This window comes from Flavobacterium sp. FlaQc-30 (genome assembly GCF_044005885.1).
In the GTDB taxonomy this organism is placed as follows: Bacteria; Bacteroidota; Bacteroidia; order Flavobacteriales; family Flavobacteriaceae; genus Flavobacterium.
This window is the reverse complement of sequence record NZ_JBIPCO010000002.1, coordinates 173,015-403,700: the sequence shown is the minus strand read 5'-3', so window position 1 is coordinate 403,700 and position 230,686 is coordinate 173,015. Positions and strand designations below refer to the sequence as shown.

The 230,686-nt window shown below is 33.3% G+C and carries 179 protein-coding genes, 1 tRNA gene and 1 other RNA gene (2 of these 181 cut by a window edge); 87 read left to right on the top strand and 94 right to left on the bottom strand.

The features are described 5' to 3' along the window. From ACHRV0_RS07010 to ACHRV0_RS06980, 7 genes are all read right to left on the bottom strand, one after another. Positions 1-855, bottom strand: partial view of a UvrD-helicase domain-containing protein gene (locus ACHRV0_RS07010; RefSeq protein ID WP_395440336.1) — the 5' portion only. 1,119 nt of this gene lie to the left of the window's left edge; the window shows 855 of its 1,974 coding nt (coding positions 1-855); its start codon is at positions 853-855; its stop codon lies beyond the left edge, outside the window. Beyond that, positions 837-3,053, bottom strand: coding sequence for an AAA family ATPase (locus ACHRV0_RS07005; protein ID WP_395440335.1), 2,217 nt, complete (start codon positions 3,051-3,053; stop codon positions 837-839). Before ACHRV0_RS07005 ends, ACHRV0_RS07010 begins: the two co-directional genes overlap by 19 nt. A 204-nt stretch (positions 3,054-3,257) precedes the next feature. Continuing rightward, on the bottom strand, positions 3,258-4,055 hold the full coding sequence (locus ACHRV0_RS07000) for a TatD family hydrolase (protein ID WP_395440334.1): 798 nt from the start codon (positions 4,053-4,055) through the stop codon (positions 3,258-3,260). A gap of 325 nt (positions 4,056-4,380) precedes the next feature. Continuing rightward, positions 4,381-5,802: an RtcB family protein gene (locus tag ACHRV0_RS06995; protein ID WP_395440333.1), complete on the bottom strand. Its 1,422-nt coding sequence runs from the start codon at positions 5,800-5,802 to the stop codon at positions 4,381-4,383. 224 nt (positions 5,803-6,026) lie between these two features. Continuing rightward, positions 6,027-8,267 carry a hypothetical protein gene (locus ACHRV0_RS06990; protein WP_395440332.1) on the bottom strand — a complete coding sequence of 747 codons (2,241 nt, stop codon included), beginning with the start codon at positions 8,265-8,267 and terminating at the stop codon, positions 6,027-6,029. A gap of 259 nt (positions 8,268-8,526) precedes the next feature. Next, positions 8,527-8,643: transfer RNA gene (locus ACHRV0_RS06985), tRNA-OTHER, on the bottom strand. Positions 8,644-8,819: 176 nt separating this feature from the next. Further along, positions 8,820-9,212 carry a hypothetical protein gene (locus tag ACHRV0_RS06980; RefSeq protein WP_395440331.1) on the bottom strand — a complete coding sequence of 131 codons (393 nt, stop codon included), beginning with the start codon at positions 9,210-9,212 and terminating at the stop codon, positions 8,820-8,822. 94 nt (positions 9,213-9,306) lie between these two features. On the opposite strand from ACHRV0_RS06980, the gene ACHRV0_RS06975 reads away from it, so the two are divergent. The 8 genes from ACHRV0_RS06975 (at position 9,307) to ACHRV0_RS06940 (ending at position 21,526) form a co-directional block, all read left to right on the top strand. Beyond that, complete coding sequence (locus tag ACHRV0_RS06975) at positions 9,307-9,921, top strand: hypothetical protein (protein WP_395440330.1); 615 nt, start codon at positions 9,307-9,309, stop codon at positions 9,919-9,921. Positions 9,922-10,159: 238 nt separating this feature from the next. Further along, positions 10,160-11,197 carry a helix-turn-helix transcriptional regulator gene (locus tag ACHRV0_RS06970; RefSeq protein WP_395440329.1) on the top strand — a complete coding sequence of 346 codons (1,038 nt, stop codon included), beginning with the start codon at positions 10,160-10,162 and terminating at the stop codon, positions 11,195-11,197. A 221-nt stretch (positions 11,198-11,418) separates the two neighbouring features. Continuing rightward, positions 11,419-11,877 (top strand): MarR family winged helix-turn-helix transcriptional regulator, encoded by a 459-nt coding sequence (locus ACHRV0_RS06965; RefSeq protein ID WP_395440328.1) that lies wholly within the window; start codon positions 11,419-11,421, stop codon positions 11,875-11,877. 48 nt (positions 11,878-11,925) lie between these two features. After that, the gene (locus ACHRV0_RS06960) at positions 11,926-14,316 is read left to right on the top strand and encodes a 3-hydroxyacyl-CoA dehydrogenase NAD-binding domain-containing protein (RefSeq protein WP_395440327.1); all 2,391 of its coding nucleotides are present in this window, start codon (positions 11,926-11,928) and stop codon (positions 14,314-14,316) included. Positions 14,317-14,420: 104 nt separating this feature from the next. Then, the gene (locus ACHRV0_RS06955; protein WP_395440326.1) at positions 14,421-15,602 is read left to right on the top strand and encodes a thiolase family protein; all 1,182 of its coding nucleotides are present in this window, start codon (positions 14,421-14,423) and stop codon (positions 15,600-15,602) included. A 196-nt stretch (positions 15,603-15,798) separates the two neighbouring features. Further along, the gene (locus tag ACHRV0_RS06950; RefSeq protein WP_395440325.1) at positions 15,799-17,604 is read left to right on the top strand and encodes an acyl-CoA dehydrogenase family protein; all 1,806 of its coding nucleotides are present in this window, start codon (positions 15,799-15,801) and stop codon (positions 17,602-17,604) included. 228 nt (positions 17,605-17,832) lie between these two features. Then, positions 17,833-18,924, top strand: coding sequence for a glycoside hydrolase family 18 protein (locus ACHRV0_RS06945; protein ID WP_129023414.1), 1,092 nt, complete (start codon positions 17,833-17,835; stop codon positions 18,922-18,924). Positions 18,925-19,012: 88 nt separating this feature from the next. Next, positions 19,013-21,526 carry a mechanosensitive ion channel family protein gene (locus ACHRV0_RS06940; RefSeq protein ID WP_395440324.1) on the top strand — a complete coding sequence of 838 codons (2,514 nt, stop codon included), beginning with the start codon at positions 19,013-19,015 and terminating at the stop codon, positions 21,524-21,526. A gap of 57 nt (positions 21,527-21,583) precedes the next feature. Here the strand turns inward: ACHRV0_RS06940 and ACHRV0_RS06935 are convergent, their stop codons facing one another. From ACHRV0_RS06935 to ACHRV0_RS06920, 4 genes are all read right to left on the bottom strand, one after another. Then, positions 21,584-22,069: a hypothetical protein gene (locus tag ACHRV0_RS06935; RefSeq protein ID WP_089053186.1), complete on the bottom strand. Its 486-nt coding sequence runs from the start codon at positions 22,067-22,069 to the stop codon at positions 21,584-21,586. An 87-nt stretch (positions 22,070-22,156) separates the two neighbouring features. Continuing rightward, positions 22,157-23,053, bottom strand: a complete 897-nt coding sequence (locus ACHRV0_RS06930; RefSeq protein WP_395440323.1) for a transporter — start codon at positions 23,051-23,053, stop codon at positions 22,157-22,159. Between the two features lie 61 nt (positions 23,054-23,114). Next, positions 23,115-23,633: a DUF4251 domain-containing protein gene (locus tag ACHRV0_RS06925; RefSeq protein WP_129023418.1), complete on the bottom strand. Its 519-nt coding sequence runs from the start codon at positions 23,631-23,633 to the stop codon at positions 23,115-23,117. Between the two features lie 61 nt (positions 23,634-23,694). Then, on the bottom strand, positions 23,695-24,132 hold the full coding sequence (locus ACHRV0_RS06920) for an META domain-containing protein (protein WP_395440322.1): 438 nt from the start codon (positions 24,130-24,132) through the stop codon (positions 23,695-23,697). 212 nt (positions 24,133-24,344) lie between these two features. On the opposite strand from ACHRV0_RS06920, the gene ACHRV0_RS06915 reads away from it, so the two are divergent. Next, complete coding sequence (locus tag ACHRV0_RS06915; RefSeq protein WP_089058713.1) at positions 24,345-24,872, top strand: superoxide dismutase family protein; 528 nt, start codon at positions 24,345-24,347, stop codon at positions 24,870-24,872. A gap of 108 nt (positions 24,873-24,980) precedes the next feature. Continuing rightward, the gene (locus ACHRV0_RS06910; protein WP_395440321.1) at positions 24,981-26,183 is read left to right on the top strand and encodes an LETM1-related biofilm-associated protein; all 1,203 of its coding nucleotides are present in this window, start codon (positions 24,981-24,983) and stop codon (positions 26,181-26,183) included. 50 nt (positions 26,184-26,233) lie between these two features. Here the strand turns inward: ACHRV0_RS06910 and can are convergent, their stop codons facing one another. From can to ACHRV0_RS06890, 4 genes are all read right to left on the bottom strand, one after another. Further along, a complete protein-coding gene (gene can / locus ACHRV0_RS06905) occupies positions 26,234-26,869 on the bottom strand; it encodes a carbonate dehydratase (protein WP_089053179.1) in 636 nt (211 codons plus the stop codon). A 123-nt stretch (positions 26,870-26,992) separates the two neighbouring features. Further along, positions 26,993-28,630, bottom strand: a complete 1,638-nt coding sequence (locus tag ACHRV0_RS06900) for a SulP family inorganic anion transporter (RefSeq protein ID WP_129023420.1) — start codon at positions 28,628-28,630, stop codon at positions 26,993-26,995. Positions 28,631-28,712: 82 nt separating this feature from the next. Next, positions 28,713-28,925 (bottom strand): hypothetical protein, encoded by a 213-nt coding sequence (locus ACHRV0_RS06895; RefSeq protein WP_233207038.1) that lies wholly within the window; start codon positions 28,923-28,925, stop codon positions 28,713-28,715. Between the two features lie 205 nt (positions 28,926-29,130). Continuing rightward, entirely contained in the window at positions 29,131-29,610 is a 480-nt protein-coding gene (locus tag ACHRV0_RS06890; RefSeq protein ID WP_089053277.1) for a Dps family protein, read from the bottom strand. Positions 29,611-29,719: 109 nt separating this feature from the next. Here ACHRV0_RS06890 and ACHRV0_RS06885 point away from each other — a divergent pair, with 109 nt between their 5' ends. Beyond that, positions 29,720-30,661 (top strand): LysR substrate-binding domain-containing protein, encoded by a 942-nt coding sequence (locus ACHRV0_RS06885; RefSeq protein ID WP_129054549.1) that lies wholly within the window; start codon positions 29,720-29,722, stop codon positions 30,659-30,661. Between the two features lie 35 nt (positions 30,662-30,696). Here the strand turns inward: ACHRV0_RS06885 and ACHRV0_RS06880 are convergent, their stop codons facing one another. Continuing rightward, a complete protein-coding gene (locus tag ACHRV0_RS06880) occupies positions 30,697-30,894 on the bottom strand; it encodes a hypothetical protein (RefSeq protein WP_089053175.1) in 198 nt (65 codons plus the stop codon). Positions 30,895-31,060: 166 nt separating this feature from the next. Next, positions 31,061-31,726, bottom strand: a complete 666-nt coding sequence (gene mnmD / locus ACHRV0_RS06875) for a tRNA (5-methylaminomethyl-2-thiouridine)(34)-methyltransferase MnmD (RefSeq protein ID WP_395440320.1) — start codon at positions 31,724-31,726, stop codon at positions 31,061-31,063. A gap of 310 nt (positions 31,727-32,036) precedes the next feature. Between mnmD and ACHRV0_RS06870 the strand changes: the two genes are divergently transcribed. Next, entirely contained in the window at positions 32,037-33,107 is a 1,071-nt protein-coding gene (locus ACHRV0_RS06870) for a branched-chain amino acid aminotransferase (protein ID WP_395440319.1), read from the top strand. Between the two features lie 305 nt (positions 33,108-33,412). On the opposite strand, the gene ACHRV0_RS06865 is transcribed toward ACHRV0_RS06870, so the two are convergent. Next, positions 33,413-33,793 (bottom strand): nucleoside triphosphate pyrophosphohydrolase family protein, encoded by a 381-nt coding sequence (locus tag ACHRV0_RS06865; RefSeq protein ID WP_089053172.1) that lies wholly within the window; start codon positions 33,791-33,793, stop codon positions 33,413-33,415. Between the two features lie 430 nt (positions 33,794-34,223). Here ACHRV0_RS06865 and ACHRV0_RS06860 point away from each other — a divergent pair, with 430 nt between their 5' ends. From ACHRV0_RS06860 to ACHRV0_RS06845, 4 genes are all read left to right on the top strand, one after another. Beyond that, positions 34,224-35,426, top strand: coding sequence for a transcriptional regulator (locus tag ACHRV0_RS06860; protein WP_395440318.1), 1,203 nt, complete (start codon positions 34,224-34,226; stop codon positions 35,424-35,426). Positions 35,427-35,502: 76 nt separating this feature from the next. After that, complete coding sequence (locus ACHRV0_RS06855) at positions 35,503-36,045, top strand: RNA polymerase sigma factor (protein ID WP_129023424.1); 543 nt, start codon at positions 35,503-35,505, stop codon at positions 36,043-36,045. Positions 36,046-36,078: 33 nt separating this feature from the next. Continuing rightward, positions 36,079-36,492, top strand: coding sequence for a hypothetical protein (locus ACHRV0_RS06850; RefSeq protein WP_129023425.1), 414 nt, complete (start codon positions 36,079-36,081; stop codon positions 36,490-36,492). Between the two features lie 19 nt (positions 36,493-36,511). After that, the gene (locus tag ACHRV0_RS06845; RefSeq protein ID WP_089053167.1) at positions 36,512-36,970 is read left to right on the top strand and encodes a sensor of ECF-type sigma factor; all 459 of its coding nucleotides are present in this window, start codon (positions 36,512-36,514) and stop codon (positions 36,968-36,970) included. A gap of 74 nt (positions 36,971-37,044) precedes the next feature. Here the strand turns inward: ACHRV0_RS06845 and ACHRV0_RS06840 are convergent, their stop codons facing one another. Next, the gene (locus ACHRV0_RS06840) at positions 37,045-38,106 is read right to left on the bottom strand and encodes an oxidoreductase (protein ID WP_129023426.1); all 1,062 of its coding nucleotides are present in this window, start codon (positions 38,104-38,106) and stop codon (positions 37,045-37,047) included. Positions 38,107-38,344: 238 nt separating this feature from the next. On the opposite strand from ACHRV0_RS06840, the gene ACHRV0_RS06835 reads away from it, so the two are divergent. The 3 genes from ACHRV0_RS06835 (at position 38,345) to ACHRV0_RS06825 (ending at position 43,175) form a co-directional block, all read left to right on the top strand. After that, the gene (locus tag ACHRV0_RS06835) at positions 38,345-39,706 is read left to right on the top strand and encodes a hypothetical protein (protein WP_395440317.1); all 1,362 of its coding nucleotides are present in this window, start codon (positions 38,345-38,347) and stop codon (positions 39,704-39,706) included. A 135-nt stretch (positions 39,707-39,841) separates the two neighbouring features. Then, the gene (locus tag ACHRV0_RS06830; RefSeq protein WP_129023427.1) at positions 39,842-41,821 is read left to right on the top strand and encodes a KUP/HAK/KT family potassium transporter; all 1,980 of its coding nucleotides are present in this window, start codon (positions 39,842-39,844) and stop codon (positions 41,819-41,821) included. A 136-nt stretch (positions 41,822-41,957) separates the two neighbouring features. Further along, on the top strand, positions 41,958-43,175 hold the full coding sequence (locus tag ACHRV0_RS06825; protein ID WP_395440316.1) for an RsmB/NOP family class I SAM-dependent RNA methyltransferase: 1,218 nt from the start codon (positions 41,958-41,960) through the stop codon (positions 43,173-43,175). Between the two features lie 81 nt (positions 43,176-43,256). Here the strand turns inward: ACHRV0_RS06825 and ACHRV0_RS06820 are convergent, their stop codons facing one another. Both ACHRV0_RS06820 and ACHRV0_RS06815 read right to left on the bottom strand, forming a co-directional pair. Next, positions 43,257-44,300, bottom strand: a complete 1,044-nt coding sequence (locus tag ACHRV0_RS06820) for an AMP-binding protein (protein ID WP_395440315.1) — start codon at positions 44,298-44,300, stop codon at positions 43,257-43,259. 8 nt (positions 44,301-44,308) lie between these two features. Next, on the bottom strand, positions 44,309-45,241 hold the full coding sequence (locus ACHRV0_RS06815; RefSeq protein ID WP_395440314.1) for a lysostaphin resistance A-like protein: 933 nt from the start codon (positions 45,239-45,241) through the stop codon (positions 44,309-44,311). Between the two features lie 114 nt (positions 45,242-45,355). On the opposite strand from ACHRV0_RS06815, the gene arsC reads away from it, so the two are divergent. Together arsC and ACHRV0_RS06805 are read left to right on the top strand one after the other, a co-directional pair. Continuing rightward, the gene (gene arsC / locus ACHRV0_RS06810; RefSeq protein WP_129054567.1) at positions 45,356-45,700 is read left to right on the top strand and encodes an arsenate reductase (glutaredoxin); all 345 of its coding nucleotides are present in this window, start codon (positions 45,356-45,358) and stop codon (positions 45,698-45,700) included. A 92-nt stretch (positions 45,701-45,792) separates the two neighbouring features. Continuing rightward, complete coding sequence (locus ACHRV0_RS06805) at positions 45,793-48,255, top strand: TonB-dependent receptor domain-containing protein (protein WP_395440313.1); 2,463 nt, start codon at positions 45,793-45,795, stop codon at positions 48,253-48,255. 537 nt (positions 48,256-48,792) lie between these two features. On the opposite strand, the gene ACHRV0_RS06800 is transcribed toward ACHRV0_RS06805, so the two are convergent. After that, positions 48,793-48,966 carry a hypothetical protein gene (locus ACHRV0_RS06800; RefSeq protein ID WP_089053158.1) on the bottom strand — a complete coding sequence of 58 codons (174 nt, stop codon included), beginning with the start codon at positions 48,964-48,966 and terminating at the stop codon, positions 48,793-48,795. Between the two features lie 306 nt (positions 48,967-49,272). On the opposite strand from ACHRV0_RS06800, the gene fumC reads away from it, so the two are divergent. Then, positions 49,273-50,658, top strand: coding sequence for a class II fumarate hydratase (fumC, locus tag ACHRV0_RS06795; RefSeq protein ID WP_395440312.1), 1,386 nt, complete (start codon positions 49,273-49,275; stop codon positions 50,656-50,658). A gap of 182 nt (positions 50,659-50,840) precedes the next feature. Here the strand turns inward: fumC and ACHRV0_RS06790 are convergent, their stop codons facing one another. Continuing rightward, a complete protein-coding gene (locus ACHRV0_RS06790) occupies positions 50,841-52,043 on the bottom strand; it encodes an NAD(P)-dependent oxidoreductase (RefSeq protein WP_129023433.1) in 1,203 nt (400 codons plus the stop codon). Positions 52,044-52,283: 240 nt separating this feature from the next. Between ACHRV0_RS06790 and ACHRV0_RS06785 the strand changes: the two genes are divergently transcribed. Further along, the gene (locus ACHRV0_RS06785; protein ID WP_089053155.1) at positions 52,284-53,486 is read left to right on the top strand and encodes a serine hydrolase; all 1,203 of its coding nucleotides are present in this window, start codon (positions 52,284-52,286) and stop codon (positions 53,484-53,486) included. 193 nt (positions 53,487-53,679) lie between these two features. Next, positions 53,680-54,077: a transfer-messenger RNA gene (ssrA, locus tag ACHRV0_RS06780) on the top strand. Between the two features lie 141 nt (positions 54,078-54,218). Here ssrA and ACHRV0_RS06775 read toward each other — a convergent pair. Together ACHRV0_RS06775 and ACHRV0_RS06770 are read right to left on the bottom strand one after the other, a co-directional pair. Further along, positions 54,219-54,701 carry a GNAT family N-acetyltransferase gene (locus ACHRV0_RS06775; RefSeq protein WP_395440311.1) on the bottom strand — a complete coding sequence of 161 codons (483 nt, stop codon included), beginning with the start codon at positions 54,699-54,701 and terminating at the stop codon, positions 54,219-54,221. 325 nt (positions 54,702-55,026) lie between these two features. After that, positions 55,027-56,391, bottom strand: a complete 1,365-nt coding sequence (locus ACHRV0_RS06770) for a sensor histidine kinase (protein WP_395440310.1) — start codon at positions 56,389-56,391, stop codon at positions 55,027-55,029. A gap of 385 nt (positions 56,392-56,776) precedes the next feature. Between ACHRV0_RS06770 and ACHRV0_RS06765 the strand changes: the two genes are divergently transcribed. Further along, a complete protein-coding gene (locus ACHRV0_RS06765; protein WP_395440309.1) occupies positions 56,777-57,190 on the top strand; it encodes a 3-hydroxyacyl-ACP dehydratase FabZ family protein in 414 nt (137 codons plus the stop codon). Between the two features lie 308 nt (positions 57,191-57,498). Here ACHRV0_RS06765 and ACHRV0_RS06760 read toward each other — a convergent pair whose 3' ends face one another. Next, positions 57,499-59,217 carry an amidohydrolase gene (locus ACHRV0_RS06760; RefSeq protein WP_206733626.1) on the bottom strand — a complete coding sequence of 573 codons (1,719 nt, stop codon included), beginning with the start codon at positions 59,215-59,217 and terminating at the stop codon, positions 57,499-57,501. A gap of 651 nt (positions 59,218-59,868) precedes the next feature. Between ACHRV0_RS06760 and gndA the strand changes: the two genes are divergently transcribed. The 3 genes from gndA to pgl are packed head-to-tail and all read left to right on the top strand — an operon-like array spanning position 59,869 to position 63,535. Then, positions 59,869-61,278: an NADP-dependent phosphogluconate dehydrogenase gene (gndA, locus tag ACHRV0_RS06755; protein WP_395440308.1), complete on the top strand. Its 1,410-nt coding sequence runs from the start codon at positions 59,869-59,871 to the stop codon at positions 61,276-61,278. A 27-nt stretch (positions 61,279-61,305) separates the two neighbouring features. Next, positions 61,306-62,835: a glucose-6-phosphate dehydrogenase gene (gene zwf, locus ACHRV0_RS06750; RefSeq protein WP_099719370.1), complete on the top strand. Its 1,530-nt coding sequence runs from the start codon at positions 61,306-61,308 to the stop codon at positions 62,833-62,835. Beyond that, complete coding sequence (pgl, locus tag ACHRV0_RS06745; RefSeq protein ID WP_395440307.1) at positions 62,819-63,535, top strand: 6-phosphogluconolactonase; 717 nt, start codon at positions 62,819-62,821, stop codon at positions 63,533-63,535. The genes zwf and pgl overlap by 17 nt, the downstream gene beginning before the upstream one ends. A 123-nt stretch (positions 63,536-63,658) precedes the next feature. Here pgl and ACHRV0_RS06740 read toward each other — a convergent pair whose 3' ends face one another. Both ACHRV0_RS06740 and ACHRV0_RS06735 read right to left on the bottom strand, forming a co-directional pair. Then, a complete protein-coding gene (locus tag ACHRV0_RS06740) occupies positions 63,659-65,734 on the bottom strand; it encodes an arylsulfatase (RefSeq protein ID WP_395440306.1) in 2,076 nt (691 codons plus the stop codon). 237 nt (positions 65,735-65,971) lie between these two features. Next, on the bottom strand, positions 65,972-68,170 hold the full coding sequence (locus ACHRV0_RS06735) for an alpha-galactosidase (protein ID WP_395440305.1): 2,199 nt from the start codon (positions 68,168-68,170) through the stop codon (positions 65,972-65,974). A 972-nt stretch (positions 68,171-69,142) separates the two neighbouring features. Here ACHRV0_RS06735 and ACHRV0_RS06730 point away from each other — a divergent pair. Beyond that, positions 69,143-71,155, top strand: coding sequence for a hypothetical protein (locus ACHRV0_RS06730; protein WP_395440304.1), 2,013 nt, complete (start codon positions 69,143-69,145; stop codon positions 71,153-71,155). Between the two features lie 169 nt (positions 71,156-71,324). On the opposite strand, the gene ACHRV0_RS06725 is transcribed toward ACHRV0_RS06730, so the two are convergent. The 12 genes from ACHRV0_RS06725 to ACHRV0_RS06670 form a co-directional block, all read right to left on the bottom strand. Next, entirely contained in the window at positions 71,325-71,774 is a 450-nt protein-coding gene (locus ACHRV0_RS06725; RefSeq protein ID WP_129026066.1) for a hypothetical protein, read from the bottom strand. A gap of 282 nt (positions 71,775-72,056) precedes the next feature. Beyond that, positions 72,057-72,389 carry a DUF4870 domain-containing protein gene (locus ACHRV0_RS06720; RefSeq protein WP_129026068.1) on the bottom strand — a complete coding sequence of 111 codons (333 nt, stop codon included), beginning with the start codon at positions 72,387-72,389 and terminating at the stop codon, positions 72,057-72,059. A gap of 46 nt (positions 72,390-72,435) precedes the next feature. Then, positions 72,436-74,367 carry an OmpA family protein gene (locus ACHRV0_RS06715; protein ID WP_395440303.1) on the bottom strand — a complete coding sequence of 644 codons (1,932 nt, stop codon included), beginning with the start codon at positions 74,365-74,367 and terminating at the stop codon, positions 72,436-72,438. Between the two features lie 13 nt (positions 74,368-74,380). Continuing rightward, the gene (locus tag ACHRV0_RS06710; RefSeq protein ID WP_129026072.1) at positions 74,381-75,298 is read right to left on the bottom strand and encodes a type IX secretion system membrane protein PorP/SprF; all 918 of its coding nucleotides are present in this window, start codon (positions 75,296-75,298) and stop codon (positions 74,381-74,383) included. Positions 75,299-75,346: 48 nt separating this feature from the next. Next, complete coding sequence (locus tag ACHRV0_RS06705; RefSeq protein ID WP_395440302.1) at positions 75,347-76,603, bottom strand: gliding motility-associated C-terminal domain-containing protein; 1,257 nt, start codon at positions 76,601-76,603, stop codon at positions 75,347-75,349. Between the two features lie 66 nt (positions 76,604-76,669). Next, entirely contained in the window at positions 76,670-78,211 is a 1,542-nt protein-coding gene (locus ACHRV0_RS06700; RefSeq protein WP_395440301.1) for a hypothetical protein, read from the bottom strand. 20 nt (positions 78,212-78,231) lie between these two features. Continuing rightward, positions 78,232-82,518 (bottom strand): beta strand repeat-containing protein, encoded by a 4,287-nt coding sequence (locus tag ACHRV0_RS06695; RefSeq protein WP_395440300.1) that lies wholly within the window; start codon positions 82,516-82,518, stop codon positions 78,232-78,234. A 451-nt stretch (positions 82,519-82,969) separates the two neighbouring features. Further along, positions 82,970-83,347, bottom strand: coding sequence for a YegP family protein (locus ACHRV0_RS06690; protein WP_395414659.1), 378 nt, complete (start codon positions 83,345-83,347; stop codon positions 82,970-82,972). A 59-nt stretch (positions 83,348-83,406) separates the two neighbouring features. Continuing rightward, positions 83,407-84,921: a PAS domain-containing protein gene (locus tag ACHRV0_RS06685; protein WP_395440299.1), complete on the bottom strand. Its 1,515-nt coding sequence runs from the start codon at positions 84,919-84,921 to the stop codon at positions 83,407-83,409. 56 nt (positions 84,922-84,977) lie between these two features. Next, positions 84,978-85,346 (bottom strand): hypothetical protein, encoded by a 369-nt coding sequence (locus ACHRV0_RS06680; protein WP_395440298.1) that lies wholly within the window; start codon positions 85,344-85,346, stop codon positions 84,978-84,980. 595 nt (positions 85,347-85,941) lie between these two features. Beyond that, positions 85,942-86,586: a response regulator transcription factor gene (locus ACHRV0_RS06675; protein ID WP_129022733.1), complete on the bottom strand. Its 645-nt coding sequence runs from the start codon at positions 86,584-86,586 to the stop codon at positions 85,942-85,944. A 96-nt stretch (positions 86,587-86,682) separates the two neighbouring features. After that, the gene (locus ACHRV0_RS06670; RefSeq protein ID WP_395440297.1) at positions 86,683-88,413 is read right to left on the bottom strand and encodes a sensor histidine kinase; all 1,731 of its coding nucleotides are present in this window, start codon (positions 88,411-88,413) and stop codon (positions 86,683-86,685) included. 781 nt (positions 88,414-89,194) lie between these two features. On the opposite strand from ACHRV0_RS06670, the gene ACHRV0_RS06665 reads away from it, so the two are divergent. After that, positions 89,195-90,451, top strand: a complete 1,257-nt coding sequence (locus tag ACHRV0_RS06665; RefSeq protein WP_129022735.1) for an OmpA family protein — start codon at positions 89,195-89,197, stop codon at positions 90,449-90,451. Positions 90,452-90,554: 103 nt separating this feature from the next. On the opposite strand, the gene ACHRV0_RS06660 is transcribed toward ACHRV0_RS06665, so the two are convergent. Next, the gene (locus ACHRV0_RS06660; RefSeq protein WP_129022736.1) at positions 90,555-91,364 is read right to left on the bottom strand and encodes a DUF2490 domain-containing protein; all 810 of its coding nucleotides are present in this window, start codon (positions 91,362-91,364) and stop codon (positions 90,555-90,557) included. A 402-nt stretch (positions 91,365-91,766) separates the two neighbouring features. On the opposite strand from ACHRV0_RS06660, the gene ACHRV0_RS06655 reads away from it, so the two are divergent. The 5 genes from ACHRV0_RS06655 to ACHRV0_RS06635 all read left to right on the top strand — a co-directional run bounded on the left by ACHRV0_RS06655 (position 91,767) and on the right by ACHRV0_RS06635 (position 98,314). Next, a complete protein-coding gene (locus tag ACHRV0_RS06655; protein WP_395440296.1) occupies positions 91,767-92,171 on the top strand; it encodes an HYC_CC_PP family protein in 405 nt (134 codons plus the stop codon). 80 nt (positions 92,172-92,251) lie between these two features. Beyond that, a complete protein-coding gene (locus ACHRV0_RS06650; RefSeq protein ID WP_129022738.1) occupies positions 92,252-93,637 on the top strand; it encodes a TolC family protein in 1,386 nt (461 codons plus the stop codon). 11 nt (positions 93,638-93,648) lie between these two features. After that, the gene (locus ACHRV0_RS06645; protein ID WP_099719386.1) at positions 93,649-96,795 is read left to right on the top strand and encodes an efflux RND transporter permease subunit; all 3,147 of its coding nucleotides are present in this window, start codon (positions 93,649-93,651) and stop codon (positions 96,793-96,795) included. Between the two features lie 3 nt (positions 96,796-96,798). Then, on the top strand, positions 96,799-97,908 hold the full coding sequence (locus ACHRV0_RS06640; RefSeq protein ID WP_395440295.1) for an efflux RND transporter periplasmic adaptor subunit: 1,110 nt from the start codon (positions 96,799-96,801) through the stop codon (positions 97,906-97,908). Further along, positions 97,892-98,314 (top strand): hypothetical protein, encoded by a 423-nt coding sequence (locus ACHRV0_RS06635; RefSeq protein ID WP_395440294.1) that lies wholly within the window; start codon positions 97,892-97,894, stop codon positions 98,312-98,314. The genes ACHRV0_RS06640 and ACHRV0_RS06635 overlap by 17 nt, the downstream gene beginning before the upstream one ends. A 63-nt stretch (positions 98,315-98,377) precedes the next feature. Here ACHRV0_RS06635 and ACHRV0_RS06630 read toward each other — a convergent pair whose 3' ends face one another. The 6 genes from ACHRV0_RS06630 to ACHRV0_RS06605 form a co-directional block, all read right to left on the bottom strand. Beyond that, entirely contained in the window at positions 98,378-99,784 is a 1,407-nt protein-coding gene (locus ACHRV0_RS06630; RefSeq protein ID WP_395440293.1) for an MFS transporter, read from the bottom strand. A 482-nt stretch (positions 99,785-100,266) separates the two neighbouring features. Next, positions 100,267-101,559 carry a serine hydrolase domain-containing protein gene (locus ACHRV0_RS06625; RefSeq protein ID WP_395440292.1) on the bottom strand — a complete coding sequence of 431 codons (1,293 nt, stop codon included), beginning with the start codon at positions 101,557-101,559 and terminating at the stop codon, positions 100,267-100,269. A 4-nt stretch (positions 101,560-101,563) separates the two neighbouring features. Beyond that, on the bottom strand, positions 101,564-103,045 hold the full coding sequence (locus ACHRV0_RS06620; protein WP_395440291.1) for a glycoside hydrolase family 10 protein: 1,482 nt from the start codon (positions 103,043-103,045) through the stop codon (positions 101,564-101,566). A 479-nt stretch (positions 103,046-103,524) separates the two neighbouring features. Next, entirely contained in the window at positions 103,525-104,349 is an 825-nt protein-coding gene (locus tag ACHRV0_RS06615; protein WP_395440290.1) for an alpha/beta hydrolase, read from the bottom strand. A gap of 42 nt (positions 104,350-104,391) precedes the next feature. Further along, a complete protein-coding gene (locus tag ACHRV0_RS06610) occupies positions 104,392-107,307 on the bottom strand; it encodes an FAD-binding and (Fe-S)-binding domain-containing protein (RefSeq protein WP_395440289.1) in 2,916 nt (971 codons plus the stop codon). A 149-nt stretch (positions 107,308-107,456) separates the two neighbouring features. Then, positions 107,457-108,206, bottom strand: a complete 750-nt coding sequence (locus tag ACHRV0_RS06605; RefSeq protein WP_395440288.1) for a DeoR/GlpR family DNA-binding transcription regulator — start codon at positions 108,204-108,206, stop codon at positions 107,457-107,459. A gap of 244 nt (positions 108,207-108,450) precedes the next feature. On the opposite strand from ACHRV0_RS06605, the gene ACHRV0_RS06600 reads away from it, so the two are divergent. The 10 genes from ACHRV0_RS06600 to ACHRV0_RS06555 all read left to right on the top strand — a co-directional run bounded on the left by ACHRV0_RS06600 (position 108,451) and on the right by ACHRV0_RS06555 (position 124,809). Next, entirely contained in the window at positions 108,451-111,531 is a 3,081-nt protein-coding gene (locus ACHRV0_RS06600) for a SusC/RagA family TonB-linked outer membrane protein (protein WP_395440287.1), read from the top strand. A 10-nt stretch (positions 111,532-111,541) separates the two neighbouring features. Continuing rightward, positions 111,542-113,155, top strand: a complete 1,614-nt coding sequence (locus ACHRV0_RS06595) for a SusD/RagB family nutrient-binding outer membrane lipoprotein (RefSeq protein WP_395440286.1) — start codon at positions 111,542-111,544, stop codon at positions 113,153-113,155. Positions 113,156-113,181: 26 nt separating this feature from the next. Continuing rightward, positions 113,182-114,084 carry a hypothetical protein gene (locus tag ACHRV0_RS06590; protein WP_395440285.1) on the top strand — a complete coding sequence of 301 codons (903 nt, stop codon included), beginning with the start codon at positions 113,182-113,184 and terminating at the stop codon, positions 114,082-114,084. 109 nt (positions 114,085-114,193) lie between these two features. Further along, on the top strand, positions 114,194-115,393 hold the full coding sequence (locus ACHRV0_RS06585; RefSeq protein WP_395440284.1) for an exo-beta-N-acetylmuramidase NamZ domain-containing protein: 1,200 nt from the start codon (positions 114,194-114,196) through the stop codon (positions 115,391-115,393). A gap of 45 nt (positions 115,394-115,438) precedes the next feature. Then, entirely contained in the window at positions 115,439-116,266 is an 828-nt protein-coding gene (gene murQ / locus ACHRV0_RS06580; protein ID WP_395440283.1) for an N-acetylmuramic acid 6-phosphate etherase, read from the top strand. Between the two features lie 146 nt (positions 116,267-116,412). Next, complete coding sequence (locus tag ACHRV0_RS06575) at positions 116,413-117,918, top strand: sodium:solute symporter (protein WP_395440282.1); 1,506 nt, start codon at positions 116,413-116,415, stop codon at positions 117,916-117,918. 111 nt (positions 117,919-118,029) lie between these two features. Beyond that, the gene (locus ACHRV0_RS06570; protein WP_395440281.1) at positions 118,030-121,026 is read left to right on the top strand and encodes a glycoside hydrolase family 3 N-terminal domain-containing protein; all 2,997 of its coding nucleotides are present in this window, start codon (positions 118,030-118,032) and stop codon (positions 121,024-121,026) included. A gap of 36 nt (positions 121,027-121,062) precedes the next feature. Next, positions 121,063-122,271, top strand: a complete 1,209-nt coding sequence (locus ACHRV0_RS06565; protein WP_395440280.1) for an anhydro-N-acetylmuramic acid kinase — start codon at positions 121,063-121,065, stop codon at positions 122,269-122,271. A gap of 224 nt (positions 122,272-122,495) precedes the next feature. Beyond that, on the top strand, positions 122,496-123,767 hold the full coding sequence (locus ACHRV0_RS06560) for an acyltransferase family protein (protein WP_395440279.1): 1,272 nt from the start codon (positions 122,496-122,498) through the stop codon (positions 123,765-123,767). A gap of 181 nt (positions 123,768-123,948) precedes the next feature. After that, a complete protein-coding gene (locus ACHRV0_RS06555; RefSeq protein ID WP_395440278.1) occupies positions 123,949-124,809 on the top strand; it encodes a penicillin-binding transpeptidase domain-containing protein in 861 nt (286 codons plus the stop codon). Between the two features lie 607 nt (positions 124,810-125,416). Here ACHRV0_RS06555 and ACHRV0_RS06550 read toward each other — a convergent pair. Beyond that, the gene (locus ACHRV0_RS06550; protein ID WP_395440277.1) at positions 125,417-125,554 is read right to left on the bottom strand and encodes a hypothetical protein; all 138 of its coding nucleotides are present in this window, start codon (positions 125,552-125,554) and stop codon (positions 125,417-125,419) included. 200 nt (positions 125,555-125,754) lie between these two features. Between ACHRV0_RS06550 and ACHRV0_RS06545 the strand changes: the two genes are divergently transcribed. The 4 genes from ACHRV0_RS06545 (at position 125,755) to ACHRV0_RS06530 (ending at position 129,955) form a co-directional block, all read left to right on the top strand. Continuing rightward, positions 125,755-127,482: a hypothetical protein gene (locus tag ACHRV0_RS06545; RefSeq protein ID WP_395440276.1), complete on the top strand. Its 1,728-nt coding sequence runs from the start codon at positions 125,755-125,757 to the stop codon at positions 127,480-127,482. A 171-nt stretch (positions 127,483-127,653) separates the two neighbouring features. After that, complete coding sequence (locus tag ACHRV0_RS06540) at positions 127,654-128,403, top strand: hypothetical protein (RefSeq protein ID WP_395440275.1); 750 nt, start codon at positions 127,654-127,656, stop codon at positions 128,401-128,403. Positions 128,404-128,499: 96 nt separating this feature from the next. Continuing rightward, complete coding sequence (locus ACHRV0_RS06535; protein WP_395440274.1) at positions 128,500-128,916, top strand: hypothetical protein; 417 nt, start codon at positions 128,500-128,502, stop codon at positions 128,914-128,916. A gap of 31 nt (positions 128,917-128,947) precedes the next feature. Continuing rightward, positions 128,948-129,955: a TQO small subunit DoxD gene (locus ACHRV0_RS06530; protein WP_395440273.1), complete on the top strand. Its 1,008-nt coding sequence runs from the start codon at positions 128,948-128,950 to the stop codon at positions 129,953-129,955. Between the two features lie 71 nt (positions 129,956-130,026). Here the strand turns inward: ACHRV0_RS06530 and ACHRV0_RS06525 are convergent, their stop codons facing one another. The 21 genes from ACHRV0_RS06525 to ACHRV0_RS06425 form a co-directional block, all read right to left on the bottom strand. Further along, a complete protein-coding gene (locus tag ACHRV0_RS06525) occupies positions 130,027-130,929 on the bottom strand; it encodes an ROK family protein (protein WP_395440272.1) in 903 nt (300 codons plus the stop codon). A 129-nt stretch (positions 130,930-131,058) separates the two neighbouring features. Then, on the bottom strand, positions 131,059-132,519 hold the full coding sequence (locus tag ACHRV0_RS06520; protein WP_395440271.1) for a glycoside hydrolase family 125 protein: 1,461 nt from the start codon (positions 132,517-132,519) through the stop codon (positions 131,059-131,061). Between the two features lie 4 nt (positions 132,520-132,523). Beyond that, positions 132,524-134,809, bottom strand: coding sequence for a GH92 family glycosyl hydrolase (locus ACHRV0_RS06515; protein WP_395440270.1), 2,286 nt, complete (start codon positions 134,807-134,809; stop codon positions 132,524-132,526). A 36-nt stretch (positions 134,810-134,845) separates the two neighbouring features. Then, positions 134,846-137,122, bottom strand: a complete 2,277-nt coding sequence (locus ACHRV0_RS06510; RefSeq protein WP_395440269.1) for a GH92 family glycosyl hydrolase — start codon at positions 137,120-137,122, stop codon at positions 134,846-134,848. Positions 137,123-137,254: 132 nt separating this feature from the next. After that, a complete protein-coding gene (locus ACHRV0_RS06505; RefSeq protein ID WP_395440268.1) occupies positions 137,255-139,165 on the bottom strand; it encodes a glycosyl hydrolase 2 galactose-binding domain-containing protein in 1,911 nt (636 codons plus the stop codon). A gap of 515 nt (positions 139,166-139,680) precedes the next feature. Beyond that, complete coding sequence (locus tag ACHRV0_RS06500) at positions 139,681-141,195, bottom strand: SusD/RagB family nutrient-binding outer membrane lipoprotein (RefSeq protein WP_395440267.1); 1,515 nt, start codon at positions 141,193-141,195, stop codon at positions 139,681-139,683. 16 nt (positions 141,196-141,211) lie between these two features. Next, positions 141,212-144,301 carry a SusC/RagA family TonB-linked outer membrane protein gene (locus ACHRV0_RS06495; protein ID WP_395440266.1) on the bottom strand — a complete coding sequence of 1,030 codons (3,090 nt, stop codon included), beginning with the start codon at positions 144,299-144,301 and terminating at the stop codon, positions 141,212-141,214. A gap of 298 nt (positions 144,302-144,599) precedes the next feature. After that, complete coding sequence (locus ACHRV0_RS06490; protein ID WP_395440265.1) at positions 144,600-145,610, bottom strand: LacI family DNA-binding transcriptional regulator; 1,011 nt, start codon at positions 145,608-145,610, stop codon at positions 144,600-144,602. A gap of 301 nt (positions 145,611-145,911) precedes the next feature. Continuing rightward, positions 145,912-146,880: a type I phosphomannose isomerase catalytic subunit gene (locus ACHRV0_RS06485; RefSeq protein WP_395440264.1), complete on the bottom strand. Its 969-nt coding sequence runs from the start codon at positions 146,878-146,880 to the stop codon at positions 145,912-145,914. Between the two features lie 268 nt (positions 146,881-147,148). Then, positions 147,149-149,251 carry a glycoside hydrolase family 97 protein gene (locus ACHRV0_RS06480; RefSeq protein WP_395440263.1) on the bottom strand — a complete coding sequence of 701 codons (2,103 nt, stop codon included), beginning with the start codon at positions 149,249-149,251 and terminating at the stop codon, positions 147,149-147,151. Positions 149,252-149,421: 170 nt separating this feature from the next. Next, entirely contained in the window at positions 149,422-150,297 is an 876-nt protein-coding gene (locus ACHRV0_RS06475; RefSeq protein WP_395440262.1) for a helix-turn-helix domain-containing protein, read from the bottom strand. Positions 150,298-150,489: 192 nt separating this feature from the next. Further along, entirely contained in the window at positions 150,490-152,430 is a 1,941-nt protein-coding gene (locus tag ACHRV0_RS06470; protein WP_395440261.1) for an oleate hydratase, read from the bottom strand. Positions 152,431-152,760: 330 nt separating this feature from the next. After that, positions 152,761-155,580: a M16 family metallopeptidase gene (locus ACHRV0_RS06465; protein WP_395440260.1), complete on the bottom strand. Its 2,820-nt coding sequence runs from the start codon at positions 155,578-155,580 to the stop codon at positions 152,761-152,763. 11 nt (positions 155,581-155,591) lie between these two features. Beyond that, positions 155,592-156,983, bottom strand: a complete 1,392-nt coding sequence (locus tag ACHRV0_RS06460) for a redoxin domain-containing protein (RefSeq protein ID WP_395440259.1) — start codon at positions 156,981-156,983, stop codon at positions 155,592-155,594. Between the two features lie 41 nt (positions 156,984-157,024). After that, a complete protein-coding gene (locus ACHRV0_RS06455; protein ID WP_395440258.1) occupies positions 157,025-157,891 on the bottom strand; it encodes a thioredoxin family protein in 867 nt (288 codons plus the stop codon). 66 nt (positions 157,892-157,957) lie between these two features. Beyond that, positions 157,958-159,481, bottom strand: a complete 1,524-nt coding sequence (locus ACHRV0_RS06450) for a PKD-like family lipoprotein (RefSeq protein WP_395440257.1) — start codon at positions 159,479-159,481, stop codon at positions 157,958-157,960. Between the two features lie 9 nt (positions 159,482-159,490). Continuing rightward, positions 159,491-160,255, bottom strand: a complete 765-nt coding sequence (locus ACHRV0_RS06445; protein WP_395440256.1) for a DUF4843 domain-containing protein — start codon at positions 160,253-160,255, stop codon at positions 159,491-159,493. Between the two features lie 16 nt (positions 160,256-160,271). After that, positions 160,272-161,717, bottom strand: coding sequence for a RagB/SusD family nutrient uptake outer membrane protein (locus tag ACHRV0_RS06440; protein WP_395440255.1), 1,446 nt, complete (start codon positions 161,715-161,717; stop codon positions 160,272-160,274). Between the two features lie 10 nt (positions 161,718-161,727). Next, a complete protein-coding gene (locus tag ACHRV0_RS06435) occupies positions 161,728-165,108 on the bottom strand; it encodes a SusC/RagA family TonB-linked outer membrane protein (RefSeq protein WP_395440254.1) in 3,381 nt (1,126 codons plus the stop codon). A 108-nt stretch (positions 165,109-165,216) separates the two neighbouring features. Beyond that, positions 165,217-166,368: a FecR family protein gene (locus ACHRV0_RS06430; RefSeq protein WP_395440253.1), complete on the bottom strand. Its 1,152-nt coding sequence runs from the start codon at positions 166,366-166,368 to the stop codon at positions 165,217-165,219. 187 nt (positions 166,369-166,555) lie between these two features. Beyond that, positions 166,556-167,152: an RNA polymerase sigma-70 factor gene (locus ACHRV0_RS06425; protein ID WP_395440252.1), complete on the bottom strand. Its 597-nt coding sequence runs from the start codon at positions 167,150-167,152 to the stop codon at positions 166,556-166,558. A gap of 152 nt (positions 167,153-167,304) precedes the next feature. On the opposite strand from ACHRV0_RS06425, the gene ACHRV0_RS06420 reads away from it, so the two are divergent. From ACHRV0_RS06420 to ACHRV0_RS06410, 3 genes are all read left to right on the top strand, one after another. Continuing rightward, complete coding sequence (locus ACHRV0_RS06420) at positions 167,305-168,183, top strand: AraC family transcriptional regulator (protein WP_089058624.1); 879 nt, start codon at positions 167,305-167,307, stop codon at positions 168,181-168,183. 72 nt (positions 168,184-168,255) lie between these two features. Then, on the top strand, positions 168,256-169,089 hold the full coding sequence (locus ACHRV0_RS06415) for an NAD(P)H-binding protein (protein ID WP_395440251.1): 834 nt from the start codon (positions 168,256-168,258) through the stop codon (positions 169,087-169,089). Positions 169,090-169,093: 4 nt separating this feature from the next. Further along, entirely contained in the window at positions 169,094-169,486 is a 393-nt protein-coding gene (locus tag ACHRV0_RS06410; RefSeq protein WP_395440250.1) for a DUF5367 family protein, read from the top strand. Between the two features lie 51 nt (positions 169,487-169,537). Here the strand turns inward: ACHRV0_RS06410 and ACHRV0_RS06405 are convergent, their stop codons facing one another. The 3 genes from ACHRV0_RS06405 to ACHRV0_RS06395 all read right to left on the bottom strand — a co-directional run bounded on the left by ACHRV0_RS06405 (position 169,538) and on the right by ACHRV0_RS06395 (position 172,896). After that, entirely contained in the window at positions 169,538-170,977 is a 1,440-nt protein-coding gene (locus tag ACHRV0_RS06405; protein WP_129022785.1) for a glycosyltransferase family 2 protein, read from the bottom strand. A gap of 425 nt (positions 170,978-171,402) precedes the next feature. Beyond that, the gene (locus ACHRV0_RS06400) at positions 171,403-171,819 is read right to left on the bottom strand and encodes a lipocalin family protein (RefSeq protein WP_129022786.1); all 417 of its coding nucleotides are present in this window, start codon (positions 171,817-171,819) and stop codon (positions 171,403-171,405) included. Between the two features lie 105 nt (positions 171,820-171,924). After that, the gene (locus tag ACHRV0_RS06395; RefSeq protein WP_395440249.1) at positions 171,925-172,896 is read right to left on the bottom strand and encodes a hypothetical protein; all 972 of its coding nucleotides are present in this window, start codon (positions 172,894-172,896) and stop codon (positions 171,925-171,927) included. A 344-nt stretch (positions 172,897-173,240) separates the two neighbouring features. Between ACHRV0_RS06395 and ACHRV0_RS06390 the strand changes: the two genes are divergently transcribed. The 8 genes from ACHRV0_RS06390 (at position 173,241) to ACHRV0_RS06355 (ending at position 179,741) form a co-directional block, all read left to right on the top strand. Beyond that, a complete protein-coding gene (locus ACHRV0_RS06390; RefSeq protein ID WP_129022788.1) occupies positions 173,241-173,438 on the top strand; it encodes a hypothetical protein in 198 nt (65 codons plus the stop codon). Positions 173,439-173,492: 54 nt separating this feature from the next. Beyond that, on the top strand, positions 173,493-175,187 hold the full coding sequence (locus ACHRV0_RS06385) for an ATP-binding protein (protein WP_395440248.1): 1,695 nt from the start codon (positions 173,493-173,495) through the stop codon (positions 175,185-175,187). A 6-nt stretch (positions 175,188-175,193) separates the two neighbouring features. Then, entirely contained in the window at positions 175,194-175,862 is a 669-nt protein-coding gene (locus ACHRV0_RS06380) for a response regulator transcription factor (RefSeq protein WP_099719428.1), read from the top strand. A gap of 146 nt (positions 175,863-176,008) precedes the next feature. Next, positions 176,009-177,058 (top strand): type I restriction endonuclease, encoded by a 1,050-nt coding sequence (locus tag ACHRV0_RS06375; RefSeq protein ID WP_395440247.1) that lies wholly within the window; start codon positions 176,009-176,011, stop codon positions 177,056-177,058. An 80-nt stretch (positions 177,059-177,138) separates the two neighbouring features. After that, entirely contained in the window at positions 177,139-177,504 is a 366-nt protein-coding gene (locus tag ACHRV0_RS06370; RefSeq protein ID WP_395440246.1) for a DUF4359 domain-containing protein, read from the top strand. Between the two features lie 42 nt (positions 177,505-177,546). Next, positions 177,547-177,963, top strand: a complete 417-nt coding sequence (locus tag ACHRV0_RS06365; RefSeq protein WP_395440245.1) for a hypothetical protein — start codon at positions 177,547-177,549, stop codon at positions 177,961-177,963. A gap of 7 nt (positions 177,964-177,970) precedes the next feature. After that, positions 177,971-178,180 carry a hypothetical protein gene (locus ACHRV0_RS06360; protein ID WP_395440244.1) on the top strand — a complete coding sequence of 70 codons (210 nt, stop codon included), beginning with the start codon at positions 177,971-177,973 and terminating at the stop codon, positions 178,178-178,180. 208 nt (positions 178,181-178,388) lie between these two features. Next, on the top strand, positions 178,389-179,741 hold the full coding sequence (locus ACHRV0_RS06355; RefSeq protein WP_395440243.1) for a GH1 family beta-glucosidase: 1,353 nt from the start codon (positions 178,389-178,391) through the stop codon (positions 179,739-179,741). Positions 179,742-179,827: 86 nt separating this feature from the next. Here the strand turns inward: ACHRV0_RS06355 and ACHRV0_RS06350 are convergent, their stop codons facing one another. Further along, on the bottom strand, positions 179,828-180,184 hold the full coding sequence (locus tag ACHRV0_RS06350) for a hypothetical protein (protein ID WP_395440242.1): 357 nt from the start codon (positions 180,182-180,184) through the stop codon (positions 179,828-179,830). Positions 180,185-181,225: 1,041 nt separating this feature from the next. Here ACHRV0_RS06350 and ACHRV0_RS06345 point away from each other — a divergent pair. Both ACHRV0_RS06345 and ACHRV0_RS06340 read left to right on the top strand, forming a co-directional pair. Beyond that, complete coding sequence (locus ACHRV0_RS06345; RefSeq protein ID WP_129022796.1) at positions 181,226-181,426, top strand: hypothetical protein; 201 nt, start codon at positions 181,226-181,228, stop codon at positions 181,424-181,426. Positions 181,427-181,482: 56 nt separating this feature from the next. Then, the gene (locus ACHRV0_RS06340) at positions 181,483-183,192 is read left to right on the top strand and encodes an ATP-binding protein (RefSeq protein WP_395440241.1); all 1,710 of its coding nucleotides are present in this window, start codon (positions 181,483-181,485) and stop codon (positions 183,190-183,192) included. An 81-nt stretch (positions 183,193-183,273) separates the two neighbouring features. Here ACHRV0_RS06340 and ACHRV0_RS06335 read toward each other — a convergent pair whose 3' ends face one another. Further along, complete coding sequence (locus tag ACHRV0_RS06335; protein ID WP_089053033.1) at positions 183,274-183,807, bottom strand: 5'(3')-deoxyribonucleotidase; 534 nt, start codon at positions 183,805-183,807, stop codon at positions 183,274-183,276. Between the two features lie 84 nt (positions 183,808-183,891). Here ACHRV0_RS06335 and ACHRV0_RS06330 point away from each other — a divergent pair, with 84 nt between their 5' ends. Continuing rightward, entirely contained in the window at positions 183,892-184,641 is a 750-nt protein-coding gene (locus tag ACHRV0_RS06330; RefSeq protein WP_089053032.1) for a DeoR/GlpR family DNA-binding transcription regulator, read from the top strand. Positions 184,642-184,867: 226 nt separating this feature from the next. Here the strand turns inward: ACHRV0_RS06330 and ACHRV0_RS06325 are convergent, their stop codons facing one another. From ACHRV0_RS06325 to ACHRV0_RS06275, 11 genes are all read right to left on the bottom strand, one after another. Next, on the bottom strand, positions 184,868-186,055 hold the full coding sequence (locus tag ACHRV0_RS06325; RefSeq protein ID WP_395440240.1) for a hypothetical protein: 1,188 nt from the start codon (positions 186,053-186,055) through the stop codon (positions 184,868-184,870). 375 nt (positions 186,056-186,430) lie between these two features. Further along, a complete protein-coding gene (locus ACHRV0_RS06320; protein WP_395440239.1) occupies positions 186,431-187,813 on the bottom strand; it encodes a T6SS phospholipase effector Tle1-like catalytic domain-containing protein in 1,383 nt (460 codons plus the stop codon). A gap of 1 nt (position 187,814) precedes the next feature. After that, positions 187,815-188,960, bottom strand: coding sequence for a DUF2931 family protein (locus ACHRV0_RS06315; protein ID WP_395440238.1), 1,146 nt, complete (start codon positions 188,958-188,960; stop codon positions 187,815-187,817). Next, positions 188,960-189,133, bottom strand: coding sequence for a hypothetical protein (locus tag ACHRV0_RS06310; protein ID WP_395440237.1), 174 nt, complete (start codon positions 189,131-189,133; stop codon positions 188,960-188,962). The genes ACHRV0_RS06315 and ACHRV0_RS06310 overlap by 1 nt, the downstream gene beginning before the upstream one ends. A 10-nt stretch (positions 189,134-189,143) precedes the next feature. After that, positions 189,144-190,997: a phage baseplate assembly protein V gene (locus ACHRV0_RS06305; protein WP_395440236.1), complete on the bottom strand. Its 1,854-nt coding sequence runs from the start codon at positions 190,995-190,997 to the stop codon at positions 189,144-189,146. A 12-nt stretch (positions 190,998-191,009) separates the two neighbouring features. Further along, the gene (gene tssD / locus ACHRV0_RS06300) at positions 191,010-191,402 is read right to left on the bottom strand and encodes a type VI secretion system tube protein TssD (RefSeq protein ID WP_395440235.1); all 393 of its coding nucleotides are present in this window, start codon (positions 191,400-191,402) and stop codon (positions 191,010-191,012) included. A gap of 341 nt (positions 191,403-191,743) precedes the next feature. Further along, the gene (locus tag ACHRV0_RS06295; protein ID WP_395440234.1) at positions 191,744-193,195 is read right to left on the bottom strand and encodes a TolC family protein; all 1,452 of its coding nucleotides are present in this window, start codon (positions 193,193-193,195) and stop codon (positions 191,744-191,746) included. Beyond that, positions 193,188-196,355 (bottom strand): efflux RND transporter permease subunit, encoded by a 3,168-nt coding sequence (locus ACHRV0_RS06290; RefSeq protein ID WP_129022804.1) that lies wholly within the window; start codon positions 196,353-196,355, stop codon positions 193,188-193,190. The genes ACHRV0_RS06295 and ACHRV0_RS06290 overlap by 8 nt, the downstream gene beginning before the upstream one ends. Before the next feature lie 25 nt (positions 196,356-196,380). Beyond that, positions 196,381-197,463, bottom strand: a complete 1,083-nt coding sequence (locus ACHRV0_RS06285; RefSeq protein ID WP_129022805.1) for an efflux RND transporter periplasmic adaptor subunit — start codon at positions 197,461-197,463, stop codon at positions 196,381-196,383. 175 nt (positions 197,464-197,638) lie between these two features. Further along, complete coding sequence (locus ACHRV0_RS06280; RefSeq protein WP_089053024.1) at positions 197,639-198,010, bottom strand: hypothetical protein; 372 nt, start codon at positions 198,008-198,010, stop codon at positions 197,639-197,641. Positions 198,011-198,188: 178 nt separating this feature from the next. Continuing rightward, positions 198,189-198,593, bottom strand: a complete 405-nt coding sequence (locus ACHRV0_RS06275) for a GNAT family N-acetyltransferase (RefSeq protein ID WP_395440233.1) — start codon at positions 198,591-198,593, stop codon at positions 198,189-198,191. Between the two features lie 177 nt (positions 198,594-198,770). Here ACHRV0_RS06275 and ACHRV0_RS06270 point away from each other — a divergent pair, with 177 nt between their 5' ends. Beyond that, positions 198,771-199,334: an outer membrane beta-barrel protein gene (locus ACHRV0_RS06270; protein WP_395440232.1), complete on the top strand. Its 564-nt coding sequence runs from the start codon at positions 198,771-198,773 to the stop codon at positions 199,332-199,334. Positions 199,335-199,401: 67 nt separating this feature from the next. Here ACHRV0_RS06270 and ACHRV0_RS06265 read toward each other — a convergent pair whose 3' ends face one another. The 5 genes from ACHRV0_RS06265 to ACHRV0_RS06245 form a co-directional block, all read right to left on the bottom strand. After that, on the bottom strand, positions 199,402-200,016 hold the full coding sequence (locus ACHRV0_RS06265; RefSeq protein WP_395440231.1) for a hypothetical protein: 615 nt from the start codon (positions 200,014-200,016) through the stop codon (positions 199,402-199,404). 181 nt (positions 200,017-200,197) lie between these two features. Then, positions 200,198-200,590, bottom strand: a complete 393-nt coding sequence (locus tag ACHRV0_RS06260) for an ACT domain-containing protein (RefSeq protein ID WP_129022809.1) — start codon at positions 200,588-200,590, stop codon at positions 200,198-200,200. Between the two features lie 205 nt (positions 200,591-200,795). Then, positions 200,796-202,667 (bottom strand): M1 family metallopeptidase, encoded by a 1,872-nt coding sequence (locus ACHRV0_RS06255; protein WP_395440230.1) that lies wholly within the window; start codon positions 202,665-202,667, stop codon positions 200,796-200,798. A 201-nt stretch (positions 202,668-202,868) separates the two neighbouring features. Next, the gene (locus ACHRV0_RS06250) at positions 202,869-204,449 is read right to left on the bottom strand and encodes an NADP-dependent glyceraldehyde-3-phosphate dehydrogenase (protein WP_129022811.1); all 1,581 of its coding nucleotides are present in this window, start codon (positions 204,447-204,449) and stop codon (positions 202,869-202,871) included. Positions 204,450-204,523: 74 nt separating this feature from the next. Then, positions 204,524-204,835, bottom strand: a complete 312-nt coding sequence (locus tag ACHRV0_RS06245; protein WP_071634709.1) for a rhodanese-like domain-containing protein — start codon at positions 204,833-204,835, stop codon at positions 204,524-204,526. Positions 204,836-205,194: 359 nt separating this feature from the next. Between ACHRV0_RS06245 and ACHRV0_RS06240 the strand changes: the two genes are divergently transcribed. Next, positions 205,195-205,821 carry a Crp/Fnr family transcriptional regulator gene (locus ACHRV0_RS06240; RefSeq protein WP_129022812.1) on the top strand — a complete coding sequence of 209 codons (627 nt, stop codon included), beginning with the start codon at positions 205,195-205,197 and terminating at the stop codon, positions 205,819-205,821. 297 nt (positions 205,822-206,118) lie between these two features. After that, complete coding sequence (locus ACHRV0_RS06235; RefSeq protein ID WP_395440229.1) at positions 206,119-206,904, top strand: sulfite exporter TauE/SafE family protein; 786 nt, start codon at positions 206,119-206,121, stop codon at positions 206,902-206,904. 235 nt (positions 206,905-207,139) lie between these two features. Here ACHRV0_RS06235 and ACHRV0_RS06230 read toward each other — a convergent pair whose 3' ends face one another. From ACHRV0_RS06230 to ACHRV0_RS06215, 4 genes are all read right to left on the bottom strand, one after another. Next, positions 207,140-207,595 (bottom strand): GNAT family N-acetyltransferase, encoded by a 456-nt coding sequence (locus ACHRV0_RS06230; RefSeq protein ID WP_129022814.1) that lies wholly within the window; start codon positions 207,593-207,595, stop codon positions 207,140-207,142. A 230-nt stretch (positions 207,596-207,825) separates the two neighbouring features. Beyond that, a complete protein-coding gene (cydB, locus tag ACHRV0_RS06225; protein ID WP_395440228.1) occupies positions 207,826-208,902 on the bottom strand; it encodes a cytochrome d ubiquinol oxidase subunit II in 1,077 nt (358 codons plus the stop codon). A gap of 2 nt (positions 208,903-208,904) precedes the next feature. Continuing rightward, positions 208,905-210,248 carry a cytochrome ubiquinol oxidase subunit I gene (locus tag ACHRV0_RS06220; RefSeq protein WP_395440227.1) on the bottom strand — a complete coding sequence of 448 codons (1,344 nt, stop codon included), beginning with the start codon at positions 210,246-210,248 and terminating at the stop codon, positions 208,905-208,907. A gap of 388 nt (positions 210,249-210,636) precedes the next feature. Beyond that, positions 210,637-211,227, bottom strand: a complete 591-nt coding sequence (locus ACHRV0_RS06215; RefSeq protein ID WP_395440226.1) for an HD family hydrolase — start codon at positions 211,225-211,227, stop codon at positions 210,637-210,639. Between the two features lie 228 nt (positions 211,228-211,455). Between ACHRV0_RS06215 and ACHRV0_RS06210 the strand changes: the two genes are divergently transcribed. The 21 genes from ACHRV0_RS06210 to ACHRV0_RS06110 form a co-directional block, all read left to right on the top strand. Then, positions 211,456-212,871 carry a rhodanese-like domain-containing protein gene (locus tag ACHRV0_RS06210; protein ID WP_395440225.1) on the top strand — a complete coding sequence of 472 codons (1,416 nt, stop codon included), beginning with the start codon at positions 211,456-211,458 and terminating at the stop codon, positions 212,869-212,871. Between the two features lie 108 nt (positions 212,872-212,979). Next, positions 212,980-213,543, top strand: a complete 564-nt coding sequence (locus tag ACHRV0_RS06205) for a YeeE/YedE family protein (RefSeq protein WP_395440224.1) — start codon at positions 212,980-212,982, stop codon at positions 213,541-213,543. A gap of 10 nt (positions 213,544-213,553) precedes the next feature. Beyond that, positions 213,554-214,033, top strand: a complete 480-nt coding sequence (locus ACHRV0_RS06200) for a DUF6691 family protein (RefSeq protein ID WP_129024289.1) — start codon at positions 213,554-213,556, stop codon at positions 214,031-214,033. Positions 214,034-214,233: 200 nt separating this feature from the next. After that, positions 214,234-215,811 carry an FAD-dependent oxidoreductase gene (locus ACHRV0_RS06195; protein WP_395440223.1) on the top strand — a complete coding sequence of 526 codons (1,578 nt, stop codon included), beginning with the start codon at positions 214,234-214,236 and terminating at the stop codon, positions 215,809-215,811. A 29-nt stretch (positions 215,812-215,840) separates the two neighbouring features. Further along, a complete protein-coding gene (gene glpK, locus ACHRV0_RS06190; protein WP_395440222.1) occupies positions 215,841-217,337 on the top strand; it encodes a glycerol kinase GlpK in 1,497 nt (498 codons plus the stop codon). Between the two features lie 17 nt (positions 217,338-217,354). Continuing rightward, positions 217,355-218,086, top strand: coding sequence for an MIP/aquaporin family protein (locus tag ACHRV0_RS06185; RefSeq protein WP_395440221.1), 732 nt, complete (start codon positions 217,355-217,357; stop codon positions 218,084-218,086). Positions 218,087-218,717: 631 nt separating this feature from the next. Next, a complete protein-coding gene (locus ACHRV0_RS06180; RefSeq protein ID WP_129024294.1) occupies positions 218,718-219,179 on the top strand; it encodes a MarR family winged helix-turn-helix transcriptional regulator in 462 nt (153 codons plus the stop codon). A 4-nt stretch (positions 219,180-219,183) separates the two neighbouring features. Next, a complete protein-coding gene (locus ACHRV0_RS06175; protein WP_129024285.1) occupies positions 219,184-219,816 on the top strand; it encodes an NAD(P)H-dependent oxidoreductase in 633 nt (210 codons plus the stop codon). 34 nt (positions 219,817-219,850) lie between these two features. Next, positions 219,851-220,417 (top strand): YceI family protein, encoded by a 567-nt coding sequence (locus ACHRV0_RS06170; protein WP_395440220.1) that lies wholly within the window; start codon positions 219,851-219,853, stop codon positions 220,415-220,417. Between the two features lie 200 nt (positions 220,418-220,617). Continuing rightward, positions 220,618-221,898, top strand: coding sequence for a hypothetical protein (locus ACHRV0_RS06165; protein ID WP_395440219.1), 1,281 nt, complete (start codon positions 220,618-220,620; stop codon positions 221,896-221,898). 300 nt (positions 221,899-222,198) lie between these two features. After that, entirely contained in the window at positions 222,199-223,599 is a 1,401-nt protein-coding gene (locus ACHRV0_RS06160; RefSeq protein WP_395440218.1) for an anthranilate synthase component I family protein, read from the top strand. A 144-nt stretch (positions 223,600-223,743) separates the two neighbouring features. Then, entirely contained in the window at positions 223,744-224,190 is a 447-nt protein-coding gene (locus tag ACHRV0_RS06155) for a hypothetical protein (RefSeq protein ID WP_129024282.1), read from the top strand. A gap of 90 nt (positions 224,191-224,280) precedes the next feature. After that, complete coding sequence (locus tag ACHRV0_RS06150) at positions 224,281-224,847, top strand: aminodeoxychorismate/anthranilate synthase component II (protein ID WP_129024281.1); 567 nt, start codon at positions 224,281-224,283, stop codon at positions 224,845-224,847. Positions 224,848-224,999: 152 nt separating this feature from the next. Next, entirely contained in the window at positions 225,000-225,992 is a 993-nt protein-coding gene (trpD, locus tag ACHRV0_RS06145; RefSeq protein ID WP_129024280.1) for an anthranilate phosphoribosyltransferase, read from the top strand. Between the two features lie 74 nt (positions 225,993-226,066). Beyond that, the gene (trpC, locus tag ACHRV0_RS06140) at positions 226,067-226,846 is read left to right on the top strand and encodes an indole-3-glycerol phosphate synthase TrpC (protein WP_395440217.1); all 780 of its coding nucleotides are present in this window, start codon (positions 226,067-226,069) and stop codon (positions 226,844-226,846) included. Between the two features lie 77 nt (positions 226,847-226,923). Next, positions 226,924-227,556 (top strand): phosphoribosylanthranilate isomerase, encoded by a 633-nt coding sequence (locus tag ACHRV0_RS06135; protein WP_129024278.1) that lies wholly within the window; start codon positions 226,924-226,926, stop codon positions 227,554-227,556. 12 nt (positions 227,557-227,568) lie between these two features. Continuing rightward, positions 227,569-228,750, top strand: a complete 1,182-nt coding sequence (gene trpB / locus ACHRV0_RS06130; RefSeq protein ID WP_395440216.1) for a tryptophan synthase subunit beta — start codon at positions 227,569-227,571, stop codon at positions 228,748-228,750. An 83-nt stretch (positions 228,751-228,833) separates the two neighbouring features. Next, the gene (locus ACHRV0_RS06125; RefSeq protein ID WP_089052994.1) at positions 228,834-229,151 is read left to right on the top strand and encodes a gamma-glutamylcyclotransferase family protein; all 318 of its coding nucleotides are present in this window, start codon (positions 228,834-228,836) and stop codon (positions 229,149-229,151) included. A gap of 18 nt (positions 229,152-229,169) precedes the next feature. Next, positions 229,170-229,325 carry a nitrilase-related carbon-nitrogen hydrolase gene (locus ACHRV0_RS06120; RefSeq protein WP_395440215.1) on the top strand — a complete coding sequence of 52 codons (156 nt, stop codon included), beginning with the start codon at positions 229,170-229,172 and terminating at the stop codon, positions 229,323-229,325. Between the two features lie 276 nt (positions 229,326-229,601). Next, positions 229,602-230,363 carry a tryptophan synthase subunit alpha gene (gene trpA, locus ACHRV0_RS06115; protein WP_395440214.1) on the top strand — a complete coding sequence of 254 codons (762 nt, stop codon included), beginning with the start codon at positions 229,602-229,604 and terminating at the stop codon, positions 230,361-230,363. 279 nt (positions 230,364-230,642) lie between these two features. After that, positions 230,643-230,686, top strand: partial view of a TetR/AcrR family transcriptional regulator gene (locus ACHRV0_RS06110; protein WP_089052992.1) — the 5' end (the start) only. Its footprint extends 586 nt past the window's final position; 44 of the gene's 630 nt are visible here — the first part of the coding sequence; its start codon is at positions 230,643-230,645; its stop codon lies off the right edge, out of view.

The following is a 230,686-nucleotide window of genomic DNA, read 5'->3' as shown; positions in this document are numbered from 1 at the left end:
ATCACCTAATTTAACTTCTTCTTTAGAATTCATGTTAGGTGCATTTTCATCATTTGAATGAGTTTGTTGAATACCATCAGTTCTTAACTTGTTTGCTAATTCGTAAACTAATTTTGGATTTCTTCTATTTTGAATTTTCTTAACTTCAACTACTTTATTTTCTTTTAAATAAACATTTAAATTTCCTATACCATCATCATAAATAGATTGCATTGCATCTCCAAAAAAACCAATGATATTTTGCTTTTTACTTTTATTTAAATGTTCTAAAAATATTTCTACAACTTCTTTATGTGTATCTTGATATTCATCTATGAAAATGAATTTAAATTTATCTTTTATTATATCGCATAACAGTTTACTGTTTTTAAACATCCTATTTGCAAGCAATAATAATTCATCATGCGAGATTATTCCTTGAGGTAATTGCACGCTTTGATATGAATACTTTATTTCTTCTATTCCATCGTAATAAGTTGCTCCAACTTTTTGATTGTTTATAAGTTCAATTTTATCAACTGCTTCATCATTTATTAATTCTATTAAGACTTTCTTAAGTTCTTTTTGATAGTTTTTAATATTATCCCATAAGAAATCATGTATAGTTGTAACATTTAAACTCTCATGATTAACTCTTTCTTCAATTTCTTTTACAGCTGAATTCGTATAAGTCATACATGCTACTTTGATAGTAGGAAATTCTTCAATCACCTTTTTTATGACTTGAACCAAAGAATATGTTTTTCCACTACCTGCTCCACCACTTAAAAGAAAATTATCTCCTTTTCTAATGAGTTCCATTATTAGCTGAAATTCATCTTTTCTTTCTACTTTTTCTAATCTTCCTTCAGCCATAACAATCCTTCTTTTATATAGGCAGGGATTTGCCAATTACTATATTCATTTCCACTAGCATCAGATGCACTATTTCGCAAGATTTCAATTGCTAAAGAAGGTTTACTATTAACCCCCTTTTCTGCTAATTGAAAAGGATCTTTATCTATTCTAAATTTTTCAATCCATTTATTTGTTAATGATTCAAATTCATTGCACGAGTTAGATATAAAATCTTCATTTAATTTAAAAAATGCATCTTCAAAACTTCTAGCATGATATCCTAATTCTTCTGTTTGATATACGATTAACAATTTTCCTTTTTTGTCAACTTTCCATTCTTTATTTTTATCTTTTATTAGAGTTTTTGATTCCAATAGAAGCTCTTTAAAATAAATTAAATCATCACATGTTTTACCATAGAAAAACAACAATGAATGATTTGAGGTTTTATCTGAATTTGGCGCATTTGCAGGACATTTTTGAGTTTTAAATTCTGGCTCGCCATTAGCCTTTTTTTTAGGAGTAGTTTTATCTTTCTCCATTGCAGGAACTAGATAATAACTATCAATATCGGTTATTATTAAAGACTTCATTCCTATAAAATCTATAAACTTTTCAAAAATGTGAGAGTAAGCTCCAACCTCGACAATCGAAATATTTTGAGATAATAATTTATTTTCAGGATACTCGCCATCAATTTTTTTCATCATAGCTGGCAATAAAATTCTTTCTGTATCACCTTCTATAAAAATTGCTTTATCTGTAAAAAATAATTCAGCCCGATTAAGAGTCAAATACTGTTTTAAGAATTTGTAATTTTGCTGTTGACCTTTCTCGTTATATTCTTTTTCAAGATCCTTTAAATTTTTAGATATTACTTCATTCTTATTAAGCTTCTTAAGATATTTTATATCATCAAATTTACTTTCTGCAACTATATGAGATGAATGCGTACTTACAATATATTGCAACTCTCGTTGAATTATTTTTTCTTCACCTTCATCATTTTTTAGTTTCTTATTTATTCCGCCTTTTAATAATTCCTTTATGTTCTTAATAAAAACATATTGCATTTGAGGATGTGTATGTGCTTCTGGTTCTTCAATAAATAATAAATTAATATCTGATGGTTTTTCTAATTTTCCTCTTTTAAATTCTTCAACTTGAATTTTGATTTCAAAAATTAAACTAATCAAATTCATATATCCTAATCCATTGTGATGTTCTGGCAACTTATCACTATTTTCATGTGAATACATTACGGTTGTATTTCCTTCAAGCAATTCACGCTGTTGCAATGTTGAAAATATTTCAATATTTGTCTCATTTTCCTGAAGCCCACCAAACTTTTTTATATCAGATATAACTGCTTTAAAAATATCTGCATAAATTCCCGTTAAAGTCTTATCTGTGCTTGATAACTCATCAGTGAATTTTTCAATCTTTTCTTTTTGTTCTTCGCTTGTTTCTTCTCTTTTATAAATCTCAGAAGTTTGCTTAGATAAAGTTTTGTCTGTTTCTTTATTATTTACATCACGTTTAGCTTTAATCGACTTAAAATTTAAAATATCTTTAAAATTTTCAGCACCAACAATGGTAGATTCAATTATTTCATTTTTCATAAGATCCCATTCCAACGGTCCTTTATAAAGCTTAAAATATTCCGTGAAATTTTGTTTGAAAAATTCATTAAATCCACGCTGTGAATAGGTACTTATTACTTCTTCACTATCCTCTGATTTTATTTTCCCTTTCTCAAATTTTAACTTTTCTTTCTTTTCAAATTCAGAATATTCTTTTCTAAATTTTCTGTACCCATCAAAATTAATCACGAAATTAAACCCTAAGACTACTTTATTATTGTCTGGATCCAAGTTCATCATTACATTGCATATATTTGATAAGTCATCGTTATCAAAATATTCAATTACTAATCTTAATTTTATTCCCAGATCTTTTCCTAATTCTTTAAATTCTTCTTCTGTTTTCTCAACTGAATTTTTAATTAAATCCTCTAATCCATTTTTAAAAACGAGATTAAAATCCTCAGAAGTAAATTTACTTTTTTCAGAATTTATAAACTTTTCAAGCACTGACAAAATAGATGTTTTTCCAGTGTTATTTTTCCCTAAAACTAACGATAGTTCATCCTCTAAATCTAATTTAAAATTTTGAAGAAGACGGTAATTATCAACCTGAATCTGTTTTATTTTCATATTCTTAATTGTTTTATTCAAACTTAGCTGTATTAATTTTCTTCGCATTACGGTAATCCGTAAACAACAAATAATAGAATATTATTTCATTTTTAAATACATTAAGTTTTTTCTTCATATCTGTTCAAATATATATAAACAAAAAGCCCTCAAACCAAGTACAAACACCTGATTTAAAAGCCAACAAATAATTTTTATAAAATATTAAATCCCAAAAAAGCTTTTAGAATTCCTCGTAGTTTCTTCCGCCACTTTAGCTAAAGTAATTCTTTTAAACTGTGCAATTGTTCCGGCAACATACGGCAGAAAAGCAGGTTCGCAACGGCGTTCGTGGTATTGCTGCAAGAGACTGTTCGGGACATTTTTAGGAAGCATAAACGGCGCATCGGTTTCAATCATCATTCGGTCGAGCGGTACGTACTGAATCACTTCTTTTAAATGATTGAAACGCTTAGCGTGAGAAATCGCTCCCGTAAAACCCAAATAAAATCCGTTATCGAGATAGGTTTTGGCTTCTTGCAACGTTCCCGTAAAACAATGCACAACGGCTTTTGGCAGTTTCGGTAAATAGTCTTTGGTAATATTCATAAAAGAATTAAAAGCGCTTCTTTCGTGCAAAAACAACGGTTTCTGAACTTCAATCGCCAATTCTAATTGGGCTTTATAACATTCTTCCTGTTTGTTTCGGGGCGAAAAATCACGATCAAAATCGAGTCCGCATTCGCCAACGGAAACGACATGTTTCAGTTCTAATAATTTCCTGAGTTTCGAAATACTCTGCGCATCGAAACTCTTAGCATCATGCGGATGTATTCCCGCCGTAGCGTACAGCACGCCTGGATACTGCCTCGCAATCTTAGCAGATTCTTCGCTATTTCGTACGCTGGTGCCTGTGAGTATCATTTGCGATACATCGGCATCGAGCGCGTCTTGTACGACATCGTCTATATCGTTTTGGAATTGTTTATTGGTTAGGTTGATTCCTATGTCTATATAATTCATTTTTTTCTTTTAAGTTACAAAGACTCAAAGGGACAGAGGGACAAAGGTTTCTTCTCTTTGAGTCTTTTTGTTTGTTTTTTTTTAGTTGCAAAGGTTCAGAAGGACAGAGGGACAAAGTTTGTCATTTCGACCGAAGGGAGACTCGAGCGATAGCGAACAGACGAAGTAAATCGCACTAGAAACTCCGCACAAAATGTCGCCAATCTTTGTCGAATCCCGCATGTGATTTCTCCTTACGTCGAAATGACATAAAATGAGAAAACGTTATGTTACACACACTACAGTGCGTCTCTACACTGAACACTAAAAAACTGATCACTGACCACTAGTCTTCTCGGCTTCCATCATCTGCCATTCTAACCAATTTAGGTGTAAACTTTGCTACAACATCTACTAAATCCTGTTGCGCTTCCATGACCTGATTGATATCTTTATACGCCATTGGAGCTTCGTCTAGACCTGCTCCGATAAGCGTAACGCCATGATCTTTTAGGATCGATTTCATTTCGGTTTGTGTGATATTTTTTATGGCTTGGGTTCTACTCATTTGTCTTCCTGCTCCATGCGAAGCTGAATTAATGGCGTTCTCCTCGCCTTTTCCTCTCACCAAAAATCCTGGTGCGGTCATACTTCCCGGAATGATTCCCATAACGCCTTTTCCGGCTGGAGTTGCTCCTTTTCTATGCACGATCACTTCTTCGTCGTTCCAAATTTCTTTCCAGGCAAAATTATGGTGGTTTTCGACTTTGGCTAAAATCGTCGCACCCAAAGCGCGTTCCATTTTGTTATGGATAATCTCGTGACAAGCCGAAGCGTAATCTCCCGCCAAATTCATCGCAAGCCAATATTCTTGTCCTAATTGCGAGTTCATATCTAAATATGCCAAGTTTTTAGCTACTTCTGGAAGTCTGCACTCGTCTTTGGCAATTTTAGTATAATGTCCGGCTATGGTTGCTCCCATTCCGCGTGAACCAGAATGCGTTAACAAAGCAACATATTTTCCTTTTGGGATATTTAAAACGGCATCGTCTTTAGCAAATTCCATGATTCCGAATTCCACAAAGTGATTTCCACCACCCGAAGATCCTAATTGCGACCAGGCTTTATCTTTCAGATTCTTCACAAACGGATTCATATTGAACGTTTCATTCTCCAAAACCGCATGATCTGATTTGTATTGACCGTGAAATCCGTGACCCGCTCCAAAAATGGAATTCGCAATTAATTCTTTTTTGAATTTAGCTTCGTTTTCAAAGTAAAAATCTTCTGGAATATCATAAACCGATAACGCCATTCGACACCCAATATCAACACCAACACCATACGGAATAATGGCGTTTTTTGTTGCCAAAACGCCGCCAATCGGTAATCCGTAACCTTGGTGCGCGTCTGGCATTAAAGCTCCGGCAACCGACACAGGCAATTTCATGGCAACTTCCATTTGTTTTCTGGCTCCATCTTCGATATGATCTAATCCGTAAGCCGAATATGCATTCGGATTTTGATTCAATGCGATGAAATCTTCTGGTTTTTCATTCGCTTTTTCGATTAAAGCGACAGCCAGTTTGCTGAAGATTTCATCGTCTATATAATGCTCAGGAGTTTGTAAGACGTTTTTGAAATTGGCAATCATTTCGTCTCTTGTGAATCCGTTTCTTTTGCTGTTTATTTTTAAGGCAATCCCAATTATTTTTCCTTCTGGAAATCCTAATTCTAATATATCTGTACCGTTTATTTGTGTTTTCATTTTTTCTTTTTTAAGGGACAAAGGTCCAGAGGTTCATAGGTGCAAAGGTTTTATACTGCTGCGCAGTTATTTTGCGTAGGTTTTTTATTTCACGCAGATCTAAAAAGATTTTAGCAGATAAGCGCAGATTATTAATAAAAAATCCTTTTAGATCTGCTTAAATCTGCAAAATCTGCAAAATCTGCGTGAAACCTTTGCACCTTTGTCCCTTTGTTACTTTGCTACTAATCTACCAATAATTGCGTCACAACCGCTGGATTCATCGCCCATTGCGCTGTATAAACTTCATCGGCAATTTCATTTTCAGTGATAGTTAAACCTTGAGCTTCCGCTTTGAGCTGTAACAAACTACCAATATTCAATTTGCTGTTTAGTTTTGATAATAACGCCTGAACGCCTTTGAAATCTAAACCGCCTACAACCTGACCTCCGAAAGTCATCTCTAACCAAACGATTTCTCTTTTGGCTACATCCAACACTCCAAAAACCAAACCTTTGGCAACATTCTGCGTCACACGAACCTGATGATCTACACACGACGGATCGTACGCAACACCTGTTCTCTCCGAAATTTTCATCGGGTGTTTGCTGTTCATCCAACCTACAACGAGATTTGGCGTAATACTTCCGTTGCTGTATGCGTTACAAGTAAAAGTTACAAATTTAGCTTTGGCTTTCGCCAATTCGTCGATGTTGATGTTGATATATTCGGCAGTTCCAATTTTATTCGGAATGCTTCGGATATCCCCACTATGCTGACAACCTGTAGTCGTCAATCTACTGAAAGAACAAATATCCGAACGGTCTTCGTAAGCGATATGACAGCTCAAATCCATATCTAAATGTTGCGCTGGCAAATCTTTACCCCACTGCATAAACAATCGCACTTCGTTTCCTTCAACTGGGAAACGTGTTCCCATTAAAGCAACTGGCAAATCCTGAACGGTTTCGCTTCGGTCTCCTATAGAAACCGGCATATTAAACAATTGCGGATCAATATAAATTGTTTTATTCGTGTTCTCAATTTTAGCAAATCGTTTTTTCATAGCCAAAAGGCATAATTCTTCGATTTGATTTTTCATTGCTTTCAACTGAAAATCTTCATACAACTTCAATAAAGCATTCGCTTCAATTCGTTTGTTTGTTCCACCCAAAGGCTTCACACTTCTCTGCATGTTTTTATCAAAATAATTTTGAGCATACATGTTTAAAGTAAACACCAATCGTGCTGGAACTTTATCGATGATTTCTTCAAAATGAGCAATAGTTTCATCTGCTCCAAACCATAACATATTCGAAAATAACGAACGAGCAAATAATCCTGGACGTTGTTTTAATAACGCAAATGTTTTATCGGCATCAAATTTCAATCTTGACGAATCTACTTTGCTTTGCCAAACATCGTAAACTTGGTTGTAGAATACATCCATTAAAAAATTCAATTTCTCAAATCCTTTTCTTTTGCTGTATTCTGCCAAACGCAACGCACGGATAAAACGAACCCACATTCCTCTTTTTGGGTGCATCGTTTCGCACATGGCTTCAACGTCCATGTTCATATTGTTTAACCAATTTGCCACCATTAAACATTCTTTTCGAGAATATTTTAGTTTCAAATCTTTTTTAGATGCAATTCTGGCCTGAACGCTTGTATCTAAAACATTATGGAAATGCTGTGCATTTTTTGATGTTCTCTTGATAATCGTTTTTGGCTCAATAATCTGAAGCATTCCTGTGTTTTTGTACCACAAGTATCGTAAGATATCTGTTGGTGTTTTCAAAAACTGAGATGCTTCGTCTTCTTTACCATTTTCGATCAAAAGATCGATTACCAGCATTAAAGTTTCCTTCATTGCTACTTCTGTTTTTGGTAAAGGCAAATATTGCATCGCCATTTTTAAACTATCTACCTGAGTAGCGTCTAAAGCGGTTTTAGATTGCAATAACGATATATAGAAATCATTTAAATCTTTTTCTGTCCATAATTCCAGCATTTTCAATTTGCTTCCTTGACCAATATTTTCCAGCTTTCCAAATTCAAACGGAGTTCCACAGAACGGACAACCGTTATATCTTTCTAATGGAAAAGTATTATCTGGGATAATATGTCCGCATTGTAAAGTCGTTCCGTTTTTAGTCTGGAAAATATTTCCAAAATATATGATAATATGATCCAAAACAGACTCACCTGTCGGGATATTCCATTCTTTTACCAATGGTGTCCAATTTTTATCAGTCCCTAAAACTTCTCTTAAAACTTCTAAAACCTCGATTTTATAATTCGGGTTCACATTGTTTAAAGCATGAAGCAATGACTCAGAAAATGTAAATCCAAGTTTTGAAACATTAGCCAACAAAACTGATGTTGTTCCTGATAAATTTTTAACGTCATTCGTGATCATTTCTGACGGAATGAAAATAGCATTTTGGTGTAAACTGATTTTTAATAATTCTTTTGTTTTCATTTTTTTTAATTTTTAAAATTTAGATAATTGTGTTTCTGAGTTCTACCTAAAAGATTTTGAAGTAAGAAACACTTGACCTGAAATTGGAGTGTAATGAATTAGCTGATTCAAATTGGAAGTTTGTGGGTTTCCCCGAGAAGTAAGCTAATTTTGACCCTCGTTTTTATTAATGATAATTTTAAAACTTAATAACCAGCAACCTCCTTTCGGAAGTTAGGAGTCGAACCTAAAGAAGTAAGTTTCAATTGACCATTAATTGTGGAGCAGGTGGGATTCGAACCCACGACACGGACATTAAAAGTGTAAGAAGTAAATTTTGATTGACCTTTGATTGATAATTTCAAAACTACCTGCTCTACCACTGAGCTACTGCCCCAATTATGATTGAAAAATAAAAAGGTAATGGTGTAAGTGGTACATTGGAAAGTGTTTTCGAAGTAACTCAAACTTGACCTATTTTATTCTTTTTTTATTTCTATGAACGTTTGTTTTTATTTCTAACAAAGATTTCAAAACTAGTACGCAGTTATTTTGCGTAGTAAGAATTTATTTCTATAATGTAAATTCTCTATAATTATCTTCCTTTATTTTTTCTTTAGCGAATACTTTACTTAAATCGAATTCTATATAATGACTCAACCAACAATCTGAAATTTCTGAAGCAACTTCATTACCACATCGACATACTTTATTTAAACTATTGAAATTTGAACTTCCACAACATCCCATAAATCTAGATTTATCAGAATGATCTTTTAAATTATAATTATCAATAGCAACCATAATAGATTTCTTATCAGATTGTTCATTAGTAAAAATGGAAAATTTATTTTTGGGCATTATATCTTTATTCTCATCCCAACATAAATTCATTTTAGGAATTTCCAATAATTCTGGAGTCAACGCATTTTCACATTCTCTACAATAAATTTTAATAGTTCTCATAACTGTTTCATTTTAACATTACAAAGATTTCAAAACCACTACGCAATTATTTTGCGCAGTAAAAAAAGAATTTTAAATTTGAGTAAAAAACAAGATGAATTTAAAGGAAATTTATTATGAATTACTTTCAAACATTGGCTTTTCAGCAAATGATATTCAGCAGAACTGGCTGGATTTAGAAAAGGCATATTCCAAAAAATCAAGGCATTATCATAATCTCATACATTTACAAGAAATGATTGAGAGCTTTGAAATTTATAAAGGCAAACTTCAAAATCCTGACGAAATATTATTTTCGATTTTTTATCATGATTTTGTTTATTCAGCTTCCAAAAAAGATAACGAACTCAAAAGTGCTGAATATGCTTTGGCCATTTTACCTGAAAATGTCAGCTTAAATAAACAATTGATTTTTGATGCGATTTGTGCGACACAACAACATCAGCAAAATGCCATTGAAGATATTAATTGGCTAATCGATTTTGATTTGAAAATACTCGCTAAAGATTGGGATGATTATAAAATCTATTTTGAACAAATTAGAAAAGAATATCGCATTTATCCTGATTTTCTATACAAACCTGGACGCGCAAAAGCGTTGAAGCATTTTCTGGAGAATGCGTTTATTTTTCAAACTGAGGAGTTCAGGAATTTATATGAAGGGAAAGCGAGAATTAATATTGAAAAAGAGATTTTATTGTTAACGTAAATGCGTGAGGGATTAAGGCGGTATCCTTTTGTGAAGAGAAACGAAACAAAAGATATAGCCGAAAGCCCGACCCGAAGGGGCACGCCCAAAATATATAACGCGGAATTAATCTCGCAAAGTCGCAAAGTCGCAAAGTTTTGTTTCACGCAGATTAGGCAGATTTTTAAAATCCTTTTAATCTGTGGCATAAAAAATAAAGTCTTAGCGTCCTCGTGGCTTTGTGGCAAAAAACACAACAATGTCACAAAACAAAAACGCCTTAATACGATACAAAACGATCGATAAATGTCTGCAGAATAAATACAGGCAATGGACACTCGAAGATTTAATCGAAGAGTGTTCTGAAGCATTATTTGAATATGAAGGACGACAAAACCCAATCAGCAAGCGAACCATTCAAATGGATATTCAATTGATGCGAAGTGAAAAGCTCGGTTATAATGCACCAATCGTGGTTTACGATAAAAAGTATTATAAATATGAAGACGAAGATTTTTCGATAACCGATATTCCGCTGACGGAAACCGATATGAATGTTTTGACAGAAACCGTTTCGATGTTGAAGCAGTTTAAAGATTTCTCTCTATTTAATGATGTATCGGATATCTTACAACGTTTAGAAGATAAAATCTATGCCGAAAAATCGCACACCAAACCTGTTATTTATTTGGATAAAAATGAGAGTCTAAAAGGTTTGCACTATTTAGACGAAGTTTATCAGGCGATTATTAAAAAGGTTGTACTTGTGATTACTTACAAATCATTCAAATCAAAAGAGGAGAGTAAATTTCATTTTCATCCCTTTATATTAAAGGAATTCAACAATCGCTGGTTTTTGATTGGTAAAACAAAAGCTTCACAACCAATTACCAATTTAGCATTAGACAGAATTATTGCAATTGATTACGATTTTAACATTCCTTATTTAGAAGAACATTTTGATGCTGATGCTTATTATAAAGATATAATTGGTGTAACTGTAAATTCTGGTTTACAGCCCAGACGCATTGAACTTTGGATTGACGCAATAAATGCACCTTATGTGTTGACAAAACCGCTGCATTCGTCGCAGCGATTGATTAAGGAAAATGAAGATAAAAGTATTATTGTGCATTTGTTTATTTCACCTAATTATGAAACGGAACGGCTTCTATTAGGTTTTGGAGATTCGATAGAAATTTTAAGGCCTGAAAATCTAAGAAATCGCATGAAAACGATTCTAAAAAAGGCAATCTCAAGATATGAAACCGAAAACGGCACTGAATTAAATGCATAGTTTTTTACAGAATACAGAATAAAAAACGTTTTAAAAACTAAAAAAAGCTTTTTACAACACAAAAAGTGTTAAAATCTAAAAAAAGAATAGTATATTTCACTATAAATAAACCAGCAAAACCCTCTAAATCAGGGATGTTTTTTAATTAACCAAAAATTTATTAAAAAATCATATGCATGCATAGTATTTTTTAATTATATTTGAAATCGATATAGTTACCTATGAAAGACAAAACAATAGATTATATTTTAAGAGCTACATGGCAGGCTGTTTCAAGAATGTATAATGAAGAGGCTGCAAAATACGACGCAACAATGGCAACGGGATTTGCTCTTTTAAGTATGGACAAGGAAGAAGGAACTCCATCAACCGCTTTAGGACCGAGAATGGGCATGGAAGCAACCAGCTTAACAAGAACTTTAAAATCTATGGAAGAAAAAGGTTTAATAGTTCGCAAAAAGAATCCAAGTGACGGCAGAGGTGTTTTGATCTATCTGACCGATTTTGGAAAAGAAAAAAGAGATTTATCTAAAAATACAGTTCTAAAGTTTAATGAAAGCGTTAGAAAACATGTTTCAGAAGAAAAACTGAATCATTTTATCGAAGTTTCTGAAATCATCAACGAACTGATTCACGATAAAAACATATTTAATCAAACAGAAAACACAGAAGAAAAGTAATCAATTTTGATTGTCCTGATTCTGTAAAAAAACAAATAGTAACAAATTATGAAACGCACAATTAAAAAAGTTGCTGTAATTGGATCCGGAATTATGGGTTCAGGTATAGCTTGTCATTTTGCTAACATTGGTGTCGAAGTTTTACTTCTTGACATTGTACCGCGTGAATTGACCGAAGCTGAAGCTAAAAAAGGATTAACACTTGAAAGTAAAGCCGTTCGCAACCGTGTGGTAAACGAACATTTGGCGAATTCATTAAAATCAAAACCATCTCCTATTTACAGTCAGAAATTCGCAAACAGAATTACAACTGGAAATACAACAGATGACATGGCAAAAATTGCTAATGTTGACTGGATTATCGAGGTTGTTGTAGAGCGTTTAGACATTAAGAAATTAGTTTTTGAACAAATCGAGAAATTCCGTAAACCGGGAACTTTGGTTACTTCTAACACTTCTGGTATTCCAATTCACTTTATGAGTGAAGGAAGAAGCGAAGATTTTCAACAGCACTTCTGCGGAACACACTTTTTTAACCCTGCGCGTTACTTAAAATTATTTGAAATTATTCCTGGTCCAAAAACTTCAACTGAAGTATTGGATTTCTTAAACGAATACGGATCTAAATTCTTAGGAAAAACTTCGGTTGTTGCTAAAGATACTCCGGCGTTTATTGGAAACAGAATTGGTATTTACGGAATCCAAAGTTTATTCCACTTGGTAAAAGAAATGGGATTAACTATTGAAGAAGTTGATAAATTGACAGGACCAGTAATTGGTCGTCCAAAATCGGCTACTTTCCGTACCGTTGACGTTGTTGGATTGGATACTTTGGTACACGTTGCTAATGGTATTTATGAAAACTGCCCAACTGACGAACAACACGAATTGTTCAAACTTCCTGATTTCATCAACAAAATGATGGAAAATAATTGGTTAGGAAGCAAAACCGGACAAGGTTTTTATAAAAAAGTAGATAAAGATATTCTTTCTTTAGACTTAAATACATTAGAATACCGTGCTGCGAAAAAAGCAAATTTTGCTACGCTTGAACTAACAAAAACTATTGATAAACCAATCAACCGTTTTAAAGTTTTAGTAAAAGGAACAGACAAAGCGGGAGAATTCTACCGTAAGAGTTTCGCTGGAATGTTTGCTTATGTATCAAACAGAATTCCTGAAATCTCAGACGAATTATACAAAATTGACGATGCCATGAAAGCTGGTTTTGGATGGGAAAATGGTCCATTCGAAATCTGGGATGCAATTGGTGTTGCCAAAGGAATTGAAATCATGAAAGCGGAAGGTTTAGCGCCAGCTGCATGGGTTACTGAAATGTTGGCTTCTGGAAGCGAAAGTTTCTACTCTGTAAAAGAAGGAGCAACTTATTTCTATAACATTCCAACAAAATCACAAGTAAAAGTTCCTGGACAAGATTCATTCATTATCCTAAACAACATTCGCGAAAGCAAAAAAGTTTGGAGCAATAGTGGAGCAATTATTCAGGATTTAGGAGACGGAATCTTGAATTTAGAATTCCAATCTAAAATGAATACCATTGGTGGTGACGTTCTACAAGCTATCAATAAAGCAATCGACTTATCTGAAAAAGAATATCAAGGTTTAGTTATTGGTAACCAAGCAGCGAATTTCTCTGTTGGAGCTAATATCGGAATGATTTTCATGATGGCGGTTGAGCAAGAATACGACGAATTGAACATGGCAATTAAATTGTTCCAAGATACAATGATGCGTGTTCGTTATTCTTCGATTCCAGTAGTAGTTGCCCCTCACGGAATGACTTTTGGTGGTGGATGCGAAATGAGCTTACACGCTGATAAAGTAGTTGCTGCTGCAGAAACGTACATGGGATTAGTTGAATTTGGTGTTGGTGTACTTCCTGGTGGTGGTGGATCTAAAGAAATGGCTTTAAGAGCTTCAGATTTATTCCGTAAAAATGATGTGGAATTGAACGTTCTTCAAGAGTATTTCTTAACAATCGCTATGGCTAAAGTTTCGACTTCTGGTTATGAAGCTTTTGACACTGGACTTCTTCAACATGGAAAAGATGTTATTGTAGTAAACAAAGATCGTCAGATCGCTGAAGCTAAAAAACATGCGTTGTTAATGGCAGAAGCTGGTTATACACAACCTATCAGAAGAACAGATGTTAAAGTATTAGGAAAACAAGCTTTAGGTATGTTCTTAGTTGGAACGGATCAAATGGAAGCTGGAAAATACATTTCTGAGCACGACAAGAAAATCGCAAACAAACTGGCTTACGTAATGGCTGGTGGTGATTTATCTGAAGCAACTTTAGTATCTGAACAATATTTATTAGATATCGAACGTGAAGCTTTCTTGAGTTTATGTACTGAGCGCAAGACTTTAGAGAGAATTCAATATATGTTAACTAAAGGAAAACCGCTTCGTAATTAGAGAATAAGATGAAAGAAGCAAGAAACAAGACTTTAAAACAAAGTTTTGTCTTTTCTCTTGCCTCTTGCCTCTTTCTTCTAATAAATCTTAAAAAAACAAAACAAATGAAAACAGCATATATAGTAAAAGCATATAGAACAGCAGTTGGAAAAGCTCCAAAAGGTGTTTTTAGATTTAAAAGACCTGATGAATTAGCTGCAGAAACCATTCAGTTTATGATGGATGAACTGCCTGATTTTGACAAAAAACGTATCGACGACGTTATGGTAGGAAATGCCATGCCAGAAGCAGAACAAGGTCTAAACGTTGGACGTTTGATCTCTTTAATGGGATTAAAAGTAGAAGATGTTCCTGGAGTTACAGTAAACCGTTACTGCGCATCTGGGTTAGAAACTATCGGGATGGCGACTGCTAAAATCCAATCTGGAATGGCAGATTGTATCATCGCTGGTGGTGCAGAAAGTATGAGTTTTATTCCGATGGGAGGTTACAAACCAACTCCGGATTATAAAGTTGCTGCTGCAGGTCACGAAGATTACTATTGGGGAATGGGTTTAACTGCTGAAGCGGTTGCTAACCAATACAAAATCTCAAGAGAAGATCAAGATGAGTTTGCTTACAACTCTCATATGAAAGCTTTAAAAGCACAAGCAGAAGGAAAATTTGACAAACAAATCGTTCCAATTACTGTTGAGCAGACTTTCATCAACGAAAATGGTAAAAAAGAAACAAAATCATACGTTGTAAATAAAGACGAAGGTCCAAGAGCAGGGACTTCTAAAGAAGCTTTAGCAGGTTTAAGACCCGTTTTTGCTGCTGACGGAAGCGTAACGGCTGGTAACTCTTCTCAAATGAGCGACGGTGCTGCTTTCGTTTTAATCATGAGCGAAGAAATGGTAAAAGAATTAAACCTTGAGCCTATCGCTAGATTAGTAAACTTTGCTTCTTCGGGTGTTGAGCCAAGAATTATGGGTATTGGTCCTGTAAAAGCAATTCCGAAAGCCTTAAAACAAGCGGGATTAACATTAAATGATATTGAGTTAATTGAATTAAACGAGGCTTTCGCTTCACAAGCTTTAGCAGTTACTCGTGAGTTAAACATTAATCCAGAAATCGTAAATGTAAATGGTGGAGCGATCTCTTTAGGTCACCCTCTGGGATGTACAGGAGCTAAACTTTCTGTTCAGTTATTTGATGAGATGAAACGCAGAGGTAATAAATACGGAATCGTGAGCATGTGTGTGGGGACTGGACAAGGAAGCGCTGGGATCTACGAAGTATTATAAGAAAATATTATAAGAAAGTATTATTAAGTAAAGTATACATTCAGTTTGTCATTTCGACGAAGGAGAAATCTTCACGAGAAACTCGACAAAGATTGGAATCTCGTTGTAGAGCTACTTGCGAAGATTTCTCCTTCGTCGAAATGACAAGATTGTGTACAAAAACCATAAATAAAAAACATACAAAAAAACATTAGCAATGGCAGATACAATCGAAAAAAACGTGACTCGTGGTGGTCAGTTTTTAGTTAAAGAAACAAAATGCGAGGATATCTTCACACCAGAAGATTTCTCGGAAGAGCAGTTAATGATGCGTGACTCTGTAAAGGAGTTCGTAGACAAAGAATTATGGGCGCATAAAGATCGTTTCGAAAAGAAAGATTACGCTTATACAGAATCATCTATGCGTAAAGCTGGTGAACTTGGACTTCTTGGAGTTGCGGTTCCAGAAGAGTACGGCGGATTAGGAATGGGATTTGTTTCTACAATGTTAGTTTGTGACTACATTTCTGGAGCAACAGGTTCTTTCTCAACTGCTTTTGGTGCACACACTGGAATTGGAACTATGCCAATTACACTTTACGGTACAGAAGAACAAAAGAAAAAATATGTTCCAAAATTGGCTTCTGGAGAATGGTTTGGAGCTTATTGCTTAACTGAGCCAGGTGCAGGATCTGATGCTAACTCAGGAAAAACTAAAGCAGTTTTATCTGAAGACGGAAAATACTACTCTATCACAGGACAAAAAATGTGGATTTCGAATGCAGGTTTCTGCAGCGTTTTCATCGTTTTTGCTCGTATTGGTGATGATAAAAATATTACAGGTTTCATCGTAGAAAACGATCCAGCAAACGGAATTTCTATGAATGAAGAAGAGCATAAATTAGGAATCCGTGCTTCTTCTACTCGTCAGGTTTTCTTCAACGAAACGAAAGTTCCTGTTGAAAACATGTTATCTGAAAGAGGAAACGGTTTCAAAATCGCAATGAATGCTTTGAATGTTGGTCGTATTAAATTGGCTGCTGCTTGTTTAGATGCTCAAAGAAGAGTTACTTCTGGAGCTGTAAAATATGCTAACGAAAGAATTCAGTTCAATACATCTATTTCATCTTTTGGAGCTATCCGTTCTAAATTAGCTGAAATGGCAACTAATGCTTATGCTGGAGAAAGTGCTTCTTACCGTGCTGCAAAAGACATCGAAGACAGAATCGCTGCTCGTGAAGCGGAAGGAACTTCTCACCAAGAAGCTGAATTGAAAGGTGTTGAAGAATACGCTATCGAGTGTTCTATCTTGAAAGTAGCGGTTTCTGAAGACGTTCAATCTTGTTCTGACGAAGGAATTCAAATTTTTGGTGGAATGGGATTCTCTGAAGATACTCCAATGGAAAGTGCTTGGAGAGATGCTCGTATCGCTCGTATCTACGAAGGTACAAACGAAATCAACAGAATGCTTTCTGTAGGTATGTTGATCAAAAAAGCAATGAAAGGTCACGTTGATTTACTTGGACCAGCAATGAAAGTTCAAGAAGAATTAATGGGAATTCCATCTTTTGATACTCCAGATTTCTCTGAGTTATTTGCTGAGGAAAAAGGAATCGTTGCTAACTTGAAAAAAGTTTTCTTAATGGTTGCTGGTAGCGCTGTTCAAAAATATGGTCCGGATTTAGATTCTCACCAACAATTATTGATGGCTGCTTCTGATATCTTAATCGAAATTTACATGGCTGAAAGTACAATTTTGAGAACTGAAAAATTAGCAAAAGCTCAAGGCGAAGACAAAGTTCAGGAGCAAATCGCTATGGCAAAATTATACTTATACAAAGCTGTAGATATCGTAAACTTAAGAGGAAAAGAAGGAATTGCTTCTTTTGCTGAAGGCGACGAACAACGTATGATGTTAATGGGACTTAAACGTTTCACTAAATACACCAACTTGCCAAACGTAGTGGCGTTGAGAGAAAAAATTGCCGCAAAATTAGTTGCAGAAAATACTTACTGCTTCTAATATAAAAATAGTTTTTAGCTTTTAATTTGTTTAGACCCGCACAACTCCGAAACTGTGCGGGTTTATTTTTTTGTTCTTTACGTAAATATGCTCAATGATTAAGCGCAATATTTTTGCAACGATTTGCAAAATATTCGTTAAAATTAACTTTTTAAGGTCAATAAAATAGTTAAATATCGATTGTATTCCTTTATATTTAGCATTCTAAAAACGCTAAAAAAACATAAAATGAAACAAATTAACCTGATTGCCATGCTTTTGCTGTGCTGTTTATCAACAAATCTTTTTGCACAGAAAAACAAAAAAATGGATATCATAGCTTATTATACAGGCGATGATAAACTAATAAACGAATACGAAGTAAATAAGCTGGATCAAATTATCTTTAGTTTTTGCCATTTAAGAGATGGAAAATTAGGTGTTGACTCTCCTAAAGACTCAATTACTATTAAACATTTAGTTTCTTTAAAAGCTAAAAATCCACAATTAAAAATCATACTTTCACTTGGCGGATGGGGTGGCTGCGAACCTTGCTCTGCTGCATTTTCTACTGCTGAGGGGAGATTAACTTTTGCTAAATCTGTAAAAGAAGTCAGCAACTATTTTAAAGTTGATGGTTTAGATTTAGATTGGGAATATCCATCTATCGAAGGTCTTCCTGGTCATTTATATCAGGCAGCTGACAAGCCAAATTTTACAGAACTTCTTAAAATTTTACGCTCAACAATGGGTAAAAAATATGAACTAAGTTTTGCTGCAGGTGGTTTTCAAAAATGTCTGGATGAATCTATAGACTGGAAAGCAGTTGCGCCATACGTAAATCGTATTAATATTATGAGTTATGATTTAGTAAACGGTTATTCTAAGGTAACTGGACATCATACTCCATTGTACAGTACAAATCCAAAAGAAGAATCAACAGACAGAGCTGTTAGTTACTTGCTAAAACTTGGAATTCCTGCTGAAAAATTAGTTATTGGAGGTGCTTTTTACACTAGAACATGGAAAAATGTTGCTAATGTAAACAATGGTCTTTATCAAGCTGGAGAACATATTCAAGGGGTTGATTTTAAAAACTTCGCTACTTATTATACGGAAGCTAACGGATGGAAATATTTTTGGGATGATAAAGCTAAAGCGCCTTACTGGTATAATGAAAAAGAAAAAACATTTGCTACTGGAGACGATTTAACTTCAATAAAAGCTAAAACAGAATATGCAAAAGCTAAGAAACTTGGCGGTATAATGTTCTGGGAACTTCCTCTAGATGCGCCTCGTAACGGAATGGTAAATACCATATACGAAACTAGAAACAAATAAAAACAGAATACTAAGCAACCTAAAAAAACTTTTTTTAGGTTGTTTTTTTTTATAGTATTTTTGGGGTAACTCCCAAAAGCAAAGTATTATGATATTTTCGACTATAATTCGCAATACTATTTTTTATAAAAACATCATAATTAACTTTACTGTTTTAAAAGTACTTGCAATTATACTTTTAACTGCAAGTCCAGTTTATACATCTTATGCTCAAAATTCAATTTTAGAAGATAGTCTAAAACTAAAAAATGAGATTCCTAAAAATACTAAAATTGAAAGTTTACTCAAATTAGATGAAGAGAAAAGCAGACAGCTTTATATTGAAAATAAAATAACCAAAAATCATAATTTATTATTTGATGCCATTTCTAAAAACATTCAGGATGCCAATGTCATTTTAAAAACAGGTATTGATTACAAAGCTTTCACCACAGAACTAGATTATGCTATCAAACTAAAAAAAACGGCTATAGATGGTATAATCAAAAATCAAAATGATTTTCAAACACTTAGAAACATAACCGTTACATCGATTATGCTTAATGAATTACAGACGCGTCTTGAAATTCAACTTTCTAAGATCAAAAACAACAGCATCGAGTTAAGCAAAATACAAGGAAAAATTGATTCTTTAACGATTCAAAAATCGCTGTTTGCACTTCCAAAAGATTCATTGCGAAAGATTCTATATTATGATCGTTATTCTCAAATGTACTCTAATGTCAACTCGCTTAATAAACGATTTAAGGACGCACTTGACAGTATCAGTAAACTGCAAATTACCGCGAGACATTTTAAGTATGATCTGCAAAACGACATCATTGAGACGGATAATATACGAAAGAATGAATTTCAAAATCTATTAGATTCTGATGGAACAATTTTTAGTACCAACTCAAGTGAAATGTCTTTTTATGAATCGTTTTTTTACTCGCTTACCAAAGAATCGATCATATTAATATTCTTCATTTCAAATCATTTTAAAACAATTGTTTTAATGCTTCTGCTTGCAGTCGTTCTAGTCATTTATCTATTGTTTCTTAAAAATAAGTATAAAAAAGAGGGCGTTTACAATACCACAAAACTTTCCAAACAAATATTCAGACATCCCATTTCGTGCGCTGTATTAGTTTCATTTACTTTGTTCAATTTTTTCTTCACCTACCCTCCTTTTGCTTTTACAGCGCTCATTTGGCTGGTATCGATAATTGCTTTAACCATCGTAAATAAAGAATATTTTACGCCAAAAGAAAAGTTTGTCTGGAAAGCTTATGTCATTATTATTCTTCTAGGATTGTATGACAATAATATTCTAACACACTCTGTAAAAGAGGTCATTTTAATTTTAATAATAGCTTTTTCATCAATTGCATTTACAGTTTATAATCTAAAAAAGAATAAAGAGATTTTAAATCCCTTTTTCAAATACAGCTTATATGTTTTAATAACTTTTGAGATCGCTTCTATATTATTCATCCTAATTGGTAAAAACTATAATTTAGGAAAGCTTCTAGCTATAAACGGTATTATAACGGTTTTGATGTATTATTTGTTCACCACAACGTACCGTTTGCTTGCTGACATTATAAACTATTCTAATTATTTAAGAGAATCAAACGAAGAGAAATTATTAAACAGCAACGAATTAGAAAAAATAAGTACTAATCCTAAAATTAACACTCTATTTGTTCTTGGATGGCTGGTGTCTATAGGCAAGAATTCATATCTATTTCAAGCCATTCTTGATCCAATTATTGGCTTTTTTACAGAACCACGAAACATTGGTGATTTCAATTATTCTTATCAAAGTATTGTGGTTTTCTTTTTTATCATTATTGCTTCTGTAGTCATTGCTAAAATTGTTGCGTTTTTAACCAGCACTTCTATCAATTCATCTTCTGGCGTTAAAAAAAACAAATTTGGCAGCTGGATGCTTTTCATACAAATTGCCATATTTAGTATCGGAATAAGTCTTGCTTTTATATCATCTGGTATTCCTGTTGACCGTTTAACTATTATTATTAGTGCTTTAGGTGTTGGTATCGGATTTGGACTTCAAACTTTAGTAAATAATATTGTCAGCGGTTTAATAATTGCTTTTGAAAAACCTGTTAATATAAATGATACAATTGAAATAGGCGGTCAAATGGTAAAAATGAAATCTATTGGTATCCGAAGCAGTGTTGTGGGAACTTTTGACGGTGCCGATGTTATAATACCAAACGGAGATTTGTTAAGCCAGCATTTAACGAATTGGACGCTTTCAAACAATAAAAAACGAACAGACATTTCTATTGGAGTGGCGTACGGAACTAATTTAGAAAATGTAAAATCCTTGTTGAATGAAATATTAAGAAACCATTCTTTGGTACTTCAATATCCAGAACCAATTATTTGGATAACCACTTTCAACAGCAGTTCTATTGATATTGTTATTAAATATTGGGTTGGAAATATAAATTTTGCAAGTGATGTAAAAAGTGATTTAATTATTGAAATTGATAAAGTTTTTAGAGCCAATAATATAGAAATTCCTTTTCCGCAGCAAGATATTTATATCAAACAGGATCAAAATAAAAGGAAAGACGAAAATGAAAATTGAGTATAAAAAAAAGGCAGTTATTACAATAACTGCCTTTTTTATGCCAATATAAATCTCTTAATTCAATTTTGCTTTGTCTAATTCTCCAATAAACGGAATTGAATTTTGTATTTCGTTACGAATTGTTGTTTGAAGATAAACTTCTAACTGTATAAATTTTGCCGCATTTATAGATCCAACAGCTTTTTTTGCCTGACCATACGTTTTTGAAAATAACTTTTCGTAATCAATTTCATTTTTCAAAGCCGCCTTTGCCAATTGATCTGCTTTTTCATCTGTTAATGTTGCGTAATTGGCCGCATAATCATTAAGCAGTTGAAATTTTGTTTGACCAAGAGCTTTACGCTGCGCTTCATAGCTGTCATAAACTTTTGTAAATGCTGCAGATTGAGTATCAGATAAATTCATGTATTCTTTTACAAGATCACTTTTCGATTTTCCATAAACACTTTGTACAACATCTAAATCTTCTTTGAAAGAAGATTGAGCATAAGAAGAAAACGTGGCCGCAGCCAAAATAAAAATAAGACTTAATTTTTTCATAATTTTGATTTTAAATTTGTTCTTAGTGGATTATGCATACTCAAATATACTGATTTTTAACACATTAATCGTACATTTTTTTTCTATCTAAAAAAATGAATATTGATAAGCAGCTGATAAAGCATAATAATTAAGTCCGTTATTAGTATATGCTCCAACATGATACTGAAATTTTATAGACTGCCCTTTTGCCATGGGAGTTGAAAATGTTGCTCCTACCCGCCAATTATCAATTTGGCTGTCATCAGAAACACCATCTGTAATTGTTTTTCCGCCAAAAAACCAGTTTGTATTAAATCCTACCCACATTTTATTTTGAAAATAATAACTGGCATGAGCCTGTAAACTATAAGTTGGCTTTTGCTCTAATTTTTTTCCAAGAAAATCATTATTATTAGTGTAAAACCAAATACCGCCATAGGCTTCAGCATATACATGTGCAAAACGTTTTGAAACTCCAATTTCAGGTTTAAATCCCCAGCGGTTTGTTCCTATATTAACTTGTTTATCATCATAATATCTGCCCGTTGGTATTGAGGTTACTAAACTTACCCCTAAAATCGTTTTTTGCTCAAAATTTCTAAATTCTGTCTTATCGAGTGCAGGAGAGCCTAATAAATTAATTCCTAACCGAACTTTCATATCTGCAAATCCAGTTCTTGATCCTGTTAAAACATCACCATTTGTGCGTGTTTGCGAACCATCCATGAATGTATAAGGCAACACAACTTGTACACGAGCCAATTTATCAGAAACTGCAAAAGTTCGAATATAATTTACTGCTAAATTGTGGCTGTGAAGCGTAAAATCTGTAATTGGCAGCGAAGGATCTGTGAGTACATTACCATTCATAAAAACATAGCCAATTGCTACAACATTCAAATCTTTAGCAACATTAGCGTAAACTCTTGGTTCTAAATCTTGACTATAGGAATATAATACCCCAAAGAAAAATAATAATACAAACAACCACTTTACAGACAAAAAACAAGACGACTTTTTTAGCATAAAAATAATTCAGGGCATCATTAATACTAACTCTTTACTACTTATTCACAGCCTTCTTCGGCGCGCTTACTATACCATCATAAAAAATAGAAGATCTATTGTTACTGTTGACAGAAAGAGAACTGTTTCCATTAAAAAAGATGGTAAATACCAAATCAAAAACATCATTTTTCCCTTTAACTGTTGCTTTCACAACATAGTTTTTTTTATTCTTTTCAATCTTTAAATTATCAGGTACTCCTTCAAATTTAATTCCTCCGTCTGTTCCATATCCCACATTAAACCCACGTCCAAAAAAGGGTAAATCACAAGTTGTTTTTACAGTATTAAAATTTAAAAAATAAGTTTTATAATCTAAATCAATAATCCTGCCTCCTGTAGGAGTAGCTTTTTGCGCTTCAAAAACAAAATCTTTAGCATCAATCAAAGCCTCAATTTCTTTCTGTTTTTGCAGTTCTCTCTCGGCCTTTAGTTCTTTTTTAGATTTTTGCTGTGCTGAGACAGAAAAATTCAGAAAGACCAGTAATACTAATAAAATAGATAATTTAGTTTTCATTTTTAAATAGCATTTATATTGTTTAACAATCAACCAAATCAAAAAAAAACAGTAAGCAACCTTACTGTTTTTTCGTGAATCTCATCATGACAATATCTCCAGAAATAAATAGAAGTGTTTTTCCATCATCTGTAATATCATACGAAGTTATTTTTTGAAGCGTATTCATATACACACTTTCTCCCTGTCCGTCAAGGCACATCATTTTAGTAACTGCCATAGGTTGTGTAAAATCGGTTTTATTACCATCTAAAACAAGTTTTCCTGTATACGAATTACAACTATTATTACCTGAAACCTGACTATCTTTTGTATTAAAATTTATGGTCGGTTTCTTATTTGGATATAATCCTTCAAAGGTAATTCTTGGACCTGTAATAAAATTAAGTTCCCAACTTCCATCAAGTTTAGCTGTTGTATCATTTTTTTTGCCTTTAGAAGCACTACAAGAAATCAACAATACACTTAGAAAGGCTATGGTAAAAATTCTTTTCATCATAAAATAAAGTATTAAATTTAAACATACTGAGTCTTTTTTTGAACAAAATCAGGACTCAAAATCACTACTAATTTACGCAATATAATCCGTTTCGTATTGGTGCATTCAATAAATTACAAGGAATAGTTTGACTTTTATTTAACTTTTACAACCTCGCTTTGTCGTTATTTTATGTTAAATTTACTTAATATTTAATTTAAATGCCCATAAATATGAAAAAAATAATCGCGTCTTTCGCTATAATTACAGCTTTAGTCATTGGTTGTAAAACAAATACAAAATCAAGTGATGCCAAAACTCTGACTGTAGCTTTAGAACCTAAAAGCAACAGCAAGGTAGCAGGAACGGCAACTTTTACAGAGAAAAACGGTAAGGTGACTTTTACAGCAAAAATATCAGGATTAACACCAGGTGTTCACGCTATACACATTCACGAAAAAGCAGATTGTACTTCGGCTGATGGAAGTTCCGCAGGAGGACACTGGAATCCAACCTTTAAAAAGCATGGAAAATGGGGCGTTGGAGAGTATCACAAAGGTGATATTGGAAATTTTACCGCGGATGAAAAAGGAAATGGAACAATTACAATGACAACTGACGAATGGTGCATTGGCTGCGAAGATGAAACAAAAAATATTCTAGGAAAAGGTTTAATTGTTCATCAAGGTACTGATGACTTTACGACTCAACCAACTGGAAATGCCGGCGGAAGAGTTGCTTGCGCAGGAATTATCAAATAAATAAAACCGATAACCACTATTTTTTCACAAAAATCTAGTGGTTATTTTATTTTATATTCACACTAAAACAAGAAAAAGATATAGCTTTGCAGCTATAAATTGAAGTCAATGATTAACCCATCTGCACCAGGCTGGATAGACAAGTATTTTAGCGAACAAAAGTTTTCAGAAGCAATCCCTTTTGAAACTACTGATTCGTTTTATTATAAAGTTAGAGAAACTGGTTTTATTTATGGACATATTATTGCTATTGATTCGCGAATTCCAATTCCGATAAAAGGCTGGTTTAAAACCGAAATTTCTAAAGTCGCCTTACTAAATACACTTTACAATGTTTTTTGTCTAGAAAAAAGAGATTTTGAACCTCTTCATTTTATTACCGAAGTTTTAAAATTCTACAAACAAATGAATCCTGAAGGTTTCAATTTGTTTAAAATTTTACTGCCAAAAGATACTCCTTCTTTATCTTTAGAAAATATAATAGATCAAAGAGTACAAACAAATGATAGTATTATCAGCAAGAACTTTTCGCATCTGGTAACCAATGCTCTTTTGTTTATTGATGTTTTGGCATTTAGACAATATTTAGCGCATGGCCACATACCTGAGAAATATTTAAAACGAATTGAGGAAACTGTTCTTGGAATTGTTGGGTTGGCATTAAAAACCAAAACTATCAAATCTCAGCATGATGATTTATTAATTAAACTTTTTGAAGCATCTATTCGTTACTCTAAATTCTCGAAAGTTACTGTTGAAACTTTGGAGACTTTACAACTGGACTATTTCAGCAACAAATTAGAACAATATTACTTAATTGATATGGCTGGAATGGCTTTATGGAGTGATGGTGTTGTAGAAAATGAAGAAGCTTACTTTTTGTATTCATTAGGATCAATGATGGGCGTTTCTGATGATTTTGTTTCAAATAGTATTGCTACGACAAACGCTTTTATTACCACTCATAAAAAGAAAATTCCCTATTTTAACTACTCCAATCCTGTCAAACATTTTTATGATCAAATGACGCACAGCGTTGTAAAATTGATTGTAAGAAACAAAAACAGATTGGTTAAGGAAATTATCCAAAGTAAGGAATTAATGGTTTTATTGGCTTATTCTACTACGAGAGATTTGGATGCCAAGGAAAAGAAGAAAGTAAAAAAACAGCTTTTAGATATTTGTAAAACCATTCCGTCGCTTACCATCTTTTTACTTCCCGGCGGAAGTTTATTACTGCCTATTCTAATCAAGTTTATCCCAACATTATTACCGTCTGCTTTTAATGAAAATCTAGACGAAAACGAATAAAAAAAATCGCCCTTTTGAGGCGATTTTTTATAACAATTTTTATTTAACTATTAAAGATCAAGCTGATAAACTTCATCAAGCTCTTCGTTTGAACTAATATTTACATTTAAATCAGTAACAAAACCTGAATTTAATCCGTAAACCCATCCGTGAAGCATTAAATCTTGACCGCTTTTCCATGCACCTTGTACAATCGAAGTTTTTGCCAAGTTATAAACCTGCTCTTTAGCATTGATTTCAACAAAAGCATTAAAACGCTCTGTTTCATCTTGAATTGAGTTTAAATATTTATCGTGTAAACGATACTCATCTTTAATATGACGAATCCAGTTATCAATAATTCCAACAGATTGCTGACCCATAGCCGCTTTTACGCCACCACAACCGTAATGTCCGCAAACAATAACATGTTTTACTTTTAAAACATTAACTGCATAATCCAGAACACTCAACATATTCATATCTGAGTGAACAACCATATTTGCAATATTTCTGTGTACAAAAACTTCACCCGCTTTTGCTCCAATAATTTCGTTTGCAGGAACACGACTGTCAGAACACCCAATCCATAATAAAGGCGGAGTCTGCCCTTTTGCTAAATCAGCAAAAAAATTAGGATCTAATGCTAATGATTTCTCAACCCATTGCTTATTGTTCTCTAGTAACTGCTTATAAAACTCTTTCATTTTTTTGATTTTTTGATTGGTATTTCAACATGCTTAAACATATTAAAAATAACTTACGGTAAAGTTATCTAATTTTCTAATACTTCTCACCATGAAGAAATACCTTTAATTAATATAATTTGTTTAAACTTTTTCTTTTAGTACTATTTCTCTTTTAGCAACATCGTAATAATGTTCTATAGAGACATGATTATTATTTTCTGGAGTGTTTTCAAGTTCGTAAGCTTCTTTAAACCCTTTCAGCTTCACTTCGATATTTTCGTCAATAGCACGTGTTTCTTTAAACTCACGAATTAAATCTAAAACATCATGTGCAATATACTCAGTATCCTCTGCACTAATAACCACTTTAGAGTTTTCAGGAATCTCACTCAAAGTCAATTTAATTGCAGCTTTGTTCAAGAAAGAAACTTCTTGCGCTAAATCGATATGAATAATATCTCCGTCTTCGTATTCTTCTTTTTTAAAGCTGTATGCTCTTTTTAAGTTTCCTCTTAATACAAAAATAACACTAATAATAATTCCTAACGCCACACCTTTAAGTAAATCTGTAGCCACAACAAATACTAAGGTTGCAACAAAAGGTATGAACTGATATTTTCCTTTTTCCCAGAAATGTTTAAATGTAGCTGGTTTAGCTAATTTGTATCCCACTAAAATTAAAACTGTTGCTAATGTTGCTAATGGAATTTTATTCAAAATAGTAGGAATCGACAAAACACTTATCAATAACAATACACCGTGAATAATAGCCGACATTTTTGATTTTGCTCCTGCATTATTATTTGCAGAAGATCTCACTACTACAGAAGTCATTGGTAAACCTCCTAAAAGTGAACTCACAATATTACCAATACCTTGCGCTCTAAGCTCAACATTTGTATTAGTATAACGTTTTTGAACATCCATTCTGTCTGCAGCCTCAATACATAAAAGTGTCTCAATAGAAGCTACAATGGCAATTGTAATAGCAACTACCCAAACTTGAGGATTTGTAACCGCAGCAAAGTTTGGCGTAATTAAAATAGATTTAAATTCGTCAAAAGATTTTGGAACTGGCAATGAAACCAAATGTTCTTTTGCAATCGCCAATGAGCTTCCTGAAGAAACAAAAAATTCATTTAAAACTACTCCTAAGACAACAGCAACAAGCGCACCTGGAACTAACTTTAATTTCTTTAAAAAAGGAACTTTATCCCAAGAAATTAAAATTGCAAGAGAGACAAGCGAAATTACCACTGCCCCTAAGTGAATGTGATTAACTACATCAAACAGAAATGAAAATGAATTACTTCCGTCATTTTGAACAAAAGCCTGATCACCTTCAAAATCTGCATCATAACCAAATGCGTGAGGTAATTGTTTTAAAATAATGATAATTCCAATACCTGCCAACATTCCTTCAATAACATTTGTTGGAAAATAATTGGAGATACTTCCGGCTTTTAAAAACCCTAATGCTAATTGAATTAGTCCTGCAATAAAAACAGACATCAAAAACACATCAAAAGCACCTAAATCAGTAATCGCGGTTAAAATAATAGCTGTTAGTCCGGCTGCTGGTCCTGAAACGCTGATATGCGACTGGCTCAAATAACCAACCACTATACCACCAATAACACCTGCAATAATTCCAGAAAATAAAGGCGCTCCAGAAGCCATTGCAATACCTAAACACAACGGAAGAGCGACCAAGAAAACCACTAAACCTGAAGCAAAGTCAGACTTAAGGTTGGCAAAAAGATTAATTTTTTTTGTCATAATACAATACTAAATAAATTATTCATCAAAGTTTTACCGCATTTAATCAAAAATGCAGTTAGTTCAAAATAAATCGGAAGTATTATGCCAAGTTGGGAGGTGGAGCAAAAATGCTCGGAGAAATATTGTCTAGTTTTACAATATTTTCAGACGCAATCGTCTTTTTTTCAATATAAACAGGCATAACAACTTCGTGTTGAAGTATTGCTGGATATACAGCAGCCTTAAGTTCTTTATGAGAATGCTCTTCTTCAGAAAAACTGAAAAATATAGACGTATCCGTGCTTTTCTTCATCACCGTAATAATTGTAGGGGTAGATAAGAAAGCAATGAATATGAATAATAATATGCGAGCAACTAATTTCATTCCAGCAAAAATAACGTTATACAAACAAAATCAAAGCATCCAATCAAAATTTTCATAGAAATTTAACATTCATAAAAAAGGCAGAATGGGAAACCTACTCATTCTGCCTCTTAATTTACTAACAAACAAGTTATTATAACTCTTCATCAAGCCAAGCATTCATCATCCAGATCGTTTTTTCCTGCTCTGCAATAAAATCACTCATCATCGAATTCGTACCTTCATCGTTAATTTCTGCAGATTTATTCAAGATTTCACGCTCAATTTTTAGCAAATCCGATAAAGAACTCACAATTAAATGAACTGCTTTCTCATCATTTGATATATTTTTCCCAACAGTTAATTTGTTATTTTTAATATAATCCTCAAATGTATGTAAAGGTGTTCCTCCAATTGTCAAAACTCTTTCGGCGATCATATCAATTTTTAATTGTGAATCTGTATACAATTCTTCGAATTTAACATGCAGATCAAAAAAACGTTTTCCTCTAATATTCCAATGAATTCCTCTTAGATTTTGATAATAAACTTGAAAATTTGACAATAGAACATTTAGTTCTTTTACTAATAACTCTGATTCTTTTACTGGAAGTCCTAAAATATTTGTTTTCATAATTTTCATTTTTTATAATGAGTTTACTACAAATTTAAGCTAACTTCTTCAAAAAAAACATAAAAAAAAATTATATTTAGTTATTTTTGCATCAAAAAATTCTATTAAAATGACGATAACTCAATTACAATATGTATTAGCCGTTGCAGAGCATAAAAATTTTACGCTTGCTGCTGAAAAATGCTTTGTGACTCAGCCTACTTTAAGTATGCAGATCCAAAAAATTGAAGAAGAACTAAATATTTTAATATTCGACCGAAGTAAAAAACCTATTCAGCTTACAGATATTGGGCAAAAGATCGTAAACCAAGCAAAGAATATTGTAAACGAAGCTGACCGAATTAAAGATATTGTTGAGCAGCAAAAAGGTTTTATTGGCGGAGAATTTCGACTAGGAATTATCCCAACCATTATGCCGACTCTTTTACCTATGTTTTTAAATAATTTCATTAAGAAATATCCAAAAGTTAAACTTTTAATTGAAGAGCTTAATACGGATGAAATTATTGTAAAATTAAAAAACGGTCATTTGGATGCTGCTATTGCAGCAACTCCGCTTGAAGATGAAAAAATAAAAGAGATCGTCTTATACTTTGAGCCATTTGTAGCCTATATTCCAGAACATCACAGCAGTTTTCAAAAAGAAGAAATCGAAGTTGCTGATTTAAACATCAATGAAATTTTACTTTTACAAGACGGACATTGTTTTAGAGATGGAATTTTGAATTTATGCAAACACAGTGCTGATGCTGAACAAAATAATTTTCAAATTCAAAGCGGAAGTTTTGAAACTTTGATAAAACTAGCCGACGAAGGTTTGGGTACAACACTACTTCCGTATTTGCACACTTTAGATTTAAAAGAATCCGACAAACTGAAACTACGAAATTTTAAGGAACCAAAACCTGCTCGCGAAGTAAGTTTAATTTACCCGAAGAGCGAATTAAAAATGCAAATTATTGATGCACTAAGATCAACAATTGCCGGCGTCGTAAAAGGAGCCATTGTTTTTCAAAACGTGCAAATCATCAGTCCGCTGCAAAAGAAATAAAAATAAAAAAGGAGCCAATTTCGGCTCCTTTTCTTTTATACTTTAATTAGTAGTAGACTTTGTTTTAGTTCTGGTTTTTCAATTATAAAATTTAATAACCATTCTTGCAATTGTTCCATTTCGTATGGCAACAGTGTTTTGATAGCTTTTTCTAGTTCTTTACAGAAAAGTATCGGATCGAAACTTACTCTTTCAAGTATTGATTTCGTGTAATCAAACATTATTTTTGACATAATAAAATAAGATTTTCGGGGGTTATCTATTATTTTAAACTCGAGCCAAATTTAAGCAAATATCATTCATAAAGACAATTTTTAACTTATTTTTTTAAAAACTTTAGCAGCGAATACGTTTTCTTACTACACATAAATCAATATAGAATCGTTCTAAACAACTCATTTAAACCTTTTTAAAAGCTCGAAACATTTCTCTTTTACCAGGAGGTCCTGTTAATTTTTCAACAGTAAAACCAACCTCAATCATGCTCCTTTTAACAATTCCTCGAGCGGCGTATGTAACAAGAACGCCATTTGGCTTTAAACTATTGTACATTTTCTGAAAAATGGCTGTACTCCAAAGCTCTGGCTGCACTCTATATCCGAAGGCATCAAAGTAAATCAAATCAAAAATTTCTAAATCGTCGATTTCATCAAAAAATTGTTTTCTTTTAGTTAACGAAAATCTTGAGTTAATTTTCACTTCTTCATTCCACTCGCTTTCATGCATTTTTTTAAATACTTCCGAAAAACTTTCTGCTTCTAATTCTTCAACATAATTCATTGCCAAAACTTCACTTGCAGCAATCGGATATGCTTCTACTCCAACATAATTAATATGCTGCTGTTTTTCTTCTGATTCTAAAAAAGTAATAAAAGCATTTAAACCAGTTCCAAAACCAATTTCAAGAATAGAAACCGGATTACTTTCAAATAATGACAACCCATTTTTTATAAACACGTGTTTTGCTTCTTGAATAGCACCATGTTTAGAATGGTAACTTTCGTTCCATTCTTCCAAATGAATTGTTGTTGAACCATCTAGCGTTTTAATTATTTCTCTTTTCACTATTTTCAAATTTTACAATGCCTTTACATTGATTTATAGTCCATTTTCTCAGTCAAAATTAGTCAAAACAAATGCGTAAAGCCTTAAAAAACGACACTTTTTTCATAAAATCTTTATAAAACTTCGCTAAAATTTTAGGTTTATTATAAGATAAACAAATCTCAGTCAAATACAGGAATTAATGCAGTTTTACTAAACAAATTATATATTTTTCCGTAATTTTGCATTCAACAAAACCTATTCTTCATCAGATCATTACGTTAGATTTTCATTTGAAAGAATACAAATTAGATAAAAACTTTACATAATTATGAGTACAACTCAAACAAGCAAAATTGAAATCAGAAAAGCTGAATCGTCTAAGATAAGCTCTGTAGACTTTGAAAACTTAAGCTTTGGTGCTGTATTTACAGACCATTTATTAGAATGTGATTATAAAGACGGGCAATGGCAGACTCCGGTCATTAAGCCGTATACTCCTATTTTAATGGATCCATCTTCTAAAGTCTTTCATTATGGTCAAGCAATTTTTGAAGGAATGAAAGCTTACAAAGATGAAAATAATGATGTTTGGTTGTTTAGACCTGATGAAAACTACAAGCGTTTCAACAGTTCTGCTGTACGTATGGCAATGCCAGAAGTTCCGGAAGATGTATTTATGGAAGGTTTGAACGAATTATTAAAAATCGACCAAGAATGGATTCAAAGAGGAAATGGTGCAAGTATGTACATTCGTCCTTTTATGATCGCTACAGGACCTGGAGTAATTGCAAATCCATCTGACGAATATAAATTTATGATTTTACTTTCTCCAGCAAAATCTTACTATGGAGGCGAAGTAAAAGTAATTATTGCTGAACATTACAGTAGAGCTGCAAATGGTGGAATTGGTGCTGCAAAAGCAGCTGGAAACTACGCTGCTCAGTTTTACCCAACTAACTTAGCAAACAAAGATGGTTTTCAACAAGTTATTTGGACTGACGATGCTACACATACAAAATTAGAAGAAGCTGGAACAATGAACGTTTTCTTCAGAATTAATGATACTTTATTGACAGCTCCAACAAGCGAAAGAATTTTAGATGGTATTACTAGAAAAAGTTTAATTGCAATGGCTGAAAAAGAAGGTTTAAATGTTGAAGTTCGTCCAGTAATTGTTTCTGAACTAGTTGAAGCTGCTAAAAACGGATCTTTAAAAGAAATTTTTGGAGCTGGTACTGCTGCAGTTATCAGCGTAATTAAAGGATTCTCATATAAAGGTGAATATTATGAAATGACTCCAGTAGAGAATTCATACGCTTCATTCTTGAAAGAAAAACTAACAAGTCTTCAAAACAAACTTTCTGAAGATACTTACGGATGGACTGTTAAGGTTCAATAATCCTAAACCATATTTAAAAAGAAACCCGATAAATTTAGTTTTATCGGGTTTTTTATTTTTATTTATAATTAAACTTATCGTGTAGATAAGATAAAACACAATCTTGTCATTTCGACGAAGGAGAAATCTTCACGAGTAACTCCGCAATCAGAATCATTAATCTTTATCGAGCTACTTGCGAAGATTTCTCCTTCGTCGAAATGACAAAAATGAGACAAAGCTTTGTGTTCTTTGCTTTTTTTTTATAAGAACTACAGAAAAAAAACTTAGCTCCCGATAGCTATCGGGATTGCGTTTAATCTTCTTTACAGCAACTTCGAAAAATCAGGTTTAAAATAATTTGGCCCCTTCATTACTTTTCCGTCTTCACGATAAATCGGCTTCCCATCTTCGCCAAGTTTACTCATATTACTACGCTGAATTTCATCAAAAACAGCTTCAATTTTATCCTGCAAACCATGTTCGATAATTGTACCGCACAAAATATACATCATATCACCAAGTGCATCAGCAATTTCAACTAAATCATTATTTTGAACCGCTTCAAGATATTCTTCATTTTCTTCTTTCATTAAATTATAACGAAGCAGTTTTTTAGTTTCTCCTAAATCAGCAATTGGAGTATGACTGTGACCTATTTTAAAAGCAGTATGAAATTCTGTAACTGCATCCAGTTGTTTCTTCATGTTTTTATTTGATTAAATGAAATGGCAAATTAGCAACAAATCGTATACAATTCTCTAAATTTGTCAAAAATAATTTTTAAAGTATGTTTAGTCAAGGACAATTAATTTTCGGACTCTGTTTTTTTATCGCTTTTGTAATCATAATGATTTTTGCTTACCGTAAAGATGTAGCGCTGCATAAAGTTTTTTACAAAGGAAATTACAAAGTCCTTATTGCATTTCTTCTTTTTATTGCGATTTTATTCGTGATTAAAGTCTTTCTAAAAAGATAAGCCCCAAAACTTAAACTTTCAAGAAAAGCACAATTTAACTATTCCCCAATCGTTATTTTATAAAGTCCTTTAATTCGAGAAAGCGGAATCCAACTTTTATTTTTGTTATTAGTTTGGACTCGCAATAAAATTTATAACTTTACGCAAAACCTGCACCAATGAAGATTCTAAAATATTTATTTCTTTTACTATTATTAAGTTTAGTTGCTCTAACCGTTTTTGTTGCTACCCAAAAAGGGATTTTTTCTGTTGAAAGAAGCAAAGTCATCAATTCGCCAAAAGCTACAGTCTATAATTATGTAAATGATTTTAGAAACTATGAAGATTTTGAATCTTGGTCTACAGAAGATCCATCAATAAAAATGACTTTTCCGAACAAAACCAGCGGAAATGGAGCATCATTTTATTGGTCAGGTGATGAAGGCAATGGAAATGCAATTACCTTAAAAACAAAAGAAGGTGAAAGTATTGAACAAAAGATGAAGTATGACGGTACAGAAGCTGATGTAACTTGGACTTTTAAAGATACTTTGGCAGGTAAAACAAAAGTTACTTGGAAAGCAAAAGGAACTATGAGCTTTTTGTTTAAAATATACACGGCGCTAAATGGCGGTTCTGACAAAGTTATTGGAACTATTTACGAAAAAAGCCTCGCGAATATTGACAAGAATTTAGATTACGAAACAAAAACTTATGCTGTAGAAGTAAATGGAGTTGTAAAGAAAACTGAAACTCCTTATATCAAACAGACTTTTACAAGTGAAATTCAGAAAGTAAATAAAAATGCCAGAATTGTTATTCCGAAACTTATTCAGTTTAGCGAGACCAATGGTTTAACTGCAACTGGAAAACCGTTTATTATTTATCATACTTACGACACTGCATCAGGATTGGCAAAAATTTCGATATGTCTTCCTATAAACAAAGAAATCTCAATTAGTTCTGGAAGTGATATTTTATCAGGAAAACTAAATGGTTTTGATGCTGTAAAAACCACTTTAAAAGGTGATTATTCGCATACTAACGAAGCTATTTCAAAAACAACAGCATATATCAACAATCAAAAGATAAAACCAGAATTAAGCTGGTCACATCTTGAAGTTTTATCGATCAGTAAATTAGATGTAAAAAGTCCATCTAAATTACTAACAGAAATTTATTTCCCTATTATTCCTAAAATCGTTCCTGCAGCGCCAGTCAGCTCACCCGTTTATTCGCCTGAACCAGAAGAAGGTGTTGACACTGTGCGACCTGAAGCCGCAAAACCTGCAGTAACGAAACCCGTAACACCAAAACCAGCAGCTCCAAAACCTGTTGCTTCACCTACCCAAAACCAAGAAGAAGAGCAATCAGAATTCTAAATTTTTAAAGGTCTATTAAACCTTTTGTTTAAAATTCAATCTAATACTATATAAAAGGTTTGATAAATCAAAAAGTTTGACAGACGAGAAGGAATTTATACAACAATTATTAAATCCTAAAACGCAAAATACAGCGTTTCAAAAGCTCCTATCTGATTATCAAAAACCATTGTATTCTCATATTCGAAATATTGTTTTGAATCATGATGATGCTGACGATGTTTTACAAAACACTTTCGTTAAAGTATTTCAATACTTAAAAAACTTCAAGGAAGAAAGCAGACTTTTTTCCTGGATGTATCGCATTGCAACAAATGAAGCTTTGACTTTTTTAAATCAGAAGGCAAAACTAAATGGTATTACTTCTGAAAGCCTGCAAAACAGAACAATTGATAATTTAAAATCAGATGTTTATTTTGATGGTGATGAAATTCAGATCAAACTTCAAAAGGCAATAATTACATTACCAGAGAAACAACAGTTAGTTTTTAAAATGAAGTATTTTGAAGAATTAAAGTACGAAGAAATTTCAGAAATTCTTGGAACATCAGTTGGTGCATTAAAAGCGTCTTATCATCATGCCGTAAAAAAAATAGAAATATATGTTACATCAAATTAAACCTTTTGTAGCAAAACTTATCTTATTGTTATTATGAAAGCATTTAAATTAGAAAACGAACCGAAAATATCATCAGGATTTAAAACTCCTGAAAATTATTTTGATACACTTTCGGCAAAAGTTTTACAGCAGATAAACGAAGAAGAAGTTAAAGTAATTCCGATTTACAAACGCAAAAAAACGATCACACTTATTGCTGCCGCTGTAGTTGGTATTGCATTAATGATTCCTGTTATCAACAATTACAATGCAACATCAAAAGAACTCGATGAAGCGACTTTAGAAACTTATTTATCTTATCAATCAAATTTAAATCAATACGATTTAATTCGAGAATTAGACACTAAAGACATTGAAAAGCTGAATAAAAATGTTGCGTTGGAGCAAGAAACTCTAGAAGACATTTTATCTTCTAATCCAAATATTGAAAATTTAATTTCTGAATAAAAAACAAAAAAATTAAAATATGAAAACTAAAAATATACTAACATTCCTTCTGTTTTTAGTAAGCTTTTCATTTTATGCTCAAAATGACAAAGCTGATGATAAACGTGAAAAAATCAAAGCATATAAGGTTTCTTTTTTAACAACTGAATTAGAACTTACTTCGACTGAAGCTGAAAAATTTTGGCCTATTTACAACACTTATGACGATAAACAATACGAACTGCGTCATAACAAAATGAAAACTTACCTGCGTAAACTAGATGATGATAATCTAAGTTCTCTTTCAGAAAAAGAAGCAGCTGCATTATTATCTCAAATTGAATCTACGGATAAAGAACTTTATCTTTTACGCGAAAAATACACCGCAAACCTTAAAAAAATACTTTCGGCAAAGAAAATATTAAAGCTTAAAAAATCAGAAGATGATTTTAATCGAAAATTGTTAAAACAATATCGAGACAAAGCAGGAAAAAATTAAGCTTCTTAAAAATACAACAGCGATAAGAACCCTATATAATAATACTTACTTTATTATTTAGGGTTCTTATTTTTTTACTTAAAATTAAGTCGAACTACTTTATTATGACCTGCAGCTATTGCAGTATTTCTGTTAATAAAACGAACAGTAAAAAATTTAGTATCTGTAGATAATTGCGTCCAGTTTTCACCTCCATTTTGAGAATACTGAATTCCCTCAGAACCTACGCAAATAATTTCTTTTCCATTTCCTCCAGGAACATATTGCACACATGACGCATAACCAAACCCCATATTCTGCCCTATCAATTCCCAAGTTTTTCCGCCATCTTTTGTAAAAGCCTTGTTATCTACTTTTCTGCTCGGAATCTCATAATCACCGCCTGCAATAAAACCGTGTTTAGAATCATAAAAGTCTGCAGTAAAAATACCTGTCATCGCTTTTCCTTGCACAATAGGAGTCTCAACAACTTTCCATGTTTTTGCTTTATCTGCTGAATAAAAAACACGTGCTCTTTTTCCACCCGAAACCAGCCAAGTATCATTTCCTTTTATAACAATATTTGTATTACTTGCTGCAAAAGCGGCCTCTCCCACTGCATTTGTTGGCAATTTATCAGATAATATTTTAGTCCAAGTTTCTCCGCCATCACGAGTAACAATTATAGAAAAAGTATCTTCTGTTGGATCTCCTATAGCGATACCTTCTTTATCATTCCAAAATTGCATGCTGTCGTAAAAAACTTTCGGATTAATCTCTTTGTAAACCAGTTTTACTTTTTTGTCTTTTTTATCAACGGAATAAAGCAAAGCAGGATTTGCCACACTTAATAGAAACACATTTTTTGAAGTTTGCGCAATGCTTCTAAATTCTAATTTAAGTGTATCACGATAAATATGTTCTTCAAACTTCTCTTTTTTATCTAAATCATAGTATCCAAAACGAGAATTATCAGCTCCATACCAAACTTTATTTTTATCAATTAAGATCGCTCTTATACTTATTTTATCTTTAAACAAAGTATCTATTGTCATTGATGTAAAACCACTGCTGAAAGTAACTTCGGTTTTATAATTAAATGTTCGAAATGACATCAATAAAATAAAAATACCACAAAATAAAACTAGTTTTTTCATATAAAATAAGATTTGGCTGTTGCTAAAATACAATTTATTATAACATTTCAAATAAGTTTTCGCTTTTTTATAAAACAACATTTTTATAACCTATTATCTAACAAATAAAAACTCATTTCCTAAACAACAAAACATAAACCACTGAAATACTAATACTTAACAACACAAAATCCAACAAACAAATTTGTGGCATAGTAATTGGATATCCCAAAACATTAATACTTAATATGATTTTATCATGAAAACTAAACTACTTTTTATAGCGCTCTCAGCATTAGTTTTAGGTTCTTGTTCTGCACAAAGCCAAACTACTGTTTACGCAAAAAACTCAGACATAAGTGATAACTTAGATCTTAGAGCGGTTGCTTCGATGTTTGGAGAATCAGCAAATCTTCAAGACTTTGAAAGACGTTTAAATGATCCTAAATATCAAATTTCAAATCTAGATTTAAACGGCGATGATCAGGTTGATTATTTACGTGTAATTGAATCTGTAGAAAATAGAACACACGTTGTAATTATTCAAGCTGTATTAGATCGTGACGTTTATCAAGACGTAGCTACTATTGATGTAGAAAGAGACAATTACAACAAAGTAAGCGTTCAGATTGTAGGAAACTCTTATTTATACGGTACAAACTATATTTATGAGCCTGTTTACAATGTTGTTCCTGTAATTTATTCTTCATTCTGGGTTACCAACTACAGACCTTATTATTCATCATGGTACTGGAATTACTATCCAACATATTATACAGCTTGGAGTCCATATCCAGTTTACAGATATAGAAATAACATCAACGTTTGCATCAACGTAAACAACCGTTACAACTATGTAAACTACAGAAGAAGCTATAGAGCTCCCGTACTTTATGAATCAAGACGTACTTATGGTTACGAAAAAATTAGACCAAATTATAGTTTTGAGCAAAGACACGCTAATACTGGAAACAGATATGATTTAGATCAAAGACGAATTGCAAGCAGAGAATCAAACAGATCTCAAAACACTTATAATTCAAACAGATCAAACACAAACAGAGTATCTTCTAACAGTGATTTTGGAAACAACAGAAGTTATAACGATAACAGATCAACATCTAGCAGAAATTACAACAACACAAATCGTTCAACAAATTCTAGCAGAGAAAATTCAACAGTTGTATCAAATCCGGTAAGAACAGACAACAATAGAAACAATTCGAATGTATCTTCTCCAAGAACTTCTTATGAAACTAGAACAAACAGAGTGTCTGAGCAAACAAATCAGTCGTCTAGAGATTATTCTGAAAGCAGATCAAATTCAAACAATAGAATGAGCACTGAAAGAAGTGTTCCTGTACAAAGAACAGAATCATCAAGAAGCTATTCTGACAGAAGTTCAACAAACAGAACTGTCAATCAATCAGCTGCACCTGTACAAAGAACAGAATCACCAAGAAGCTATTCTCAAAACAGAGGTAGCTCTGACAACTCCTCTTACTCAAGACCTCAAAACGCACAGCGTTCTGAATCATCAAGAGGAAGTCAGGAATCAAGAAGCAGCCAGCCGCAGAGAGAAAGCGGTTCTGGCTCAAGAGAAGGCGGACGAAGAGGATAACTTAAATATTTCTATTTTTTATTTAAAACTAAAAGCACAATTTGGGGATTGTGCTTTTTTTTATCTTTTTAATTATAATTGCTGCTAATTTGTTTTAAAACAGTAAATTTGCAACCGTCTTTTATAAAAATATACATGAGCGCATCGCATAAAAACTTACATAGTAAGTTGTCTATAGGGGGTTTATTGATAACATTAGGGATTATTTATGGAGATATTGGTACATCTCCATTGTACGTAATGAAAGCCATTCTTGGCGACCATACCATTAATGCCGACATTGTATTAGGCGGTATTTCATGTGTGTTTTGGACTTTGACTTTACAAACCACTATAAAATATGTGCTTATAACTTTAAGTGCGGACAATCACGGCGAAGGCGGTATTTTTGCTTTATACGCTTTAGTCAAAAAAACCAAAATACAATGGCTCATTGTACCCGCGATTATTGGAGGAAGCGCACTGCTTGCAGATGGTATTATTACACCGCCAATCTCAATTTCATCAGCGGTTGAAGGAATTAGAGCATTCTACCCAACAATGGAAACTCAAACCATTGTTTATATTGTAATTGCCATTCTTTTTGTCCTATTCACGATACAACAATTTGGAACTAAACTAGTTGGAAAGTTTTTCGCTCCAATGATGCTGATTTGGTTTGCCATGTTAGGAACATTAGGATTTATTCAGATTATGAACTTCCCTGAAGTTATTAAAGCTATAAATCCTTACTACGCATATCACTTATTGTCTGTTCATCCTGATGGTTTCTTTGTTCTTGGTTTTGTATTTTTATGTACTACTGGAGCTGAAGCTTTGTATTCAGATATGGGACATTGCGGTCGAAAAAATATTAGAATAAGCTGGATGTTTGTAAAAACGACTTTGGTATTAAATTACTTTGGTCAGGCTGCATATCTTATTCACCATGAAGGAAGCACCCTACAGCAATTAGGCGGAGAAAACGGAAATCCGTTTTACCTTATTATGCCGCATTGGTTTTTACCATTTGGTATTGTTGTAGCAACTTTGGCTGCAGTTATTGCTTCTCAAGCACTTATAAGCGGATCATTTACTTTGATCAATGAAGCAATGCGTTTGAATTTCTGGCCAAAAGTAAAAATCAAATATCCTACTGAAGTTAAAGGTCAATTATATATTCCGTCAATAAACTGGTTATTATTTTTTGGTTGTGTGGGTATTGTATTGCACTTTGAAAAATCAGGAAACATGGAGCATGCCTATGGTCTTGCGATTATTTTATGCATGATCATGACTACCATTTTGCTGAATTATTACCTAATCATGAAACGTGTAAAACTGTATTTCATGGTGCCTCTTATTACGATTTATTTATTAATCGAATTCAGTTTCCTTATCGCAAACATTACAAAATTTGCCGAAGGAGGTTATGTAACTTTAATCATTGCGAGTATACTTATTTCTATAATGACGATTTGGTATCTTGCTAAGAAAATCAACAAAAACTATACTAAAGTTGTCAAAATTGACGATTATAAAAAGGTATTAATGGAGTTGAGCGAAGACCTTTCTATTCCTAAATATGCTACGCACTTAGTCTATATGACTAATGCAAATCGCGTTGACGAATTAGAGGAAAAAGTAATTTATTCGATCTTACAAAAACGTCCAAAAAGAGCCGATATTTATTGGTTTGTTCACGTAAACATTCTTACTGAACCTTATAAAACACAATATAAAGTTACCGAAATTGCTAAAGACGACATTTACAGAATCGATTTTAATTTAGGTTTTAGAGAACCTACAAAAATCAATTTAATGTTTAGAGAAGTAATTCGAGATATGGTGAAACGCGGTGAAGTTGATATTACAAGTCGTTACGAATCATTGAATAAAAACAATATTATTGGAGACTTTAAATTTGTATTGTCTGAGAAATTTTTATCAAATGACAACGATTTAAGATGGCACGAAAACATCATTATGAACTCGTATTTCTTTATCAAAAAACTGAGTTTGTCTGAAGAAAGAGCTTTTGGCTTAGACAGCAGTTCTGTTAAAGTAGAGAAATTCCCAATGGTGCTTCATGCTCCAGAAAACATTGGATTAACGCGTATTGTTCCTAAAGAATAAAAGCGCCCAAAATATTTCAAAAAAAACACTCTAATTAAGAGTGTTTTTTCTTTTAATGAGAATCAGAAATAAGATTCAGTATTAAAAATTTAACTTTCAATCAATTAATAGTACCTTTGCAACTCAAATATTAGAAATGAGATTACACAGAAATTTAGTTTATACTACCATCGATTCTTTGAACGCAATTTTCAATGAAGGAGAATACGCAGACAAAGTGGTAGCCAGAGCATTAAAAAAAGACAAACGTTGGGGAAGTTCTGACAGGAAGTTTGTTGCTGAAACGATATACGAAATTGTTCGTTGGAAAAGATTATACGCAGAAATCGCAGAAGTTAAAGAACCTTATGACAGAGACAATCTATGGAGAATGTTTGCTGTTTGGGCTGTTTTAAGAGGATACCCAATCCCAGATTGGAGACAATTAGAAGGAACTCCTGAAAGAAAAATCAAAGGACGTTTTGACGAACTTTCGAAAGTGAGAGCTTTAAAAGAATCTATTCCAGACTGGATGGATGAATTGGGTGTAAAAGAACTTGGCGAAAAGATTTGGTCGAAAGAAATTACAGCTCAAAACCAGCCTGCTAAAGTTATTCTAAGAACTAACACATTAAAAGGTACCAAAGAAAACTTAAGAAACACCTTGATGGATTTAAATATTGAAACAGAATATTTAAAAGATCAGCCAGAAGCTTTAGTTTTAAAAGAGAGAGCAAACGTATTTTTGACAGATGCTTTTAAACAAGGACTTTTTGAAGTTCAGGATGCTAACTCACAATTGGTTGCCGGTTTTCTAGATGTTAAGCCTGGAATGCGAGTAGTAGATACTTGCGCTGGAGCAGGTGGAAAAACTTTGCATATTGCTTCTTTAATGGAAAATAAAGGACAATTGATCGCAATGGATTTGTATGAAAGCAAACTAAAGCAATTAAAATTAAGAGCAAAAAGAAATGGTGCTTTTAATATTGAATACCGCATAATTGACTCTACAAAAGTGATCAAGAAACTGCATGAAAAAGCAGATCGCGTATTAATTGATGCGCCTTGCAGTGGATTAGGAGTTTTAAAAAGAAACCCTGATTCTAAGTGGAAATTACAACCTGAGTTTATCGACAATATCCGTAAAGTTCAGAGTGAAGTTTTAGAAAGCTATTCTAAAATTGTAAAACCAGGCGGAAAATTAGTTTACGCAACTTGTTCTGTTTTACCGTCTGAGAATCAAGAGCAAGTACAAAAGTTCTTAAAAACCGAAATCGGACAACAATTTACTTTTGTAGAAGATCGTAAATTATTAGCTTCAGAATCTGGTTTTGACGGATTCTACATGGCACTTTTGGAAAGAAAAGCTAAATAAATTCCATTCCCGATAGCTATCAAGATAAATCCCAAATTCCAATTTTAAAACTTGGAATTTGGGATTTTTTATTTACCTTTTTTAAGATTGTAAACTCGGTTTACGCAGCAGTTTTCCGTTTTCATTTTCTTTAAATTTCGGAACAAAAACAATTTCTTTTGGCTTTTCAAATTTTCCTAAAACATCAAAAAAATCTGGTGCAAAATCTTGTTTTTCGCCTTCAATCACTAAAATTAGTTTTTCGCCTAAAGTTGTATCCGGTACACCAGTCACAAAAAAACGATTATTAATTTTGCCTGTTAACTTCGCTTCTATCTGCTCAGGAATAAGCTTTACGCCGCCGCTGTTAATTACATTATCAAATCTTCCTAAAAAACTAAACTGATTCTCATTTACTAAATCTACTAAATCATTAGTAACAATAGGTTCATCAGAAATCGAAGAGACATAAATAACCAAACAACCACGATCATCTTTTTCAATCTTTACATTTGGTAAAATTGAAAAAACACTTTCCCCTACTCTTTTGGCTGCAATATGCGTTATGGTTTCCGTCATCCCATAAGTCTCATAAATCTCCGTTTTTAAAGGCAGTAATTTCTCTTCAAGTGAACTGTCAATTTTTGCTCCTCCAATAATTAACTTTTTAATATTTTTTAATTTTTCAATTGAATTTTGAACCTGCAAAGGCACCATTGCCACAAAATCATACTGCTTGTTATTATAAGCCAAAGGCTCCGTACTTGGCACTACCACATCAAGCTCTAAACCTAATATTAAACTTCGAACCAGCATCATTTTTCCAGCAATAAACTGAGTTGGCAAACAAAGCAGTGCTTTATCTCCCGGTTTTAAACCAAAGAAATCTCCTGTTGCCAAAGCCGATTGAATCATGGCTTGTTTCTCAAGTCTAACTAACTTAGGAAGACCAGTTGTTCCAGAAGTCGTCATTTCGATATAATCCTTATGATCAAACCAATCCAGAAAAAATTCACCAATAGATCGCTCATATGCATCGCCTTCTTTGATAAAACTATATCCAATTTGACACAAATCGGCTGCATTCAAATGATAACCATCTAATTTAAAATAATTGTGTACATTTTTATGTGTTAAGTTTTGCATGATTGTATTTAATTTGATAATTCTGTTAGCTTAATTTTACCCGTTAATTTTTCTTTCCAATTAGTCCAATTGTATTTTTTACTATAAACAAAAAGCAATATCGGATACACCACTACAACTGGAAAAATAACATCAAAACCAGCAGAAGGTTCTGACAAATCAATAAAAATAGAATGTGTCTGAAAAACCGTCCAATCTGAAGTAACCAATAAAGCTCCCACCAGATTATTAGCGGCATGAAAACCCAAAGCCAGTTCCATCCCATCATCCATTAATGTAATAATCCCTAGAAACAAACCTGTTCCTATATAATACACCATTATTATATATCCCATTTTTGTAACCTCTGGATTTAAAATATGCATAAATCCAAATATCAATGAAGTCATCATAAGCGGAAACCACTTATTCTGCGCTAAATTTGCGAAACCCTGCATTAAATAACCTCTAAAAACATATTCTTCTGTACTTGTTTGAATAGGAATTAAAATACCACCAATAACTACTAAAATCAAAAATGGAATCAGCTTAAAATTCCACACAAACTTTTCGGGAGCCTGAAAATACAAGACAGAAAAACTTACAATAGAAAAAACCGACCATAAAATAAAAGAGAGCAAAATACGACTCCAATCGACTTTTTTTCTCCCTGTTGTAACTGACAACACGGTTTGATGATGTATGTATTTTACAACAAAATAAACACCTGCTAGAGCAAAAACAAATGAAATCATTATTAAGAACAAAGTAAGATTTGGTTCAAAAATTTTTAATGCCGCATCATTATCATTTGGAAAACCAGTTTTATCGGAGAAACTTTTCCAAAAAACTGCAATCGTAAAAGGCACCTGCCCTACGAATGAAGCTGTAATAATAAAAACCGAACCTAAAAGATACTTCCAAAATTTATTTTCAGGTTTAACACCTTGCTCTAAAAACATATATTTAAAATTTTTAAAATGAGAATTCTATTTAAATAGTAAATCCTATTTTTGTTATTGCTAAAATACCTCTTTTTTACAGAACCTATTTCAGCACACTTTAAATATAACAAAATGATACAAATTTATCACAATCCACGCTGCGGAAAATCAAGAAACTGCCTCGCTTTTATTGACCAGACAAATCAAGAATATGAAATAATTCCATATTTAACTGAAACACCAAGCTTTAGTGAATTAAAAGAACTTCTTGAAAAATTAAACCTGCAACCTATAGAATTAGTTAGAACCAAAGAAAAAATTTGGATAGAAAACTACAAAGAAAAAACATTGACTAATGATGAAATTATTCAAGCAATGACAGATAACCCAATCCTAATTGAACGTCCAATTGTTATAAAAGATGGAAAAGCAATTATTGGGAGAGATTTAGATAAAGTGGCTTCTTTTTTAGATTAATACTAAATACCAAATTAACATTTTTTTATGATCTTACACTTTAAACCAAAAGCTACATTTGCGGTCTAAAGAATCAAAGAAACCAAAAAAAAATGAAGAAAATCAAATTCGCTGTAATCCTTGTATTGCTTTTTACAAGTTTTTACAACTATGCACAGCAGGGACCGCCCGCAAAAAACAAGGTAAAAGTTACTGGAAAAGTTTTAGAAAAAGTAAGCAAACAACCGTTGGAATATGCAACAATTTCAATAACTACTCCAAACGATACTAAAGTTATTGCTGGTGGAATCACCAATCCAAAAGGTGAATTTGATGTAGCTGTTGCACCGGGAACTTATGATATTAAGATTGAATTTATTTCGTTTAAATCAACCGAATTAAAGCAAAAAAGCATTAAAGGTGACACTAATTTAGGTGTTATAAATTTATCTGAAGATGCAGCTCAATTAAATGAAGTTGTGGTTCGTGCAGAAAAATCAACAGTAGAAATTAAACTAGACAAAAAGGTTTATAATGTTGGTCAAGATATGATTGTAAAAGGTGGAACTGTTAGTGACGTTCTAGACAATGTACCATCAGTTTCTGTTGATACCGAAGGAAATGTAAGTTTGAGAGGAAGCGACAATATTCGAATTTTAATTGACGGAAGACCTTCTAACGCTATAAATGTTGCCGAAGCTTTACGCCAGCTTCCTGCAGATGCAATTGATAAGGTTGAAGTTATTACAAATCCATCAGCGCGATACGATGCCGAAGGAGGATCTGGAATCATCAACATAGTTCTAAAAAAGGGAAAAAACCAAGGTTTCAACGGAACATTTATTGCTTCTACAGGTATCCCAGAAGCTTATGGGCTAACAGGAAATCTAAATTATAAAACAGAAAAATTAAACTATTTTACTACTCTAGGTTATAACCACAGAACTAATGAAGGAGGAGGTTTAACTAATACATCTTACTATAATGCTGATGGTACGCCAAAAGGTTTCTTAGATGAAGATCGTGACACTAAAAGAGAATCTGATGGATTTAATGGAAGAGCAGGAATCGAATGGACTGTTGCGCCAAATACTTTCTGGACAAACGCCATTAATTACCAAAAAAATTCTGGTGACACTAGAGACTTAATTAATTACAGTAATTTTGACTCAAATAGTAATCCTACAGGTAATTCGTTTCGTTTAAATAACGGAGAAACCAATAGTCAAAATGTAGAATATACTTCGAATTTGATTAAAAATTTCAACGATAAAGGACACAAACTTACAGCTGATTTATCTATTTCAAGAAACACAGATAACAACAGCAGTATTATTACCGCTTCGCCAAACTACAATACAACACTAAACGATCAAGTACAAAAACAAGTACAATTGCAAGCAGATTATGTATTGCCTTTAGGAAAAGGCGGTCAGTTTGAAGCAGGATATAAAGGAAGTTTTGGTGATTTAAATAATCAATACTTCGTTACAGATGATTCAGGAGCAAAAGATCCAAACTTATCAAACACATTAGAATACAAAGAGAATATTAATGCTCTTTACACTCAATATGGCTTTAAAGTAAATAAATTCTCGTATTTATTTGGCTTACGTTGGGAAGACACGAATATTCAAGTAAACTTATTAGACAACAACGATTTCAATACTAAAAAGTACAACAACTTGTTTCCAAGTGCTTTTATCAGTTATGAAATTTCAGATCAAAGCAACTTTACAGCAAGTTACAGCAAGCGTTTAACAAGACCAAGAGGTCGTTTTATGAATCCAGCTGTTAACTACTCAAGTAATGTTAACATTTTTCAAGGAAATCCTGATTTAGATCCATCATTAACAGACAAATATGACATTGGTTATATCAAACGTTGGGACAAAGTAACTTTCAATACTTCAGCTTATTTTGAAGACACAAAAGATGTATTCAGCTTTGTTAGAACTCCAAATGGAGAAGAAGTAAACGGAATTCCAGTTATTTTAAGCAGACCTATTAACTTAGGTAAAGAACAAAAATTTGGTTTTGAGTTTACCTTAAATTATACTCCGTTTAAATGGTGGAGAGTAAACAGTAACTTCAATCTTTACAACGTAAAAACAACAGGAGAAAATACTTATGTTGATACTAAAGGCAATACTGTAGTACAAAATCTTGACAATCAAGCTAATTCTTGGTTTGCAAGAATCAACTCTAAACTGACTTTACCATACAAAATTGACTGGCAATTGAATGCTACTTACAATGGCGAACAAAAAACAGCTCAAGGTAAAAACTTAGGTCAGTTTGGAATGAACACTGCATTAAGCAAAGATGTTATGAAAGACAAAGCTACAATTGCTTTCAACATCAGTGATATTTTCAACTCAAGAATTATGAGATCGTATACTTACCTTCAAAATGACACTACTCTTGAAAGTCAGAGATCATATGGAGAAATGCAATTTCGTAAGCGCCAATTCAATTTATCATTTACTTATCGTTTTAACAAACCTAAAAATGATCGAGAAAAAGCACCAAAAAATGACGGCGGCGGTGACGGCGGCGGCGATTTCCCAGGATAAGCTATATTAAACTCCAATACTAAAAATTCCAAATTCCAATCTTTCACAGTTGGAATTTGGAATTTCTTTTTTTTTTTGAATCTGTACCAATTAAGATTGGAATTTAGAATTTCATTCCGATAGCTATCGGGTAATGTCATTAAGTTAAGGATTTGGTATTTTTACTTTCTCGCAGATTTACACAGAAAAATGAAAATAATCTGCTAGATCTGCCAAATCTGCGTGCTGTTTTTTATTTTTTCCCTTAATGGCATTGCACGAGCGTTAGCGAATTGACGAAGCAATCTCCACAAGCAGCTCCGTAATCTGTATTGCCTATCTTTGTCGAGTTTCTCGCGAAGATTCCTCGTACCTCGGAATGACAATATTATGTTTAAATTTTGCGTCTACGCTCCCGATAGCTATCGAAATTGCGAGATTAATTTTGTCTCCTAAAAGCTTAACTTAATGATATTAAGCCATCTGAATGTAATTTCTTTTTTTTTGGCACAAAAAAAAAGAACCCAAAGGGTTCTCTTTTATGAAATCAATCTAATATTAAATTGATTGTTCTTCTTGTCTTTTTTTGGCTCTTTTTTCTTTAAACATTTCCCAGCTTGCTCCCGTAACCCAATAAGATACGAAACCAACTAAGAAAAACATTAACCAAAACCCTATAGTTAGTACGGTTAAGAAAAGTAAAAAGCCTAAGTACTGTGAAAATTCAAACATGTTTTCCGGAATTTTTGAATGTTACGACAAATGTAGGTTATAAATTCTTCCTTGGCAATAAAATCTAAATCAATTTTCATGAAATAACATTTATACGTATATTTATATTCATTTTAAATAAGCTTTTTTAAAGAATATTATTCAACTCTCTAAATTAGAACAACATGAGTATTTCTAGGAGCTGAAACCTGCTGTACGCTATATCTTTTGTGTCGAACACCGCCACAAAAGGATGCCGCTTCCATCAGGGCTAGGGCAATCATTTTCAAAAGAAACACATTTTACAAACAACATATTTACAACAAAATGAAATACAGAATAGAAAAAGACACTATGGGCGAAGTTCAAGTCCCAGCCGATAAATATTGGGGTGCACAAACAGAACGTTCTCGAAATAATTTTAAAATTGGAAATTCTGGATCGATGCCCAAAGAAATCATCGAAGGATTTGCCTATCTAAAAAAAGCAGCCGCTTATGCGAATTACGATTTAGGTGTTTTGCCAATCGAAAAAAGAGACGCAATTGCCGAAGTCTGCGATGAAATTCTAGAAGGAAAATTAGACGATCAATTTCCATTAGTAATTTGGCAGACAGGTTCAGGCACGCAAAGCAATATGAATGTAAACGAAGTAATTGCAAACCGTGCACAAGTTCTTAAAGGCTTTGAAATTAGCGAAGGCGAGCAATTTATTAAAGCAAATGATGATGTTAATAAATCACAATCATCAAATGATACTTTCCCAACCGGAATGCATATCGCTGCTTACAAAATGGTGGTAGAAACCACAATTCCTGGAGTTGAAAAACTGCATGCTACACTGAACAAAAAAGCCATTGAATTCAAAAATGTTGTAAAAATTGGTCGTACGCATTTAATGGACGCCACTCCTCTTACACTGGGTCAGGAAATTTCAGGCTATGCAGCTCAATTGGCTTTTGGACTGAAAGCATTAAAAAATACTTTAGCGCATTTATCAGAAATCGCTTTGGGCGGAACCGCCGTTGGAACAGGATTAAACACTCCAAAAGGCTATGATGTAAAAGTTGCTGCATATATTGCAAAGTTCACAAACCACCCTTTTGTAACTGCCGAAAACAAATTTGAGGCTTTGGCTGCACACGATGCGATTGTTGAAACACATGGAGCATTAAAACAACTAGCCGTTTCTTTAAACAAAATCGCAAATGATGTTAGAATGTTGGCTTCTGGACCACGTTCTGGAATTGGCGAAATTCATATTCCAGAAAACGAACCCGGATCGTCTATCATGCCTGGAAAAGTAAACCCAACACAATGTGAAGCTTTAACAATGGTATGCGCTCAAGTAATTGGAAATGATATGGCAATTGCGGTTGGCGGAATGCAGGGACATTATGAGTTAAATGTTTTTAAACCAGTTATGGCTGCCAACTTCCTGCAATCTGCACGTTTACTTGGAGACGCCTGCGTTTCATTTGATGAACATTGCGCACAGGGAATCGAACCAAATTACAAACGAATTAAAGAGTTAGTAGACAATTCTCTCATGCTTGTAACAGCGCTAAATACAAAAATTGGTTATTATAAAGCCGCAGAAATTGCTCAAACCGCTCACAAAAATGGAACAACTCTAAAAGAAGAAGCAATTCATCTAGGCTACGTAACCTCTGAAGATTTTGACGCTTGGGTTAAACCTGAAGAAATGGTCTAAATTTAATGGTTAATGGTTAATCAAAAAAAGCCTGAAATTTTATTTCAGGCTTTTTTCTTCTTGTCACCCTGAGCGAAGTCGAAGGGCTTTTGATATTGTAAAATCCTTCGACTTCGCTCAGGATTACAATGTATAATTACGATCGGAATTTCAATTAATAATTTATAATTAACAATTCACCATTATTTACCATCTACATAATCTTGTAAATAGCTGAATCTTTCAGTTAATTTACCTTTTTCAGTAATTTTTGCACGTTTTAAAATCCCGTCTTTATCTCCGTTGAAAAAAGCAGGAATTACATGTTCCATAAATTGTTCTCCAAAACCTTCACTAGCATCTTTTGGAATTTCGCAAGGTAAATTATCAACTGCCATCACCGCAACAGCTGCGGGGTGAAAGAAATCTACTTCTCGATCTTCCAAAGGAAAATAACCATACAAAGGTTCTGCAATGGTCGAGGAACGAATGGTACAAGCAATTGGTCCATTAACATCACATGAAATATCAGCTACAACTTTCAACTTGCAATCACTTGCATTCAGCATTTCTTTTGTCAAAATCATTGGAGCATTGTTAGCATAAAAATGACCTGCAAAATAAATATCTGAAACTTTAGTAAATCTTTCAAAATCTGAGGTATATTCTTCTGGATGATTTACAAAATCTTTAAAATCTAAAATTTGACCATCAAGTCTTTTATTATATTCTAAAACATCCAACTGAACATAAACAGCCTGCGCGTATTTTTTAGTCAGATAATTATCAATCGTGATCTCTTTTACTTTAATAGCGTCTAAAATTTCTTTAGCTCCGCTGCCTACTTTCCCCGTTCCAGTAACGACAAATTTCAAAGCCGGCATCGTTATACGCTTTAAATGCATAATCAAAGCATCTTTTCCCGAAAGAGTTTCTGCTTTAGGAAGCTTAAACAATTCAAACTTTAATCCAAAAGCACGAATTCCGTTATAAACTCCAACCATTCCAGCATACTTTCCGAAACCAATTAAACGATGATCGTTTGCATCAACAATCGTTTCGTGATCGTACAAATCAATATTTTTTTCTAAAATTGCCTGTAATAGCTTTCTATTATAAGGTTGTTTTTTGATGGTATGAGAAAAAAAGAAATAAGACTTATTTGGAATTAAATTTTCAACAGGAACTTCTTTCACTCCAAATAAAACATCACAATTTGAAACGTCATCAGAAACCGTAATTCCCATACTTTTATATTGTGTATCCGAAAAAATCCTAATATCAGAACTTTCTACCTCTACAACCGCTTCATGATACTGCTGTTTCAATTTTGCCAATTCATCAGGAGCAAAGACAACGCGGCGATCTGGTGGGTTTTTTCTTTCTTTTATAATTCCAAATTTCATTCAAACAAGTTTAAAACATTAATTAATATAACTTTTTACATCGTTTTTGTTTCAAATATAACAAATTCCGTTAAATTTTTGTTGTAAAAATACAATTTAGAATGTTTAAAAACCGTTTAAAGCTGACTAACAATCGACTACTTAAAACATTTGTTAATTTTAAGTTAAAGAAAGCTGATTTACATTCTAAAAATCGCGAAACATAAATATTGAATTCTATATATTTGTTTTTAAAGAACGATGCAAATGATTTTCCTTAAAAAGACAAAGATACCACAAATACTTTTTTCAATACTAGTTTTAAGTTCATGTGGTAAAGACAAAAAAACAGATACCGCTACTACCTCAACAGTCGAAGATACATTACCTAAAATGAAGCCTTTAGGACCTGAAAAGAAAATATCACAGGCCTATAAAAACTCGGTAACAGGCAGAATAAATCACTTTTACAATAAAAACTGGCCAAACAACAGCATGAACGGCAGTTTTTTGGTTGCCAGAAATGGTCAAATTATATTTGAAAGATACAACGGTTTTGCTAATAAAAATGAAGGAACCAAAATTACAGCCAATACTCCTGTACAAATTGCTTCGGTTAGTAAGGTTTTGACGGCTACCGCGGTTTTAAAATTGGTAAATGCTGGCAAAATAGACTTAGATCAAAAAGTAAATACGATTTTAAAAACGTTTCCTTACGAAGACTGCACTATAAGAATGCTTTTAGATCATCGTTCTGGAATGCGCAACTATGCTTATTTTACAGACAGAGATAAATCAGTTTGGGACAGACATAACCAGTTAACCAATAAAGACATTCTAGATATTCTGGCTACAAAAGATATTGGATTAGAATCAAGAACTGGAACTCGTTTCAGCTACTGCAATACTAATTATGCTATGCTGGCTCTCATTATAGAAAAAATCACAGGGCTTAAATATAAAGAAGCGATGTCTGAAATGATTTTTAAACCTTTGGGCATGACAAATACATATGTTTTTGATGACGATAAAGACAGAAAAAAAATTGTTCCATCGTACAAAGGAAATGGTGTAGAAATTGGTTTTGATTATCTAGATAATGTTTACGGTGATAAAAACGTTTTCTCGACTGTACGCGATCTTTTGAAATTTGACCGAGCTAGAAACTCACCTGATTTTTTAAAACCTGAACTATTAAAACAAGTTTACACGGGATACAGCAACGAACGTAAAGGAACTAAAAATTATGGTTTAGGAATTAGAATGATTAATTGGGAAACGGGACAAAACTTCTATTTTCATAATGGCTGGTGGCATGGTAATACTTCATCGTACATTACTTTAATGAAAGAGAATGTAACGATTATTGCTTTATCTAATAAAATGAACAGAAATACTTATGCTGTTCGTAAATTAGCACCGATCTTTGGAGATTATCCTTTTAATTTTAAAGACGAAGAGTAAATAATCTTAAAGTCGAAAGTTGTAAAGTCGAAAGTTGAAAGCCGAAAGTTGAAAGCCGAAAGTTGAAAGCCGAAAGTCTTAAAAACAGCTGACAATACTGACTTTGGACTTTCGACTTTGGGCTTTATGACTTTTTTTAAAAAATTTTAGTAGAAAGTAAATTCAAATAGCATAAATTTGCAAACTCATTTTTGGGGTCGACTGGTTTTGACAGCAAGTCGAATTGAACAGTAAGCACGTCGAGCATTGAGACCTTGCTCGTAAATATAAGATCTCACACTTTTACACGGCGAAAATAATTACGCTTTAGCTGCATAATCCGAATCATAGTAAGATTGCGCCACGTCTCTACAAGGTAGAGAAGCTGGATTCTCCTAGAAAGCCTTGGTTTGTGGCGTTCTGTCAAGGGGAACCGTAAAAATAAACCTAGATTTCCATGAGCTTCGGGTGGATTTCGAAAATTAAGAAGATAAGTGTTGGGTGGTTGTTTCTGGCCTAGCTCAACAACGAAAATCTAATCAGGAAATAAGCGTGTAGAAAGCTCTTTAGTTGCTTGTTTGGACCCGGGTTCGATTCCCGGCGACTCCACAAAAAAGCCTATAAACTCTTTGTTTACAGGCTTTTTTATTTATGGTTGATATTTTATTGTTAAGAAATATCAGCCGAATACATATAATTTATAATTGTTATAATCATTAAGAGTAAAAGTGATAATCAATTTTTGCATCGTTCCTATATTTTCTTTTGCATCCATACCATACTAATTTCATATTCTTTAATTGTGCCAATGTTTTGAAAAAAACCACACTCAACAAAGCCCATTTTTTTATGAAATTCAATACTTGGTTTGTTTAATGAAGATATATTAACTATTATTTCTTTAAACCCTTTTTCTTTTAATTCTACAAAAAGATGATTTAAAATTTTAGTTCCTATTCCTTTTCTTAAATAAGCAGGATTTAAAAAGTATGTCAATTTTACCGTCTTATTAAAAATGCTTTCTACTCGAAAAGGATATGCAATACCAAAACCTATAACTATCTCATCTCTTAAAGCGACGCATCCTGCATATTGTATTCCCTCATTTCTTAATTGAATAGCTTCACTATCTTCCATTAACGCATCAGAAAAAGTAAAGAGTGTTTCTTCTACATAATAGTTGTATATTCTCTGAATGTCTTTGTAATCCGAAGATTCTATTTTTACTATTTTCATAAAAACTATCTTAATTAAAAAAAAATTTATTTAGATCGCCAGGATATTGACTTAAAATCCGGCTTTTTAAAATTGAAAGTGTATTACATTCAATTGACAGTACTTTTAAATTAGCTATAAAAACAAAGCAGTAACAAATATAAGAAATACTTTACAACAAATATAGTCGTCACTATTTACTTACCAACAGCAAAATAGGATATAAAAAGTAATAGCTGGCGACTCCATAAAAAAAGCCTGTAAACTCTTTGTTTACAGGCTTTTTGTTTGTTTTTTAGATACGGTTTTTGCTGCCATTTATTTCATGCAGATAAGTTAGTTTTTTCTACCTAAAAGGTAACGTGAACATAAAAGTACTTCCTTTTCCTAGTTCGCTTTCCACCCAGATCTCTCCTTGATGCAGCTTAATAAACTCATTACAGAGCAACAATCCAATACCGTTTCCCTTCTCATTTTCGGTTCCTTTTTGAATAACCTTTGTGTCTATTTTAAATAAATTTTCTTTTGCATCAAGTGAAATTCCTATACCATTATCAGCAATAGACACTAAAACTTTCTGTCCAATTTTCTGTATCTTTAAAGTAATCTCACCATGTTTATCTGTAAATTTAATTGCATTATTCAATAAGTTTCGAACTGCAGTACCGATCATGTTTCTATCCAGCATCACTTCAATAGACTCATCTGATTCAAACAAAAGCTTAATCCTTTTGTTTGCAGCTGCATTTTTATTAAGTTCAACATTCTCAGCAATCAAATCGTTCAACACAACCTTTTCTGGCGTATACTCAATCATTCCTGTCTGCACCTGAGACCATTCTAAAAGGTTGTCAAGCAGCTTGTGAATGTTTGAATTTGACTCATGAATCATTTCAAGAATTTCTTTAATCTCTTCACGACTATACCATTCTACATCTTTGCTTATCATTTCTGAAAGCTGCACAGATGCTCCTAATGGCCCTCTTAAATCATGCGCTATAATCGAAAAGAACTGATTCTTATCTTTTAAAAGTTTTGAAATTTTAAGATCTTGCTTCTCCTTTACTAAGAGTAAAAATCCGACCGTTCCAATTAAGGTAAGTAGAAACAAACTAATATTGTATAAGCTCTCAAAAGCGCTATAGGAAAAAAAATATTGCTGTGGATTTAAATAATTATACAATGCTCTTATAAGAATCAGCAACTCAAATATGGCATAACAAAGCATGAAGAATGTTCTAAAAAAATTACCTCCTCTATTTTTGAAATAACTAATTACAGGAAGTAAATAAATACTAAATATACCCAAGCAGACAACCAAAATCCGGGCATTAATTGAACTCCCTAAAAACACAATCAGATTAAAAAAGAATACTGCCGCTACAGTTATAATTTTCTCTAAGTGATATTTTTTTTCTGATTTTATCCCAAATAAAGGAAAAAGTGCAGTAGCCTCACAATAACAAGCAGCAAAAATTATAGTGTTTGCAATATTAATCGAAACAAAATCTGGAACTAAATTTCTCAAAAAGATTAAGATCCAGCCAATCGTTAACAATAACTTTCCGTACCCAAACCTTTTTAGTATTTTTCGATTATCATTAGTAGCGTAGGTAAATGAGTAGCTAAAAATAAGAATACAAACAAATAAATTACCCAGAAAATAAAGTTGAAAAACTGTTTTTGGATCTAACAAAAAGACTTTAAGCATTATGGATTAAGTTTTACAAACTAATAAAACAAATATACAAATTAAGACTGGCATGAGACAAGCTCTTTATTTCGCATTTAATCTAATATCAGCATCATATTTTACCGTTTTTTTTTACTGACAGTACAATTACCCTGCTCTCCGAAGAGTTCAACTGAAAAGCTACGCAAATGTCTATGACTTTGCGCATTTTTTGATTTTTACAAATTATAAGCGTTTCAAAAGTCTCTGACTTTTTTGAACAGACTTTTTTTCTTCTTTGGTGAGATTAAAGCTAAGTGTATTTCTGAATTACTTTAAAGTCAGAGACTTTAATACGTTTTTGTTTTTACAATAATTTTAAGATAAAGCATAAAATAAATTAATAAATTGCAATAAAAAAATAATGTTACAAGAAGTTGAAAATTTAATTCCACATAGAACTCCTTTTTTATTTGTAGATAAAATAACATCATTCTCCAAAGAAACAATTATTGGTCTTAAAACATTTGACGAAAGGGATACTTGGTTAAAAGGAAGTGTTCCTCAATCTGATTATATTCCGGGTACAGTTTTAATTGAATCAATGGCTCAATGCGGAGGCGCAGGAGTTAAACTTTTAGGAATTACAGATGGAATTTTTGGTCTTGTCAGTATTGAAGATGCTGAATTCTATTCAACTGCAAGGTTTACTGATGAAATAAAATTTGAGATACATAATATTCGTTTAAGCGAAAAGATAATTAAACAATCAGGAATTGCTTATGTAGAAGATAAAATGATAATAAAAGCGACTTGGATGTGTGTCAAAATACAATAGTGTAATTAATAAAATGCACACTGAATAACACATTTAAGGAATACTTTGCAGACCTGGGTTCGATTCCAGAGACTCAACAAAAAAACCTGTAAACTCCTTGTTTACAGGCTTTTTATTTTTTAGTTGATTTTTTAATCATTGATAAAAAACTTTGTCACCCTTAATTATATATTAAACCTCAGCTATTTGCTTAACTTTAAACTATAAATCTTACCTTATTATAAATTAATGCATTCTTACTTATCTTAAAGTGAACACATAAAAAAAATTAAATTACATTTTAACTTATGCCATTTTCAAGATAACATCTATTTACTTTTAAATATTGACTTACCATTTTTAATAGTTTCGAGCACTTTAATATCTTTAATTTCCATGTGATCTACTTTTAAAGGATTTTTATCCAGAATTACTAAATCGGCAAATTTACCAGCTTTCAAACTACCTTTTCTGTCTGTCTCATCGTATTGTGAGGCAACATTAATAGTCATTGCCTGCAGACCTTCATACGGAGTAACCCTTTGATCTGCTCCAACAGTCGCTCCTCCTCTAGAGATTCTGTTTACCGCTGACCATAAAACCATCATTTGATCAAGGGGCGCAACGACAAAATCAGTATGATTAGTAGGCTTTAATCCTGCATCAATAGCATCTCTCATCGGGCTTATATATTGTGATTGCTTAAATCCGCGATTTTTCAAGTGAGCTTCATAAAAATAATACGTATGTAAAGTGTAGAATGAGGGACGTATTTTATATTTAGCAAATTTTTGTATCTGATCTTTGCGAATAAATTGCGAATGTATAGATGTTACGTTCCATAGTTTAGAATAATCTCCCTCTCTTGCATATTCATATGCAGTTAGAAAGCCGTCTATTGCAGCATCACCGTTACAATGCAGGATCAAAGGAACTTTTAAATCATAAACCTTTTTTACCATTTGATTTACTTGTTCCTGCGGAAAAGTAAGTTCTCCTTTCCAATCTTTTTCTCCGCTGGGTCCCCCTAAAAGATAAGGCGTAGAAAAATACGCTGTCCTTCCCTGTGGTGATCCATCTATAGTAATTTTCACTCCTCCAATTTTAAATCCTTTATTATACTTTCCCCATTCTGATAAAGGAATTGCTTCAAGTACTTTATCAACATCAGTAATAAAAGGATAAGCAACTATGTCAATAATATTAGCATCGACGTTAGCAACCCTATTCATCGTCTCAATTTGTGAAAAGTGTGATAATCCTTCATGAGCTGTTGTTATTCCAGCCTCTGCATACAACATTTGTCCAGCTTTAGACCAATCAATTTCCTGTTGAGTAGTCATTTTTTCTGACTGTTCCGCTATCGGCAGGTATGCTGTTTCCATAATTAGCCCAAAAGGTTCATTTGTTCCTGGTTTACGAACAATAATTCCTCCCTGCGGTGTTTTAGTTTCAGCATTTATGCCGTATTTTTTTAAAGCTAAACTATTTAGTACCGTTCCATGCATTGATACATGGTCAACACGCACAGGATTATCGGGAAAAGCTTTATCCAAATCATCTCTGTTTAATAACCTCCCATTTGGCATTACAGTATCATCATATCCGTAACCAACTACCAATTCTCCTTTTTTTATATTATGTTTCTCAACAAATGTTCTCAGTGCTGTAATAATACTTTCAACATCTTTTCCTACACCTGAAGGTGGTGCATATAGCTGACATTGATTAGCAACTGAAAGCGAATTTATATAATGGCTGTGCGGATCTAAAAATCCTGGAAGCATAGTACTGCCTTTTAAATCAATCAAACTTGGATTTTCTCCTGCTGATTTAATAGCTTCATCTTTATCTCCAACATATAAAATTTTTCCGTCTTTCACGACTAAAGCCTCTGCATAATTTTCCTTATCTCCATCCATGGTAAGAATATCACCTCCATAATAAATTGTAGCCGTTTCATTGGCTGGCTTATTCTTAGATTCTTTATTACAACTTGAAATGATTGTCAAAATCCACATCAATAAAAAAATAGTACTTCTTTTCATGTTTTTATCTTTTTTGATTACAAACTACTATAATTCAGCTAACTTAAAAACTAACGAACCTCTTAATGGGTTAACATACAGAAGAATAAATATAAAAAAAATAAATTGTATTTCAATAAACTAAGCACCATTTAAAGTAATATAAAAACTACACATTCATCGGATCATTACTATCAGTTTATCTATTTATAAGGTAAATGAAGCTTATTTACTAACTAAAAAAAAATTGACACAGTAACATTAAGGAAAATTTTGCGCATCTGAGTTAATCAATTTTAAACCTCGTTCATTAATAAAAACTTTACTCCTAACTTCAGCATTATTGCAATTATTACCTTTTACTTGACAGCATGCTATTTCTATTCAAAAAACATTATGAAAACAACACTAAATCTACCTAAATCAATCTAAAATCCTAAAACAAGTGTGTTTTTCATACTTAAAAAAGTAACACTACACAGCCTTAAAGAGAACCGCCAATTCTACATTGTTTCACCATTTTTCTCTAACTTAGCACGGTAAATCTTAAAACGTAAGATTCAAACAAATTTTGTTTTTCTGCAAAGAACTGAATGAAAAAACGTTACTGTATTTTCTCTTACATTTTTTTCAAAAAAACATTCTTCTAATAATTTTAGTTAATTGAAAACTATGAGCAAATTTGATTTTGGAATTGTAGGTCTAGGCGTAATGGGTCGTAACCTGCTTTTAAATATTGCCAGCCATAACTTTGCGGCTGCAGGTTTAGATTTAGATACTGAAAAAGTCAACTCTCTTCAACAAGAAGCGGGTCCAAATGACACTATTGAGGCGACTACTGATGTTAAGCATTTTGTATCGCTTATTAAGCAGCCAAGAGCAATTATGTTATTGGTTCCAGCAGGGAAACCTGTTGACAGCGCAATCGCAAGTTTATTACCGCATTTAGACAAAGGAGATATTATCATTGATGGCGGAAATACTTATTTTACGGATACTGACAGAAGATTTTTAGAATTATCTTCTAAAGGAATTCACTTTTTTGGAATGGGAATTTCTGGTGGTGAAAAAGGAGCAAGATTTGGTCCTGCAATGATGCCTGGAGGAGATCAAAAAGCATACGAAAGACTTCGCCCAATTTTTGAAGCTATCGCTGCAAAAGTTGATGGTGAACCTTGTGTAGAATATTTAGGAAACGGATCTGCTGGTAACTATGTAAAAATGGTTCACAATGGAATTGAATACGGTATCATGCAATTGATTTCTGAAATTTATGACCTAATGAAAAGAGGTTATAATTTAGACGAAGACACAATTCAGAAAACATTTGAAGAATGGAATGAAACGTATGATCTTAAATCGTATTTGATTGAAATTACGGGGAAAATTCTAAAACAAAAAGACGAAGACGGAAGTCCGCTAATCAATAAAATTTCAGATTGGGCAAAATCTAAAGGAACAGGAAAATGGACTTCGCAAAATGCGATGGATTTACAAGTTCCAGTTCCAACTATCGACGCCGCTGTTGTAATGCGCGATATGTCTAAAACGAAACCAGAAAGAATTGAAGCTGCAACGAAATTAGTTTGGAACTCAAATCAAACTGATGTTAACACAAGCGAAGCGATTGCTGCGTTAAAATCGGCATTGTACTTTTCAATTGTTGTAACATATGCGCAAGGACTAGCGCAACTTCATACTGCTTCTAAAGAGTACAATTATGGATTAAATCTAGAAACGGTTGCCAAAATATGGCGCGGCGGCTGTATTATTCGTGCCGCTATTTTAGAGGATTTCAGAAAAGCATATGTTACAAAAGCAGATTTACCAAACTTACTTTTAGATGCTGGAATTGCTTCAAAATTAACAGATAATCAAGCTGGAATGAGAAATGTAATTCAATTTGCTGTACAAAAAGGTATACCTGCAGCAGGACTTATGAATTCATTGGCTTATTTTGATGCCTACAGATCTGAAAATCTGCCAACGAATCTAATTCAGGCGCAGCGTGATTATTTCGGGGCGCATACTTATGAACGCATTGACAAAACCGGTGTTTTCCACACACAATGGTCTGAATAAAGAACTTTAAACAACACAACACACAAAATGGGTAAGTTCAAAAATATAAATCCAACTATCATTGTAATTTTTGGTGGAACTGGAGATCTGGCAAAGAGAAAGCTCTTTCCCGCTTTTCAAAATCTGTATCTTGATGGCCGTATGTCAAAAAAGTTTCAGATTATTGCTCTTGGAAGAGCAGAAAAAAGCGATGAAGAATTTCGCAGTTATGTCTTAGAAAACCTAAATACATTCTCGAGAAAAAAAGGTCTTTCGGACCCAGAAACTCAAAAATTTCTTTCTCATATTACTTATCATAGCCTTGATATCGACAAAGAAGAATCTTATATAGGATTAAATGAAAAAATAAATACTATTGATCAGTCTTTTGGAGAACGAGCTAATCGTCTATTTTATCTTTCGATTACGCCGTCTTTCATTTCGACTATTTCTAATAATATCAAGAAAATTGGTCTTGCTGCCAATCCAAAACAAGATCGTATTATCATCGAAAAACCTTTTGGTTACGATAAAACTTCTGCAATTGCACTTAATGAAATGCTTTCGCAGACTTTCAAAGAGGAACAGATTTATAGAATCGACCATTATTTAGGTAAAGAAACCGTTCAAAACATTCTAGCTTTCCGATTTGGAAATTCGATGTTTGAGCCTTTATGGAGCCGTAATTTTATTGATTTTGTTCAGATTACCGTAGCTGAAGAAGTTGGCGTAGAAGAACGCGGCGGATTTTATGAAGGCGTTGGTGCTTTAAAAGATATGATTCAAAATCACCTGCTTCAAATTTTATGTATGACAGCGATGGAGGCTCCGGCTTCTCTTGAAGCAGATGATATTCGAAACCGTAAAGCTGATGTTTTAAAATCGATTCGACGTATCAAACCAGATGAAGTGGATCATTATATTGTGAGAGGTCAATATGACGCAGGTACTATAAAAGGAAAACCAGTTCCCGGATATCGTCAAGATAAAGGAATTGCTCCAGATTCTAATACAGAAACTTATGTTGCCATGAAAATTTATCTCGACAACTGGAGATGGCAGGGAATTCCATTTTATCTGCGTACAGGTAAACGAATGGAAGAAAAACAGTCTTCTATTATTATACAGTTTAAACCCGTTCCGCATTCTGCATTTTCTTATGGAAAAGAAGGTATGACACCAAATAGATTGATCATCAATATTCAGCCGGAAATGGATATTAAACTGCAGTTTATGACTAAAAAACCGGGCTTATCTCTTTCTTTAAGACCCGCAGAAATGGTATTCGATTATTTTGCCTGCTCTACAATGTCACCTGAAGCTTATGAAACATTAATTGCCGATGCTTTGGCAGGAGATCCTACTCTATTTATGCGTTGGGATCAGGTAGAACAAGCTTGGGATGCAATTGATACCATTCAACAAGTATGGAAAACTACAGCGCCTGATAATTTCCCTAATTATAAAGCAGGAAGCTGGGGACCTGAAGAGGCTGATGAATTATTGGCACGCCAAGGACATAAATGGATCCCAAATAAACAAACAAAAGAAGAAGTTTTAGATGATACAGATTTATAACAATACAGAAGAAATTAATATCGCAACGGCAGATCTATTTATTGCTGCAGCACAAAAAGCAATTACTGAAAAAGACAAATTTACAGTAGTTCTTACAGGAGGTTCTTCTCCTGCAGGAGTTTACAAATTATTAGCTTCTGACGATTACAAAAACAAAATAGACTGGAGTAAAGTATTTGTATTCTGGGGAGATGAGCGCTGGGTTCCGCTTAATGATGATTTAAGCAATGCAAAAATGTCTTATGCAGCATTACTAAGCCACGTTTCAATTCCTGCAAAAAATATTTTCGAAATGTACAAAGACAATGTTACACCAGAAGATTATGCTGTTGCTTATGAGCAATCTATTAGAACTGTTTTAGGCGATGAAGGAAAGTTTGATCTTATTTTATTAGGAATGGGTGATGATGGTCATACGGCTTCACTTTTCCCTGGTCAAGCTGTATTGCAAGAGCAAAATAAATGGGTTGACGCCTATTATCTTGAACCTCAAAAAATGTTCAGAATTACGCTTACGGCTCCGATTATTAATAAAGCAGAAAAAATCATCGTGATTGCTTTTGGAGAGAAAAAAGCACCAGCTTTGAAAGAAGTAACAGCCGGCGAATACAATCCGACAACTTATCCGATGCAGTTAATTAAACCTGTTTCTGGAGAGTTATTGTTTCTTGTAGATAAAAGTGCTGCTGGAACGAACTAAGAAATTGTTTTTACAACCAATACAAAAAAGTTTATGCTTTCGCATAAACTTTTTTGGTTTAAGATAATGATTCTAAATCTAATAGAGAGCTCACATAAATAGACAAACTTATTATAGCATTGGTTATTTTGCTGAATAAAACAGCTCTTTATCTCCTAAAACTTTCCAATCACTTGCCTCTTTGCCTTTCCATTTTACAGTTATCGTTTCATTATTCTTACTTTGTTTCAGTAGATAAATTGAAACGGGGTGATAGCCTTCTTTTAGGTTCACGTCTTGAATTAACTCTTTATTGGATTGATAACCAAAATCAGCATCAAACAAACTAGCATTGTGCAAACGCATATAAGCTTTCCCTGATGTTTTCAATGAAAAACTATATTTTCCGTCAACTGGAACTTTGATAAAACCTTTATAAAGAATCATACCTGTTTTAGCTGTTTCTGCTTTGTCATTTATAGAAGTGCTTAATTTACTCGATTGTGGTTTTAGTCCTTTTTCTGAAACTACCCAAGGAAAATCACCAGCAAAAAACTCTTGCTTAAATCCTGACAAAAGCTTTCCTGAAATTTTAGTTGCAGGAATTAAAGCATCATCATAAGGGCGAGGCGCTTCGGCATTTGCGTGACGTGTTTGCAAAACAGAAGCTTTCATTTGCATTTGCATTTTTTCAAATTCAGGTTTAGCCGCCAAATTAGTTGTTTCTTTTGGATCATTTACAACATCGTAGATTTCGAAATCATCTTCGGCTGATTTAATATCATAACGAACTCCTGAGTAATTCCCCATTCGTATCATTTGCATTTGTCCGCGTTTGCGGTTTTTATGTGTCGAATTATCGTTTTTAAAATCTGGTGTTTTGCCATTTTCGTAATATTCTACATAAACTAAACTTTGTTCTTGTTTTCCTTTTCCAATTAACGAAGGCAATAACGAAACGCCATCGGTTCTTACGGGAGGAATAACCCCGGCTGCCTGTGCAAACGTAGCCATCCAATCTGATAACATTGATGGCATTGTCACAACTTTTCCTGCTTTAATATGTTTAGGCCAATTTGCCAAAACCGGCATACGAACACCACCTTCCCAACAGTCTCTTTTAATACCATCAAAAGGACCATTACTAGAGAAAAATGTAGGTTGAAATCCAACAAATTGCGATGGCAAATACGATTCAATAGAAGCGCCATTATCTGATGTAAAAACTACCAGCGTATTTTCGTCTATTTTTAAATCTTTCAATAATTGAAGTATATCTCCCACTCCATCATCAATGCGGCGATTGGCAGTTGCATATCTTTTAAAAGTATCCGGCCACGGCACCTCTTTTGTCACTGGATTATTGTCATCGTCATAAACAGCATTTGCATAATCAGTATGCATATAAGAATCTGGAGTACCAGAAGCAGTATTAATCATATGCCCATATTTTCCTGTCCATTGCAAACCTCCATTTAATCCTTTTCCGCTTGGATATTCTTGTGTAGGCAGCTCCAATACCGCATGAGGCGCATCATACGCTAAATACATAAAAAAAGGTTTTGAAGCATCTTTGCTTTTAGCGTGTTCAATAATTCTTTTTTTTGCCATTGCCGTCCATAAATCGGTCGTATAACATTTTGCTAAACCTTCGGCCACATTATTATAATCGTCATAAACCTCTCTTTTTCCGCGATACAAACCTTCAACAGGATAATGTTCGTGCCCGTCAACGTGTCTCATATAACCATAATACAAATCGAAACCACGTTTTAAAGGATGTGAAGGCCAATTGGGTCCCGTTTCTTCCACTCCTTGTAATCCCCATTTTCCTATAGCCATAGTTTGATAGCCGGCTTGTTTTAAAACTGTTGCCAGCGTATGATTGTCTTCTAGTGCTTTGTCAAACTGATTGTCTCTAATGTGAGCATTTCCTTGATTAACCCCCGTCAACAAAGAACTTCTAGAAGGCGCACAAACAGGAGCATTACAATATTGCTGTGTAAACATAGCACCAGAAGTGGCCATCTGATCTAAATAAGGAGTAATTTGATACGGTTTTGACGGATCATTGCTTTTCATTCGCTGATTTTGAAAAAATACACCGATGTCTCCATACCCCATATCGTCTACTAAAATGTAAATGATATTGGGCTTTTGCTGCGCGAACAACGAACTGGCAGCAAAACATAAAATGATTAATACTTTTATTTTATTCATATTTCAAAACTTTATTTCTTTTACTTAAAAACTTCATCTTTAAATTTTTAATCACCAAATCCGCAATTATCTTATGAAAAAGTTCATAAAACAAAATACAGCGTTTTAAGCATGAAAAACAAAAAACACCTACCAGAAAAAAATTAATCTGTTTAACTTAAATCTATTTATGAAATAATGCATAAAAATATCGTCAAACAAAAAAAGAGCTCATTACTGAGCTGCTTTTTTATTCATTTATATTTGAGTGATCTCTAGAACTACACTCGTTTCTACTTTTGATGAAGAAACCCTTAATCCTACATTCATTAAATAATCTCCGGTATAAGATTCTCCCGATTCTTCAAGGGTTTTCTTTGCTTCTGGCATTAAATTGACCTCTTCAACTTTATACTTTTTGTTTGGGTCTAATCCTTGAAGACGAACTAAATTATACTGAGGATCGTAAAGCGGATGCAAGGTATATGAAAACAAAACGGCTTTGCTTTTTGTATTATCAACATACATCAAAACAGCACGACTTTCATCATACGGCGATACCATACGGTACATATCACCATGCCAGATTACAGGACTTAATCGCTTATAATTAGCGACAGCATCTTGACAATATTTCAATTCATTTTCTTTTAGTTCTTTTACATTAATATCAAAACCTAATTTGCCCATCATAGCTACATCGGTTTTAAATTTGATCGACTGATTTCCCCATGATGTTACGTGATTACAAATTGAAAAGGCTGGAAAAAACTGCGAATACCCCCATTGTATAAATACTCTATTAAAAGGATCTGTATTATCACTTGCCCAAAATTCTGTGAAATATTTAAGAAGCGCATAATCTGTTCTTCCCCCGCCGCCAGCACAAAGCATCATTGGCAGATTTGGATATTTTGTTTTAATCTTTTCTAAAACTTTATAAAGTCCTTTTGTATATTCAATAAACAAATGCGACTGCTGATTTTTTAAATACGTAGAATATGCATTGGTCATCATTCGATTGCAATCCCATTTAAAAAATGCCACACCAGAATTTGTCTGCATAATATCGTCTACTGTTTTAAAAACAAAATCCTGAACTTTTGGGTTGCTTAGGTCTAAAACCAGCTGACTGCGATAATAGCTTTCTGGTCTATTTGGAAGTTTTAAAACCCAATCTGGGTGTTTTTCATATAATTCACTTTTAGGATTAACCATTTCGGGCTCTATCCAAATACCAAACTTTACTCCCGTTTTCTCCGCCTCTTGAATTAAAAAACCAATACCATTTGGTAATTTCGTTTTTGTCGCCTGCCAGTCTCCTAGTCCTGATTTATCGCCGCTTCGCGGATATTTATTTCCAAACCAGCCGTCATCCAATAAAAACATATCGACACCAAGCGTTTTGGTATCAGCAAACATTTCCGTTAATTTTTTTTCATCAAAATTAAAAAAGGTAGTTTCCCAGTTATTCAATAAAGTCAATCTTGGTTTTTCACCATCTTTTATGCCATATTTGCCAGCCCATTTATGCAGGTTTCGACTGGCTTGTCCCTTACCTTTATTCGAAAAAGTATAAATAAATGATGGCGTTGTAAATACTTTATCTGGTTCAAGACTGTATTCTGAAGCAAACGGATTAATTCCTGAACTTATTCGAAGCGAGTTTTTATTATCTAATTCAAAAGCAAGTTTAAAATTTCCAGACCAAGCAATTGTTCCTGCAATAATTTCTCCTGAGTTTTCCTCTGCTTTAGCATTTAGAGATAAGAAAAAAACAGGTGTTTGATACATATTGGTACGAACTCCTAATTTTGAATCGATAACTTTTGTACCGCTGGTTAATTCTGTTTCCAACATTCGAGCCTCTTTAGCCCAATCACCATGAAATTGAGTTAACCAATAACGATCAGCATCAAAATGAAGCATTGAAGAGGCATAATTGTACAACATTATCGGTTTCTTTTCGTGATGCACAATTTCTGTCCATTGTTCAACAATATTCTCATTATAAAAAGCCTTATAATGTAATGTGACTTCAACTGGATATACAGGATCTTTTAACTTTATAATGGTTTCTGTGGTATTATCATCTAATTTATCGACACGATGACTTACATAAATTAGCTCAAGAGATGGGTTTCCGTCGTTATGAGTTACACGAATAGCAGATTCGAACAAATTATCAGTTCCATAAGTTGGATACGCCAAATGTCTCAAGTTATTCAATGGATTTCCGTCATTTATTACGAATGATTTTGTGTTTTCTTTTGAAAGTGCATTGTATCCAGAATTTCCGTTAAGTTTTGCTCCTAAATACGTTTGATACAATAAGCCGTTTTTTCCCGCTTTTAAAATCAAAGCTGAACTTTGTGTTTCAATTTGTATTTGTTTCTCTTGTGCATCAGCTTTATAAACTAAAGCGGTAAGCATTAATAAAAAGATTATTTTTTTCATAAAAAGTAAGTGGTTGGTATTTATAATGTGGTTACTGCATGTTATTTATAATTAACTCAACAGATAGTAACTTGTGTAATTGCATTATAGAATTCACAATAAACTATATTATTTTTTCTGTTTCTATTATTTATTTGCGAAAAATGAAATTCAAAAATATCACAATCACATTCATAAACATACTGGTACCTACCAGTTTCTTTTTAATAAATGCTTCGCTTCTAAAAATAATCTTTGTTTGAAATAATTAAAGAATGCTAAAAAATCATCATTTTACTGAAAACTCAATCAATAAAAAGGATTCAAAAAAAAATAGGTTAAACTATATTGCGGAATAACTTCGTTTCTAAAAAAAACCTACCAGTAAATTGAATTTTTGTTTCTTATTTTAAATAACAAAAAAAAGATCAACTATAATACACTGACAACAAGCGATTTTACACCAAATAAAGTTCTAAAAATCAAATTCTAAATTGAACTGATACAATTTTTTACAAACTTAATCTTATGTAGATTTAACTTTCTACAACTGGTATGGTTCAAAAATTAAAAAAAATACAAACAATCGTAAAACTGTACAAAATTTATTTTTAATACTATATTATCCATTTTTACAAAACGCAAACTCTTGTTTTTTTCTACACTTTAAAGGGGCAAAAAATAACCTTTACGCTTTTAGATTAGCTGTGAAATATTTTCAATCTTAAAATAATACGCAAATTCCTTTATTACCGACAGCTCCTCGTTGTATGACTTATATTCATATATTATCCGTTTTCTTTTCATATTCTATCAGATCATGATACTATTTTAGACATATTACAAACAAACTAGTTGGTACTGGTACGAAAAAACAAAGAAACCTTTCTAATTTTGATTTTCAATTTTATTTCTTTCTACTAAACAGAAACATAAGATAAACAACCTGAAAAATGGCCTTTTGCCCCTCATGGAAATTAAAAAATAAATACAATGAAGATATTATTTGCCAAAACCCGAAAGCATTTTCTATTTGTCGCAGCTGCACTTTGCTTTTTTACCAGTACCCTTTTTTCGCAAGAAGAGCGCCGCTGGCAGATTGATAAAGACGGATCTATTTCTTGGCAGATAAACAACAATATTCCGCACAAAGACCACATTGAAATGAGCGGTAAAAAAATCTCCTGCGTATTACGATATGGTGTAGCGGCAGATGGTACGTTTCATGCTACCCGCAGTTTGGTTTGGCCAATGCTGAGAACAATTCCAAATAATACCCATGCTAGTTTTACGCGACAGTTTGCGCAAGATGCCTTTGATTTGGTGACGGTAAATTACAAACCCATTGCTGCTGAAAAAGTAATTTCACTAACATTGAACGGGACATTACTGGTTAAGAGTAAAGCAGGTACTACTCTTGAATTAACCAGACAGTTTTTCCCATCGACAACTTTATCAGGATATTGTGAAATTTATACACTTAAAAACATTTCTGAAAAATCTTGCATTGTAGAAATTCCAAAATCAAATACCGTTTATACGTCAGATCCAGCAAAAGGAACAGAAGGAAGTTATAATTTGAATGTCGATCTTTTTAATCATGGAAGTTTTAATCTTCAGCCAAACGAAACAATTCGTTTCACTGTTTTCTATTCGGCAGGTAAAACAAACGAACCAACCCCAATGGTAAACATTGAAGAAGAAAAGGAGAAACGCTTAAAATTAATTCATGAAATTTGGGATAAACTCATATTAGAAACGCCTGATGAAGTTTTGAATACAGAATTTGCTTTTGCCAAAATTAGAGCTTCTGAAAGTATTTTTGAAACTAAAGGCGGGCCTATGCACGGTCCTGGAGGAGAATCTTATTATGCGGCTATTTGGGCAAACGATCAAGCTGAATATATTGGGCCATTCTTTCCGTTTTTAGGATATGAGTATGGTAATCAGGCATCATTAAACGCTTATTTGCAATTTGCCAAATTCATGAATAAGGAATACAAACCTATCCCAAGTTCGATTGTTGCCGAAGGAACGGATATTTGGAATGGTGCGAGCGACCGAGGTGATGGCGCAATGATTGCTTACGGTGCGGCACGTTATGCTCTTTCTCGAGGAAATAAAAATGAAGCCAAACAATTATGGCCATTGATTGAGTGGTGTTTAGAGTATTGCCATAGAAAACTTAATTCTGATGGAGTTGTAACGTCCGATTCTGATGAACTCGAAGGGCGTCTTCCAGCAGGAAAAGCCAATCTTAACACCTCATCTTTATATTATGATGCTCTTAACTCTGCAGTATATTTAGGAGAAGCTTTAGGAAAAGACAAAACCCAACTGAAAAAATATAAAGCTGAAGCTGAAAATTTAAAAACAGCTATTGAAAAGTATTTTGGAGGAAAAGTAGAAGGGTTCGAAACTTATAAATACTACAAAGAAAATGATGTTTTAAGAGCTTGGATTTGTACTCCTCTAACAATGGGAATTTATGATCGAAAAGAGGGAACGATAGATGCTTTGTTTTCTTCAAGATTATGGACAAAAGATGGTCTAGCCAGTATTGCAGGTGATAAAATATTTTGGGACCGCTCGACTTTATATGCTTTAAGAGGCGTATTGGCTGCGGGAGAAACGGAGAAGGCACTGAATTTTTTACATTATTACTCGAACCGTCGCTTATTAGGCGATCATGTTCCTTATCCTGTAGAGGCTTATCCTGAAGGAGATCAGCGACATCTTTCTGCGGAAAGCGGCTTATACTGTAGAATTTTTACGGAGGGATTATTTGGCATTCGTCCTACTGGTTTAAACAGTTTCGATTTTACGCCAAGACTTCCTAAATCTTGGCCCGTTATGAAACTGCGTCAAATACATGCTTTTGAAAAAGATTTTGATATTACTGTTGAAAGAGTGAATGGGAAATTGAAAGTAACTATCTCTAATGGAAAAAAAATAGTATTTACCAAACGGATTAAAGACGGAAATACAATCAATATTCATCTTTAACAAATCAATAAGTTTTTACAAAAAAGGAGCTTCAATTTTAGAAGCTCCTTTTTGTATTTTTTTCATTTAGACGTGCTCTGTGCTTTTTGATTAAGTGGAATGTCTTTTTTGGGGCAGTGTGAATCTCTATCGAGAATATGTGTTTAAAAAATTATGCACATTGGGTTTGTTATACAAAATACAACACTGTTTTATATAAATCATTTGACTGTATTTGTTTTGTATCTACATTCAAAACTTTAGATTGAATGGTATCGCTTTTTGATTGAACAGCAGTTTTAAGATATACCTTCAAGTCATTAACAATTCCTCTTTTTGTTTGGTAACCGCTTAGTGCTATCAAATTGTTAATTTCTTCTAGAACAGCAATATTAGCATACAATAACTTATCAAATAAACAGACTAAAGCAATTGTTCCTTTCTTTTCAAGTTTCAAAAATTCAATTAATTCTTGACGACTGTAAACTACAAATATTGATCTGTTAAGCCCTTGAGATTTTGGTTTTTTACTAATCAAAAATGAATCTTGGGTAAATTTAAATTCATCTGCAAAATTATTTTTAAACATTTTTAAAAACAATCCTTTATCGTCTCGCACCAAAACTTGTATCTTTTCCATTGTCAATTTCTTTACAATTAATACTCCCTAAACTGAGCTGATTACAGCTCATCAATGTTTCATTTTAGGTTTTGTATTTGTTTTTCTTTTTTGATTTATATAATCTTGATAAACAAAGACAAAAGTATTTCACTTCAAAATTAAACACCTCCACAATAAGACATAAAAACCTCAAAATAAGACTTTTATTCACTAACCATTTTAAGGAAACATTTTGTAAACAACGAGATAATCTGATAAAAGTATTGTACTGTATTCTTTTAAAAACAAAGAATAGAAAATTTAATATTTGATAAAGTTAAATCGATCAACAAACATAGATCCGATTAGTGGTATTGGTTTTCTTTTTTGGTTGACAGCATTAATAATCCCCGCTATTAAAACAATTAATACACCAAAGCTTAAGATGGTAAAGAAAGTTGAAATTACAGGATTAATTGAAAAGATTGGAAAAAATATGCTGCCTAAAACTGCACTCAAAACTCCTAATCCAAAGGACTGCTTTAGATGATATTGTGCAAATGAAGATCTTCCTCCATTATGATAAACAAGAAAAGAAATTACCCATCCTACAAGAGTTAAGTAACTAATTATTGATATGGTTTTTCGGCTCATTCTTCTCTTGTTTATCTAGTTTTAAAAAAAATAATTGATTTATATTTTAAAGTTTCGTGATAATAAATTCACTTCTTCTATTCATTTGATGCTGTTCTTCGGTACATTTTACACCATCAGAACATTCATTTACAAGTTGAGTTTCACCATAACCTTTACCTGTTAATCTGTTTGGTGAAATACCATTTTTCACCAGCCATTTAATTGTCGATTTGGCTCTTCTGTCAGAAAGTCTTTCATTGTATACGGCTGTTTGACGGCTGTCTGTATGCGAACGAATATCTATTTTCATTGTTGGATACTGATTTAAAACATCTAAAATTTTCACCAAATCCAAGGCCGCTTCTGGACGAATATCTGATCCATCCAAATCAAAATAAATCATTTTAATATCAAAACATTTCCCTAAATCATCTCCTACTGCAACCTGACATGTAACTTTATCCAGTGAAATTGGCAAATACGTTTTTCCTGTTTCTGTTCCAATCGATGTACGAACTTCTTTAGTTGCATAATCTGCTTTTTCAACTCTTACATTATAGGTTTTTCCACATTCAACAGAAAAACTGTAAAATCCATTTAAATCTGAAATAACAGTACTTTTCAGCACCTGCATATTATCATACAATGAGACTTTGGCACCAGACAAAATAATTCCTGTCTGCGTATCTGTAATAATACCGTTTAATTCCTGAATACAATCCAATTTGCGCGTTTCTAAAAACTTATAAATATCATCAGAACCTTGTCCGCCGTCTTTATTCGAAGAGAAAAAACCTCTTCTGGACTTAGTATCAATAACAAATGCAAAATCATCGTTAGGAGAATTAATATCAGCACCTACATTTTTAATATTTGTTATTTCATTCCCGCTTATTTTACCAACAAATACATCTAAACCTCCAAGTCCTGGATGACCATCTGAAGCAAAATAAATTTCGTTATCAGCTGTTATAAATGGAAAAGTTTCTTTTCCTTCAGTATTAATGGTTTTACCTAAATTTTCTGGAGAACCAAAACCACCGCTTCCATTAATACTCACTTTATAAATATCTGACTGCCCAAATGTTCCCGGCATATCAGATGCAAAATACAAAGTTTTTTCATCAGGACTTAATGCTGGATGTGCGGTACTATAAGTATCACTATTAAATGGAAGTTCAATAATGTTAGTCCATTTATTATTTTCAAAAGTTGCTTTGTATATTTTAATTAGAGTAGTTTTATTACCATCTTTTCCTTTTTTGCCGTCAATAAAATTGTTTCTTGTAAAATAAACCGTTTTTCCGTCTTTTGTAAAAACAGGCGTCGCTTCGTTGAATTTAGAATTGATTTTAGATTTTATCTTTTCGGGTTTATTTGGATTGAAATCGGCTTCAATATCAGCTTGATAAAGATTTGTAAAATGCTCGCCCGTCCATTTGTGAATTCGCTGTGCAAAATTCCCAGTATCTCTGGCTGATGTGAACACTATTTTATTTTGATAAAATGAAGTTCCGTAATCTGAGTACTTACTGTTTACTCCTGCGTCTTCAATTTTATATCTTCCTGAATTGGCTTTAATTTCTGCTAAATAATTTTTGTCTTTTAAATAGCGCTCAGCTCTTGTATCTTTCTTTGATTTTTGAGCAAACAAGTCTAATATTTCATTTGCTTTTTTATCATTTCCAGCTGCTTTTAATGATTGTGCATAACGATAATAATACTCTGGTTCTACTTCGCTTTTCATAGCAAATAATTCCTCGTACCATTTGGCTGCTTTCTCAAACTCTGAATTGAAATAAAAAGAATTACCTAATTTCTTGAACATATCCTCAGATTTGTATCCTTTATCAGCAATTCTTTCATAGGTTTTAATGGCATCTATATAGGCATAATTGTTATAGTCTTTATCAGCAGAAACTGTCTGGTTTTGCTGGGAATAACTATTAAATGAAAAAACAATTAGTAAGGCGTAAACAAGTATAAAATTTTTCATTGTTAATGTAGGATTAAAAGAAACGTGGGGTTGTAATTTTACCATAGTTTTTAAAGAACTCGTATCTCAGAAATATTTCATGCGATCCTGAATTATAATTTTGCAATTTTGTTGTTTCATGGTCATAGGCATATCCTATATAAAGTCCATCTGAAACCTGAAATCCTGCCATTGCGCTCAATGCTGCACTCCATCTGTATGCTGCTCCTACAACAAATTTATCGTTGAACATAAAATTAGCTGAAAGATCTACTTGCAAAGGCGCTCCTTCTACCATTTTTACTAATACCGCAGGTTTGAATTTGATGTATTGATATTTATCTAAATCAAATACATATCCTCCCATTAAATAATAGTTGATTCTATCTTTATAAATCGCCACATCATTATCATCGTAACGATTGGTTTCTATAAAATTTGGCACTGACAAACCAACATAAGCTTTGTCTGAATGCCAATAAACTCCAGCTCCGACGTTTGGCGAAATTTTATTTCTTAAATCTTGAAATTGCGGATCTCCTTGGTCTTCAATGTTCAATTTATTAATATCTAAATTAAACAAATTAACTGTTCCTTTGATACCAAATGACAATTTAAAATTTGCTGATGTTTGAATTGAATACGATAAATCTGTTGAGAAATTATTCTCGTTTGTTGGTCCAATTTTGTCATTAACAAGCGAAACTCCAATTCCTAAATTACTGTTGCTAATTGGTGAATTGACTGAAAAACTGCTCGTTTCTGGAGCACCGTCAAGACCTACCCATTGTGTTCTATATAAACCAAAAACACTCAATGCCCCTCTTGATCCTGCATATGCGGGGTTAATACTTATGGTATTGTACATATATTGTGTAAACTGAGCGTCTTGCTGCGCACAGCAAAAAAAACCAGTTAACATAATAACCACTGTATAAAATTTTATTCTCATGCTTTTATCTTTAATAATTTAAAGCTGTTTAAAATGTACCTCAACAAATTAATTTCTAGTTAAGTACAGGTACCCTGATTTTTTTAATACTTGAGGTGAAGTTCCAGAATATTTAATGTTTATAATGTAAAAATAGGTTCCTGTTGGCAGCATTTCGTTTTTTGATATGGTTGTTCTTCCTTCTGAATAGCCTCTAAAAACATTTCCATTAGAATCATAATTTACGGTGTCATATACTTTTATTCCCCAGCGATTATAAATTTCAACGGTATTGTCTGCAGAACATTCTGTCAGTCCTCCAATTTTAAAATATTCGTTTTTTCCATCTCCATCAGGCGAAACAGCATTATAAACTGTCAAAGTACTGCAAGGCAAAACGATTCCGTCATCAACTCTTGCCGTAGTAAACACGTTATATCCAGAAACATTTACAGGAGTAGTAACCGTTTTTTTATCACTATCTACAACTCCGCCCTCATCAATCCAGCGGTTTTGAGCTTCATCCCATCTTACTATATGTATTGAACTTTGTGGTGACACGAGAACGTCTGCCGGCGTAGTCGATGATTCATCCCAGCTTAAAGTCAGCATTACATCTGAGTTTCCAGCAGTTTTATCCAAAGTCCAATATTCTTGATTATTGATAAGAACTATTTCCTTTGCTTTTTGATTGTGTGGATATAATGCATTAGAATCTTCGAAGAAATATTTGCCTGTAAAACTGCTCAATATTTCCTTTGGTGCCGAGATACCTGCAAATCGGTATTTATTTTTATCGCCAATTGGATAAGTAAAATCTTCTTGACCTACTTTTTGCACTTTACCGTCAACATGACTGTTATCGTTCACGTTAATATGTTTAGATTTATTCTCGAAAACTAACAATCCTCCGTATTCATCGTCATTAATAATTCCTTGCTGAAAATTAGCCGTACCAGAAATACTCACTTCGTTTGACAAATGAAAAGCGGGCTGAATACTATTGTTTTTAAATTCAGCATCATTCCACTGCATAGGCATAGTTCCCGAAATTTGCTGAAACCCTGTCGATCCAATCATTCGTGTTATTCCTGAATGTGATCCTGAAGAAAAACTTACCAGTCCGTCATTATTGTAATGACTGTAAAAGATAAATTCTCCATCATTAAACAGATTTCCTGAACTTTTGTTATCCATTGCTCCTACTGTAGACATAGTTGTGCCAGATGTAATAAACAACTCTCCAACATTTACGGTCTGCGCTGTTATTATTCCACCGAGAAATAATAAGAGGGTTAAAAAAATATTTTGAATTCTTGATTTCATAAGTTCTATTTATTGACTTACTGTTTTATCGAAATTTTTTAGATTTAACTTAAAGAAATAACGCTTTTAGTATTTAGCATTGCTTTTTGAAGGAAGCATTGGATTTGTAATTACCTGACATTTTGATACTGTAACACTTATCACAGCTTTCTTAGATCTAAACCCTTCATCTCCATAAGGCTGAAATGTTCCAGCCGGATATGTTTTACCTTTTATATTATAGGATACTTCTGCCTTACCTGTAAATCCTTTAACGGGATTGAATGTCACTATTCCAGAAGCTGAATCATAGGTAAAAGTTCCTTCTGTTGTCGTAATCGAAAACGGATTTGCCGCAGTAGTACCATCAGCATTAAGAAATCTAAATTGACTGTAATCAATATTACTTGAAGATGCTGTAGGTATTGCATAAGTGGGTCCAGTATAGGCAACATCATTAGCGTATGGATTTATAGTTACTGGATTATTTTTGCATATTGTTGCATTATCAGCAACTGCTTCTGCGGCATAGGGTAAAACTACTTCTAAGCCCCATATTTTATGTACATCATTTAAACCTCCTGTTGATGCTCCAAAACCAATTTTAAAACTATTAGGAATAGCCGTATTTAAGGTATGAATTGTAGCTGCACCTTCATTTAAAGAAGTATTATAATCAGTAACTTCTGGATTTGCATTTTCGGTATAAGGTGTCGATTGTTTGTACCAATAATTATCGATTACTGTTCTAACAGTATTTTGATGCTGTATTTTTACTGTAATGTTATAACCACCAAACTGATTAGGAACAAGTTCAATAAATGCTTTTCGATAATTTACATTGTTAGGATCTGTGGTGTAGGCTCCAGATCGAATATTAAAATTATCCGGATTACCGCTATTGTAATCGTATGCTCCTAAAGTATTTAGCTTCGCACCTCCGTTTGATGTCCCTGTTGGAGTTAGTGTACTTTGGGTTGTAAGTACAGGATAACCTGTATAACCTGCTCCTCTTCCTTTATTATCCAAAGCACCTCCTCTAGCACCTCTTAAAGTAACGTGACTGCTTCCTGAATTTGCCCAGCCTCCTGATGGAGCCGAAACCCCATTCAGCCTAGCGTCACCCTGAAATGGATCTCCTTTAAAATTTCCGTAAGAATCTAAAGCAATACCTAAATAAGCTCCAGAAAGTCCTTCACGTCTATTGCCAGAATAGGAATCGTTGGCTCTTAAATAAGAATATCCCATTCCACGTCCATTTGTTCCAATTGTTGGAGTAACAGCAGCATCAAATAAAAATACGCTTATACCATCTGCTCCAGTTCCTCCATAAATTGCATACTCAAATGAAATTTTAATACCAACCGCACTGTTAAATTTTTTATTATCAATGATAATTGCTCCAAATTTTGAATTGGTTGCTGGTGTCAACTCTAATCCAGTAGTTGTAAATACCGCAGCATTTGCAGTAGCCCCAGTTGGCAAAATTATTTCGGCAGGCTTTGTCGCCGAATTAAAGCTCTGTGTATACGGGAAATCACCATACACCTGTGCGCTTACTGTTTGAACAGCTGCTAGAAGCAAAAAAACTGTCAGTTTACTATACCCTTTTAAAAATGTATTTTTCATAATAGTACGTTTCAAAAACATTAGTCTCTTACTTTAAATACAATATTCATAAATGAAGCTTCTGTAGGGACAGCTGTAGATTTAACTGTATAGCTGATAACTCCTGCTGCTGAAACCGTAACTGTATTAAATACATTAGTATCAAAATAAGTCACAAAATAATCTAAATCTGCAGGTGCTAAAACAGGCAGTGACGAAGATGAATTACTTCGAGCCTGTCCAGCAGAAGCACTGAATCCAAACTGTTGTGAATAAAAAGTATATATGTTCAAAGTCTGCGTACCTGATAATACAACCCCAGATGCGTTATGCGTTGGCACAACAACAGAAGGTGCATAAAAGAACTTTGGCATCGCTGCTTTTACTTGTTTCAAAACACCTGTTGAAGGATCAGCAACAACAATACGATCTGCTGTTGATGTATATGAACTTCCGTTATAAATATTAGTATTGTTACCCGTTTGCAAACCACCAATTGCTAATGTATTAGCAGTTGTAGTAGTAACCGTAGTTGGTTTTATTAATACTCCTCCTAACTGTGTATTACCAGTAGTAATTGTTAAACCATTATCGGCAGTAATTGCGCTGGTTATTGCTGGGGTTAAATCCAAAGCTGTTGCAGGTATTCCGTTTACTGTCGTTGTCAATTTAGCACCGCTTAATGCGTTTGCAACTGTATTTACTGCAGGTGCCGTAACACTAACACCATTTACTACTGATGTAATTGTATTAGTCGGATTTGACAATGTATGCGTAGTTGCTGGTATAACGGCATTTATAACGTAAGGTGCTGATGCAGTTCCAGATCCAGTTATTGAAATATTATTTCCTGCATTTGTAACACCTCCTTGACCAGCTGCTCCAGTTGCTCCTGTATCTCCTTTAACTCCTGCAATTCCTTGAGGACCTTGCGCTCCTGTATCTCCTTTTGCTCCAGCAGTTCCTGCTACTCCTTGCGGTCCTGTTGCTCCAGTATCACCTTTTGCTCCTTGTGGACCTTGCGCTCCTGTATCTCCTTTTGCTCCTGCAATTCCTTGTGGCCCTGTTGCTCCAGTTGTTCCAGTTGCACCTTTTGGTCCTGTTAAATTAGACGTTGTAAAAGTTGTACCGTCAGTATAGGTAATAGTAAACGTTCCATTTCCGTTATCAACTGTCGTTGTAATTCCTTTTCCGTTATTTCCTGTTGCTCCTTGTGGACCTTGCGCTCCCGTATCACCTTTTATTCCTGCAGTTCCTTGTGGTCCTGTTGCTCCTGTATCTCCTTTTACTCCTGCAGTTCCTTGAGGACCTTGTGCTCCTGTATCTCCTTTTGCTCCTGCAGTTCCTGCAATTCCTTGAGGTCCTGTTGCTCCAGTTGCTCCAGTTGCTCCTTTTGGTCCTGTTAAGTTAGACGTTGTAAAAGTTGTACCATCAGTATAAGTAATTGTAAAAGTTCCGTTTCCATTATCAACTGTAGTTGTAATTCCTTTTCCGTTATTTCCTGTTGCTCCTTGAGGACCTTGTGCTCCTGTATCTCCTTTTGCGCCAGCAGTTCCTGCAATTCCTTGAGGTCCTGTTGCTCCAGTTGCTCCTTTTGGTCCTGTTAAATTAGAAGTGGTAAAAGTCGTACCGTCAGTATAAGTAATTGTAAAAGTTCCGTTTCCGTTATCAACTGTAGTTGTAATTCCTTTTCCATTACTTCCTGTTGCTCCTTGTGGACCTTGCGCTCCTGTATCTCCTTTTACTCCTGCAGTTCCTGCAATTCCTTGAGGTCCTGTTGCTCCAGTTGCTCCAGTCGCTCCTTTTGGTCCTGTTAAATTAGAAGTGGTAAAAGTCGTACCGTCAGTATAGGTAATTGTAAATGTTCCGTTTCCATTATCAACTGTAGTTGTAATTCCTTTTCCGTTATTTCCTGTTGCTCCTTGAGGACCTTGCGCTCCAGTATCACCTTTAGCTCCTACAGTTCCTTGTGGTCCTACTGCTCCAGTTGCCCCTTTTGGTCCTGTTAAATTAGAAGTGGTAAAAGTTGTACCGTCAGTATAAGTAATTGTAAAAGTTCCGTTTCCATTATCAACTGTAGTTGTAATTCCTTTTCCGTTATTTCCTGTTGCTCCTTGTGGACCTTGCGCTCCTGTATCTCCTTTTACTCCTGCAATTCCTTGAGGACCTGTTGCTCCAGTTTCTCCTTTTGCTCCGTCAGTTCCTTTTGGTCCTGTTAAATTAGAAGTGGTAAAAGTTGTACCGTCAGTATAGGTAATTGTAAATGTTCCGTTTCCGTTATCAACTGTCGTTGTAATTCCTTTTCCGTTATTTCCTGTTGCTCCTTGTGCTCCAGTTTCTCCTTTTGGTCCTGTTAAGTTAGAAGTGGTAAAAGTTGTACCGTCAGTATAAGTAATTGTAAAAGTTCCATTTCCATTATCAACTGTAGTTGTGATTCCTTTTCCATTATTCCCTGTGGCTCCTTGTGCTCCAGTTTCTCCTTTTGGTCCTGTTAAGTTAGAAGTGGTAAAAGTTGTACCGTCAGTATATGTAATTGTAAAAGTTCCGTTTCCATTATCAACTGTAGTTGTGATTCCTTTTCCAGCAATTCCTTGTGGACCTTGAGCTCCTGTATCTCCTTTTATAGCCGCTAAATAATCGGTAATAGTTGCTGTTGTATTATTGGTTGTTTCCTTCCAAATTTCAAAAGCTGACTTTCCAGCAATTCCTTGCGCTCCTGTTAAATCAGAAGTCGTGAAAGTTGATCCATCAGTATAGGTAATTGTAAATGTTCCGTTTCCATTATCAACTGTAGTTGTGATTCCTTTCCCTGCTGTTCCTTGTGGACCTTGAGCTCCTGTATCTCCTTTTATAGCTGCTAAATAATCTGTAATTGTTGCTGTTGTATTATTGGTTGTTTCCTTCCAAATTTCAAAAGCTGACTTTCCAGCAATTCCTTGCGCTCCTGTTAAATCAGAAGTCGTGAAAGTAGATCCGTCAGTATAGGTAATTGTAAACGTTCCGTTTCCGTTATCAACTGTAGTTGTAATTCCTTTTCCAGCAATTCCTTGTGGACCTTGAGCTCCTGTATCTCCTTTTATGGCTGCTAAATAATCTGTAATAGTTGCTGTTGTATTATTGGTTGTTTCCTTCCAAATTTCAAAAGCTGACTTTCCATCAATACCATTTGTTCCGTTTGTTCCTGCAATACCCTGCGCTCCTATTAAGTTAGACGTTGTAAAAGTTGATCCATCAGTATAGGTAATTGTAAACGTTCCGTTTCCATTATCAACTGTAGTTGTAATTCCTTTCCCTGCTGTTCCTTGTGGACCTTGAGCTCCTGTATCTCCTTTTATAGCCGCTAAATAATCGGTAATAGTTGCTGTTGTATTATTGGTTGTTTCCTTCCAAATTTCAAAAGCTGACTTTCCATCAACACCATTTGTTCCGTTTGTTCCTGCAATACCCTGCGCTCCTATTAAGTTAGATGTTGTAAAAGTTGATCCATCAGTATATGTAAAAGTAAATGTTCCGTTTCCATTATCAACTGTAGTTGTGATTCCTTTTCCAGCAATTCCTTGTGGACCTTGAGCTCCTGTATCTCCTTTTATAGCCGCTAAATAATCGGTAATAGTTGCTGTTGTATTATTGGTTGTTTCCTTCCAAATTTCAAAAGCTGACTTTCCATCAACACCATTTGTTCCGTTTGTTCCTGCAATACCCTGCGCTCCTATTAAGTTAGATGTTGTAAAAGTTGATCCATCAGTATAGGTAATAGTAAACGTTCCGTTTCCATTATCAACTGTAGTTGTAATTCCTTTTCCGTTAGTTCCTGCTACACCAGTATCCCCTTTTACAGCCGCTAAATAGTCTGTAATTGTTGCTGTATTATTTTTAGTTATTTCTTTCCAAATTTCATAAGCAGATTTTCCATCAACACCATTGGTTCCAGGAATTCCTTGAGGACCTGAAGCTAAGTTTATTGTAACTGGCAGGCCTTTTTCATTTGTATAAGTAATGGTACCGTTTTTATTGTCTACCAAAGTTGTAATAGTCTCCGTATCAGCACTTCCCATACGGTACCATTTGTCTGTATACCAATAGTAGTAACCCGGTACAATATCACTGATTGTCTGTGTATTAAAAACCAAAAGACTGTTAACATTACCTCCTGCAATAGTCGTTTTGTCTAATGTGCTGGTTAATGAAACTCTAGGTATAAGTATACCTTTGTTTGTTGCAGCAACATCAAGCTGTGTTGAAGAGTTAGGAAGTGAAGTCCCAATACCTACTTGTGCATGACTCCAAAAACTCAATCCTAAAAGGAATAAAAAGTAATAATTTTTCATAAAAAATCTTTTAAAAACGATTAACCTTAATAAGAACTAATTCAAATGAAAAAATTGAATACTGCTAATTCTCATTTCACTGATCATAAATAGGTTGTTTTTTAAGATTTGGGGAACCTCTAAAAAATAAACTGATCTTACATCTATCTGAGGGCAAATGTAAAAGACTAAAAATCAAAAAATTGTAGAACCCTTAACTGTACCTTGTAGAACTTTTTCTACAGAAAAAACAGGCAAAAAACACAATAAACAAGTACTAATTAATAATTACGATGTTATAAACAAACACTCTTAAGAAACTAGATTTCTTAAAAAAAGTCCATTATCATATACTGCTGTTTAATCGTTAAAAGCAGAATTTAAAAACCTTATTCCCTAGTGAAGACCTTCGTAAATTGAAGGATAGATATTAGAACAAACAAATATTTGTTTGACTTTACAGCATTGCTTTCTAGCCTGCCATATTGTAAGATGCAGTGCAGATTAATTTGAAAGATTGTTTTGATCGATCTTCAATAGAAGCATTTGGTGCTTTCTTTTTTAATGCTTCAATTCCTTTATCTCGAGAAAATCTATCTTTAAACATTTTACTTACACCAATAATTTTTCCGTTGAATGCTTTGAGATTAAAGTAAGTTTCATTGTTTCGAGAGGTCTTTCTAAAAAACTTCACATTATCTTGCGAATTGCGCCTTACAGATTCAATTCCTTTAAAACACATTAATTTCCTTGTATAAACTCCGCTGCTCAAAATAACCTTTCCTTTATTGTCTATAAAATCAAACTGAAATTCTCCATTTGTTTTTTTATTAATTACAAATTTTTCCATTTTAAAAACTAATCTTTTCTCTTTGTTGCTAATAAATTTAAATTGTAAATCATTTTTAATTAATCGTTAAAAATGATTTTAAAAGTTGTTCCTTTTCCTACCTGACTTTCAACTGTAACCCTTCCGTTCATTGATTCAATCTGGTTTTTTGTAATGTATAAGCCTATTCCATTTGCCTTTTCGTGCTTATGAAATGTTTTATACATTCCGAATAATAAATGACCGTATTTTTTAAGATCGATTCCCAAACCATTATCCTTTATCGTCAATACCTTTTTCTCGTTTTCTATGAAAAAGTTAAATTCGATTACCAAAAATTTATCTGGATTCGCATATTTTATTGCGTTGGTACATAAATTTTGCAATACACTTTCGAGATAAGCAGGATTAAAATTAATCACAGCATCTTCTGGGATATTGTTTATAATTGTTGCATTATTTCGATGACTGTAAGCGCTGACAATGTTAAGCACCCTGTTTAAATAAGTATTCAAATTCAAGGGTTCTACAGCAATTTCTGTATTATTTTGAATGTTTACTATTTGCGATAGATCTTCAATTGTTCGATTTAAATCATTTGAAACCATTCGCAGATACTTTATTGTTTCGCGCTTCTCTGCAAAATTTTCTTCTAAATCAATCATATCCAGAAGCAGTTTAAAATTTCCTGCATGCGAATTCAGATTATGAGATGCGATGTGCGAAAAGTTCAGCAGTCTGTCATTCTTTTCGCTATAAAGCTCCATTCTTTCCTGCAGTTCCAGCTCTTTTCTTTTTTGTGATGAAATATCTGTATGCGTTCCTATTACTTTCAACGGTTTACCATTTTCGTCACGTTGAATTACTTTACCTCTGTTTAAAATCCATTTATAACTTCCATTTAAAGTCAATACACGATGAAAATTTTCATAAAAAGGCGTTTTATTTTCAAAGTGATTATGTAAAGCCGTATAATATTTTTCGAGATCTTCTGGATGTATAATTTCATTCCATCGTTCTGGAGAATCCATGTTTTCTGCCGATTCTAATTCAAGTATTCTTATAGACTGCGGCGAATAAAAAACAGTATTCTCTTTCATATCCCAATTCCAAACTCCAAAAGTTGAAGTTTCAAGAGCAAATTTGTAACGCTCTTCAGAAATCTCCAGCTTCGATTCTAATGTTTTTAACTGTGTAACATCAGAAATTCTTCCGTATAAAACTAAAGTTCCGTCACTGTTTGTCTCTTTTTTTGATGAAACCTTAAACCAGCACAATCCTTTCATAGGCAATTGTACTCTAAAAATTGAATTCCATTTTTTTCCCTTTTTTAAAGAATCAATTAAAGACTTCCTTACTGAGTTCCTGTCGTCTTTATGAACTCTGTCATAAACAGAAAACATAGTATTGGTAAACAATTCATCGGGTAAAATTTCGAACATTCTATATGCAGAATCAGTAACAAAAGGCAAAGCACAATCATTTTGCGGCGAAATCGTCAGAACAAAAAGCGCATCTTCCATTTCATCAAACAATTTAGACTTCAACTCATTAATTGTTTTATTTTTTCTTGCTTTATAAAAGTCGAATTCCATGATCTAGTATTTAGTAGTTTATGACTAATAAAAACCTGATTATAGTTTCTTTTTAGTCAACAGTAAGGCATTTGGGTATTAAGTATGGTTTCTTCAAAATGAAGATTTAACTGATTTAATATTTGTGATCGTACATTTGAAGTATCAAGTAAGAAAACATCATCCAAATCAAGCAATATATTCGATATTCGTTTATTAAAAGAACAAACAACCAGTGGAATTCCTTTTCCGTATACTCTTAAAAAATCAAGGAACTCTTCTTCTGTGTAAACAACAAATACAATTGCTGCATAAACATCTAATTCGCCATTTAGGCTCCTGAAATCTCTACAGATATCAAGCATCAAAACATCTTGAAATTTGCATTTCAAAAATTTTGAAAAGCATTTTTGATTGCCATATATAAGTGCTCTTTTCTTTATCATCATCATTACATTTTTACAATCAAATTTTTCTTAAAAAAATTCAATCAAGTTAAAAACCGCATCCTATAACATCATAAAAAACTTCACAGCATAAAAAAATTGAAAGGAGAGATTTCTTGAATTCAATTACCACAACGAAATTCATTCAATTCATATCACACACACATTCTCTCTCCCCTAAATTCTTACATCGTCAATTCTAATTTTCTTTAATTAAATGAACAACTCAATGTTGATCAAACGGCTGTTCTCCAAAAACAAAATTGACTTAAATGTTAAATTCCAAAAAACATAAACAATACTGCCAGCATCAAAAAAAATCATTCCCAAAAACAGAAAATTGGGTGTAAATAATTAAAAAAAATACTTTTCAATATTGTCTTTTTTTTATTCTCCAATTCTCTTGTCTCTTCCTGACAATACAAAAATACTCCCAATAAAATCAATAGCTTATAGAATATTGACCACCCTCTTGTAGAATTATTTCTACAAGGAAAACGATTCTTAAATCGAAATTTTTCTGCAAAAAAAAACAGGGATTTAAAAATCCCTGTTTTTCTTAATACTTTATAATGTCTAAATAATTGAATATTAGCTATTCGTCATAATACAACTGAAAAAACCGAATTAAATCAGCCAGATTATCAATCTCCAGCTTTTCAAAAATTCTATTTTTAAAAGTACTTACTGTCGTTTTTTTTATGTTCAATAATTCTAAAATTTCTAGATTTCCGTATCCTTTTATTAGCAATTGTGCCACCTCAATTTCTCTATTCGACAAAAGATCCAGCGGATTTGTCGGCTTTTTTGTGATGTACGAATCCAAAATTCTGTCTTTAACATTCTGAGTAAGATATTTTCCAGAAAGCATCATCGAATTGATGGCATTTTTCATTTCCTCTTCAGAAGTTTCTTTATTTAAATAACCCGATGCTCCGGCATTTAAATATCGCATTGCATAAATATTTTCATCGTACGCAGAAAATATTAAGATTTTAATATCGGGCTGAATTGCTTTTATTTCAGACAATACATTTATACTGTTACCATCTGGAAAGTTTACATCTAAAATCAATAAATCGATCTTAACTTCATTCAGTTTACTAAATATATCTTTAAAATTCCCTGCCATATAAATTGCTGCATTTAAAAACAGCTCTTTTATAATTAGAGAAACTCCTTGTCTAACCACACTATGATCATCGGCAATTAAAAAACTATAGCTATTTGATGATTTCATCTGTATTTGAATAAATTATTTTTTTAGTAGATTTGGTTCTTTACTTATCAACCATCGGTATGCAAAACACCTATCGACGATTTTTTTATTTGCATTTTAAACTAAATTTAAAATCAAATTGAAACTAACTTTCGTCCCATTTCCTTGCTTACTTTCAACATGTATTGCCCCGCCAAATAATTCAACAATTTCTTTACAAAGATTCAAACCTAAACCAACTCCTAAATCATTTACTTTTCCTGAAACTGTTCCTTGATAATACAGTTCAAAAATATTCTTCAAATCATTTTCAGAAATTCCGCTTCCATTATCCTGAATGGCTACTTTAAAGTTAAGCTTTTTGTCTCCAGCTTTTTCAGCATCTATTGCAATCGCTATGAGGCCTTCTTTTGTAAATTTATTGGCGTTACCAATTATGTTATAAAAAAGCTGATGAATTTTTACAGCGTCCGAAGAAACTTCATAATCAGCTAAATTTGATGTAACCGCAATTTTATTTCCTTTGCTTTCAACTAGTGAACCCATTGACGAAACGATCTGATTTATCTCTGTTTTTAACTGAAAATTATTATTGTTTAATTTCAGTAAACGATTCTCATCTTTAGAATACTCTAAAATTTGGTTCGCTAACAAAAGCAGCGAATTTGTTGTAAATTGAATAGATTGAAAAGTTTCTTTTATTTCGGCATCTTTTATCGAAGAACTGATCATTTTACTGTAAATAGAAATTAAACTCAACGGAGATCTGATTTCATGACTGATCATTCCCATAATTCTATTTTTGAAGTTTAAGCTTTCTTTAATTTGAGCTTGAGCAATTGTCAATCGTTTTTCATATTGAAATGCCATTCTAGTAAAGTAGAAAATGGTAATCGATATTATAAGCATTAAAACAATCAAAACTGCGAGTGTATAACTTCTCGCAATTTTATTCGAATCGTATTGATTCTGCAGCTGTTTTTGAGTACTCTCCTGAAGAGCGCTTAATGACTTATTATAAACCGGCATTATTTCGCTCTCTAAAGCCAATAGTTTATTATTAAGTTCCGTTAATTTCGAATCTTGATTTTTTAAACTCTCAAAATGTTTTTTCAAATTTTTAAACTGCCCTTCGTAGTAGTTGTTTGTTGTAGTAAACAAATTAGCGATCTGATCTTCAATACTTCCGGTTACTACTTTATCTTTATACTTCATCGTAACAGTAACATTTAACTGTTCTTTCTGTACATCAGTTTTTCCAGCCAATGCTGCTCCTAGTCTTGAAAACAATCCTTTTTTAGAAACACTGTCGACTTTTGTATAAGTATCGGTTTTAATACTGTCTAAAATTTTCTTGTATTCAAACTTATTTAATTTGAATACGTTCGAAACACTATTTTTATCAGGATTATGCTGTAAACTAATAATAGAATCAATCTCAGATTTTAAAGTTTGAATGTTCGATTCTGAATGTTTTTTCTCCAATAGAATTTTTTCAAACTCTTTATTGTTTTTTGTCAGTAAACTCAAACTGTCAAGCAAACGGCTTATTTCATTCAACGACGCAGTATACTGTTCTAAAGAAGCCTTATTCTTATTAGCCTTGTAATTAGTAAAGTTTTTTTGAGAATTTAAAAACGAATTATTTATTTTGCTCGTGAAACTCGAAATCTTATTCATAGAATTCATAGAACTCAATGCTTTTGACATTTCAGATTCATTTGAAGTTTCATTGTTCCAAATAACAATGGCAATTATCTGCAGCAAAATAATACATACCAATAAAGTATAGTGAATTATTTTTCTATGTTTGAATTTTAGTTTTAACAAACTAAATGTATTATTCAAGGAATTCTTTTTAACCAAAATTTTAGATTTTAAAATGATAAAAAAATTAATGAGTTATAAAAAATCATTAACTCATAAAATTGTTTTAATACTAGGTTACTACTATACCATCATGAATGATGTACTACAACTTAAATAATTATTATTTTTTAGATCTTAAATCAGGATTACCAATTTTAATTCTGAGACGACAGTCCTTATCTGTTAAATCAAAACTGCTTTACACAAAAAATAAAGTACAGCCTTGTAAAACCAACATTAATTATTATCGCCAATAAATATTTAAAAGATTTGGGGAGTCTTTTAATTGAAAAAATATGTCCTTAACAAGTTACACATTTTAATTCATTTTATTTAAAAATATTTAATTTTTCTTTTTAAACTAACTGCGAAAGTAGTTTGATTTAATAAAACTCTACGTAGAACATTATCACAGTTATTGTAGAATTTGTTCTACAAAACTACTCATTTTTATGAATAGCTTTTTCATAAAAATCGATAAAAAAATGTTAAGCCCCAGCAAACAATTATAGATCTTCTATAGAAAACAGAGGACCAATAATTCTGTTATTCCAAAAAAGTCGTAGCAGCAAAAAAAATGAAAAAAAATAATATTTTTCAAACATTAACCCTAACAAACTGAATAACTGACTTTTATTTTTTAAATTATTTTCATCTTCCAGCTTGTTTTGCTCTTAAATCCTATTCGATTTTTACTGCCCATTTTTTGGAACCAACATTGTCTTTTAGTTTTGCCGAAAATTTTAAAAAATTAATGGAAATGAAAAAATTCATAATTACTTTCTTGTTTGCTTCTGCAATAACAACTGTAAGTGCTCAGACAAAAACTGAGAAAACAACGAAAAATGACTTCAATAAATGGTCTATTGAATTAGGAGGAGGATTTAATAAACCACAAAGACCTATGTCTGCAAACTATTTCACTTCTACACCAAGTCCTTATGTAGTAGATCTAGGAGTTAGATATATGTTTAATAACAAATTTGGTCTTAAAGCTGATTTTGGTTACAACAGTTTTACAGGAAAAAACAATTCTATAGATTTTGATACTAAATACTACAGAGCAGACATTCAGGCTGTAGCTAACTTAGGTCGTATCATGAATTTTGAAACATGGACTAACACGATTGGTTTACTTGGTCATGCTGGTTTTGGATTGGCACAATTAGAAGACGAAAATTCGGCTGTAAAAGACAGAATGGGTAACTTCATGGCTGGTATTACAGGTCAAATTAAATTATCGAACAGAGTTGCTTTGACTGGAGATTTTACAACTATCCTTAACGCATCTCAAAACGTAACTTTTGATGCTGCAACGCCTTCTAATTCTAGAGGTTTTTCAGGAATCATTTTTAACGGAACTGTTGGTGTAACGGTTTATTTAGGTAAAAATGAAAAACATGCTGACTGGGTAATCGATAACGGATCTGAAATTGATGAATTGAAACAAAGAATTACTGACATCGAAACTTCTATGCTGGATACAGACAAAGATGGTGTGCCGGATTATTTAGACGAAGAGCCAAACACAATTTCTGGTGTAATGGTTAACACAAAAGGAAAATCTATTGATCTAAACAACAACAATGTTCCTGACGAATTAGAAAGCTATTTATTAAAAACTTACGGAAGCAACACTGATAAATCGCCAATTTTAAACAACAATGAATTGGTTAAAAACTTAATCAACAGCGACTACGTTTGTACTTATTTTGATTTTGGAAAATCTACTCCAACAAATGTTTCTACAGAAGGTATCGATTTTATCTTAACGTATTTGAGAAATAATCCTACTGCTTCAGTTGACATTATTGGGCACGCTGACGAAATTGGTAAATCTGCTCACAATGATAAATTATCAACTGCAAGAGCAAACAATGTAAAAAACACATTGATAAAAGCTAATATCAATCCTTCAAGATTAAATGTTATTGGAGCTGGTGAAGACACTTCAGTAAACAAAGATTCTGATGGAGCTAGAAAACTTGTAAGAAGAGTTACTTTTAGAGTAAAATAATTTTAGATATTTAATTTTAAAAAAGGGAATAGTCAAATAGACTGTTCCCTTTTTTTATTCTAATTTAAACCTCTATAAAAAGCGGCATTTAAACTCTTAGTTTTTAATCTGCACCTCCATCAACACTATCAAAAGTTTCTCTTTCTTTAGGTCTTATACTATATTTCATTGACACAACAGGGCCATAATAAACATCAAATTGAGTTCCGTTTGTGCGCAGCTGCATCTGTCCGATAACACCAGCTAAAAAATGCAGGTTTTTTGAAATCCCTGCTGTATAATAAACTGACATTCTAAAAATATCAAAATTCTCGTTGGCATAATCTTTTGGTGCAAACTTAAGCATCAGCTCTGCGTAGTAACCAATATTTGGCGCAACAAACAGTGGCTTTTCCTTTGTTTGGCGCAGGAAGTGATTCACTCCAAATCTTGCTCTTAATCTCGGAATTACGCGATGAACTCCGTTTCGGTCATCAAAAAATTTAGTTTCAAATCGCACTTGTTCAAAGATTGTTCCTTTTGGCATATTCTGCGAAAAAGTGCCCATTAATATAAGCCTTTGCTCTAGTGTTTCATAGTTACCCGCTTCTTCAACCTCATATTTTTGATTGTGCGCATAACCAAGCCAAAATTTCATGTTTTCAAAACCAGAATATACAATCCATGGTCTTACTACAACACGCTGTGTATATTCGTACGGATTCTTGTTGGTATAAGCACCTTGCGTTACCAATTGAAAATCGGCTTGACCGCTTAAATGCCATTTATCATATATCGGAAAAGCAAAATCCCCCTCTGTAATCGATGCCGGAATAAATCCCATTGTATACGGCGGCGGTGCAGGTTGTGCTTTTAAAGTTTGCATTGCAGCGACACTAAACAATAGAATAAAACCTTTTTTAATTAAATTCATAACTCTGATTTATATTTTAAGGTGCATATAAGTTCTACACAAAAACCTCAACAATTCGCAAATCATTTTTCTACAAAAAAAGCCCTAACTATTCTAGATAAGGCTCTTTCATTATTTTAAAATAAATCTTATGACGTAAATAAATATGCTTGCTTCTAAATTTTCTATTTCTGTAACCAAATCATAAATTCAGTTAAAATAATTGTTACAACCCTGATTCTCAAAATTAATAAAATCAAACAGCTAAACAGAAAATAAGATGTTTCAAGTTATAACTTGAAACCAGAAAAACAAGAAACAACAGAATAAAAAAAGCAGTAAATACAGTTCATAAATTTTACAAAATTCTTCCAAAATTATACAATTGTTTATCCCTTAATATCTTCAACTTTGCAGTTGATTATGAAAAAAGCACTTCTCATACTTCTTTCGGTTTTTTATCTGGTAATGTCGTCAGGCTTTACCACTATTACTCATTTTTGCAAAGGAGTTAAGCAGGAAACAAATCTTTTTTCAGGTGCGCATACGGGAAAAATATGTCCAAAATGTGCGGCAAAAAAATTACCAAAAAGCAAAAACTGCTGTAAACATAAAACACAGCTGAATAAAATTACCGAAAAGGCACACCAAAAAGTTTCTAAAGATTTAGCTTTTAAATTCTCAGAACTGCCTTTACCCCTTTCTATTCATGAAACAATACTTGCGCTTCGTTTACCTCAACTAAATAAAGCACATCCATTTTTTACTGCATTTATTCCTATCAGGAATAATCCGCTTTATATTTTTTACTGCGTTTACCGAATTTGATTTTTAGCAATTGAACAAACTGCAGCATTTTTCAAAGAAATGTTGTCAGATTTCTATTGTCTAATTTTTAAATACACATCATGAAAATGCAATGCTTTGCATTGATAGTGTTCAGTTTTGTCTCAGAAAATCTGCTTGCACAAACGGTAACATTATCTAATGCTCTTGAACGTTCGATTCAGAATTTTGAAAAAATAAAAGCTAAAGAAGCAGTTGTAAAAGCTGCCACAGAAAATATCTCTTATCAAAAAAGTACTTATTTACCAGACTTTACCCTAATGGCGCAGCAAAGTTATGGTACAATTAATGCCATAAACGGGCCAATGTACAGTTTTGGCGGCTTGGGCAGTGCTGCAACGTCTATGCCATTAGCCGATCAAAACTGGAATGCTGCTTTTGGTTCTCTATATCTGGCCAATATTAATTGGAATTTATTCACTTTTGGTAAAATTAAAAACCAAATAGGAATTGCCAAAGCGGATGAAAACAAGGCACAAAAAGATCTCGATCAGGTAAAATTTCAGCATCAAGTAAAAGTAGGTGCTGCCTACCTAAACCTGCTCGCTGCTCAGCGTATTAAATACGTACAGGAAAAAAATCTTGATCGTGCTCTAGTTGTAGAAACTACTACGCAAAGTCGCACTGAAAGCGGTTTACTTCCAGAAGTCGATTATTCGTTAGCCAAAGCTGAAGTTGCCAATACAAAAGCAGCAGTTATAAAAGCTTACGATATGGAACTCGACCATTCTAAATCGCTTGCTGTAATGCTGGGTGAAGACTATCAAACTTATAAACTCGACAGTCTTTTTACGACTACAACACCTGTCTCGTTTTTAGAATCGACTGTAGAACTTAGCAAACATCCCCTATTAGAATGGCAGAAAAGTGCGATTTTAAAAAGTGAAAATCAAGAGAAACTGCAAACAGCTCTAGGTTTGCCAACCCTTTCTGCATTTGGAGTAATGCAGGGACGCGGTTCTGGTTTTGACTGGAATTATGTACAAGACAATTCGGCTTTTAATCGATCTTATCTTGATGGCGTGGGAATAGACCGCAGTAATTATCTTGTTGGAATAAATCTAAGCTGGAACCTGACCAATTTATACCGTCAATCTTCTAAAAAACGGGAACAAAAATTCATAACACAGTCTTTACTGAATGAATATGAATATATGAGTCAAGAATTAAAAGCGCAGCAAAAACTGGCTGAAGATAAACTCAAAAATGCCTACGCCACTTTTGAGCAAAGTAAAACACAAGTTACTGCTGCTGCAGATGCCTATCGTCAACATTCTGCTTTGTATCAAAACGGGCTTACCACAATTGTAGACTTAACACAATCTTTCTACACATTGAATAGAGCCGAAATTGAATACGAAATTGCTCAAAACAATATTTGGCAGGCCTTATGGATTAAAGCGGCGGCGGCTGGCGATTTAAACATTTTACTCAACGAAATACAATAAACCCGAAAATTATGAACTTAATACGTTTTGCCTTGCGCAAGCCTATCTCTATTATGGTGATAGTGCTGGGGCTTTTATTCTTCGGGATTAAAGCTGCTAAAGAAATTAAAGTCGATATTTTACCCGACATGAATCTTCCTGTCGTATACATCGCCCATTCATTTAATGGTTATACTCCACAACAAATGGAAGGTTATTTTACAAAAATGTATGTAAACATGATGCTGTTTACGAGCGGAATAGAAAGTATAGAAACTAAAAATACTCAAGGACTTACCTTAATGAAAATTAATTTTTATGAAGGTACTGATATGGGACAGGCAATTGCCGAAATCAATGCACTTTCTAATCGTTCGCAGGTATTTTTACCGCCGGGCGCTCCGCCTCCATTTATTATTCGATTTGATGCCTCTTCACAGCCAGTTGGACAATTGGTTTTTAAAAGTAATTCGAAAACGAATAATGAACTGCAGGATATTGCCAATTTTACGGCACGACCATTTTTAATTAAAATTCCAGGATTAACAACAGCACCTCCTTTTGGCGGAAGCCCTAGAACTATAGAGATCAACATTGATCCTAATAAACTGCGTACACACCAATTAACTCCCGAGCAAATTGTTGAATCGATCAGCAGAAATAACATCACATCGCCATCTGGAAATATTTATGTGAACGACATTAATTACTTAACGCCTACTAACAATACGATAAAAGAGGTGGCCGATTTTGGTAATATTCCAATTTTTAAAGGAGGAGTCGATAACGTCTACATTCGTGATGTGGCAACCGTAAAAGACGGTGCCGATATTACAACTGGTTATGCCCTTATTAATGGCACAAGATCCGTATACATTAACATTGCAAAATCAGGAAATGCCTCTACTTGGGAAGTAGTAAAAAACCTTAAAAAAGCCATTCCCGCCATTCAGAACAATTTACCAGATGATGTAACTATTTCCTATGAATTTGATCAATCTGTTTATGTTATTAATGCCGTAAAAAGTTTAATTACCGAAGGCGTTTTGGGTGCCGTGTTAACGGGATTAATGGTATTATTATTTTTAAATGACAAAAGAGCGGCTTTAATAGTAGTGCTTACAATTCCAATTTCAATTATATCAGGAGTATTATTCCTAAAATTATTTGGACAAAGTATCAATATTATGTCATTATCTGGATTAGCATTAGCCATAGGTATTTTGGTCGATGAGAGTACGGTTACGATAGAAAATATCCATCAGCATTTAGCAATGGGAAAAACAAAATCCAAAGCAATCTTAGATGCTTGTAAAGAAATTGCATTTCCTAAACTATTGATTCTATTGTGTATTCTTGCTGTATTTGCTCCAGCATTTATGATGACCGGCATACCAGGTTCGTTGTTTATGCCATTAGCCTTGGCAATTGGTTTTTCGATGATATTCTCCTTTATACTATCGCAGACATTTGTTCCTGTGTTAGCAAACTGGTTAATGAAAAACAATGAAAACCACACTCACAAAGAAGACAAATTTGATGGCTTTAAAAATCGTTTTGTACAGTTCTTACAATCTATCATGCCAAAGCGAAAACCAATATTAATTGCAAGTTTCATTATTGCAGCGCTTAGTGTATTCTTAATGTACAACATTACTGGAAAAGATGTATTGCCAACCGTAAATTCAAGTCAGTTTCAAGTACGTATAAAAGCTCCTGAAGGCACTCGAATTGAAAAAACAGAACTAAAAATAAAGCAAGTTTTAAAGGAACTCGAAACCGTTATTGGCAAAGAGCACATTAGTATTTCATCTGTTTTTATTGGTCAGCATCCTTCTTCATTTGCAGTAAGTCCTATTTACTTATACAATGCAGGTCCGCACGAAGCATTGATGCAAATTGCTTTAAAAGATTATGATGGAAATACCAATGCTTTAAAAGAAATCATCCGTAAACATATGAAAGAGAAAATGCCTGAATTGCATTTTTCTTTTGAACCAATAGAACTTACAGAGAAAATACTTAGTCAGGGAACCAATACGCCTATCGAAGTTCGTTTTTCGGGAATGATGAAAAAGATGAACGTTATGTACGCCAATAAACTTTTGGCTAAACTAAAAGAAATTGACTATTTGCGAGATCAGCAAATTCCGCAGTCTCTAAACTATCCTGCTTTTGATATTAATATTGATCGTGTAAGAGCTGCTCAATTAGGAATTGATGCTCAAGACATCGCCCGTTCCTTAGTTCCAATTACTGCCTCATCCCGTTATACCAGCAAAAATATGTGGGTTGGCGGAATGATGGGAATCGCCTATGATGTGCAAGTGCAAACGCCGCAAAACATTCTAAATACCAAAGATGAACTGATGAACGTTCCGTTAGGAAAAAACTCAGATCGTCCCGTTCTTGGTGATGTTGCCACGATTACACCAACCAAAGTGTTAGGCGAAAGTTATAATTTGGGAACAATGGCTTATACTCCAGTAACAGCAAATATTCATGATGCAGATCTTGGGCGTGCTCAAAAAGATGTACAAGCTGCAATAGAATCTCTTGGAGAATTACCAAAAGGTGTAAATATTCAAGTATCTGGAATGGTTCCTGTACTTGACGAAACGATGAACAGTTTAGCGACAGGATTACTAATCGCCGTTATTGTTATTTTTTTAATGTTGACTGCCAATTTTCAATCTTTCAAAGTATCGTTGGTTATTTTAACAACAGTACCATTTGTAATTTTAGGTTCATTGCTTTTAATGAAACTTACAGGATCGACATTAAACCTGCAATCGTATATGGGAATCATTATGTCTGTGGGAGTATCAATTGCAAATGCGGTATTATTAATTAGTAACGCAGAATCGCTTCGTTTACAAAATGGCGATGCTTTAAGTTCAGCCATTCAGGCAGCATCATTACGTATTCGCCCTATTATCATGACAACATTAGCCATGATTGCAGGGATGCTTCCAATGGCAATTGGACATGGCGAAGGCGGTGATCAAGTTGCGCCTTTAGGAAGAGCTGTAATTGGAGGTCTTATTGCCTCTTCATTTAGTGTACTGCTTCTGTTACCATTAGTATTTGTATGGATACAGAACAAAACCTCTACACAATCATCTTCACTAGATCCTGAAGACGAAAACAGCATTCATTATATAACATTAGAAAAATAAATCATGAAAATAATATATTATATCTTAATAGGAATTGTATTTGCATCATGCAATTCAACACCTCAAAAAGAAGAAAAAATGGCAGCAATGCCAATGATGATGATGCAAAGTTTTGAAACTATTTCTATAAAGAAAAGCAATCCATTAGTTCCCTTAAAACTAGCAGGCGAATTAATCTCTGATCGAGAAACTTCTATTTATGCAAAAGTCAACAGTTATGTAAAAAAAATGTCAGTAGATATTGGTTCAACAGTTACTGCGGGGCAAGTTATCATGGTTTTGGAAGCACCCGAAATTCAAGCACAATTAGCTGCAGCTAAATCAAAATGGAAAGCGCAGGAAGCCATATACATCGCAACAAAATCGAATTATGACAGAATGTTTAAGGCTAATGAAACTAAAGGTGCTATTGCAAAAGATGCTTTAGATCAAATAACAGCTCGAAAATTATCCGATCAAGCACAACTCGAAGCTGCCAAATCAGCCTATCAGGAAATACAAGTCATGAACGATTATTTGATAATCAGAGCGCCGTTTAACGGAATTGTTGCGGAACGAAATGTAGATTTAGGTTCATATGTAGGACCAATGGGTAAAGGTTCAGACAAGCCATTATTGGTTATACAGGACAACAAAAAACTGCGTATTTCACTTTCGATACCAGAAGCCAATACACCGTATTTAAAATTGGGAGATTCTATACATTTTAAGATAAATTCTATTCCTAATAAAAAGTACATGGCGAAAATTTCACGTAAATCAGGAGTTTTAGATTTCAAACTTCGTTCTGAGAAAATTGAAGCCGATATTTTACAAACTCATAAGGAACTAAAACCACTAATGGTTGCAGAAGCCATGCTTCCGCTGCAGGCAAATGAAGCTACTTTTTTTGTACCCAAAACAGCACTGGTAGAAAGTAACACCGGCGTTTATGTAATTCGAATTGAAAACAGTTTGACCAAAAATATTCCCGTAACTAAAGGGCGTGCTTTAGCCGATCAAGTTGAAGTTTTTGGAGAACTAAATGAAGAAGATAAAATACTAATGAAAGCTACTGAAGAAATACTAGAAGGAACAAATATTAAAAAACAAAAAAATGAAAAGAGTAAATAAATATCTTATTATCGGAGTAATAGCTTTGGTAATAGCATCATGTCAAAAACAAGAGAAAAAACAAGAAACTATTGCTCAAAAAAGCATTGAACAACCCGTAAAAGAAACTTTTGCTGCGCCAAAAGGAATTCATGTAACTAATGAAGAAGTCTGTATGGTAAACAACATTCATATGGGCAAAAAACAAATGGAAGTTCCGTTTGAAGGAAAAATGTATTACGGCTGCTGCAATATGTGCGTAGAACGAATTTCAAATGAAGAAAGTGTTCGAACAGCCATAGATCCGCATACTGGTAAAAAAGTGGATAAAGCTTCCGCTTATATTATTTCGTTAAACGAAGAAGGAAATGTCGCTTATTTTGAATCAGAAGAAAATTATCTAAATTTTATTAAATCCGGCAGTTAAAGAAAATTGCTTTCAAATTTTAAAAAGCCTGTAAACTAAAAACTTACAGGCTTTTATTTAGTATTAATCGGCTGGTTTTAAATTGTCGCCATCTTTAAAATGCAGTCTTCTAAAAACCAATCCAGATAAAATAGTTAAAGAACCTACAACTAAAAAAGTGTATCGAAAAGCATTATGAATTTCGTTATGAATAAGTTTTACATCACCTTGAAAAATTTTAAGAACCAGCAATCCAAAAGCAATACCAAACCCAATCGCCAATTGCTGATTTACCGAAATTAATGAATTACCGCTGCTTGTATGATATTGCCTTAAATCGGCAATAGAAATAGAATTCATCGAAGTAAATTGTATTGAGTTAAAGAAACCCAATACCGCAATAATAGGAACATACCAATATATCGAAGTATGAATCGATGGAATAGCCATACAACAAATTAAAACACCAATAATAAAAGTATTCACCATTAACGTTTTTCGATAACCAAATTTGTTCAAAATACCAATTACTGCCGATTTTCCAAACATTGCGGTTAGAGCCATTGGCGCCACAATCCATCCAGACACAACAGCCGATTGTCCGTAAGCAATCTGAATCATCATAGGTAATAATAACGGAACTGAACTAATCCCCAAACGTGTTGCCAAATTGCCAACTATACCCACTCTAAACGTTCGCACTTGAAATAAATTTAGAGGAAAAATAGGATTATTGTCTTTTGAAGCATGACGATAATACCAATACAACATTAAAAATCCGGACATTAATATCACTAAAACCGGCGAAACACGAACCGTATTACCAAATAGTTCTAACGAAATAGACAATAAAAGTGAAGCTGCCGCAAAGATGAAAAAGCCTTTTAAATCAAAATCGATTATCTTAGATTTATAATTAGGCATATACTTCAAACTCAGAATAATTCCGATAAGTCCAAACGGAATATTGATTAAAAAAATCCAATGCCACGACAAATAATCAACCATATAACCTCCTACCAACGGTCCTAAAACCGGCCCGATTAAAGCAGGAATAATAGCAAAATTCATAGCCTTAAGTAATTCCTTTTTAGGAAATGTTTTAATGAGTGCAAGCTTTCCTACGGGCGTCATCAAACTTCCACCGACGCCTTGAACGATTCGAGCTAAAACTAAATGTGTCAAATTCTGAGAAAGCGAGCAAAACAAAGAACCAAGACTGAACAAAAACAAAGCAAAAATAAAGACTTTCTTCGTACCAAATTTATCCGATAAAAAACCGCTTACCGGCATAAAAAGCGCCAGTGTTAGAACATAACTAATAATTGCATTTTGCATATCGAGCGGAGACTCATGCAGATCTTTAGCAATAGAAGGCAGCGACGTATTCAAAATGGTTGAATCAAGCATCTGCATAAAAATAGAAGTCGCTAAAATAATGGGTAACACTTTTTTTATCGCTTCGCTGTTTTGCTCTGTAGTTACTATCATCATTCTTCCTTTTAGACTTGAACTCTTTTGTTTTATTTTTTCAGAAAAAAGTTTGACAACCAAACTTCTCTATCATCCTAAAAATAAAGGTACAAAAAACATCCTTGCCCATTGTAAACTACTTTTAATTGCGACTTTATTTGTCTCTTTATTAGCCACTAATTGCACGAATTTCCGCGAATTATTTTTATTTCACGCAGATTTAGCAGATTTAATTTGTGGAAATTAGTGCAATTAGCAGCAAACAAAAATCATTTTAATCCTTTAATCTGTGGCTAACTTTTTCACACGCAAATCAATCAGATTTAATTCGTGGAAATTAGTGCAATTAGCGGCAAACAAAAATCATTTTAATCCTTTCAATCTGTGGCTGTATTTTCTCACACAGATTTTCCAGATTAAGCAGATTTAATTCGTGGAAATTTGTGCAATTAGTGGCAAACAAAAATCCATTTTAATCTATTTTATCGATGGCTAACCTTTTACTTATTGATTTGTCTCCAAATTTTGGTACTAAAGTCATCTTTATACATTAATCTGTTTGTTCTCGTTGGATTTACGCGATTGGTCAGAATAATCAAAAACCGGTTAGTATCTGGACTCATAAAGAAAAAAGTTCCTGTGAAACCCGTATGTCCAAAATCATTCGCTTTAAAAAACTCATCTGGTTTACGTTTATCAAAACCAAGTCCGCGGTAAATTCCCTCTTTGGCAAGAGGAGAATCTGTAAATTCTTTTACCACTTTTGCTTTTAGAATTTGTTTTCCTTTATAGTTTCCGTTGTTCATTAGCATTTTGCAGATAACAGCAATCGATTCTGCATTTGCAAATAAACCAGCATTTCCAGAAACACCGCCAAAAATAGCAGCAGCTTCGTCATGAACATATCCTTTAATAGTATCTTTTCTAAAAAAATTATCCAATTCAGTTGGCATTACATTTTCTATCGAAGTCCATTTTAGCGGATTATATCCAATTTTTGAAATGCCTAATTCTGTATAAATTTCATTTGTCAGCTGACCTAATTTCTTTCCTGTTTTGGTTTCAATCATCTGCTTCACCAAAAGCAGATTTAAATCACTGTAAACATATTTTCCACGTGTGTTTGTATTTGCAACCGAAATTTGCTCGTAAACCGTTTTATAAAATTCTGGATTCAACCACATATTTTTATAAATCTGAACCCAATTTTCTTTTGGTTCAAAAACAAGATATTTAGAATCGTAAATAATGTTTTTGTTTACATACATATTATCAAAAAGGTCAGGATAGTTCTCTGATTTTTTATCACTCAATAAAGGAGATCCATCAGGAGTAGAAAGCAGACTTTGATAAAAAGTAATACTTGCTTTTAGTCCAGAAGTGTGCGTTAACAACTCAAAAAGCGTTAAATCGGCAATAGCAGTGTTTTTATAAAACGGAACAATTTTACCTACTTTATCTGTGAGCTTTATTTTGTTTTCTCCAACCAAACGCATAGTTACAAGCGTTGCACCTAAAACTTTAGACATTGAAGCCAGATCAAAAACATCGTCTGTTTTTACTAATTGCTTTTTAGTATAATCATGGTAACCGTAATTTTTAGATATCAGATTAAAATCTCCTGTACCAACGATAATCTGAGCTCCCGGAAAAAAACCTTTTTCAAGTGCATGATTCAGCATTGAATCAATATAAACTTCATTTCTTTCTACATTTACCGGTTCAAGTTTCTGCGCTTGTATGGTACTTAAAGAAATCAGAAAAACAGCAATCCGTAATATACTTTTTCTCATTATTTTATTTCTTTATAAATTCAACTGGAGCACTTTCCGTTTGCGTCTGACTTAAAGCGGAAACAGCATAAACATAATTTTCTAAAGCAGTATTTGGAACTTCTAATTTTACAGCTGTTGTTACATAATAAATATTCGCTGGATTAGAAAAATCGGTTATCTTTCCTTTTGGAAATCTATAAATCACGTATTTCTTGTCATTGATTCCTGCTTTCCAAGTAAGTACTGCTTTATCCCCTTTTTGGGCAATCACAGCATTTGTCGGCGCTTGCGGTTTTATTCTTGTAATTCTGTTTGCTTCAGGCGTTAAGGCAATATACTTGTATTGTTTTTCGATAAGAGCATTTCTTAATGTATCCCCTTTTTTAAGAAATGAGTTTGCTGTAAAATGCATCGAACCATCTATTTGAGGCATCGTTCGAATCATTTCAATCTGTTTTACAATTTGGTCTGGACTTCTCCATTCTGGTTCTTTTGCCGTTTTTGAAATTTTATAATCGCCGTGACCGATATAAACATTAGTTCCGTATTTGTGCGCTGCCCACCATTTTGCCAAAACTTCAAAATTAGCTCTGTCAAAACCAATGTGCCAATACAATTGCGGTGTTATATAATCGATCCAGTTTTCTTTCTGCCATTTTAAGATATCGGCATACAAATCGTCATAATTAGTCGCTCCCGCTCTGGTATCAGAACCATCTGAATCTTTGGCAATGTTTCGCCAAACGCCAAAAGGCGAAATTCCGAATTCGACTTCGGGTTTATTGGCAATTATGGTATCTCGAATTTGTTTGATGATTAAATCGACATTGTCTCTTCTCCAATCGTCTTTATCTCTAAACTGTCTTGGTTCTTTTGCAAAAGCTTTTTCGTCTGGAAACTCTTGTCCCTCGATTTTGTATGGATAAAAATAATCGTCCATATGTATCGCTTGAATGTCATAATTTCGAACTATTTCACCGACTACCGAAGCAACAAAATTTCTAGTTTCTTTATACCCTGGATTAAAATATCTCGATTTTCCATAGGTCAAAAACAATTCTGGTTTCTTAAAATACAAATGAGTTTTAGCCAACACTTCTTTAACTGTATCTTTTTGTACACGATACGGATTTAGCCAGACATGAACATTCATTCCTCTTTTTCCTGCTTCATCAATCATCATTTGCAGCGGATCAAATCCGGCAGCAACACCTTGAGTTCCTGTTATCCAATGCGATGCCGGTTCTTTTGTCGATTTATAATACGCGTCGGCAGTTGGGCGAATTTGAAAAATTACAGTATTCAAATTATTAGATCGTAAATTATCCAAAATGGTAATCATTTCAGATTTCATCTGCTTGTCTGACAATCCCGGTTTTGATGGCCAATCGATATTGTCTACGGTTGATATCCAAGCGGCACGCATTTCTCTTTTTGGTGATTCCTGACTAAAAAGTTTCGTTTGAAACAGCAATATTAGGATTAGTAATTTTAGACTTTTCATAAATTATTATTTAAGATAGTTAGTGTATAATATTGTTGTTAGAAAAGGTTAACCGCAAAGATCGCAAAGAGTTACGCAATGTTCGCTAAATTATCTTTAATCTGTTTTTTTCTTTATCCTTTTTTTTCTCACGCAGATTCAGCAGATTTCAATTTGTGGAAATTCGTGTAATTAGTGGCAAACAAAAATCATTCTAATCCTTTTAATCAGTGGCTGTTTTTTCACGCAGATTTAGCAGATCAAGCAGATTTTAATTTGTGGAAATTCGTGCAATTTGTGGCAAACAAAAATCATTCTAATCCTTTTAATCAGTGGCTGTTTTTTCACGCAGATTTAGCAGATCAAGCAGATTTAATTCGTGATAATTCGTGCAATTTGTGGCTAAAAAACCTAACAGGCTTTGAAAACCTGTTAGGATAACCAACCAAAATATATGCGCTCTTTTTCATTTTACAACATCACAACACACAATGTCTTACTTAACTTTTATTTTTCTCATTGAAAAAATTATTAAAGAACAACAATTGAAACTTTAAAGAGTTTTCCCAATATTCTATATTATGCTGCCCAGGGCGTTCGATATAATCGTGATTTATTTTTAATGCCAGCATTTTTTTATTCAGTTCCCGATTTACATCGATAAAAAAATCATCTACACCACAATCTATAATCAATTTTAAATGGTTGTCTTTTACCAAATCAAGCATATTGGTAACCGTATTTTTATCCCAATTATCAGGAAATTCGGTTATAGAACCAAGTCGCTTTTTGATATCCCACTTTTCAGGAAACGGACGAAAATCTACACCGCCGCTCATACTTCCTGCTGCACCAAATACATCCTGATGTTTAAAAGACAAATACAAAGCTCCATGTCCACCCATACTCAAACCCGTTATGGCTCTGGCTTCGCGAGTTGCAATTGTTTTGTACTTTTTATCTATAAAAGGTACTAATTCATTGATAACATAAGTTTCGTATTTGAAAGCAGGATCGATCGGACTGTCAAAATACCAGCTTGAATAATTTCCGTCGACACCAATGGCGATAAAACCATATTGATCAACCTGTTTACCCACTTCTTTAAAGCTTTTTACCCAAGTGGCATAATTCCCGCTGTATCCATGAAGCAAGTACACAACTGGAAAATTTTTTTTACTTTTTCTATAATTATCAGGAACAATTACACAGGTTTTTATGTTCTTATTCATCGAAGCACTGAAAACTTGAATCGTATCAATTTTAGCTGCTTTCGCAGAAAAAAATACGAGTATGAGAACTAAAGTGCTGATTGCTTTTTTCATAAAATCTTGTTTTAAACTGTTAGAAAATCAAATTTGAGAAACTTATTTCAAACAATCTCTTAAAATGGTTACGGGATGCATTGCTTTTCTATTTGTCCCGTCAAAAATCTGGTGGCGGCAGCTGGTTCCTGCAGCGGCAATTGCCGTTGTTGAATCTGTTGCGCGAATTTTTGGAAACAAAGTATCTTCACCCATTTGCATACTAATTTCGTAATGTTCTTTCTCATAGCCAAATGAACCTGCCATTCCGCAGCAGCCCGAATTATAAATCGTAACCGTGCTGTTTTTGGGTACATTCAGCATTGCAAAAGAAGCCTCAATGGTACTTAATGACTTTTGATGACAATGTCCGTGAATCTTTATCGTTTTTTCTGTATCCGAAAATTGTCCAGAATGAATTTTTCCTTTTGCAATTTCTGCTTTAAAAAACTCTTCGACTGTAAAAACATTTTTCGACAGCTTTTCGGCACTTTCTTTATCTTTTGCCAATCGCAGATATTCGTCTCTAAAAGTCAATATTGCCGATGGTTCGATTCCGATTAATGGAGTATCCTCAGAAATTAAATCCTTGAAAATAGTCACATTTCTATTCGCAATTTCCTGCGCTTCTTCCAGAAAACCTTTTGATAAAAAGGCTCTTCCGCTTTCTTCGTGATCTGTAATTATTACTTCGTAACCTAAAGCCGTCAATAATTCATATGCATCGATACCAACAGAAACATCATAATAATTGGTAAACTCATCACAAAAAAGATATACTTTTCCGTTTTTAAAAGAATTGGTTTCTGCTGCTTTTTTATTTTTTTCGTACCATTTTTTAAAGGTTTTGGGTGCCAAAAGCGGTACTTGTCTTTTAGGAGCAATTCCCATACTTTTTTTAACCAAAGGTAAATTAGCAACAAAATTGGTCATTGATGGCGCAATACCTCCGAGCTTATTCAATTTTGAGTTGAAAGCAAAAATTTTATTGCGAACAGAAAATCCATTTGCTTTTTGATATTGATATAAAAACTCGGCTTTTAAAGTTGCTACATCTACATTACTTGGGCATTCGCTGGCACAGGCTTTGCAGCTCACACACAACTCAAACACTTTATATAATTCTTCGTGGTCAAATTTATTTTCTTTTTCAGAATGGGTTAGATATTCTCTCAGCGCATTTGCTCTGGCACGAGTCGTATCTTTTTCGTTTCGGGTAGCGCGATAACTAGGACACAAAGTTCCTCCCGCTGAAGGTAATTTTCGACAGTCGCCAGAACCGTTGCATTTTTCGGCAGCACGCAAAATTCCTAAACTATCAGAGAAATCCTGAATCGTTTTAATTTCCGGCTCTACCCTTCCTGCTTCAAAACGAAGATTTTCATCCATTTTAGAAGCATTTACAATTTTCCCAACATTTAAAATGGTGTTGGGATCAAATGCTTTTTTTATTCGTTTCAGCAATTCATAGTTTTTATCCCCAATCATAAAAGGCAGAAACTCTCCTCTTAAAATTCCGTCGCCATGTTCACCGCTTAGCGAACCTTTATATCTTTTCACCAAATGAGCGACTTCTGTAGATATGTTTCTAAACTGGTGTAATCCTTCTTTTGTTTTTAAATTAATCTTCGGACGTAAATGCAATTCTCCCGCTCCAGCATGAGCGTAATAAATCGCACTTTGTCCGTGTCTTTCCATCATAGCGGCAAAATCGGCAATATAATTTGGAAGATCACTTAGTTCAACAGCAGTATCTTCAATAGAATCGGCTGCTTTATCATCGCCTACAATACTTCCTAAAAGTCCTAAACCTGCTTTTCGAACCTCATTTACCTTATCAATATCGGCTCCGTAAATTTTAGGCAGAGCATAGCCAAAATTATTATCCTGAAGATCCTTAATCAAAGCATCTGCTTGTAATTCGGCATCTTCCATACTGATATGCGATCCTACTTCGAGCATAATAACTGCTTTTGGTTCTCCCACAATAAAAAAACGGTTTTTAGATTGTTCTCTATTCGTTTTGGTACAATCTAAAATCGTATCATCCATCATTTCGCAAGTGTACAAATGATGTTTCATTGCGGTAACCACTGCTTCTAAACTTTCATGAATGGTATGAAAATGTGCTACCACCATAATATTATTTACTGGCGGTAAGTCATCAACTTTCAAAGTAATTTCGGTTGTAAATGCCAAAGTTCCTTCGCTTCCGCAAAGCAATTTCCCTAAGTTGATTGTGTCTTCTGTCCCTGAAAAAAGTTCAGATTTCAATAAGGCGTCAATGGCATAACCTGTATTTCTTCGGTGAATTTCAGGTTTTGGAAATTCTCTTTTGATTTCTTCCTGATTTTCTTTATTCGAAAGTTCCTTGTAAATGGTTTGGTAAATTTTATTTTCGAGCGAATCGCCTTTGGTCTTCTCTATAAATTCTGCTGAAGTCAAATCCTTAAAAACGGCAATACTACCATCACTTAAAACTGTTTTTAGCTCTACAATTTTATCGCGGGTAACGCCGTAACGAATAGAGGTTGTTCCTGAAGAATTATTCCCAACCATTCCGCCAATCATACATCGGTTTGTGGTTGAAGTGGTTGGACTAAAAAATAAACCATGAGGTTTTAAAAATAAATTCAGTTCATCGCGAATTACTCCGGGTTGAACTGTTATGGTTTTCTTTTCGGCATCAAAAGCAACAATTTTAGTAAAATGCTTAGAAACGTCTACAATAATTCCGTTTCCAACGGTTTGACCCGCCAAAGAAGTTCCTGCGGTTCTAGGTGTTATTGAAATATTGTTTTGTGAAGCAAAGCGAATGATTTTTACAATATCTTCTTCTGTTTTAGGAATCGCAACGGCTTCTGGCATAATTCTATAGGCAGAAGCATCTGTTGCATACAGTTTCTTATGAAGATCATCATATAAAAGAGTACCTTCTAGAGAATCGGATAATTGTTGTAATTGGAGAGAATCGGGCATTGAATGAGTTTTGTTTTTTAATACAAATGACAAACTTTAATTTAACAAATATATACAAAAAACAAACCAATTTCATTATTTTGCGTGATTTAACAAAATAAAATCAAAATAACGCAACATAACGCATTAAAACCTAATCAAAAAGTCAGCTACAATATAAAAACGCCTGATTTTTTATATTCTTCTAACCTTGCATCTTCAGGATCCAGTTCTGTTACGATAGTGTCTAATTGATTAAGATCGCAAACAACATGAGGCATTTTAGTATTTAATTTGTTTGAAGAGAACATTGAAACAACTCTATCAGAAGCTTCTATCATAGCTTTTTTAACAATTGAGATCTCATACCCAACTTCTGTAAGACCTTGTTTAATATTGATACTGCTGGCACCAATAAAGCAAATGTCGGCTTTAATTTTAGACACAACTTGAATTACGTCCATACCAATTGTAACCATTGCGTTTTTTTGCATTTTACCGCCAATAAATATTAAATCAATATTTGGATGCTGTGACAATTGCATTGCAATTGGTAAACTGTATGTATAAATAGTAGCTTTTAAATCTGAAGGAATTAATTTTGCAAAAACCAAATTGGTACTTCCGCCGCTCATTATAATAACCTGGTCATCATGTAATAATGACAATGCCTTAGTAACAATTTTTTTCTTTTCGTCTTCGGCAGAGATTGCAATATTAAAAAGATCAACAGATTTCTCTGTTACCTGAATAGCCCCGCCATATACCTTCTCCAGTTGTTTTTTACTATCCAATTCATTCAAATCTCTTCTAATTGTATCTTCTGACAAATCCAGAGCCAAAGCCAAATCTGTGGTGACAACTTTCTGTTCTTCAATGAGCTTAGTCATTATATATCTATGTCTCTCGGCCTTCAGCATATTTTGAAAATGTTAAAATTCAACACAAATATATCAAATATTTCAATTGCAGGAAGATGTTCCATAAAAAACCGCAATAGTTTGCATTTTACAGCTTAAAAAGTAAAAACAGAAAAAACAAACATCTAAATTATGCATTATTTTGCGGTATTTGAATAATTTTTTGAAAAAAAATACACAATCCCGCATTTATTTGAAAATATTTTCTAAATTTCGCCATTCTAACCAAAACAATTAAGCCAATATGAAAAAAAAGTATTTAGTTCTTTTACTTTTCTTTTTCGGAATACTCGCAGGTTATTCCCAAAATTCAACCGTAAAAGGTAAAGTCACAGATGGTAGTGGAAACTCATTGCCGGGAGCAAACATTTTAGTTCAGGGATCTAAAGATCAAACTTCTACAGGAGCTGATGGAACTTTTTCGATAAAAGCGCGTCAGGGCGATGTTCTTCAAGTGTCTTACATCGGTTTTAACAACAAAGAAGTTATTGTAAACGGAAATGATTTAAAAATTGTTATTTCTGAAAGTGCACAAACATTAAACAATGTAACAATTGTGGGTTCAATGGGTATTGTGCGTAATAAATCTTCTTTAGGATATGCTGTTCAGGAAGTAAAAGGTAAAGAAATTGCAGACACACAGCGTCCTAACTTTGCTACTGCATTACAAGGTCGTGTTGCAGGTTTAAATGTAACAAGCACTTCTGGTGCTCCGGGTGCTTCGGCAGCGATTCAATTAAGAGGAGTAAATTCGCTTAGCGGAAGCAACTCTCCTTTGTATGTTGTAGACGGATTACCGGTAAGCAACGAAACAATGGATCAAGCTTTGACTATTTCTAATGCTCCTAATAGAACACAGGATTACACCAACAGAGGTGCAGATATTAACCCAGACGATATTGAATCTGTGGTTATCTTAAAAGGACCAGAAGCTGCAGCACTTTATGGAATGCAGGCTGGAAATGGTGCAATCGTAATTACTACTAAAAAAGGTAAAAAAGGCGTTGGAAGACTTACTTATTCTACTAATACACGATTCGACAATTTATACCGTTTTCCAGAAACTCAAAAAGTATATCAAAGAGGTTCTGACGGCGTAAACAATCCAGACTATAGAAGACAATTTGGAACGGCTTACGAACCGGGAACTCAATTTTATGATAATGTTAAAAATTTCTTCAAAACTGCCGTTTCAACCAATCATAATCTTTCGTTTGAAGCGGGTACAGAAACTACTTCTTACCGATTATCTCTTTCAAACTTAGAGCAAGAAGGTGTTGTACCAAATACAGGTTACAGCCGTTTAACTGCAAATTTGAATGCTACTGCAAAATTATCTTCAAAATTAAGATCTGAAGCTAGTTTTAGTTTTACAAAATCAGACAATCAAAAAGCGGCAAAAGGAGCTGGATCTGCTGTACAAATTCCGGGTGTAAGAGACGCTGGATATTTACTTTCACTTTTAACATGGCCGGCAAATGATGACGCCAGCAATTATTTAAATGCTGACGGAACGAGAAGAAAAATTACAAGCGGTGCTTTAGATACCGAAACTGATAATCCGTTCTGGGATGTAAACAAAAACTTATCTGAAGATTTCAACAATCGTTTTGTTACCAATGTTGGATTAATTTACGACCCAACTTCTTGGCTTAACTTAACTGGCCGTGTGGGCTGGGATGTGAATTCTGCTCAAGGTTACAGAGCTATTCATCCAGAATCTGCTGCGGGAATTACTCCAGGAGGTTACATCGAATCATACTATTCTAATACCAGTAACTTAAACACTACTTTATTGGTTACCGCTAAAAAATCATTCGGAAAATTCAATACCAAACTTATGGTGGGTAATTCGGTTAATGATAATGATTTTAGAATTTTATCAACAACAGGAAGCCGTTTCTTTGATCCTAACTTCTACTCTATCAACAATACTGATGCTACAACGCAAAGATCTCAAGAGAGAATTATTCAAAGCAAAATTATTGGTTTCTTTTCTGAGATGAGTTTAGATTATGACAAAACTGTTTATTTAACATTAACTGGACGTGAGGACTGGACTTCTGTATTACCAGATCCGTTTTTCTATCCTTCTGTTTCAACGAGTTTTGTTTTCACAAACTTAAACGGATTGAAAGATAAACAAACACTTTCTTATGGAAAATTGAGAGCTTCTTATGCCGAAGCAGCTAATATTCCTTCTCCTTATTCTGCACAACCTGTTTTCAATCCACAATTAACTACAGACGGTGGTTATGCGTATGGTGTTACCGGGGCAAATGCAAATTTGAAACCTGAGTTCCGTAAATCATTTGAATTGGGTACAGAATTAAAATTCTTTAACAATCGCGTTGGATTAGATGTTGCGGTTTACAGCACAAAAACAATCGATCCGATTCTAAAAAATATGCGTTTAAGCTACGGAACAGGATTCGTGGTAACTTCTGCAAACTTTGGAGATTTACAAAACCAAGGTTTAGAGATTACTTTAAATGCATCACCAATTAAAAAAGAAAATTTCTCTTGGAATGTAAGTGCTAACTTCAGCAAAACACGTTCTAAATTATTAAATCTTCCTTCTGTTATTTCTGAATATTATGTTTCAGACACTTGGCTTTACGGAAATGTTCGCGGCGGGGTAACTGTTGGAAATCCGTTAACGACTTTAACAGGAAATGATTATTTAAGAAATAATGCAGGTGAGCCTTTAATTGATCCAAATAGCGGCTATGCTTTAAAAGATCCAAACTTTAAAATTATTGGAGACAGAAATCCAGATTTTATGCTTGGTTTGCAAAACACTTTTACATACAAAGATCTTAGTTTATCATTCTTGTTAGACATTAGAAAAGGCGGCGATATTTATAACGCAACTGAATTCTATTTGTACCAAAACGGTTTATCTACCAAAACTTTAGATCGTGAACAAACAAGAATTGTAAAAGGTGTTTTAAGAGATGGTTTAGAAAACTCAGCTACTCCAACACAAAATAATATTCCGGTAAGACCAAGTGTTCAAAACGAATATTACAGAACTGGTGCTATCGACGCTGATTTTGTCGAAAAAGACATTAACTGGTTAAGAATGAGAGATATTACTTTAAGCTACCAAATGCCTTCTGAAATATTGAAAAAAACATTCATTAACGCACTTTCTCTTTATGTAACAATGACCGATGTTTTTATCATTACAAATTATACTGGAGCTGATCCTTCGGTTAATGGAACTAATGCTTCAACTGGAGGTGCTGGAGGAACAGGTTTTGACTTTGGAGTAGTTTCTACGCCAAGAGGTTTGAACTTAGGATTAAAAATCGGACTTTAATTAATTGATCATGAAAAATATTAAAACATATATAGCCGCATTAGGTCTTGTAGCCACAATGATTTCTTGCAACGACTTAGAAGATATTAACGTAAACCCAAGTTTTCCTGTTGATGTTTCGGCACCAGCTTTACTGCCTCCAATCGAGCAGCAAATGGCTGTGGGATTACAGTTTGACAACAGATGTCTTGGACGATACACTCAAAATTTCAGTACTGCTACGGCTGGCGCTGTAGGAAGTGAATGGGATCGTTTTGGATATCAATCAAATAGTGATACAGGTGGTGAAATCTGGAAAATGGCGTATTTTTCTATTGGTTTAAACTTAACCAAATTACTGGAAAAAGCAGTTTCGGAACAGCGTCATGATATTACTGGAATTGCAAAAGTTATTAGAGCTTGGACTTGGCAGGTTGCAACTGATTATCATTCTGAATTAATTAATTTTGATCAAGTTTTTACTTCGCGTCTTTCTTTTGATTATGTTCCTCAGGAACAAGTATACGCTGAAGTGGTTCGTTTATTGAATGAAGGTTTAACAGATTTGAACCGTACAGACGGAAGCGTTTCTCAGACTTATACTGCTGGAGGAGATAAAATGTACGGAGGAGACCGCTCTAAATGGGTTAAGTTTGCTTACGGAGTTTTGGCTAGAAATTTAAATAATCAAATCAATAAAGCTTCTTATAACCCAGATAAAGTAATTGAATTCTGTGATAAATCATTGGCTTCTAATGCAGATAATGCTTTAATTAGATATAACGGAACAGTAGCTGCAGATATCAATTTCTATGGTCCTGGAAGAAATAACTTCAATACTTACCGTCAAACTGATTTTGCTGTGAGAACAATGGACGGAACTCTTTTTGGAGGTGCAAAAGATCCTAGAATCTCTAGAGTTTTAGCGCCGTCTGTAGGTCAATCTGAATTAGCTCCGGCATCTTCTTCAAATCCAGACCCAAGTAAATATACTTTTAATGGAAACCCGTTAAATACTACAGCTTCTACAGTTGCAACAAACGTAAGCAGAATTCCAAATATTTATGGAACATATACTGCAGGAACTATTACAACTCCGGGAAGATATATTTTTAGAGATAAAGCGAATTTTCCTTTAATGACGTATTCAGAAATTCAATTTATTAAAGCTGAAGCTGCTTTTATAAAAGGAGACAAAGCCATGGCTTTAGATGCTTACAAAAAAGCAATTGATGCTAATATCGATTTTGTAAATTCAAATACTGTTGTAAGTACAATTTTCCCTATTACATCGACTATTACGGCTGCTGAAAAAACAGCATTCTTAACCAATGTCAATATCGTTCCAACGGCTGCAAACTTGACGATCAGCCACATTATGCTTCAAAAATATGTAGCTTTATTTGGTTACGGTATGCTAGAAACTTGGACAGATTTACGTAAATATCATTATAATCCAGATATTTACAGAACAATGAGTTTTACACCAAACGGAGGTTTATTTGTTGACAATAATGGAAATTTACCATACAGAGTTCGTCCGAGATTTAACTCAGAATATGTTTGGAATTTTGATGCTTTAAAAGCGATTGGAGCAGATAAGGTAGATTACCATACTCAAGAAATGTGGTTTTCTAAAAATTAATTTCTTAAAAACTAAAAATCTATTAGATGAAAAATATATTTAACACCATAAAAAAGTCAATTATTCCAATTCTTGGAGTACTTGCATTTACATCCTGCGGCGACGAAAACGACCAGACTCCTTATCAGAGTAAAGACGGAATTGCAAATGCTTCTAACGTAAAATTTATTCACGCAGCTGTTGGTCCAAATGGAACTAATTTTCAAATTAATTACTTTACAGGAACTGAAAAAATTTCGGCTGTAAGTTCTACAACTGGAGTGCAAGTTGGGATGAGTTATGGCGCTCAATATCCAGTGCCAATTAATTATGTTTTGATGGAACCGGGAACACAGCCTTTGAGTGTTTTAACGCCTGCAACTCCTGCAGTTAGCATTTTCAATGGAAATATTACTACTGAAACGGGAAAATATTACACGAGTTTCTTAGTATCAACACCGCCGTCTGTTACGCCGCCGGTATATTCTCTTTATCAAATAAACGACGATTTAGCCGTTGCTGATTTAGACAAAACTAAAGCCTATATTCGTTTTATAAATGTTATCAGCAATTCGGCAGCAGCAGGTTATGATTTAGGATTGATTAAAGAAACATCAACTATTGGTGCAACGCCAGTTACTACAAAAGAAGTGTATACCTATAGAAATGTAACATTTAAGGGCGGTAACGAAAAATACATTGCTATTGAGCCGCAAGACCCAATAGATACAAGAGGATATCAATTGCAGGTTCGTGTTGCAGGTTCTCCAACAAATGTTCCGGGAGCAACTACTGGAACAACAATTGCAAACCTTGCCAATTCGCCGGCAAATACTGCTTTTGTTCCTAGAGCGGGAAGAGTTTACACAATTTATTGCAGAGGAATTATCGGCGGATTACCATCTGCGACTTTAAATGCACCATCTGTTACTTTCATAACAAATAAATAAGCTTAAAAATCGAACCACTTTTTGATTAAAGTGGTTCGATTTAATTATCCTATTTTGTTTTTTTTCCTTTATTAAGCGTAATTTTAATTGTAATTTAAACTTTTGTATTATGTTTCAAGCCTTTAAAAAAATCACTTTTATTCTATTTTTAATTGTTTCGAATGCGTCGAATGCAAATTCGTCAACAGAAATTATTAAAAATAAAATCAATGATATCAGTAATGAAATAAAAACAGGAGCTGATAATTTCGAAAAATACATTCCTTTATTAAAAGATAAAAAAGTTGGCATTGTTACCAATCAAACGGGTCTTTTATCGAACAAAAAACACGTAGTAGATTTTCTATTAGAGAAAAAAATAAACATTCAAACCATCTTTGCACCAGAGCATGGCTTTAGAGGAACTGCTGATGCGGGAGAACACGTAGTTGACGGAAAAGATTCTAAAACGGGATTATCGATAATCTCTCTTTACGGAGACAATAAAAAACCTAAACCAGAACAGTTATCGGGAATCGACGTCATGGTTTTTGACTTACAAGATGTTGGAGCACGATTCTATACTTATATTTCGTCTTTACATTATGTAATGGAAGCCTGCGCAGAAAACAATGTTCCGCTTATAATTTTTGATCGACCAAATCCGAATGGCAGAATTGTAGACGGTCCTCTTTTAGAAAAAGAATTTACAAGTTTTGTGGGTATGCACCCTATTCCATTGCTTCATGGAATGACTATTGGTGAATATGCAAAAATGATTAATGGAGAAAAATGGCTTAAAAACGCAGCTCAATGTAAATTAACTGTAATTCCTTGTGTTAATTATAACAGAAAAATGGATTATAGTTTATTGGCAAAACCATCTCCAAATTTGCCAAACGATCAATCTATAAATTTATATGCAAGCTTGTGTTTGTTTGAAGGAACGAATGTAAGCATGGGACGCGGAACAGAAAAACAATTCCAAATTTATGGCTCGCCTTACTTAACAAAAACAAATTTTAGTTTTACTCCAAAACCAAATTTTGGAGCCAAAGACCCTGTCTATAATGGCGTAGAATGTTTTGGCGAAGATTTGACATCTTATACTAAACTACAACAACTGGAATTGAAATGGCTGCTTAAAGCGTATCAAAATACCAGTGATAAAACTAAATTCTTTAATCCTTTTTTCACAAAACTGGCGGGAACTAAGAAATTACAACAACAAATTGAAAGCGGCACTTCTGAGGAAAATATCAGAAAAAGCTGGGTGAAGGATTTAGAAGCCTTCAAAAAAATGAGAATGAAATATCTGATCTACCAATAAATTTTAATGCAGTAAAGAAAAATTAAAAATTAAAAAAAATCAAAAATGTCAAAAGCAAATCCAGATACAGAAAGAGAATCTCTTTACTCAAATTTAGATAAAATGAGTACCAACGAACTGCTTTCAAATATAAATAATGAAGATAAAAAAGTAGCAGCTATTGTTGAAGAACAAATTCCAAACATTGAAAAATTAGTCGATGCAATTGTTGCAAAAATGAAACTTGGCGGAAGACTTTTTTATATTGGAGCAGGAACATCAGGGAGAATTGGGGTTTTAGATGCTTCTGAATGTCCTCCTACTTTTGGAGTTCCAGACAATTGGATTATTGGTATTATCGCTGGTGGAGATTCTGCCATTAGAAAAGCGGTAGAAAATGCCGAAGATGATGTCGATCAAGCATGGAGAGATTTATCTGCTTATGATATTTCTAGTTTAGACGTAGTAATAGGAATTGCAGCTTCTGGAAATACTCCTTACGTTATTGGCGGATTGAAAAAAGCACGTGAAAACAAAATCATAACAGGCAGTATTTCATGCAACAGTGACAGCCTGATTTCTAAACAAGCAGATCATCCTATTGAACTAATTGTAGGACCAGAATTCTTAACAGGAAGCACTCGAATGAAAGCAGGAACTTCTCAAAAATTAGTCTTAAACATGATTTCAACATCAGTTATGATTAAACTTGGAAGAATCTACGGCAACAAAATGATCGATATGCAGTTGTCTAACAAAAAATTAGTTCAAAGAGGCGTAGAAATGATTGTTGAAGAACTGCAAATTGATGAAAAAACAGCTTCTGATTTATTAAAAAAACACAAAAGTGTAAGAGCAGTTTTATTAGCTCAGAATAAAAATCTGGAAATCTAATAACCAACAGATTCAAATCTTTTATAGATTTATACCAATAAAAACCACAATCTATAACTTTTAAGATTCAACAAAAACCTAACAGGTCTTTAAAATCTGTTAGGTCTAATCAAAAGAATAAAAACCAAAACCACTAAAGCTATAAAATGACACCAAGCACCATCCTCCTTCTTATTATCATTTATTTTGGAACACTATTCTACATCTCACATAAAGTGAGTAAAAAAGACAGTGGAAATGATGCCTTTTTTACGGCAAATAAAAACTCTAAATGGTACTTAGTTGCTTTTGGAATGATTGGAACGGCTCTTTCAGGAGTAACTTTTATATCTGTTCCCGGAGAAGTTGGTGCGGCAAGCGGTGAGCAGTTTAAATATTTTCAGTTTGTTTTGGGTAATGCTGTAGGTTTTCTAATAATTACAAAATTATTATTACCGTTGTATTACCGAATGAATTTAACCTCTATTTATGGCTATATTGAGCAAAGAATGGGCGTTTACAGCTACAAAACGGCAGCTTCTATTTTCCTGATAAGCAGAACCGTAAGCTCTGCCTTCAGACTGTATTTGGTTGTAATTGTATTGCAGCGATTTGTATTTGACTTTTACAATATCCCTTTTGCATTTACGGTATTCATGTCATTAATTCTAATTTTTTCTTATACCTATAGAGGCGGTTTAAAAACCATAATTATTACAGACACTTTACAAACATTTTTCTTAGTTACATCTGTTTTTCTTACTATCTATTTTATTTGCGATCGTATGGATTTAAGTGCCGTTGGAGCATTTGAAGAAGTTAAAAACAGTAACTACTCTAAAATTTTCTTTTTTGATGATTTTATGGGAAGTAAATTCCATTTTATCAAACAAATAATTGGCGGAATGTTTGTAACTATTGCGATGGTTGGATTGGATCAGGATTTAATGCAAAAAAACCTGAGCTGTAAAAATATTGGCGAAGCACAAAAAAACATGTTCACCTTTACAGGAATCTTTGTAATCATCAATATTTTCTTTTTAAGCGTTGGTGCCTTGTTATATATTTATGCTAATAAAAACGGAATCGCAATTCCAACTGACTTAGTTACAGGTAAACCAAGAACCGATTTACTTTTCCCTGAAATTGCACTGAATCACTTGGCTGTAGTTCCTGCAATCGTATTTTTACTAGGAATTATTGCCGCGACTTTTGCAACAACAGACTCCGCTTTGACAGCATTAACGACTTCTTTTTGTGTTGACTTTCTTGGAATGGACAAAGCCGAAAACAGCAAGAAAAACACTGTAAGAACAAGACATTTAGTACACATTAGTTTTTCAATTCTGATTTTCTTTGTAATCATTATTTTCAATACTATCAATGACAGCTCAGTTGTTGGAATGATATTTAAAGTCGCATCTTATACTTATGGCCCGTTATTAGGTTTATATGCTTTTGGATTGTTTCAAAAATCAAGACATGTAAATGATAAACTAGTTCCAGTATTATGTTTACTTTCTCCTTTGTTTACTTATTTAATCAATGAAAATTCGAAATTATTATTTTCAGGATATGTATTTGATAATGAATTAATCGTGATAAACGGATTAATAACTTATTTAGGATTATACCTGACAAGTTCACGAAGCAGCGAGAAAATATCTTTTTAAACTATATAAGCAAGCCCAATTTGCTAAATAAAATAAAAGCTCACCCAGTGAAAATCATCTTTTAATGGGTAGAAGCTAATTAAAACCTATTCGTTCAAAACACAATATATTATGAAAAATTACTTCATAAGAGTCAGCCTATACGCCGCATTTCTTTTTTTGATTACCAATTGCGCTTCTAAAAAAAACACTGTAATTACAACTGTAAAAACAGATATTCCTTTAAAAGATACCGTTGTTTACAAACCAAAAGCGGTATCTGAGAAAAAAACTTTTTTTAAAGATTCTGACAAAGAAAATGTTTGGGTTGATAGTATTTACAATAAAATGTCGGCTAGAGAAAAAATAGGTCAGCTGTTTATGATTTCGGCTTATTCTAATAGAGATTCCGTACATACAAAAGAAGTCAGCGCATTAATTCAAGATTATAAAGTAGGCGGATTAATTTTTTTCCAGGGCGGACCAGTTCGTCAGGCAAAATTAACCAACTTGTATCAGTCAAAATCAAAAGTACCATTATTCATTGCTATTGACGGCGAATGGGGATTGGGAATGCGTTTAGATTCAACTTATATTTATCCTTGGAATATGACTTTGGGAGCCATTCAGGATTTGAGTTTAATTGAGAATGTGGGACGAAATATGGCGAATGAAAATAAACGTATCGGAATTCATTTCAACTTTGCTCCTGTTCTCGACATTAATACCAATCCGAAAAATCCAATTATTGGCAACCGTTCTTTTGGTGAAGACAAAGTCAATGTAAGCAATAGAGCCATTGCTTTGATGAAAGGCGTGCAAGGTCAAGGTGTTTTTTGCACAGGAAAACATTTTCCAGGACATGGAGATACATCTGTAGATTCACACAAAGCATTACCTCTTATTGATTTTTCGAAAGAACGACTTGAATTGGTTGAATTATATCCGTACAAAAAAACTTTCGACGAAGGTTTAGTTTCAGTAATGGTGGCACATTTAAACATTCCAAGTTTAGAGCCGCAAGCTAATATTCCATCTTCTGCTTCTTATAACATTGTAACCAATCTGCTTCAAAAAGAATTAGGCTTCAACGGTTTAATTTTTACTGATGGTTTGGCAATGAAAGGCGCTACTAATTTTAAAGGTCCCGGAGATTTAGAAATAGCTGTTCTTCTTGCTGGAAATGATATTTTTCTTGGTCCTGACAATGTACCCGAAGCTTTTCAAAAATTAGAAGAAGCCTATGCGCAAGGTATAATTACGGAAGAACGTTTGGCGCATTCCGTAAAAAAAATATTGCATTATAAATTTAAAGCCGGATTAAACAAGTACAAACCGATTGATATGAATAATATCAACGGCGATCTTAATCCAGCACAAAATGACGCTTTGCATTATAAACTTTACGAAAATGCGATTACGGTTTTAAAAAATGAAAAAGAAATTCTTCCTATCAAAAACCTAGATCAAAAAATTGCGTATGTAAAACTAGGAGATGATGTTAACAGTACTTTTGTAACTACTTTAAAAAAATATACTGAAATTACAGAAATATCAAATACTAATATTGACAGTTTAAATCAAGAACTAAAAAATTATGATACTGTAATTATCGGTTTTCATAAACTAAATAAAACTTGGGAAAAGCAGAATTTCACAGATACTGAATTGCTTTGGCTGCAAGAAATCGCTAAACACAACAAAGTGATTTTGGACATTTTTACAAAACCTTACTCGCTGTTACCTATTACTAATTTTGATGATATTGAAGGATTAGTTGTTTCGTATCAAAACTCAGCTATAAGTCAAGTTGTTTCTGCAGAAATACTATTTGGAGCTGTCGATGCAAAAGGAAAACTGCCAGTATCTATTAATGATTCGTTTAAGGTAAATGATGGCTTATCTACCGAAAAAATAAACCGTTTGGGCTTTACAACTCCTGAAAATGTGGGAATGAATTCTGCTGTTTTATCAAAAATAGATGCGATTGCCCAAAAAGCAATTGACGGAAAAATGACTCCTGGAATGCAAGTATTGGCTGCCCGAAAAGGAAAAGTTTTTTTTCAGAAATCATACGGATATCAAACCTATGACAATCAAAAAAAGGTTAGCAATTCAGATTTGTATGATGTTGCTTCCATTTCGAAAATGATTTCTACACTGCCAAATGTGATGCAATTGTACGATAAAAACAAAGTTACTTTAGACACCAAACTAAAAGACATGGTGCCGTTTTTTGCACATACAAATAAAGAAAACATCATTTTCAAAGATTTGTTAACGCATTACGCCGGACTGCAGGCTTGGATTCCGTTTTACAAAGCAACACTAGACAGTGATGGTAAACCTTCTCCAAAATATTACCGCAAAACTGCTGATTCTAAGTTTTCGACAAAAGTTGCAGACAGCCTTTTTATTCGAAATGATTATCACGACACCATCATGAAAATCATTGCAAAAAGTCCAGTAGCCGTAAAAAAAGAATACAAATACAGTGATTTTACTTTTATCATTTTAAAAGAATACTTAGAAAAGAAAACACATAAAAAGCTTGAAGATCTAAGTAAAGAAAACTTTTTCAGCACACTTGGCATGAATAATACACTTTACAATCCGCTAAATAAATTTGATAAAAACAGCATCGCTCCTACTGAAATCGATACTTATTTTAGACATCAGCTTATTCAAGGATATGTTCACGATATGGCCGCTGCTATGGAAGGCGGAGTTGCTGGTCACGCAGGAATTTTTTCTAACGCTATGGATGTTGCCAAAATGATGCAGCTGTTTTTACAAAAAGGAAATTACGGCGGCAAGCACTATTTTTCTGAACAAACATTTAATGCTTTCAACACTTGCTATTACAAAGACAAAGGAATTCAGAGAGGTTTAGGTTTTGACAAAAGAATTAGCAAAGGCGGGCCAACTTGCGGTTGTGTTTCTGAGGCGAGTTTTGGTCATACCGGATTTACAGGAAACATAGCTTGGGTTGACCCAGAAACAGAAATTGTTTATGTATTTTTATCCAATAGAACTTATCCAGAAGTTGTAAATGACGAGAATAAATTATCTAAAGGAAAAATTAGAGAAGATATTCAAAAGATAATTCAAGAAGCTGTTATCAAATAAGGAACATTTCTATTTAGTTAAACTAAAAAAAAGATCATGAATGCAAATTTAGAATCACTGTATGAAATCGCAAAAAAACCTTCCCGAATTATTGTTGGGTTAATGTCTGGCACCTCTTTGGATGGTTTAGATGTGGCTTTGTGCAAAATTACTGGTTCTGGAGAAAACACTGAAGTTCAATTATTAGAATTTGACACAGTCGATTATTCAGAAGAAATAAAATCAGAAATCAGAAGCGTATTTGCAAAACCTACTATTGATTTTCAGAAACTAGTTTTATTAAATGAATGGATCGGGATTCTTCATGCTAATATGATTCTTGATTGTTTAAACCGTTGGAAAATTCCAGCTTCAAAAGTTGATTTAGTAGCCTCGCACGGGCAGACCGTTTTTCATACTCCAAAAATTTTACATCAGTTAGAGAACTTTACAAATGGTACTTTACAAATTGGCGATGGAGACCATATTGCTGTAAAAACTGGAATCTTAACCATTTCTGATTTTAGACAAAAACATATAGCTGCGGGCGGCGAAGGTGCACCGTTAGCTGTTTATGGAGATTATTTTCTGTTTAGTAAAAAAGGCGAAAATCGCATTATGCTTAATATGGGTGGTATTGCCAATTTTACTTTTTTACCTTCCAATCACAATCCTGAAGAGGTTTTTGTAACGGATACAGGAACTGGAAACACTTTGATTGATGCTTTTACCAGACTTTCATTTCCTGATAAAGCGTATGATAAAGATGCCGAAATTGCAAAAAAAGGTACAGTAAATCTATCTCTTTTAGAAGCTTTAAAAGCTGATGATTTTTTTCAAGCGCCATTTCCAAAAACCACAGGTCCAGAGCTTTTTAGTATTGAATATGTAAAAAATGCACAAACTAAAAGCGGTACAGAAAACATTTCTATTGAAGACTTATTAGCAACCTTAACCCGATTTAGTGCCGAAACAATAGCAGAAGCTATAAATTCGACAATCAGCAACACAACTTATCCAATAGAAAGTTTTACTATTTATATGTCTGGCGGCGGCGCTCATAATCCGTTGTTAACAGGCTGGCTGAAAGAACTGCTGTCTTGTACTTTTACTAATACTGATTCTCTGGGAATTTCAGGCGATGCAAAAGAAGCAATCTTATTTGCCATTTTAGCAAATGAAACCGTTTCTGGAGGAAAATCTGATTTTGGATCTCGCAAACGAATTCCATCAGTATCAATGGGAAAAATTTCTTTTCCATCATAAACAAACACTCTAAAAGTCTACCTTATGAACACAAATATTAAAAACAATTTTGAACACAAATTTCACCAATTTACACTAATTTTAATAGGTTAATCTTGTTTGTGAAATTAATTTCACAAACAAATTAGTGTCAATTAGTGCAATCCGTGCTACTTTTTATAATTGTGCCCATACAGCTTTAAAAGTTCTCTTTTAAATAATTAACCGAACCAAAAACCTACCCAATGACAAAAGAACGTTTAACCTCACTGGATGTATTTAGAGGATTTACAATTTTATTAATGACTATTGTCAACAATCCTGGAAGCTGGGCTTCTATTTATCCGCCTTTAGAACATGCTGAATGGCACGGCTGTACTCCTACTGATTTAGTTTTTCCGTTTTTTGTTTTTATAATGGGAACTGCAATACCTTTTGCTATGCCAACAAAACATTTTGATGCAGCTGTATTCAATAAAATTTTGGTTCGTTCTCTGCGAATTTTCTGTTTGGGATTATCTCTAAACTTTTTCAGTAGAATCCACTTATTTGATCTAGAAGGAATTCCATTGTTACTTGTTCGATTAGCCATAACTTTTGCCGTTGCTTATGCTCTTTTAGGAAACTTTACTTTAAAGGTTAAAACCTATCTTGTTTTTGGAATTTTCACGTTGATGATGGTTCTCGCTTACAGCAAATTAGAAGCTTTTGAAGATGTTAGAATTCCAGGCGTTTTGCAGCGAATTGGTATTGTTTATTTCTTCGCTTCGTTATTGTATTTGAAAACAAATTTAAAATCACAGCTTTTAATTGTCGCTTCGATATTAGTGGGTTATTACATTTTAATAGCTTTTGTTCCCGTTCCCGGAGTTGGCACTGCCAATTTTGAAAAAGATACTAATCTTGCGGCATGGTTAGACAATTTAATTTTAAATGGACATTTATGGAGCGTTTCTAAAACTTGGGATCCTGAAGGAATTTTAAGCACGCTGCCGGCTATTGGTACAGGAATACTTGGAATGTTTATTGGACAGATTTTAAACTTACAAAGTTCTAAAACTGAAATCATAAAAAAAATGGCCATTTCAGGAGTTGTTTTGTGGGCTCTTGGTTTACTTTGGAATATTATTTTCCCAATAAATAAATCGCTTTGGACAAGTTCATACGTTTTATATACTGCTGGAATTGCAACAATATGCTTAACCTTGCTTTATTATATTATTGATGTTGCCAACTATAAAAAATGGACAAAATTATTCTTGATCTGGGGCGTAAATCCAATGATTGTGTTTTACTTTTCGGGTGTGATTCCAAGAGTAATGAGTTCTATAAAAATGCAAAGCCCTGATGTAACTGGAGAAGAAATCAATCTTCAAACCTTGATTTATAAATTTTGGATTGTGCCTTGTTTTGAGAATCCAATGAATTCGTCATTGGCTTACGCCATCTCTTATGCCATTTTCTGGTCTCTGATTTTATGGGTTTTCTATAAAAAGAATTTGATTTTTAAGGTGTAAGAGTCTTTGTTTTTTTGCCACGAATTTCACAAATTTCCACGAATTAAATTATTTAAATGAATAATCATTTACTTAATTAGAATAAAAAATTAGTGTCAATTCGTGAAATTAGTGGCAAAAACTTTTCACGAAACCCCATCTGAGACAAAAAAAAGTCCGTGTACTATTTTAAAAGAGCAAAATGAATTTGAAACAATTATTTACAGGATTTCTTATTTTAGGGTTTCTATTTTCTTGCTCATCCAATCTAAAAAAAGGGGATCACACAATTATATCCAACCACGATAAAATTGTCATACGATCCGATTTTAAAAAATATTTTGACAACTGCAATGTCGAAGGTTCGATTGCCATTTATGATAACAATAAACATAGATGGTTTTTATCTGACACAATTGGCACCAAAAAAGAAACACTTCCTGCATCGACTTTCAAAATTATCAATCTGCTTATAGCATTAGAAACAAATACTATTTCCAGCGAAAATGACATAGTAAAATGGCCGGGAACTACAGATACTATAAAATATGGTTATCGTCCTGAGATATACCACGACATAACAGTAAAAGAAGCTTTTGAAGTTTCTGCAGGCTGGGCTTTTGTGGAGTTGGCAAAGAAAATTGGAAAGGATAATTACAAAAAATATTTATCATTGTGTCATTACGGAAATCTCGATCTGTCGCAAACAGATGCTGATTTTTGGAATTTTGGCAACTTTAAAATTTCCCCTCTTAATCAAGTTGTATTTCTAAAAAATCTTTACGACGAAAAGCTTCCATTTTCGAAACGGAATATGCAAATTGTAAAAAAAGTCATGCTGACGGAACAAAACAACGACTACTCTATTTATTCGAAAACGGGTTGGACGAGAGAGAATGAAATCAATACAGGATGGTGGGTTGGCTATATTGTAAATAATAATGGTATTTATTTTTTTGCAACACGTCTTTTGCAAGATCGAAAAATTAATAGTGCTGCTTTCGGAAATTGCAGAAAGGATATAACGAAATCTATTTTTAAGGATTTAAGTATCGTTAAATAAACCCGTCGGGTGTAATTGCTTTCAACACATAGAAATATAGCTTTTGCAACCGAAAATTAGGCGTTTCACCTTTTTTTAAATACACATAGCTGCGCTATGCGAAAGAAACATATTTCTTTTTGTCCCCTTTTTTAGCTATAAAATCTATGTTTCTATGTGTTAGATTGTTTTTTGAGCAATTACACCCAATACGTTAAATAAATTCAACTTTATTCTCTTTCTAATTTCTTCTCAGAGTTTACACCCAAATTGGTTCAAAACTTAGACAAAGTTTGGAGTTTAAAGTTCGTTTTGAGCATTTTTTTCATTCGAAACGAAGAATTAATAAAACTATGCGATTTTCTTTTTTATTCAAACGTTATAAACATAGCTCGTGGTTTCAACCACGGGAACACAATACGATGTGTGTCAATATTACGCACCGTGGTTGAAACCACGGACTATGCAGAAAACATAATATCAGTTTGTCATTTCAAATAACAATGATTGTGGTTGTTTAGTGTAAAACAAAAATTCCTTACACCTTAGGTTTACACCTCTTTAAAAACAATGATAATAAACACTCGATTACTATAACTGTCGTCAAAATTAATCAGCGCCAGAACTATTACTGCATTTCCTGTAAAATCGAATTGACTGTTATATCTTGGGGGAGAACAGTTGGGGCAATAAAATTTTTTACAGTTACCACAGCAGTTCCTAACGCTGAAAAATGAGGCAGCAAAAACATCTCAATTTGCTGCATATACGAGGCTTTTTAAATTCATATTGCTTTGGCAAAACTACTCTAGAAAGGATTCATACTATAAAAAATGAGGGGGACAAATAGGGGACATTTACGTTTAGAAATCTAACAAAATCAATACATTATGTTTTTTGGTTTATAAACGTAACTTTTTTCGCTATTTTTACGATCCCAAAAACAAAAACCACAACTAAGAAAAAATGTTTTCAAAGAAAATCTACTGCATCGCTTTAGTCTTTTTTGCCTTTCTATTAAAAGCACAAAACGCTCCTATTCAAATTTCTTTTTCCGAAAATGAAATTAAAAATTATGAGGCAGTATTAAATCAGGAAAAATCTTTTGACAAGGATACACTGGCATTAAAAAACTTTTTAAAACCACTGCATCAAAATAAAAACTACAGCGTTTTTTATGAGGCACTACTTGCCAATGGATACAGTAATTTTTATAATGCAGTAAACAAAAAAAGTGATTTTCATTATCAGCAGTCGCTTAAAAAGGCGGCACTTTTAAAAGAACAAAGCATTGAAATTTGGACACAGCTTAATTATGTAAGTTATCTTTATTATTACAGAGATTTCATAAAGATGACTCCGCTCCTTCTCAAAGTAATTGATAAGATTGAAAAACTACCAGCCGAAAAAATAATCTTACCAGGTGAATCCTTCAAAAAAATTGGATGGATTATGCAAACACTTGGCGATTATAAAAAGGCGGCATACTATTTAGATCTTGCCCAAAAAAATGCTCCTAAAAAAAGCATCGAATATGCTTCGATAACAAATGCTATTGGTGCAAATTATCTGCATACTTCTGATCTTAAAAAAGCGGAATATTATTTTTTACAAACTGCCAAATTATCGCAGGAAATTCAAGATCAAGTGCGCTATGCTAAAGCTTTGGGAGATCTGGCACTGGTAAAACAAAAACAAGGAGATTTTAAATCGGCAATTTCATTAGTCAAAAAAGATATCGACATCTCAAAAGCTGAAAAAAGCTACCAGAACACAATGTATGCTTCTATTTTACTGGCAGAACTATATTTAGATGACAACGATTTTACTAAAGCAGATCAAGCTTTAAAAGAGGCTGAGAATATTGTGTACTCAAAAACTTATTTTGAAAAATCAGAACTTCAAATCATTCAACTAAAATTGAGAATCCTGCAGCATCAAAACAAAGCTGATGAAGAATTGGTTTTAAGAAGACGAATGCTTGTTCTTGAAGATTCTCTTAAAAACAAAGATGGCGATATGGCTATCAACAAAGTAAACTGGATGATTCAAAAAGAAAAATTTCAGCAAAATATTAATCGTACTAATGAACAATACAAGAATGAAATTTCGATAAAAAATGTTTATGCTGTAATTATTATCCTTTCTCTTTCCTTATTAATTTTTCTTGTTATTAATTTTAAAAAGCATTTAAAAAACAGACAGATTGAATATCGTGAAAAGGTCTTTTCGTTAAAAACTGAGAAAATAAAAAATGAGCAAAAATTATCCGAAGCAAAAGAAAATTTAGATGCGCATGCCGCTCATTTGAAAGAAAAAAACAATCAAATAAAAAGTTTACGATCTGAAATAAATCAAATTAAAAATTCGTCTAACGGCGATTCTGAAAAAGAAAATCTGAGCATTTTACTAGAATCACATTTGATGACGGAGGAAAACTGGAAAAATTTCAAAAAAGAATTTCAAAAAGTTCATCCAGAGTTTCATCGTTTACTGGAAGAAGATTTTCCTGAACTCACTGATTCTAATAAACGAATTCTATTACTGCAAAAACTAAATTTTAATAATACTGAAATCTCTGAATTATTAGGGATAACGCCTGATGCTGTAAAAAAATCGAAACAGCGTCTTAAGAAAAAACTCGGCGATAAATTTAATATCCTTTTTGAGCATATCAGTTCTAAAATCTCATAAATATTAGGAATTTGAATGGCATCTAATTTGAAATTCGAATATATTCTAAAAGTAAAAAGAGAACTTAATTTTTAACTGTACCTTTATAAAAAATTGCAAAAATAAAAGCTGCGTACAAATTTGCATGAGTTTTTTGCTCGTCAGAACTTTTTTTACAAAACGATTTGATCAATGAAAAAAAGAGAAAAATTAGATATAATCCGAAAACACTATCCTTATGCTTTAACTACTATTGATTATATCAATAAAGTAATTGATTATGTTGAAGAGAAACTTGATTTAGAACCTTCACAAATTATATTGGCAGATAGTATTTGTAGCGATGATGTAAACAGCATTCAATATCCTGCAAGAGCTCTTGAATTTTTAGGTCCTTTTAAAATGGGCGGTTTAGACGGTTTTCCATTTACTGGATTGAGCGGTATGGCCGCTTTTGCAAGTCATGTTCCTGATGATGGGGCTGTTTTTATTTATTACGGACCTCATATTGGTATTTCTAAAGAAGGAATTGTTGGAAAAATCAATCGCATCGGACAAACGGAGAAGTCACTTTGCTGTGGTGCGGCAACCGGCGCGCTTAACAAATTAGCAGATAATACTATAAAACTAGGAAATGTAACGGAATTGGATTATCAAATGAATATTATTGAGCAAATTTTATTCAAGCAAAAAGATAAAATTCTAAACTCAGAACTTCCATTGATAGCGGCAACCGAAGTGATCTATCAGGCCATTGACGATCGTATTCAAGAACTGATCGCGGCAACGAAATACAATTGCAAATATATTATTCTTGTTGGAGCCATTTTAATTAACAGCGACAGCGATATTGGTTCGTTTTCGGCTGCAAAAAGATTTGAAATTATCAATCTAAAAACGGGTCTGAGAGAAAATATTATCACCGTTTTAAATCCAGAATAATAAAAACAAACGCTGAACTTGTTTATTGAGTTGAAATAGCTGTTAATGTTATCTAAAATCAATGCGAGTACCGTTTTTTAAAATTATTTTTATAAAATGAATTGGAAAAATTTCACCACTACATTTCGACATCTTAAACAGCTTTTGTTAGTTGTCAGTTTGGTGTATGCTTTTTCTAATTGTCAGATTAAAAAAACTATTCTGCATTTTACTGCGATTGATTCAATCGAATTTTCTCAAAAAACTCAAACTCAATTACCACAGTTTGGATCTTGCAGCAGCAGTTTAATTCATAAAAACACTTTTGTAAAAAAGGTTATTCCTGCACCACAAATTCCTGTTCTACCTAGAATACTGTCATTTTATTCTCCTGTAAATGAGAATCCTGCTTTTACTAAAATTCAAGTTCGCCCTGCTTTTGAATTTGGCAAAAAATCTACGACTTATCCTCCTATGTTTATCGTATTTAAAAATCTAAAAATTGCACTAAAAGCGAATTCAATTACAGCTTAAAACAATTTTATATTTTTAAATTTTATACTGCATGATACAGCAAAAGAAATCTTTTGACACTGCGTCTATGGCTACTTTATCGTTACGATTGGTAGTTGGCTGGACTTATTTTTCGGCATTTTGGAGACGTCTTATTTTAGAAAACAAATTAATACCTGAAGAAGCAGGTTACATTGGCGAGAAATTCAATCATTTTTTACCAAATTCTCTTGGGTTAAAACCCATAATCGAATATTTAGTTACACATCCCGAAGCTTTATGGTATGCAATGGTAACTTTTACTATTGTTGAGGGAATTGTAGGTTTAGCATTAATTCTTGGTTTTTTCACTCGTTTAATGAGTATTGGAATATTCTTATTAGCTTTTGGGATTCTACTTGCTTCCGGCTGGATTGGAACAACTTGTTTAGACGAATGGCAGATAGGAATTTTAGGCTTGGCCGCAGGATTTACTTTATTTATAACCGGCAGTAACTATCTTTCGTTAGATTCTTATTTTATTTCGAGAAAGGTCCCTTTTACTAAAACAAAATGGTTTAAATTTCTAGGTTCTGGACCGCTGAATTTAGCGGCATACAAGCGGCTTATTTTAGTAACTGTTGCTTTTATTGCAGGTCTTACTTTGTATACTAATCAATATTTTCACGGAGGCGTTTTTGGAACGTTGCACAATAAATCAGTAAAACCAAAACTGGAAATCAGCAATTTTAAAATGCAGGATTCAGAAATGAGTTTTGATGTTTATCGAGTTGAAGGCGTTGATGTTTATGGCTCTTTTTTGATTGGTATTTCGCTTCAAGATTCATCTGGAAAATATCTTTTACAATTGCATGGAGCTGATTTAGCAAAATTACCTGCCACAACTATTGACAATCATTATGTTGCCAAAATAAAACCCGGCGCTCACAGCTTGATTATTCCGCTTGGTGCAAAAGCAACAATGCGGCTTCCGATCGATCGTAAAACAATGTCTGACAAAGAGCATTACACGCTGACTTTAACTGATATAAGCGGTCTAACTTGGAGTATTCGTCTATAGTATTTATAAAAAAAGCTGTCCGAAATTATATTTCGGACAGCTTTAAAAATAGAATATTCTATAATTGATTATTATGCTTTATAAAGCATACTTGTGGCACCTAATAAAGCTGCTATCTCATTATCTGTAGAAATAGAAACTTCAATTTCACTTCCAGCTTCTTTAATTTTTTGATTGAAAATAGGCAAAAAGAATTCGCTTGCATTTGCAATTTTTCCTCCAATGATAAAGCTGTCGGCACCAAATTTTTCTAACCACGGAAGAACAATTGCTGCCAAGTCTTGTCCCATTTGTTCAAATACTTTTACAGCCATTTTGTCGCCGTTTTCCGCTAAATTAAAAAGCTCTAAACCATTGTTAACTTTTTTTCCGCTTAAAGCGAAATAACCAGCCAAAAGTCCACGAACTGAAACGTAATCCTCAGCAATACCTTCTTTGTACGGAAGATCGTAAATCTCGCCGTCTTTAGGTACTAAATTTCCTGTGCTGATTGATTCTCCTTTGTCAATAAAACAAGCGCCAAGTCCAGTACCAAGTGTAATCGCCATTACTTTTTTAGAAAGATTTTCTGAGTCTTTAAAAACTTCTCCTTTTCCAAAACAAACGGCATCATTTTCAAAAAGAATTGGAAAATCGCTAGAAAGATCTAGTTTGTCCTGAAATAAATCGCGTACATTCAACCCATAAAAATGTTCGTACTTAGATTGGTCTTTTATCCAGCAAATTCCGTTTGTATAATCAAATGGTCCCGGCATACAAACTGCTAATCCTGAAGTTTTTTCGACTTTAGAATTTTTGAATGATGTTCGAATTGCTTTTTCCCAAATAGTCATAACCTCTTCCACCGGCATATTAGAATCAAAAGACTCTTTGTGCAGTGAAAAATCCATCACCTTCATATCTACTATATCAATTATCGCTGCGGTGATATGTGTGCCTCCAATATCTAAGCCAACGGCATACTCTTTATTCATTCTTGTTTTTTTGTTTTTGGAATTGAACCATTATGGGGTCAACTAAATTTTAGTTTTGATTCTTTTTCACCAGTAAGAGATTAAGTCTAACTACTATTTTTCTTAATCTCTTGATGGCAAATTATTGTTTTAAATGTTTTTATCTTTTAAAATTTGTGGATAATGAATACTGGTGTGTACGATCATTTCTCCAAAAAGTGTATTTGCCCAAGCAAACCATTTTCTAGTAAATTTTGCTACGTCGTCTTTATGAAAAGATTCGTGCATAAAACCAGTATCTGCATTTGTCTTGATTAAGTTGCTGATACATGCTTTTATTTCTTTTTCATCAACACTTGTAATGGCTCTCAAAACAATACTCATTGGCCAGATTGTATCAGTTCCTGTGTGTGGTCCGCCAATACCTTCGCCGGCTTTTCCTTTATAGAAAAACGGATTATTCTCTGAAAGTACTACTTTTCTTGTGTTTAAATAAAGCGGACTATCTGGTTCAATTGCTCCTAAATATGGTAATGATAATAATGACGGTACATTAGCATCATCCATCATGTGGAAACTTCCATATCCGTTTACTTCAAAAGCAATGATTTTTCCGAATTTTGGGTGTTCGATAATTGCGTTTTCTTCTAATCCTTTCTGAACTTGTCCTTGCATTTCTTTCGCTTTGGCAACCAAATCTTTATCTAATAAAGCCGGCAAAGAGAAAATTTCCTGAAGATATCCTAATACTTCAATTGCAAACATATTACTTGGAATTAAATATCCAAATAAAGTGCTGTCGTCACTTGGTCTAAAAGTCGAAACAATTAATCCGCATGGTTTTACTGGATAACCGTAACCTCCTAAAGGTACTCCATCTGTAGCCCAAGCTGTAACTCTTTGAAAATTATATGGTCCTTTATCAGTCCAGCGCTGTTGTTCTTTAAACGTTTGTAAAACCAACAACATAGCTTCTTTCCATTTGCTGTCGAACAAACTTATATCTCCAGTTTCTTTCCAATAACCGTGTGCCAATCTAATTGGGTAGCATAAACTGTCAATTTCCCATTTGCGCTCATGAATTCCAGGCTGCATTTTGGTCATGTCATTTTTCCATTCACTTACCTGATTAAAATCTTTGTAAAAAGCGTTTGCATAAGGATCTAACAAAATACATTTTGTCTGACGGTTGATTACTCCTTTTACCAATTCAGCCAGTTTTTTATCTTCTTTTACAAACGGAATATACGGCCAAATTTGGGCTGTACTATCACGTAACCACATGGCATCAATATCACCTGTAATTACATAAGTATCAGGTTTACCGTCGATGATTTCAAAATCGACAGTGGTATCTAATGTATTTGGAAAACAGTTTTCAAACAACCAAGCCAATTCTGGGTTAGCTATTTGTTTTTTGATTCTTACAATAGCGGCTTCAATAGCTTTACTTGTAAACTTTCTTTCGGCTACAGGAGGTCTTTTTGTAATAAAATCTTTTAATGCAAAATTGAAAGTATCCGATTGCATTCCGAAAGCATCTGTTTGGATGGCCAATAATCCTGCTGAAAATATCCCAGCGTTTTTTATGAATTTTCTACGTGATTGCATAATATTATTTTGAAGTTGAATAAGAATATGGAAAAGCGCTTGCTGAAGTTCCTCTTTGTAAATTTGGTGTATCGCTCATGTCAAAATTTAATTCGCCGCCTTTTAATACATCAAAATGGTTGATATAATTTTTTGAGTAAGCTGCGTTATTCCATTTTAAATCTTGAGCATATTTATTAGTTTCAGAATTTTTTGGTGCATTAATCACCAATTCTTTTCCGTTTTCTAATTGTAATGTCAGCTTTTTAAATAATGGTGCTCCTAGAACATATTCTTCCGTTCCTGGGCAAACTGGATAGAATCCCATTGCAGAGAATACATACCAAGCCGATGTTTGTCCGTTATCCTCATCACCACAATATCCATCTGGAGTTGGTTTGTACATACGATTCATTACTTCACGCGACCAATATTGTGTTTTCCAAGGTTCACCTGCATAATTATACAAATAAATCATGTGCTGAATGGGCTGATTTCCGTGTGCATATTGTCCCATATTCATAATCTGCATTTCGCGGATTTCATGAATAACTGATCCGTAATAACTATCGTCAAAAATTGGCGGTGTTGAAAATACTGCGTCTAATTTTGCAGTAAATTTCTTTTGTCCTCCCATTAAATCAATCAAACCTTGTACGTCATGAAAAACACTCCAGCTGTAATGCCATGCATTTCCTTCGGTAAAAGCATCTCCCCATTTAAACGGATTGAAATCTTTAGGAAAACTTCCGTCTTTATTTCTACCACTCATTAATCCGATTGATGGATTATAAAGATTTTTATAATTCATCATTCTTTTTTCGAATAAACTGATTTCTTTTTTAGGACGATTTAGTGCTTTTGCTAATTTCCAGATCGTAAAGTCATCGTAAGCATATTCTAATGTTCTCGCTGCATTTTCATTGATTTTCACATCGTAAGGCACATAACCTAAAGTATTGTAATACTGTACGCCGCGTCTTCCAACAGCATCCATTGGTCCTTCGTTGTTAGCACCGTGTAATAAAGCTTCGTACAACTTGTTGATGTCATATCCTCGTAATCCTTTGATATAAGCATCAGAAACTACAGAAGCTGAATTATTACCCACCATTACATTTCTAAAGCCCGGACTTGACCATTCTGGCAAGAAACCGCCTTCTTTGTAATCGTTGATTAATGCTTCCTGCATTTCTTTGTTTATAGAAGGATAAACTAAATTCAATAATGGATATAAGGCACGGAACGTATCCCAAAAACCTGTTCCTGCATACATATAACCTGGCAAAACTTTACCATTGTACGGGCTGTAATGTACAATTTCTCCTTTTGCGTTTATTTCGTATTGTTTTTGAGGGAAACATGCTGTACGGTATAAACAAGAATAGAATGTTTTCAATTGCTCGTCGCTTCCGCCTTCTGCAGTTAATTTTCCTAGAACTTTATTCCACTCTTTTTTAGATTCAGCTACTGTTTCTTTAAAAGAAGCTGTTCCTAATTCATTTTTCAAATTCAACTCAGCTTGTTCTTGACTGATAAAAGAAGAGGAAACTTTTACATTTACTATTTCTCCTTTTTTAGTTTTGAAACCTACAACTGCGCCAACATGATCGTCTTTTAATTCTAATTTGTCTTTTTCTAAAACTTTATCATGCCAAGTATAATTGGTTGCAAAAGGTTTATCAAACTGCAATACAAAATAGTTTTTAAAGTTCTCTGGAACTCCGCCGCTGTTGCGAGTGGTGTAACCAATAATTTTATTCTCTGATGGAATAATTTTAATATAAGAACCTTTATCAAAAGCATCAATTACAATTGAAGATTGTTCGTTTTCAGGAAATGTAATCTGAAAATGCGCTGCTCTTTCTGTTGCAGTAATTTCTGTTGTAACGTCATAATCTGCAAGATAAACGCTGTAATAATATGGTTTAGAAACCTCGGCTTTATGGCTGAACCAACTTCCTCTTTCGTCTTCTGCAAAAGTTAATTTTCCAGTAACCGGCATGATAGAAAACTGTCCGTAATCATTCATCCAAGGCGAAGGCTGATGTGTTTGTTTAAATCCTCTAATTTTATCTGCTGTATAAATGTAAGCCCATCCGTCTCCCATTTTACCCGTTTGCGGAGTCCAGAAATTCATTCCCCAAGGTCTGCAGATTGCGGGATAGGTATTTCCGTTTGAAAGACTATGCAAAGACTGTGTACCCATTAACGGATTTACATATTCTACTGGATCTAATGCTTTAACCTGCGCATTTACAAAAATGCAGCATTGTAATAGTCCTAAAAAAATTAAACTTTTTATTTTCATATTCTGTCTTGTTATCCTATTTCTAAAATCTTAAATCTAAAGCGGTCTGTCTGCTTTTTTAACTCCAAAAGTTGTCGATGGTTTACTTCCCATATACAATTTTAACTCTCCGCCTTTTACAATCATATCATGTGTGATATATGATTTTGTATATGGTTTTCCGTTAAACTCAGCTTTCTGAATATAAATATTGGTTTTGCTGTTATCAATCGCTTTTATTGCAAACGAAATTCCTTCTTTATGATGAATTACTGCTGAATTTACTAACGGACTTCCCATAACGTAAATTCCATTTGCAGGATTAACAGAATAGAATCCCATTGATGATAAAACATACCAAGCCGACATTTGTCCTAAATCTTCATTTCCGCACAATCCATCAGGTTTTGTAGAATAGAATTTCTCATCGATTTCACGGATTAATTTGGCTGTTTTCCAAGGTTGTCCAACGTATGCATAAAGGTATGGAATATGGTGATTTGGCTCATTTCCTTGCGCATATTGACCAATTAAACCGCTAATATCTGGAGAGATTTCTTCGCCTTCTACTTTATCAGTTATTAAAAATAATGAATCTAATTTTTTAATAAATTTATCTTCGCTTCCAAATAATTCGATTAAACCGTAAGGATCTTGAGGAACTAACCAAGTGTATTGCCATGCATTTCCTTCTACGTAATCGTCTTTTCTATGTGCTGATGAAAGCGGATTAAATGGTGTTCTCCAATTTCCATCTGTCAATTTACCTCTCATGAATGTAGTTTCTTTATCGAAATAAAGTTTGTACAAATTGGCTCTTTTTGAGAAATAGTTATAATCTTCTGTTTTACCAAGATCTTTCGCCATTAACGCTATACAATAATCGTCGATCGCATATTCTAAAGCGTTTCCAACAGATTCTAACAATTTATCTGCAGGAATGTATTCTAGTTTTTGCACATAATCCATTCCCTCACGCGTTTGCATCGCTGTTTTTTTGATGGCTTCGTAAGCTAATGCAACATCATAGCCTCTATATCCTTTCATGTAAGCGTCTACAATTACAGCAATCGAGTGATTTCCGTTCATTGTATTGGTTTCATTACCCATTAAATGCCAAACTGGTAATCTGCCTTGCTGCTCGTAAATCGCTAAAAATGATTTTACGATGTCGTTAATTTTTTCTTGTTGTGTAATGGTATACAATGGATGTAAACCACGGTAAGTATCCCAAAGTGAAAAAGTAGTGTAGTTTGTAAAGTTTGCTTTTTCGTATACTTTTTTGTCTGTTCCTCTATAATCTCCGTTTACATCATTGAATATTGAAGGTGCAAACATGGTATGATACAAAGCGGTGTAAAAAACTTTCATAGTTTTATCGTCTGCTTTGATCTGAATTTTATTTAACGCTGCATTCCATTTTGAGGTCGCTTGTTTTGCTACAGCATTAAAGTCCCAATTTGGAATTTCGGCTTTTATATTGATAACTGCATTTTCATAGCTTACTGGTGAGATTCCAACTTTTACTAAAACTTCTTTATTTTTTAAACTTGTAAAATCTAAAACTGCTTTCATTTTTAGACCTTCACCTTCGTTTCCGCTTACAGAAGTTTTATCATCGTATAATGCCATATTTGAAATTGGCTCAGAAAATTCTATTGCAAAAAAGATACGTTGATCTGCCGCCCATCCTGATGAATATCTATATCCTACAAGAGTAGTCTCGTTTACTTTTTTGATAAACGTTTTTACAGGTTTGTCCCATCCTACACCATCTGCAAGGTCTAATAAAACGTGATTGTCTTGAGCAGTATTAAAAGTGTATTTATGGAAACCTACTCTTTCGCTTGCTGTTAACTCTGCTTTAATTTTATATTTATCAAGCAGTACACTGTAATATCCTGCTTTGCTTACTTCATTATCATGAGAGAAATAAGAGCCGTAACCTGTTGCCATATCTTCTTTTGTTCCTTTTGTTAAAGGCACTTTTCCTGATACAGGCAATAAAAGAATATCGTTTAAATCTCCAATTCCGGTTCCGCTTAAATGAGTGTGTGTGAAACCTAAAATAGTATTACTAGCATAATTGTATCCACTGCACCAATCCCAGCCTTCAAAAACATTTACTGGTCCTAACTGCACGGCTCCAAAAGGAACATTGGCACCCACAAATACGTGACCGTGACCGGCAGAGCCAATAAACGGATTTACATATTGGGTATAATCTGAATTTGTTTGTTTTACCTTTTTTTCCTGTGAAATAGCAGGATTGGCAAAAAACAGGTTTAGAGCTAAAATACCGCTAAAAGCAATTTTGTTGTACTTTGTAAACATATTTTTTTTATTTATTTGATTTTCTGATGCACCGAAAATTAAATCGGATGTCATCTATATTTTAATTTTTAATAAATACGCACTGCAGTGCATCTCTACAGAAAAACCTTTGAACCTTTGCAACTTAGTTCCTTAGTATCTTTTAAGAACATCATATAGCGAATAAACTTTCAGGACTGGCTTTGTTATTTTGCCTTCAAAAGAAATTGTTCTTTCTTCGCCCTCTTTTAAATCTATATAATTATCGCTCCATTTTCCTGTATAGCCTTTTATAGAAACGTATACATATTTTGCGGCTTTTGAAGCTTTTAAAATCACTTTATTTCCTTTCACTTCCCAAGTTATTTTTGGGTCTTCCAATTTTAAATCAATTGGACGTGTAAGATCAATTTCTGGTGTTTTGTCATCTCTATACGCTTCTTTCATAGCGTACCAAGCTGCTTTTGGCTGTCGGTCATAATAATCCGTTACGCTCCAGCTTGCAACCGGCCAGCAATCGTTAAGCTGCCAAACTAATGTTCCCATATTGTACGGCGCTTTTGAACGGTGAATGCCTATAATATTTTTTACTGAATAGTATTGCAAACATTGTGTGAGGTAAGTATAATCCTCAACATTCATTTTCTTTATTTTATCTGAACTAATAAAATAGCGATTTAAATACGAATCTAATTTCATGAATCCTTTGCCGGCTTTTTGATGCGCCTGCAAAATATCTGAATATAAATATCGGTCTTCTGGTAATGTAAATTTTTCTATTGAAGAGTAATTTGGCATAGCCTGCATTCCGTACTCGCTTACAAAACGTCCCGTTTTATTCTGCACCGCTTCAATATCTTCTAATCCCCACCAAGTTCCCCAATAATGGCTGTCGCCTTCTGTAATGCTTTTTGCTTTTGACCAATGAAATAAAGGTGATGAACTTAGGTATGGTCTTTTAGGATCAACTTCTTTTACCCATTTTGGAATACTATCTTGAAACAAACGAACGTAATCTTTCCATAATCGTGTCGAATCTTGCTTTGACATTTTCATGCTTTTTTGCCATCCCCAGCTTTTAAAAGCTTCATCGATTTCATTATTTCCACACCATAAAACGATGCTTTTATGATGACGAAGACGTTTTACCTGATATTGAACTTCTTTTTTTACATTGTCAAAAAAAGCATCATCTCCTGGCACCATTGTTCCAGCGAACATAAAATCCTGCCAGACATAGATTCCGTTTTTATCACATAAATCATAAAAATAATCATCTTCATAAACCCCGCCTCCCCAAACACGCAGCATATTCATATTGGCATCTTTGGCAAGTGCAATTACTTTTTCGTACTCCTTTTTGGTTACTCGCGACAGGAATGCATCTGACGGAATGTAATTTGCCCCTTTCATATAAACTGGCTTGTCATCAATTTTAAAGTAAAATGATGTTCCTTTATCATCAGGCTGTTGTATCAATTCGATTTTGCGATCTAATACATATGGTTTCTCAGGAGTTTTTACATCATATGCTTCTAATCTTGGCGTTTTCCAAATTCCGCAAGTTGTGAATTTTGGTCCCCAATCCCAGCCAAAATGATATTGCGCTTTACGTACATAGGCACGAGGATTATCTGGAATTACAAAAGGAAAATCTTTTTTAGCCAATGAATCAACAACATTTTGTGCTGATTTAAAAACGACTACTAAATCATTTTTTCCCGGCTTTAAATTCTTTTTTACGTCAACACGCCACTGACGAAACATATTGTCAGCTTTTAAAACTAACTGATTGTTTAAGTAAACGGATGCGTAAGTATCTAATCCGTCAAAAACTAATTCCGTATTTTTTTTATTTAAAGTTGCGGTGCTTACTTCAAAAGTAGTTTTATATTCCCAATCTTTCTTTTCAATCCATTCCAGCTTTTTTTCATTGTCTCTGTAAAATGGATCTGGTATTAATTTATTATTGAGTAAATCGGTATGAACTTCACCAGGAACAGAAGCAGGATACCATTTTGTTGTTTTGGTTTCTCTGTACTGCCATCCTTTTTTTAATTCCACGTTTTGCGCGTTTGCCACAAATGAAAAATTTGCCAGACAAATACTTAAAACCCAATAAAAGTTCTTTTTAAACTCCATTATAACTCAATACTTAATTATTATGCTTTTGCAACTTAATCGTTGGCAGTTTGAGAAGGAAAACGACGTTTCCACAATTCTCCCTCTCTTTTGGGCTTTTAATACGGAATAACAGTAACTAACAAAATATTCTGAAAATCATTTTCCCTTTTACAGCTGCCAAGTTTTATCTTTTAAATTGTTGATTTAGATTTACTACACTTCAATAATTAAAATATTTTAATCCTTCAATTATATGTTCTTTTTGAAAGTAATTCCATCTTTTTCAGCATAAGCTCTTTTGTCTTTTGCGAAAAAAAGGGTATTAAAACTATAGAACTAATTTGTGATACAAACCCTCTAATTTAATGAAAATTGAAATAGAAAATTAAAAATAAGCCGGGAGGTACTCATACTCCTCCCGAGCTTATTCAACTTAACTAACCAAAATTTTAAAACTACTTATCCCACCAAATTCTAGTTGTCATTAAATCCAACCCTTGGCGTTGTATTGCTTCTTTATAATTCACATTATTTGTGATTAACTCAGACTGATCATAAATTAATCTTCTAGGAATAGTTCCTTTTGTTTCTCCTGTTGGATCATTAACTGGAACTAAAACTGGATATCCTGTTCTTCTGTATTCTGAAAATGCTTCAAAACCATTAAACAATAAAACAATCCATTTTTGAGTAATAATTTGTTCGATTTTTTGAGCTTCAGTTCCTGATGATTTAAAAGGATGAGCTGTCATGTAATCGTTGTATTCTGTAAGCGTAACTGCTGGTACTTTGTCTCCAAAAATAGTCAGTATCTGCATTGCAGCTCTTACTCCATCTTCATAATGCTTTTGTGCTGATCCGTTTACATTCCATCCTTTTACAGCTGCTTCAGCCAAAATAAACTCTACTTCAGCGTAAGACATAATTAATGTAGGAGCGTCTAAACGTAATACTGTAGATGTATTAGGGTCTGAGAAAAGTTTCTTGTCTCCACCTGGAAATTCTCTTGCATCGTTTGCAAGACCTTGCTGGCTTGCAGGGGAATTGTCTCCAGTTGCTTCAAGTTTTGCTAAAATTCTTAAACGTGGATCATTATTGTTTTTCAAATTATCAATAAACGTTTTACTGAATTTTGTATTTGCGTCTCCTTTATTCAAGTCATTTATAACCCATGAAGAAGTAATTGGATTTGTTTTAACCCCTTGTGGTCCTGAATCATGTCTTAAAACTAAACTGTCATCATTTGATGTAAAAACACCTTTAGCAACAGCTTTCTCAACATACTGTTGTGCTTTTGCAGGGTTTACTTTAGATAAACGCATTGCAACTCTTAACATCATTGAGTTAGCTAATTTTTTCCATTTAGCCACATCACTTTGATAAAACAAATCTGCATTGCCTACAAATGCTTTATTAGCATCTAAAGCGTCACCTGCTTCATCCAATTCTTTTAAAAGATCATTGTAGATTGCCTCTTGAGTATCATACTTTGGAGCATAAACTCCTCCGTTGTATCCTTTTCCAGCTTCAAAATATGGAATTTCTCCATAAGTATCTGTTAACTTTTGAAACAAGAAAACTTTCATGATTCTTAAAGCCTGAATAGCATTAGCATTTTCTGGTGTATCTTTTATAACAGATAATAACTGGAAAATTTGATTTAATCCTTTACCATACGTTTCTCCAAAAAGTGCTCCTGAATATTCAGATGAATAGGTATATTTTGACCCTGAACCACTTAAGGATGAAAATTGCTGTACAATTTGCGCAGCATAAATATTATTTCCTCTTGTATTAGAAAAGTCTTGTCCGTCAACATAAATCTCAGCAAGTGTAAACATAGATTTTACAGCTGGATCTGTCAAAGCATTTGGATTCTGATTCAATTCTTCGAATCCTTTGTCGCATGAAGCTAGTGTCATTGCACCAACAATTGCAACACAGAATATTTTTATAAATTTATTTTTCATCTTTCAATTTTCGTTATTAGAATTTAACATTAAGAGTTAAACCAAAATTTCTTGTCAATGGCATAGATGCTCTTTCAAGACCTTGTGCATTACTATTAGAGTAGTTAGACTCAGGATCAATGTTTGGCACTTTGTCATAAATTGTCCATAAGTTATGAGCAGAAAATGCTAAACTAACCGATTGAAATGGTGTTTTTGCAAGATTTGCTTTTGGAAAATTATAGCTGAAAGAAACTGCTCTCAACTTGATAAAATCAGCATCGTAAACAAAATTTGATGTCACTTCTGCATAACTTCTCCAGTAATCATATGCAGAAACTGTAGTATTTACAGGGTTACCGTTAACATCTGTACCACTTACTGCAACTCCGCCTTCACGACCGCCAAGTGTTTGCTCAGTTAATCCGTAACGAGTTCCTAACTGGTTTGTTGCTGAGTAGATTTCTCCACCAAATTTAGCATCAACAAAAATCGAAAGTGTGAAATTTTTATAAGAGAAATCATTTGAGAATCCCATAGACAATGGTGCTACACCTTGTCCTGCATTTATTAAATCTCCTCTCATGAATCTGCCGTTTGTATCAAGTACAATATTTCCTTTAGCATCTCTTAAATAATCGTAAGCTTTGATTATTCCAAATGGCTGTCCTTTTTCTAAAACTACAGAAGCTTTTGAGTCTCTATTTCCTTCAAGTGTTTTTGTTGTAATTTTATCAGAAAGATTAAGTACTTCACTATCGTTGTAAGCAAAATTATATCCAACATTCCATGCAAAAGTTGGTGTTTTAATAGCTTTTACATTGATTGCAAATTCAACCCCTTTGTTCAGGATTTCTCCCACGTTGATTTTTGTTGTTCTATAACCAGATGCTTGAGAAATATCGGCATCAGTAATGTCGTTAGTTGTCTTCTTGCTGTAGAAAGTTAAGTCTGTACTCACTCTATTATTGAAGAATGTATTTTCGAAACCAAATTCGATTGTACTAACGTTGTAAGGTCTTAAACCTCTGTTTGGAACTGTATCTCCATTTACTCCTAAAATTGGCTGACCTAAAGAATCTGTTTGTCCATCAGGTGCAGAATACGTTAATGCTAAAGCATAAGCGTCTGGCAAAGCTCCACCAACATTACCCCAACCTGCTCTAATTTTACCATAAGACATCCATTCTGGCAATTGAATAATTTCAGAATAAATTAAACTGGTACTTACAGATGGGTAAAAAGTACTATTACTTGATGGATCTAAAGTTGAAAACCAATCTTGACGACCTGTTAAACTAACATATAAGAAATCTTTGTATCCTAAATCTGCAGAATAGAAAAGTGAGTTAACTTCGCTTTCTGAGAATAATTTTTCTGTTTTTTCAGGTTGTGTATTTCCGTAGAAATATTTGAACGGAACAATAAAATTATTTCCCTTCATTTTAATTCCGCTGAATCTGTTGTGTTGACGGTTAGCTCCAATGAAAGCATCTAATGATAGGTTTTCTACGATATTACCTTTGTATCCTAAATAAGCAGAAGCATTATATTCTGTACGTCCTTCTACTCTGTTCTCTAATGCACCTCCAGTTTTGTAGTTAATTCCTGTAGGTTCGATTTCAGTGTATTCGTAATTGATATCATCCATACCAATAACTCCTTTTGCGTAAATTTTTTCAGTAATGTTATAATTTACTTTTGCAGAACCGATAAAACGTTTTCTAAGGTCACTATTTAAATCTTCTTGCGTTGCAAAATATGGATTTGTTTGGTAAGTATTTGATCCAAAATAGTCAGCTTCCCCTCCATTTTCATCGTAACCATTACTTAACCATCTAATATCTGCTCCTGGATTTAAGAATGTTGTAGTATACGAAGCGTTTCTTGGAGAATCGTTCAAATAAGGTCTGTTTTGACTTTTCTCTGTAATATATTGTGCATTCGTTTCGATACTGATTTTTTTGTTCGGAGACGAGTTTAAACTTAAAGCCACGTTGTTTCTTCCAAAATTTGTTCCTGGCAAAATAGACTCGTCTTTTGTATTTCCGAAAGACAATCTAAAATTTGTTGTTTCGTTTCCTCCAGAAATTGCTAAAGTATTACTGAAAGAATATCCAGTTCTGTAGAAGTTTTTTACGTTGTTTTTCCCATTTGCTTGATATGGTCTAGTAGTTCCATCAAGTGCAATAGTTTGTTTTCCGTCATATTTGTCTCCCCAAGCCAATACATATTTTTCTCTAAGCTCTGATAAACTGCCAAATCTTGAAGGAATTCCATTAATAGGCTCTCCTGATCCGTATTGATCTTGCCAATCTAAAAGGCTTATTGGTGTATTGAATGTAGAGTTTGTACTAAAATCTACACCAAGACCAGTTCCGCTTTTTCCTTTTTTAGTTGTGATCAAGATAACACCATTTGATCCTCTGTACCCGTAAAGAGCAGAAGCGGCACTACCTTTAAGTACTGACATAGAAGCGATATCGTCTGGATTGAAAGAAGACATACCATCTCCTTTATCAGCTCCACCCCACATACCAGCATTACCTTGCTGAGTGTTATCGATTGGAATACCATCTACAACATACAAAGGCTGGTTTGATCCAGAAGCCGAAGTTGCTCCACGAATTACAACACGGCTAGAACCTGACGGTCCAGAAACTGGCGCAGAAACGTTAACACCGGCAATTTTACCTTGTAACGCGTTTCCTAAGTTAATTTCTTTGTTTTTTGTTAGTTCTTCTCCTTTAAGTTCCCCAACAGCGTATCCTAAACTTTTCTTTTGTTTTTTAACTCCAAATGATGTTACAACAACATCTTTTAATTCTTGTACATTTTCTAATAATACAACTGATATTTTATTTTCACCTGGCTGAAGTACTATCGTTTTTGATGTAAAACCTATCGAAGATACATTTAAAGTAACTGCTCCTTCTGGAACATTCATTTTAAATCTACCTTCTGTATCTGTAATTGCACTAAACGGTTTTCCTTGAACCTCGATAGATGCAGCAATAACTCCTCTGTTTTGTGCATCTGCCACTACGCCTGTTATTAATCGATTTTGCGCCACAGCACCTAAGCTGCACAACAATACCATTCCTAACACTGCTAATATTCGTTTCATAAGCTTTTTTTTTGGTAATTGGTAATTTGTTTTGTTTTAACGTGATTGTTTTTAAATAATTAATAAAAATTTGAACTCAATTTTAATATTGCACTCATAAGGTCTACGCCCAACAAATACAATGCTTTAATAGCAACGTAAACATTCCTATAACTCTTAGCAATCGATATAGTAAACAGCTCAAAAAAATAACGCAATGATCGAATATTTTGACCTTAAATTACTAAAACGATTTAGTAAAATTCCTAAAAAAAAACGAATCGTTTTTTTTCTTTTTTTATGATTATGCTCTTAAAAATTAAACTGATTCTCTCACAATCAATTCTCCTTTTTTGAGACTTTTTTCTATTTCAAATTTCTCCATATTGGTCATCTGGCTCAATAACAATTGTATTGATTTGACCGCAATATCATTAATAGGCTGCGAAATAACTGTTATTTTTGGTGTATGAAGTTTAAAACTGTCATGATCATCAAAACTAATAACCGAAACATCGTCTGGTATCGTTTTCCCAACTTTTTTAAAAGCTTGTAAACCTGCAAGCCCCATATAGTTTGTTAAAAACAAAACGGCATCAATTTGTGGATTTTTTTCTAAAAAACTTACAATTGCTGCAACTCTGGTTTCTTCAGTGCTGTTGTACTCCATATGAAGCACCAGCGAATCATTATAAATACCAGCTTCTTTTAATGCATCTCGACATCCGTCTTCTCGTGATTTCATCTGAATCATTTCAGAAGTGATGTTTACAATAGCGATGTTCTTACGGCCTTTATTGATCAAAAATTTTGCTGCAGAATTTGACGCCTCATAATTATCCATTACGACATGGCTCACATTTTGTCCTGCAAAATATCGGTCAATTAATACTACCGGCTTTTTTAGTCTCAAAAGCAAATCAATACTGCTTTCAATATTTTGTGTAGGAGTAATAATAAACCCATCCACATTTGCCTGCAGTAAACTATGTATTAACTCCTCAGAACGTTCATCATTACCGCCTGTACTGCAATAAAAAACGCGGTAATCAATATTTCTTGCTTCATCCTCTATTACCCGCGCAAGATCAGCAAAAAACTGATTAGAAATATCCTCAACAATTAACCCAATAGATCTCGTTTTACCCGTTCTTAGACTTGTCGCTATCATACTTGGTCGATAATTAAGTTTTTCAGCAACTTGCTGTACTTTTTTAATCACCGCCGGGCTTATTCCCATCTTCTCTCCTTTATCATTAATAACAAAAGACACCGTAGATATAGAAACCTCAGCTTCTGTTGCAATATCTTTAATAGTTATTTTTTTCATTTAGAGAGTTAATTTTACATTAAGCTGTTATTAACGATATCACAAATATAACTAAAAATAGTTACTAAAACGATTTTGTAGATATTATTTTAAACAAATCATTATTTTAAAGCCAATAATAATCATATTTAACAGTAATTGTATGTGTTTTTAGCATTAATCGTTATTTTTAATCAGATAAAAACGGCATAATTTTAATATTAATATCCTTTTATTAAGAATCTTTACTGAATTATGAACGGGCAATTTAACTCTTTTTTTTGGTTTGCAGTTATTTTAAATCAAATTAACACTTATAGTTTTACGAAATATAAACTTCTAAAATTGAAGCTTCTCCTTCTAACACATAATTACGCATTCCTGCAGGAATTAAAACGGTATCTCCTTTTTTATATTGATAACTTACATTTTCATATCTAATCTCAAAAGCTCCTTCGATACACATATAAACTGTAAATGTTTCTCCGTTTTTATTTCCTTCAATCTTGCCGCCCAGCGGAATAATGTTGGTTGTAAAATAAGGACAATCTACAATTACATTGGATTGATTAGAAACCGTTTCGTATTTTTTATGTGTATCTACTTTATTGTAATTGATTGCATCAAGTGCCAAGTCAACATGTAATTCTCTTGTGTTTCCTTGAGCATCTTTTCGGTCAAAATCATATAAACGGTACGTAATATCAGATGTCTGCTGAATCTCTGCAACAACCAATCCTGCTCCAATTGCATGTACGGTTCCCGTTTCTAGAAAAAACACATCCCCTGCTTTTGCTTTTACATCGTCAAGAATCGAAACCAAAGTTTTATTGTTTAGATTTTCTAAATATTCTTCTTTGCTTGAATCTTCTTTAAAACCAACAATAATTCTTGCATCAGCATCAGCCTGCATAACGTACCACATTTCGGTTTTACCAAAAGAGTTGTGACGTTCTTTTGCTAATTTATCGTTAGGATGTACTTGTATTGATAAATCTTCGCGTGCATCTAGATATTTGAAAAGCAACGGAAATTGATTGCCAAATCGAGCATAAACGTTTTTTCCTAAAATATCATTTGGAGACTTATCAATAAGTTCTGTCAATGATTTTCCTTTTAATTCTCCATTTGCCACCACACTTACATCACCTTCTACTGTAGACAATTCCCAGCTCTCTCCTGTAATTGCAGAAACAATAGGTTTATTAAGAACCGTTTTTAATTTTTCGCCTCCCCAAATTCTTTCTTTCAAAATTGGTTCAAACTGTAAAGGGTACATTTTTGTATTCATTTTTTATTTTTTTTAATATTGTTTTTAGTCGCTAACCACTAATTAATCTACACTTATCTTAAATATGCTTAATCTACGTGAAACCTTTTTTTTTGCCACAGATTAAAAGAATTAAAATGATTTTAAAAAATCTTCTAAATCTGCTCAATCTACCAAATCTGCGTGATTTTTTTTTGCCACAGATTAGAATGACTAAAAAAAATCCGTGTTTATCTGCGTTTTCGCGATAGCGAATCCGTGTCATCCGCGTGCCATTTCTCCAACTTTCCTACTTTATAGAAATCGCTGCACCGCCGCTTGATGCCAATTTTTGTTTCAGTTTTGTTTTACTGTTTACTGTCACTTTTCGAATGTTGTACGATTGCGGATTAGTTTTATAATCTGCCGTTTTTCCATCTTCATAAATTGTTGCTGTAAAGTTTTTCCCTGCTGGAAGAAAACTAAAATCAATTAAAGCTGTACGCGAATTTTCATCTGTAATTGCACCCACAAACCATTCTTGTTTACCTTTTGTTTTTCTAGCAATAGTAATATAATCCCCTGGTTCAGCTTCTAGAATATAAGTTTCATCCCAATCTAAAGCAACATCTTTTATAAACTGAAAAGCGTCATTAAATTTTATATAATTTTCTGGTAAATCGGCAGCCATTTGCAACGGACTGTACATTGTAACATATAATGCCAATTGCTTAACAAGTGTTGTGCTCAATTTATTTTTCTTTGCTCCGTAAACTGATAAATCACCTTGAAAAATTCCTGGAGTATAATCCATTGGCCCGCCCATTAATCTTGTAAAAGGCAAAATTGTAGTATGATCCGGATGAATTCCTTCCATCGATTCAAACTCAGTTCCACGCGCTGATTCTTGCGCAAACCAGTTTGGATAAGTACGGTGTAAACCTGTTGGACGAACGGCTTCATGTGAATCTACCATAATTTTATGCTTCGCCGCTTCTTTTGCTACATATGTATAATGATTTACCATTTGCTGCCCGTCATGATGTTCTCCTCTTGGAATAATTGGTCCAACGTATCCTGTTTTTACAGCATTGTAATTATTATCAACCATAAAAGTTAAAGCATCTTTCAACTGTCTTTCATATTCAGAAACAGATGATGTTGTTTCGTGATGCATGATGATTTTAACGTTTTTCTTTGCAGCATAATCGCTTAGTTCTTTTACATTAAAATCTGGATATGCTTTGGTAAAACTATAAATGTGTTCTTTTTTAAAAGCAGTATTATCTTCCCAGCCTTCGTTCCAGCCTTCTACCAAAACAGCATCAAAACCATTTGATGAAGCAAAATCTATATATTCTTTTACATGTTTAGTATTCGCTCCGTGTGTATTATTTGGTTTTAACTTAGAAAAATCCGTTTTCCCAATTACAACATCTTGATTGTCTGAGTATGCCCAAGTAGATCCGCCACCTGTAAAATATTCCCACCAAACACCAATATATTTTACTGGTTTTATCCAAGAAACATCATCAAAAGCACAAGGTTCATTTAGATTCAAAATCATCTTTGAAGATAGAATATTTCTCGCATCATCGCTTACAACAATAGTTCGCCATGGTGTGAAACTTCCCGTTTGAATATATCCTTTATTACCAACCGCGTCTGGAACTAGATGTGAGCTTAACGAATAGGTTTTATCATTTACGTTAAGACACATTGCTGGGAAGTTTTTTAGCGCAGCTTCGTGAATATTAATATAAAGTCCCTCATTTGTCTTCATCATTAAAGGCGTTTGAGCGGCTAAGTTTTTAATTGTTGCTTGCGCAGCTAATGGAACATGTGTTGCATCATAAACCAAAGACTGCATTTCTGATATTTTTGAAGTATTGTAACTATATTCATTTGTATCATAATCACCCGGAATCCAGAATAGTTTATGATCTCCTGTCAAATTAAACTCAGTTGTTTCTTCTTGAATAATAAAGTGGCGCAAATCGTCTTGCACCGGAAATTCATATCTAAAACCTAAACCATCATTAAACAAACGAAAATAAATTGACATTTTTCTCTTGCTCTTTTCTTGCACAAGATCAACTTTTAATTCATTGTATTGATTTTGTATTTCTTTTTGCTCTCCTAAAACGGGTTTCCAAGTACTATTTTCTGACTGAAATTTCGTTTCGGTAACTTGAAAACCTTTATTCAATAAAATATCAGACTTTATAACAAAACCCATTTTGCTTTCTTGAATTACTGCTTTTTGTTTAAAGTTTAAAGCATAAACTGGCGTTCCGTTTTGGTCTAAATGAAATTTCATTGTTAAGCTACCATTTGGAGACTTAAGGTCTTGCGCAGTAACAAATCCGACTAAAAGCAATATAAAGAAGCAGCTAAAAAATGTATTTTTCATAAGATAATTTGAGAGAGTAAAAATTCCTAAATCGATTTAGTAAAAATAATAAAATAAATTAAAAAGCAATACTTTGTAGAAAAAAATAAATATAATGGAATAAAAACGCGGTTTAAATTAAGAATAATCTTTCGCGTAAAAAGTAAAAAAGAAATGTAATCTGTTGATTTCTACAAATTTTGAAGTCGGCGGTAATCTGTGGGAGAAATAGAAGAATGTTTTTTAAAAAAGCGTCCAAAAGCAGAAACTGAATTAAATCTAAGTCTATAAGCAATATCACTTATATTGATTGCTGGATTTCCTAATAATACGACGGCTTCTTTTAACAAATGGGCATCGATAATTTCGTGCGGCGTTTTGTCTGCCGCTTTTTTGACAATTTGAATCAGGTATTTGTTTGAAATGTGCAATTTCTGAGCATAATAACTTACTCCTTTATGCTGCGTAATATTATTCATAACGAGATTAAGGAACTGGAAATAAGTATCTTTCGGATTATTAGCAATTGTAACTGTTTCAGGTGTTTCTTTTGGCAATAATTCTGCGGTTTCTAAAAGCAAATTGAATATAATGGTTCTTACAATTTCATCTTTAAACTTCAAATCGGCCTCAATTTTACTTTCAAGGTATTTCATTAATTTAATCAGCTTTTTGGCATCTTGCTCTTTGAGTTGAATGAGTTCAAATGATCTGTCTTTAAAAAAAGCCAGTCTTTCAATAATAAAAGGGTCAGATATGTATTTAAGCAGAAATTCTTTTTCAAAAAACAGCAATTTCATCCTAAAGTCTTCACTGTTATTATGAAAAGCAATAATGGTCGCAGGCCTTGCGATTAATAAAGTAAATTGTTTGATATAATGCTGATGTCCGTCAATGGCAATATCGATATCTCCTTCCGTGCAAATACACAACGAATAATAATCCATCCGAAAAGGCTTCTGAGGATATTCCATTTGTTTTTTGCCCGAAGAAACATAATAGGGTAAATTATTATCAACCTCAAAATAGGCCAATGTATCTCTTATTTTATCGTAAGGTTGATCCATCCTATATAAGTCCTGCTTAAATATTGTTTTTGGAAAACTAATTTACGTATAAAAATAAGCATTTATTAGGTATAATTCCTTATAAAACTTGACCTTTTAATAATTAATTAAACTTAATTCATGCAAAAATGACGCTAAAGCAAAAGCCTTAACGTCATTTATTTGAATTATGATATTATATACAATTATGTTTTAATCTCTGATTCCTCCTATCCAATGTTTTAATTTATTTAATTGTTCATTAAAGAAGGATTCGTGTTCTTGTCCATCATCAGCATTTTCAACAAGCAGATGTTCATAGTAAGTTCCTTTTAGAAATTTTCTTAAAAGTCCTTCACCTACTATTGGCTCGTAATCATTTAATGATTGTGCTGCTTTAAGCAAATGACGAATATCGTATTGCAGCGGATTGATGTCCGGCACTTGTTTGTTTAGATTCAATAAGTCGTAAACCGCTATTCTGGCAGTTCGCACAGAACTTTCCATCGTAAATACAATATCATTATTGGTTTCTACAAATTGCCCTACTAATCCTAAATTGGTACAGCCTTCTGGCACTACTTGCGGACGATCGCCTTTTGCTCTCGGCATAAACATAGACGTGATGTATGGCATATAAGAACTTCTAACTATAGTATTTTCTATAATATTATCTAATTGATCAATGATTCCTAAATGATATGCTAACTCAGCCAAAATCTCATTTCCAGTACATTGCGGCATTGTTTTTTTGACATAATCACCTTCTTTGTCCATAAAAAGGGCATAGACCCAAATTACTAAAATATCGTCTGGCTGATCTGGAAAATGAGGCTGTCTGTTACAAGTAAAACTCATTAACCATTTTGAATCGCTGATGGTTACAATTCCTCCTGTTGCCGTTTTTCCTGAGTACGGATCGTTGACACAAAGTTCTTTTACTTTCTCTACAAAGGCAGAAGGTTTGCAGGTAAGCGTAGCCGACTCCCAAGAAGATTTTGCAATATTACCACAGAATTTTTCAGGTTTCCCGAAAACAGGTGATTTAGCTGCCAGGTTTTTCCATAATTTCCAACCAGCACTTTGTCCGCTGGTACTATTGTCTAAACCTATAATTGGAGCATTTTTATTGTCTCCATAAAAAGTATCTTCAGTCATAGAACCTGTTGTGGCAATTACATAATTATCTTTACCTACAGGAATTCTTTCTTCTTTCCCGTTTTTTTCGGTAATAATAGCTTCCACCACTTTACCTTCTGTATTGCTGTGAATATCTAAATCTTTAACGAGTGTGTTTAAGTCAATTTGCACGCCTTTGCTCTGAAGGAATCTTCGAAGCGGTGTAATAAAGGTATCATATTGATTGTATTTTGGAAAAACAAGACACGAAAGATCTTTCATTCCGTCGATCGCATGCAGAAAACGGTGCATATACAATTTACATTCTAACAAACTATGCCAGTTTTCGAAGGCAAACATGGTACGCCAAAAGAACCAAAAATTACTTTCTAAGAACGATTTACTAAAATAATCTTCGATGGTTAAATCGTCTAGATCTTCTTTCTTTTTAAGGAGCAATTTTATAATCGCAAGCTGATCTTTTTTCTCCAATCCAAATTTGCTAAAATCTTTAATTTGTCCTTTATTATGAATCAATCTCGCTTTAGAGTAATTAGGATCATTATCATTAACCAAACGGTATTCGTCTAATACGCTATACGGTTCAGGAAGTTCTAAAGCCGGAATATCCTGAAAAATATCCCAAAGGTTTTCGTAAGTCATATCCATTTCACGTCCGCCGCGAATAATATAACCATCTGTAGTATTTCCGGCGCCATCAAGCGATCCGCCATCTACATGAAGCTGATCGAGAAAAATAATATTCTCACCCGGAACGTGAGCGTCACGAATAAAATAATAAGCCGCTGCCATTCCTGCAATACCGCTTCCAACAATATAAATTTTACTGTCTTTATACGATTTTGAAGGAATTCCTTTGTTTCGCTGATAGTTTCCAATTTGATCTGAAAAAGGCATCGTTTTTTCAGGTGTGTTAATTTGAACCTCTTTACTAGAGTCCGGTTTGTGGTTCACATTTCCATATTCTTGAGAACCATTAAGTAATTTATCGAATTTTGAAGTGGTAGAACTCATAACTAATCTATTTTTGATTTACTCAAAGTTAAGACTGTCCTGAAAATAATGTGCATCCCGAAATTCGGTAATACTATCCCCAAATTCTTACTTATTTATTTGCTGCATTTCTTTCTGTACCGTTTTTTATTGCGTACCAAAAATGGCTCGCTTTATCCGTTTTAATTTGCAAATCACTCCACTTATTTCCAATGGCTTGATTTTTTTTCAAAAGAAAGAGGGTTGAATAATAACAAACAACCCTCTGATTAATCCTCTAATAAAATTATACTTGCTTACTAATTCAAAATAAAAAATCTATAGGGATAAAAAATCTAACTTTTAAGTCATTTACTTTAATGGTTTATACACCACTTTGTATGACTTAGCTTTACTCAAAAAAGAATTAGCAAAATCCTGAATATCTTTTTCGGTAATCTTATTTACGATATCCGTATAATTTTTAGGATCATCCATGTTGAAATTATTTGTAAAATAATTGTAGATAACATTCATACTGTAACTATTAAAATCCTTACTGTCTGTTCTTGATTTTATATAGCTTTTTCTGGTTTTCTCTAAATCTTCTTTAACAATTTTCCCTTGTTTGATATTTTCAATTTCATTGTACACAATAGGCAATAAAGCTTCTACTCTATTAGCATCGCAATCAAAAGCAATATTAAGTGAGGCAGTAGGTTTTGGCAATTTGTCTAAATTCCCACCTACTTGTGCGCCATAAGTACCGCCCTCTTTCTCGCGTAAACTTTCTGTATATCTCAAAGTCAGAATATCCCCAAAAAAGGAAGTTAGAATTCTGTTTTTCTGCGAATAAGCATATTCGTTCTGAAACTTTATTCGAACGGAACTTTTAGGTGTTTCCATTTTCAGGAAAACATCTTTATTGATTTTGTTTGATATCCATTCAACTGTATTGTCTTTGTATTTTTCCTGACGTTTGATACCGTCGATACTGGCAATGTATTTTTCTAAAAGCGGTTTTAAAACTTCGGGCATTATATCTCCAACAATAAAAAATTCAAAATTTGATACATCTGCAAAACGATCTTTATAAATTGATTTCATCTTATCAAAAGACAAATCATCTATATACTGCTGATTCATCATTCTTATTTTAGGATTGTCTTTTCCGTACACAGCAACGGTTAAGCTGTCTGCCATTTTTGAACGAATATCTTTGTCCTTATTTTTAAGTCCGTTTTCTAATCGTTGTTTTAGCAAGGCAAACATATCAGCATCAAATCGCGGTTTTACAAAACGCAGGTGAACGAGCTGCATCATGCTCTCTACATCTTTTACATTAGATGACCCTGAAACCGATTCGGTGAAATTGTCGATATCTACAGAGCAGCTTGCTATTTTTCCCGTCATTACTTTTTCTAAGTCTGTAGCAGACAAAGAACCAATTCCCGACATCATCGCCAGCATTGCTGTACGACTTACTGAAGGAATATCTTTAGGATCATACAAGGACATTCCGCCATAACTTTCGGCTTTTAATTTAATTTCCTTTTTGTTTTTATCTGCAAATTTATAGTGCACTTTTACGCCATTGCTTAATAAATAGGTAATAGCATCTATTGCTGCCTCTTTTTTCTCCGATACAATTTTACCCGGTTTTATTACAACATCGCCCATAAGAGTTTTACCCGCGAATGAGTCTACATAAGGTTCTAAAGTGCTGTCGGTCTCTGCTTTTTTAATAATATCAAATGCCTGCTCCTGAGTCAGGTTATTTTCGTTTTCGACTCCAGTAACGGTTACGACACGATTTTGAGGTGTGTACAATTTAATTAATTGATCTTGCAGTATTTTGGTGTCTAGATTATTCAATATTACTTTCATCATCTCGAACTCAGCTTTTGGATCACTGATTACTTCGTGTTTCAAATAATCATCTTTTACCATGGATATAATTCTTTTGTGTGGAATTTCGTTAATCTTTTCAAGGTAATTTTCATAAGCTGAAATTCTTTCGGCTACAGCTCTTTCTATTTCACCTTTCGAGAATCCAAATTTATATGCACGAATCCACTCGTTCATTACTGCAGTAAAAGCTTCTTGCTGCTGGTTTGGTTTAGGGGCAATCCCTATAAATAAAATATCATTTAAACGGCTAAAATTTTGATAACCTATTTGCGCACCTCTAAAAGAACATTCCTGTTTTTGCGCCATATCAGACAATCTATTGTTGATGAGTGAAAAGGCAACATCACGTTGTGTTGATTTTTCTAAATCGGCAAAAGTACCTGTTGATTTTTCGGCTGTATGACGAATCATATAACTAATGTTGGCAGACGAAATCTCTTTGTCTAAAGCAAGTTTAAAAGTTGGTGTGTTGTTTTCCGGAATCGCAATTTCAAAACGTTTCTTTGGATTTTTAGGTGCTGGAATATCGGCAAAAAGCTTTTTAATTTTTGCTTCAATTTCTGCAGTATTTATATCTCCTACAATAGCTATTGCTTGTAAATCTGGGCGATACCAATCTTTATAAAAATCTTTTAAAGCCTGATATTTAAAATTTTTAACTATATCCATATCTCCTATAGGCATACGGTATGCATACAAGGAATTGTTGTAAATAAATGGCAACTGCTGATTTGAAATTCGCTGTCTTGCATCTTGTCTGGTTCTCCATTCTTCGGTAATTACACCACGTTCAGCGTCAATTTCTTCATTGGTTAAAGACAAGAAATTAGACCAGTCATGTAAAACAAGCAGACACGTATCAACAACTCCGCTGTCTTTTGACGGAATATTATCCATATTATATACCGTTTCATCAAAACTGGTATAGGCATTAATATTTCTACCAAAAACAGCACCTTGTTTCTGCATAGTATTCAGAATTCCTTTTCCTTCAAAATTCTTGGTTCCGTTGAACGCCATATGCTCCAGAAAATGTGCCAGCCCTTTTTGCTGGTCATTTTCCAAAATCGACCCTACATTCTGAATAATATAATAACTGGCTGTATTTTTATTGACTGTTGTAGGATAAATATAATAGGTCATACCATTTGGTAAAAGGCCTTTTTTTACAGTTTGATTAACGGCGATTGGGTCATTTGCTTTGAAACTCTGAGCCTGAGATGCAAACACAATTGTAATTGTGAATAAAAAAGCCTTTATGGTCTTTAGTTTGTTCAACATTTTATTTCTTTTTATGATTTTAATAGTTTATCTAATTGTTCCCTTAATATAAGCTCTGAAGGACGTGCTGCATTTGAATTAATAATTTTTCCTTCTGTATCAAATAATAAAAATCTAGGAATAGCATTTACACTGTAATTTTTAGCTATATCAGATTCAAAATCTTTATCTGCCATAATCTGAATTCCTTTTAGCTGTTCTTTTACAACAAAGTCTTTCCATTTTTGATGGTCTTTTGCCTTATCTAATGAAATACTGACAAATACAATGTTTTTATCATGATAGTCTTCTTCCAACTTTTTCATATATGGGATTTCGGCTTTACAAGGTCCGCACCAGGTTGCCCAAAAATCTATATACACCAGTTTACCTTTAAAGCCTGAAAATGATACTGCCTTATCATTACTATCTTTATAGGTAAAATCAAAACCTTTTTGCCCTACATTTTTATATAGTTCTTTTTCATATTCTGCTAAAAAGGTTTTACTTTTTTCTGAAATTAAATAGGGCTTAATTTGGGGTTTTATTATTTCAAATTCTTCAATTCTATAGCGTGAACTTTCGATACCATCACGCAGATAGGCATCTTTTAAAGCCGGATCTGAAATATGTTTAATTGATTCTGCAAGATAATCCAGACGTCCTGGCGGATTTTCAGCATTCATCCTTAAATAAGAAAAATAATGTGCCATAAAGGAAACACCATTTGCTAATTTTAACAAATCGGGATCTGTAAATTTTATTTCGGCCTGCCATTGTTTTATCACTGCTGGCCGGTCGCCTTTTTCAGGAAAAGCTCTTCGAGGCATCATAAAAAAAAGATAACACAGGTCTTCTACATCGGTATCAACTGCCAGTGTCAGTAATTTATTGAATGTTTTATCTTTTGTGTTGATTGTTTTTTTTAAAGCTGTTGCTTTTGCCAGTCCTCCGTCTATAAAAGGATAAAAATCTTTGTAAGTTGTATTATTGGACAAGTCGCAAAAAAAGCCGAAATCATTGTAAATTTCATTTGCTTTTTTAACCAAATCATTTTTCCCAATATTCTTGCCACTTAAAATATAGGTATGATGAGTGTTTATATTCACATTAATATCTAAATTAGGCTCTAAATATAAACGTATCAGCTGTCCTCTTTTTTTAAACTGTCCGTAATCCAGGTAATAAAATCCAGCGGTTTTAATGGGTAACATAAAGCTAAACTCTCCTAACTCATTAATGGGCATAGAAGCAATTACCACAGGTTTTCCGTCATTAACGGTATTTATACTGATTTCTTTATTTTCCATATCAGGAATTGTCAGTGCTCCCTTAACTACAGCATATTCTGCAGTGTTTACAGCAAAGCAGAATTGCCCTGTTGAAACAATTACCAAAATAAGATATATTAATTGTTTTTTCATATTACTTTATCAGTTTATAATCTATTTAATTCGAATCTTTTTTATTCTTTAACTGCTTCTTCATTCTGCGCTTTAGAAGTGTCAAAATCTTTTAACAAAGCATTTTCATACTTTGTCCATTCTTCTGTTGTATATATCGGTTTTACTTTGTTCATTAATTTCTTAAAGTCTTCAATATTATTTGTTTTTTCAAATTCCTTTTTCTTCCGTCTTAAAATATTTAGGATATGATTGTGCACGCTGGATCTTCCATAATCTTTGGAAAATACATCAAGATTTTTTATAAAAAATTCATCGTACTGATTACCTGCCCTTAGTCCTATAATTATTGTAAAAGGAATCTCCTCAAATAATGAAGTCTGTTTTTTCAAATAACTATCAACTGTTTCAAAGGGAGGCAACTTTTTCTCTGCTAATGCTTTTAAATAAAATTCGGGATAGTCTTTTTCATCAATTTGAGTGCTGTACTTTTTAAAAATCCCTTTCTGAGCGTTTTCTTTTGCATTTTGAAGTAATTCTATAAATTGATCTACAGATTGAAAGCCGGCAGCAATGTCTATAATTTTTCCTTCAGCATTCATAAATAAAAAAGTAGGATATCCTGTTACAGCATACTTCATACACAACTTTTTACCAATCTCTTCTTTCAAAACATCTGTTTTTAAAGTAACAAAATTGTTTTCTAAAAAGGCAGCCACTTTAGGATCAGGAAATACCTCTTTTTCCATTTGGGCACAAGGCATACAGCCTTTAAAATATAAATCGACAAAAATTAATTTATTACTTGCCACAGCCTGATTTTTTATTTGATCCCAAGTTTGATCAGAAGATTGTGTCTGGGCGTTTAAACAATTGGAAAAAAACGAAAAAAACAAAAACGCACTTGTAAGTTTTAAAAAGATTTTCATATTGTGTTTTTTATAGCCGAATGAATCTTTGAAATATTCATTCGGCTGATTATTTAAATTACTAGTTTATCTTGCTCTAAATGCAACATCAACAATTTTGCACAAACCTGTATAACTGTTGGTTAAAACTAAAGCCCCATTTACCGGCGGAACGGTGTACAATTCTAATGTACCTGTTGTACTATAGCTTCCTACCACGAGTTTATTAGCAAAAGTTTTAGAATTAGCATGAAAACCTATATAGGTAATTTCTTCGGCACCTTTATCCAGCATTAATTTTGCCGATTGTGTTCCGTTATCATATTCATATAATTTACTGCCTACTGTGTAGAATAAATATCCTGAATCTGGGCTTACGGCAAAATGAGTTGCTTTATCAAAATCAGGTGCGTTTAGAATTTCTTTATAATAGGTTTGTACAAACCCCATATTGAATCGAAGCAAGTTATATTTACCTGTACTTATATTTTTTAGCACTGCAAAATTTTCGTAACCATTAAATGGTGTAGTAGTCATATAAACCAAATCACTATTAGTATTACTCCAATCTAGTATCGTACCTGTACCGACTGCTTGTGGCATTTTGGAGCAAATTCCACTTACGCAGATATAACGTAAAAAACGATGACCATCTCTATCATAAAAGACTGGTGATCCTGTTGAACCTCCATTTTCAGCAATAAAAGGAGCTGCATAAAAAGGTTTTGTTTCAATATCAACCTTGTTCTGCGGCAAACTATAACCAATTTGCATTGGTCTTAAAAAATAATAAATGTTTCCTTTACTGTAAAGGAAGTTTTCACTTTGCAGTGCAGATTTCATAAAGTCTACACCAAAATTTCTTGGAATACTTCCATCCACCATTTCATAAGCTATATTCTGAGTAGGAGTCCATCCAAATGAATCCTGATCAATTCTGGAAGTGCCCGATTCTGAAGCTGTTACATAAATTCCATACATTAATGTTGTTAATAACGGATTCTTAAAACAATATACATTTACTGCTTTACCACTTAATTTTAAATCTGATCCCGATTTTTCTAAAACATCAGTAATAATTTTGGGTTCTGCAACATTGGGTAATATAGAAACCATATCTAATCGGGCTTTTCCATCTACATCTCCCAATGCAAGCCAACCTTCATAAATAGACGATATTACAGTTAACGTAAAAGGCTCTTGCTGCCATGTTACTCCTGTAGCATTATCCTTAACAAAATAATATATTGTATATTTTGCCGGCGCTAACTTTAAATCAATATCAAGATTTTTTGTTTTGGCAATTACTGTCTTTGCTAATAATGGATTTATTATGAGAGGATCAACAGCTGACCACTCATATGTATAACGATTGGGATCATTTCCATCATCCAAAGTCGGATTTAAATTGGGGATAATTTTTAAATGATCTCCGCTATAGACTGTATATGTCTTTTCTATACCCGTTGCCTTGATTTCATTTATGTTTTTGTAATTATAATTACCTATATCATCTGAACAGCTCACACTTAAAAAAAGTAGTGCAAGCAATACTGTTTGTGCCTTTATATTTTTCAACATGATCATTTTCTGTTTTAAATTTAAATTCATGATTTTGCTTTAAGGGAAGACCATTTCTGTACCATTGTCTTCATAAATGGTATTACCAGAAGCTTTTTGATCAGCTAAATAACGTTTCATAAAATTGTCATAATAGACAAACTCAGCTGTGGTTAACCCTGCTGATCCCGTTTTTTGGTTAAATAGTGATGGCTGTAACTGTAATAAATCGCACATTAAAAAGAATTTTTTTGGAGAAAATGTTCCTAAAATAGCAGACCAGCCTATTGGCTGCGATATTATATCGTCAAATGTCAATTTAAAACGGGTTAAACTCATTGTTTTTTGGGTCAAAGTATTAATCTTAGTTTGCATTTTAGTAGTAAAAAATTCGTTTTCTTCCAGATTTAATACCAGCGTCACTCTATTCAACTTTAATTCTGGCGTTCTATTCATTGTTACTTCGATACTATCAACTTCTCTTCCTGCTCTTATGACTATCTTTTTGGGTAAAGAAAAATGAACTCCCTCAACAGCGGTACTTGTTTGATCTATTGTACATTTAACTGTCCTGTCAACATCGCTCAATTTTCCCTGAACACGTATTGGAATGCGATAAATCTTTTTTTGAATTGAAGCATTATCAAAAGCAAAGCTTACCCCTGTACTATCTATTATGTTACTAGTATTTTTTACCAAAGGAAAAACTGCAGGCGAAAAATAAATATTACTTGCGTCACTATATGTTTTTATTTCCTCCTGACTACAAGAAGCAAGTCCTAAAAAAGACAAAATAAAAGCACTTAATATCAATATTTTTTTCATGTGTTACTGTATTGAATTATTGAAAATTAGTTTCAGAATCTGGTAAAGGAACCACATATTGAGCTGCTCCCATAGTGATGTTTCCAACTGTTGCAGCTCCATTAGGAATTGCTGTTGTATTGGTTCTTTTATAATAAAAAAACAATTGTCCTTCACCTATAAATTCTTTTTTGTACTCTTTGGCTACTTCTGTTGCTACTGCTGCTGTAGCTACCAAATTGGTTAAACCTCTGTTGAAACGCAGTGTATTAAGGAATGTAATTCCATCTGATGCAACTGGAGCCGTCTCCGCTGCGATCAAATACATTTCTGAAAGTTTAAACATTGGAATCTGCAAACGAAAAAGTTTAGTTTTATTTTGTACATCCTGATATTTAAAAAATGTTTTTTGAGTTATTGCGCCTGTAATTGGTACTTTCCAGGTTGGCAGACTTCTGTAATCATTATCATTTGACTCAAAAACAGCGTTAATACGGTTTAATAAAGGAGCATATAAATACTTCATTTGTAAACTAGAATCAAACAGATTCATTTGTTTGGTATATAAAGTATAATCACTTATCGAAAAGAAATTTTCTGATGAAAAAGTACGATCTGGATCAGTTGCATTTGTAGCCTCTGCAAAAGGTGTCCAAGGAAAAAAAGTTGTTGTTTTTGTAAAATCAATGACTTCTTTTGCGATTGATGATGCACCCGTTTTATCCCCTGAATATAAAAGTACACGAGCTTTTAAACATTTTACCGCCAGATAATTCAACCTCTGCCCTCTGTTTGCAGAATAATACGGATTAGCATCAAAGGCAGTTGAAGCATTATATCTTCCTGAGGTAAGGACAGGATCATTTTTTAAAAGAATAAGTGAAGCATCCAAATCTGCCAATACTTTTGTAATTATTTCATTTGCTGGTAAAAGTGGATTATTTCCCGTTGCTACAGCATCGTAATAAGGAATTGAAGGATTGGAAGGAGATACTTTATAAATAGGTCCATACAAACGCAGCATATCAAAATGGAGCATAGCGCGAATAGCAATGGCTTCACCTTTTAGTTCATTAGCTTTTTCTGTAGAAATAACTCCTGCATATTTATCGATATTCTCTAAAAATTTATTACAAGATAATACAGTATTAAATGCTTTTGCCCAAATAGCTGTAAAAGTAGTTTTAGGTAAACTTTCTGTATATGCATAAGCTGCAATTTTATAACTAACATGAGAAGAATTAATATTATACTGTTGTCCTAAAATTTCGACAGCATCCATTGTCAATTGTTGTCCATAAAGGTTATTATCTGCCAGCTGCAGGTAAAGACCGTTATGTGCATTTTGAATACCAGCTTCAGTGCTATAGGTCTGGTTTTCTAAAATTTTATCTTGTGGCACTACATCCAAAAAGTCACTGCAGCTAATGGTTATGGTAGACACTAGAAAAACCATTGCTATTTTATATAAATATTGTTTCATGATTACGATCTTAAATTGATAAGTTTAGACTAAGTGAATAAGTTCTGGCAAAAGGATAATCGATACCACGTTCTGCTTTTATAGTAGAAACACGAAAGAATTCGTTTGCCAAAACATTAAATCCTAAGCCAGCCAATCCGTTTCTTTTTAGCCATTCTCTGTCCATTAATTTATATCCTAAACGAATAGATTCACCTGAGATATAATTGTCTTTTTGAATAAAACGGGAAGATATTGGAGTCGAACTAGTCAAACTGATGGCTTTAAATTCTGCCATCTGTCCTGGAGTGGTCCAACGATCCGTAAGAGCCCTAGCGTCCTGATTGTCGAAAATATTGCTGGATGAAATGTTTTCGACCTTATTGTATAAAGCAGTATTAAACCTATCGGCACCAAAACTATAGCGCACAAAAAGACCAAAACTAAATCCTTTATACGTCAAATTAGTAGAAACAACACCTGTTGCTTTTTCTCTGGAATTTCCCATTACTACTTCATCCTTTTTATCAAAAATATAAGTAGTCTGCCCGTTTTTCTTTAAGAATATTTCTTGTCCTGTTGCAGGATCTATTCCTAATGAGGGTACTGCCCAAAGATCATTTGTACTGGCACCGTCATAATATCGGGTTAAACTTCCCGCTTTTTGAGCAGCATCGTTTAATGAAGATAAAGCATTATTAAAACCACTTAGTTTATTACTATTTGAGGTCGCCATCAATCCTACACCCCAGATAAAATTATTTTTTACATTGTAGATAAAATTATAGTTCATTTTAAGTTCTAACCCTTCAGTAGTCAAGTATCCTAAATTTATAGGATAACCATCGATTCCTGTTGAAGAAGCTAAATCGATTGCTACAATTTGCGGCGCAGTTTTACGTCTATATGCACCAATAGTAGCTGTTAATTTATTTCTGAACATCGCCAAATCTAAACCAACAGATAAATCCCTGGTTTTTTGTGCTTCTAAATTTGGATTAGCAACCTGAGAAATTGCTACACCAGAACCAAAAATATTAGTACTAGGGTTATATGAATAAACATCATAAGAAGCATATCCAACTAAATTCTGATTTCCAGTCTGGCCAATATTCGCACGTACTTTTAATACGTTTACAATATCTTCATTCATTTTGAACTCGTTGTTCAAATTCCATCCTAAACCAACGCCCCAATAGGGTGAGTATTTTTTGTTTGAACCAAAATTGGTAGCACCCGAAATGGTCTGAGTAAAATCGAACAAAAATCGTCGATCATAAGCGTAGTTAATTTGATTAGTCAAATCAACACTTCTAATCAAGTCTGCATAGATCTTTGGTTTTGAGTTTGGTTCATACCCAAAGGCAAATGCCGGATTCCCCTCTACTCCAATTGGAAATCCTCTTAAAGCAGATGTATAAGAATTGTTTCGAGTTTCAAGTGCAGAAGCTCTGATGGTATAATTAAAAGAATGAACCTTATTAAAAATATTAGAGTATGTACCTCCAATATTAGCATTCCATTTATCTGTTCTGGCTTCTTGTCTGGTATAAGTTCCTTTTTCTGTAGCAATGTTAGTAATGAAACGCGTATCATCTGGAGAAACAAAAACGGTATTATTGATATCAATTTTGGAAACTGACAAAGCTCCTGTTGTTTTTATATGAGAATTTATATCATAGTTTAAAGCGAAGTTATTGGTGAAATTAAAATTGTTTCCTTTGTTATAACTTGGTAAAAAAACATTGTAAAGTGGATTTGGCGCTTGATTAACAATAATATCAGCAGATGGTAATGGTAAACTTGTACCATCCAAATAACGGGTAATAACACCATTTTCATTGTATTTTGGATAGTAAGGGCTTGTTTTTGCCCAAGTCGCAAATGAACCGTAAGGTGATTCCTCGTTAGTCCCTCCCGAAACAAAAAAAGTATTGCTGATGCTTAATTTATTTTTTTTGTACACTAATCCTGTACTATACCCCCAAGTATTATGTTCAGACCCTTTCATAGTACCAGTCAAAGACTTATAATTTCCTGCAATATTAAATCGGAATTCTTCGGTTCCTCCTCCTAAATTTAAACTATGCCCAGAAGTAATTCCCATTTGAATAGGTTCATTAAGCCAATAAGTATTTACGCCCCTATTCACATCTGCCAATCGGTTATTATAAACCTTATCCCACTTGTATTGTAATGTAGGCGACGCTCCCGAATAAGGCGTAAAAGCGCCAGAAAGTCTTTCAAATTCTAATTTCTGCCCAGCATTCATCAAATGATACACGCTTAAATCTGCTACTTCAAAAGCAGAATTGTATACATATGAAACCTGTAATTTTCCTTGCAAAGGCTTTATAGTTTCAATAACCACAACTCCATTGGCAGAACGTGCGCCGTACAATGCAGTTGAAGCAGCATCTTTTAACAATGTAATATTGGCAATTCTGTTAATATCTAAATCCACCACTTGCTGTAAAGTAGTTGGAAAACCATCCAGAATAAATAAGGGCTGGTTAGGATCGTCCTTAAACTGGCTCTCAACCTGATTAGCAGCAATACTGGTTTGCCCCCTAACTTCTATCGTTGGCAAAACATTAGGGTTTGATCCCGTCAAATTATTATTTACAACAATAAAAGAAGGATCTAATGATTTTAAAGCCTGTACTACATTTTGAGTCGAAACCTGTCTTAATTCTTCTCCTCTAAAACTAGTTACTGCTCCTGTAATCAATTCCTTTTTTCGAACTGTAACTCCTGTGTTTATAATAACCCCGGTTAACTCTTTTGTCTCTTCTTGAAGTGTTACATTAATTACCTTTCGATTGTTTACAGCAATCATTTCAACTTTATGACCTACATAGCTGAAAAAAAGTGTTCCTTCACTTGGTGCTGTTACCGAATATTTACCATCAAAGTCTGTCTGAGCAGTCGTATTTGTACCGTTAACTTTTATGTTTACTCCGGCCAGCGGCTCTTTTTTTTGATTGGTTACTAAACCTTTAACTTCTATCCAGGTTGATTGTGCCGCTTTTTCTGGGGCTGGTTTAACTTCATTGATGACAATTGTATTGTTTGAAGTAAAACTGAAATTAAAGTCTTTTGCGGGAAAACTTGATTTTAGCAAATCATTTACTTTTATAGTTCCCTTTTTTAAATGTACTTTGGGCAGTTCTTTAAATAAATCCTCCTGATAAATAAAAGTACAATTGGTTTGTTGTTTTATAAGATCAAATACCTCATCTACAGTGACCGATTTATCATTCGGAATTGTAATTTTTGAGTTTTGCGAAAAAACGCTCGCGGGCGAAAAACCAAAAATTGTTGTACAGAACAAGAAAATAAAAGTTCTCATAATGGTAATAATTAGTCTTTTTCTAAAATAGAAAAGAACATCGGTTAATTTAAATTTCATAAATTTACATGTTAGGTGGTTGGTTAATTTTTAGAATTAATTGGCTGGCTTCAAAAAGGGATAAAGTGCAGTACGGTGAGAGGTCTAAACTTTATTCCCTTTTCTTTTTTATTTGATGGTTATGGTTTTGTCTCTTATTTCATAGGCATTAATAAAATTACTGTTCCTGATTGTAGTTAATATTTCTTCGAGTTTCTGGTTTTTGTTTAAAACTCCGTTAAACTTTACATTTCCTAATTCGGGATTGGCAAAAACAATATCTGTATCATACCATCTTGATAGTACTTTTGCAATCTCTTTTAACGGCATTCCTTTAAAAACAAAAAGTCCTTTTCGCCATGATATTTCATTATCGACATCGACTTTTGAAATTAAAATATCGCTTCCATTTTTCTTGATTACCGACTGTTCGCTTGGCTTCAGAATCTCTTTTGCTTTGGTATTATCTATAGCAACTTTTCCTTTTACGAGCGTGGTATAAATTTCATTTTCATTTTTATAGGCTTTTATATTAAACTCTGTTCCAATAACCTCAACATTCTGCATTTGCGTTTTGACTTTAAATTTTGCCCCTTTGTGTTTGGTACTTGGCGACACTTCAAAATAGGCTTCTCCGTAAATTAATTCTACCTGCCTTATCTTTCCATCGGTAAAAGCAACTGGGTATTTTAATTGTGATTCTGAGTTCAGCCAGACTTTTGTACTGTCTGCCAATTGCACAAAAAACTGCCCGCCTCTTGGTATTGTCAATATATTATCAGCTATTGTCGCAGATTCACTTTTGGCACCATAAACCAGCTTTTCTCCATTACTTTTAACATTACCCTTGCTATAATTTTTACCTTTTTCAAGTGCTACAGCAGACCCGTCTTCTAGAGTTAATGTGGCTTTATCGCTTCCTATCGAAATTGTTTCTGCTTTTGGAAAACCAGTTGGCATATTTCCTTTTGCAATTTCATTTGTTTTAAATAATGCAGCAATAGAGATAAATAATACTATTGAGGCTGCGGCGGTAAGTTTAAAAATGGTTCGGGAATAAAACGGTTTCAGCTGAATCTCTTTAACTTTTTCAACTTTTAGACTCTGCTGAATTCGCAGCAGCATTCTGCTCTCTATTTCTTCTTTTGAGCCCAATACTTCATCCCATTCTGCATTTGTTTGGAAACTTTCATAATAATTCAATAATTTTTTATGCTCTTCAATATTAGTATCGCCTGAATTATATCGGTGCAGCAATGCCAAAAATTCATTTTTTTTCATTCTATTTTTTAAATTAATTGGGGCTTGTTTTAAGTAAGTGTCAAAAGCAGCCGTCATCCCCTAGTAGGGATGGCACTTTTTTTTGTTTTTATTTTTGGAAGGGGGTAAAAATTTAAAACACAGCAAGGTTATTCTAAAAATAACTGTTTACTTTTTTATTAATTCAAGGCGTGTAATGATGAAGATCTTACTTAAAAAGATTTTTTGAAAGCCATAAAACCATTGCCATACTGGTACTGGTTCCCATTGACAAACGAATGGTTTTAAGTGCTTTGGTAATATGATTTTCGACTGTTTTTGCAGAAATATCCAAACGTTCTGCAATTTCTTTATGGCTGAGCTGTTCCTCTCTGCTCAGCTTATAGACCAATTGGCATTTTTCAGGAAGATTATTTACAACCGTATTAATGTGCTGTACAAGTTCTTCATGCATCAATTGAGTCTCTGGAGTGGTATTTTGAAAACGTGTATTTAATTCCTCAAAAAGTTCAACACGAATTTTGTCTTTGTTCTTTTTGATCTGATTAAAAACCTGATAACGAGCACAGGCATACAAATAACTTTTTAAAGAGGTATGGATCTCGAGTTTTTCGCGATTGTGCCAAATATTCATAAAGATGTCCTGAATAACATCTTCACATAATTCTTTATCTTTCAAAACGTTGTAAGAAGCCATAAATAAGGGCTGCCAAAATTTATGATATAATACAGTTAAGGCGGCTTCATCACCAGACTGAAGGTGATGTATTAAAACGGCATCTTGATTTAAATCCTGATTAGACAACTTTTTCTGAAATTGAGTAAGAATACAATGGCAAATTTAATGAAATATCTTACATCTTTTATAAAAATAAATAATATAATACTTAATTCTTAATTACAGCTGATCAAAATATTTTTGGTACCTTTTCATACTTTTTCTAAGCAGTTTAAAGAATGACAACAGATATAATAGAACTGAACGATTTTATTGTGCTGATAGAGCAATCTAATACCACAAAAACAATAATTCAAAAATGCGAAATCGACGGCGATGCGGTGGGTTTTGCTTTTTATGGTTCTGGTAATGTCGAATTAGAGATCAAGCATAATGATCAAACTAAATATTTGGTAAACACAACAGGTCTTGCCATTTGTTTTTTTGGTAATCAAAAAGTAGAATTTTCACATAAGATAGAACCTGATAAGCCTTTGCAGTCGATTAGTATTTTTACAAAACCGAAACATTTAAATTCGCTTCCACAGGCAGAAAGAGAAATTTTCGAAAATCATCTGCCGCAATTATTAAATCCGAAAGAGCATTTTGTAAAAGGCCCATCTTATTATATGACACTCGACATGCAGCTTGCCGTTCAAAAAATATTCAACACTACTTACAGCGGCAATACAAGACTTTTATTTTTAAGAAGTCAGATTAATGAACTTTTAGCTCATTTTTTTGCTCTTTTAACTTCTGAAACAAAAGCCGATTTTTCTGAAATAGATAAAAACAAGCTTTTCAAAGCAAAAGAGATTGTTACAAACAGTTATTCAAAACCGCCTTCGATTACTCAATTATCTCAAATGGTTGGTTTAAACAGTAATAAACTAAAAAAGAACTTTAAGGAGCTTTTTGGTATTCCTGTTTTTAAATATGTGCAGGAAGAAAGACTTAATAAAGCGTATGAATTATTGCGCGAAAGCGAAAAAACAGTACAAGAATCGGCATGGGAAGTAGGTTATGAAAGTTTAAGTTCGTTTTCGAATGCCTTTCAGAAAAAATTCGGTCAACGTCCAAATGATGTAAAACAGCAGTTCTTTTCAAACAAATCATAATTCTTTTCAAACAAATGATTCCTTTTTAATCTAATCAACTTTGTATCAGTATTCATTTAAAAAGATATTGATATGAACAAGAAGAAAATTTTAGTCTTGGGTTCCAATGGAAAAACAGGGCGCAGAGTTGTTGAAAGATTGCAAAATAATTCAGATGTTGAAATTCGTTTAGGTTCACGAAATGAAAAAATTCCGTTTGACTGGGAAAAACCTGAAACGTGGAATGCTGTACTTCAAAATATTGATTTGGTGTACATTACTTTTCAACCCGATTTAGCTATTCCCTCCGCTGGTGAAGCAGTAGAAAATTTTACAAAACTTGCAACAAAAAATGGTGTGCAAAAAATGGTGCTTCTTTCTGGAAGAGGCGAAAAAGAAGCTCAAATTTGCGAAGAAATTGTAAAAACAAATGCTCATAACTGGACAATTGTACGTGCCAGCTGGTTTAATCAAAACTTTAGCGAAAGCTTTTTCTTAGAGCCAATTCTTTATGGAATCGTTGCTTTACCAAGAGCCGAAGCACTTGAACCTTTTACGGATGCCGATGATATTGCCGATGTTGTAACGACCGCACTTTTGAATGACAGCCATAACGGAAAAACTTATGAACTAACTGGCCCAAGATTACTGACTTTTAAACAGGCTGTAAATGAAATTGCGGAAGCCAGCGGCAGAAATATAACTTTTCAAAGTTTATCGCTGGAAGAATATACTCAGATGTTACGAGAATATCAGGTTCCTGAAGATCATATTTGGCTGGTAAATTATCTGTTTGAACACGTTTTAGACGGAAGAAATTCTAACATTACGCAAGATATTGAAAATGTTCTTGGTCGAAAAGCAAAGGATTTCAGCCTTTATGCAAAAGAAACGGCTAAGACTGGAATCTGGAATCCAAAAAACTAAGATCATGCGATTTTTTAGAGCCGTTTTTTCGGGAATTTTAGTTTGGATCGCAGTAAGTCTTTCCTTTTATGCATTAGAAAAAGTTTACTTTCTAGAACAGTCTTTTTTATGGCAGTCGATCCTTACCACAATTTTTATTGTATTTTTTGCCATTGGAGCTGCAAAGTTTTATTATCTGAAAGAATATAAAATGAGTGGTTTACAATTAGGAATTATAATGTCTGCTACAGCATTAATTCTAGATGTTTTTATAACAGTCCCTTATGTTGAGATTCCAAACGGCAGGAGTTATGAAAGCTTTTTTACAAGTCCGGTTTTGTGGATTTTAGCTTTTACAAATGCTTCTACAGTTTATATCTGGAAAAAAAGACAAGACATAAAAAAAACTCCTGTTTAGTGGTAGACAGGAGTTTTCAGAATTAAATATAAATAGTAGTTTGTGGAAATATTAACCTCTGGTAAGCCATCCTTTTTTACGAGCGGTAATTATTGAATATGGAGCGATCCAAAATAATCCGAAGGTATAAAAAACGCTGTATGAGTAAGCCCAAAATGATTCTGCAAAAGAATATCTTTTTGCATAGAACAACATCGAAAAACTAGACACAATCAATATTCCTAATAGCGTTGCGCTGATAAACAATAAAGGATGTGTTGCTATAAAATAAAACATAAAAATCAAAAACGGATAGGTCATAATGATTCGCAATGTTTGATCTGTACATAATAATCTAGCTCCAAATTTAGACTCTTTTCTAAAATCTTTAAAAACATATTTCAGCATCATAATATTTTCACGAACATTACTTCTGCCCCATCTTATAAACATTTTATACAATCCAGTATAATCTTCTGGAACATTTGTAAGTACAATGGCATTTCGTTGAAACAATACATGTTTTCCTTGTTTTAAAATCATGTTTGTCATAGCGCGGTCTTCGCCAATGTCCGACGGTTGTCCCATAAAAGTTTGCTCTATCCATTCTGGCAAACATTCAAAAACTGCCGTACTGCGATATGCAGCCAAAGCCCCAGGCGTACAAAGAACAGAACCCAGCATACTTTCGGCAGAACGCATAAACTCAAAACTCATTACAAAACTCACATTCAGCATTTTTGGCAAAATTGCTTTTTTGTTATTCAAAACTTGAACATTTCCAGCAACTGCACCACATTTTTCATTGGTCACAAACGGACTTACTAAATTTCTTAAAGTATCTTTTTTAACGATCGAATCGCTGTCAACCGTTACAAAAATTTCTCCTGTTCCTAAATTAAAACCACGGTAAAGTGCGTGACGTTTTCCTTGATTTTTAGGCTGCTGAAAAATCGCTACACGATCACCCAATTTTACTTTTGCTTGCTGAATCCAGTACCAAGTATCATCTTTACTTCCGTCATCAATTGCCAAAAGCTGCAATTTATGCTCAGGAAAATCACTATTGGCTAAACTCATCAAAGTATCATAAACCAATTTACCTTCATTGTAAGCAGGCACAATTACCGTACAAGTTGGCAATAATTCATCAGATACTGATTCTACTGGTTTGTATTTCAAGTACAGAAATAAATTATAAAGAAAAATACCGCCTTTAAAGACAAATAGAAATACGGTGATTCCTAAAAATATAAGTCCGCCAGTCGAATTTATTCTTTCAAAATGAAGCTGATCAAAATCAGGTTGAAACTGAAATACAAAAAAAGCGCCAGTAAGCATTAATAAAAAAGTCCCTGCAAGTACCATCAATCCAAATAGACTTGTTGGTCGTTCGATATGTTTTTTTGTTTTAGTATTGTTGCTTTTAAAAATTGAAGTGCTTATTTGTGCGTCCTTGCTTATATCGCTGCCAGCATAAAATTGCTTTGAAATAATTGATTCACTTTCCATGTCTTATTTGTTGTATTAATTCTGTTTATTGGCTTTTATTAAAATGATATTGATTTTGTGCATTTACTTAAATAAGCGCTAAAATTTATTTTTTATAAAAGATTGACATGTACCCAATTTACAAGTCACGTGCCATAATGCCTTTTGACTGAATTTTAGTATGTTACAAATTAGGACACAAAAATGAAGTGTGTATTTTTTTTACACATGTAAACAGTTTACACACTATTTGTGCGCTGAAAGTGCTAAAAATAAAGGGAGTTTATAATTACGAAGAGGTGTAATCTAAATAGCAAAACGAAAAATCTATTATAAAATTGTCTAGACTATTTAGTAAATAGAATAAATTTTAAAGCATTGTTATAAAAATAAAAAAACGGAAATATCTTAAAAGTTATTTCCGTTTTTATTCAAAATAAGTGATGTTATCTAGTATAAACCGTTATTTCACCCGTAGTTTTATCTTTCAATTTTAGTTCTTTATTAGTAAGGTTCATAATGTCGCTGGTTGTACTTAAATTACCAATAGTAATTGTTAAATCATTATGAGATCGTACGTAAGTTCCGCTGGTTTCTGTTAAACTGCAATCAGTTCCTTCATAATCACCTATAACTGCCGTATTACTTAATCTAAGTTCTAAATAATCTCTAGTACATCCTGCTGCATTTTCTGGAGCATCAATTAATACTTCCTCTCCACCAACAATTTTTCCTGTTTTGCTTAAGTTATATTTTCCTTGTATCGGAATTATTGTTTCTCCTTCATTATCATCACTGCTGCAAGAGACAGCGAACATTCCAAAACTTAAGGCTAGTGCGAATATTATTTTTCTATTTTTCATGTCGACTTTTCGTTTAAAGTTATAGTGACTAAATTAAAAGTATATACTTACAAAAAGTTTCACGATTATAAGAATGATTTACATAAATCGCATTTTAACAAAAAGTTACTTTTTTACATATTTCTTCAGAATATATGGTGTTACAGGTTTAAGAGCATTATTATTTTCGGGATGCCTGCCATGACCGTTAAAAAAGTCAATTCCGTTTGCTGTCTTTGCATACCAAATAATTGCTTTTCCATTTTTATCAAAATAAGTTGTGGTATCAGAAACATTTACTTTTTTTAGATTAACAAGGCTTTTATCTAAAAGTTCAATACGAGGAGCAATTCCTAAGCCTTCAATCTTTAAATCGCAATCAACAATTTCATAATGATCATTTGACCATTGCATACATTGCTTTTCCGGTAATGCCAAAAATACTATTGCTGCTAATAAGACTAGTACCAAAGCAATTGCGATATATTTAAATTTATTTCCTTTTGGTTTATCAACTAAACTAACCATAGGCTGTATAGATGTTGATGTAGTTTTTTGTTCTGGTTCTTTATTTTCTACTGGTTCTGGTTCCTTGGCAGCAAAAGGCATATTAAAATCTGTAACGTTTTTCAATTCCGTTTCCTCTTTCAATTCATCAACAGGAACATCTTTAGCAGAAAAATCCGTATTCCTTAATTCATTTATCAGCTTCATTTCTTCTTCCCCAATTTCTTTTTTAAACTTGTTAAAAGGTCTTGGATGAAAATCTACTAAAATGGCAGCTAACTCTACTGTGCTGATATTTGCAGGATCTATATCTCCTCTATAAAATCCTCCAACTTTTTTAAACTTATTCGTATACGGAGTTGAAGTATTTTCTTCTCGAGTAAATTCAGTTCTAAAAAAATTACGGTAAACACTTAAGTCATCGGTTTTAGGATCAGAACTAAAAATTTCCCAACATAAATCTCTCAAAAGTGCCTGTGAAGGGTTATTTAAATAATGTGAGTGTTTCCCTTCGACTCTTTCCACTCTAAATTTACTTCTAATAGCTTCTTTATAATTTTTTTCAATCTCTTCTAAAGTATTTTTTTTCATAAGCCTTCAGGATTTTCAGGATTTCACATCGGATTTCTCAGGATTTTTCGGATTAAACAGGAAAGTTAGAACATCCCGGAATTCCGTATAAAAATTGAAAAGAAACCACCTTTACTTTGCCCTATCAAAATCAGTTATAGTTCTAATTCGCGGTTAAAACAAATGTACAAAACTGGTTCTATTAAAAGTGCGGAAAACCGTAAAACGGAGTTTATTCCGGGAAGTATAAACAAAGTTTTATAGTTCTACGCACTTCACTTCCCAAACAAAATGGTCTTGCCTTAACAAGATTCAGAATGGTTCTGAACAGCAATTCCTATGTCCAATTTTTAAACAACAAAAAAATGAAAACATTATATCTATTGGGAGCGTGCGCTCTATTGTCAACTACATTATTTTCTTGCACTGCTGACGAATTTGAAACAGCTGTTGAAAAAACAGAGGTAAAAAAAGAGATTACACAACCAAATGAAACACAAGCCACTGGTGAAGACGAAGGACCTGGAGATGATCCTATAAATGTTAAACCTCCAAAAAAATAACAAATAAAAATTGTAATATTTAATTAATTACTAAATTCGGGGAAAGTAACAATTATGCTGCGGTCCCCGTTTTTTTTTATAATTATTATCCTTTCTTTTATTTCCTGCAAAGAAAAAATAACAGTGTCGGCTAAACCCGATAACTCAAAAAAAGAGCCCAAACTCATACAAGAAAAAGCAATAAACGAACTTCAAAAAAGCAATTATAATAGTGCTTTTTATTACTTCAACAAATCAAAAGTAACATTTGAATCTTTAAAAGACAGTTCAAACATTGTCTTCAACTTACTTCAAATGGCGACCATACAACAAATAAATGGTGATTATTATGGAAGCAAAGAAACATTGACTGAGGCACTGCCTTACATTAAAAAAGATGATGATTATATAGCTGCCATTAACAATCAATTTGGTATTGCAGACAAAGAGCTTTCTCTTTATAACGATGCTCTTTCTTATTATAATCTGGCTCTAAAAGACGCTAAAGATGAAGCGTCTAAACAATCTCCCTTAAATAATATTGCTGTTATCTATATTAAACAGGAGCAATACGATAAAGCCATTGAAATTTTAGAATCAATTCTAAATACAAAAGCACTTGATGAATTTGTAAAAAGTAAGGCTCGAGTTATAGACAATCTTGGTTTTGCCTATTTTAAGAAAGGACTAAATGAAAAAGGGCTTCAGTACATGAACGAAAGTCTGGAATTAAGAATAAAGGCTGATGATTTTTATGGAAGTCTAGAAAGTTATTTTCATTTGACCGAATTTTTCTCAAAAACTGACATCAAAAAATCAAATGATTATGCAAAAAAGGCTTACGAAATTGCAACCAAACTTAATAGTGTAGACGAACGCCTGAGAGCATTATCTTTTTTAATTTCAGGTAACTCAGGATCAGCATATGCTCAAAAATACATTTCTATAAATGACAGCATTATTAAAGTAAGGAACAACTTTAAAAATAAATTTGCTAAAATAAAATACGATTCTAAAAAAGAAAAAGACGAGAACCAAAAACTTCGTTTAGAAAAAGTAGAGAATGAATTTGCGCTGCAAAAAGCCGAAAATCAAAAAATATTATTTCTTTCAGGATTCATTATTCTTTGCATAGTTCTGTTTTTTGTAAAGAAAAATCATCAAAGCAAAACCAGAGCCGTAAAAATAAAAACGGCTTACGATACCGAAACTCGAATTGCCAAAGACATTCATGATGAGTTGGCAAATGATGTTTTTAATACCATTACTTTTACTCAGACACAAGCGCTGGAAATTGCAAATGTAAAGGAAACTTTAATTCAGAAACTCGATCATATCTACGCTCGTGTACGCGGAATATCGAGAGAAAATAATGATATAGATACTGCCGCAAATTTTGCCTCGAATTTAAAAGATATGCTTTCGACTTATAATACCAACAATACTAACGTTATAATAAATAGTATTGAAAAAATTAATTGGGATATAATTGATGATATTAAAAAAGTTACAGTACATAGAGTTTTACAGGAATTAATGGTGAACATGAAAAAACACAGTCAGGCATCATTAGTTGTTGTAAAGTTTGACAATACTGGAAAATCAATTTCTATTGATTACACTGACAACGGAAAAGGCTGTAAAAAAGAACAAATCGTTAAAAATGGTATGCAAAATATGGAAAACCGTATTATGGCCATAAAAGGAACTATTATTTTTGACACCGAACCTAATAAAGGTTTTAAAGTAAAAATAACACTGCCTAAATAAAAAACTATGTTTAAAAAAGTGATTATAGCCGAGGATTTTGAAGAATTCAATTTAGCCGTAAAACAAACTTTGAGTGATTTCAATATTGTCAATTTTCAGCATGCAAAATATTGTGATGATGCCTTTCTTAAAATAAGAAAAGCGATTCAGGATGGTGAACCATACGACTTATTAATTAGTGATCTTTCTTTCAAAAAAGACCATCGTGAAGTAAAAATTACCTGCGGCGATGAACTTGTAGAGAAAGTTCGTGAACTTCAACCCGATATTAAAATAATAGCCTATTCTGTCGAAGATAAAAGCTTCCGTATTAAATCACTTTTTGATAATGCCGAAATTGACGGTTTTGTTTTAAAAGGCAGAAACAGTATTGAAGATTTAAAAAAAGCAATTCATATTATTTCAACTTCAGATCAAAAATTTATTTCTCCCGAAGTAGCTTCCGTTTTACAGGAAAAAAACAATTTTGAAATTGACGATGTCGATATTAAAATTCTTAAACATTTATCTGACGGAACTTCGCAAGACGAAATAATAGAAATTTTTAAAACCTCAGATATCAAACCCAACAGCAAAAGTGCTGTAGAAAAAAGATTATCTAAACTCAAAGACTTTTTTAAAGCCAACAATACAGTTCATTTGGTTTCTATTACAAAAGATATGGGAATTATTTAATTCCTGATAATTATACTTTTTCAAGCTCCATCTGGGGCTTTTTTTATTTCTAACTTTTAAATTTTAGAGATTACGGATTTCCATAATATACTGTTTTTGATTGGTCATACTTTTGAAATATTAATTTAAACTATAAACCAATGGAAATGAATATTCAACTAAAATCGTTAGCCGATAAAATAAATCAGCTGAAAAGTAAAATTGAAACAGAAGAATCTACAAAACACGCTTTCGTACTGCCATTTATACATATTTTGGGTTATGATGCTTTTAATCCGCTCGAAGTAGTTCCTGAATTTACGGCAGATCTTGGTTTAAAAAAAGGAGAAAAAGTAGATTATGCTATTTTTCAAAATGGAGAACCAATTATAATTGTAGAATGCAAAAGCTGGAAAGAAAAACTGACTGTACATAATTCGCAGTTATTTCGCTATTTCCATGTTACCAAAACTCGATTTGCGCTTTTGACAAACGGAATCAATTATCAATTTTTTACTGACTTAGATGATCAAAACAAAATGGACGAAAAGCCCTTTCTGGAATTTGATATTTGCAATCTAAAAGAAAATACGATAAACGAAATTGCCAAATTTCATAAAGCCAATTTTGATGTAAATAATATCGTAAATAACGCCAGCTCACTTAAATACATCAAAGAAATTAAAAAACTGATAAATACTGAATTAGAAAGTCCATCAAACGATTTCACAAAATTATTTGCCAGTAAAATATATACCGGAAGATTAACCGAAAAAGTAGTGGATGAATTTAAAGATTTAGTCCAAAAATCGGTAAGTCAATTTATTAATGATAAAATTAATGATCGACTTAATGCGGCACTTACAAAGGAAACCATTAAACAACAAGATGAAGAAACTACAATTGTTGAAGACGACACAAAAATCAATACGACTGACGAAGAAATTGAAGCTTATCGCATAGTTGTTGCGATTTTACGTCGAAAATTACCAACAAATAGAATTGTATACCGCGATACGCAATCTTATTTTGGAATTTTATTAGATGATAATAATAGAAAACCTCTTTCTCGTCTTCATTTAAATGGAAGTAAAAAATACATCAGTCTATTTAATGAAAATAAAAACGAAGCTAAAATTGCCATTTCATCTATTGACGAAATTTATCAATATGAAAAAGAATTACTTGAAACTGTTGCTCTTTACGAAACGGAATAAAAACACGTGTAAATACTCATTTCAAAAAACTTAATTCTAATTAGATTTATTGCAACTAAAAAATCTGTAAACTTAAAACTATGAAAACAAAAAATTATGTAATTATTGGCTTTTGCTTATTTGTATTAATTACTGCACTGACAAATCCTGGAACCGAAAAACATAAAGAGGAAGTAAAATTGAAAATGAATGCTTTTCTAGAAAAAGAAATGAATAAAGAAAATACAGATCAAAATGACAAATGGTCAAAAGCTGGAGCAGTAATGGGAAACACTCTTGCCAAATCAATGATAAATATGATGGTAGATAATATCGTTTCTTCCTCAAATTACATTCTTTTTTCAACCACTAATGCCACTATTGATGGCGAAACAAAAACAATTGGTTTTGGATTGTTAGGAAACGTTTTTTTATCCAATAAAATTGACGAAGCTCTAAAACAATAAAAAACAGCAGACTTTTAGTCTTAAACATACATCACAAAGCCTATGTTCAAAAACTACTTAAGTTTATTTTCTCTTTTCGCTATTATTCTATTTTCCTGCAAAAAAGCTTCAGCTCCGCCTCCGCCGCAAATAAATTCATTTTATAAAACGGTAATTACAGCAGATGACCGTAAAACAATTACACCTGAAGAAGCAAAAACCTATCATGTTGATGATGTTTATCAATATAAATACAGAACAGGAAATCCTGGTCATTATGAATACAATTATGATGTAAAAGGCATCGATACAAAAGGTGATTCTGTTTTTGGGAATATTAATACTGAGGGTAAATATGGTGCAGGAATTTTAATGCTCGATACCATTTCTAATATTGAAATTAACACCGAATGGGTTTCACACGGAAAACTAAAAGCATGCGACAAAAAAGGAAATGAATATTTATTAATTGTTAAATAAAAAACTGATGAAATACGCTTTATTGTTTTTACTTGTTTTTTCAACCTCTTTTCGACCAGTAGAAAGCAATGTTTTTATTTGTGGTTCTACAGGAGCTAAAAAATATCATTATAAAGAAACCTGCCGCGGCTTATCGGCATGCCGTCATGAAGTAACAAAAACAACTCTTAAACAAGCTCAAGGATACGGCCTTAGACTTTGCGGATGGGAAGATTAAAAAATCTTCCCGTTTTTATTTAATCGTTTGATAATAATCACTTTACAATAAATTCACATTAGTTTTATTAATTTGATTAAAACTAAATATCATGAAATTCTTTAATCTAAATTTTCTAGTTTCATTCAAAGAATGGCTTTTTTTAAGAGCGATGCAGTCCTCTTTCCTTCATTAATAAATAAACTTTAATAAAGGAAAATCCGATTGAATGAATAAAGTTGAAAACTCATTTCTAAACAAAAACCAATTTGGTGAAGATTTCTTGTGGGGTGTTTCTACCGCCGCTTTCCAAATTGAAGGCGCACACGATGCCGATGGTAAAGGTTCTTCTATCTGGGACGTTTTTACTTCTCAAAAAGGAAAAATAAAAAACGATCATCATGCCATAACCGCCTGCGATTTCTATAATTCGTATCAAACGGATATTGATTTAATTCGCGAATTAAACATTCCTAATTTTAGGTTTTCTATTTCTTGGCCCAGAATTATGCCCACGGGTGTGCATCCTGTAAATCAAGCTGGAATTGATTATTACAATAAAATTATAGATTCGCTGCTTGCATCTGGAATCGAACCTTGGATTACGCTTTATCACTGGGATTTACCACATGCTTTAGAAATAAAGGGAGGCTGGACGAACCGGGAATCTGTTACTTGGTTTTCGGATTATGCGGCTGTTTGCGCTCATTATTTTGGAGATCGGGTAAAAAACTGGATGGTTATCAACGAACCTTCAGTATTTACTGGAGCTGGATATTTTTTAGGCATTCACGCACCCGGAAAAAAAGGAATTTCCAATTACCTAAAAGCCATGCATCACGTAACACTAGCAACCGCTAAAGGTGCTAAAGTATTGCGAAATGCAATTCCTGATGCTAATATTGGAACTACTTTTTCTTGCACACATATAGAACCTGCAACACAAAATGCTAAAGATATTGAAGCCGCGAAACGTGTAGATACTTTACTGAACAGAACTTTTATTGAGCCTATTTTAGGACTTGGTTATCCGCAGAAAGATCTTCCAGTGCTTAAAAAACTCAATAATTATATTCTGGAAGATGATTTAAACAATCTCGATTTTCATTTTGATTTTATTGGTCTACAATGTTACACCCGCGAAGTTGTAAAATCGTCTTTATTGATTCCTTACATTGGTGCAGAATTGGTAAGCGCTGATAAACGAAATGTTATTTCAACCGAAATGGGCTGGGAAGTTTATCCTCCTGCGTTGTATCACGTTCTAAAAAAGTTCAATGAATACAAAGGCATCAAAAAAATAATTATTACCGAAAATGGCGCTGCTTTTGCAGATACGGTAACCAACGGAAAAATTTTCGATATTAAGAGAACGCATTATATTCAGGATCATTTAGAACAAATCTTAAAAGCGAAAGAAGAAGGCTTAAATGTAGAAGGCTATTTTGTTTGGAGTTTAACCGATAACTTCGAATGGGCCGAAGGTTACAATGCCCGCTTCGGATTAATTCATGTGGATTTTAATACTCAGAAACGAACCATTAAAAACTCAGGTTTATGGTTTAAAGATTTTTTATCGTAAACCTCATATTAGAAAATAAAAAGGCTTTCGCAATTTAATTACGAAAGCCTTTTTCTATTTTAAATAAATTCAACGATTTATCTAATCTAAAAGTTGTATTGTCTTTTTAAGATCCCAACATGAAGCTTACCATCCGTTTTTAAGTGCGATACTACGCGAATATATTGCTCTTCGGGATATTTTATATCATAACTAAAAGTTGTATCTCTTGCTTTAATCTGAAGCAGATGTTTCCCTTCTTCTGATATTGGCAGTTCTACCGTTTCATAACCCGGAATTCCGCTTGCCGCTTTTAAGTTAATTTCTTGAACTTTCTCTTTATCCAAAAGTATTTCCAGCTTTACGTTATCAAGTTTACTATTTGTAGGCTGTTCGAACGAAACAACATATTTTTTACAACCAAACGTGCATAACACAATTAATACTACTAGAAGCTTTTTCATAAAAGATGTTTTTAAATTGAGAGAGACAAGAAATTAAGATCTCTATTATTATTTTATAAATATAAATAATTTTATGACAATCAATCCGTCCTAAAAACGAGTTTTACTGCTTTGAAAAATAAAATTGTTAAAAGGGAAAAATCCAGAAAATTTATCGCTGAAAAAGCAAAAAAAATCACTTATTTTACTGGTTTTTATTAGGTTTACTGATTATTTTTTCTTATCTTTATAGTATAAATAACAGATAATATATGCCTTATTTTCCCTTTAAAAAATTACACTTTTACACATTTTACTCTTCAAAATGCTTTTCGATTTCCTTTAGAAAATATGCTGCCTAATCTTTCTCCTGCACAAAGTTCAAACTTGCAGAAAACAGCTGAGCGATTGCTCCCTTTTCAACCTTAATTTTTTTTTCTCGGATATATTTTCTGATTCATTTTTCTAGAAAATATAAACGTACAATTTAGAAAAGATTTCCCTTTTGGGATTGTTCTTTCGACGCCTCATTTTTATTATTCACCAAAATATTTTTTTATATGCCATTATTTTTGACTTCTACAAGTAAACTCTTATCCTCATTTTCAATTTTTGCTTCAACTCTATATTATTTCTGCATTTTTTAATCGTTCGAAACCAACTTTTATCGGACTTTTTGCATCTATAATATTATAGATTTATTTGAACTTAAATACCATTTAATAATTTAAACTAGACTTTGCATACTTTTTTTCTGGGAATTCTCGGGAATCTCAGGAATACGCGGGAATTCTGGGAATCCCTTGCCAGTAAAGGCTTTAAAGCGCCTTTACTTTGCACCAAGAAATTAGTTCAAGTTTTGTCTGCAGACTAAAACAATATTAAAAACTAGTTCTAATTACAGCGTGAAAAACTGTAAGACCAAGTTTATTCGGGAAGTATAAACAACGTCTTACTGTTCTCCACACTTTACTTCCCAAAACCTATATGGTATTGCCTTAAAAAATTCTGGATCAACTCTAGACGGCCATACCTATGTCTAATTTCTAAAAATAAATCAAAATGAAAAAACTTATACTATTTATCGCTTTTGCGTTATTATTCACGATATTTTCTTGTACTCCAGACGAGTACGAAACGCAGCCAACTAAAAAAACAGAAAAAAAAGATGGTTTTGCTGCAGGACCTGGTGAAGATCTTCCTCCTGATGACGCTGATGGTCCTGGAGATACTAACACCACTCCACCACCACCAAAACCATAATAAAAATATATTTTTAGTATCTAATAAATTACTATTTTCGGGGAAAGTAAACTTATATGTTGCGGTCCCCGTTTTTTTATTTTATTATACTTCTTTTTCTTTTTTCCTGTGAAGAAAAAAAGACCATTACTACCAATACCGACTCTATACGAAAAGAGGCGCTGACTTTAAGAAATCAAGGCATTAAAAATTACGAAAAACAGAACTTTAATACTTCTTTTTATGAGTTTAATAAATCCAAACAACTTTATGAAACTTTAAAAGACAGTGCTAATATTGGGTATGTACTTATTCAAATGGCATTCATTCAGCAGGTCAATGGTGATTATTATGGCAGCAAGGAAACTGTAACCGAAGCGTTAACTTATGTTAAAAAAAAGAGCATTTATACCGCGATTATAAACAATACGTTAGGCATTGCTGACAAGGAACTTTCTCTTTATAATGATGCTATTCATTACTATCAGGAAGCTACAAAAGATTATAAAGATCCTGTTGAAAAACAAATCCCTTTAAGTAATATTGCGGCTCTTTATATCCAACAAAAAAAATATGACGATGCAATCATTATTTTAGAATCTCTTTTAAACAAGAAAACATTAAAAGAAAAAACTCCTGAAATAAGCAAATCTTCATTTCAAGATAATTTAGGTTATGCCTATTTTAAAAAAGGAATGGATGAAAAAGGATTCCAGTTAATGAATGAAGCTCTTCAAATAAGAAACGAAATCAAGAATACATATGGAAGTATAGAAAGTTATCTGCACCTTGCCGATTATTATGCTAAAAAAGACATTCAAAAATCAAATAAAAATGCTTTAGCTGCTTATAATACAGCCACAAAATTAAATAGTGTCGATGAAAGATTAGAAGCGCTACAAATTCTAATTTCTAATAATCACGGTGCTCAAAACAGCAAATATGTGCAAAAGTACTTTTCATTAAACGACAGTATTATTAAAGTTCGAAATAACTTTAAAAACAAGTTTGCAAAAATTAAATACGATGCCAAAAAGGAAAAAGATGAAAACGCAACGCTTCGTTTAGAAAAAGCAGAAAACCAATTAGCGCTGCAAAAAGCAAAATATCTAAGAATTGGATTTGTAATACTTTTTATTTTTCTAGTTCTACTAATAGCCATCTTAATACGCTATTATAAAAATAAAAATAAAGCGATAGAATTTAAGACTTCCTATAATACCGAAACCCGAATTGCTAAAAAAATCCACGATGAATTAGCAAACGATGTATTTCATGTGATTGCTTTTGCGGAATCTCAACCTTTATCTGCCGAAAGCACCAAAGAAAATCTGCTTCAAAAATTAGATGATATTTACGGTCGTGTGAGAGGAATTTCTAAAGAAAATAATCGAATTGATACTGGAACCAATTTTACCAACAGCATAAAAGAAATGCTTTCGATGTATAATACCAACTCCATAAATATCATTGCGTCTAACTTAGAAAATATAAACTGGGAAAGTATTGATGATGTAAAAAAGATCGCCATCAGCCGAGTTCTACAGGAATTAATGGTGAATATGAAAAAACACAGCAACGCAAGTCTGGTGGTAATAAAATTTGAAAATGATCCAAAATCAATTCTAATAAATTATACAGACAATGGTAAAGGCTGTGAAAAAACAAAGATTTCTAAAAACGGTCTCCAAAACGTTGAAAGCCGTATACTAGCTGTTAAAGGAACTATTAATTTTGAAACGGAGCCTGACAAAGGATTTAAAGTCAAAATATCGATACCTAAATAAAAACAATTTTATAAAAAGCCTTTCAGAATTTATTCCGAAAGGCTTTTATCTTCAAAAAACAACTATTATAACCTTTTAAGCTTATAATGTTTCGTTTAAAACCGCAACCGCTTCTTTCCAGTTGTTCACTCTTAAGTGATGCGTTTGGTTTATATTGTGAAATGCCGTAAACATGATAGGTTTACCCATGCAGTAATCTAAATTTTTGCTGTGATCATCAATCAAATAATCTGTATTGATGATTCGTTTGCTGCCACACAAAACAATGTTTTCCCATTTAATAAAAGGAAAATGTTCGCCAAGCCAAGCAACTTTTTCAGCAAGTGAAATTGGGAATTCGGTCGCAGCCGAAACTATAAAAATTTCAAAATTCTCTTGCAGCTTCTGCAAACTTTCAACAGCATCCGGCATTACAGGCAGACTTCTAAAAAAGTTACCTTTATTTAAAATTCCGTGTAAAAGCTCTCTTCCTTTAAAAGCTTCTTCTTCACTTAATCCCTGAATTCCTTCTTTCGAAAGGTTCATTCCGTATTCTTTATTAAATTGTTCAATCATTTGTGATTCTATATCGGCAAGTACGCCATCCATGTCAACGGCAATAGTTTTCTTTTTCATAGTTTTAATTTTGCGGTAAAATTATGCAAAAATTGCAAAACTTTGCAATTTTTAACTTATTTTTGCAATATAAATTTGCAATAAATGAAAAAAGAAGAACGTCAAAAAGTAATTTTAGAGTACTTATCAAAAGAACATCGCGTTACTTTACAAGAACTTAGCGAGTATTTGAACGTGTCGGAAGATACAATTAGACGAGACGTAAAAGAACTTTCGGATCAAGGTTTATTAAAAGCAGTTCGAGGTGGTGCAGTTGCACCGTCACCAATTCCGCTGCACTTTAGAAATAGAGAAAAACACGATCTTGAGAATAAAAAGATTATTGCAGAAAAAGCGCTTCCTTTATTAAAAGACGGACAGGTTGTATTTATAGATGGAGGAACAACTTCGTTGGCTTTAGTGGCTAGTTTTCCTTATGATTTAAAGTTAACAGTTATAACAAATAGTTTTCCTGTTGCCGCATTAATTGAAGATTTACCCAACATCGATTTGATTTTTGCTGGAGGAAAAATGTGCAAAACTTCTTTTGCAACTTCGAGTATTGAAACTATTGATTTCTTTAGAAATTTTAGAGCAGACGTCTTCATTTTAGGAATCTGCAGTATTCATCATGAACGAGGTATTACGGGAATTTTATACGATGATTCTATGCTGAAAAAAAATATGATTCAGAACTCCAACTTTGTTATTGCCTTAAGTTCTATTGAAAAAGTAGGAACTGCAGAATCGTATTTTGTGTGTCCAATTAAAGATATTAATGTTTTAGTAACCAATGTTTCACCCGAAGAAGAATCTTTGAAAGCATACAAAAACGCAGGAGTTACTATTGTTTAAAACAAAAAAGCCTTTCAGAACGTCACTTCCGAAAGGCTTTCCTTTTTTTATGACGATAACGAAACTTCAACCTGCATGCTGCCACACGAAAGGATTCGTGCGGTAGCAGGGGAACAATTTTATTACTATTTATTTCATGATGTTTTTTTTATTATTATAATTCCTAAAATACACCTATCAATTCTATTAGTCTTCCTTACTCCAAATATTGTAACTACCACAAAAATTAAAATCTTGCCAACTGATTAGCGGTAGTTTTTTGTCTCAAAATATACAACCCTGCATTTTTTATGATAGGCTCATAAATACCTGTGCTATCGTTTACATAGCCACCAACATTAACTGCATAGTGAATAAAAGCCACTTTTGATTTTGTTCTCATATGCTTGGGTAATTCGTATAAATATAAATCGTTTTTACATTCTAAATTTTTAGAATACTTTATTGCTTTCTCTTTAAAAAACAAACTTTCGTTGTTATAAATAACTTGATAATAGGCTGTGTTAATAAAAGATGGAGAAACCCAATCTGGAAAATTAAAATAACCACCTGTGTAATAATACTCATCTTTTTTTCGAGAAATCAATTGAATTGAATTTGAACTTTGGTAATCAAATTTTTGTTCTTTTAACAGTTCCGTAGAATACATTTTTAGATAATTATCATCTATTTCTTCGCCAATCTGTTTGGTTGAATAAATTCTTTTTTTTGGGTCTTTCAAAATAATTAGCCTTTTATCAGCAAATTTTGCTGGAAAATTTAAAAAATCAATTTGCCCAATAGTCTCAGTTTCTAACTCGCTACTTAAATAATGTGTAAACCTATGATCTCCTTTTTGCGAGAATAATAAAATCCAATTATTTTTTATTTTAAAATACATCGGAAGATTGTCATCTTGATAATCAAAATTCCTATCAGTATCATAAACTACAACTTCTGCGTCGTTGTAATATTTTTCAAAAAGTAGTTTAAAGTCAGTGTCCCTAATTTCATTTTGAGAATTTAGTATTTGCAAAAATTTAGTATAAACCAGCTTTTTTCCTGAAAAATCATACACGCCATTTTCTGCAAATACATACGGAATAAAATTTGCGAAATCAAAAACAGAGGTATATTTTTCTTTTGCTAAATCATTAGAAATAATAATGTTACCCAAAGAATCGTATTTAGTCAATCCCTTATTATTAGAAACGTAAAAATTATTATTAATACTATCATACAATATAGGAAAAGTCCCCTCCACTGGTACAATTTCATAATTTTTAGATTGCGGTTTTCCGATAAGGCTTTTAGAATTTTTTAAATCTTTTGACTTAAATAAGTCGTTTGTTGTTATGTTATAGATTGTACATCTATCTAAAAATAATAATAGTAGAATAGCAATAATAATCAAGTAGTAAAAAATTTTTTTCATATTTTTTTGACATCAAATGTTATCTTTATTAATAAAACAAGGGCAGGAAATACTTTTTCATTTTTATGAATCTTTTACTGCTTTTCTAAACCTGCGAATGTTGAATTTATCTTTAAACTCAAAATTAGGCTCCATACCCATTTCGTCGTATTTGGTGTAGCAATGAAAGTATTTATTTCTTAATTGCCACAACATATTTTGGTCTTTCACTATAAGATTACATTATTCAACTGTTATTTTCCTTGATTCAAGCTGCTTTCTATACTCCCCGCTACCGCTCGTATACATCATAATTAATTAAATTCTATTACATAAACTTTTCGTTGATGAGCGAGATACTCGCGCTAGGAGCAGATATTATTGAGTAATTTTATTTTAAAACGTTTTACGCTTCCAATCTTTCGTTGGTTCCATTCCAATAGAATCACTATCTGCTGACCAATGCAAATATTTATTTCGTAACGTTCTTAAATCTTCTTGCTCTTGCAGTTCTTGTTGATAGGCTTCAAATCTGCTATCTCCATTTTTTACTCCTTTATACTTTTCATGAATATTTCCATACCATTTAAAAGTATACGGTTGTGCATTTTCAAAAACATACTTATGTAAGCGCTTTTTTACTCGAACTAATAATGGGTTACTTGAAATACTATATTTTTCAATTTCCAACTTCTCTTTTTTTAATGGAACATTTAGTTCTATAGCTGCCTCAGCCATAAAATGCAGCGGAATATAACTGTATGAGTTTTTTAAATTTCTAGTGCCTTTAAGTTCGTGTTTAGGACCAAAAAAAGAAATTTCTAATTGGTCTTTTAAATACCAAGCACTATCTACTAGTTTCTCTGAAAGTTTCTCTAATTTTTCTTTAAAATTTTTCTCGATCGCTTTTACTACTTCTATACCATCGTTATAACTTCCTCCAACATCTGAGTGTACACCAGGGAATTCTCTTGTTTTTCCAACGCTAGTTGTAGTAAGTGAAAAATTATTTCGATGTTCATCTGCAGCAGTAAAATGCATAACTGCTTTTGCTTTACCTAAGTTATTTAATGGTAACTGCTTAGTATCATTATCAAAATTTGGTTTTCCATCAATTAAAGTTGAGAAAGAAGATACCGTATCAAAAAGACCTAAAAAACGAACTTTTATTAAATCTACCTTAATATCTTTTTGTGCCAAATAATACCCCAAAGCACCTCCTTTATTTTTTCGATTAGCAGATAATGGATACGCTTTTTGGCTAATTTCATCTAAAAAAACTCTTGCCGCAGCTGCACCACGGCTGAAACCAAAAACATCTAAACAAAGAACATCTATTTTGGATATACTATTACTTTTTAAATTGTTGGCTATTTTTTTACAACCTTCTTCCACTTTATCCAGAATACCTGTACCTTCAAAAATAAATGCCGTACCTAAACCAGCCCCTAGTATGGAATCTTTTTTTTCAGTCTCTGTTCCAATACCGTCTACATAAACAGCTTGTTTGTCAGGATAAGAATCGCTTAGCCGTGCTACATTCGACCAAGCATTATAATAACTGCTACCTTTTTTGTCGAGTCCATTTTTTCTGTAAGCCTCTGCGGAGATAGTTTCTTTAGGTGTTAGTTTTTCTCCTCTTGCCCTTTTATCATAATATTCTTTGGCTTTGGTGTTATTTTTATTGTTATTGGTACCGTCAAAAAAAACACCAATGATTACTTCATTAGTTTTCAATTCTTTTTTAGGTGGTGTGTAATCTCCAAATACTATACTCATCTTAATTTAGTTTACCAGAATCTTGACAATTTTGATGTAAATTATATTTTTTCCCTTCTTGTTCTACATAAAAATCAACTACCCACTTATCGTCCTCTTGTTTTGTAGGATCGATTTTTATTACCATTTCTGCAGATTTATTTTTATCAAGCCCTTTATACAACATTCGAATCTCGTTTTTATCAAAATCTACAGGAATTTCATCCTCACCCATAGGTTTAAGATATTTTGCCCAATATTCTTTATCATTAGTAAAAGCAATTCTAGATACAAATTGCTGTTCTTTTTTGCCACTAGCAATTGACCAGTAAATTTGAAAAGCGTAAGGAATTGCTCTATATTTCATATCTATTGGTTTATCATAAGGATCTTCTTTTTCTCCATTACACATTTTAATGTACATTGAAGTAAGCTTAGAGCCTTCTGGCAAGATTACTTTTGGCTTCCAAAGGTATTTTTCCCTATAGAATTCATAAGCTTCTAGAGAAGGGTAACCATATTTTTCTATTTGTTCTCGTATGTCTTTAGAAATTGTACCATCGTAGGTTAACATGTCCTTTGCATAATCTTTCCTAAACATATACTTTTCACTTTCTGTAATGAGTTTAGGATCTATTACTGTTTCATGAGCCTGAAATCGTGCCACTTCTACCTGACTACCAGCCCCCGCTACCCATACTACGACCATTCCTTTTGGTCCGAGGCCAATATTTATATAATCATAAGACTCCTTTACATTTTCTAAACCTGGTTTGGCAGGAAATCCTTCATCAAAAAGCTTTTTTATTTTTTCTGTAGGGAGTTTCCAGTCGCCTTTGTAGAATTTATTATCTACATATGACAACCATGTCATATCAAGTCTGTCTGGTATAGGTGCTTTTATATAATCAATGCTTCCCAAGCCTCCCCAGCCAGAATTGCTAAATCCACCCATTTGGCTAAAAAAATAGCCTCCTGCTGCACCTGTATAAACTTCTACAGGATATTCTCTTGGTGCACAAATATCTGATGCCCACTCATATTTTTTTTCTATATATGAACTCATTGTTATTGTTACTACAATTATTACTACTATTATGATGAAACATAATAAAATGTTATATTTTTTGATATTATTTTTTCTCACCACTGATTGTTGTTTTATCATTATTTTTCTTCTCCGTGAGCTAAAATTTTTCTTCCACTAGCTAAATTTAAATTTCCTTTTGTCGCTTCAAAATTTAATTTATTGGCATTTTTTTCAAGTTTTCCTCCAACAATTAATTGATAAGCATCGGTAACTTTTATTTGAATATTCTTTGCTTGTTTTGTAATCGCCATAAATTTTCAATTAAAAAAGATTAGAGTTTTCAGTACTATTAATTAAAACTTGTTTCCCGCTTTGTATTGTCATATTTTCTTTATGACTGTAAAGACTGGCTTCAGCTGCGCTTTCGTTAGAAATATCAGAAGTTCGTTGAAAGTCCTTTTCAGCAATTTCTGTTCGATTATCTGATTTTTCCATAATATTCCCGTTTGCACTTACATACATATCATTTTGGGCTTCTTGAGAAATATTATTTCCTGCTTCAATCTCAATATTTTCTTTGGCATCTGCTTTTATGTCTCTTCCCGCTTTCATAATAATATCTTCCCCTGCTTCAAGTTCAATATTTTTAGGAGCTTTAAATCTGATATTTCCATCTCCATGTACGACTGCAATGGTTTGCCCTTTTTGGCTTTCTATTGTTATGTCGCCCGTAGCATCATCAGTAATAATTCTGTTTCCGCTTCGACTATGCATTACTGCCTTTATATCATTATTAGGCGTACTGTAACCGCTTTTTTCTTTTCTGCTGGTCATGGTTCCTGTTACAATTGGCAGTTCGGCATTGCCACCTTGAAAATCTACAAAAACAGTATCGCCTATTTCGGGAATAATGTGAGAACCTCTGGCATCGCCTCCATAATATTGCACTAATGGTATATAGGGAGTTGTTTCGCCTTTTGCTTGCTGCCATGGCATTTGTACTTTTATCCCGCTGAGTCCTTCTGGATCTGCGTTTGCCGTTACCACTGCGGTCTGGCTTTTGCACTTTGCAATTAAATCAGGATTTGTTTTGGGTGAGAATGTAGAGCCTGCAAGATTTATGGCTGTAAAATGGTTATGATATCCACCTCCGTCATCACAAATATGCGTTAGTTTGGTCACTCGGTAACTGCTTTCGAGCTGTTTGTCTAAACCTTGTATCAACACATCGTTTCCTATTGTAATGCCGGGAACTTCACTAGATGCTTTTACCTGCATCAAACCGCTCATTACAAATCGCATTTTATTTTTCGTATATTTTTCTACAGAACTTCTTCCGTTTGCTCCTGCCGAATTTTGATTGAGCTGCAAGACTGTCTCTTTGGTAAAAACCTGATTGGATTTGTTGACGAAGTTTTGATGAAATCCTTCAGCTTCTTTTCTGTAAACAAGCGTATTATCTGTGTAATATTCTCCAGCTCTGTTGTCGTTTTCTATTGTTTTAAACTGTGTGGGCAGCACTTTCATCTCATAACTAAAATCATGCAGGTTAATTCCATAAATTAATTTAGGCTGTAATCGTCCGCCTGCATCGCCAAAAGTTATTTTTCGTCCGTTACTGTAAAACCATTCTCCGTTTTGCATAGCCAGACGATTCAGGAAATCAAAATCGCTTTCGTTATACTGCACAGTATAAGCCAGATTGTTTTCATATAAAGGAATAACTTCCATATCTATATCATAACCTGTTTTTACTTTATTGACAATATCTGCCATTGACATATTGGTAAACGAATTACACTCTTTTGCGCCATCTAAAAGTATCGTTGTACTGTTTCCTTTTATCAACATGATTTTTTCCATGTCTTTGTTTCTGGATTTTTGTATTCTTACATTGGTTACAACTCCATAAAACTGCATGATATAATGGTCAGGATTTGTATCAATCATAAGATCATCCAGACCAGGAAGCGGCTTTATTTCTATGCTTATCTTTTCGCCATATAATCGCTGCGAAGCCGGCATGACACTTTTAAATTCTTCTACCAGCAGATCCTGTCTTACTGCGATCGAAAAGCTGTGATGATCGTGTATTTTTTGAATAATTTTTAATTTACTGAAATTGGTAATGGTGGTTTCACCAATTTTTATAGTCGTTACTGTTTGAAGAGCCATGTTGATTGTGTTTTAAGAATTTTTCCAATTGTTTTCAAATAAGGTATTCCCAACTTTTATTTCATTGGATGTAATTAAAATTTCTGTGGTCATAGGAACGGTTCCTTCGCTTCTAAAACGCTTCTGGAAAGAAATACAATAGGCTTTTTTAAAACTTACATTTTTCATGGTGCTCATAGCATCACGACGATAAAAAATAACTTTACCATCTTTAGTGCTGGTGTGTGAAACCATCCAATCTGAAAATAAATCGGTGTGTGTGCTCTCGACAACAATTCTAACTTGACCGCCTTTTACTTTGTTGGCTGGTTTGCCATTATTATCTACACTTTGATTGAAAGTGACATCAAATTCTAAAACATTAAACACTTCATTGTTTAATTCTAATTTGGCTAAAAAACTCATATTTATAGGTGTTGATTATTTTACAGGTTTTGTAGATTTACCTTAATCAAAATATGAGAAGTGGCATTTAAGTAAATAAAATATTACGTATTTATAATGTAAATATATTGAATAGTTTAAAATAAATAAGAAAAATATTAAATTTAATAATAGGAAGAAATTTAAAAGGCATAAAAAAAAACCGAAAACTACTAATAGCTCCCGAGGTTTAGGCTCACTTTTTCAGACCTGAGAATTGTAAACAGAAGACATTTTTCTTAAGAAATAAATTGTTTAAAACAAAAAAGCCTTTCAGAACGTCACTTCCGAAAGGCTTTTTCTCTACAAATTAACAGGCAATATTATTTCCATCCGCCGCCCAAGTCTCTGTAAACATGGACTGCAGCATTTAATTGTTCTTTTTTAGTATCTACCAATTCTAGTTTGGCTTCTAACGCATCACGCTGCGTCATCAAAACTTCAAAATAATCTACTCTTGCTGACTTAAACAAATCGTTTGAAACGTCTATTGAAGTATTTAAAGCGTCTACTTGTTTTGATTTAAGGTCATACCCTTTTTGAAGATTCTGAATTTTAGACAATTGATTTGACACTTCTAAATAAGCATTTAAAACCGTTCTATCATAATTGTATAACGCTTGAAGCTGTCTTGCATTTGCACTCGCAAATTCGGCTTTAATTGCATTTCGGTTAATTAAAGGCGCCACAAGATCACCTGCCAATGAATACAAAAGCGATTCTGGCATGGTAAACAAATAAGAAGGTTTAAATGCATTTACTCCAATTGCCGCAGTAATATCTAAAGAAGGATAAAACTCAGCACGAGCTACTTTTACATCTAATTTTGCAGCTACTAATTCTAATTCTGCTTGCTTAACATCTGGACGATTCGCTAACAATTGTGATGGAATTCCAGAACTTACAGCAGCTGGCAATAAACTTAAGAAATTAGTATTACTTGTTCTTTTAATTTCTTGTGGATATCTACCCAGCAAAAAGTTGATCTTATTTTCAGATTCTTTTATCTGCTGTAAAATGTCAAACTCCATACTTTGTGAAGTTAAAACCTCTGCTTCAAATTTCTTAACTCCTAACTCAGTTGCTCTTGCCGCCTGTTTTTGAATCTTTACAATTTCTAAAGCATTTGTCTGCAATTTGATCGTTTGTTTTACAATATCCAACTGATTATCTAAAGCCATTAATTCATAATAAGAATCGGCAACTTCAGCGATGAGGTTTGTAATTACAAAGTTTTTACCTTCAACAGTAGCTAAATATCTGTTTAAAGCTGCTTTTTTAGAATTACGCAGTTTTTTCCAAATATCTACTTCCCAGTTGGCATACGCCGAAATGGTAAAATCTCCAAGCGGATCCGGCATTTCTTTTCCAGGTTTAATTTCGGTAGAAGCATCACCTGCACCTTGACTGGTATATCTACCCACTTTTTCTACTCCAGCACCGGCACGAACACCAACTGTTGGTAATAAAAGTCCTTTTTTTACACGAATATCATTCTTTGCAATCTCGATTTCTTGTAAAGTAATATTTAACTCTTGATTGTTCTTCAGTGCAACATCAATTAAATCTACAAGATTCTGATCTTTAAAGTAATCTTTCCAAGCTAAAGCTGCTGTATTATTATTTGCATCCTGAGTTGGTGCTGTTGTTCCAAATGACTCAGGAACCGGCGTGCTTGTAGTTATTGCTGCCTCAGGCGCAGGGGCTTTACACCCTGCAACCGTAAGACAAATAGCTAATGCAATACCATATTGATATGATTTGAATTTATACATGATTGTTGTCAATTTCTTCTGTTAATGGATTCTCTTCTTCATGTTTTACCAATTTGTGTTTCTCGGCAATTTTGGCAAAAATGAAATACAAGCCCGGAATTACAAATACACCGCAAATGGTTCCTATAAGCATACCTCCAGCCGCTGCAGTACCAATTGTTCTGTTACCAATTCTACCCGGACCTGTTGCAAATGTAAGCGGCAATAATCCCGCGATAAAAGCAAATGAGGTCATTAAAATTGGACGGAACCTTGCTTTTGCACCTTCCATTGCAGCATCTAAAACTGATTTGCCTGCTGCGTGCCTTTGTATAGCAAACTCTACAATCAATACGGCATTTTTACCTAATAAACCAATAAGCATTACCATGGCAACTTGCGCATAAATATTATTCTCTAATCCTGTTAGTTTTAATAAAAGGAATGCTCCAAAAATACCTGCAGGCAATGAGAAAATAACTGACAACGGCAAAATAAAACTCTCATATTGAGCTGCTAATACTAAATAAACGAATCCTAAACAAATTAAGAATACCCAAATAGCTTGATTACCTTGAGCAACCTCATCGGCAGAGATACCTGCCCAGTCAATGTCATATCCTCTTGGCAGTTTTTCGGCAGCTACTTTTTGAATTACTTTAATCGCTGTACCAGAACTGTAACCTGCAGCCGGAGAACCACTAATCTGAGTTGAGGTATACATATTATGACGTGTAATTTCCGAAAGTCCGTACACTTTTTCTAATTTCATAAAAGCAGAAAAAGGCACCATTTCATCACGATTATTTTTCACGTACAATTTTAAGATATCATCTGGCTGTGCACGATATTCTGGTGAAGCCTGAACAATAACTTTATAGTTAATACCAAATTTGATAAAACTGATTTCATAGTTACTTCCTACAAGTGTTGATAAAGTATTCATCGCATTTTCGATAGAAACACCTTTTTGCTGTGCCAAATCATTATCGACTTTCATCATGTATTGAGGGAAACTAGAACTGTAAAAACTAAACACGTTAGATAATTCTGGCTGCTTATTCAATTCAGCAACAAAATCATTGTTTACCTGCTCCATTTTTTTGTAATCTACAGAACCCGTTTTATCTAATAAACGAAGCTCAAATCCTCCCGCAGCACCATATCCTGGTACAGCAGGCGGTTGGAAAAATTCGATATTAGCTCCCGCAATATCTTTACATTTTTCCTCCATGTCATGCATAATCTCAACAACAGATTCTTTTCTATCACTCCAGTCTTTCAAGTTAACCAAACACGTTCCTGAGTTGGCTCCTGTACCTTCAGACAAAATCTCATAACCTGCTAATGACGAAACTGATTTTACGCCATCGATATCTTCAGCAATTTTTTGAACTCTCTCTGCAATATTATTAGTTCTTTCTAAAGAAGAACCTGGAGGTGTTTGAATTACGGCATAAAACATTCCCTGATCTTCATTAGGAATAAATCCTGAAGGAACAGTGCTGCTAATAATCCATGTTCCAGCACAGAAAACAAGAAGTGCAACTATAGTAACCACTCTTCTGTTGACAATTTTACCTAATAGATTTTGGTATTTGCCTTGTGCTAAATTGAATTTTTCGTTGAAAGCATCAATAAATCTATTTGCTGGTGTTTTCTTTTTAGGCTGTCCGTGATTATTTTTTAACATCATTGCACAAAGCGCTGGTGTCAATGTTAAAGCCACAATACCCGAAAGGATAATCGCAGTTGCCATAGTTACAGAGAATTGTCTGTAAAATATTCCAACAGGACCAGACATAAATGCAACTGGAATAAATACCGCAGCCATAAGGAAGGTAATGGCGATAATTGCTCCTGCAATTTCGTGCATTGCTTTTTTAGTCGCTTTAAATGCGGAAAGATGCTCCTCTTCCATCTTGGCGTGAACGGCCTCAATAACTACAATCGCATCATCGACGACGACTCCAATTGCCAATACTAAGGCAAATAATGTGATTAAGTTCAATGAAATATCAAAGAAGGTCATAAACACAAAAGTTCCTATTAACGATACAGGTACCGCAATTGCCGGAATAACTGTTGAACGCCAGTCTCCTAAGAAAAGGAAAACGACTAAACCTACCAGAATAAATGCTTCAACCAAAGTATGAATTACTTTTTCGATAGAGGCATCTAAGAATTTAGAAACGTCATACGAAATTTCATAATCCATTCCTTTTGGAAACCTTGTTTTAATTTTTTCCAGCTTAGCTTTAACTTCTTCAATAACTTGATTGGCGTTACTTCCAAAAGATTGTTTTAATACAATAGCAGCAGATGGTTTTCCGTTCAAGTTCGAATAAATATCGTACATCGAACTTCCAAATTCGACTTTGGCAACATCTTTTAATCTTAAAAGCTCTCCATTTGGATTTGCTTTTACCACAATGTTCTCATATTGTTCCTTAGTTGTAAAACGTCCGGAATATTTTAATACATACTCAAATGCCTGAGAACGTTTACCAGAACTTTCTCCCGTTTTTCCAGGAGAAGCCTCCAAACTCTGACTTGATAATGCTTCCATTATCTCATCTGCAGAAATTTTATAGGCTAACATACGATCTGGTTTCAACCAGATACGCATTGCATATTCACGTGTTCCTAAGATATCTCCGGCACCAATACCATTTACCCTTTTTAATTCTGAAAGTACATTAATATCGGCATAGTTGTACAAGAACTTCATGTCGGTATTTTTATCTGTACTGTAAAGATTCACGTACATCAACATACTTGGTACTTCACGAGTAATTTTAATACCCTCTCTAATTACTAAAGGAGGTAGTTTATTGGTAACTGAAGCTACACGGTTTTGAACGTTAATCGCCGCTTGATTTGGATCTGTACCTAAATTAAATACTACCTTAATCGTAGCTTCACCATCATTTCCGGCATCTGAAGCCATATATTTCATTCCTGGAACTCCATTTAGAGCTCTTTCTAGAGGAATAACGACCGCTTTGATCATTAATTCTCCATTAGATCCAGGATAATCTGCAGTAACATTCACCATTGGAGGTGAAATTGTAGGGAACTGAGTAATTGGTAAATTCAATACCGACAAAACCCCTAAAAAGACAATTATCAGCGATATTACTATCGACAGTACTGGTCTTTGAATAAACTTATTAAACATTGTATATCTTTTTTAATGATTAAACCTATTCTGCTTTTGTACGCAAATGATTTATTACTTCTTTAGGCGATTGGAGTTCATATTTGATTTTATCATTTTCTTTTACTTTTTGAACTCCTTCAAGCAAGATTTTATCATTTTCAGTTAGACCAGTTCTTACTACATATAAATCAGGAACTTCACCTGTAATAGTAATCTCTCTTGATGTCACTTTGTTATTCTTATCTACAACAAATACATATTTTTTGTCCTGAATTTCGTAAGTAGCTTTTTGAGGAATTACAATGGCATTTTTAAGAGGCAGGAACATTTGAACTTGACCTGTTTCACCATTTCTAAGTAATTTTTCAGAATTAGGGAATCTTGCTCTAAAAGCGATATTTCCAGTTTCATTATTAAATTCACTTTCAATTACCTCAACATTTCCTTTATATTTAAATGTTTCACCATTTGCCAAAACTAAATTTACTTTGTTATCAGCACGGTCTTTAACGTTAGTCTGATATTGAAGATATTCTGGCTCAGTAACATTGAAATAAGCAAACATTTGACTGTTGTCTGAAAGGCTTGTCAATAACTCGCCTTCGTCAATAAGACTTCCTAATTTTAAAGGAATTCTATCGATAGTTCCGTCAAACGGAGCTCTGATTTCTGTAAATGATAAATGAAGTTTTGCCAATGAAACCTCAGCTTTTGCTGATTGCAGTTTAGCCTGTGCAACACTTAACTCGTTTTTAGAAACGATATTTTTATCTGCTAAAAGTTTAGCATTCTGTAATTCAATTTCTGTTGATTTTTGTTCAGCCTGTGCTTTAAGCAATTCTGCCTGATACATATTTGGCATAATTCTAAACAACAATTGACCTTTTTTTACAAATTGACCTTCATCAACATAAATGTTTTGTAAAAACCCTTTTTCCTGGGCACGGATTTCGATATTTCGAACAGATTTAATCTGCGAAACATATTCTTTAGTAAATGAAGTGTCGATTCTAACGGGATTTGTAACCGTGAATTTTTCTGCTTCTTCTTTCTCTTCTTTTTTAGATGTACAGCTAGTTAAGCACACTAAGGCCATAAAGCCTGTGAACAAGATAATTCTTTTCATGATTTAGTTTGGAAATTAAGCGATTGAATGCTTGGAATAAAAATTCCTTTTGGATGATTAAATGCATCAGCCAGCCTTAGTCAGAACTTAACTTTCATATAAGAAGAAGTAAAAAACAAATATACATCAACGAGATATGCAGATCACGACTAGGTAACCGATGTATACTTTAAAATCAAATTCTTAATACTCGTTGAGTAATATAGATAGGATTTGAATGCCCAAAGAGAGGCGTAGAAATTTTTAAACGATTGGAATCATTCGCAGCAGACTGATCTGAAAGTGCCAGATACAAAGTGTCTACCAAACTGTACGAAACAGCAAAAAACTTGTTCGTAAGTAAATTGGTATCATCATTTCCCAGAAGATCTTCTTCAAGATCAATATCTGCATCTTCAATAATTGAAGTTCCACGATCTTGACTTGTAAATTTAACTCTGTGTTTCTGTTGAAGATGATGATGAGAAAAAGTATTAGCATTAAGATATTGGCCTCCGCCCAGCAGAAGCAAATTCATGAATACTAGAAATACTATTAACTTTCTCATTTGGGTGCGAAAGTAATAAAAGTATTAAAACAAAAAAAGAATTTTTAACAAGGTTTAACAGTTATACAAGACGAAAACGTTTTCATTCTTTTAATATTCAAGAATTTTATTAAAAAACTTACTTTTACTGATGACCGTAAATTTAGTCGTCTACAAATCAACCACTTATAAAACTATATTAAAATATAATTTCCATTATTGTAAATTCTTGTTCAGCTTTAGTAAACGTTTTAAAAGTATCTTTCATTCCAAATTTCTCATAAAATGATTTTTTATTACTTCTGGCATTGCACCAAACTTTCTTAATATTCTTCTCTTTTGCAAACTGAAAAATATATTTTAAAAGATGAGAAGCGCTTCCTTTTCCTTGATATTCTTGTAAAGTTGCTAATTTTCGAAACTGCATCTCTTCTTCGACTATAAAGCAAGAAACTATAGAAACCAGTTTATTACTTGTAAAAACTCCAAAATGAAATCCTGAATTATCTTCTTCAAGCTGTACAAATTCAAAGGGTTGATCTGGCCACATTACATTGTGTCTAATATCCCAAGTTTCTGAAGCTGCTATTTCTTTAATTTCCATTGCAAATTATTTGAAAACAAATTTAAATGAATTTTCAATTTTATATTCTTTTGATCTGCAATTAAAACGTACTGATTTAATTATCAACATCATTCACAAAAAAAAGAAAGAAAAAACTTCTAGTATAATTAATTAATCTCTACTTTTATAGTATCTAAAAACAAATAAAAACCAGTTATGAAAAAATTCATTTTAGCATTATTTTTATGCGTTAGTATGAACAGTTTTGCACAATTGATACAATTTGGACCGCAGGTTTCGTACAACATCACTTCTCCTATTTCAAGTGATTACAGCTCAAAAAGCTCAGGAACTGCAATGGGTGTTGCGGGATTTGCAAGAGTAAATTTACTGCTTTTTTATGGTCAGGGAGAATTAGGATACACACAATCTAAGTTTAGCCTTTCGCAAACCGGAGCCAGCAGTACTAACTATGAACTATCAGGAACGGATGCTACTCTTATTGCGGGTTTTAAAGTAGTTCCATTAGGTAAATTAGGAAATATTCGCATTTTTGCAGGTTACAACTGGAAGAATTATTCAAGTATTAAAACAAACAATAATCTTAATTTGATTGCAATCGAAAAAAACAACAGCAGTATTCTTGGCGGTGTTGGCGTTGATTTATGGAAACTTACTTTAGATTATCGATATCTTGCAGGAATATCAGATCTTGACCCTTCTGGGGCAAGTTTAAAAACTGGTATTTCAAACTTCTCGCTCGGCTTTAAGTTTTTATAATAAAATAAAAAAAGAGAATCTACATTTAATAGATTCTCTTTTTTTATTTGTAAAACATTGATTTACATTACATTTTTGAGAAAAATTTCTCTAAATTATCGTCTGTAATTTTTTCAAAACCATTTTCATTCTGTTTTCCAATATTTACGACATGCAGTACTTTAGATTTTTCATCAACAGAACAGCTCCAGATTGTACCATCTGACAAAATAATTGCAGAGAACAAAGCATCTGATTTGTCTTTATTATAATAAACCAAATTCTCTTTTTTAAGAAGCTTTTTTACTTTTGATTTACGATCTTGTTCAAAAAATAAAATTTCATTCTGATTAATTTCTACCAGCTCATCAATCGTTTTGTTTTTAAAACTATTTTGAGCTTCAATAGTCCAACTTGGTTTATCACCTGTCATTATCCAAGTTCCGTACGCCTTTTCTAAAATATCACTTCTAAGAATTTCTTTTAAAGTATCAATTCTTTTTAATGCTTCCTGCCCGATTTCATTTTCAGGCTTAAGTTTTGAAGCTATTGAAAATTGATCCAATGCATTTGGATAATCTGAATTTTTCAAATAGGAAAGTGCAAGTTCATACTTGTTTTTCTGAAATTTACATTTCGCGTCATTTTGTGCTGCATTTTTCATCGAAATAAGCAGAACGATTAAGAGTAAAAAATTTTTCATTAATTTGGGGAATTAAGTTACTTTTTATTTTCTTGCAAACGTACTAATTAATTTTAGCATCTGATAATGATTTTTATCAGTTAATTACTTTTTTAACAATAAAAAGAGTTACAACGAAACAAATTTTTCGTTATTGATATTTATAACCCCTAAAAAAATGAATTTGATTTTTTTTCTAAAACTACCCAGAAAACGAACTTAAAATCTCCATTGCTTTTACCGTATCTTTTTTATCAATAAAAATATGATCATGATAATAGGCCGCAACAACATTACAGCTAATTTCATGTTCTGAAAGAGCATTAGAAAATGCTGCTGTCAATCCAATCGCTTCTAACGAGGAATGAACAGAGAGCGTTATCCAAGACATCACCACAGAATATTCTAAATTTAATTTTTCGGCATTTTCTTTTTTAAGAATCAGCGTAAAAGCCTCTTTCTCTTTAAAAAACATTTCAATCTCATTTAGATTTATATTCTCAACTTTTTCAATTTTACAAAAAACATAATCACCAGAGTTATGTTCGGGCTTCATGTTTTTAAGCAGTTTCTGTAAATCTTTTTCTCCTGACATTTTAGTTTAGTTTTAAAGATTAATTATTTTAATAGTCGATCTATTTTTTTATTTGTTTCTGGAAAATCTTTATCCAAAACAAGTACTTTTTTACAAGTAAGAGCCTATAATTCTATGTGTTAAAATTAATTACTCCCAACAGATTATTCTAAATTAATAAAAAAAAGCCGTCTTAAATTTAGAAAAGACGACTTGTTTTTATTTATTAATTAGCGGGCCAGCTATTATTTATTGGCGTTGCATCCATAAAAATGCCGCCGTCTAGAGTAACTTTTTTTATTTGCTTTTTAGTATTAATAGTTATCCTTGCTGTTTTTTGATTTTTCTCCCAAACTGCAGGAGTTTGATGAAACGTTTCGGCTGCGTTATCTTCATAAATCAAATTCACATCAAACGGAATTGCAAAACCTCCTGAGTTTGTTATAGTAACAACATTTTTTGAAACTTCTTTTATCGAAATATCTATATAATTGTTTGTAAAAAACCAGTTATTGAAAAACCAATTCAAATTTTTTCCTGAACCTGTATTCATCGAATAAAAATAGTCCCACGGAATTGGATGCTTTCCATTCCAAGTATCCATATAATGATGAAGCGCCTTTTTAAACAAATCATCTCCAAGCAAATCTTTTAAAGCTAAATAAGAGAGAGATGCTTTTCCGTATGAATTGTTTCCGTATCCTGCACCTGAAACTTGTGTAGACATTGAAATTATGGGCTGATCTTCTTCTGTCGATAAATCGGTGATGTATTTTTTTACTCTAAACCCTTTATAAAATTTATCCGCCTCATCTTTTCCATGTTCGGCAATTTTAATCAAATATTCAAAAGTTGTAGCCCAGCCTTCGTCCATAAAAGCATAACGCGTTTCGTTGATTCCCATAAAAAACGGAAAATAAGTATGCGCTACTTCATGATCTTGAACCAATTGTGCTAATAAGGGATCACCCATATGAGAATCGTTACACATCATTGGATACTCCATATCTGCAAAACCTTGAAAAGCTGTCATTTTAGAATATGGATATGGAATTCCAGGCCAATTATTAGAGAACCAATCTAAAGCAAACTGATTATTTTTAACCGAATTTACAAAATCAGTTCCTGTAATATTGTAAGCAGCTTGAACACTTGCACGGCGATTTGTTTTTTTATCAACCAAAACACTGCTGGCATCCCATAAATAGTGATCGCTTAAACCAAAACAAACATCAGTAATATTGTTTGCTTCAAATTTCCAGATATTCCAATCGTTTTGTTTCGTTACTATTCCGCTTTTCATTTCCTGCTCATTTGCAATATGCAGAATTTCATCTGTCACATATGATTTTTTCAAACGTGCAGCAAACTCTGGCTGTAAAACCTCATCAGGATTTAAGAAATCTCCAGTCGCATAAACCACATAATTTTTAGGTGCTTTTACTGAAAAAGTATAATCATTAAAGTCATTGTAAAATTCCTGACGATCTGTATGAGGTATTCTGTCCCAGCCATAGTAATCATCAAAAACCGAAACTCGAGGATAACTGTAAGCTGCAAAAAAAGTAGTTTCGTCAATTTGTCCTTCTCTTCCGCTTTCTTTTGATAAAGGATAATTCCAATCAATATTAATGGTAACTTTAGATTTTGGTGCGATTGCTTTTTTTAGTTTTACATTCCCAACAGTTCCCCAGTTTCTGGCATCTTCTTTATAAACTTCATTATCCACTTTTAAAGAAGTAATCGTTAATCCGCTGCTTAAAAAGTCATCGCTTACTTCACCTCCTCTTGGTGAAGTTGGTTTATGCAGATTATTTACAAATCGAATAACAAGATTATCTAATGATTTATCACTGTTATTCTCGTAAACAATAGTTTCTGTTCCGCTTACTACTTTTGTTTTAGCATCTACAGTAATATCCATTGTATATTTTCCATGATTCTGCCAATAGTTTTTCCCAGGCTTTCCGTCCATAGAACGAGTTCCTTTTTCGTAAGCTTCTTTTATATTTCTAGGCATATAAAGTTCTTGTGCAAAGCCTGTTTGCGTCAAAAACAAAAAAGCAATAAATGCAAAACGCAATAATCTTTTATTCATAAACTGGTTTTTGATTTGATAATTTAAATTGATTTATATAAGACCCATTTTTCAAAACAATGTTACAAAACTTTATAAAATTACAATTAAAAAAAACATAGTACCAAAGCTGCTTAATTCTTATAGAATCTATTAAAAATAAAAACCGCCCAATTCTAGAAAGAAAAGGACGGTATCTACAATTAATATATAACCTTGATGCTACAAAATATAATCGGTATTTATAAAATTTGATTCTTTGCTGTTTAGCAATTCCTGCAGAATTTCATTGTTATAAGCGATATCTTTTGAAGCGACAAACGTACGAATGGAGAAAGAACGTAAAGCATCTGGAATACTTAAAGTACCCACAGCAGAATCTTTACGACCTGTAAAAGGGAATGCATCTGGTCCTCTTTGACAAGAACTGTTGAGGTTTACTCTGCAAACTAAGTTTACTAAAGCATCAATAAGCGGCGCAAGAGTTTTAATATCTTTTCCGAATAAACTTACCTGCTGTCCGTAATTTGATTCAGCCATATCTTCTAAAGGTTCTTTAATATCTTTAAAAGAAATAATTGGAACTACAGGACCAAACTGCTCTTCATGGTACACACGCATTTTGCTGTTTACTGGATATAAAACGGCTGGAAAAATAAAATTATCTGCGTGTTTCCCTCCTTTTTCATTCAAGATCTCAGCTCCTTTATGAACAGCGTCGTCGATTAATCCTTGTATATAATGTGGTTTATCTGTTTCTGGAAGGGGCGTTAAAGACACTCCTTTTTCCCATGGATTTCCAAATTGCAAAGCATCAACTTTTTCAGAGAATCTTTTATTAAATTCTTCTCTAATTGATTCATGAACGTATAGAACTTTTAATGCCGTACATCTTTGTCCGTTAAAAGATAAAGTTCCTGTAATACATTCCTGAATCGCCAAATCCAAATCGGCATCAGGTAAAATAATAGCTGGGTTTTTAGCTTCTAAACCTAAAATCAAACGTAATCTGTTTTTATTTGGATGCTGATCCTGCAACGCTATTGCTGATTTACTGTTTCCAATTAATGCTAAAACATCAATTTTACCCGATTTCATAATTGGAGAAGCTACTTCACGGCCACGACCATAAACGATATTGATAACGCCTTTTGGAAAACTGCTTCTGAAAGCTTCTAACAATGGCGAAATACACAAAACACCGTGTTTAGCCGGTTTAAAGATCACCGTATTCCCCATAATTAAAGCTGGAATCAACAAGGAGAAAGTTTCGTTTAAAGGATAGTTGTAAGGTCCAAGACACAACACAACGCCAAGAGGTCCGCGGCGAATCATTGCATTTACACCTTGTACTTTTTCAAAATGCGAACTACGTCCGTTTAATTCTTTATAACTTGCTATAGTATCGTAAATATATTCAACCGTTCTATCAAACTCCTTTTGAGAATCTCCCAATGATTTTCCAATTTCCCACATCAAGTATTTCACGACTTCTTCGCGGGTTTCTTTCATTTGATTAACGAAATTCTCCATACACTTAATACGGTCAGCAACTTTCATTGTTGGCCATAAACCCTGTCCTTTATCATAAGCAGCATTTGCAGCTTCAACTACTTCTGCAGCTTCAGCTTCTCCCATAAATGGTATAGAACCTAATAAAGTAGGCGTATATTTTTCTGTAGAAGAAATCGTCGAAAACACAGGCGTAGTTTGCCCTGACCAATGTTTTAATTCTCCATTTACAAGGTAAGTATCTTGATTTATCAGGGATTTAATTTCAAATTCTTCGGGTATTAAACTCATAATTTGGTTGTTTATTATTTGGTTATTAATAGCATTATAATGAAAAAAGAGGCTTTAATGCCTCTTCTTCTCTTTTATGGTTGTACGGTTTCGCCTTCCCAATCCAGTATACCACCAAGCAGATTATAGGCATTCTCGATACCCAATTCGTTCATAATCTGACAAGCTTTGGCACTTCTAGCTCCAGAACGACAATACACATAGTAATTTTTGTTTTTATCTAATTCTTCAATTTCATAAATAAAACCTTGACCTTTATTGATATCAATGTTTAAAGCATTTTCAATATAGCCATCATTAAATTCGTCCTCAGTTCTTACGTCCAGTATAACTGCATTCTCGTCAGCAGCCAGCTGATTAACCCAATCTTCTTGTGATAAATTCATAATAAATGTGTTTTTGTAAAATTACGACGTTTCTACTCATGAAAAACGTACCAAATGCGATTTCGATTATTATTCTCAGAAAACGTTTTAGAGAAATTATTATAATCAGTGAAAGGCAAATTTACTCACTATTTTTAAAAATATAACCTATAAAATCGATAGAAAATAGGATTTTTTCATTTAAGCAAAATACCTGTTAATTATAATTTTACCACAATTAATGCCAGCAGAATCCATTATCTTTGTAAAAAATTATAATTTTTTATTCGATTTTGACAATAATACCAGCCGAAAATTTCACAAATTCTCACGAATAAATTAGTGTGAATTTGTGAAATTCGCGGCAAAAAAACGATACAATGCAACATTCATTAAAAAATACCTTTCCTAATTTCTCCAGTGAACTTATTGCTACTATTGAAGAAAACGGAAGTCTTCAATATTTTGAAGCCGGAACTATTTTAATGCGTACCGGGCAGTACATTAAAAACACGGTTTTGATTACTAAAGGAAAAATCAAAATTTATCGTGAAGGCGAAGACGGCGGTGAGTTTTTAATGTATTATCTTCAACCCGGACAAGCCTGCGCGATCTCGATGATTTGCACAGCTAAAAGCGAAAAAAGCCAGATTATGGCCAAAGTAGTCGAAGACGTTTCTGTCATGATGATTCCCCTTCAAATGATGGACAAATGGATGATGGAACACAGATCTTGGTACGAATTTGTAATCGAAACTTATAGAAGCCGCTTTGAAGAAGTACTGGAAGTTGTCGACAACATTGCTTTTCGTTCTATGGATGAACGTTTAGAATTTTACTTAAAAAGACATTCTGATACCTGCGGTTGTTCTGAGGTTAATCTTTCGCATCAAGAAATCGCAACAGAATTAAATACATCGCGAGAAGTTGTTTCGAGATTACTAAAAAAAATGGAACAGCGAGGCTTAGTCAAACTCAACCGAAATCAGATTGAACTTTTGAAATAGTTTTTTAGCCACAGATTAAAGGATTTTTTTGATTTTTTAACACATAGAAACATAGCTTTACTAAATCTATAAAAGGCGTTTCACTTGCATCAACACACATAGCTATGTGTAAATAATGAATTATTTTTTTCAACCTTTGCTAAGAAAAAAATCTATGTTTCTATGTGTTAAAATTTAAGCGGACAGAGAAATCATTTTAATCTTTTTAATCTGTGGCTAAAACAAAAAATCACTTCTGTGATAAATGTTACTGTAGGATTCTAATTTCCGAAGCAACTTTGCATAAAAATAAATGCAATGGAATATTTAGGCTATTTTGCTTCAATCATTATCGGAATTTCTCTGGGCTTAATTGGCGGCGGCGGTTCTATCTTGACTATTCCTATTTTAGTGTATTTATTTAAAGTAAATCCAGAACAAGCAACTTCATACTCCTTATTTATTGTTGGCTTAACCGCTTTATTTGGCAGTTACAGTCATTATAAAATGGGAAATCTAAAACTCAAATCGGCATTATATTTTGCAATACCTTCTGTAATTTCAATACTGATTATTCGTGAAGTGATTTTTCCTAAAATTGCTTCTACCCTATTTTCTATTGCCTCTTATTCTGTTTCAAAAGATTTTCTGATTATGATTGTCTTTTCGGTTTTGATGATAGCAGCGGCGATTTCGATGATCAGAAAACCACAACCCGAAATAAAAACTGCCGAAACCAATTATCTGCAATTAAGCTTAATTGGTTTCTTGGTTGGAATTGTAACAGGATTTCTGGGAGCCGGCGGCGGATTTTTAATTATTCCTGCACTTTTGTTCTTTGCTAATTTACCAATGAAACAAGCCGTAGGAACTTCATTATTGATTATTACCATTAATTCTTCAATAGGTTTTGGAGGTGATTTATATATAGGAACTCCTATCGATTATACTTTTTTATTAGGTGTTTCGGGAATGGCACTTTTAGGGATGTTTATCGGAAGTCAGTTTTCTAAAAAAATAGATGGAACAAAATTAAAACCACTTTTTGGCTGGTTTGTCCTCGTAATGGGATTTTACATTATTACAAAAGAAGTTTTATTTTAATCTGGATTTCTTTCACGCAGATATAACCGATTTGCAAAGATTTTAAATATTTTGAATTTAGTGTACTTGTAGAGATCTTTGTCAAAGCCTTCCATTTTGACAAAGATCAAATTAAAAAAATCCGTTTATTCTGAAGAATAAACGGATTTCTTTTTAGAGTACTATACTATATTCTTGATCGTATTTATCTTTAATTTAATACGGCTGTCAAAATTAACAGATTAAACCTCCTTGTTTATTTTTCTGTTCGCCACCAATGATAATAATTGTGTAATCCGTCGTATTCAAATCCGCAACGTGGATACAACTGATTGCCTATATCATTTGTTTTTTCTGTTTCCAGCATCAAACCGCAGGCGTTTGTTTCTTCACACCATTGTTTACTTCGATCAATTAATGCCACAGATAATCCTTTACCACGGAAATCAGGATGTACAAAAAGATCACTAAGCAGCCATTGCTTTTGCAATTTTGTATAATGAAATAGTTTATAAAGCTGTACAAAGCCAACAGCTTTTCCGTTTGTAATCGCTAAAAAAATGTCTGATTCATTATTTAACAATCGCTCTTTAAGAAATGCTTTTCCTTTTTCGACATCAGATTCCTGACGGTAAAAAACACGATAAAGATTAAAAAGTTCTGCTGCTTCATTGAGATCTTCAAGACTTGCTTTTTTGATTTTGTAATCCATTATTATAAAATGTTTTAATTAAAAAAGCGAAAATATCTTAAAGATCAAACAACTTTATAGTCCAGTTTATGTAAAACATGGTCATCCAGTTTTTGATTGAATCTCTTTTATTGTTCTGAATAAAAAAACCTCCAGGTAAAACTGGAGGCTATTCATATAATTAATTCGTGAAAATTAGTGCAATTGCTTCGCCAGTTCACTATCGCTCGGGTCGTGGCTATAAAAACATCTTAATGCTCCCCATACCCAATATCATCCATTTTTCCGCTAAAAACTTTATACTGAATAATAAAGTAAATGACAACTAAAAACAGTGCTATAAAAAACCAGCTCAATCCTGCATTTAATCCATATTCATGCGCTGCGGTATTGTAAATTGTTAACGAAGGATTCACATTATTTGTTGAAGGCAAAACATTTGGGAAAATTGAAACCGCTGTTGAAGCAAATCCGCCTAATAAAAACAAGGTTGAAAACAAAAATCCGTGACCATCTTTTTTAAACGAGCGCACTTTAAACAATCCTAAAATTCCAACAAAAGTCAAAAGCGGGAAAAACCAAAGAATAGGATTTTCTATGAAATTATGAAACGGTTTAGGCTCTATAAAATGCCAAATTTGCAAAGAGATACAAACTAAAACCAAGAGTACAATATTCAGTTTAAAAACTACATTTTTAAGCTGCGGATTCAAAGCTGAATTTGTTTTGTAAATAATCCAATTTGCACCATGAATTGTTAGCGCCACAACGCTCACAATACCTAGAAAAAGCGTAAACCAATCTATAATTCCCAATTCACTTGCCTGAGGACTAAAAGTTGGATTCCACAAAGGCAGAAAGAAAAAATGCGCTTCTTGTGTAGAAACACCGTTTTGCACCATTCCGAGATTTACGCCACGAACAATATTTCCTAAAGCGATCCCAAAGAAAAGCGCCAAAAGTAAACTTGCAATCCCAAAAGCTTTATCCCAAATTGTTTCCCACATTGGGTGATGAATCTGCCCGCGCATTTCAAGTCCGATTGCACGAAAAATCAAAAGCCACAAAATCATAATCAAAGGCAGATAAAATCCGCTGAAAGAAGAAGCATATAAAGTTGGGAAAGCAAAAAATAAAACACCTCCAGCCGCAATCAGCCAAACTTCATTGGCATCCCAAAACGGACCAATAGCACTTGTAATTGCTTTTTTATCCTTTTCTGTTTTTGCAAAAAATAAATGAATAATTCCTGCTCCAAAATCATAACCGTCTAAAACCAGATAAACAGCCAAAATTCCCATTAAAACTACGTACCAAAAAAATTCCATACTTATATATTTTCAGTTATGCCATCTTGATGAGGGCCTTTATTGATAATTTTTCCAATCAAAAGCAAAAACAACATGCCAAGTAAAAGGTATAAACCAATAAAACCAAGCAGTGTGAACAAGGTATTACCTGATGAAACCGTTGGCGACGCACCAGCTGCAGTTCGCATTAAATTGTAAACAAGCCAAGGCTGTCTTCCTAATTCAGCCGTATACCAACCCGTTGTATTGGCAATATACGGAAATGGCATCATGAACATTAACGACCATAAAATCCATTTGGTTTCAAACAATTTCCCTCTGATTAATTGAAAAAGTGAAATCATCATTAAGCCGATAAATACTGTTCCAAGTCCAACCATAATATGATAAGCATAATATAACCCCGAAATATTAGTTGGATGCAGATCTTCTTCAAACTGATCCAGACCTTTTATTTCCTGCTCCCAATTTCCATAAGTCAGGAAACTTAAAATATTAGGAACTGCGATTTTGTTATCCAATTTTTTATCTTTTACATCGGGCTGACCAATTAAAACAATTTCAGAACCTTTTTTCTCGGTATGAAAAATTCCTTCCATTGCAGCAAAAGTTACCGGTTGGTATTTCACAACATTTTTCGCCAGTAAATCTCCCGTTGGCATTGCAACGATTATACTCGAAATCAATCCGAAAATCACTCCCGTTTTCAAGAACAATTTCCCAAAAGAAATATTCTTTTTACTTAAAATATAGAAAGCCCCAATTCCCGCAACAACAAATGAACTTGTTACCATAGAAGCCGCTTGATTATGAAGATATGAAGGCCAAAGCCACGGATTTAAGAACAAAGCTTGAAAATTATTAAGCACAAATTTTCCGTTTTCAAGAATTTCATAACCTACAGGATTCTGCATCCACGAATGTGTTGCGATAATTAAAAATCCGCTCGCCCAAGAACCAATGCAGATTAATAATCCGGTTACAAAATGCCATTTATGCCCAAGAAGTTTTTCGCCAAATAAAAATATACCTAGAAAAGAAGATTCTAGAAAAAATGAAAACATTCCTTCCATGGCAAGTGTCTGACCAATAATTCCTCCTGTTAATTCAGAGAATTTTGCCCAGTTCGTTCCAAACTGAAACTCCATTGGAATTCCTGTTACAACGCCCATTGCAAAATTGAGGGCAAAGATTTTCATCCAAAAATGGGTGGCGTGATTGTATTGTTCGTTTTTAGTTTTTAAATATTTCCATTTGAAGTACACAATGATCAAGGAAAGTCCCATTGTAAGCTGCGGAAAAAGATAATGAAAAGTAATGGTGAAGGCAAATTGCATTCGGTCATAAAAGAGCATTTCTTCCATAAGTGGTAATTTGTTTATGAAGTTCCACAAATTTAACCATTACAACCCGAACAAAGCCTCTTAAAAAAAAGTTTATCTCCCAATATTAGTTAAACTTTTCAACAATTTAAAAGTATGAATTACACTTATGCTTTATGATGAGTGTGTCTCTATTTGTCATTTCGACAAAGGAGAAATCACACTAGAATTTCTACAACGAATAGAAATATACGTTGCGGAATCTCGTGTGTGATTTCTCCCTTCGGTCGAAATGACAATATTGCGTATAAATTTATGTGCTTAAACATAGCTCGTGGTTTCAACCACGTGAACACAATGCATATTCGATAAGTTTCCTGCGGTTAAAACCGCAGGCTATATTTAATTTTGATTGCGTGGTTGTTATTGGTTATTTCTCTAAAATTCCTTTTTCAACACTTTCATTAATCAAACCTTCGGCGTAATTCCATATAGATTGTGAACCATTTTTAATGACGCTTTTCTTTTCGTAAACTTTATCATATTTCACGCCGAACTCTTTCCAAGTTCCGCCGTTATTAGAAGTGTTTTGCAATAAAGGCTCAAGTCTGTCCATAGATCTTGCAAATTTAGCTTCGTTAGTTTGTCCTGCTTCAAACTCTTCCCAAATAGAAATTAATTCTTCAGCTTGACTTTTCGGAAGCAAACCAAAAATGCGATTCGCCGCCAATCGTTCCTCATCAGTATTATCATGACTTTTTACCGTATCATATATAAAAACATCACCAGCATCAATTTCTACAATATCATGTATCAAAACCATTTTTACCACTTTCAAAACATCAATTGGCTCATTTGAATGTTCTGCCAAAACAATCGCCATTAAAGCTAAATGCCAGCTGTGTTCTGCATCATTCTCACATCGATCGCTGTTAAATAGTTTTGTCTTGCGCTGAATGTATTTTACTTTATCAATTTCTTTTATAAAAGCAATTTGATCTAATAAGTCTCCTGTGTTCATATCAATAATTTTCGTCAGTTGTAAAATTACATAGATTTTTTTCCACCATATAAGTTATATCAGTTCATTTTAGCAAAACGCAGATTACGCATGCCTTAAATTTACTTATATCACTTATGTGGTAAAAATTCCTTTTTTTAGACAAAATCAAATTTCTGTAACATTAGTCACCCATTTTAATAAAAAACTAGGTTACCTTTGTCTTCCCTTATTTTTAGAATTCATATCATGAAAATAGAACAAATTTACACCGGATGCCTTGCACAAGGTGCTTATTATATTACTTCAAACGGCGAAGCCGCGATTATTGATCCATTACGAGAAATTCAACCTTATTTAGATCGTCTTGAACGCGATCAGGTAAAATTGAAATACATTTTCGAAACACATTTTCACGCTGATTTTGTTTCTGGACATATTGATTTAAGCAAAGAAACGAAAGCTCCTATTGTTTACGGACCAAACGCTGCCTGCGAATTTGACTGCATTTCTGCAAAAGACGGTCAGGAATTTAAAATTGGAAAAGTAACTATAAAAGTACTGCATACTCCAGGACATACTATGGAAAGCGCTACTTTTTTACTGATTGATGAAAACGGAAAAGATCACGCCATTTTTTCTGGCGACACTTTGTTTATAGGTGATGTTGGCCGTCCTGATTTAGCTCAAAAAGCAGCAGGAATGACTCAAGATCAGCTAGCAGGAATTTTGTATCATTCGCTGAGAGATAAGATCATGACTCTGGCAGATGATGTAATTGTTTATCCTGCGCATGGTGCAGGAAGTGCCTGTGGAAAAAACATGAGCAAAGAAACAGTTTCGACTATTGGAAATCAAAAAGCAACCAATTATGCTTTGCGTGCCAATATGACCGAAGAAGAATTTATTAAAGAAGTTACTGATGGTTTATTGCCTCCTCCTGCATATTTCAGTATGAATGTAGCGATGAACAAAGGTGGTTACGAAAGCTTTGAAACGGTTTTGCATAACGGAATGAAAACAATTAAAGTTGAAGAATTTGAGGCTGTTGCCGAAGAAACTGGAGCTTTGATTTTAGATACTCGCAAAAGCGGTGATTTTGCAAAAGGATTTATTCCGCAATCTATTAATATTGGAATCAATGGTGATTTTGCGCCGTGGGTTGGAACTTTAATTGGCGATGTAAAACAACCTATTATATTGATAACTGAAGTAGGTCTTGAAGAAGAAACGGTTACACGCTTAAGCCGTGTAGGTTTCGATACGATTATCGGACATTTAGAAGGCGGTTTTGAAGCTTGGCAGAAAGCTGGTTTTGAAATTGATACTGTAAACAGAATCTCTGCAGAACAATTTTCAAAAGAATTCGACATTAAAAAAGATAAAGTTATTGATGTTCGAAAGGAAACTGAGTATGAAGCTGAACACATTGAAGATGCTTACAGCAAACCTCTTGCCTACATAAATGACTGGGTAAAAGACATTAACCCAAATGAACATTTTTATCTGCATTGTGCGGGCGGTTACCGCAGTATGATTGCGGCTTCGATTTTACAAGCACGCGGATTTAGAAATTTTTCTGAAATTGACGGCGGTTTTGGAGCCATCTCAAAAACAGAAGTTCCAAAATCAGATTTTGTTTGTCAAAGCAAAGTATTAAAATAAATTTGAGGTACAGAGAGGCAAAGGTTCAAAGGAACAAAGTTATTTCTTTGAATCTGAACCTTTGAACCTCTGCCCCTATGAACCTTTGAACCTTTGAACCTTAAAAATATGTTAGAAATTTTAAAAGAACCTTGGCCTTGGTACGTTTCAGGCCCTTTAATTGGTTTAACAGTTCCTATTTTATTGATAATCGGAAATAAATCTTTCGGGATTAGTTCTTCGCTTCGTCATATTTGTGCGGCTTGTATTCCGGCAAATATTTCATTTTTTAAATACGATTGGAAAAAAGAAAGTTGGAATTTATTCTTCGTTTTCGGAATTTTTCTTGGCGGAGTTATCGCTGCTTCTTTCCTTTCTAATCCAAATCCAGTTCAAATTACTCCTGAACTTTCAGAACAATTAGCGGCTTACGGAATTACAGATCATTCTGGTTTAGTTCCAGCGCAATTATTCTCATGGGAAAGTTTATTAACGCTTCGCGGATTTATAATGATTGTTGTAGGCGGATTTTTAGTTGGTTTTGGAACGCGTTATGCGGGCGGATGTACGAGCGGACACGCGATTATGGGAATTTCAAATTTACAATGGCCTTCATTAGTAGCAACAATCTGTTTTATGATTGGCGGTTTTGTAATGTCACTTTTGATTTTACCTTATATTCTTTCACTTTAAAATTTCAAAAATGAGCAATTTAGAAAATAAAAATACAGACACAGAAGGAATCAACGGAAGTCAAATAAAAGATTCAGGATTCGCAAATCTTAAATATCTTATTGTTGGAATTCTTTTTGGAATTGTATTCGTAAAAGCAGAAATCATCAGCTGGTTTCGTATTCAGGAAATGTTTCATTTACAATCATTCTTCATGTATGGCGTAATTGGAAGCGCTGTTGTTGTTGGTGTTATATCTGTTTTTATCATTAAAAAATTCAATATTAAAACCCTTCAAGGAGAGAAAATCGAAATTCAGCCAAAGACTTTCAGTAAAGGACAAATCTATGGCGGATTATTATTTGGTTTTGGATGGGCAATTACTGGAGCTTGTCCTGGGCCGCTTTTCGCTCAAATTGGTACTGGCGCAACTGTAATTGCAGTAACCTTATTAAGTGCCATTGCAGGAACTTGGTTTTATGGTTTGATTAAGGACAAACTTCCTCATTAAATAAAATTCTTTTCACATATTATAAACCCGACAGATTTCTAAAACCTGTCGGGTTTATTTTTTCCAGAACTAAGGTTCACAGCTTCTTTACAGACAAATTTTCTTATTAAGAGTATTTCTTCATTTTAGTTTCATTAAGTTTTATTAAGTTTACTATATAAGATTTTATCTTACAAAAAACACCAATAAATCGATACTATATGAAACGCTCAGAACAATTGTCGAAATTAAAAAATACTGAACAGTGGGATGTAATTATAATTGGTGGTGGAGCAAGCGGTCTTGGAACTGCTCTTGATGCGGCAAGCAGAGGTTATAAAACAATCTTACTTGAAGCGGTCGATTTTGCAAAAGGAACTTCAAGCAGAAGTACTAAATTAGTTCACGGCGGAGTTCGCTATTTAGAACAGGGAAATATACACTTGGTTATAGAAGCCCTAAAAGAAAGAGGTTTACTAGCTAAAAATGCTGGACACTTAGTTAAAAATCAATCTTTTGTAATCCCCAATTACAATTGGTGGGGAGGACTTTTTTATACTACAGGACTGACTATTTATGATTTGTTGGCTGGACGTTTAAGCTTAGGCCGATCAAAATATATTTCGAAGAAAAAAACAATCGAAATGCTTCCAACCGTAGAAGAAAAAGGTTTGGTAAATGGCGTTATTTACCATGACGGACAATTTGATGATTCTCGTTTGGCTATAAACATTGCTCAAACTGCAGTAGAAAAAGGAGCTTGTCTTTTAAATTATGCTAAAGTTGTAAACTTATTAAAAGATGATAAAAACCAAATTATCGGTGTCGAAGCAATAGATCATGAAACGGGTGATCATTACAAAATAAAAGGTGCTGCAATTATTAATGCAACCGGCGTTTTTACAAATGCCATTATGAAACTGAACGATACGGTTTACAAAAAATATATTGTTCCAAGTCAGGGAATTCATCTTGTATTTGACAAATCATTTTTGCCAAGCGATCACGCTTTGATGATTCCTAAAACAAGCGACGGACGAGTTTTGTTTGCGGTACCCTGGCACAACAGAATTGTAGTGGGTACAACTGACACCTTAATTAGAAAACACAGTTTGGAACCTATTGCTCTTGAAAGCGAAATTGAATTTGTATTGGAAAATGCGCAGCGTTTTCTAGCTAAAAAACCAACAAGAGCCGACGTTTTATCTGTTTTTGCAGGTTTACGTCCTTTAGCTGCTCCAGAAGAGGAAGGAAAAAGCACCAAAGAAGTTTCTAGAAGTCATAAAATTATAGTTTCAGAAACCGGCTTAATAACCATTACCGGCGGCAAATGGACAACATACAGAAAAATCGCTGAAGACATTATAGATAAAGCAATCAAAAAAGGCAAATTACCTAATAAGCCTTGCGTTACACAACATCTTTCTATTCATGGAAATAAACCTACTACAACTTTAGACAGAATGAATCATTTGTACATCTACGGTTCAGATGTTGCTGAAATACTAGAATTACAAAAAAACGAACCCGAATTAAAAGAAAAACTTCATCCGGATCATGAATTTACAATGGCAGAAGTTGTTTGGGCAATTCGATATGAAATGGCAAGAACCGTTGATGATATTTTAGCAAGACGTGTACGTTTATTGTTTTTAGATGCCAGAGCAGCAATTGAGTCTTCAGAAAAAGTGGCAAGAGTACTGGCAAAAGAACTTGGACATGATGAAGCTTGGATACACAAAGAGATTTCAAACTTTAAAGGAATTTCGAGAGGTTTTCTTTTAAAAGAATTTCAATAGACTATTACTAACTTAAGAATATATAAACCATGCAGGACAAATTAATTTTAGCACTGGATCAGGGAACAACTTCTTCAAGAGCCATTGTTTTCAATCATAAGGGAGAAACGGTTAGTATTTCCCAAAAGCCCTTTGAGCAAATTTTCCCGAAACCAGGATGGGTAGAACATGATCCGAATGAAATCTGGTCTTCACAAGTTAGTGTAGCTGCCGAGGTAATTGCTAAAGTTGGAATTTCGGGCAGAGAAATAGCCGCAATTGGCATTACTAATCAAAGAGAAACTACGATCGTTTGGGATCGCGAAACAAGCGAACCTATTTACAACGCAATTGTCTGGCAAGATCGCAGAACAGCAAAATATTGTGACGAACTGAAAGCACAGGGACATACTGAAATGATTCAGCAAAAAACCGGACTTATTCTGGATGCTTATTTTTCTGGAACCAAAGTAAAATGGATTTTAGATAATGTTGCTGGAGCACGCGAAAAAGCAGAACAGGGAAAACTTTGCTTTGGAACTGTAGATACTTGGCTGATATGGAAATTAACCCGAAGTAAATTATTTATGACGGATGTTTCTAATGCCAGCAGAACTTTATTATTTAACATTAACACCTTAGATTGGGATGACGAATTATTAGCATTGTTTGATATTCCGAGAGCTATGCTGCCAGAAGTAAAACAGAGCAGTGAAATTTATGGTGAAACCAGCACTACCCTATTTTCAACAAAAATTCCTATCAGCGGAGTTGCGGGAGATCAGCAGGCAGCACTTTTTGGTCAGTTATGTACCAATTCAGGAATGGTAAAAAACACCTATGGAACGGGATGTTTTATGTTAATGAATACGGGTGAAAAACCTGTTTTTTCGACCCATAACTTACTAACTACAATTGCTTGGAAAATTAACGGTAAAACTACTTATGCTCTAGAAGGCAGTGTATTTGTAGGAGGTGCCGCCGTACAATGGCTGCGAGATGGTGCAAAAATGATTCGCAGATCTGATGAAATCGAAAGTTTAGCCAGCAGCGTACCAGATAATGGAGGCGTTTATTTTGTTCCCGCCTTAACTGGATTGGGAGCTCCGTATTGGGATCAATACGCAAGAGGTGCAATAGTAGGAATAACCAGAGGCACCACAAATGCACATATTGCAAGAGCAACTCTAGAAGGAATCGCTTATCAGGTAAATGATTTACTTAAAGCTATGGAGGCTGATTTTGGGTATAAAGGAATAGAATTAAGAGTTGACGGAGGTGCAGCCGCCAACAACTTATTAATGCAATTTCAATCTGATATATTTGGATCTAACGTTACCAGACCAACAATACTGGAAACAACAGCTTTAGGAGCTGCTTATTTAGCAGGACTTGCCGTAGGTTATTGGTCAAGCTTAGATGATTTACAAGAACAATGGTCTATAGATAAAGTGTTTTCTCCTAAAATGGATAAATCAGAAGTAAATAAGCTTGTGAAAAATTGGGATAAAGCTGTTGGACGCGCATCAAACTGGATTGAAGAATAAAACTAAAAAACAAAAATATGACTCCTTTTACAGCAGAAATTTTAGGCACAATGTTAATGATTTTATTAGGTAACGGCGTTGTTGCAAACGTTGTACTTAAAGATACTAAAGGAAATAATTCAGGCTGGATTGTTATCACTACCGCTTGGGCATTTGCTGTTTTTGTGGGTGTAACTGTTGCGGGACCAATTAGCGGAGCACACTTAAATCCTATCGTTACGCTCGGTTTGGCTCTTATTGGCAAATTTGATTGGAATTTAGTTCCTTCTTATGTTCTGGCACAAATGATTGGCGCAATGTCAGGAGCCTTTTTAGTCTGGTTATCTCATAAAGATCATTTTGCAATAACAGAAGATGAAGGAACAAAACTCGCCTGTTTCTCTACATCACCAGCGATCAAAAATAATGTATCCAACTTAATCAGTGAGATAATTGCCACTTTCGTTTTAATTTTTACAATCTTTTATATTGCGGGACCAAGTTTAAAAATTGCAGCCGATTCTAATGCCGCAATTGGCTTAGGAACGATTGGAGCACTTCCGGTAGCAATATTAGTGTGGGTAATTGGTTTGTCTCTTGGAGGAACCACAGGTTATGCCATAAACCCGGCCAGAGATTTAGGCCCAAGAATTGTACACGCGCTTTTACCTATAAAAGGAAGCAGTAATTGGGAATACGCCTGGATTCCAATTGTAGGACCAATAATTGGATCTGGTTTAGCGGCCGCTTTATATTTGGTACTTAATTAATTACTCTATTTTAGTTTTAATTCTTTTACGTTTTGATATTCAAACCCGACAGGTTTTTTGAAACCTGTCGGGTTTACTATTAGAATGGCTTTAGCCAAAAATATCTGATTTGGCTAAAGCCTTATTACTGCGCATACTAATTACCTCCAGCTGAATCAGAAGGCTATTCATAAATATAGTACGCAAAAATCAACGTTTTTACCGAAAAAAATCTAAATCAAGTTGTCTAAAAAACTTAATTTAATGCGATTACGCTCGCGTGAGGGATAGGAATAAACTGCCGAAGCAGTATGGATAGCCCGACAGCATCCTGATAAGAGGGCGTATATGCGCAAAGTAAGTTTGCCCTCTTACCGGGATGGTGGCACGCCCTGATGATAAAATTTTACATTATGTTAAAGCCAATTACTTTAAGCATCAGAAACATAAAAACATCATTACCAACATCTTAAAAACTTCAATAACGATAATTCAGAACTTAAAAAAATAAATATTATTTTTGCACTAATTCTATAGGGTATATCAAGTTATTTACTCGTTTTAATTCAATTAACAAAAATTTAACATGACACTTGTATATACAACTATTAAAAGTCATACATTTGTATATACAAATTATACACTTACAACTATGACAATCGAAGAGGTAATTAAGAGTACAGTTAAGATGGATAATGCGAAAAAAGTTATTCTGAATATCATGTACACACAGAATGTGATTCAGGATCATTTCAACGAGTTGATAAAACAGTATGATTTATCCGGAGAGCAATATAATGTACTGCGCATATTAAGAGGACAAAAAGGAAATCCTGCCAATATGTGTGTTATACAGGAACGCATGCTGGCAAAAACAAGTAACACAACACGATTAGTAGACAAATTATTACTAAAAGAATTTGTTACTCGAAATGTTTGTCCTGATAATCGACGAAAAATTGAAGTTTTGATCACGCAGAAAGGATTAGATGTTTTAAAAGAATTAGATCCGAAAGTAGATGAACATGAACGTGCATTTGCGAAGAATATAAGTCCTGAAGAATTAGAATTATTAAATCAATTATTAGAAAAATACAGAACCCAACAAAATTAATATTATGAGCACATTATTAGACAATTTGAACTGGAGATATGCAACAAAAAAGTTTGATGCTACTAAAAAAATATCTGCAGCAGATTTAAATACATTAAAAGAAGCTGTTAGATTAGCTGCTTCTTCATACGGATTACAACCTTTTAAAGTTGTTCTTGTAGAAAACCCAGAAATTAGAGAAAAATTAAAAGCTGCAGCTTGGGGACAAACTCAAATCACAGATGCTTCTAATCTATTTGTTTTTGCAAATGACTTAAATGCAGGACCAGAATCTGTAGCTGCTTACATTAAAAACATCAGCGAAACAAGAGGTCTTCCAACTGAAGCTTTAGGCGGATTTGCAGATATGATGAATGGAGTTATCTCAAACTTATCGCAAGAGGCTAAAAATATCTGGACTTCAAAACAAACGTATATCGCTTTAGGAACTTTATTGGCTGCTGCTGCTGAATTAAAAATCGACGCTACACCAATGGAAGGTTTCAACCCAGCACAATTCAATGAAATTTTAGGTTTCGACGAACTAGGCTTAAATGCTGCTGTTATCGCAACTGTAGGTTACAGACATGAGGAGGACGAAGCTCAACATTACAAAAAAGTTAGAAAATCTCAAGAGGAGTTATTTATCACTATATAATTATTAATATTAATCCAAAATCAATTTTAACAACATGAAAAATTTAAAAATAATTGCAATAGCATTATTCGTAGCAGCGGCTAGTATTTCAGTAAATGCTCAAACTAAAAAAATCGATGTAAAAGCATCTACTATCAAATGGGTAGGTAAAAAAGTAACTGGAGAGCACTCTGGAACAGTAAACTTTAAAGAAGGAGCTGTAGTTTTCAAAGGAAAAAAATTAACTGGAGGAAGTTTTACAGTTGATATGACTTCATTAACTGCAACTGACTTAACTGGAGAATACCAAGGAAAATTAAACGGTCACTTGAAAGCTGACGATTTCTTTGGAACTGATAAATTCCCTACTGCAAAATTAGTTTTCAAAACTATCGGAGCTAAAGCAACTGACGTTTATACTGTAACTGCTGATTTAACTATCAAAGGAATCACTAAACCTGTAACTTTTGATATCACTGTAAAAGGAAACACTGCAACAACTGCATTTAAAGTTGACAGAACTAAATACGATATCAAATACAAGTCTGGTAACTTCTTCCAAAACTTAGGAGACAACACTATCAATGACGATTTCGAATTAACTGTAGCTTTAAAATTCTAATTTAAGACTTACTAATTCATATATAAGAAAAACCCTAACAGATTGATTCTGTTAGGGTTTTTTCTTTTAAACTTTTCAAAAACATAACGTTCTTAATACTGCAATAACGCTTTCATAATAACTACAGCCATTTTGATTAACATTCGGCTTCTACTTTTGAGCATCTTAAAAATCAAAAACTAGAAATCAAAATCGTAGTTATGAAAACAAAAATACATATTGTACTTTTTACACTTCTAAATGCTTTTCTTCTTCAAGCGCAACAGCAGCCAAAAGGGATTTTTGGCAGCACAAACTGGATGAACAATTGGACTAACTTTAAACCTGCAAATACTGAATATAATGAAGCTACCAATATTATTGCAGGAAATATTGACAAAGACACCAAATTAGTCAAACGAAATACTTATCAATTAGTTGGCGTTGTTTATGTTACAAACAATGCCACTTTAACAATCGAACCTGGAACTGTTATTCGAGGAGATGATAAAACCTGCGGTACACTTGTAGTAACAAATGGAGCCAAAATTATGGCCGAAGGTCTTGAAACGGATCCTATCGTTTTTACATCAAACAAAGAAATCTCGGAAAGACGTCCAGGTGACTGGGGTGGAATTATCATTCTAGGCAAAGCACCTATAAATGCACTTGGCGGTGTTCACATTCTTCCTTTCAATTTAGAACCTATGTTAAATCACTATGGAGGTTCTGATGCTGAGGATAATTCTGGAATTTTAAAATATGTGCGAATTGAATATTCTGGTCGTAAATTAAGTGCTTTAAAAGAGTTAAACGGACTTTCACTGGCTGGTGTTGGACGAAAAACCACTTTAAGCAATATACAAATCAGCTATTCAAATGATGATTCTTTTGAATGTTACGGAGGTGATTTGAACCTAAACAATCTTATTTCTTATCGAACTACTGATGATGATTTTGATTTTACACAAGGTGCACAAATCAATATTAATAACAGTATTGCAATTCGTCATCCGTTTTCATCAGACATCTCAGGATCAAGATGCTTTGAAGTTGACTCATACGATAAAATTGAAAATACGGACATGACAAAAAAGATGACTAAGATAAACGCAAACAATGTTACCCTAGTTAATCTCGAGGAAAACAATCAAGGTTTAGTGAGAGAATCTATTTATGTGAGAGAGAACACCTTTTTCAATTTAAACAACAGTATTGTTTCAGGCTTCTCTCCTTTTGTTTTATTAGAAGGAAATATTGGAAACGGCGAAGTAAATTTGTCTAAACTAACTTTTAAAAACTTAATTATAAACAATTGCACAGGTGGTATTACAAGTGAATCTTCTGCCAGTAATTCGATAATTCAGAACTATTATAACACTGCCCAATCAAACATAGAATACACAAAATCTAAAAATACAGAGCTTTTTATGCTTCCAAATATTAAAAGTAATCCAGATTTTAGAGTAAATGTAAACAACACGCTGGCTATTGGAAATTAAGGTCTTAAGCTAGATTTGAATTTTAAAATTTAACAAATTTCTAAATTTAGAAAAGATTTTTTTGAATTTTTATGTATTCTATTCCAATTTACATTTATATCTTTGTGACATCAAAATAAGAAAATGAAAACAATAATGAACAATACTTGGTGGTGGAAGAATTTACGTCAAACGTCGTGAACGAAGCTTCCTATGGTACTGTAAAACTATAAATATAAAAGGCTTGTCATCACGACAAGCCTTTTTTTTTGATAAAAACTTAAGCAAAAAACGAAATTAAAAACTATAAAACAACATACTTTGAAACCTTTTATACTCAATACACATTATAAACAAATTCTGGCTGACACGATTACGCCGGTTAGTATTTATTTTAAAATAAGAGACAAATTCCCAAACAGTTTATTACTAGAAAGTAGTGATTATCATGGAAATGACAACAGTTTCTCTTACATCTGCTGCAATCCAATTGCAACAATTAAAATTGAAAATGAAATCATTTCAAAAACTTTTCCTGACGGAACAACAGAACAAATTTCTATTGATGCGACAACTAATATTCCAGAAGTAATTCAGGAATTTTCAAGTCAATTTAAATCAGAAAAAAATGATTTCAAATTTATCAATAACGGTCTTTTTGGATACATTTCTTATGATGCTGTTCGTTATTTTGAAAAAGTTTCAATTGCAAAAAAAGACGATGCAACTGTAATTCCAGATGTATTTTATGCTGTATATCAAAACATAATTGCGATCAATCACTTTAAAAATGAAGCTTATATATTCTGCCATAGTGTTGATAGAAGAAATAACATTTCAGAAATTGAACAATTACTTCAGTCCAGAAATATTGCTTCTTATAAATTCACTAAAGAAGGCGAAGGTTTCTCAAACTTAACTGATGAAGAGTTTAAACATAATGTCGCTTTAGCTAAAAAACATTGTTTCCGCGGTGACGTTTTTCAATTGGTTTTATCGCGTCGTTTCACACAAGGTTTTAAAGGCGATGAATTCAATGTTTATAGAGCTTTAAGAAGTATTAATCCATCTCCTTATTTATTCTTTTTTGATTATGGAGATTTCAAAATATTTGGTTCTTCACCAGAAGCACAAATTATCGTAAAAAACAGAAAAGCCGAAATTCACCCAATTGCAGGAACTTTTAAAAGAACTGGAAATGACGAACGTGATGCGCTTTTAGCCAAAGAACTTTCTGAAGATAAAAAAGAAAACAGCGAACACGTAATGTTAGTTGACTTGGCAAGAAACGATTTAAGCCGCAACGGTCATGATGTAAATGTAGAGAAGTACAGAGAAGTTCAGTTTTTCTCGCACGTAATTCACTTAGTTTCAAAAGTAACAGGACATTTACACGACAAAGCAACTACAATGCAGGTTGTTGCAGATACTTTTCCAGCAGGAACTTTAAGCGGAGCACCAAAACACAGAGCGATGCAATTAATCGAAGATTACGAAAAAACCAACCGTAATTTTTATGGAGGCGCAATTGGCTTCATGGATTTTGAAGGCAATTTTAATCATGCTATTATGATTAGAACTTTCCTTAGCAAAAACCATCAATTACATTGTCAGGCAGGCGCTGGAATTGTAGCAAGTTCTGACGAAGAAAGTGAAATGCAGGAAGTTTACAACAAATTAAGAGCATTGAACACCGCCTTAGAAATGGCTGAGAAAATATAGCCCACAATACGTTTCCCGAGGTTGAAATCTCGGGCTATATTTGAAAAACGATCATAAAAAAGCTAAGTAAATATAGCCAGCGGTTTCAACCGCTGGAGACAAAGATTGACAAAACCATAAACTATAAACCATAAACAAAAAACTATGAAAAAATTAATTCCATTTGCTGTTGCAGTTTTATTATTTACATCTTGTGAAACGAAAAAAGAATCAAATTTGATTCCGATATCAGGAACCTGGCGTCTTATATCAGCTGAAACGACTGAAAAAGACTCTACGTTTTCTACTTTCAATTCAAAAACAAAAATGATTAAAATTATAAATGACACCCATTTTGCTTTTTTCAATCATGATTTAAATAATGGAAAAGACAGTACCGCACTATTTTTTGGCGGCGGCGGAAAGTACACATTAAAAGACAGTACTTACACTGAGAATTTGGAATTTTTTAATAATAGAGAATGGGAAAACAACAAATTTGAATTTACAGTAAAAATCAAAAATGATACACTGATTCAAAAAGGAATCGAAAAAGTAGAAAAATTAGGCGTTGATCGAATTATAGTCGAAAAATACGTTCGAGAAAAATAAGAAAATTTAGTTTCAAGTTTTCTTTGTTTCAAGTTTCAAGATACTGAAACTTAGAACCTCAGAACCTTAGCAACTTAGAACCTCAAAAAAATGAAAAAAATATTAGTTATAGACAATTACGATAGTTTCACTTATAATTTAGTGCACTATTTGGAAGATTTAAACTGCGAAGTAACCGTTTACAGAAATGATGAATTCGAAATTGACGAAATCGCATCTTTTGATAAAATTTTACTTTCTCCGGGACCTGGAATTCCAGATGAAGCTGGTCTATTAAAAGCAGTAATTGAAAAATACGCACCAACAAAAAGCATTCTTGGTGTTTGTTTAGGACAACAGGCAATTGGAGAAGTTTTTGGCGGAACACTTTCAAACCTAGACAAAGTATATCATGGTGTTGCTACAAATGTAAAAACAGTAGTTTCAGATGAAATTTTATTTGAAGGCTTAGGAAATGAGTTTGAAGTTGGAAGATACCATTCGTGGGTGGTTGACAGCAATCTGCCAGAAGTTCTTGAAGCTACTTCTGTTGACGAAAACGGACAAATTATGTCTTTACGTCACAAAAAATTTGATGTAAGAGGCGTTCAGTTTCACCCAGAAAGTGTACTGACACCAAAAGGTAAAAGGATTTTAGAGAATTGGATTAGAAGTTAGTCAAAAGTTTTAAAGTCGAAAGTCATAAAGTCAAATATTAAAAACTTAGTCTTTCCTATTAAAACTAAAAAACATTAATCAATTTTAAAAATAAACGTCAAAAATAAGAAGACTTTAAGACTTTCGACTTTATGACTTTAAGACTAAATTAAATGAAAACTATATTAAACAAATTAATCAATCACGAAGTGCTTACTAAAGAAGAAGCAAAAAACGTATTGATTAATATTTCAAGCGGTCAATACAATCCAAGTCAGATTTCGGCATTTTTGACCGTATTTATGATGCGAAGCATAACAATCGATGAACTTTCGGGTTTTCGTGAAGCTTTATTAGACTTGTGTATTCGCGTTGATTTATCAGCTTACAACACCATCGATTTATGCGGAACGGGCGGTGACGGAAAAGACACTTTTAATATTTCCACTTTAGCTTCATTTGTTTCGGCAGGAGCTGGAATTAAAGTTGCCAAACATGGAAATTATGGTGTTTCATCCATTTCAGGGTCAAGCAACGTAATGGAAAAAATGGGAATTAAATTTAGCAACGATCCTTCCTTTTTAGAAAAATGTATCGATAAAGCAGGTATTTGCGTTTTGCATGCTCCCCTATTTCACCCAGCGATGAAAAATGTGGGGCCAATCCGTAAAGAATTGGCAGTAAAAACATTCTTTAATATGTTGGGGCCAATGGTAAACCCATCATTTCCGCAAAACCAATTGGTTGGTGTTTTCAATCTAGAATTAGCGAGAATGTATGCTTATTTATATCAAAATACCAATGTAAATTTCACCATTTTGCATTCGCTTGACGGCTACGATGAGATTTCTTTAACTGGTCCGACAAAAATTATAACAAGTCATATGGAAGGAATGTTGAATCCACAAGATTTTAACGTTCGTCTTTTATCACAAACCGAAATTGAAGGCGGAAAAACCATCGAAGAATCAGCAGAAATATTCACCAATATTATTTCAGGAAAAGGAAACGAAGCTCAAAATAATGTGGTTTGTGCCAATGCAGCAATGGCAATTTCGACTGTTACAAAATGTTCTCCTAAAGAAGGATTTGAATTAGCAAAAGAAAGTTTATTGTCTGGAAAAGGATTGACAGCATTAAAGACTTTACAAGAATTAAGCAAATAAGAAACAAACACAAATTTCACAAATTAGCACTAATAAAATTTGCGCCTTTGTGACTTCGTGGCAAAACAACAACAATGAATATTTTAGATAAAATCATACTAGACAAAAAACGAGAAGTTATACTGAAGAAATCAATTATTCCGGTTTCTCAATTGGAAGCTTCAGTATTTTTTGGAAAACAGACAATTTCTCTTAGCCAAAAATTAAAAGAAAGCAATTCTGGAATTATTGCAGAACACAAACGTCGCTCTCCATCAAAATCAATTATAAATCAAAGTTTTACTGTAGAAGAAGTCGTTAAAGGGTACGAAAATGCTGGAGCTTGTGGAATTTCTGTTTTAACAGACGGGAAATATTTTGGAGGTTCACTTGACGATTTACTTTTAGCAAGAGCGAGTGTCAATATTCCGCTTTTGCGAAAAGAGTTTATTGTCGATGAATACCAAATTTTAGAAGCAAAAGCTCACGGAGCCGATTTAATTTTATTAATCGCGGCAGTTTTAACAAGAGAAGAAATAAAATCGCTGTCTGAATTTGCAAAAAAACTAGGATTAGAAGTTTTACTAGAAGTTCATAATCAGGAAGAATTAGAAAAATCAATCATGCCTACTTTAGATATGATTGGTGTAAACAATAGAAATCTAAAAACATTTGAAGTAAGCTTAGATTTCAGCAAACAACTGGCATCACAAATTCCAAATGATTTTGTAAAAGTTTCTGAAAGCGGCATTTCGTCAATCGAAGCCATTCAAGAACTAAAACCTTTCGGTTACAAAGGATTCTTAATTGGAGAAAACTTCATGAAAACTGACAACGCTGGAAAAGCGGCAACTGAATTTATTAAACAGCTGTAGGCTTTAAGCTATAAGCCTTCTTAACATTACTAATTTAGCCTAAAGCCTACAGCTTAAAGCTTAAAGCATTTAAAAAAATGAAACTCAAAATATGCGGTATGAAATACCCCGAAAACATTCTAGAAGTTGGAGCGCTCCTGCCCGATTATATGGGATTTATTTTCTGGGAAAAGTCCGCACGATATTTTAACGGAACCATTCCTGAACTAATAAAAACAGTCAAAAAAGTGGGTGTTTTTGTTAATCAAAGTCAGGAAGAAATTCTAGAAAAAGTAACAACATACAATTTACAAGCCGTTCAGTTACACGGAAATGAATCGGTTGATTTTTTATCAGAACTAAAAAAACAACTGCCAAATAAAATCGAAATCATAAAAGTATTTTCGGCCGATGAAAACTTCGATTTTGAAGTTATAAAACCTTTTGAAGCTGTCGCTGACTATTTTCTGTTTGACACAAAAGGCAAGCTGCCGGGCGGAAACGGAACAACATTCGACTGGACTATATTAAAAAAATACAATTCGGACAAGCCATTCTTTTTAAGCGGCGGAATCGGAATTAACGAATTAAAAGCCATTGAAGAAATTTCAAAAACAAATTTACCTATTTATGCTGTCGATGTAAATAGTAAATTTGAAATTGAACCGGGGCTTAAAAACAAAAATCTATTTAGCAATTTCAAACGAAAATTTGATGTTGCCAACTTTTAAAATTGGAATAAAATGAATTTTAACGTTAACGAAAAAGGATATTACGGAGAATTTGGCGGAGCTTATATTCCAGAAATGCTATATCCAAATGTAGAAGAATTACGCCAAAACTACTTAAAAATTACCAGTGAACCAGACTTTAAAGCTGAGTTTGATAAACTTTTAAAAGATTATGTTGGCCGTCCAAGTCCGCTTTATTTTGCGAATCGTTTATCTGAAAAATACAACACAAAAATTTACTTAAAAAGAGAGGACTTAAATCATACCGGTGCTCACAAAGTAAATAATACCATCGGACAGATATTAGTTGCAAGACGTTTAGGCAAAAAACGAATTATTGCCGAAACGGGAGCTGGTCAGCATGGAGTTGCAACAGCAACAGTTTGTGCTTTAATGGGAATGGAATGCATTGTTTATATGGGCGAAATAGATATTGCTCGTCAAGCGCCAAACGTAGCTCGTATGAAAATGTTAGGCGCAGAAGTTCGTCCAGCACTTTCGGGTTCAAGAACTTTAAAAGATGCCACAAACGAAGCTATTCGTGATTGGATTAATAATCCTGTTGATACACATTACATTATTGGTTCGGCAATTGGACCTCATCCGTATCCAGATATGGTAACGCGTTTTCAAAGTGTAATTTCTGAGGAAATAAAATGGCAGTTAAAAGAAAAAGAAGGACGTGAGAATCCTGATTATGTAGTGGCTTGTATTGGTGGAGGAAGTAATGCGGCAGGAACATACTATCACTTTTTGCATGAACCAGAAGTAGGCATTATTGCTGTTGAAGCTGCTGGAAAGGGTGTTGACAGTGGTCACAGTGCTGCCACAAGTAAGTTAGGAAAAGTTGGTGTTATTCATGGTTGCAAAACATTGTTAATGCAAACTCCAGACGGACAAATTACAGAACCATATTCTATTTCTGCAGGATTAGATTATCCAGGAGTTGGTCCTATGCACGCACACTTGGCGCAAACTGGACGTGGAGAATTTTTCTCTGTTACTGATGACGATGCTATGAACGCTGGTTTACAGTTAACAAAATTAGAAGGAATTATTCCTGCCATTGAAAGTGCGCATGCCTTTGCCGTTTTAGACCAAAAGAAATTCAAACCTACAGATATTGTAGTAATCAGTCTTTCAGGCCGCGGTGATAAAGATTTAGATAATTATATTGATTATTTTAAATTGTAATAAAAATCGTAATTTGGAGCGTTTTCCGCAGCAACGGATTAAAAGATATTTAACGCAGACAAACAACGAGAAAAATAATAATTATGGAACAGTTATTCTCTTACGGAACATTACGTTCAAAAGAAATTCAGATGCGAGTTTTTAGAAAACTATTAACTGGCACTCCTGATCAGCTTAATGGCTACAAATTAAAAAGCCTGAAAATTGAAGAAGAATTTGGAATGGCAGATTATGTTGTTGCAATAGCAAGTGAAAGCCTTTCAGATGTTATTCATGGTGTTGTTTTTAATGTTACTCTTGCAGATTTAGCTAAAGTAGATTTATTTGAATCGAATGCGTACAAAAGAGTTAAAGTAACATTGAACTCTGGAATTTCTGCTTGGGTTTATACAGAAAACTAACAGTTGTAAAAATAGAAAATGATTCTAGCTGCTCCGCAAACAAAACCAACACGAGGATATATTGAAACTAATTTACTGGATCATTATAACCTAATTGAATTGGCAGTTCAAAATGGAGCGCGATTAATCACTTTTCCCGAAATGTCGATTACAGGTTATGAAAGAGAAAAATAACAATGATAACTGGACAAGTAAGATTGTAAAAATTTAAATCATATGCCACAAATTACACAAATTTGAAAAGATTTTTTGCACGCTGATTTAGCAGATTAAAGCAGATTTTATTGGTAACATTAAAAAAAATCTGTCCTAATCTGCTTAAATCAATTTAAATCTGCGTGAAGTAATTTACAACAGTAATCAGTAAAAATCCTTTAATCTGTGGCAGAACAAAACTTAACATACTTACAAGGTTCTGAAAACCTTGCATAAGAAATAAAAGATATTAAAATGAACAGAATAACTCAAAAATTACAAGAAGATAAAAAGATCCTTTCGATCTATTTTTCTGCTGGATATCCAAGTTTAAATGATACCGTGCAGATTATTCAAGATTTAGAAAAAAACGGTGTTGACTTAATCGAAATTGGACTTCCGTTTAGCGATCCTTTAGCAGACGGACCAACGATTCAGGCAAGTTCGACACAAGCACTGCATAACGGAATGACGACTCAAATTCTTTTCGATCAGATGCAAAACATCCGCGAAAGCGTAAAAATCCCGTTGATTATTATGGGATATTTTAATCCGATGTTACAATACGGCGTTGAAGCTTTTTGCAAAAAATGTGCTGAAATTGGCATTGACGGATTAATCATTCCTGATTTACCTGTTGATGTTTATGCTGATGAATACAAAGCAATTTTCGAAAAATACGGATTGCTTAACGTATTCTTGATTACACCACAAACTTCGGAAGAACGCATTCGCTTTATCGACAGCGTTTCAAACGGATTTATTTACATGGTAAGTTCTGCAAGCGTTACAGGTTCTCAATCTGGTTTTGGAAATGTTCAGGAAAGTTATTTTGAAAGAATTGCAAACATGAATTTAAAAAACCCGCAAATCGTAGGTTTTGGAATTTCGAATAAAGAAACTTTCAATCAAGCAACCAAATATGCAAAAGGAGCTATTATTGGAAGTGCTTTTATCAAGCATTTAAGCGAAAAAGGCAGTGGGAAAATTGCAGAATTTGTTGGAGAGATTCGATAAATTGTATACAATAAACATATAGTTTGTCATTCTGAGGAACGAAGAATCTCCGTTGCAGAATCGACAAAGATTAAAACTTTTGATTGCGGAGCTACTTGCGAAGATTTCTCCTTCGTCGAAATGACAAAACAGAACTATAGAGCTGAAACACTTGGTGTTTCAGCTTTTTTTTGTACTAAATCGAAAATCTATTTTACGTTAATATTATGTTAAAACAAAATTAAACAAGTGTTTAATTTAAACAAGTGTTTAATTTTGCATTCGATTAGAAACAACATCATGTCACACATCGAACTAAACGATAAAAAAATTCAGATTCTAAA

Coding starts and splice junctions, on each gene's coding strand:
- tssD (WP_395440235.1), bottom strand. CDS start 191,402: ATGAGTTTTTTAGCCAAATTAGAATTAAACAATGAAGTGTTTAATGTT.
- ACHRV0_RS06345 (WP_129022796.1), top strand. CDS start 181,226: ATGAAAAAACTTATACTATTTATCGCTTTTGCGTTATTATTCACGATA.
- ACHRV0_RS06315 (WP_395440238.1), bottom strand. CDS start 188,960: ATGATAAAACAACAATCAGTGGTGAGAAAAAATAATATCAAAAAATAT.
- ACHRV0_RS06850 (WP_129023425.1), top strand. CDS start 36,079: ATGAAAGCATTTAAATTAGAAAACGAACCGAAAATATCATCAGGATTT.
- ACHRV0_RS06400 (WP_129022786.1), bottom strand. CDS start 171,819: ATGAAAAATAGAAAAATAATATTCGCACTAGCCTTAAGTTTTGGAATG.
- fumC (WP_395440312.1), top strand. CDS start 49,273: ATGAAATACAGAATAGAAAAAGACACTATGGGCGAAGTTCAAGTCCCA.
- ACHRV0_RS06725 (WP_129026066.1), bottom strand. CDS start 71,774: ATGGAAAAGATACAAGTTTTGGTGCGAGACGATAAAGGATTGTTTTTA.
- ACHRV0_RS06405 (WP_129022785.1), bottom strand. CDS start 170,977: ATGGAAAGTGAATCAATTATTTCAAAGCAATTTTATGCTGGCAGCGAT.
- ACHRV0_RS06765 (WP_395440309.1), top strand. CDS start 56,777: ATGTTACAAGAAGTTGAAAATTTAATTCCACATAGAACTCCTTTTTTA.
- ACHRV0_RS06270 (WP_395440232.1), top strand. CDS start 198,771: ATGAAAAAATTCATTTTAGCATTATTTTTATGCGTTAGTATGAACAGT.
- ACHRV0_RS06415 (WP_395440251.1), top strand. CDS start 168,256: ATGAACAAGAAGAAAATTTTAGTCTTGGGTTCCAATGGAAAAACAGGG.
- ACHRV0_RS06170 (WP_395440220.1), top strand. CDS start 219,851: ATGAAAAATTTAAAAATAATTGCAATAGCATTATTCGTAGCAGCGGCT.
- ACHRV0_RS06835 (WP_395440317.1), top strand. CDS start 38,345: ATGAAAACTAAACTACTTTTTATAGCGCTCTCAGCATTAGTTTTAGGT.
- ACHRV0_RS06445 (WP_395440256.1), bottom strand. CDS start 160,255: ATGAAAAAAATATTGATATTAAGTGCTTTTATTTTGTCTTTTTTAGGA.
- ACHRV0_RS06830 (WP_129023427.1), top strand. CDS start 39,842: ATGAGCGCATCGCATAAAAACTTACATAGTAAGTTGTCTATAGGGGGT.
- ACHRV0_RS06275 (WP_395440233.1), bottom strand. CDS start 198,593: ATGGAAATTAAAGAAATAGCAGCTTCAGAAACTTGGGATATTAGACAC.
- ACHRV0_RS06420 (WP_089058624.1), top strand. CDS start 167,305: ATGACAACAGATATAATAGAACTGAACGATTTTATTGTGCTGATAGAG.
- ACHRV0_RS06375 (WP_395440247.1), top strand. CDS start 176,009: ATGAATATTCAACTAAAATCGTTAGCCGATAAAATAAATCAGCTGAAA.
- ACHRV0_RS06675 (WP_129022733.1), bottom strand. CDS start 86,586: ATGAAATCATCAAATAGCTATAGTTTTTTAATTGCCGATGATCATAGT.
- ACHRV0_RS06935 (WP_089053186.1), bottom strand. CDS start 22,069: ATGAAAAAATTAAGTCTTATTTTTATTTTGGCTGCGGCCACGTTTTCT.
- ACHRV0_RS06825 (WP_395440316.1), top strand. CDS start 41,958: ATGAGATTACACAGAAATTTAGTTTATACTACCATCGATTCTTTGAAC.
- ACHRV0_RS06195 (WP_395440223.1), top strand. CDS start 214,234: ATGAAACGCTCAGAACAATTGTCGAAATTAAAAAATACTGAACAGTGG.
- ACHRV0_RS06805 (WP_395440313.1), top strand. CDS start 45,793: ATGAAGAAAATCAAATTCGCTGTAATCCTTGTATTGCTTTTTACAAGT.
- ACHRV0_RS06700 (WP_395440301.1), bottom strand. CDS start 78,211: ATGAAAAATACATTTTTAAAAGGGTATAGTAAACTGACAGTTTTTTTG.
- ACHRV0_RS06640 (WP_395440295.1), top strand. CDS start 96,799: ATGAAAATAATATATTATATCTTAATAGGAATTGTATTTGCATCATGC.
- ACHRV0_RS06485 (WP_395440264.1), bottom strand. CDS start 146,880: ATGAATACAAAAATGTACCCTTTACAGTTTGAACCAATTTTGAAAGAA.
- ACHRV0_RS06705 (WP_395440302.1), bottom strand. CDS start 76,603: ATGAAATCAAGAATTCAAAATATTTTTTTAACCCTCTTATTATTTCTC.
- ACHRV0_RS06240 (WP_129022812.1), top strand. CDS start 205,195: ATGCAACATTCATTAAAAAATACCTTTCCTAATTTCTCCAGTGAACTT.
- arsC (WP_129054567.1), top strand. CDS start 45,356: ATGATACAAATTTATCACAATCCACGCTGCGGAAAATCAAGAAACTGC.
- ACHRV0_RS06120 (WP_395440215.1), top strand. CDS start 229,170: ATGATTCTAGCTGCTCCGCAAACAAAACCAACACGAGGATATATTGAA.
- trpC (WP_395440217.1), top strand. CDS start 226,067: ATGAATATTTTAGATAAAATCATACTAGACAAAAAACGAGAAGTTATA.
- trpD (WP_129024280.1), top strand. CDS start 225,000: ATGAAAACTATATTAAACAAATTAATCAATCACGAAGTGCTTACTAAA.
- ACHRV0_RS06690 (WP_395414659.1), bottom strand. CDS start 83,347: ATGGAAAAATTTGTAATTAATAAAAAAACAAATGGAGAATTTCAGTTT.
- ACHRV0_RS06475 (WP_395440262.1), bottom strand. CDS start 150,297: ATGGATCAACCTTACGATAAAATAAGAGATACATTGGCCTATTTTGAG.
- ACHRV0_RS06665 (WP_129022735.1), top strand. CDS start 89,195: ATGAAAAAATTCATAATTACTTTCTTGTTTGCTTCTGCAATAACAACT.
- ACHRV0_RS06200 (WP_129024289.1), top strand. CDS start 213,554: ATGAGCAATTTAGAAAATAAAAATACAGACACAGAAGGAATCAACGGA.
- ACHRV0_RS06980 (WP_395440331.1), bottom strand. CDS start 9,212: ATGAGAACTATTAAAATTTATTGTAGAGAATGTGAAAATGCGTTGACT.
- ACHRV0_RS06510 (WP_395440269.1), bottom strand. CDS start 137,122: ATGTTTACAAAGTACAACAAAATTGCTTTTAGCGGTATTTTAGCTCTA.
- ACHRV0_RS06150 (WP_129024281.1), top strand. CDS start 224,281: ATGAAAAAAATATTAGTTATAGACAATTACGATAGTTTCACTTATAAT.
- ACHRV0_RS06410 (WP_395440250.1), top strand. CDS start 169,094: ATGCGATTTTTTAGAGCCGTTTTTTCGGGAATTTTAGTTTGGATCGCA.
- ACHRV0_RS06205 (WP_395440224.1), top strand. CDS start 212,980: ATGTTAGAAATTTTAAAAGAACCTTGGCCTTGGTACGTTTCAGGCCCT.
- ACHRV0_RS06385 (WP_395440248.1), top strand. CDS start 173,493: ATGCTGCGGTCCCCGTTTTTTTTTATAATTATTATCCTTTCTTTTATT.
- ACHRV0_RS06395 (WP_395440249.1), bottom strand. CDS start 172,896: ATGAAAAAAAATACTTTAGAAGAGATTGAAAAAAATTATAAAGAAGCT.
- ACHRV0_RS06430 (WP_395440253.1), bottom strand. CDS start 166,368: ATGAAAAAAAATGAATTTTTGGCATTGCTGCACCGATATAATTCAGGC.
- ACHRV0_RS06655 (WP_395440296.1), top strand. CDS start 91,767: ATGAAAAAAGCACTTCTCATACTTCTTTCGGTTTTTTATCTGGTAATG.
- ACHRV0_RS06440 (WP_395440255.1), bottom strand. CDS start 161,717: ATGAAACAATATTTATATAAAATAGCAATGGTTTTTCTAGTGTCTACC.
- ACHRV0_RS06695 (WP_395440300.1), bottom strand. CDS start 82,518: ATGAAAAATTATTACTTTTTATTCCTTTTAGGATTGAGTTTTTGGAGT.
- ACHRV0_RS06250 (WP_129022811.1), bottom strand. CDS start 204,449: ATGAGTTTAATACCCGAAGAATTTGAAATTAAATCCCTGATAAATCAA.
- ACHRV0_RS06925 (WP_129023418.1), bottom strand. CDS start 23,633: ATGAAAACTAAATTATCTATTTTATTAGTATTACTGGTCTTTCTGAAT.
- ACHRV0_RS06520 (WP_395440271.1), bottom strand. CDS start 132,519: ATGCAATCACGTAGAAAATTCATAAAAAACGCTGGGATATTTTCAGCA.
- ACHRV0_RS07005 (WP_395440335.1), bottom strand. CDS start 3,053: ATGAAAATAAAACAGATTCAGGTTGATAATTACCGTCTTCTTCAAAAT.
- ACHRV0_RS06480 (WP_395440263.1), bottom strand. CDS start 149,251: ATGAAAAATACATTTTTTAGCTGCTTCTTTATATTGCTTTTAGTCGGA.
- ACHRV0_RS06660 (WP_129022736.1), bottom strand. CDS start 91,364: ATGAATTTAATTAAAAAAGGTTTTATTCTATTGTTTAGTGTCGCTGCA.
- ACHRV0_RS06135 (WP_129024278.1), top strand. CDS start 226,924: ATGAAACTCAAAATATGCGGTATGAAATACCCCGAAAACATTCTAGAA.
- ACHRV0_RS06290 (WP_129022804.1), bottom strand. CDS start 196,355: ATGTTTAATAAGTTTATTCAAAGACCAGTACTGTCGATAGTAATATCG.
- ACHRV0_RS06210 (WP_395440225.1), top strand. CDS start 211,456: ATGAAAATAGAACAAATTTACACCGGATGCCTTGCACAAGGTGCTTAT.
- ACHRV0_RS06575 (WP_395440282.1), top strand. CDS start 116,413: ATGACACCAAGCACCATCCTCCTTCTTATTATCATTTATTTTGGAACA.
- ACHRV0_RS06380 (WP_099719428.1), top strand. CDS start 175,194: ATGTTTAAAAAAGTGATTATAGCCGAGGATTTTGAAGAATTCAATTTA.
- ACHRV0_RS06990 (WP_395440332.1), bottom strand. CDS start 8,267: ATGAAAACAAAAGAATTATTAAAAATCAGTTTACACCAAAATGCTATT.
- ACHRV0_RS06820 (WP_395440315.1), bottom strand. CDS start 44,300: ATGCAAAACTTAACACATAAAAATGTACACAATTATTTTAAATTAGAT.
- ACHRV0_RS06355 (WP_395440243.1), top strand. CDS start 178,389: ATGAATAAAGTTGAAAACTCATTTCTAAACAAAAACCAATTTGGTGAA.
- ACHRV0_RS06590 (WP_395440285.1), top strand. CDS start 113,182: ATGAAAAATATATTTAACACCATAAAAAAGTCAATTATTCCAATTCTT.
- ACHRV0_RS06920 (WP_395440322.1), bottom strand. CDS start 24,132: ATGATGAAAAGAATTTTTACCATAGCCTTTCTAAGTGTATTGTTGATT.
- ACHRV0_RS06650 (WP_129022738.1), top strand. CDS start 92,252: ATGAAAATGCAATGCTTTGCATTGATAGTGTTCAGTTTTGTCTCAGAA.
- ACHRV0_RS06330 (WP_089053032.1), top strand. CDS start 183,892: ATGAAAAAAGAAGAACGTCAAAAAGTAATTTTAGAGTACTTATCAAAA.
- ACHRV0_RS06595 (WP_395440286.1), top strand. CDS start 111,542: ATGAAAAATATTAAAACATATATAGCCGCATTAGGTCTTGTAGCCACA.
- ACHRV0_RS06740 (WP_395440306.1), bottom strand. CDS start 65,734: ATGAATAAAATAAAAGTATTAATCATTTTATGTTTTGCTGCCAGTTCG.
- ACHRV0_RS06500 (WP_395440267.1), bottom strand. CDS start 141,195: ATGAAAAATAAATTTATAAAAATATTCTGTGTTGCAATTGTTGGTGCA.
- ACHRV0_RS06550 (WP_395440277.1), bottom strand. CDS start 125,554: ATGCAGCAAATTGAGATGTTTTTGCTGCCTCATTTTTCAGCGTTAGGA.
- ACHRV0_RS06790 (WP_129023433.1), bottom strand. CDS start 52,043: ATGAAATTTGGAATTATAAAAGAAAGAAAAAACCCACCAGATCGCCGC.
- ACHRV0_RS06555 (WP_395440278.1), top strand. CDS start 123,949: ATGAATTTGAAACAATTATTTACAGGATTTCTTATTTTAGGGTTTCTA.
- ACHRV0_RS06730 (WP_395440304.1), top strand. CDS start 69,143: ATGAAGATATTATTTGCCAAAACCCGAAAGCATTTTCTATTTGTCGCA.
- ACHRV0_RS06365 (WP_395440245.1), top strand. CDS start 177,547: ATGTTCAAAAACTACTTAAGTTTATTTTCTCTTTTCGCTATTATTCTA.
- ACHRV0_RS06890 (WP_089053277.1), bottom strand. CDS start 29,610: ATGAAAACAAATATTTTAGGACTTCCAGTAAAAGAATCAGAGTTATTA.
- ACHRV0_RS06815 (WP_395440314.1), bottom strand. CDS start 45,241: ATGTTTTTAGAGCAAGGTGTTAAACCTGAAAATAAATTTTGGAAGTAT.
- ACHRV0_RS06280 (WP_089053024.1), bottom strand. CDS start 198,010: ATGAGAAAGTTAATAGTATTTCTAGTATTCATGAATTTGCTTCTGCTG.
- ACHRV0_RS06845 (WP_089053167.1), top strand. CDS start 36,512: ATGAAAACTAAAAATATACTAACATTCCTTCTGTTTTTAGTAAGCTTT.
- ACHRV0_RS06865 (WP_089053172.1), bottom strand. CDS start 33,793: ATGAAGAAACAACTGGATGCAGTTACAGAATTTCATACTGCTTTTAAA.
- ACHRV0_RS06540 (WP_395440275.1), top strand. CDS start 127,654: ATGAAAAAAAGAGAAAAATTAGATATAATCCGAAAACACTATCCTTAT.
- ACHRV0_RS06335 (WP_089053033.1), bottom strand. CDS start 183,807: ATGAAAAAGAAAACTATTGCCGTTGACATGGATGGCGTACTTGCCGAT.
- ACHRV0_RS06880 (WP_089053175.1), bottom strand. CDS start 30,894: ATGTCAAAAATAATGTTTGATTACACGAAATCAATACTTGAAAGAGTA.
- ACHRV0_RS06770 (WP_395440310.1), bottom strand. CDS start 56,391: ATGCTTAAAGTCTTTTTGTTAGATCCAAAAACAGTTTTTCAACTTTAT.
- ACHRV0_RS06885 (WP_129054549.1), top strand. CDS start 29,720: ATGACGATAACTCAATTACAATATGTATTAGCCGTTGCAGAGCATAAA.
- ACHRV0_RS06325 (WP_395440240.1), bottom strand. CDS start 186,055: ATGAAAAAAATTTTTTACTACTTGATTATTATTGCTATTCTACTATTA.
- ACHRV0_RS06525 (WP_395440272.1), bottom strand. CDS start 130,929: ATGAATAAAGAGTATGCCGTTGGCTTAGATATTGGAGGCACACATATC.
- ACHRV0_RS06460 (WP_395440259.1), bottom strand. CDS start 156,983: ATGAAAAAACAATTAATATATCTTATTTTGGTAATTGTTTCAACAGGG.
- ACHRV0_RS06180 (WP_129024294.1), top strand. CDS start 218,718: ATGACAATCGAAGAGGTAATTAAGAGTACAGTTAAGATGGATAATGCG.
- ACHRV0_RS06535 (WP_395440274.1), top strand. CDS start 128,500: ATGAATTGGAAAAATTTCACCACTACATTTCGACATCTTAAACAGCTT.
- ACHRV0_RS06860 (WP_395440318.1), top strand. CDS start 34,224: ATGAAGATTCTAAAATATTTATTTCTTTTACTATTATTAAGTTTAGTT.
- ACHRV0_RS06255 (WP_395440230.1), bottom strand. CDS start 202,667: ATGAATAAAAGATTATTGCGTTTTGCATTTATTGCTTTTTTGTTTTTG.
- ACHRV0_RS06635 (WP_395440294.1), top strand. CDS start 97,892: ATGAAAAGAGTAAATAAATATCTTATTATCGGAGTAATAGCTTTGGTA.
- ACHRV0_RS06605 (WP_395440288.1), bottom strand. CDS start 108,206: ATGCTGAAGGCCGAGAGACATAGATATATAATGACTAAGCTCATTGAA.
- ACHRV0_RS06530 (WP_395440273.1), top strand. CDS start 128,948: ATGATACAGCAAAAGAAATCTTTTGACACTGCGTCTATGGCTACTTTA.
- ACHRV0_RS06285 (WP_129022805.1), bottom strand. CDS start 197,463: ATGAAAAGAATTATCTTGTTCACAGGCTTTATGGCCTTAGTGTGCTTA.
- ACHRV0_RS06165 (WP_395440219.1), top strand. CDS start 220,618: ATGAAAACAAAAATACATATTGTACTTTTTACACTTCTAAATGCTTTT.
- ACHRV0_RS06295 (WP_395440234.1), bottom strand. CDS start 193,195: ATGTATAAATTCAAATCATATCAATATGGTATTGCATTAGCTATTTGT.
- ACHRV0_RS06615 (WP_395440290.1), bottom strand. CDS start 104,349: ATGAAAAAAGCAATCAGCACTTTAGTTCTCATACTCGTATTTTTTTCT.
- ACHRV0_RS06585 (WP_395440284.1), top strand. CDS start 114,194: ATGTTTCAAGCCTTTAAAAAAATCACTTTTATTCTATTTTTAATTGTT.
- ACHRV0_RS06710 (WP_129026072.1), bottom strand. CDS start 75,298: ATGAGAATAAAATTTTATACAGTGGTTATTATGTTAACTGGTTTTTTT.
- ACHRV0_RS06785 (WP_089053155.1), top strand. CDS start 52,284: ATGCAAATGATTTTCCTTAAAAAGACAAAGATACCACAAATACTTTTT.
- ACHRV0_RS06305 (WP_395440236.1), bottom strand. CDS start 190,997: ATGGCTCTTCAAACAGTAACGACTATAAAAATTGGTGAAACCACCATT.
- can (WP_089053179.1), bottom strand. CDS start 26,869: ATGAAAGAGTTTTATAAGCAGTTACTAGAGAACAATAAGCAATGGGTT.
- ACHRV0_RS06455 (WP_395440258.1), bottom strand. CDS start 157,891: ATGAAAATCTTTTTAAAACTTACAAGTGCGTTTTTGTTTTTTTCGTTT.
- ACHRV0_RS06775 (WP_395440311.1), bottom strand. CDS start 54,701: ATGAAAATAGTAAAAATAGAATCTTCGGATTACAAAGACATTCAGAGA.
- ACHRV0_RS06450 (WP_395440257.1), bottom strand. CDS start 159,481: ATGAATTTAAATTTAAAACAGAAAATGATCATGTTGAAAAATATAAAG.
- ACHRV0_RS06155 (WP_129024282.1), top strand. CDS start 223,744: ATGAAAAAATTAATTCCATTTGCTGTTGCAGTTTTATTATTTACATCT.
- ACHRV0_RS06340 (WP_395440241.1), top strand. CDS start 181,483: ATGTTGCGGTCCCCGTTTTTTTATTTTATTATACTTCTTTTTCTTTTT.
- ACHRV0_RS06560 (WP_395440279.1), top strand. CDS start 122,496: ATGACAAAAGAACGTTTAACCTCACTGGATGTATTTAGAGGATTTACA.
- ACHRV0_RS06720 (WP_129026068.1), bottom strand. CDS start 72,389: ATGAGCCGAAAAACCATATCAATAATTAGTTACTTAACTCTTGTAGGA.
- pgl (WP_395440307.1), top strand. CDS start 62,819: ATGATACAGATTTATAACAATACAGAAGAAATTAATATCGCAACGGCA.
- ACHRV0_RS06995 (WP_395440333.1), bottom strand. CDS start 5,802: ATGAAAACACAAATAAACGGTACAGATATATTAGAATTAGGATTTCCA.
- ACHRV0_RS06645 (WP_099719386.1), top strand. CDS start 93,649: ATGAACTTAATACGTTTTGCCTTGCGCAAGCCTATCTCTATTATGGTG.
- ACHRV0_RS06320 (WP_395440239.1), bottom strand. CDS start 187,813: ATGAGTATAGTATTTGGAGATTACACACCACCTAAAAAAGAATTGAAA.
- gndA (WP_395440308.1), top strand. CDS start 59,869: ATGAGCAAATTTGATTTTGGAATTGTAGGTCTAGGCGTAATGGGTCGT.
- ACHRV0_RS06910 (WP_395440321.1), top strand. CDS start 24,981: ATGATTAACCCATCTGCACCAGGCTGGATAGACAAGTATTTTAGCGAA.
- ACHRV0_RS07000 (WP_395440334.1), bottom strand. CDS start 4,055: ATGAATTATATAGACATAGGAATCAACCTAACCAATAAACAATTCCAA.
- ACHRV0_RS06260 (WP_129022809.1), bottom strand. CDS start 200,590: ATGTCAGGAGAAAAAGATTTACAGAAACTGCTTAAAAACATGAAGCCC.
- ACHRV0_RS06625 (WP_395440292.1), bottom strand. CDS start 101,559: ATGAGAAAAAGTATATTACGGATTGCTGTTTTTCTGATTTCTTTAAGT.
- ACHRV0_RS06970 (WP_395440329.1), top strand. CDS start 10,160: ATGTCACAAAACAAAAACGCCTTAATACGATACAAAACGATCGATAAA.
- ACHRV0_RS06435 (WP_395440254.1), bottom strand. CDS start 165,108: ATGAAATTTAAATTAACCGATGTTCTTTTCTATTTTAGAAAAAGACTA.
- ACHRV0_RS06515 (WP_395440270.1), bottom strand. CDS start 134,809: ATGAAAATAAAAAGTTTAATTTTTTTAGGACTATTACAATGCTGCATT.
- cydB (WP_395440228.1), bottom strand. CDS start 208,902: ATGGAATTTTTTTGGTACGTAGTTTTAATGGGAATTTTGGCTGTTTAT.
- ACHRV0_RS06125 (WP_089052994.1), top strand. CDS start 228,834: ATGGAACAGTTATTCTCTTACGGAACATTACGTTCAAAAGAAATTCAG.
- ACHRV0_RS06390 (WP_129022788.1), top strand. CDS start 173,241: ATGAAAACATTATATCTATTGGGAGCGTGCGCTCTATTGTCAACTACA.
- zwf (WP_099719370.1), top strand. CDS start 61,306: ATGGGTAAGTTCAAAAATATAAATCCAACTATCATTGTAATTTTTGGT.
- ACHRV0_RS06975 (WP_395440330.1), top strand. CDS start 9,307: ATGAATTTAAAGGAAATTTATTATGAATTACTTTCAAACATTGGCTTT.
- ACHRV0_RS06610 (WP_395440289.1), bottom strand. CDS start 107,307: ATGCCCGATTCTCTCCAATTACAACAATTATCCGATTCTCTAGAAGGT.
- ACHRV0_RS06915 (WP_089058713.1), top strand. CDS start 24,345: ATGAAAAAAATAATCGCGTCTTTCGCTATAATTACAGCTTTAGTCATT.
- ACHRV0_RS06840 (WP_129023426.1), bottom strand. CDS start 38,106: ATGAAAAAACTAGTTTTATTTTGTGGTATTTTTATTTTATTGATGTCA.
- ACHRV0_RS06350 (WP_395440242.1), bottom strand. CDS start 180,184: ATGAAAAAGCTTCTAGTAGTATTAATTGTGTTATGCACGTTTGGTTGT.
- ACHRV0_RS06565 (WP_395440280.1), top strand. CDS start 121,063: ATGAATGCAAATTTAGAATCACTGTATGAAATCGCAAAAAAACCTTCC.
- trpB (WP_395440216.1), top strand. CDS start 227,569: ATGAATTTTAACGTTAACGAAAAAGGATATTACGGAGAATTTGGCGGA.
- ACHRV0_RS06545 (WP_395440276.1), top strand. CDS start 125,755: ATGTTTTCAAAGAAAATCTACTGCATCGCTTTAGTCTTTTTTGCCTTT.
- ACHRV0_RS06715 (WP_395440303.1), bottom strand. CDS start 74,367: ATGAAAAATTTTATACTTGTTTACGCCTTACTAATTGTTTTTTCATTT.
- ACHRV0_RS06800 (WP_089053158.1), bottom strand. CDS start 48,966: ATGTTTGAATTTTCACAGTACTTAGGCTTTTTACTTTTCTTAACCGTA.
- ACHRV0_RS06965 (WP_395440328.1), top strand. CDS start 11,419: ATGAAAGACAAAACAATAGATTATATTTTAAGAGCTACATGGCAGGCT.
- ACHRV0_RS06215 (WP_395440226.1), bottom strand. CDS start 211,227: ATGAACACAGGAGACTTATTAGATCAAATTGCTTTTATAAAAGAAATT.
- ACHRV0_RS06620 (WP_395440291.1), bottom strand. CDS start 103,045: ATGAAAAGTCTAAAATTACTAATCCTAATATTGCTGTTTCAAACGAAA.
- ACHRV0_RS06310 (WP_395440237.1), bottom strand. CDS start 189,133: ATGGCGATTACAAAACAAGCAAAGAATATTCAAATAAAAGTTACCGAT.
- ACHRV0_RS06220 (WP_395440227.1), bottom strand. CDS start 210,248: ATGGAAGAAATGCTCTTTTATGACCGAATGCAATTTGCCTTCACCATT.
- ACHRV0_RS06360 (WP_395440244.1), top strand. CDS start 177,971: ATGAAATACGCTTTATTGTTTTTACTTGTTTTTTCAACCTCTTTTCGA.
- ACHRV0_RS06245 (WP_071634709.1), bottom strand. CDS start 204,835: ATGAATTTATCACAAGAAGATTGGGTTAATCAGCTGGCTGCTGACGAG.
- ACHRV0_RS06945 (WP_129023414.1), top strand. CDS start 17,833: ATGAAACAAATTAACCTGATTGCCATGCTTTTGCTGTGCTGTTTATCA.
- ACHRV0_RS06175 (WP_129024285.1), top strand. CDS start 219,184: ATGAGCACATTATTAGACAATTTGAACTGGAGATATGCAACAAAAAAG.
- ACHRV0_RS06895 (WP_233207038.1), bottom strand. CDS start 28,925: ATGAAGAAAAGCACGGATACGTCTATATTTTTCAGTTTTTCTGAAGAA.
- ACHRV0_RS06900 (WP_129023420.1), bottom strand. CDS start 28,630: ATGACAAAAAAAATTAATCTTTTTGCCAACCTTAAGTCTGACTTTGCT.
- ACHRV0_RS06370 (WP_395440246.1), top strand. CDS start 177,139: ATGAAAACAAAAAATTATGTAATTATTGGCTTTTGCTTATTTGTATTA.
- ACHRV0_RS06955 (WP_395440326.1), top strand. CDS start 14,421: ATGAAAACAGCATATATAGTAAAAGCATATAGAACAGCAGTTGGAAAA.
- ACHRV0_RS06685 (WP_395440299.1), bottom strand. CDS start 84,921: ATGGAATTCGACTTTTATAAAGCAAGAAAAAATAAAACAATTAATGAG.
- ACHRV0_RS06465 (WP_395440260.1), bottom strand. CDS start 155,580: ATGTTGAACAAACTAAAGACCATAAAGGCTTTTTTATTCACAATTACA.
- glpK (WP_395440222.1), top strand. CDS start 215,841: ATGCAGGACAAATTAATTTTAGCACTGGATCAGGGAACAACTTCTTCA.
- ACHRV0_RS06185 (WP_395440221.1), top strand. CDS start 217,355: ATGACTCCTTTTACAGCAGAAATTTTAGGCACAATGTTAATGATTTTA.
- ACHRV0_RS06230 (WP_129022814.1), bottom strand. CDS start 207,595: ATGGATTACAAAATCAAAAAAGCAAGTCTTGAAGATCTCAATGAAGCA.
- ACHRV0_RS06950 (WP_395440325.1), top strand. CDS start 15,799: ATGGCAGATACAATCGAAAAAAACGTGACTCGTGGTGGTCAGTTTTTA.
- ACHRV0_RS06570 (WP_395440281.1), top strand. CDS start 118,030: ATGAAAAATTACTTCATAAGAGTCAGCCTATACGCCGCATTTCTTTTT.
- ACHRV0_RS06265 (WP_395440231.1), bottom strand. CDS start 200,016: ATGAAAAATTTTTTACTCTTAATCGTTCTGCTTATTTCGATGAAAAAT.
- ACHRV0_RS06760 (WP_206733626.1), bottom strand. CDS start 59,217: ATGAAAAGAAGTACTATTTTTTTATTGATGTGGATTTTGACAATCATT.
- ACHRV0_RS06490 (WP_395440265.1), bottom strand. CDS start 145,610: ATGAAAAAAATAACTATTAAAGATATTGCAACAGAAGCTGAGGTTTCT.
- murQ (WP_395440283.1), top strand. CDS start 115,439: ATGTCAAAAGCAAATCCAGATACAGAAAGAGAATCTCTTTACTCAAAT.
- ACHRV0_RS06470 (WP_395440261.1), bottom strand. CDS start 152,430: ATGAGTTCTACCACTTCAAAATTCGATAAATTACTTAATGGTTCTCAA.
- ACHRV0_RS06870 (WP_395440319.1), top strand. CDS start 32,037: ATGAGTACAACTCAAACAAGCAAAATTGAAATCAGAAAAGCTGAATCG.
- ACHRV0_RS06960 (WP_395440327.1), top strand. CDS start 11,926: ATGAAACGCACAATTAAAAAAGTTGCTGTAATTGGATCCGGAATTATG.
- ACHRV0_RS06680 (WP_395440298.1), bottom strand. CDS start 85,346: ATGATAAAGAAAAGAGCACTTATATATGGCAATCAAAAATGCTTTTCA.
- ACHRV0_RS06235 (WP_395440229.1), top strand. CDS start 206,119: ATGGAATATTTAGGCTATTTTGCTTCAATCATTATCGGAATTTCTCTG.
- ACHRV0_RS06495 (WP_395440266.1), bottom strand. CDS start 144,301: ATGAAACGAATATTAGCAGTGTTAGGAATGGTATTGTTGTGCAGCTTA.
- ACHRV0_RS06630 (WP_395440293.1), bottom strand. CDS start 99,784: ATGATAGTAACTACAGAGCAAAACAGCGAAGCGATAAAAAAAGTGTTA.
- ACHRV0_RS06940 (WP_395440324.1), top strand. CDS start 19,013: ATGATATTTTCGACTATAATTCGCAATACTATTTTTTATAAAAACATC.
- trpA (WP_395440214.1), top strand. CDS start 229,602: ATGAACAGAATAACTCAAAAATTACAAGAAGATAAAAAGATCCTTTCG.
- ACHRV0_RS06600 (WP_395440287.1), top strand. CDS start 108,451: ATGAAAAAAAAGTATTTAGTTCTTTTACTTTTCTTTTTCGGAATACTC.
- ACHRV0_RS06735 (WP_395440305.1), bottom strand. CDS start 68,170: ATGAAAAAAATAATCTTTTTATTAATGCTTACCGCTTTAGTTTATAAA.